The organism is Corynebacterium sp. zg254 (assembly GCF_024701495.1).
In the GTDB taxonomy this organism is placed as follows: domain Bacteria; phylum Actinomycetota; class Actinomycetes; order Mycobacteriales; family Mycobacteriaceae; genus Corynebacterium; species Corynebacterium zhongnanshanii.
Window position 1 is genome coordinate 922,744 of sequence record NZ_WIAR01000001.1, and the last position, 230,686, is coordinate 1,153,429.

General features: G+C 60.5%; 199 protein-coding genes, 4 tRNA genes and 1 pseudogene (2 of these 204 running past the window's edge). 53 read left to right on the forward strand and 151 right to left on the reverse strand.

The window, feature by feature from the left end; translation table 11 throughout:
• The 3 genes in view from rplE to rplN are tightly spaced (at most 3 nt apart) and all read right to left on the reverse strand, a layout consistent with a single transcriptional unit that may run on beyond the window.
• A protein-coding gene (rplE, locus tag GC425_RS04225) for a 50S ribosomal protein L5 (protein WP_151842160.1) crosses the window boundary here: on the reverse strand, window positions 1-187 show its 5' end (the start). Its footprint begins 383 nt before the window's first position; the window shows 187 of its 570 coding nt (coding positions 1-187); the start codon lies at window positions 185-187; the stop codon falls past the left edge of the window.
• A gap of 2 nt (window positions 188-189) precedes the next feature.
• Window positions 190-504, reverse strand: coding sequence for a 50S ribosomal protein L24 (gene rplX, locus GC425_RS04230; protein WP_151842161.1), 315 nt, complete (start codon window positions 502-504; stop codon window positions 190-192).
• A gap of 3 nt (window positions 505-507) precedes the next feature.
• Window positions 508-879: a 50S ribosomal protein L14 gene (gene rplN, locus GC425_RS04235; RefSeq protein WP_151842162.1), complete on the reverse strand. Its 372-nt coding sequence runs from the start codon at window positions 877-879 to the stop codon at window positions 508-510.
• A 712-nt stretch (window positions 880-1,591) separates the two neighbouring features.
• On the opposite strand from rplN, the gene GC425_RS04240 reads away from it, so the two are divergent.
• The gene (locus GC425_RS04240; protein ID WP_151843721.1) at window positions 1,592-2,089 is read left to right on the forward strand and encodes a hypothetical protein; all 498 of its coding nucleotides are present in this window, start codon (window positions 1,592-1,594) and stop codon (window positions 2,087-2,089) included.
• Window positions 2,090-2,825: 736 nt separating this feature from the next.
• Here GC425_RS04240 and GC425_RS04245 read toward each other — a convergent pair.
• The 5 genes from GC425_RS04245 to GC425_RS04265 form a co-directional block, all read right to left on the reverse strand.
• Complete coding sequence (locus GC425_RS04245) at window positions 2,826-3,632, reverse strand: ABC transporter ATP-binding protein (RefSeq protein WP_151843720.1); 807 nt, start codon at window positions 3,630-3,632, stop codon at window positions 2,826-2,828.
• Window positions 3,629-4,723: an iron chelate uptake ABC transporter family permease subunit gene (locus GC425_RS04250; protein WP_151843719.1), complete on the reverse strand. Its 1,095-nt coding sequence runs from the start codon at window positions 4,721-4,723 to the stop codon at window positions 3,629-3,631. Before GC425_RS04250 ends, GC425_RS04245 begins: the two co-directional genes overlap by 4 nt.
• Window positions 4,723-5,778 (reverse strand): iron ABC transporter permease, encoded by a 1,056-nt coding sequence (locus tag GC425_RS04255; protein ID WP_151843718.1) that lies wholly within the window; start codon window positions 5,776-5,778, stop codon window positions 4,723-4,725. Before GC425_RS04255 ends, GC425_RS04250 begins: the two co-directional genes overlap by 1 nt.
• A 217-nt stretch (window positions 5,779-5,995) precedes the next feature.
• Entirely contained in the window at window positions 5,996-7,012 is a 1,017-nt protein-coding gene (locus GC425_RS04260) for an iron-siderophore ABC transporter substrate-binding protein (protein WP_151843717.1), read from the reverse strand.
• Between the two features lie 62 nt (window positions 7,013-7,074).
• Complete coding sequence (locus GC425_RS04265; RefSeq protein ID WP_151843716.1) at window positions 7,075-8,019, reverse strand: methionyl-tRNA formyltransferase; 945 nt, start codon at window positions 8,017-8,019, stop codon at window positions 7,075-7,077.
• Window positions 8,020-8,188: 169 nt separating this feature from the next.
• Here GC425_RS04265 and GC425_RS04270 point away from each other — a divergent pair, with 169 nt between their 5' ends.
• Entirely contained in the window at window positions 8,189-9,064 is an 876-nt protein-coding gene (locus GC425_RS04270) for an alpha/beta hydrolase-fold protein (protein ID WP_257822147.1), read from the forward strand.
• A gap of 17 nt (window positions 9,065-9,081) precedes the next feature.
• Here the strand turns inward: GC425_RS04270 and GC425_RS04275 are convergent, their stop codons facing one another.
• The 16 genes from GC425_RS04275 to rpsJ form a co-directional block, all read right to left on the reverse strand.
• Window positions 9,082-20,136: a non-ribosomal peptide synthetase gene (locus GC425_RS04275; protein ID WP_231699664.1), complete on the reverse strand. Its 11,055-nt coding sequence runs from the start codon at window positions 20,134-20,136 to the stop codon at window positions 9,082-9,084.
• Between the two features lie 362 nt (window positions 20,137-20,498).
• Window positions 20,499-21,911 carry a lysine N(6)-hydroxylase/L-ornithine N(5)-oxygenase family protein gene (locus GC425_RS04280; protein WP_151843714.1) on the reverse strand — a complete coding sequence of 471 codons (1,413 nt, stop codon included), beginning with the start codon at window positions 21,909-21,911 and terminating at the stop codon, window positions 20,499-20,501.
• A gap of 110 nt (window positions 21,912-22,021) precedes the next feature.
• The gene (locus tag GC425_RS04285; RefSeq protein ID WP_151843713.1) at window positions 22,022-23,662 is read right to left on the reverse strand and encodes an ABC transporter ATP-binding protein; all 1,641 of its coding nucleotides are present in this window, start codon (window positions 23,660-23,662) and stop codon (window positions 22,022-22,024) included.
• On the reverse strand, window positions 23,631-25,463 hold the full coding sequence (locus GC425_RS04290) for an ABC transporter ATP-binding protein (protein ID WP_151843712.1): 1,833 nt from the start codon (window positions 25,461-25,463) through the stop codon (window positions 23,631-23,633). Before GC425_RS04290 ends, GC425_RS04285 begins: the two co-directional genes overlap by 32 nt.
• Window positions 25,464-25,691, reverse strand: a complete 228-nt coding sequence (locus tag GC425_RS04295) for an MbtH family protein (RefSeq protein ID WP_151844248.1) — start codon at window positions 25,689-25,691, stop codon at window positions 25,464-25,466. It lies immediately after the preceding gene.
• A 658-nt stretch (window positions 25,692-26,349) separates the two neighbouring features.
• On the reverse strand, window positions 26,350-26,628 hold the full coding sequence (gene rpsQ / locus GC425_RS04300; protein ID WP_151843711.1) for a 30S ribosomal protein S17: 279 nt from the start codon (window positions 26,626-26,628) through the stop codon (window positions 26,350-26,352).
• A complete protein-coding gene (gene rpmC, locus GC425_RS04305) occupies window positions 26,625-26,858 on the reverse strand; it encodes a 50S ribosomal protein L29 (RefSeq protein WP_151842169.1) in 234 nt (77 codons plus the stop codon). The genes rpsQ and rpmC overlap by 4 nt, the downstream gene beginning before the upstream one ends.
• Complete coding sequence (gene rplP / locus GC425_RS04310) at window positions 26,858-27,274, reverse strand: 50S ribosomal protein L16 (RefSeq protein ID WP_151842170.1); 417 nt, start codon at window positions 27,272-27,274, stop codon at window positions 26,858-26,860. Before rplP ends, rpmC begins: the two co-directional genes overlap by 1 nt.
• A gap of 5 nt (window positions 27,275-27,279) precedes the next feature.
• Window positions 27,280-28,026, reverse strand: coding sequence for a 30S ribosomal protein S3 (gene rpsC, locus GC425_RS04315; protein ID WP_151842171.1), 747 nt, complete (start codon window positions 28,024-28,026; stop codon window positions 27,280-27,282).
• Between the two features lie 4 nt (window positions 28,027-28,030).
• Window positions 28,031-28,390 (reverse strand): 50S ribosomal protein L22, encoded by a 360-nt coding sequence (rplV, locus tag GC425_RS04320; RefSeq protein WP_151842172.1) that lies wholly within the window; start codon window positions 28,388-28,390, stop codon window positions 28,031-28,033.
• 2 nt (window positions 28,391-28,392) lie between these two features.
• Window positions 28,393-28,671 carry a 30S ribosomal protein S19 gene (gene rpsS, locus GC425_RS04325; protein WP_151842173.1) on the reverse strand — a complete coding sequence of 93 codons (279 nt, stop codon included), beginning with the start codon at window positions 28,669-28,671 and terminating at the stop codon, window positions 28,393-28,395.
• A 16-nt stretch (window positions 28,672-28,687) separates the two neighbouring features.
• A complete protein-coding gene (gene rplB / locus GC425_RS04330; RefSeq protein WP_151842174.1) occupies window positions 28,688-29,530 on the reverse strand; it encodes a 50S ribosomal protein L2 in 843 nt (280 codons plus the stop codon).
• A gap of 36 nt (window positions 29,531-29,566) precedes the next feature.
• Complete coding sequence (gene rplW / locus GC425_RS04335; protein ID WP_151842175.1) at window positions 29,567-29,869, reverse strand: 50S ribosomal protein L23; 303 nt, start codon at window positions 29,867-29,869, stop codon at window positions 29,567-29,569.
• Window positions 29,869-30,522, reverse strand: coding sequence for a 50S ribosomal protein L4 (gene rplD / locus GC425_RS04340; protein WP_151842176.1), 654 nt, complete (start codon window positions 30,520-30,522; stop codon window positions 29,869-29,871). Before rplD ends, rplW begins: the two co-directional genes overlap by 1 nt.
• Window positions 30,519-31,175 (reverse strand): 50S ribosomal protein L3, encoded by a 657-nt coding sequence (gene rplC / locus GC425_RS04345; protein WP_151842177.1) that lies wholly within the window; start codon window positions 31,173-31,175, stop codon window positions 30,519-30,521. The genes rplD and rplC overlap by 4 nt, the downstream gene beginning before the upstream one ends.
• A gap of 47 nt (window positions 31,176-31,222) precedes the next feature.
• Window positions 31,223-31,528, reverse strand: coding sequence for a 30S ribosomal protein S10 (gene rpsJ / locus GC425_RS04350; protein ID WP_010120790.1), 306 nt, complete (start codon window positions 31,526-31,528; stop codon window positions 31,223-31,225).
• A 600-nt stretch (window positions 31,529-32,128) separates the two neighbouring features.
• Between rpsJ and GC425_RS04355 the strand changes: the two genes are divergently transcribed.
• Entirely contained in the window at window positions 32,129-32,506 is a 378-nt protein-coding gene (locus GC425_RS04355) for a hypothetical protein (protein ID WP_151843710.1), read from the forward strand.
• On the opposite strand, the gene GC425_RS04360 is transcribed toward GC425_RS04355, so the two are convergent.
• From GC425_RS04360 to GC425_RS04370, 3 genes are all read right to left on the reverse strand, one after another.
• On the reverse strand, window positions 32,503-33,066 hold the full coding sequence (locus tag GC425_RS04360; RefSeq protein ID WP_151843709.1) for a hypothetical protein: 564 nt from the start codon (window positions 33,064-33,066) through the stop codon (window positions 32,503-32,505). The two genes, GC425_RS04355 and GC425_RS04360, sit on opposite strands and share 4 nt — an antisense overlap.
• On the reverse strand, window positions 33,063-33,671 hold the full coding sequence (locus GC425_RS04365) for a hypothetical protein (RefSeq protein ID WP_151843708.1): 609 nt from the start codon (window positions 33,669-33,671) through the stop codon (window positions 33,063-33,065). Before GC425_RS04365 ends, GC425_RS04360 begins: the two co-directional genes overlap by 4 nt.
• 584 nt (window positions 33,672-34,255) lie before the next feature.
• Window positions 34,256-34,861: an ATP-binding cassette domain-containing protein gene (locus GC425_RS04370; RefSeq protein WP_231699662.1), complete on the reverse strand. Its 606-nt coding sequence runs from the start codon at window positions 34,859-34,861 to the stop codon at window positions 34,256-34,258.
• A gap of 454 nt (window positions 34,862-35,315) precedes the next feature.
• On the opposite strand from GC425_RS04370, the gene GC425_RS04375 reads away from it, so the two are divergent.
• From GC425_RS04375 to GC425_RS04390, 4 genes are all read left to right on the forward strand, one after another.
• Window positions 35,316-36,059 carry a cyclase family protein gene (locus tag GC425_RS04375; protein ID WP_151843706.1) on the forward strand — a complete coding sequence of 248 codons (744 nt, stop codon included), beginning with the start codon at window positions 35,316-35,318 and terminating at the stop codon, window positions 36,057-36,059.
• A 12-nt stretch (window positions 36,060-36,071) separates the two neighbouring features.
• The gene (locus GC425_RS04380; RefSeq protein WP_192930344.1) at window positions 36,072-36,479 is read left to right on the forward strand and encodes a carboxymuconolactone decarboxylase family protein; all 408 of its coding nucleotides are present in this window, start codon (window positions 36,072-36,074) and stop codon (window positions 36,477-36,479) included.
• Between the two features lie 26 nt (window positions 36,480-36,505).
• Entirely contained in the window at window positions 36,506-37,312 is an 807-nt protein-coding gene (locus GC425_RS04385; protein ID WP_151843704.1) for an SDR family NAD(P)-dependent oxidoreductase, read from the forward strand.
• Between the two features lie 120 nt (window positions 37,313-37,432).
• Entirely contained in the window at window positions 37,433-38,032 is a 600-nt protein-coding gene (locus tag GC425_RS04390; protein ID WP_151843703.1) for a hypothetical protein, read from the forward strand.
• A 251-nt stretch (window positions 38,033-38,283) separates the two neighbouring features.
• Here the strand turns inward: GC425_RS04390 and tuf are convergent, their stop codons facing one another.
• The 14 genes from tuf to rplJ all read right to left on the reverse strand — a co-directional run bounded on the left by tuf (window position 38,284) and on the right by rplJ (window position 57,299).
• Window positions 38,284-39,474 carry an elongation factor Tu gene (tuf, locus tag GC425_RS04395; RefSeq protein WP_151842186.1) on the reverse strand — a complete coding sequence of 397 codons (1,191 nt, stop codon included), beginning with the start codon at window positions 39,472-39,474 and terminating at the stop codon, window positions 38,284-38,286.
• Between the two features lie 401 nt (window positions 39,475-39,875).
• The gene (gene fusA / locus GC425_RS04400; protein ID WP_151842187.1) at window positions 39,876-41,990 is read right to left on the reverse strand and encodes an elongation factor G; all 2,115 of its coding nucleotides are present in this window, start codon (window positions 41,988-41,990) and stop codon (window positions 39,876-39,878) included.
• 328 nt (window positions 41,991-42,318) lie between these two features.
• Window positions 42,319-42,789 (reverse strand): 30S ribosomal protein S7, encoded by a 471-nt coding sequence (gene rpsG / locus GC425_RS04405; RefSeq protein ID WP_151842188.1) that lies wholly within the window; start codon window positions 42,787-42,789, stop codon window positions 42,319-42,321.
• 3 nt (window positions 42,790-42,792) lie between these two features.
• On the reverse strand, window positions 42,793-43,164 hold the full coding sequence (gene rpsL, locus GC425_RS04410) for a 30S ribosomal protein S12 (RefSeq protein ID WP_112768809.1): 372 nt from the start codon (window positions 43,162-43,164) through the stop codon (window positions 42,793-42,795).
• A gap of 341 nt (window positions 43,165-43,505) precedes the next feature.
• Entirely contained in the window at window positions 43,506-43,688 is a 183-nt protein-coding gene (locus GC425_RS04415; protein WP_151842189.1) for a DUF4236 domain-containing protein, read from the reverse strand.
• A gap of 63 nt (window positions 43,689-43,751) precedes the next feature.
• A complete protein-coding gene (gene idi / locus GC425_RS04420; RefSeq protein WP_202879015.1) occupies window positions 43,752-44,306 on the reverse strand; it encodes an isopentenyl-diphosphate Delta-isomerase in 555 nt (184 codons plus the stop codon).
• Window positions 44,303-45,241: a phytoene/squalene synthase family protein gene (locus GC425_RS04425; protein WP_231699661.1), complete on the reverse strand. Its 939-nt coding sequence runs from the start codon at window positions 45,239-45,241 to the stop codon at window positions 44,303-44,305. Before GC425_RS04425 ends, idi begins: the two co-directional genes overlap by 4 nt.
• A gap of 86 nt (window positions 45,242-45,327) precedes the next feature.
• The gene (locus GC425_RS04430; protein WP_151843702.1) at window positions 45,328-45,918 is read right to left on the reverse strand and encodes a hypothetical protein; all 591 of its coding nucleotides are present in this window, start codon (window positions 45,916-45,918) and stop codon (window positions 45,328-45,330) included.
• A gap of 36 nt (window positions 45,919-45,954) precedes the next feature.
• Window positions 45,955-47,085, reverse strand: a complete 1,131-nt coding sequence (locus GC425_RS04435) for a hypothetical protein (RefSeq protein WP_151843701.1) — start codon at window positions 47,083-47,085, stop codon at window positions 45,955-45,957.
• Between the two features lie 193 nt (window positions 47,086-47,278).
• Window positions 47,279-51,247 (reverse strand): DNA-directed RNA polymerase subunit beta', encoded by a 3,969-nt coding sequence (locus GC425_RS04440; RefSeq protein ID WP_151843700.1) that lies wholly within the window; start codon window positions 51,245-51,247, stop codon window positions 47,279-47,281.
• A gap of 79 nt (window positions 51,248-51,326) precedes the next feature.
• On the reverse strand, window positions 51,327-54,839 hold the full coding sequence (locus tag GC425_RS04445) for a DNA-directed RNA polymerase subunit beta (RefSeq protein WP_151842448.1): 3,513 nt from the start codon (window positions 54,837-54,839) through the stop codon (window positions 51,327-51,329).
• Window positions 54,840-55,197: 358 nt separating this feature from the next.
• The gene (locus GC425_RS04450) at window positions 55,198-56,172 is read right to left on the reverse strand and encodes a DUF3068 domain-containing protein (RefSeq protein WP_151843699.1); all 975 of its coding nucleotides are present in this window, start codon (window positions 56,170-56,172) and stop codon (window positions 55,198-55,200) included.
• A 113-nt stretch (window positions 56,173-56,285) separates the two neighbouring features.
• Window positions 56,286-56,672, reverse strand: coding sequence for a 50S ribosomal protein L7/L12 (gene rplL / locus GC425_RS04455; RefSeq protein ID WP_151842195.1), 387 nt, complete (start codon window positions 56,670-56,672; stop codon window positions 56,286-56,288).
• A gap of 111 nt (window positions 56,673-56,783) precedes the next feature.
• On the reverse strand, window positions 56,784-57,299 hold the full coding sequence (rplJ, locus tag GC425_RS04460; protein ID WP_151842196.1) for a 50S ribosomal protein L10: 516 nt from the start codon (window positions 57,297-57,299) through the stop codon (window positions 56,784-56,786).
• 384 nt (window positions 57,300-57,683) lie between these two features.
• On the opposite strand from rplJ, the gene GC425_RS04465 reads away from it, so the two are divergent.
• Window positions 57,684-58,637, forward strand: coding sequence for a triacylglycerol lipase (locus GC425_RS04465; protein WP_151843698.1), 954 nt, complete (start codon window positions 57,684-57,686; stop codon window positions 58,635-58,637).
• 10 nt (window positions 58,638-58,647) lie between these two features.
• Here the strand turns inward: GC425_RS04465 and GC425_RS04470 are convergent, their stop codons facing one another.
• The 17 genes from GC425_RS04470 to serS all read right to left on the reverse strand — a co-directional run bounded on the left by GC425_RS04470 (window position 58,648) and on the right by serS (window position 86,134).
• Window positions 58,648-60,060, reverse strand: coding sequence for a UDP-glucose/GDP-mannose dehydrogenase family protein (locus GC425_RS04470; RefSeq protein ID WP_151843697.1), 1,413 nt, complete (start codon window positions 60,058-60,060; stop codon window positions 58,648-58,650).
• 119 nt (window positions 60,061-60,179) lie between these two features.
• Complete coding sequence (gene dcd, locus GC425_RS04475; RefSeq protein WP_151842199.1) at window positions 60,180-60,743, reverse strand: dCTP deaminase; 564 nt, start codon at window positions 60,741-60,743, stop codon at window positions 60,180-60,182.
• Between the two features lie 9 nt (window positions 60,744-60,752).
• Window positions 60,753-62,459 (reverse strand): AMP-binding protein, encoded by a 1,707-nt coding sequence (locus GC425_RS04480; protein ID WP_151843696.1) that lies wholly within the window; start codon window positions 62,457-62,459, stop codon window positions 60,753-60,755.
• A 177-nt stretch (window positions 62,460-62,636) separates the two neighbouring features.
• The gene (locus GC425_RS04485; RefSeq protein ID WP_187767891.1) at window positions 62,637-64,196 is read right to left on the reverse strand and encodes an acyl-CoA carboxylase subunit beta; all 1,560 of its coding nucleotides are present in this window, start codon (window positions 64,194-64,196) and stop codon (window positions 62,637-62,639) included.
• A 109-nt stretch (window positions 64,197-64,305) separates the two neighbouring features.
• Complete coding sequence (gene pks13 / locus GC425_RS04490) at window positions 64,306-69,354, reverse strand: polyketide synthase Pks13 (RefSeq protein ID WP_151844245.1); 5,049 nt, start codon at window positions 69,352-69,354, stop codon at window positions 64,306-64,308.
• A gap of 395 nt (window positions 69,355-69,749) precedes the next feature.
• Entirely contained in the window at window positions 69,750-71,603 is a 1,854-nt protein-coding gene (locus GC425_RS04495; RefSeq protein ID WP_151843695.1) for a FadD32-like long-chain-fatty-acid--AMP ligase, read from the reverse strand.
• A gap of 256 nt (window positions 71,604-71,859) precedes the next feature.
• Window positions 71,860-72,807 (reverse strand): cutinase family protein, encoded by a 948-nt coding sequence (locus GC425_RS04500; RefSeq protein ID WP_151843694.1) that lies wholly within the window; start codon window positions 72,805-72,807, stop codon window positions 71,860-71,862.
• 145 nt (window positions 72,808-72,952) lie between these two features.
• Window positions 72,953-73,600 (reverse strand): DUF732 domain-containing protein, encoded by a 648-nt coding sequence (locus GC425_RS04505; protein ID WP_151843693.1) that lies wholly within the window; start codon window positions 73,598-73,600, stop codon window positions 72,953-72,955.
• Window positions 73,601-73,760: 160 nt separating this feature from the next.
• Window positions 73,761-75,737, reverse strand: coding sequence for an alpha/beta hydrolase-fold protein (locus GC425_RS04510; RefSeq protein ID WP_151843692.1), 1,977 nt, complete (start codon window positions 75,735-75,737; stop codon window positions 73,761-73,763).
• 583 nt (window positions 75,738-76,320) lie between these two features.
• Window positions 76,321-77,319, reverse strand: coding sequence for an alpha/beta hydrolase family protein (locus GC425_RS04515; protein WP_225723486.1), 999 nt, complete (start codon window positions 77,317-77,319; stop codon window positions 76,321-76,323).
• Between the two features lie 379 nt (window positions 77,320-77,698).
• On the reverse strand, window positions 77,699-78,769 hold the full coding sequence (locus tag GC425_RS04520) for a decaprenyl-phosphate phosphoribosyltransferase (RefSeq protein WP_151843691.1): 1,071 nt from the start codon (window positions 78,767-78,769) through the stop codon (window positions 77,699-77,701).
• Between the two features lie 183 nt (window positions 78,770-78,952).
• The gene (locus GC425_RS04525) at window positions 78,953-79,513 is read right to left on the reverse strand and encodes a phosphatase PAP2 family protein (protein ID WP_151843690.1); all 561 of its coding nucleotides are present in this window, start codon (window positions 79,511-79,513) and stop codon (window positions 78,953-78,955) included.
• 101 nt (window positions 79,514-79,614) lie between these two features.
• Window positions 79,615-81,660: a glycosyltransferase gene (locus GC425_RS04530; protein ID WP_151843689.1), complete on the reverse strand. Its 2,046-nt coding sequence runs from the start codon at window positions 81,658-81,660 to the stop codon at window positions 79,615-79,617.
• Window positions 81,661-81,711: 51 nt separating this feature from the next.
• Complete coding sequence (glf, locus tag GC425_RS04535; RefSeq protein WP_151842210.1) at window positions 81,712-82,935, reverse strand: UDP-galactopyranose mutase; 1,224 nt, start codon at window positions 82,933-82,935, stop codon at window positions 81,712-81,714.
• A 109-nt stretch (window positions 82,936-83,044) separates the two neighbouring features.
• A complete protein-coding gene (locus tag GC425_RS04540; protein WP_257822438.1) occupies window positions 83,045-83,914 on the reverse strand; it encodes an HAD family hydrolase in 870 nt (289 codons plus the stop codon).
• Between the two features lie 13 nt (window positions 83,915-83,927).
• The gene (locus tag GC425_RS04545) at window positions 83,928-84,815 is read right to left on the reverse strand and encodes a 1-acyl-sn-glycerol-3-phosphate acyltransferase (RefSeq protein ID WP_151843388.1); all 888 of its coding nucleotides are present in this window, start codon (window positions 84,813-84,815) and stop codon (window positions 83,928-83,930) included.
• 44 nt (window positions 84,816-84,859) lie between these two features.
• Window positions 84,860-86,134 carry a serine--tRNA ligase gene (gene serS, locus GC425_RS04550; RefSeq protein ID WP_257822194.1) on the reverse strand — a complete coding sequence of 425 codons (1,275 nt, stop codon included), beginning with the start codon at window positions 86,132-86,134 and terminating at the stop codon, window positions 84,860-84,862.
• Between the two features lie 140 nt (window positions 86,135-86,274).
• Between serS and GC425_RS04555 the strand changes: the two genes are divergently transcribed.
• A complete protein-coding gene (locus GC425_RS04555; protein ID WP_151842213.1) occupies window positions 86,275-87,306 on the forward strand; it encodes a septum formation family protein in 1,032 nt (343 codons plus the stop codon).
• A gap of 437 nt (window positions 87,307-87,743) precedes the next feature.
• A complete protein-coding gene (locus tag GC425_RS04560; protein ID WP_151842214.1) occupies window positions 87,744-88,094 on the forward strand; it encodes a metallopeptidase family protein in 351 nt (116 codons plus the stop codon).
• Between the two features lie 147 nt (window positions 88,095-88,241).
• On the opposite strand, the gene GC425_RS04565 is transcribed toward GC425_RS04560, so the two are convergent.
• Both GC425_RS04565 and pheA read right to left on the reverse strand, forming a co-directional pair.
• Window positions 88,242-89,252, reverse strand: a complete 1,011-nt coding sequence (locus GC425_RS04565) for a histidine phosphatase family protein (protein WP_257822197.1) — start codon at window positions 89,250-89,252, stop codon at window positions 88,242-88,244.
• A gap of 68 nt (window positions 89,253-89,320) precedes the next feature.
• Entirely contained in the window at window positions 89,321-90,412 is a 1,092-nt protein-coding gene (gene pheA / locus GC425_RS04570) for a prephenate dehydratase (protein WP_151843685.1), read from the reverse strand.
• 37 nt (window positions 90,413-90,449) lie between these two features.
• On the opposite strand from pheA, the gene GC425_RS04575 reads away from it, so the two are divergent.
• The 6 genes from GC425_RS04575 to GC425_RS04600 all read left to right on the forward strand — a co-directional run bounded on the left by GC425_RS04575 (window position 90,450) and on the right by GC425_RS04600 (window position 100,090).
• On the forward strand, window positions 90,450-91,763 hold the full coding sequence (locus tag GC425_RS04575) for an amidase (RefSeq protein WP_257822199.1): 1,314 nt from the start codon (window positions 90,450-90,452) through the stop codon (window positions 91,761-91,763).
• Window positions 91,750-92,511 (forward strand): CPBP family intramembrane glutamic endopeptidase, encoded by a 762-nt coding sequence (locus GC425_RS04580; RefSeq protein ID WP_151843684.1) that lies wholly within the window; start codon window positions 91,750-91,752, stop codon window positions 92,509-92,511. Before GC425_RS04575 ends, GC425_RS04580 begins: the two co-directional genes overlap by 14 nt.
• A gap of 127 nt (window positions 92,512-92,638) precedes the next feature.
• A complete protein-coding gene (locus GC425_RS04585; RefSeq protein WP_151843683.1) occupies window positions 92,639-93,970 on the forward strand; it encodes an LCP family protein in 1,332 nt (443 codons plus the stop codon).
• Window positions 93,971-94,155: 185 nt separating this feature from the next.
• Entirely contained in the window at window positions 94,156-96,873 is a 2,718-nt protein-coding gene (locus GC425_RS04590; RefSeq protein WP_257822202.1) for a DNA methyltransferase, read from the forward strand.
• Window positions 96,873-98,876, forward strand: a complete 2,004-nt coding sequence (locus tag GC425_RS04595; RefSeq protein ID WP_257822204.1) for a DEAD/DEAH box helicase — start codon at window positions 96,873-96,875, stop codon at window positions 98,874-98,876. Before GC425_RS04590 ends, GC425_RS04595 begins: the two co-directional genes overlap by 1 nt.
• 56 nt (window positions 98,877-98,932) lie before the next feature.
• Window positions 98,933-100,090, forward strand: coding sequence for a GIY-YIG nuclease family protein (locus GC425_RS04600; protein WP_257822206.1), 1,158 nt, complete (start codon window positions 98,933-98,935; stop codon window positions 100,088-100,090).
• A gap of 1,286 nt (window positions 100,091-101,376) precedes the next feature.
• Here the strand turns inward: GC425_RS04600 and GC425_RS04605 are convergent.
• The 3 genes from GC425_RS04605 to GC425_RS04615 all read right to left on the reverse strand — a co-directional run bounded on the left by GC425_RS04605 (window position 101,377) and on the right by GC425_RS04615 (window position 102,628).
• Window positions 101,377-101,856: a Panacea domain-containing protein gene (locus GC425_RS04605; RefSeq protein ID WP_257822208.1), complete on the reverse strand. Its 480-nt coding sequence runs from the start codon at window positions 101,854-101,856 to the stop codon at window positions 101,377-101,379.
• A gap of 117 nt (window positions 101,857-101,973) precedes the next feature.
• Window positions 101,974-102,111 carry a hypothetical protein gene (locus tag GC425_RS04610; protein ID WP_257822210.1) on the reverse strand — a complete coding sequence of 46 codons (138 nt, stop codon included), beginning with the start codon at window positions 102,109-102,111 and terminating at the stop codon, window positions 101,974-101,976.
• 76 nt (window positions 102,112-102,187) lie between these two features.
• Window positions 102,188-102,628, reverse strand: coding sequence for a hypothetical protein (locus tag GC425_RS04615; RefSeq protein WP_257822212.1), 441 nt, complete (start codon window positions 102,626-102,628; stop codon window positions 102,188-102,190).
• Between the two features lie 457 nt (window positions 102,629-103,085).
• On the opposite strand from GC425_RS04615, the gene GC425_RS04620 reads away from it, so the two are divergent.
• The gene (locus GC425_RS04620) at window positions 103,086-104,438 is read left to right on the forward strand and encodes an exonuclease domain-containing protein (protein ID WP_257822214.1); all 1,353 of its coding nucleotides are present in this window, start codon (window positions 103,086-103,088) and stop codon (window positions 104,436-104,438) included.
• A 98-nt stretch (window positions 104,439-104,536) separates the two neighbouring features.
• Here GC425_RS04620 and GC425_RS04625 read toward each other — a convergent pair whose 3' ends face one another.
• The 3 genes from GC425_RS04625 to GC425_RS04635 form a co-directional block, all read right to left on the reverse strand.
• Window positions 104,537-104,674: a hypothetical protein gene (locus tag GC425_RS04625; protein WP_257822216.1), complete on the reverse strand. Its 138-nt coding sequence runs from the start codon at window positions 104,672-104,674 to the stop codon at window positions 104,537-104,539.
• Window positions 104,675-104,750: 76 nt separating this feature from the next.
• Entirely contained in the window at window positions 104,751-105,119 is a 369-nt protein-coding gene (locus GC425_RS04630) for a hypothetical protein (protein WP_257822218.1), read from the reverse strand.
• Window positions 105,110-105,568 (reverse strand): hypothetical protein, encoded by a 459-nt coding sequence (locus GC425_RS04635; RefSeq protein ID WP_257822219.1) that lies wholly within the window; start codon window positions 105,566-105,568, stop codon window positions 105,110-105,112. The genes GC425_RS04630 and GC425_RS04635 overlap by 10 nt, the downstream gene beginning before the upstream one ends.
• A 184-nt stretch (window positions 105,569-105,752) precedes the next feature.
• Here GC425_RS04635 and GC425_RS04640 point away from each other — a divergent pair, with 184 nt between their 5' ends.
• Window positions 105,753-106,697: a restriction endonuclease gene (locus tag GC425_RS04640; protein WP_257822221.1), complete on the forward strand. Its 945-nt coding sequence runs from the start codon at window positions 105,753-105,755 to the stop codon at window positions 106,695-106,697.
• Window positions 106,698-106,757: 60 nt separating this feature from the next.
• On the opposite strand, the gene GC425_RS04645 is transcribed toward GC425_RS04640, so the two are convergent.
• A complete protein-coding gene (locus GC425_RS04645) occupies window positions 106,758-106,988 on the reverse strand; it encodes a hypothetical protein (protein ID WP_225723488.1) in 231 nt (76 codons plus the stop codon).
• A gap of 233 nt (window positions 106,989-107,221) precedes the next feature.
• Here GC425_RS04645 and GC425_RS04650 point away from each other — a divergent pair, with 233 nt between their 5' ends.
• Entirely contained in the window at window positions 107,222-107,641 is a 420-nt protein-coding gene (locus tag GC425_RS04650; RefSeq protein WP_257822224.1) for a GtrA family protein, read from the forward strand.
• Window positions 107,638-108,138, forward strand: coding sequence for a hypothetical protein (locus GC425_RS04655; RefSeq protein ID WP_257822226.1), 501 nt, complete (start codon window positions 107,638-107,640; stop codon window positions 108,136-108,138). The genes GC425_RS04650 and GC425_RS04655 overlap by 4 nt, the downstream gene beginning before the upstream one ends.
• Before the next feature lie 22 nt (window positions 108,139-108,160).
• Here GC425_RS04655 and GC425_RS04660 read toward each other — a convergent pair whose 3' ends face one another.
• Together GC425_RS04660 and GC425_RS04665 are read right to left on the reverse strand one after the other, a co-directional pair.
• Complete coding sequence (locus GC425_RS04660) at window positions 108,161-109,075, reverse strand: DUF5926 family protein (protein ID WP_257822228.1); 915 nt, start codon at window positions 109,073-109,075, stop codon at window positions 108,161-108,163.
• A 47-nt stretch (window positions 109,076-109,122) separates the two neighbouring features.
• Window positions 109,123-109,890: a glycerophosphodiester phosphodiesterase family protein gene (locus GC425_RS04665; protein WP_257822230.1), complete on the reverse strand. Its 768-nt coding sequence runs from the start codon at window positions 109,888-109,890 to the stop codon at window positions 109,123-109,125.
• A 61-nt stretch (window positions 109,891-109,951) separates the two neighbouring features.
• Between GC425_RS04665 and GC425_RS04670 the strand changes: the two genes are divergently transcribed.
• The 3 genes from GC425_RS04670 to GC425_RS04680 all read left to right on the forward strand — a co-directional run bounded on the left by GC425_RS04670 (window position 109,952) and on the right by GC425_RS04680 (window position 113,523).
• Entirely contained in the window at window positions 109,952-110,845 is an 894-nt protein-coding gene (locus GC425_RS04670) for a patatin family protein (protein WP_257822232.1), read from the forward strand.
• Between the two features lie 109 nt (window positions 110,846-110,954).
• Window positions 110,955-111,557 (forward strand): superoxide dismutase, encoded by a 603-nt coding sequence (locus GC425_RS04675; protein ID WP_151842240.1) that lies wholly within the window; start codon window positions 110,955-110,957, stop codon window positions 111,555-111,557.
• Between the two features lie 184 nt (window positions 111,558-111,741).
• A complete protein-coding gene (locus GC425_RS04680) occupies window positions 111,742-113,523 on the forward strand; it encodes an FGGY-family carbohydrate kinase (RefSeq protein WP_151843666.1) in 1,782 nt (593 codons plus the stop codon).
• A gap of 386 nt (window positions 113,524-113,909) precedes the next feature.
• Here GC425_RS04680 and GC425_RS04685 read toward each other — a convergent pair whose 3' ends face one another.
• The 6 genes from GC425_RS04685 to GC425_RS04710 form a co-directional block, all read right to left on the reverse strand.
• Window positions 113,910-114,074 carry a hypothetical protein gene (locus tag GC425_RS04685; RefSeq protein ID WP_192930342.1) on the reverse strand — a complete coding sequence of 55 codons (165 nt, stop codon included), beginning with the start codon at window positions 114,072-114,074 and terminating at the stop codon, window positions 113,910-113,912.
• A 276-nt stretch (window positions 114,075-114,350) separates the two neighbouring features.
• The gene (locus GC425_RS04690; protein ID WP_151843665.1) at window positions 114,351-114,608 is read right to left on the reverse strand and encodes a hypothetical protein; all 258 of its coding nucleotides are present in this window, start codon (window positions 114,606-114,608) and stop codon (window positions 114,351-114,353) included.
• 1,045 nt (window positions 114,609-115,653) lie between these two features.
• Window positions 115,654-115,741, reverse strand: a tRNA-Ser gene (locus tag GC425_RS04695).
• Window positions 115,742-115,912: 171 nt separating this feature from the next.
• Window positions 115,913-116,086, reverse strand: a complete 174-nt coding sequence (locus GC425_RS04700) for a hypothetical protein (RefSeq protein WP_187767897.1) — start codon at window positions 116,084-116,086, stop codon at window positions 115,913-115,915.
• Window positions 116,087-116,197: 111 nt separating this feature from the next.
• A complete protein-coding gene (locus GC425_RS04705) occupies window positions 116,198-116,833 on the reverse strand; it encodes a nucleoside deaminase (protein WP_231699656.1) in 636 nt (211 codons plus the stop codon).
• Window position 116,834: 1 nt separating this feature from the next.
• Window positions 116,835-117,344: a tRNA adenosine deaminase-associated protein gene (locus GC425_RS04710; protein ID WP_151842243.1), complete on the reverse strand. Its 510-nt coding sequence runs from the start codon at window positions 117,342-117,344 to the stop codon at window positions 116,835-116,837.
• A gap of 39 nt (window positions 117,345-117,383) precedes the next feature.
• Here GC425_RS04710 and GC425_RS04715 point away from each other — a divergent pair, with 39 nt between their 5' ends.
• Window positions 117,384-118,403: a prephenate dehydrogenase gene (locus GC425_RS04715; RefSeq protein WP_151843663.1), complete on the forward strand. Its 1,020-nt coding sequence runs from the start codon at window positions 117,384-117,386 to the stop codon at window positions 118,401-118,403.
• Between the two features lie 114 nt (window positions 118,404-118,517).
• Here the strand turns inward: GC425_RS04715 and GC425_RS04720 are convergent, their stop codons facing one another.
• Entirely contained in the window at window positions 118,518-119,639 is a 1,122-nt protein-coding gene (locus tag GC425_RS04720; protein WP_151843662.1) for an MsnO8 family LLM class oxidoreductase, read from the reverse strand.
• 73 nt (window positions 119,640-119,712) lie between these two features.
• Here GC425_RS04720 and GC425_RS04725 point away from each other — a divergent pair, with 73 nt between their 5' ends.
• From GC425_RS04725 to GC425_RS04735, 3 genes are all read left to right on the forward strand, one after another.
• Window positions 119,713-120,468 carry a response regulator transcription factor gene (locus GC425_RS04725; protein WP_151843661.1) on the forward strand — a complete coding sequence of 252 codons (756 nt, stop codon included), beginning with the start codon at window positions 119,713-119,715 and terminating at the stop codon, window positions 120,466-120,468.
• 188 nt (window positions 120,469-120,656) lie between these two features.
• Window positions 120,657-121,289: a hypothetical protein gene (locus GC425_RS04730; RefSeq protein ID WP_151843660.1), complete on the forward strand. Its 633-nt coding sequence runs from the start codon at window positions 120,657-120,659 to the stop codon at window positions 121,287-121,289.
• A 30-nt stretch (window positions 121,290-121,319) separates the two neighbouring features.
• Window positions 121,320-121,535: a hypothetical protein gene (locus GC425_RS04735; protein WP_151843659.1), complete on the forward strand. Its 216-nt coding sequence runs from the start codon at window positions 121,320-121,322 to the stop codon at window positions 121,533-121,535.
• 109 nt (window positions 121,536-121,644) lie between these two features.
• Here the strand turns inward: GC425_RS04735 and GC425_RS04740 are convergent.
• From GC425_RS04740 to GC425_RS04755, 4 genes are all read right to left on the reverse strand, one after another.
• Window positions 121,645-121,721, reverse strand: a tRNA-Met gene (locus GC425_RS04740).
• A gap of 46 nt (window positions 121,722-121,767) precedes the next feature.
• Window positions 121,768-121,840, reverse strand: a tRNA-Thr gene (locus GC425_RS04745).
• Window positions 121,841-122,270: 430 nt separating this feature from the next.
• Window positions 122,271-122,352 (reverse strand) — tRNA-Tyr (locus GC425_RS04750).
• 194 nt (window positions 122,353-122,546) lie between these two features.
• The gene (locus tag GC425_RS04755; RefSeq protein WP_231699721.1) at window positions 122,547-123,491 is read right to left on the reverse strand and encodes a polyprenyl synthetase family protein; all 945 of its coding nucleotides are present in this window, start codon (window positions 123,489-123,491) and stop codon (window positions 122,547-122,549) included.
• A 247-nt stretch (window positions 123,492-123,738) separates the two neighbouring features.
• Here GC425_RS04755 and GC425_RS04760 point away from each other — a divergent pair, with 247 nt between their 5' ends.
• The gene (locus tag GC425_RS04760) at window positions 123,739-125,238 is read left to right on the forward strand and encodes a geranylgeranyl reductase family protein (protein ID WP_374707628.1); all 1,500 of its coding nucleotides are present in this window, start codon (window positions 123,739-123,741) and stop codon (window positions 125,236-125,238) included.
• A gap of 290 nt (window positions 125,239-125,528) precedes the next feature.
• The gene (locus tag GC425_RS04765) at window positions 125,529-126,656 is read left to right on the forward strand and encodes an ATP-binding protein (RefSeq protein WP_151843656.1); all 1,128 of its coding nucleotides are present in this window, start codon (window positions 125,529-125,531) and stop codon (window positions 126,654-126,656) included.
• Between the two features lie 240 nt (window positions 126,657-126,896).
• Here GC425_RS04765 and GC425_RS04770 read toward each other — a convergent pair whose 3' ends face one another.
• From GC425_RS04770 to GC425_RS04795, 6 genes are all read right to left on the reverse strand, one after another.
• A complete protein-coding gene (locus GC425_RS04770) occupies window positions 126,897-127,589 on the reverse strand; it encodes a demethylmenaquinone methyltransferase (protein WP_151843655.1) in 693 nt (230 codons plus the stop codon).
• A 10-nt stretch (window positions 127,590-127,599) separates the two neighbouring features.
• Window positions 127,600-128,796 (reverse strand): glycosyltransferase family 1 protein, encoded by a 1,197-nt coding sequence (locus tag GC425_RS04775; RefSeq protein WP_257822249.1) that lies wholly within the window; start codon window positions 128,794-128,796, stop codon window positions 127,600-127,602.
• 5 nt (window positions 128,797-128,801) lie between these two features.
• Window positions 128,802-129,278, reverse strand: a complete 477-nt coding sequence (locus tag GC425_RS04780) for a DUF3592 domain-containing protein (protein WP_187767898.1) — start codon at window positions 129,276-129,278, stop codon at window positions 128,802-128,804.
• Window positions 129,275-131,188 carry a 2-succinyl-5-enolpyruvyl-6-hydroxy-3-cyclohexene-1-carboxylic-acid synthase gene (gene menD / locus GC425_RS04785; protein ID WP_231699655.1) on the reverse strand — a complete coding sequence of 638 codons (1,914 nt, stop codon included), beginning with the start codon at window positions 131,186-131,188 and terminating at the stop codon, window positions 129,275-129,277. The genes GC425_RS04780 and menD overlap by 4 nt, the downstream gene beginning before the upstream one ends.
• Window positions 131,189-131,206: 18 nt before the next feature.
• Complete coding sequence (locus GC425_RS04790; RefSeq protein ID WP_225723493.1) at window positions 131,207-132,943, reverse strand: sodium:proton antiporter; 1,737 nt, start codon at window positions 132,941-132,943, stop codon at window positions 131,207-131,209.
• 167 nt (window positions 132,944-133,110) lie between these two features.
• Window positions 133,111-134,187: an o-succinylbenzoate synthase gene (locus GC425_RS04795; protein ID WP_151844239.1), complete on the reverse strand. Its 1,077-nt coding sequence runs from the start codon at window positions 134,185-134,187 to the stop codon at window positions 133,111-133,113.
• 32 nt (window positions 134,188-134,219) lie between these two features.
• Between GC425_RS04795 and GC425_RS04800 the strand changes: the two genes are divergently transcribed.
• From GC425_RS04800 to GC425_RS04815, 4 genes are all read left to right on the forward strand, one after another.
• Window positions 134,220-135,164 (forward strand): 1,4-dihydroxy-2-naphthoyl-CoA synthase, encoded by a 945-nt coding sequence (locus tag GC425_RS04800; RefSeq protein WP_151842251.1) that lies wholly within the window; start codon window positions 134,220-134,222, stop codon window positions 135,162-135,164.
• A gap of 145 nt (window positions 135,165-135,309) precedes the next feature.
• Entirely contained in the window at window positions 135,310-136,083 is a 774-nt protein-coding gene (locus GC425_RS04805) for a DoxX family protein (protein ID WP_192930340.1), read from the forward strand.
• Window positions 136,084-136,415: 332 nt separating this feature from the next.
• The gene (locus GC425_RS04810; RefSeq protein WP_151843360.1) at window positions 136,416-136,868 is read left to right on the forward strand and encodes a hypothetical protein; all 453 of its coding nucleotides are present in this window, start codon (window positions 136,416-136,418) and stop codon (window positions 136,866-136,868) included.
• Between the two features lie 4 nt (window positions 136,869-136,872).
• The gene (locus GC425_RS04815; protein WP_151843653.1) at window positions 136,873-138,150 is read left to right on the forward strand and encodes an AMP-binding protein; all 1,278 of its coding nucleotides are present in this window, start codon (window positions 136,873-136,875) and stop codon (window positions 138,148-138,150) included.
• A 142-nt stretch (window positions 138,151-138,292) separates the two neighbouring features.
• On the opposite strand, the gene GC425_RS04820 is transcribed toward GC425_RS04815, so the two are convergent.
• Window positions 138,293-138,418, reverse strand: coding sequence for a hypothetical protein (locus tag GC425_RS04820; RefSeq protein WP_257822254.1), 126 nt, complete (start codon window positions 138,416-138,418; stop codon window positions 138,293-138,295).
• Here GC425_RS04820 and GC425_RS04825 point away from each other — a divergent pair.
• Window positions 138,417-139,313 carry a 1,4-dihydroxy-2-naphthoate polyprenyltransferase gene (locus tag GC425_RS04825; protein ID WP_151843652.1) on the forward strand — a complete coding sequence of 299 codons (897 nt, stop codon included), beginning with the start codon at window positions 138,417-138,419 and terminating at the stop codon, window positions 139,311-139,313. The two genes, GC425_RS04820 and GC425_RS04825, sit on opposite strands and share 2 nt — an antisense overlap.
• Here the strand turns inward: GC425_RS04825 and GC425_RS04830 are convergent.
• A complete protein-coding gene (locus GC425_RS04830; protein WP_308240240.1) occupies window positions 139,305-139,616 on the reverse strand; it encodes a DUF4229 domain-containing protein in 312 nt (103 codons plus the stop codon). The genes GC425_RS04825 and GC425_RS04830 overlap by 9 nt on opposite strands.
• Before the next feature lie 48 nt (window positions 139,617-139,664).
• Here GC425_RS04830 and GC425_RS04835 point away from each other — a divergent pair, with 48 nt between their 5' ends.
• Entirely contained in the window at window positions 139,665-140,150 is a 486-nt protein-coding gene (locus GC425_RS04835; RefSeq protein ID WP_192930397.1) for a hypothetical protein, read from the forward strand.
• 968 nt (window positions 140,151-141,118) lie between these two features.
• Here GC425_RS04835 and GC425_RS04840 read toward each other — a convergent pair.
• The 9 genes from GC425_RS04840 to GC425_RS04880 all read right to left on the reverse strand — a co-directional run bounded on the left by GC425_RS04840 (window position 141,119) and on the right by GC425_RS04880 (window position 151,674).
• On the reverse strand, window positions 141,119-142,189 hold the full coding sequence (locus GC425_RS04840) for an HNH endonuclease signature motif containing protein (RefSeq protein WP_151843651.1): 1,071 nt from the start codon (window positions 142,187-142,189) through the stop codon (window positions 141,119-141,121).
• A gap of 1,198 nt (window positions 142,190-143,387) precedes the next feature.
• Complete coding sequence (locus GC425_RS04845) at window positions 143,388-144,242, reverse strand: SDR family NAD(P)-dependent oxidoreductase (RefSeq protein ID WP_151843650.1); 855 nt, start codon at window positions 144,240-144,242, stop codon at window positions 143,388-143,390.
• Between the two features lie 507 nt (window positions 144,243-144,749).
• On the reverse strand, window positions 144,750-145,799 hold the full coding sequence (locus GC425_RS04850) for a phosphotransferase family protein (RefSeq protein WP_151843649.1): 1,050 nt from the start codon (window positions 145,797-145,799) through the stop codon (window positions 144,750-144,752).
• Between the two features lie 170 nt (window positions 145,800-145,969).
• A complete protein-coding gene (rfbA, locus tag GC425_RS04855) occupies window positions 145,970-146,845 on the reverse strand; it encodes a glucose-1-phosphate thymidylyltransferase RfbA (protein ID WP_151843648.1) in 876 nt (291 codons plus the stop codon).
• Window positions 146,846-146,849: 4 nt separating this feature from the next.
• Window positions 146,850-147,653, reverse strand: coding sequence for a dTDP-4-dehydrorhamnose 3,5-epimerase family protein (locus GC425_RS04860; RefSeq protein WP_151843647.1), 804 nt, complete (start codon window positions 147,651-147,653; stop codon window positions 146,850-146,852).
• A 79-nt stretch (window positions 147,654-147,732) separates the two neighbouring features.
• On the reverse strand, window positions 147,733-148,488 hold the full coding sequence (locus GC425_RS04865; protein WP_151842261.1) for an ABC transporter ATP-binding protein: 756 nt from the start codon (window positions 148,486-148,488) through the stop codon (window positions 147,733-147,735).
• Window positions 148,485-149,624, reverse strand: a complete 1,140-nt coding sequence (locus GC425_RS04870; protein WP_151843646.1) for an iron chelate uptake ABC transporter family permease subunit — start codon at window positions 149,622-149,624, stop codon at window positions 148,485-148,487. The genes GC425_RS04865 and GC425_RS04870 overlap by 4 nt, the downstream gene beginning before the upstream one ends.
• A 2-nt stretch (window positions 149,625-149,626) precedes the next feature.
• Complete coding sequence (locus GC425_RS04875; protein WP_151842263.1) at window positions 149,627-150,598, reverse strand: ABC transporter permease; 972 nt, start codon at window positions 150,596-150,598, stop codon at window positions 149,627-149,629.
• A 59-nt stretch (window positions 150,599-150,657) separates the two neighbouring features.
• Window positions 150,658-151,674 (reverse strand): siderophore ABC transporter substrate-binding protein, encoded by a 1,017-nt coding sequence (locus GC425_RS04880; RefSeq protein ID WP_151842264.1) that lies wholly within the window; start codon window positions 151,672-151,674, stop codon window positions 150,658-150,660.
• A gap of 229 nt (window positions 151,675-151,903) precedes the next feature.
• Here GC425_RS04880 and GC425_RS04885 point away from each other — a divergent pair, with 229 nt between their 5' ends.
• Window positions 151,904-153,202: an MFS transporter gene (locus GC425_RS04885; RefSeq protein WP_151843645.1), complete on the forward strand. Its 1,299-nt coding sequence runs from the start codon at window positions 151,904-151,906 to the stop codon at window positions 153,200-153,202.
• Here GC425_RS04885 and GC425_RS04890 read toward each other — a convergent pair.
• Both GC425_RS04890 and GC425_RS04895 read right to left on the reverse strand, forming a co-directional pair.
• Window positions 153,199-153,696, reverse strand: coding sequence for a MarR family winged helix-turn-helix transcriptional regulator (locus GC425_RS04890; RefSeq protein WP_151842266.1), 498 nt, complete (start codon window positions 153,694-153,696; stop codon window positions 153,199-153,201). The genes GC425_RS04885 and GC425_RS04890 overlap by 4 nt on opposite strands.
• A gap of 15 nt (window positions 153,697-153,711) precedes the next feature.
• Window positions 153,712-154,122 carry an SRPBCC family protein gene (locus GC425_RS04895; protein WP_187767900.1) on the reverse strand — a complete coding sequence of 137 codons (411 nt, stop codon included), beginning with the start codon at window positions 154,120-154,122 and terminating at the stop codon, window positions 153,712-153,714.
• A 190-nt stretch (window positions 154,123-154,312) separates the two neighbouring features.
• Here GC425_RS04895 and ribB point away from each other — a divergent pair, with 190 nt between their 5' ends.
• The 3 genes from ribB to GC425_RS04910 are packed head-to-tail and all read left to right on the forward strand — an operon-like array spanning window position 154,313 to window position 158,421.
• Entirely contained in the window at window positions 154,313-155,071 is a 759-nt protein-coding gene (ribB, locus tag GC425_RS04900) for a 3,4-dihydroxy-2-butanone-4-phosphate synthase (RefSeq protein WP_151843644.1), read from the forward strand.
• Between the two features lie 2 nt (window positions 155,072-155,073).
• On the forward strand, window positions 155,074-156,318 hold the full coding sequence (locus GC425_RS04905) for a 1-acyl-sn-glycerol-3-phosphate acyltransferase (RefSeq protein WP_151843643.1): 1,245 nt from the start codon (window positions 155,074-155,076) through the stop codon (window positions 156,316-156,318).
• Window positions 156,319-156,321: 3 nt separating this feature from the next.
• Window positions 156,322-158,421 carry an MMPL family transporter gene (locus GC425_RS04910; RefSeq protein WP_151843642.1) on the forward strand — a complete coding sequence of 700 codons (2,100 nt, stop codon included), beginning with the start codon at window positions 156,322-156,324 and terminating at the stop codon, window positions 158,419-158,421.
• A gap of 406 nt (window positions 158,422-158,827) precedes the next feature.
• Here GC425_RS04910 and rfbB read toward each other — a convergent pair whose 3' ends face one another.
• The 10 genes from rfbB to GC425_RS04960 form a co-directional block, all read right to left on the reverse strand.
• The gene (rfbB, locus tag GC425_RS04915; protein WP_151843640.1) at window positions 158,828-159,886 is read right to left on the reverse strand and encodes a dTDP-glucose 4,6-dehydratase; all 1,059 of its coding nucleotides are present in this window, start codon (window positions 159,884-159,886) and stop codon (window positions 158,828-158,830) included.
• Between the two features lie 2 nt (window positions 159,887-159,888).
• Complete coding sequence (ccsB, locus tag GC425_RS04920) at window positions 159,889-160,950, reverse strand: c-type cytochrome biogenesis protein CcsB (protein ID WP_151843639.1); 1,062 nt, start codon at window positions 160,948-160,950, stop codon at window positions 159,889-159,891.
• A 101-nt stretch (window positions 160,951-161,051) separates the two neighbouring features.
• A complete protein-coding gene (locus tag GC425_RS04925) occupies window positions 161,052-162,740 on the reverse strand; it encodes a cytochrome c biogenesis protein ResB (RefSeq protein ID WP_192930339.1) in 1,689 nt (562 codons plus the stop codon).
• A 96-nt stretch (window positions 162,741-162,836) separates the two neighbouring features.
• Window positions 162,837-163,640, reverse strand: a complete 804-nt coding sequence (locus GC425_RS04930; RefSeq protein ID WP_151842273.1) for a cytochrome c biogenesis CcdA family protein — start codon at window positions 163,638-163,640, stop codon at window positions 162,837-162,839.
• 6 nt (window positions 163,641-163,646) lie between these two features.
• Entirely contained in the window at window positions 163,647-164,357 is a 711-nt protein-coding gene (locus tag GC425_RS04935; protein WP_151842274.1) for a TlpA disulfide reductase family protein, read from the reverse strand.
• Complete coding sequence (locus GC425_RS04940) at window positions 164,350-164,955, reverse strand: histidine phosphatase family protein (RefSeq protein WP_151842275.1); 606 nt, start codon at window positions 164,953-164,955, stop codon at window positions 164,350-164,352. Before GC425_RS04940 ends, GC425_RS04935 begins: the two co-directional genes overlap by 8 nt.
• A 33-nt stretch (window positions 164,956-164,988) precedes the next feature.
• Entirely contained in the window at window positions 164,989-166,356 is a 1,368-nt protein-coding gene (gene hemL, locus GC425_RS04945) for a glutamate-1-semialdehyde 2,1-aminomutase (protein ID WP_151843638.1), read from the reverse strand.
• Between the two features lie 69 nt (window positions 166,357-166,425).
• Complete coding sequence (locus GC425_RS04950) at window positions 166,426-169,164, reverse strand: cation-translocating P-type ATPase (protein ID WP_151842277.1); 2,739 nt, start codon at window positions 169,162-169,164, stop codon at window positions 166,426-166,428.
• Window positions 169,164-169,685: a hypothetical protein gene (locus GC425_RS04955; protein WP_151842278.1), complete on the reverse strand. Its 522-nt coding sequence runs from the start codon at window positions 169,683-169,685 to the stop codon at window positions 169,164-169,166. The genes GC425_RS04950 and GC425_RS04955 overlap by 1 nt, the downstream gene beginning before the upstream one ends.
• Entirely contained in the window at window positions 169,682-170,563 is an 882-nt protein-coding gene (locus tag GC425_RS04960; RefSeq protein ID WP_151842279.1) for a hypothetical protein, read from the reverse strand. Before GC425_RS04960 ends, GC425_RS04955 begins: the two co-directional genes overlap by 4 nt.
• Before the next feature lie 165 nt (window positions 170,564-170,728).
• Here GC425_RS04960 and GC425_RS04965 point away from each other — a divergent pair, with 165 nt between their 5' ends.
• Window positions 170,729-171,208: a hypothetical protein gene (locus GC425_RS04965; RefSeq protein ID WP_151842280.1), complete on the forward strand. Its 480-nt coding sequence runs from the start codon at window positions 170,729-170,731 to the stop codon at window positions 171,206-171,208.
• A gap of 344 nt (window positions 171,209-171,552) precedes the next feature.
• Here GC425_RS04965 and GC425_RS04970 read toward each other — a convergent pair whose 3' ends face one another.
• The 8 genes from GC425_RS04970 to GC425_RS05005 all read right to left on the reverse strand — a co-directional run bounded on the left by GC425_RS04970 (window position 171,553) and on the right by GC425_RS05005 (window position 181,562).
• Window positions 171,553-172,074 (reverse strand): hypothetical protein, encoded by a 522-nt coding sequence (locus GC425_RS04970; RefSeq protein WP_151842281.1) that lies wholly within the window; start codon window positions 172,072-172,074, stop codon window positions 171,553-171,555.
• A 44-nt stretch (window positions 172,075-172,118) separates the two neighbouring features.
• Window positions 172,119-172,664 (reverse strand): hypothetical protein, encoded by a 546-nt coding sequence (locus tag GC425_RS04975; protein ID WP_151842282.1) that lies wholly within the window; start codon window positions 172,662-172,664, stop codon window positions 172,119-172,121.
• A 373-nt stretch (window positions 172,665-173,037) separates the two neighbouring features.
• A complete protein-coding gene (gene hemB / locus GC425_RS04980; RefSeq protein WP_151842283.1) occupies window positions 173,038-174,057 on the reverse strand; it encodes a porphobilinogen synthase in 1,020 nt (339 codons plus the stop codon).
• Window positions 174,058-174,268: 211 nt separating this feature from the next.
• On the reverse strand, window positions 174,269-176,281 hold the full coding sequence (locus tag GC425_RS04985; RefSeq protein ID WP_151843637.1) for a DUF6777 domain-containing protein: 2,013 nt from the start codon (window positions 176,279-176,281) through the stop codon (window positions 174,269-174,271).
• A gap of 306 nt (window positions 176,282-176,587) precedes the next feature.
• Window positions 176,588-178,354 (reverse strand): uroporphyrinogen-III synthase, encoded by a 1,767-nt coding sequence (locus tag GC425_RS04990; RefSeq protein ID WP_151843636.1) that lies wholly within the window; start codon window positions 178,352-178,354, stop codon window positions 176,588-176,590.
• Window positions 178,355-178,598: 244 nt separating this feature from the next.
• A complete protein-coding gene (gene hemC, locus GC425_RS04995) occupies window positions 178,599-179,642 on the reverse strand; it encodes a hydroxymethylbilane synthase (protein ID WP_151843635.1) in 1,044 nt (347 codons plus the stop codon).
• Window positions 179,635-181,161, reverse strand: a complete 1,527-nt coding sequence (locus GC425_RS05000) for a glutamyl-tRNA reductase (protein ID WP_151843634.1) — start codon at window positions 181,159-181,161, stop codon at window positions 179,635-179,637. Before GC425_RS05000 ends, hemC begins: the two co-directional genes overlap by 8 nt.
• Before the next feature lie 182 nt (window positions 181,162-181,343).
• Window positions 181,344-181,562 carry a glutaredoxin family protein gene (locus GC425_RS05005; RefSeq protein ID WP_231699654.1) on the reverse strand — a complete coding sequence of 73 codons (219 nt, stop codon included), beginning with the start codon at window positions 181,560-181,562 and terminating at the stop codon, window positions 181,344-181,346.
• A 151-nt stretch (window positions 181,563-181,713) separates the two neighbouring features.
• Here GC425_RS05005 and GC425_RS05010 point away from each other — a divergent pair, with 151 nt between their 5' ends.
• On the forward strand, window positions 181,714-182,859 hold the full coding sequence (locus GC425_RS05010; protein WP_225723494.1) for an HAD family phosphatase: 1,146 nt from the start codon (window positions 181,714-181,716) through the stop codon (window positions 182,857-182,859).
• A gap of 27 nt (window positions 182,860-182,886) precedes the next feature.
• Here the strand turns inward: GC425_RS05010 and GC425_RS05015 are convergent, their stop codons facing one another.
• The 6 genes from GC425_RS05015 to GC425_RS05040 form a co-directional block, all read right to left on the reverse strand.
• Window positions 182,887-184,251 carry a CitMHS family transporter gene (locus tag GC425_RS05015; RefSeq protein ID WP_151843633.1) on the reverse strand — a complete coding sequence of 455 codons (1,365 nt, stop codon included), beginning with the start codon at window positions 184,249-184,251 and terminating at the stop codon, window positions 182,887-182,889.
• A gap of 297 nt (window positions 184,252-184,548) precedes the next feature.
• Entirely contained in the window at window positions 184,549-184,650 is a 102-nt protein-coding gene (locus GC425_RS05020) for a 30S ribosomal protein bS22 (RefSeq protein ID WP_003855542.1), read from the reverse strand.
• A 570-nt stretch (window positions 184,651-185,220) separates the two neighbouring features.
• A complete protein-coding gene (locus GC425_RS05025; protein WP_151842291.1) occupies window positions 185,221-185,427 on the reverse strand; it encodes a helix-turn-helix domain-containing protein in 207 nt (68 codons plus the stop codon).
• A 360-nt stretch (window positions 185,428-185,787) separates the two neighbouring features.
• Window positions 185,788-186,627, reverse strand: coding sequence for a pyrroline-5-carboxylate reductase (gene proC / locus GC425_RS05030; protein WP_151843632.1), 840 nt, complete (start codon window positions 186,625-186,627; stop codon window positions 185,788-185,790).
• A gap of 166 nt (window positions 186,628-186,793) precedes the next feature.
• The gene (locus GC425_RS05035) at window positions 186,794-187,777 is read right to left on the reverse strand and encodes a hypothetical protein (protein ID WP_151843631.1); all 984 of its coding nucleotides are present in this window, start codon (window positions 187,775-187,777) and stop codon (window positions 186,794-186,796) included.
• 193 nt (window positions 187,778-187,970) lie between these two features.
• On the reverse strand, window positions 187,971-188,921 hold the full coding sequence (locus tag GC425_RS05040; protein WP_151843630.1) for a Ppx/GppA phosphatase family protein: 951 nt from the start codon (window positions 188,919-188,921) through the stop codon (window positions 187,971-187,973).
• 31 nt (window positions 188,922-188,952) lie between these two features.
• Between GC425_RS05040 and GC425_RS05045 the strand changes: the two genes are divergently transcribed.
• Window positions 188,953-189,870 carry a hypothetical protein gene (locus GC425_RS05045; protein ID WP_231699653.1) on the forward strand — a complete coding sequence of 306 codons (918 nt, stop codon included), beginning with the start codon at window positions 188,953-188,955 and terminating at the stop codon, window positions 189,868-189,870.
• A 63-nt stretch (window positions 189,871-189,933) separates the two neighbouring features.
• On the opposite strand, the gene GC425_RS05050 is transcribed toward GC425_RS05045, so the two are convergent.
• The 5 genes from GC425_RS05050 to mshA form a co-directional block, all read right to left on the reverse strand.
• Window positions 189,934-190,629: a response regulator transcription factor gene (locus tag GC425_RS05050; protein ID WP_151842296.1), complete on the reverse strand. Its 696-nt coding sequence runs from the start codon at window positions 190,627-190,629 to the stop codon at window positions 189,934-189,936.
• Between the two features lie 65 nt (window positions 190,630-190,694).
• Window positions 190,695-191,936, reverse strand: coding sequence for a cell wall metabolism sensor histidine kinase WalK (locus GC425_RS05055; RefSeq protein WP_257822283.1), 1,242 nt, complete (start codon window positions 191,934-191,936; stop codon window positions 190,695-190,697).
• 129 nt (window positions 191,937-192,065) lie between these two features.
• The gene (locus tag GC425_RS05060; RefSeq protein WP_231699652.1) at window positions 192,066-192,875 is read right to left on the reverse strand and encodes a phosphoglyceromutase; all 810 of its coding nucleotides are present in this window, start codon (window positions 192,873-192,875) and stop codon (window positions 192,066-192,068) included.
• Window positions 192,876-192,892: 17 nt separating this feature from the next.
• Complete coding sequence (locus GC425_RS05065) at window positions 192,893-193,474, reverse strand: YbjN domain-containing protein (protein ID WP_151842299.1); 582 nt, start codon at window positions 193,472-193,474, stop codon at window positions 192,893-192,895.
• A gap of 142 nt (window positions 193,475-193,616) precedes the next feature.
• Window positions 193,617-194,876 (reverse strand): D-inositol-3-phosphate glycosyltransferase, encoded by a 1,260-nt coding sequence (gene mshA, locus GC425_RS05070; RefSeq protein WP_151843627.1) that lies wholly within the window; start codon window positions 194,874-194,876, stop codon window positions 193,617-193,619.
• Window positions 194,877-195,111: 235 nt separating this feature from the next.
• Here mshA and GC425_RS05075 point away from each other — a divergent pair, with 235 nt between their 5' ends.
• From GC425_RS05075 to GC425_RS05090, 4 genes are all read left to right on the forward strand, one after another.
• A complete protein-coding gene (locus tag GC425_RS05075) occupies window positions 195,112-196,902 on the forward strand; it encodes a long-chain-fatty-acid--CoA ligase (protein ID WP_151843626.1) in 1,791 nt (596 codons plus the stop codon).
• A 93-nt stretch (window positions 196,903-196,995) separates the two neighbouring features.
• Window positions 196,996-198,285 carry an alkane 1-monooxygenase gene (locus GC425_RS05080; protein ID WP_151843625.1) on the forward strand — a complete coding sequence of 430 codons (1,290 nt, stop codon included), beginning with the start codon at window positions 196,996-196,998 and terminating at the stop codon, window positions 198,283-198,285.
• Window positions 198,278-198,574, forward strand: a complete 297-nt coding sequence (locus tag GC425_RS05085; RefSeq protein ID WP_151843624.1) for a hypothetical protein — start codon at window positions 198,278-198,280, stop codon at window positions 198,572-198,574. Before GC425_RS05080 ends, GC425_RS05085 begins: the two co-directional genes overlap by 8 nt.
• A gap of 123 nt (window positions 198,575-198,697) precedes the next feature.
• Window positions 198,698-198,862 (forward strand): rubredoxin, encoded by a 165-nt coding sequence (locus GC425_RS05090; protein WP_151843623.1) that lies wholly within the window; start codon window positions 198,698-198,700, stop codon window positions 198,860-198,862.
• Here GC425_RS05090 and GC425_RS05095 read toward each other — a convergent pair whose 3' ends face one another.
• Both GC425_RS05095 and GC425_RS05100 read right to left on the reverse strand, forming a co-directional pair.
• Window positions 198,863-199,597 carry a TetR/AcrR family transcriptional regulator gene (locus GC425_RS05095; protein ID WP_151843622.1) on the reverse strand — a complete coding sequence of 245 codons (735 nt, stop codon included), beginning with the start codon at window positions 199,595-199,597 and terminating at the stop codon, window positions 198,863-198,865.
• The gene (locus tag GC425_RS05100; RefSeq protein ID WP_151843621.1) at window positions 199,597-200,889 is read right to left on the reverse strand and encodes a UDP-N-acetylmuramate dehydrogenase; all 1,293 of its coding nucleotides are present in this window, start codon (window positions 200,887-200,889) and stop codon (window positions 199,597-199,599) included. Before GC425_RS05100 ends, GC425_RS05095 begins: the two co-directional genes overlap by 1 nt.
• Before the next feature lie 23 nt (window positions 200,890-200,912).
• Here GC425_RS05100 and GC425_RS05105 point away from each other — a divergent pair, with 23 nt between their 5' ends.
• The 3 genes from GC425_RS05105 to GC425_RS05115 are packed head-to-tail and all read left to right on the forward strand — an operon-like array spanning window position 200,913 to window position 203,377.
• The gene (locus GC425_RS05105) at window positions 200,913-201,410 is read left to right on the forward strand and encodes a DUF2505 domain-containing protein (RefSeq protein ID WP_151842306.1); all 498 of its coding nucleotides are present in this window, start codon (window positions 200,913-200,915) and stop codon (window positions 201,408-201,410) included.
• A 24-nt stretch (window positions 201,411-201,434) separates the two neighbouring features.
• Entirely contained in the window at window positions 201,435-202,307 is an 873-nt protein-coding gene (locus tag GC425_RS05110) for a class I SAM-dependent methyltransferase (protein WP_151843620.1), read from the forward strand.
• Window positions 202,308-202,312: 5 nt separating this feature from the next.
• Window positions 202,313-203,377, forward strand: coding sequence for an LmeA family phospholipid-binding protein (locus tag GC425_RS05115; RefSeq protein WP_151843619.1), 1,065 nt, complete (start codon window positions 202,313-202,315; stop codon window positions 203,375-203,377).
• Here the strand turns inward: GC425_RS05115 and GC425_RS05120 are convergent.
• From GC425_RS05120 to GC425_RS05140, 5 genes are all read right to left on the reverse strand, one after another.
• Window positions 203,374-205,149: an NAD(P)-binding domain-containing protein gene (locus GC425_RS05120; protein WP_231699719.1), complete on the reverse strand. Its 1,776-nt coding sequence runs from the start codon at window positions 205,147-205,149 to the stop codon at window positions 203,374-203,376. The genes GC425_RS05115 and GC425_RS05120 overlap by 4 nt on opposite strands.
• Window positions 205,150-205,379: 230 nt before the next feature.
• Window positions 205,380-205,901, reverse strand: coding sequence for a Cys-tRNA(Pro) deacylase (gene ybaK / locus GC425_RS05125; protein ID WP_151843617.1), 522 nt, complete (start codon window positions 205,899-205,901; stop codon window positions 205,380-205,382).
• Between the two features lie 20 nt (window positions 205,902-205,921).
• The gene (gene deoC, locus GC425_RS05130) at window positions 205,922-206,659 is read right to left on the reverse strand and encodes a deoxyribose-phosphate aldolase (RefSeq protein ID WP_231699718.1); all 738 of its coding nucleotides are present in this window, start codon (window positions 206,657-206,659) and stop codon (window positions 205,922-205,924) included.
• A gap of 50 nt (window positions 206,660-206,709) precedes the next feature.
• Window positions 206,710-207,024 carry a DUF2516 family protein gene (locus GC425_RS05135; RefSeq protein WP_151842311.1) on the reverse strand — a complete coding sequence of 105 codons (315 nt, stop codon included), beginning with the start codon at window positions 207,022-207,024 and terminating at the stop codon, window positions 206,710-206,712.
• Between the two features lie 5 nt (window positions 207,025-207,029).
• On the reverse strand, window positions 207,030-208,355 hold the full coding sequence (locus GC425_RS05140; RefSeq protein WP_151843616.1) for a DUF445 domain-containing protein: 1,326 nt from the start codon (window positions 208,353-208,355) through the stop codon (window positions 207,030-207,032).
• 212 nt (window positions 208,356-208,567) lie between these two features.
• Between GC425_RS05140 and GC425_RS05145 the strand changes: the two genes are divergently transcribed.
• The 3 genes from GC425_RS05145 to GC425_RS05155 are packed head-to-tail and all read left to right on the forward strand — an operon-like array spanning window position 208,568 to window position 211,565.
• On the forward strand, window positions 208,568-209,647 hold the full coding sequence (locus GC425_RS05145; protein WP_231699651.1) for an iron ABC transporter permease: 1,080 nt from the start codon (window positions 208,568-208,570) through the stop codon (window positions 209,645-209,647).
• Window positions 209,648-209,658: 11 nt separating this feature from the next.
• The gene (locus tag GC425_RS05150; RefSeq protein ID WP_151843614.1) at window positions 209,659-210,738 is read left to right on the forward strand and encodes an ABC transporter substrate-binding protein; all 1,080 of its coding nucleotides are present in this window, start codon (window positions 209,659-209,661) and stop codon (window positions 210,736-210,738) included.
• Window positions 210,714-211,565 (forward strand): ABC transporter ATP-binding protein, encoded by an 852-nt coding sequence (locus GC425_RS05155; RefSeq protein WP_231699650.1) that lies wholly within the window; start codon window positions 210,714-210,716, stop codon window positions 211,563-211,565. The genes GC425_RS05150 and GC425_RS05155 overlap by 25 nt, the downstream gene beginning before the upstream one ends.
• Window positions 211,566-211,637: 72 nt before the next feature.
• Here GC425_RS05155 and GC425_RS05160 read toward each other — a convergent pair whose 3' ends face one another.
• Window positions 211,638-212,657, reverse strand: coding sequence for an urease accessory protein UreD (locus GC425_RS05160; RefSeq protein ID WP_151843613.1), 1,020 nt, complete (start codon window positions 212,655-212,657; stop codon window positions 211,638-211,640).
• A 97-nt stretch (window positions 212,658-212,754) separates the two neighbouring features.
• On the opposite strand from GC425_RS05160, the gene GC425_RS05165 reads away from it, so the two are divergent.
• A complete protein-coding gene (locus GC425_RS05165; RefSeq protein ID WP_151843612.1) occupies window positions 212,755-213,294 on the forward strand; it encodes a TIGR00730 family Rossman fold protein in 540 nt (179 codons plus the stop codon).
• 106 nt (window positions 213,295-213,400) lie between these two features.
• Here the strand turns inward: GC425_RS05165 and GC425_RS05170 are convergent, their stop codons facing one another.
• The 15 genes and pseudogenes from GC425_RS05170 to GC425_RS05240 all read right to left on the reverse strand — a co-directional run.
• Window positions 213,401-214,489, reverse strand: a complete 1,089-nt coding sequence (locus tag GC425_RS05170) for a Fic family protein (RefSeq protein ID WP_231699649.1) — start codon at window positions 214,487-214,489, stop codon at window positions 213,401-213,403.
• Between the two features lie 126 nt (window positions 214,490-214,615).
• The gene (gene ureG / locus GC425_RS05175; RefSeq protein WP_231699648.1) at window positions 214,616-215,272 is read right to left on the reverse strand and encodes an urease accessory protein UreG; all 657 of its coding nucleotides are present in this window, start codon (window positions 215,270-215,272) and stop codon (window positions 214,616-214,618) included.
• Window positions 215,273-215,353: 81 nt separating this feature from the next.
• Window positions 215,354-216,148, reverse strand: coding sequence for an urease accessory protein UreF (locus GC425_RS05180; RefSeq protein WP_231699647.1), 795 nt, complete (start codon window positions 216,146-216,148; stop codon window positions 215,354-215,356).
• A gap of 13 nt (window positions 216,149-216,161) precedes the next feature.
• Window positions 216,162-217,877, reverse strand: a complete 1,716-nt coding sequence (gene ureC, locus GC425_RS05185) for an urease subunit alpha (RefSeq protein WP_151843611.1) — start codon at window positions 217,875-217,877, stop codon at window positions 216,162-216,164.
• Between the two features lie 4 nt (window positions 217,878-217,881).
• Window positions 217,882-218,253 carry an urease subunit beta gene (locus GC425_RS05190; RefSeq protein WP_231699646.1) on the reverse strand — a complete coding sequence of 124 codons (372 nt, stop codon included), beginning with the start codon at window positions 218,251-218,253 and terminating at the stop codon, window positions 217,882-217,884.
• Between the two features lie 59 nt (window positions 218,254-218,312).
• A complete protein-coding gene (locus GC425_RS05195) occupies window positions 218,313-219,128 on the reverse strand; it encodes a hypothetical protein (RefSeq protein ID WP_151843609.1) in 816 nt (271 codons plus the stop codon).
• Between the two features lie 10 nt (window positions 219,129-219,138).
• Window positions 219,139-219,444, reverse strand: coding sequence for an urease subunit gamma (locus tag GC425_RS05200; protein WP_151842321.1), 306 nt, complete (start codon window positions 219,442-219,444; stop codon window positions 219,139-219,141).
• A 226-nt stretch (window positions 219,445-219,670) separates the two neighbouring features.
• Window positions 219,671-219,991 (reverse strand): hypothetical protein, encoded by a 321-nt coding sequence (locus tag GC425_RS05205; protein WP_151843608.1) that lies wholly within the window; start codon window positions 219,989-219,991, stop codon window positions 219,671-219,673.
• Between the two features lie 20 nt (window positions 219,992-220,011).
• Window positions 220,012-220,761 carry a succinate dehydrogenase/fumarate reductase iron-sulfur subunit gene (locus tag GC425_RS05210; protein ID WP_151842323.1) on the reverse strand — a complete coding sequence of 250 codons (750 nt, stop codon included), beginning with the start codon at window positions 220,759-220,761 and terminating at the stop codon, window positions 220,012-220,014.
• A complete protein-coding gene (locus GC425_RS05215) occupies window positions 220,761-222,794 on the reverse strand; it encodes a fumarate reductase/succinate dehydrogenase flavoprotein subunit (RefSeq protein WP_151842324.1) in 2,034 nt (677 codons plus the stop codon). The genes GC425_RS05210 and GC425_RS05215 overlap by 1 nt, the downstream gene beginning before the upstream one ends.
• A 31-nt stretch (window positions 222,795-222,825) precedes the next feature.
• The gene (locus GC425_RS05220; RefSeq protein WP_151842325.1) at window positions 222,826-223,614 is read right to left on the reverse strand and encodes a succinate dehydrogenase cytochrome b subunit; all 789 of its coding nucleotides are present in this window, start codon (window positions 223,612-223,614) and stop codon (window positions 222,826-222,828) included.
• Window positions 223,615-223,929: 315 nt separating this feature from the next.
• Window positions 223,930-226,599 carry a glycoside hydrolase family 65 protein gene (locus GC425_RS05225; protein ID WP_151843607.1) on the reverse strand — a complete coding sequence of 890 codons (2,670 nt, stop codon included), beginning with the start codon at window positions 226,597-226,599 and terminating at the stop codon, window positions 223,930-223,932.
• A gap of 93 nt (window positions 226,600-226,692) precedes the next feature.
• Window positions 226,693-227,436 (reverse strand): HAD family phosphatase, encoded by a 744-nt coding sequence (locus tag GC425_RS05230; protein ID WP_231699717.1) that lies wholly within the window; start codon window positions 227,434-227,436, stop codon window positions 226,693-226,695.
• Between the two features lie 15 nt (window positions 227,437-227,451).
• Window positions 227,452-228,561: pseudogene (locus GC425_RS05235) on the reverse strand (alkene reductase); the annotation flags it as partial.
• Between the two features lie 88 nt (window positions 228,562-228,649).
• A protein-coding gene (locus GC425_RS05240) for a malate synthase G (RefSeq protein ID WP_257822314.1) crosses the window boundary here: on the reverse strand, window positions 228,650-230,686 show its 3' portion. The gene runs 177 nt beyond the window's last position; the window shows 2,037 of its 2,214 coding nt (coding positions 178-2,214); its start codon lies off the right edge, out of view; the stop codon is at window positions 228,650-228,652.

The following is a 230,686-nucleotide window of genomic DNA, read 5'->3' on the forward strand; positions in this document are numbered from 1 at the left end:
TCAGGTCCTCGATAGCGCCGTTGATCAGCTTGGAGTCACGAGCAGCATCGCCAACACCCATGTTGACAACAATCTTCGTCACACCAGGGATCTGCATAACGTTCTCGTAGCTGAACTGCTGGTTCAGCTTCTCCCGAATGTCCTCACGGTAACGGGTCTTCAGGCGTGGGGTGTAGTTATCGCTCATCGTTAGATGTCCTTCCCGGTACGCTTGGAGACGCGGATCTTCTTACCGTCCTCATCGAAACGGTAACCGATGCGGGTGGGGTTACCCTCGGAGTCCACAATCATCACGTTCGACACGTGAATAGGAGCCTCCTGGGTCACAATGCCGCCGGACTCGGCACCACGCTCTGGAGCGGAGTTTGCAACGTGCTTCTTGATACGGTTAACACCCTCAACCAGAACCTTCTCGGTCTTCGGGAAAGCCTGAATGACCTTGCCCTTAGCACCCTTGTCTGGGCCAGAGATAACGATAACGGTATCGCCCTTACGGATCTTCATGAGTTAGAGCACCTCCGGAGCGAGGGAAACGATCTTCATGAACTTCTTATCGCGAAGCTCACGCGCGACAGGACCGAAGATACGGGTGCCGCGAGGATCGTTGTCGTTAGCCTTGATGATGACGGCAGCGTTCTCATCGAACTTGATGTACGAACCGTCTGGACGGCGGGTTTCCTTCTTCGCACGGACAACAACAGCCTTCACGACGTCGCCGGCCTTCACCGTGCCGCCAGGGGTTGCTTCCTTCACAGTGGCGACAACAACGTCGCCGATACCGCCGGAGCGTCGGGTGGAACCGCCGAGAACACGGATGACCAGGATTTCACGGGCACCGGTGTTATCAGCGACTCGCAGACGCGATTCCTGCTGAATCACTTGAGTCTCCTTAAGTAGACCTAGATGTTTGGCGTGCGTGGGATTTCCGACCCTCGCGCACATGGTCACTAGCTTTTCGTGATCCTGTGGGGGGTGGCGAGTGTGGAGCGTGTGGCTTGCGGTCTTGCGGCTTCTGGCCTTGCGGCTTGCAGCCTTGGAGGTTCTGACCTTGCGGCTTCACCGTCCGCAGCTCTGAATCGCGCTTCCACAGGAGCATGAAAAGCAACCTGAAGATTATCCCATGAAGGTGGCGGAAAACCAAAATTGTGGTGGGCGTGCGTCTTCACACAGGAACGCCCTGACGGTTCGGCCGAAGCACTCAATCCAGTGACACTTTCAGTTACACATTGGGCTCATTTCAGTTACGAGAGCGTGAGCAAAGTGAACAGGAAGCGAACTCACTACCCCCGTTTGGGCGCAAGTTTCATTACCTAGTTTACGAGAGCTAAATGGATTCAGACCAAGCCTTGTGGGGCGAATTTTTACCCGTTGACGTGCAGTTTTTCGAGACAATCCTTACGCTCGAACTAGTAAGGATCACCTAATATGAACACTGTTGTCATCAGTGGTTGTGAAAAATTAGGTAGTGACAGCCGTTTGTGACCGTGTTAATGTCATCGACGTCAAGCGGTGCGGAGGCACAGTCCAGCTTCCGAGGTACACCACGACACACTGTGAACACACTCCACGACACCTTCGAAAAGGATTAACCATGAAGTTGAAGAAGTCCCTTCTTGCTCTGTCCACCGCTGCCGCAGTTGCTGTTGCTGGCACCCCGGCTGCATTCGCTGCCGACAGCGACTGGGGATCCCTGGGCGCTAACAACAACCAGACCGCCGCCACCGGTCAGAACAACGCAGGCGGCAGCGACAAGGCTGACCAGGGCGCCAACAACAACGACACCAACAACCAGGACACCGAGAACCCATCCGCTGACGGTTCCTCTGACAACCAGACCGAGGGCGAAAACGGCGCTGGCCAGAACAACAACCCTGAGGACCCAAACAAGACCGCTGGCCCATCCTCCGATGCTGCTAAGGAAAAGCGTAAGAAGGACGCCTACAAGTTCTTCGGCTGGAAGGAAGACGCAAGCGGCTTCGAAATCTTCAAGTCCGTCGCTGAGCTGATCGCCACGATCGTTGGCATCTTCACCGGCCTGTCCAGCCTGAACGATGTCGTCGGGAAGTTCCTCGGCGGTTTTGCTAAGTAATTAGCGCCTCAACAACCTCTCTTCTGGGCTTAGTTTTCTGACGCTAAGCCGAACAGAGCCTCTCCGCCCCGGAGAGGCTCTGTTCTTTTGTTTATAGGCACGCTCCCCCTCCCCCTACCTGCACCTGTCCCACTTCCCCACAGCGGTGGTTGCCCTCTTCCCCACCACAGTGCTTCTCCACTTCCTGACAGCAGTTGTTCTCCAATTCCCAGCCGCAAAGACTCTCTACTTCCCAGCCACAGCGTTAGCCCAAACAAGGAACAGCCACAAGCAAAAGGAGAAGATAGCCGCGCATGTGTCAACAACGAGTGCTTCTGGCACAACCATAGGACTATTGTGCTTTCCTAGAGCGCGACCTGAGGAAACGCAGAGCTAAGTGCCACAGAATCCTATGGTTATGCCGAGGGCATCGCAATGCTGCCTACAATCCCGGCCAGCAAGCTGCGGACAGACAAGCTGACTGTTGGTTCACAGAGCTGCGCTGCTGCTGAACTTACGAAATGCCTCCGCTTATGGCCCGCGCGCCCCTGTCTTTAGGGGGAAGTGTCTGGGAACGTCGTTTCGATTTTCGGCGAATTTTTAAAAGCCCAGTTCACGGCGTTTTGACTCTGAGGAACAGAGCATCGCGTCGACGTTCTAAGACAACCCACGCAAACGACCTCCAAGAACGAGGCTGTGCGGCTACGCAGAAGCATGGGGATTTCAGATACACCCCGCTAGCGGACGCAACCGAACCTTATCGTGGAACAACCAATGGTCCACCGGTGATGGGATCCTCAGCCACCAGCGCGTCGAGCGCAAACGCCTCTAACAGAAGCTCAGAAGTAACCACGTCACGGGGGTGACCGGTGGCGAGGATCTGCCCACCCTTCATCACCACCAAATTATCGCTATAGCGTACTGCCAAATTGAGATCATGCAACACCATCACCACAGTGCGATCCAGTTCGCGTCGCAAATTTCGGACGAGTTCCAAGATTTCCACAGAAGTAGCGAGATCCAAGTAGGTAGTGGGCTCGTCTAGAAATAGGATTTCTGTATTCTGAGCAAGCACCATGGAGATCCACACGCGCTGTCTTTGCCCACCCGAAAGAGAATCCACAGTACGCTCCGCAAGAGCTAAAGATCCAGTCATATCCAAAGCCCTATATACTTCAGCCTCGTCCGTAGACGACCACTGCCGAATCCACGACTGGTGAGGATGGCGCCCACGAGATACTAGGTCAGCAACGTTCAGGCCCTCCGGAGCAGTGGGAGACTGTGGGAGCACGCTAACGGTTTGCGCAAGGTCCTTACGTTTTATCGTCGAAATATCACGACCATTGAGTAGGACCTCTCCCCCGCTGACTGGGATGAGGCGAGACATGGCCTTGAGCAGCGTGGACTTTCCGCAGCCGTTCGCGCCAACGATTGTAGTAACCTGCCCCCGAGGAAAGCTCACGTCCACACCTTCAATGACCCGCCGATCGCCGTAGTCTACCGAGAGGTCGCAAGCAGACATGCTGTCGTTCTGCGTCAAGCGTCTATCTATGTCATTTTTCATACTGTGACATTCCTATTCCGTTGAACAAGCACATAGACCAAGAATGCGCCCCCAATTGCAGATGTAAGTACACCCACCGGCAGTTCAACAGGTAGTAGTGTTTGAGAACAAATATCCGCCAAAAGAAGCAAGGTTGCTCCACTCAGTGAAGAAGCTAACAACGGTGGAGAAGAAGCACCACATAGGCGCAAGGCCACCTGCGGTGCCACAAACGCAACAAAGCCAATCGGCCCTGCTGCCGAGACTGCTACAGCCGCTAACGCAACAGCTGATCCTAGAAGTATCACCTGAACAGCCTTAACATTCTGACCGAGGGCACGCGCTGTATCCGGGCCAAGCAAAGTGGCCAATAGTTGATGCCCAATCCACGCTAGCAACGGAGTCACTACCAGCACTGCAACGGCGATCGGCCAAGTCTTTGACCAATCTGCGGAGGACAGCGACCCTGTGAGCCAGAACTGAGCTGCCGAGGCATCATGTAGCTCAGCGCGAACCATCAGGAAGTTGATATAGGACGACAAGAGCGCTGTCAGGACTATGCCGACAAGTACGAGCCGAAAAGAATCAGTAGAGGTCCGCCAAGCCAAGGCCCACATCACAGCCGCTGTGACTGTTGCCCCCAAAAACGCCGCCAAAGGGATTCCAATACTGCTAAGCCAACCAAGGAAGCCACCGGCGCCGCCGCCTAGAGTGATCACGGTGACTGCGGCGGCTGAAGCACCCGTGGTAAATCCAAGGATGTCTGGGCTCGCCAACGCATTTCGAGCTACAGACTGCGTGAGGGCACCAGAAAGCCCGAAAGCGCACCCAACGAAAATCGCAGTCAGAGCTCGCGGCATCCGCCAATCCAAAACCACTAGCCTTTCCACGTGAGAACCCTGCCCAGTAAACAACACCTCCAATACACGCAAAGGAGACACTGGGTACTCCCCCACGCCAATGGACACAGCCGCCAAGAAAACTGTTGCTAAAAGCAGAATCAGCGATACTCCAACTGCGCGTGGCCGCCACACAAGAGATAGAGGACCGACGCGAAAGGGTGGCCGCTTAGGAACCGCTGGAGTGACAGAGTGATCAACGGAGGAATTCATCAAATCGCCACCACTCGGCGTCGATAAATGAGGAAAATGAAAAATGGTGCACCCACGAAAGCGAGGACAATGCCCACCTGCAGCTCACCTGGTCGAGCAATCAGCCGACCAACAACGTCGGCGATCAACATCAGAACCGCACCGCCTAATGCTGAATAAGGCAAAATCCATCGATAATCGGGGCCTGTGATTGCGCGAACCATATGTGGAACTACCAGTCCAATGAAGGTGATGGGACCTGCCGCCGCAGTCGCTGCACCAGCCAACAACGCGATGATAGCCATGCCCATCACGCGAGCACGCTGTGTATTCACCCCCAACCCTGAAGCGATATCATCACCCAGATTGAGGAGATTGAGCTGAGGCGCAGTGGCCAAAGCCAGTACAATGCCCACCACGATGAACGGAAGTACCCCGTAAAAGACAGTGAGATCTCTGCCCGCAATGGATCCTACAGTCCAAAACCTCATGTGATTCAAATTCGCATCCTTGGTAAGAATAAAACCACTAATGATGGCACTAAGAACTGCAGATAATGCTGCACCACCAAGCACTAAAGTGAGCGGGTTGGCCTGACCTCCTCCTACCAAGGAAAGACTAAACACCGCACCCGTGGCAATAACTGCTCCAACGAATGCCCACAGGCTAATAGCCCACACAGAGGTAACGCTGAATAGAGAAAAACTGACCACAACAGCCAACGAAGCGCCAAAATTAATGCCAAGAATTCCTGTATCTGCGAGCGGGTTACGTGTATGTCCTTGAATGAGAGCACCGCAAACCCCAAGTGCAGCCCCAGCGACCAACCCCAATAATGTTCGTGGTACACGCAGTTCAACTAATACTCGCTGATCTACGTTCAAGGCATCTGGATGACCAAACAGAATAGAGGGGTCACGCAAGACATTAGAGATTTCGCCAAAAGGAACTGAGCGGGCGCCAAAGAATATGCTGGCTAGCACACTAGCGAGGAGCAAGAGAAAAAGAACACCCAAGCCTGATAGATGACGAAGGGAGCCTCTACGAAACTGTGTGGTCGGATTAGACGTAGCCAAACCCTCCTCCTTTAGGCATAAAGTTCCCTAACTATAGACAACAAGGGGCAATTCTTTAGAATAATGAGAGAAATCCTACATGATGCAGGTAAACTTAAACAAAGTAGCTTCTTCGTCAGAGAACCAATGTCTACTCCCTGACGACCAGAATTTCTACACGCCCGACTTCACGGCTCGTCCTACGCTTCCGCGCAGGACAGCACTGAAGCAACGGCATCTACTTCGTGGCATCAACCAGCAGCTTCTCGATCTTGTCCAGCAAGTAGTTCAAGCTCAGGACAGTCTGCCAACCGAAGGCCTTCTCCAAATCACCCTCTAGATAGACACTGTGCCCATCTTTAACGGCTGGGAGCTTACCCACGATCGAATCTTCAGTCACGGATGCCTTGCTCTGCTTTGGCGAGTAAGACAGTTGGTCCCAGATCAGCACGTCAGAGTTGACGCGGTCAGCGTTCTCCTTGGATACCTCACCGTAGAATTTACCCTTGGTGATTCCTGCGTATTCGGGATTGATCTTAAAGCCTAATTCGGTAAAGAAGCGACTACGTGGGTCACCTTCGGAAAAGACGGCGAGCTTCTCATCTTCGATGGTTGCGACACCGAGTTCTTTCTCGGACCACTCTGGGTGGCGGTTCTTTAGTTCAGCGAACTTGTCTTTAACTTGCTGAATTTGACGCTTAGCCTCTTCAGGCTTACCCACCGCTTGGCCGATTTGCTCTGTGGTAACATCCCACGGTTGCTGCAATTCGTCGTATTCACCCTTTTGGACGACGACAGGTGCGATTTCTGATAATTTTTTATAGGTATCTTCATCCAGATCGGAGTACACAGCCACAATTAAATCTGGATTGTCCTTGGCAATAGCCTCCACATTGATCTCAGTATCCTTATCGATCCGTGGCTGCTCGCCTTCAATCTTGTCCTTCGACCAATTACCTGCAGCCTGCCCCTCCGGGGTCATTCCATCCCAGTAATTTACGGATACTGGAGTGACACCAAGTGCCAGCAATGCGTCTTGATCGGTGTATCCCAAAGAAACCACTCGCTGGGGGGCTTCCTTAATTTCTGTGGAACCATACCGATGCTGAATGGTGGTGGGGAATGCGCCCTGTTCCGCATTCGCGGCTCTAGTCTCGCTTGAGTTACTTGCTTCATCGCCGGTCGAACAAGCTCCAAGCACTAAGCCAAGTGCCAGCACGCTCGCTGTGCTCGCGAAAATCTTCTTAAGTTTCATGATTCTCCTATGGGATCGGTGAACGGTTCCATACTCAACTGGGTCGTTCACGGTTGGGAAGGTTAAACCCTTGGTTCGATATATCCGGCTCTGTGCCCAAAGAACTCAGTAGCGGGTAACTCCGAGTCATCATCGAGCCGAACCCTATCTAGCACAATCGCTGGACTGGGTGCATTGGCCCGCCGCGACCCGCACACCACTGCAATGCCTCCTTCGTGAGGAACTGTGATGCGTCCGGGAGTACCACCAAATCGGCCTTGAGAGACGTGTGCGGAAAGCACACGAATGCGCTGACCACGAAATTCAAAGTAGGCGTTAGGATATGGATCGGACTGTGCCCTCACCAACAAGGCAATATCTTCCGCAGGTTGGGTGAAATCTATGCGAGATTCCTGCTCACTTCGTTTATGGAAATAGGTTGCTCTGGTGAGATCTTGGGGTTGCTTCGTGGCAGTACCTTGAGCAATGTCATTCAAAGCTCGTTCCACAAGCGGTTCAATGAGATCAAGGGTCTTAGCTACAAGATCAGTGGTAGTATCAACCGATCCCACGGGGATAGCTTGTTGAGCCACGATGGGCCCACCGTCAAGCACCTCATTCATCTCATGCACAGTGACACCCACGTGAGATTCTCGGTTCAACAGTGCCCAAAGGATGGGAGAGAAGCCGGCATACTCCGGGAGCAAACCATCGTGGACGTTCAATGCACCGTATTTCGGAAGATCGAACACCTCCGATGGCAACCACGTCCGCCAATTGTTAGCCACGATGACATCCGGTGCAGAGGCTCTCAGCGCCTTAAGAACGTCTTCTCCCACGCGCTCTGCAACACATACCGGCAGCTCATGCTCCTTGGCTAGATCCTCGACAGAATCTGCCCACATCTTTTCATAAGGATGTTCACTTTTAGGATGGGTAACCACTAAAGCTACTTCATGACCAGCATTGATGACCGCAGACAACGTCCGGTGTCCCCACGACTGGTAGCCGAAAACAGCAACTCGCATGCCGACGATGTTAGCTTAGTATTACCTATGTAGTCAACAGTGAAGGTAGGCAACCCTAATGGCATCCTCTTCTCATTCATCCTCAGATCACCAAGTCTCCGTCCCCCACGGTGCAGATGCCCTCATTTTCCCGGACCCTTATCGAACGAACGTCAAAATAAGCTCACCGATGTCAAGCATTACTATAGCCATTCCCAAGGGGACTTCAGTCACCTATGGTTTTCAGATCGGAGGTCTTGTGCACCCCGATCCACATAACAGAGATGGTGCGGGACCACAGCACAGCTTGCTTCACGGTAGCAACACCGACCGAACATTCTGGCCACCGCGTTCTTCAAGCACCATTGCTAACTTGCCTGGTACGCGGTTATCCCTCGATCGCGAATTATTCGGACGGCGCTGCACCGCACGCTTTAATGAACGAGGAGCTCAAACCACTGCGGTCTTCCTCGATGGCGATGACTGGATTCATCTCCACGACCTCAACTTCGCACTCGACCAAGCGGTCAGCGCAAAACAAATACCCGAGGTGAACCGGCTTTTCCTTCCCGCGGCTAAAGACCGTAGCGAAGAATACACCTCGAGCGCGTGTGCTCAAGCATTGGCCGCCGAGCTACCACATCTCATCTCAAGTAAACAGATTATCCTTGTCGGACAAAGCCTCAGCGGACTGGCTGCCCTACGCGCCGGTGTGATCGCCGGAAAGGAAAAACTGCCCGCCATCTACGGTGTCATTGCTCAGTCCCCAGCCGTCTGGTGGTCCATCAATCAACAAAAGGACGGCGATGCCTTGGGCGGACCAGCCGGCGGCGTAGTCGTCGCGGAACTCGCGAAAGGACTCACCACTTCAGAACCTTCACAATTGCCTAGGATTATTCTGACTGCAGGAACAGAAGAACAACCAATGCATAGGCACATCGACGCCACAGCCAACGCTCTCATCCGTAGTGGCTTTCCCACCATGCACCACCGCACGCTAGGTGGCCATGACCCAGCGATGTGGCGATACGGAGTCATCCCAGCCCTTCGTGAATTACTCAGGTAATCCACGAAAGAAGGGTATTAGAGACGGTCTTCCACGAACGCGGCCACCCGTTCAACAGTCCGCAGCGCATAGAACTCTCGTACACCCACAGTCACACCCCACTCGCCGCGGAGCAGTGCGCAGAGTTTGATGACGGCCATCGAGTGCCCTCCCATGTCGAAGTAATCAGCATCCACTGCCACGTCTTCCGGTTCAATGTCCAGAGACTCAGCAAACAATTCCGCCGTGACCTGCTCCGTCTCGGAAGCTGGCGCGCGGCCCTGCTCTTTAATCCGCTCTCCCTCGCCCAACGCTTTGAGGTCGATTTTTCCATTCGACGTCAACGGTATCTCGTCCACGATCGACCACCAATCCGGAACCATGTAGCTAGGCAATTCTCTCCGCATTCTGTCACGCACACTAGTAAGGAATCGCTGCTGTTCATTCTGGTCGACCGAACACAATTCCGGAGCGACGATGTGACAGACGAGCGCATTGGAACCAGACATTTGAACTGGAACCGTTACACAGTGAACTATTCGCGGATCGATCCCAGACACTACTAGTGCCGAAATATCTCCGGGGTCCACCCGGTGACCACGAATTTTTACTTGGTCATCGCTTCGCCCCAGGTATTCAAACATCCCATCGTCACGGACTCGAACAATGTCACCTGTGCGATACATGCGCTCGCCAGGAGCTCCCCAGGGACATGCGACCATTGAGCTAGCAGTACGTGTAGGCAGTCCACGATACTCTCGGGCCATGCCGCTACCCGTTAGATAAAGCTCGCCTGATACCCCATCTGGAACCGGCCGCAACCACGGATCGAGAACGAATGCTGCCGTACGGTCCACCGGAGTGCCAATGACAGGAGTGGCACTTTCATCTGTGCCTACGCCTAGAGCATTGATGGTGTACTCGGTAGGGCCATAGAGATTGTATCCGCGCACATCATCCGCCTCACGTAACGCTTTCCATAATCCCGGCGGTACAGCTTCGCCGCCCAATAGCATCACGTGTGGACGATACTCACTCGTATCAAGCATTCCTTCTGCCAGCAGTTGCTCAGCTACTGTCGGAGTCACATTGATGACATCCACTTGGTGAGTGCGAATTGCCTGCACCATAGCCTTGGCGTCCCGACGAAGGTCTTCCGAAAAAATTCGCACTTCGTGGCCTTCTACCAGCCAGAAAAGTTCTTCCCAAGACATGTCGAAGGCGAAGCTAATGGCGTGGGCGACGCGCAATGGGCGTCCATCCGCAGTCGCTGGTTCAAAGATTTTGCGGCGGTGATTATCGAGCATGTTTCGCAGCCCCCGATGCGGGATCACCACTCCCTTGGGTTTACCGGTCGAGCCAGAAGTGTACATAAGGTACGCGTCATCCATCGGCATAGCTGAAGGCGCCACAATGGATGCTTGGGGGTCTGCGGTGGTGACGTCGATACGCCTCAGGTCGCAGAGACTAACTATGCGCGACTGAGAGGTCGAATCCACTAACACGGCAGAAGGCTGGCTATCTTCCAGAATGATCCGCAACCGGCCGTCGGGATGTGTCAGATCAAGAGGCACGTACCGAGCACCTGCCAATAGCGTGCCTAGCAGCGCCACCACAGAGTGCGCAGAACGCTCCACAGCAATGGCAACTGTATCACCTCTGCTTATGCCACATTGTGTAAGACGCTGTGCAATATCCGAACAGCGACTCAATAACTCCTTGAAACACCACTGCTGCGTGTCATCTACTAAAGCAATGCGATCAGGAAAACGTCGACCTGCTTCCGCGAGTTCGTCCAAGAAAGTTCGCTCAATATCCTCAGCCTTCTGCCAAGAAGCCACCCGGGTTCTATCCTGTCTCCACGGCACGACAGCCAACTGTGCAAGTCGAACATGTGACTGTTCTATATACGCGGTCAACGCACTCGTCACGATCTTCAGAGCAGACATTGCGAGACTCTTATCAACCACATTCTGGCGAAATTCCAACTTGATGCCAAGCTGGGGCCCCGGGGTAAACACCCATGTCAAGGGGAAGTGCGTGGAGTCTTCCGCACGTTCATCGATTATGCCGTGGATGGCACGCAATTCTTCGGCCCTCTCTGGATCGAGAAAGTTTTGCACCACTACCAGTGAATCAAATAACGTCCCCACGCCCAGTTGCTGTTGGATGGCACCGAGGTCTGCAGAATCGTGCTCCATGTCATCAATACGCTGACGATAAACGTCAAGAACCAGCTCTTCGATGCACTGCTCGGGCTGAGGCGTCACGCGAATTGGAACGGTGTTTAGCAGCACACCCACCACGTCGGACATGGTTGGATCAGTCATCGCATCTCGGCCACTCACAGACTGTCCAAACACCACGTCCGTCTCACCGGTGACCGCTCCTAAAGCTACTGCTACTGTTGCGTTAATCACCGACGTCAAAGTCACAGCCTGCGTTCGAATCTTGTCATTCAGAGCATGGGTCAGCTCTTCACTCATCGTGGCAAAAACTTGGCTCGGTAATTCTGTGACATCGAATTCTGCAGATACTTCTTCAGCTTGAGGAGCAACTAATGTGGGCTGTGCCATATCTTCAAGCCGGCACGCCCAATAGCTACTATCAGCTAACTCTTTGCTCCTATCGACGGACTCCAGCAAGACATCAATAATCGAAGGACGATCTGGAACCGCCTGGCTCAGCTCAGGATTCCCTGTACGATCAGACCTCAGCGATAATCTTTCAAGGAACGTTTGCAACATCACTGCGCGCGACCAACCGTCGATTAACGCTAGATGGTACGTGAGGATTAACGTATCCCCTACCCGCCGCTCTTCATTTCCAGAATCACGGGAAGAAGCACTTCCGGAAACTATCGTCGCTTTCGCCAGTGGCACAGCGTTAAGATCAATGCCCGCGCACCGATCAGCGTGCATGATCTCATGAAGATCACCTGCCATGACCTCCACGGGAAGATCTATCCGATGGCCCGTCCAGGGCAAAATCTGTTCAGTCTGTCCGGAGTCATCCGTTTGGAACTGTGCACCCATCGCCGGGTGCACAGTGACCGTATCGCGGAATGCATCCGCTACAGCATCAGCATCCAACGCTCGATCAAATGTCAAAGCGGTTTGTGCGACATAGGTACCAGGAGAGGCGACCTGTGATTGGAACCAAATACCGCGCTGCAGCACGCTTAGCGGGGCTCTTCTTCCCGTTTCTTTCTGCATGTGAATAATCGAATCGTAGAAATCCTGTGCGACCTCAGCAAAAGCTGTACGCAAACGTTTAGGAGGGATAACTGTACCCACGACTGATAGATCCACTCGCAAGGACTGTTCTGTGGTGAAAACATCTGCTTCGACCAGATACTTCGTCCACCGGCAGGCCGGATCGCGCGGAGTGCGCAACACCGAATCTGTTTCTCCCCGCCCGAGGTAATTCACGAGGATCTGTGCCCCGTGTGCCAGTACTCGATGTCCTTGTGGGTGTGTATAGCGCAGCGCTTGATACGTTCGCCGATCTGGCACTGAACCTTCCTCGTGACGTTGACGTGTATCCGCTGCCACGCGCGCTGCCTGAATCGGATCATCCAAGGGCAGTCCTACCGGCGCAATAGTGGTGAACCAACCAATGGTCCGGCCGAAAACATGATCGTCAGAGCGGCCGTGGCCTTCCAGATCGACGGCCCACACAGGAGAGTCTAATACCTCTCGAATTTCCTCAGAATGAGCCCTCGCGACCGCCACTGTCACCAAAGCTACAATCACGTCCTGGATATCCACCTCCAACACTTCCGGTGCGGTGTTCTGCAAGCACGCCGAGACCCTCCCCTCGATGGTCACAGTGAACCTATCAACCACATCACTGCTCCACTGATCTGTATCCTCGACTGGTCGTGGCAGCACTGCTAGTTCACGCCAATACTCGATATCCCCACCCGATGCGGTATGAGCACTGTGTAATTCCCGCAGAGACAGTTCCTGATAGTTCGCGCGCTCAGGGACAAGGCACAGTCCAGTGAGAGCCTCCCGAAGATCGTCTTCCAAGATCATCCAGCTGGCACTGTCTATAACAGCATGATGTGCAACAGCTACGACGTGATTGTCTACGCAACCCAACACCAAGGATCGCCCCTCAGCGATATTGATGGTTCGAACCAGTTCGTCAATATCCAGCGAGGGAATGACAATGGGTCCAGCGACCTCGGCGTTATCTTGTGCGCCTACAAAACGAGCAAATTCAACACTCGATTCAATACGCATGCGCAGCATCGGATGGGCTTCTATGAGATGCGGTAGCACATTTTCCAATTCCTCGACAGTCACTGGCCCTAAATTAAGACGTCGTGCCTGCACAAATTGATCGCTCATTCCCAAGGCGATCTGCCGACGAAGCATGGCTGGAGCGGGGAAAGCTCCCTTGATCTCCCTGGAAGACTGATCTTCAATTTCGTGTTTTGACTGTTCGCCATTTGACTTGCTGATCTTTGGGTTTACCGTGTGCTCAATCCTTTGCGCGATTAGCCGCGGCGTGCGCCCTAGGAAAAAGTCTCGGGGTGTCACATTCAGTTCCGCTCGCGCTAAAGCATGCGTCACACGGATAGCGAGAATACTGTCCCCTCCAAGGCGGAAGAAATCTGAATCTGGTTCCACCTGGCTACGATCTATGCGCAGGGCATCAGCTATAGCCGAGGAAATCGCTTCGGCGACATCTGAAGCACTTCCAGTTTTCTGCTCGACGGGGGCTCGTCCAAGGATAGTCTGAATCGCTTGTTCATCCCGCTTTCCATTGATGGTCTGTGGGATTTTAGTTCTCACCTCGATGAGCTGCGGAACCATGTACGCAGGCAACACCTCTCTCGCCGCAGCCGCAGCTCGAGTAATTGTCGAGTTGGCGTCGATATCTTTATCCACGACCAAAAGTGCTCCCGTCACCTGTCCCTCAGGCAGCTCAACAACAACCACGGCGGATTCTCGCACACCATCGACGGCATTCAGTGCACTTTCAATCTCACCAAGCTCCACACGATAGCCACGAAGCTGCACCTGTCGGTCAGCACGCCCTACATAGTCTAAGTGCCCATTATTCAGAACTAGAGCCAAGTCATTACTGCAATACATGCGTGAACCACCGCCAAGGAATGGATCGGCAACGAAACGCGAAGCCGTGGCGGCAGGCAATTTCCAATAACCTGCCGCGACCTGCAGGCCAGCAACGAAGATGATGCCAATTTCACCAGGCTTGACTGGCTGCAATCGCTCATCCAAAACATAAATTCTTAACCCATCCATGGGCAGACCGATAGAGCTCCGAGCATCCACCGCTCCGTCCCAGCACTCATGTGCCGTGACGTGTACCGTCGTTTCTGTAATGCCGTACATGTTGAGGAAATGAACATCTGGAAATTCACGGCAATAGTCCGCCTCTGCACGTGCCTCCAATGCCTCGCCACCAAACACGACTGTGTGCAACGCTGAGTCTTGCCCAATGTGTGGAACCAATGCAGAAAAGCTCGTGGGGGTCTGGCTGAGGATTGAGACTTCTTGTTCGTTCAGCACACGGCTTGCATCTTCCTGCGAGCGCATCAGTGAATAAGGCATAATCACTGCCCGGCCACCGGACGATAGTGCTGCCCACATTTCCCAGACGGAGAAATCAAAGGCGAAACTATGGCTGATAGACCACACGTCGCCATCTTTGAAGTTCACATGATTACGCGCGTTGCGAAGCATCGCCGTGACATTGGCATGTGTAACCGCCACTCCTTTGGGCCGACCCGTGGAGCCGGAAGTATAGATCACATATGCAATGTCGTTTTTTGACGCCAACGCCGGGACCTGTCCAACGTACGGCCACGGCCCTCCACTCATTGTTTCTTGAGAAACAACGAAAACAGGACCACTTACCATTTCCGAGACCATTTTCTCTGCGCTCGGAGCCACCAACACCGCATCGGGTTGGCAATCCTTGAGTATCAATTCCATACGAGCGCGCGGAGAAAGCGGATCTACCGGAACGTATGTGCCCCCAGAAAGAGTGATAGCGATAATAGCTGCTACTTGCCATACGTCTCGTTCCATCAGCAAAGCCACACGAGGCTTCTTCACCTCAATGCTGTGCTCCAGCATGGCGCGCATGCGTTGAGCAGCCTCGTCCAATTTCTCGTAGGTCCATTGTTCTGCTTCGTCATCATCTGTGAAGCTAGTTAAAGCGACTCGCTCGCGGAACATTTCAACACTGCGTTGCCATAAGGAAGGCAAAGTGGTGCCATCAGAGACAGAGTCCACCACAGCACTCAGAGCCATCGATGCCTCACCCACGGTGGGCTCCGCACCTGGTTCACTTAACAGGGCATCCACGCTCATCGCAAGCATGCTGGCGATACGTTGAATACGCACCTCAGTAATTCGCTGCGGATCGTAGATCAAGCGCAAAGGGTAAGCCGAGGAAGGGTTCACCACGAGGGAAAGCGGAAAGTGTGGCGCACCGTTATTTTGTATGTCAGCGACCCGGAAGGGAGAATCGATGTAATTCAACTCCTGTGCTGATAATGGCACCTCCACCACCACTAAAGTATCCAGCAGCTCGCTAGCGTTTGTTCCTAAATCTCGAGCAATGTCTGCAAGACTGACATGCTGAACATCACGTACCCGGTTATTGTGCTGAACAACGGCCTCTAACAAGCTGGTGAGAGGCAAAGAAGGATCAGACTGCCCTGGAGCGAGAACCGGAATGGTATTGAGCTGCATACCCACAGCATCAGCTACTCCTGGCACAGGAATATCTCGGCCAGAGACTGACGTGGCAAAGACCACGTCAGCCCCTGGTTCGCAACCTACTAGTGCGCGGAGCACTTGTCCCCAGGCCGCGTGCACCACATCAGGTAAACCCACTCCTGATGATCGAACGCGCGCACAGAGATTATCTACGCGGGGATCACGGACTAAAAGTTCTCGTCGTTCCTGCGAACTCGAGACATGCGGGCACAACACCGTGGGGCGCACATTATTCAATTCCTCGCGCCACACCGAAAGGTCTTTTTCTAAGTCTCTGCGTGCCACCCATCGCACACTTCCGGCTATGCCCGCGTGCGGATCATAGCTTGAGGCGAAAGTCGTATCGTCCCGATAGGATTCAATGAGACTCTGGAGCATGATGGGCACAGACCATCCATCGGCAATGAGGTGATGGACCGTTTGGATCAACACGACGTCTAAACCGTGGCGCCTACAATGCGCACTGGTGGGCATCACCACAGTCCACCTCATCAGTGGTTCTCGGCGTTCTTCGGGCCCACAGTTCTGCAGAGAAATCCCCTCGGAAAGATCATCTGCAGCAATCTCATCAGCACGCTGGAGAATCCAATCAATTCGATCCTCATGGTCACTGTCCAACACCTCCAACTCTGGAGGTACGGTGAGCTCGACACAGTTCACCTGAAGTTGCTCTGCGATTCCTGGATCGATAACGGCAACCACATCACCAGCCTCTGTCTCCCATGGACGGGTGCTCAAGGCAGGGTGGCTGCGGATCACCTGGCGCGCAGCACGGGCAAATCTTTCCCTGTCAAATGGCTCGCTGCATTCCAAGCGCAACACCTGCTGTTCCACATATGAGCTAGCGGATTCATCGAACAAAGAATGAAAATACATGCCGTGCTGAAGAGAAGTTAATGGCAACACATCCTGCAGCTCTCCTGAGCTCTGTGCCGTGATTGTAGCGAGATCCGCAGCTGTGACGGGAGCTGGATCGACATCGCCCACAGACAACACACCATGATCTGCCAATGCGGCTACGCCGTGTAGCGCAGAATCCCAATGCATAAGCAGCTCATCGATCCGGTCTGAAGAGATTCTTCCTTCTCCCCAGGAAATCGTGGTGCGTAAAACGTATCCCTCACCGGTATCTTCTGCGATTGCATTGAATTCTAACTCACGGATGAGCGGCTGGTTTTGGTCTCGTCTTTCGCCGAGTTGGCCGGTAGAACCAGTTGGGGAAAAGTCTTCTGTACCGGCGGAGACACGGCCTAGGTAGTTGAATAACACCTGAGCCTGCGGCTGCCTACCAGCGTCCACGTCACCACGAAGCCACGTATGAGCTTGATAAGGAACACCATTGCCAGGGATGTTTCTAATTTGGTCTTTTACCGCATTTAGGGCCACTGCCAACGAAGGGATAGTGATGCTATTTTGTTCGGCGTCCTTCTCATCAAGTGCTGCTGCGGAAGGATCTATTAGCATCGGGTATAAGCAGGTGAACCAACCCACCGTCCGTGATAGATCCGCTTCGCGCCCTCCTGGCCCTGGAACGAATCGGGTTTCACGCCCGTGCCCTTCCATCTCAACCAAGCTCCACGTTTGTTTTCCTCGACGCCAGCGAGCCAGCGCGACGCTCAGGGCTGTGAGCAACACCGGATTGACTCCAGTCCGGAATGCTTTGGGAACACCGTTCAGCAGCTCATCAGTAATCTGCACCGATGCCTCATGCACCAGACAGCGTTCATCACGGACGGTCGGTTTATCTTCATGACCTTGTGCAAGTGCGGGAACACCTGGATCCCGCAGTGGTTCATCCTCACCTGGCAAGGGTGGGAGGGACCTTTGCGCTTGTTGGTCAAAGGCCCCTGTGTCTACGGCCCTTTGCAGTAATTGAGCCCACCGCCGCAGTGAGGTTTGCTCTGTGGCTAACTCTTCTCCTCGATAGGCGGCCGCTAAATCCTCGCCGATGATATTCCACGAAACCCCATCGACGACGAGGTGATGAACGACGAGCCTTAAACGACCGAGCTGCAATCCGGCTACCAAAACGACGCCGGCGGCTGGATTCAATAAATCTACCAATGTGTCAAGGTCTGTCGTTGCTTCAAGGACAACGTTGTCTTCAGAAGGAACTTCCGGAAGCTCCATGCGCAAAGGTGACTGATGAATATATGCTCGCAGCGCGGGGTGTGCTCCCAGCAGCGCTTCCAGCATCTGCCGAGCCTTCTGCTGATCTACGTCATCGGGAACGCTAAACTCAACTGACTGGATGAACCCATCTATGTGCTCGGTCACGGAATCGAACCACCGCACAATCGGTAAAGCATTCACTTCACCCGTTGGTTCGTCCTCCGGATCCTCTGCACTGACCTCGCGTTCTTCAGCACAACGAGCCAGCTGTTGTGGAGTCCTAGCGTTAAAAATATCGCCAACACTGACTTCCAGTCCAACTCTTCTTAATGCGGAGACTAACGTGATTGCCCGAAGGCTATCTCCACCCATATTGAAAAAGTCAGTTTCTGCCCCCACCGTCTGCATTCCCAATGCTTCGGCCATAACTTCTGCAATAAGTGCAACTGTTTCCCCGTCACGTTCGGCATTAACTGGAGTATCTGTTAGAGAATTCCAATCCGGTTCGGGCAATGCGCGACGATCCACTTTTCCGTTGACTGTCCTCGGCAGCTCGTCCATCACCGTGATGATCGCTGGCACCATGTATTCAGGCAAGACATCGGCGCTCCAACTTCTAATAGCAGCCCCATTCAGACTACCTCCAGAAGTTTCGTCAGATTCCTTCTTGACGGTCACATAGCCCAGCAATCTACCTTCCTCGGCAATGACGCTGGCGGCATCGATGGATGGATGTCGAACCAGCGTAGACTCCACATCTTCAAGCTCCAAGCGCATGCCGCGGATCTTCACCTGATTGTCAGCTCGCCCCACGAACTCCAGTGATCCATCATCGTGTCTACGAACAAGATCGCCAGTGCGGTACATCCGCGTTCCATCCGACGCAAACGTGTCTGCAACGAAACGGCTTGCTGTCAAACCAGGGGCATTAATATACCCTTCTGCCAATAGAAACCCAGCCACGTATAGTTCGCCGATTTCCTTATTTGGCACTACACGTAGCTGATTATCGAGCACATAGAGTCGGCAGTTCGGGTTAGCTATGCCGATGCTCGTATTGAGTCGATCATCATCATCTTTGTAGATAACGTGCGACACGCCAATAGTGGCTTCCGCAGGCCCGTATCCATGATAGAGCGGGATAGCTAGCTGATTTCGGAATCGGCGATACAGCGCTTGCGTGAGCATTTCTCCGCCACACCAAACGTGACGCAAGCTATCTAGGAGGTTCGTGCCTTCTGCTTGCTTAAGCATGACGTCCAGAACACTCGAAACTAAGTAGGCGAATGTTACGCCTTGGCGGTGAATGAGCTGAGCCAGGCATTGAGGGTCCTGTTCCACTCCAGGGGCTGCAACCACAATTCGGCCACCGCTTACTAGTGGCAAAAAGATCTCGTTGATAGAAATGTCAAAAGCCAATGGAGCTTTAAACAGCGAAGCGTCATCAGAACCGAAGAAGAGGATCTGATCACGTTGCCACAACAGGCGCTCCACGATGGCACTATGGCGAATCATCGCACCTTTGGGCCTGCCGGTACTCCCCGAGGTGAAGATCACGTAAGCGATGGATTCCGCTGCTGGCGGAGTGAACAGAGCGCGGGTAGCATCCAGATCACAGGTTACTTGATTGTCTAACGTGCAATTGGATTCAGAAAACACAAAGCTCAGCCCTGCATCATGGGCAACTGATTCCCGCCGAGCGGAAGGCCAAGTCGGATCCAGCGGCACAAATCGCCCGCCGGCAATCAAAGTGGCAACAATACTCACCACCATTTCTGCGCTGCGAGGAAGTGATATTCCGACACTCTCGCCTTCTTGGATTCCATTATCACGCAGTGTTTTCGCCAGCGCCGTAGCATGGCCGACAAGTTCTGAGTAGGTCAGTTCGTGCTGATCATCAACTACGGCAAGGGCGTCGGGCGTGCATTCCGTGTGCTGCAGCAGCAAACTGATGAGGTCTGGTCGTTCGCGATCCTGATCTGTATCATTCCACACATGCTGTTGCGTGATTCGCTCCTTCTCATTCTGCCCTCCAATAGTTGCGAGGCTTCGATCGGGGAATGCCAAGAGATCTCTCGCACACTTTTCCAATTCCAAGCGGCTTAGTGTGCAATCAATGGACTTTCCTCGATTGGTTGCGGGATCCACTTCAATCTCGACGGATAATCCGGAGCCAATCTCAGACTGCTCATACAATCCAGGGATCCGCACAGTCACGGCAGCGAGCGTCTCTTCGGGCCCTCCAGTTACTCTCGCTTCATAACTACTACTATCCAGCGCAGCCTCGCTAAGCAAAGCTAAGAATCGCTGGTCCCCGCGTAGCACGCGGCGGCACGAAGGTTCGAGGACAGCGTTAACCTCATTTTTGCATGAACTACCGGGTTGGTTATTCACCCAGTAGAAGATACTCAGGGCAATTGCCTGCGCCCACTGTCCACGTGGAGCACCTGCTTGCTCATTGATTGATTGGAGAAGGGTACGACAGTCATGAGGAGATAATTGAATGCGGGTGAACAAGGGAGTGGGCACAGGAAGCCTTTCGATGGACGGTAATACTGTGAGGAATAGAGCTAGAAGGTTCAGCCCACTATGAGGTTCGAGGACGCCTCTTGATTGATGCGGTTATTGCGCTCCGCGGCGGCGCCCATGCGTTGCCCAGAATCTTCGCCGGTAATAGCCGCTACCAGCTCTCCAGACCGCGTGGCAATGTTGGATAACAAGGTCGAGCCCAGCCCGTGTGTGGCTTCGGTGTCTCCTTGCACGAACAAACCGGGCACACGCTGTCCGTTACAGACAACGCTATAATCCCTCGTCACACTGATATCGCCTGTTCCGCTGTGGATACCTGTGAGACCTCGCGACCGGAAGCCGGTGGCACACACCACCACATCAAAATTTTCGGTCACCGTGTTCCCAGACACACGATCTTGAATGTCTACGTCAACGCTGCCGTCAGCACAATTTCGAACTCCGAGCACCTCAGTAGTGCGGCGAATGTCAAGCCGTTTGTTCCCTGTCACGTTCTCGCGGTACTGCCGGCCATAAAGCTCTTCGAGAAGCTCTAACTCCACGCATGCATAGTTGGTATAACGGTGGCGGATCAGTAACTCAGCACGCACTGCATCAGGTGCGTGGAAGAAGTCGTCAACAGCCGCTGGATCAAAAACTTGATTAGCGAACGGGCTGTCGTCGGCTGGAATAAAGCCATAACTATTGAGAACGCCAGTCACTGTGTCAACGCCTGGACGATCGTGGAAATAACGGATGACTTCTGCAGCAGACTGCCCGGCACCGATCACGATGGCGCGGCGGATCTCCACACCCCTATCCTGCAGTTCCCGGATCCGCGGCACTAAATCGATGTTGTGAAAGATTCGTTTGCTTTCTACTGAATTCTTTTCTGCCCAGCTTGGCATTTTACTTTCTAGTCCACGTGCAACCACTACATTGCGGCAACGGATAGCGATGGCTGACCCACTCTGGAATTCTTCATCCTCGCGGTATGCCGTTTCCGATTCTGCGTGCACAATGAAGCGGGCACCATCTGCAGCGGGCTTCGCGAGCGTTTCAACAGAGGTCACGGTTGTGTTGTACTGTGTCTTTGCAGAAATATTGTCTGCAATCCACCGAAGATAGTCGGCGAATTCAACACGTTCCGGAGTGAAGGTTTGACGATTAATGAAGGCCATTAGTCGCCCGCGATGATGCAAATAATTAATGAAACTGAATCGACTTTGGGGATTCCGTACAGTGACTAGGTCTTTGAGAAAGCTGATCTGCATGTTTGCGCCATCAAGCAGCATTCCTGGGTGCCAATTGAATTCTGGGCGAGCCTCCAGAAAGAGGGAGGTAAGCTCTGGTGCCTCTTCTTCGATTGCCACAGCCAAGCCAAGGTTTCCAGGTCCAATACCAATTCCTACAACGTCGTAAACGGAACTGTCTTGGACGGGCTGCTCGTTATTTGTCTGTGCTAGACGGTCGATGGTGGTCACTTTAGCCTCTCTTCGGGATGCGCCTACCATCTACTAAAGGTAGGCAAGACTAACCTGAGGTTAGCCTATACATAGACGGTAAACAACCCCCTGTCCGCATCACCTCCCCTTCATATTTCCAAGCGGGGTTTCACATCAACTACCGTGTCAGCCACCGACTGAAAGGCTCTACCCACACACAGAACTATTGTGGTTCGTCCCTTACGATGTTCACGCACCGCCCGCGCTACTTTTAGGCCGGTCATGGAATCCACCGACGACACCGGATCTACCATCACCAACACTTCTGGCTCAACCAGTAACGCCCTCGCCAAAGCGAGACGCTGGCGCTGCCCGCCAGATAAGTTGCGCGCACCTTCAGTCAACTCATAGTTAATTACCCCTGACTCACTTAAAGACAGTTCATCCAAGCCCACCGCACGCAAAAGCTCAAAGGATCGATTAGAATTGAGCTCCGAATTGTCTTGCCTTGTGCGTGAGCCACCTTGCAGCACCTCCCCCACCGTCTTCCCAAACAATGCAGGCCATCGAGGCTCTGCGAGCACGATTGTACGCAGGTGATCGACCGACAAGAGGCTCACATCACGACCACGGATACGAATTCCCTCTGCTTCTCCATCCACTAACGCATCCACAAGCTTGGCTGCCCAACTAGCCGAGCAATGCACCGCCGTCAGATGACCCTCATAAAATCGAACCGCCGGCTCACCGTCAATAGAGATGGCAACCTTGCCGGCCTCTGCGGGTGGAATCTGTTCGCCTTCGCGAATCTCCCCTGTTGGCGAGATACGCTGTAATCTATGGACCGACGCCCGCGCCAAGCCGATATATCGGGGCATTCTACTGCACTGCCTCATCGGCTCTGCGATGAACTGAGATAACGCCACCACAGTGACAAGTTCGCCTAGTGTGACATCGCCAGATATTGTTCGATATCCCGCGTACAGGCCAACAACACTCAATAGCAGCACGTTACTGCCTACAGACACGGCCTCATAAGCACCACTAACCCACGCTAACGCGCGTGCGTCTGCATGTGCTTCTTCAGATTTACGCGCATACCCAGAATAAGCGGGGTGTGCTCCCGCCACCCCGGATATCACGGGTAGTCCCTGCAAGATATCGGTCATTCTTGCAGTAACTCCTGCCAAAAGAGCTTGCTGCCGCTCAGCATACCCTTCAATAATGCGGGATATCCCCTGCAACACGGTAAGTATTCCTACACTCAGCAAAAACACTGTAATTCCAAGAGGAAGGTCGATCATCGCGAGTACAACAGTGCAGAATACAACGCCTATCAGGGCACTCATCCCCACGGAAATCACTTCGATGATGTCTACTGCTTGCACCACGTCCTCGCCCACCACAGTGGGAAGCTCTTGGCGGGGAAGATCATCTTCATCTAGCAGATGACCCCCGGGACTAATCACATGTCCGCCGATCTCTGTTCTTAATCGGCAAATGTTCCGCGCCGAGGTAGCTTGAAGAATGCGAAAACCAGTCTGCCAGCTCAAGGACACGATTGCCAGCGTCGCTCCTAAAACAGCGATTCCCCCCACCAGATTCCACACGTTTTCGCTAGCAATGAGGCTGCGTGCCAGCCATCCCAGTAACACGGCAATCATGGCTTCTGCTACCTGGTAAATACTCAGTAATCCAGCACAGAGCACAATGACGCGAGCATTCTTGGTGATAAGCCTACGCAAAGTCACCTGTTGTCTATCGGGCACTGTTGTGCCTCCCTTGCTCATTCCATGCCATCCACATGTCGGCATAGACTCCGCCTCGCGCTACGAGTTCCCGATGCCTGCCAGTTTCCACTACACGACCACGCTCCATCACCAACACTCCGTCAGCGGTTTCCGCTTGGCTCAGACGGTGGGCTATCACCAACGCAGTACGCCCGCGAATAACCGCACGCGCTGCTTCTTCGAGGGACACAGTAAAATTCTCACATTGTTCATCATCTAGTGCTGCTGGACCGTTGTGATCACCGTCATCCTCAGCCGTTGATTCATCAAGAATAACGACGTCAGCTCTAGATAACGCCACCCTAGTCAGTGCTAAGCGTTGAGCCGTTACGGAATCGGTGTAAAGTCCCCCTGCTCCCAAAGCAGTGTCTAAACCCTGCTTTCCCTCATGACGCAAAGCACGGCACCATGCATCAGCTCCAGTGAGGCGCAATGCTTCCCATATTTCAGTATCACTGGCGTCTTCTGCAGCCAAGAGTAGGTTTTCTCGCACGCTCATAGCAAAGACATAATTTTCTTGGGAAGCCACACAAAACATGGATCTTCTATCCTGCTTCGTTATGTCGACAATATCCCGGCCTCCTACTGAAATCACTCCCGGTTCTGAAAAATCTAGGCTGCCAGAGAGGATACCCGCGACCGTAGATTTCCCTGCACCTGATCCACCAACTAAACAAACCGAACGCGCAGCGGGGATGCGAAAAGAAAGATTATGCAACACTGTGGCGCCATCCGCATAGCGATAATTCAGCCCGTTCACTTGAACCATAGGGACATCACTAGATGAAGAAGGTTTCTCGATCCTTTGCGGCGTCTGTCCACCCGCGAATCGAATGAGTCCAACGATACGTCCCAGAGCCGCGCCACCGCGCTGAAGATCGTCGAAAGTAAATAGCAAGATGCCGATAGGCACGAACTGACGATGGAATAGTATCAATGCTGCAGCGACTTCTCCTACTGTGACCACATCAGCGCGAAAGAGGAACCAACTAACACTAGATAGCGTGAATAGCCCCACGAACTCAGCGAAGTTCTCTCTTCCCACGAGCCCGGAAAATACACGAAACGCAGCGATTGACTCATCCCGTGAAGCCTGACTATACCGCCTGGTCACATTTCGGCGATACTCTATCAAACGGTGAGATCGGATTGATTGGATACCCTCTACAGAGCTTTGTATCGATCCGATGACCTCTGCTTCGAATTCCCGCTGGCGTCGATATAGGGGGGAAGATCGCGGTAGGTACCATCGCAGCCCCATCACATAAAAGGGGATGCCGCACAGTCCGGCCAGAGCAAGGCGCCAATCTAAGCCAGCGATACCAAGGCTTCCCAAAACAACCATTACTAGCGCACTAAGCGTGGACGGGACGGACTTCCGAGCGCTACTGACCAATAGCGCGACATCGGCGCCGACTCGCCCCAAAACTTCGCCCCGTCCTAAAGATTCAACAATTGTGGGAGGCAGGTTCAAGACAGCAGCTACCGCACGTTCTCGGAGTCGGGCTACCATGTGGGCAATTGTCAATCCTGTCAATGCTTCAGCTAGACCAGAAGCAATGAAGGCCCCTAAGCAGGCCAATGCCGCCCAGACAATCAGGTTCGCCATTCCGGCCAAGCCGTCACCTGCGGAAACAGCGTCTATGACGCTGGCCAGCAACAATACCGGCAGGAGAGTAAGTAACGCCCCAATGAAGTTAAATATAACTGCAAAGGTCGCGGGCACTAGGCATCGGCGGAGTAGACGGCATAACTCAACGCCTATTTGAGACGTAGTAGCCGAGGGAAGGGCAGCACTCACTTAAGCGCGGCTCGTGTCTGCTGGCTGCAATGAGTTCCAATTATCATCGATATAAGCCAAGGCCTCATCCCGTGAAACACCACCTTCAGCGCCACGACTCGCATCTCCCAAAACTACTTTCCAGCCCTCGGGTACGGCCGCGAAGGACGGCCATAGAGAATACTGTCCTTCCGTGTTAATGAGAGCAAAAAACCTTCCCTTTTCATCATCAAACGGGTTAATAGACACAGGCACTCCCAATCGTTTCAATGTTAGATGTTTTTCGGACAATGGCGCCACACCCGGCTGCACCAGCATTAGCACGGACGCTTTAGGCGACCTTACCTTAGCATAACCTAAATTAGGAGTCTAGTATGAAACATGGAAGTCGACACAAGGTGTGCACTGCCGGAGTGTGGCGATCGTGGGGGGTACTCTGGCACAACCATAGGATTATCTTGCTTTTCCTAGAGTGCGACCTGGGGTAACGCAAAGCTAAGTGCCGCAGAATCCTATCGTTGTGCCGAACGGCACCGGAATGCTGCCTACAATCCCGACCAGCAAGCTGCAGACAGACAAGCTGACTGTAGGTCGGCGGCGCTGCGCTGCTGCTGAACTTACGAAATACCTCCGTCCATAGCCTGCGCCTCCCCAGTCTTTAGAGCAGAGTGTCTGAGAACGTCGCTTCGATTTTCGGCGGATATTTAAAATCCCAGGTCACGGCGGTTTTGGTCGGTGGGCCAAAGCATCGAGTCGACGTTCTAAGACAACCCTCCCCAAAACTGCTGCGACCGACAGAACAACCCAGCAGGTCAACACCACACCCCCATAACGGCGCACAGCACCAACAACCAAAAAGAACCCCGCCAAAGGCGGGGTTCTCAAGCTCTCGCAGAAACAGCAGGCCTTAGCGTGCCTTCTCCACGATCTCGACGAGACGGAAGTGCTTGTCCTTGGACAGCGGGCGGGTCTCCTCGATGCGAACGCGGTCGCCAACTCCGGCGGTCTCGTTCTCGTCGTGCGCCTTCACTCGGGAGTTCTTGCGCATGATCTTGCCGTACAGAGCGTGCTGCTTACGGTCCTCGAGCTCAACCACGATGGTCTTGCTCATCTTGTCGGATACAACGTAGCCGGTACGAACCTTACGTGCGCCCTTTTCCTTCTTAGTCACGTTAGCCTCACTCATGCTGCGTCACCACCTGGGTTAGTAGACAAACCGAGCTCGCGCTCACGCAGGACGGTGTAGATGCGGGCGATGTCGCGCTTGACAACACCCAGACGACGGTTGTTGGTTAGCTGGCCGGTGGCCATCTGGAAGCGAAGGTTGAACAGCTCTTCCTTGGCCTCGCGCAGACGGGTGGTCAGCTCTTCGTTGTTGAGCTCGCGGAGCTCGTGTGCCGGGGTTCCGGTAGCCATTAGAACTGATCCTCCTTCTTCACGATACGAACCTTGCATGGCAGCTTGTTGCCAGCGCGGCGCAGGGCCTCGATTGCCATGTCCTCGTTCGGGTAGGACACCTCGAACAAGATGCGGCCTGGCTTGATGTTAGCAACCCACTTCTCCACTGGGCCCTTACCGGAACCCATACGCACACCGAGTGGCTTCTGGGTCAGGGGGCGGTCAGGGAAGATGTTGATCCATACCTTACCGCCACGCTTGAGGTGACGGTTGATGGCGATACGGGAGGATTCGATCTGACGGTTGGTGATGTACGTTGGCTCCAGTGCCTGCAGTCCGTACTCGCCGTGCGTCACGCGGTTTCCACCCTTGGACACACCGGTGCGGGTTGGGCGGTGCTGGCGACGGTACTTAACGCGCTTCGGGATAAGCATGTTTCTTAGCCCTCCTGATTCTGCTCTGCGCGCTGGCGACGTGCGCCACCGCGGCGTGGACGCTCACGACGAGCACCGCGTCCACCGCGGTCCTCACGTGCGTTCATCAGGCTTTCGCGACGGCCACCGACAACGTCACCCTTGTAGATCCACACCTTCACGCCGATGCGGCCGAAGGTGGTGTGTGCTTCGTAGGTTCCGTAGTCGATCTCGGCGCGCAGGGTGTGCAGTGGAACGCGTCCCTCGTGGTAGCGCTCGGTGCGACCCATTTCTGCGCCGCCCAGACGGCCGGAGCAGACAACCTTGATGCCCTTTACCTGTGGCTGACGCATTGCGCCCTGGATTGCCTTGCGCATTGCGCGGCGGAATGCCACGCGGTTGGTCAGCTGCTCTGCGATGGACTGTGCCACCAGCTGAGCGTTGGCGTCGATGTTCTTAACTTCCAGGATGTTGAGCTGTACCTGCTTGCCGGTGAGCTTCTCCAGCTGGCCGCGGATGCGGTCGGCCTCGGCGCCGCGGCGGCCGATCACGATGCCCGGGCGGGCGGTGTGGATGTCGACGCGGACGCGGTCGTGGGTGCGCTCTACAACAACGTCGGCGATGCCGGCGCGGTCAAGACCCTTGGACAGGAAGTCGCGGATCTTGATGTCTTCAGCAATGTAATCAGCGTACTGCTTGTCGGCGTACCAGCGGGAACGCCACTCTGCGGTGATGCCCAGACGGAGGCCGTGTGGATGGATTTTCTGTCCCATTGACTTAAGCACCTCCATTCTGGCTTTCAACAACCACGGTGATGTGGCTGGTGCGCTTGCGGACGTGGAATGCACGTCCCTGTGCGCGTGGACGGAAACGACGCATCGTTGGTCCCTCGTCGGCGAATGCTTCGGAGATAACCAGGGTGCGTGGGTCCAAGCCGAAGTTGTTTTCGGCGTTGGCTGCTGCGGAAGCAACGACCTTGTAGACAGGCTCGGAAGCTGCCTGTGGTGCGTACTTCAGGATTGCGAGTGCGTCTTCAACGGACTTGCCGCGGATCGTGTCGATAACGCGGCGAGCCTTCATTGGGGTGACGCGGACGAAACGCGCGGTTGCGCGTGCGGAATTCACGGTGTCACTCATGTTTATCGACGGCCCTTCTTGTCGTCCTTAACGTGACCTTTGAAGGTCTTCGTTGGGGCGAACTCACCTAGCTTGTGGCCGACCATGGAGTCATCGATGAACACTGGCACGTGCTTGCGTCCGTCGTGGACGGCAAAGGTGTGGCCAATGAAATCGGGCAGAATGGTCGAGCGGCGGGACCAGGTCTTGATGACCTGCTTGGTGCCCTTGTCGTTCTGTGCGTCCACCTTCGCGAGGAGGTGTTCGTCGACGAATGGGCCCTTCTTGAGGCTGCGTGGCATTCTCTACTACCTCCTCTTAGCGCTTCTTGTTCTTGTTGGTGCGACGACGGCGGACGATCAGCTTGTCGCTTGGACGGTTTGGCTTGCGAGTGCGGCCCTCTGGCTGTCCCCATGGGGACACTGGGTGGCGACCACCGGAGGTCTTACCTTCACCACCACCGTGTGGGTGGTCCACAGGGTTCATGACAACACCACGCACGGTTGGGCGAACGCCCTTCCAGCGCATGCGGCCGGCCTTACCCCAGCGGATGTTGATCTGGTCCACGTTTCCGACAGTTCCGACGGTTGCGCGGCAACGGATGTCCACGCGGCGGATTTCGGAGGATGGCATACGCAGGATTGCGTACTTGCCTTCCTTACCCAGCAGCTGGATGGAGGAGCCTGCGGAGCGGGCGAGCTTTGCGCCGCCGCCTGGCTTCAGCTCCACTGCGTGGATGGTGGTACCGGTGGGGATGTTGCGCAGTGGCAGGTTGTTTCCAACCTTGATGTCTGCGTTAGCGCCGGATTCCAGCAGGGCACCCTGCTGCAGGCCGCGTGGGGCGATGATGTAACGCTTCTCGCCGTCACGGTAGTGCAGCAGCGCGATGTTCGCGGTGCGGTTTGGGTCGTACTCGATGTGAGCAACCTTTGCCAGCACGCCGTCCTTGTCGCTACGACGGAAGTCGATCACGCGGTAGCGGCGCTTGTGTCCGCCACCCTTGTGGCGGGTGGTGATGTGGCCGTGTACGTTACGGCCACCGGTCTTCGACAGCGGGCGCAGCAGAGACTTCTCGGGAGTCGAACGAGTGATCTCATCAAACTCGGAGACAGAGCTCTGGCGGCGACCCGGCGTAGTCGGCTTGTACTTACGAATAGCCATACTTGTGCTTCCTCTTTACCTTTCGGCTTCTACCGCTTAAGCGGCGGAGCCACCGAAGATGTCGATCGGATCGCTGCCGGCGACCAGGGTCACCATGGCGCGCTTGGTTGCCTTGCGACGGCCGTAGCCGGTGCGGGTGCGCTTGCGCTTGCCCTCGCGGTTGAGGGTGTTGACGCTTGCTACCTTGACGCCAAAGATCTGCTCGACGGCAATCTTGATGTGAGTCTTGTTGGAGTCTGGGTGAACCAGGAACGTGTAGACGTTTTGCTCCATCAGCCCGTAGGACTTTTCAGACACAACTGGAGCGATGATGATATCGCGTGGATCTGCGACAGTCATTACTTAGCCTCCTCGGTCTTCTTGTCAGCGGCACTGATGAAGTTGTTCAGTGCTTCTACGGAGAACACTACGTCGTCTGCGTTGAGCACGTCGTAGGTGTTCAGCTGGTCGTTTACCAGGATGTGTACGCCTGGCAGGTTGCGTGCGGACTTCCACGAGGTCACGTCTTCACGGGTCAGAACGACCAGCACGGACTTGCGGTCGGTCAGACGCTCGATGAAGGAGCGTGCGGACTTGGTGGATGGGGTCTGTCCTGCAACCAGTTCCTCAACCACGTGGATGCGGTTGTGGCGCGCACGGTCGGTGAGGGCTCCGCGCAGGGCGGCTGCCTTCATCTTCTTTGGGGTGCGCTGGGAGTAGTCGCGGGGCTGTGGGCCGTGTACGGTGCCACCACCGGTGAAGTGTGGTGCGCGGATGGAGCCCTGGCGTGCGCGACCGGTTCCCTTCTGGCGGAATGGCTTACGGCCACCGCCGGATACCATGCCACGGGTCTTGGTTGCGTGGGTGCCCTGGCGCTTTGCTGCCAGCTGAGCGGTGACGACCTGGTGCATCAGAGCAACGCTAGCCTCGGCATCGAAGATGGAGGCTGGCAGCTCGATGGTGCCATTGGTCTTGCCGTCAGCGGTGTGGACATCAAGCTTTAGATTGCTCATGCGTGTGCACCGCCCTTCACTGCGGTCTTGACAACGACGAGTCCGCCGTTGACGCCTGGTACTGCGCCCTTGATGAGCAGCAGGTTGGACTCTGCGTCGACCTTTGCGACCTTCAGGTTCTGCAGGGTAACGCGGTCGTTACCCATGCGGCCTGCCATGCGCTTGCCCTTGAACACGCGGCCTGGGGTGGCTGCCTGTCCAATACCACCGACGCGGCGGTGCGCTGCCTGGTTACCGTGTGCAGCGCCCTGGCCTGCGAAGCCGTGGCGCTTCATGGCACCTGCGTAGCCCTTACCCTTGGTGGTTCCGGTTACGTCGACGAACTTGACGTCGTTGAAAATTTCAACGGTAATGTCCTGGCCAACCTCGTAGGCGGAAGCGTCCTCTACGCGGATCTCCCGTACGTGGCGGCGAGGGGTTACGCCGGCCTTCTTGAAGTGCCCCGTGCCTGGCTTGTTTACCTTGCGGGGGTCGATCTCGCCGAAGGCGATCTGGATGGCTTCGTAGCCATCAGTTTCTTGGGTGCGTACCTGGGTTACGACACAAGGCCCAGCTTCTACGACGGTGACCGGCACAACGCGGTTGTCCTCGTCGAAGATCTGGGTCATGCCGAGCTTTGTGCCCAGGATGCCCTTGATCTCAATATCACTCATATTTCTTCTCCGCTGCCTTCAGTATTCAGACTGTGTGTGGTTGCTGCTTACTGAATGTTGACGTCGACGCTGGCCGGCAGGTCGATGCGCATCAGGGCATCGACCGTCTTCGGGGTTGGATCCAGGATGTCGATCAGACGCTTGTGGGTACGCATCTCAAAGTGCTCACGCGAGTCCTTGTACTTGTGCGGAGAGCGGATGACGCAGTACACGTTCTTTTCAGTTGGCAGTGGCACTGGGCCAACAACACGGGCGCCGGTACGGGTGACCGTTTCGACGATCTTCTTGGCAGAAGCGTCGATTGCCTCGTGGTCGTAGGCCTTGAGCCTAATGCGGATCTTTTGTCCCGCCACGCTTGTCCTCTTCCTCAGCGTGCCTGCTCACTTGCACGTGTGCAGGCTGTTACGCCTCTTACTCTTTTGTCTTAACGCTGTCCGGCCGTGGGTGGCCTGGTCCAGTCGCCAGTTCGCTTGGTGTTTACATTTACTTATCTGTGCCTTCTTCACGGTCCAGGATAAATGTCATGCATGCACCAGAACTCCCCCATAGTGTGGAGGCGTTTCTTCGCTTGGAAGTGACCGCTGCTGAAAGTTTATTCAGTGCGGGCTTCGCTTACTGCCGCTGTTCATTTACCATGTCCCACTCCGGCACCCGCGGTCGGGCGTGTCTTGCCGTCTCCGCTGAAAGTACCGCACAGCAAAGCTACCCTTACGGGTCTTTACTGACGATGGATCATGCTCACTTCACCAGCGGTGCCTTCTTGTCTGTGACCGTGGGGTCTGTGACTCATGCACCGTGTTAAAGCAACGTCCGCTATATAACCACAGGGTGGGGCATGGATGCAAATCATGTGTGCACAATCACGTTGGGGCTGTCTCTAGACCGTCTTGTGGCTGCTGTGTGGCCGTCGCCGGGCTCGCCCGCTGCTGTCATTCTTTCTCTACAGTGGGCTCATGGAGAATTACAAAACCGATCCTGCCTATATCAAGGAGAGGCGGCGGATCATCCGTCAATATCATCCCGACGCCGGCGGTAGCGACGAAAAGCTCATTTCCGAACTACAGAAGCTTGATGAGCACTATTCCCGAACGTTTCCTGCTGCCCGAGTGTTTGATTCTTTGAGTTTTTTGCCCGAAGATGCCCGAGAGAAGGCGGAGGCGGCGTATCGTTCCGCGGAGCGCTGGGCCACATCTGCCGCCCAGCGTGTGGAGGAACGTGTACGGCCTTCGTCCAGGGAGAGCCTCAAGGATTCGAGCAATGATTCTGTATTGGAGGATCTGGCGCGTAAAGCCGCTCGCTCGGTAAATAACGTCCGTAAGTTTTTCAGTTAGCGTCCAACCTTGATTTTGCGGCGCGCCATCGCGAACGTAACAAGCGCCAACAGGAAAAGAACGCCGACGATGCGACTATCTGGCGCCCAGAACAGGGGAATGCGCTCGTGGTTGGAAACCAGCGCCACAGCCATCGTCTGAATAACAATAAGGACAATGACTGCGGGGTACGCGATCTCCGGCCCCAGGGGCAGGCTTATGCTGAAGAATAGGACAAGGTACAGCAGCGTATTTTGAAGCAGCCCAGCGCTCCCAGTCAGCGCCAGAATCACGGGCGCGCTGAGAAGCGCCATCTGTCCGAGGCTGTCTGCCCACCACCAGGAGCGGGCTCCAGATTCCTCGCGATGGGACAGCTCCCCCGTCAGTAGCGTGGTGTGTGCTGCGAGAAGCGCGACGGCCAGCAAATGGTTTACGGAGAGATCCAGCGATTCCTCGGAGAGCCATGGCAGCGGAATGCTGGTGCTTCCCGTGATGATGGAGATGACGATCGCCAGCACCAGCAGGCCGAACGCTCGACCGCCCCTATGCCCCACGGCATACAGTGTGATGTACTGTCTCACGCCGAGCACCCGAGCTTTCCGCTGATGAGTTCCTTGAGGCCTTCCCACGCCTGGGGATTGGCACTGTCACTATAGGAGAGGAAACGGCCATCAGGTCCGGTAGCAAGCCGGATGAGGTCGGGAGTGTCCACAAGCACGTCAGCCTCCTCAGCCATGCTCAGACGACGGCCGCTATCATCCGTCCAGCAGGACTCTGCTGCCTGCAGTTCTTGCGCACGTTGGAGGAGTTGAATAATGAGTTGTTGTTCAACCCCGGTGACATTTGAAGCCTGAGACATACGTAATTCGTTGGGGTTGAGAGGTTCGGCGTCGATAATGGGGATATTGTGGGGAACGCCTAATTGGTCGGCTGCCTGTCGATTTAATTCAGCGACGGAAGGATCCGTTTCGGGCCACATGCAGAGTCGGTCGTCGCAGATGCGTTCAGAGACTGGGCGCGGTTGGGAATTATGGAAATTACCGGGCGCACCTAGCGCGTAACCCAGAGTCAACGCTCCGACAGTGAGGACCACAGCAGCGCCGACCCCGCCAATGCGGAGTGGACGTGGTGCCAGCCGGACCTGAATCAGGAGTACACAGACCACGACCAGCGAAGTCAAAGTCACGGCCGAAGACCTTAGTGTGACCGCATCAATCATGGATTCCACGGCGCAGCAACCGCCCAATGGTTGGCCAAACATCTGTCTCCACGCAGGATCAGGAATAGCCTGGGGATACGTACTCAGCACCCATGGGATAAATACCGCAATAGGCAAGGAGAGAACGGGCGACACATATATTCCAAGAGCAGCGCCGAATAGCACCCACAGGCTGGTTAAAAGCACAGCTAGTGCACTACCGGCCCAGGCTTGGGGCACAGAAAATCCTCCGTAATAAGCCATGACGAGGACAACGGAGAATAAAGCAACACCAGCCGATACGCTAAGGCGACGGAGGATAATTCGCCAGAGTTCACTCGTCCGACCGCGTAATGCCAACGGTTCGCGAAACCGAGAAATATCCCAGGCTGCGAATCCTGCTAGCGCCGGACCTAACGAGAAAAAGTAACCAAGTCCACGGGAAATACCGTCATATCCGTTGGAGACTTCGGAGAAGTTTGCGTACACAATGAAGTAACCAAGCACAGCGGCCGCGACCATAATCGCTGGCCCCAACCACCAACGCAACGCTGTCCATGTATTTCGCGCGCTCATCGGACCGTCGCCTGAGCTAGAGCCACAACGGCTGGATCGCCATCAGCGGTTGCGCCGTTGCCAAGAGCACGAAACCCGTCTATCGTACCGTCGTAGCGCACCGTCCCTTCGTGCAGCACAATGACGCGGGTGAACGGATCAGCCACCTCGTGCGGCTGGTGGGTTGAGACCCACACGCCAGTGTGGGCAGCGACGATACTGTTGTATAGGTCCTGGAGTTCACGCTTAGCCAAGGGATCCAGAGATGCACTCGGCTCATCAAGCAGCAAGAGCTGCGCACCGCTGTTCAGCGCTGTGGCCAATTGCACCTTTGCTTGCTGACCACCACTCAGTTGCGCACAACTCCGGTTCGCAAGGTCACCCAGGCCCACGAAATCTAGCCACTGATCAGCATTCTTCGTGGCCGTTGCCCTCTTTTGCCCGTCAAGCCAGGCCACATAGGAGACGTGCTCACGCACCGTAAATCCGCGGATTGGGGTGAAGAATTGGGGAACATAGCTGACAGCCGGAAGGCCGGACCGGTCGAGTCCCCGCACACGAAGCTGCCCGGCCAGAATCCGCATCAAGGTGGTCTTTCCTGCGCCGTTAGCGCCGAGGAGCAAGGTCGGCTCTCCAGTGATTGATAGGTCCTCTGCTGCGACGACCCCCGCACCGCCAGGGTGGCGATAAGAAAAAGAGAGGCTTGTGGGGTGGATCCGGGGCTGTTGCGGCACAGCTACATGCGGTGGGGATGAATGGGATGATCGGGACGGTTGAGCTGGGGAGCGCTCTGGTATGTGATTAGCCATGATTCCTTCTCATGTGACCAGGAACTGACCCAAGCTTGACCGTTTGGGTAAGGTTTACCTTAGCTTATGGGAAATGGCAGGCTCAATACCTTGTCTGACCCCATCCCGCCGCGGGGGTAGCACCCGAACACCCCTTTCCAGATCTTGATTCCCCTTCGCAACCAAAAACTCCGTGGCATACCCCAATACCGCAGGACGAGCCCTAAACTATGGCTCGTAGGCACATTGCCCCAATCACCCACATCACCATCTCACTCAGGAGCACCCCATGACTCAGCACGAACTCTGGGACATTACAGCACGCTTGCATTCCTCTGACTTCCGTTTCGTCGACCTCACTCATACTTTCTTCCCTGGCCAGCCGAAGTTCGCGATGCTGCCGGATCAGGAAACCACCCGCATTTTCACTGTCGACGAGCAAGGTTTCACCGTGGACCGTTATTCCCTTGTTGGCCAGTGGGGAACTCACGTTGATCCACCGATTCACTTTGTGAATAACGCTCGCACCCTCGATGAGCTGAGCGTGGAGGACATGATCTTGCCGCTTGTTGTTCTCAATCTTGTGGACGCCGTTCAAGATAATCCGAATTACGCAGTCTCTACGCAGGATATTGAACGCTGGGAGGCTGAGCACGGCCCCATTCCTGCCGGCTCTTTTGTGGCTTTGCGTACCGATTGGCATAAGCGCTGGGATACGGACGATCTATACGGCAAGGATCAGGATGGCCACAATAATTGCCCGGGCTGGTCGCTGGAGGCGTTGGAGGCGCTCCATCAGCGTGGGGTGACCGCCATTGGGCACGAAACCACGGACACCGACCCCGGCTCGTCCATCGATCAGGGAAACTTCGAGTGCGAGCTGTATTGGTTGAAGATGGACCATTGGCAAATCGAATTGATGGCTCATCTGAATGAAGTTCCAGAGGCCGGCGCGTTGATTGTTGCTACCTGGGCGAAGCCGAAGGATGGCACGGGTTTCCCAGCGCGCGTTTTCGCTGTTGTCCCCCGTTAAAGGAGCATAGCCATGGAACAATTATCTCCCCTGATGCCCGTCTTGAAGGACAGCGAGCTGTCCGAACGCGCACAGAAAGTGTTCGAGGATATTCGCGCTACTCGTTCAACAGATTATGTGAATAACGTGTGGCGAGTGCTGGCGAATAATGACACACTGCTCGAGGAAACCTGGGCGGATGTGAAATCTGTCTTGAGTCCTGACGGCGAATTGGACGTTCTCACGAAGCAATTGATTTACATTGCTGTCTCTGTGGCCAATGGGTGCACGTATTGCGTGCGTAGTCACACGGCGGCTGCTCGTCAGCTGGGTTTAACGGATGCGCAATTAGCTGAGCTTCATCGCGTGATTGGCGTTGCTAGCAAAACCAATAGCCTGATGCTGGGCTTGCAGGTTCCCGTCGATGACGCATTGGCCTGACTCAACGACAAACTCGAAAGGAAAACATGGATTTAGGATTACGCGGACGTTCCGCCATTGTCACCGGCGGATCAAAGGGGTTGGGTTTCGCCACTGCCGCCGCTTTAGTCACCGAGGGTGCGAATGTTGCGATATGCTCCCGTACCGAATCTGAGATAAACGACGCCGTCAACAGCCTCCGTAACACTGCACGCTCTACTTTTCCCGAGGAGCCGCCGCGGGTCGTCGGTTATACGGCGGATGTACGCGATGGGCAAGCTGTGCGCGAGTTCGTTAGCGCCGCTGCACAGGATCTCGGCGCAGTGGATATCCTGGTGAACAACGCCGGTGGAGCTCACCCTGGTTCCCCCTCAACGATCACCGATGAGGCTTTTGAGGCGGATTTTAATATTAAGGTTCTTTCGTGGCAAAGGCTCATTAAGGAAGCACTTCCCTACCTACGGAAATCGGATCAGCCTCGCATTATCAATATCGGTTCGGTGTACGGACGCGTGCCGGATCCTGGATTCTTTTCCACTTCAGTGTTCCGAGCAGCTGATGAAAATCTCACCAAGACATGGGCCGCGCATCTGGCATCAGAGGGCATCCTGGTAAATCTTGTGAATATCGGCGTGATTGAAACTCCTCAGTGGGAGAATATCCGATCCAAGCGAGCACCTGAGCTCAGCATGGAGGAGTTTTTCAGCAAGACGGTGTCCGAGGACATTCCCCTGGGGCGTGTTGGCGATGCTCAGGAGCTAGGGGACGTGGTCACCTTTCTTGCGTCAGCCCGATCCAGCTATATCACCGGAGCATCCATTGATGTGGCCGGCGGTATGGGTTTGCGGTTCTAATAGTTTTATAAGGGTAGCAATCGTCCAGCATCGTCGTTACAGTGGGAGACGTACATCACATTTTCGAGATCGCCTCCGACCGCCATCTCCAGAATCCGCCCCACCTACAGAGGAGACACCATGAGACTCTGGAAGAAACTGACCGCCACAACCAGTTGCCTAGTGATGGCTGCGACGCTCGCCACGCCAGGCATTGCCACCGCAGCCGACACCGCTACAGACACCAACTCCACCACTGCCGCGACCACAAGTCCCGAAACCACAGCGGATCAACAAGCTCTGGTCGATGAGCTCGAACAAGGTTTTGAGACACTGTTCAGCGAAGTTGTGGTCGAAGACGATTTCGGCAACTGGCATGCCGACCCTGCAGCCGCGGCTCGGCATGGAATCTCATCGGACGAGGCACAGGCCCTCGCGGACTTCATGAACGCGCCTGAGCCTGGCGGCACATCCTTCAGAGGCTGGCTAACCTATGGTGAATGCATTGCCACAGGTGTTTTAGGCAGTCCTATTTCAACATCTGACGCAATCGGGATTGCACACCTAGTACAAGGCAAACAATTTAGAAAAGCTGCCGAAAAGATACTCGGTATGGCTGCGCTTTCCGGAGCCAGTGCCGCATTAACTTATGGATTTTCAGCCCTCGGAGGTCCTGCGGGTTTGGCGGCGTCAATCGCCATACTGGCTGGAAAATGTGCACTCAACGAGAAACTGCCCTGATCATCCGAAAATAGGCAAACACAGCCTTGTTATTCGGAAATGCAGTCTACTTCACCTAATATCTGGTGTTCCCTCCAGTGTTTTACATCAACCGTCGCCATTGGGAGAAGCACCATCGCAAGGATGGGGAGAACAACACATAGAAGGCGCAAGAAACCCGCCAGCCACCTTCTTCGAAGGAATGGCTGGCGGGTTTCACTGTGATCGGACTATGTGCTAGCCCTCAGGACCGATCAACAAGTAATGGTTGATTACTTGTTGATCTTGGTCACGCGGCCTGCACCAACGGTGCGGCCACCCTCGCGGATAGCGAAGCGCAGACCCTCGTCCATAGCGACTGGCTGGATCAGGGTGACAGACATCTCAACGTTGTCGCCTGGCATAACCATGTCGGTGCCCTCTGGCAGCTTCACAACACCGGTAACGTCGGTGGTGCGGAAGTAGAACTGTGGGCGGTAGTTGTCGAAGAATGGGGTGTGGCGGCCACCCTCGTCCTTGGACAGGATGTAGACGGAGCCCTCGAACTCGGTGTGAGGGGTGTAAGCGTCTGGCTTAGCAACGATCTGGCCACGCTCAACGTCCTCGCGCTTCAGACCACGCAGCAGCAGTGCAGCGTTGTCGCCGGCCTCTGCGGTGTCCAGCAGCTTGTTGAACATCTCGATGGAGGTGACGGTGGTCTTGGTGGACTTCTCGCGGATACCCAGGATCTCAACCTCTTCGTTGAGGTTCAGAACACCACGCTCAACACGGCCGGTAACAACGGTACCGCGGCCGGTGATGGTGAAGATGTCCTCGATTGGCATCAGGAATGGCTTGTCGGTCTCGCGCTCTGGGTCTGGGATGGAGTCATCGCAAGCCTGCATGAGCTCGACAACCTTCTCGGTCCACTCAGCGTCGCCCTCGAGAGCCTTCAGAGCGGAGATGTGCACAACTGGGCACTCTTCGTCGTAGTCCTGCTCAGCCAGCAGCTCACGAACTTCCATCTCGACGAGCTCGAGGAGCTCCTCGTCGTCAACCATGTCACACTTGTTCAGTGCAACCAGGATGTAAGGAACGCCAACCTGGCGAGCCAGCAGCACGTGCTCACGGGTCTGTGGCATTGGGCCATCGGTTGCAGCAACAACCAGGATAGCGCCGTCCATCTGAGCAGCACCGGTGATCATGTTCTTGATGTAGTCAGCGTGACCTGGAGCGTCAACGTGTGCGTAGTGGCGCTTCTCGGTCTCGTACTCCACGTGGGAGATGTTGATCGTGATGCCGCGCTCCTTCTCTTCCGGTGCCTTGTCGATGGCATCGAAAGCGAAAGACTTGTTGGCCTCTGGGAACTTGTCAGCCAGAACCTTGGTGATCGCAGCGGTGGTGGTGGTCTTGCCGTGGTCGACGTGACCAATGGTGCCGATGTTAACGTGCGGCTTGGAACGCTCGAACTTAGCCTTCGCCACTTTGTGTCCTCCTGGACTTCTCGGTGGCTACGACTCTCGCAGCCACATGTGTTTCCTTAATTCGCCGTACCTGCTCCCGGTGAGGAGCTTCCCCGGCTTGCTTTGTTAGTGCCGTTGTAACAATCGGGTTGTGAAGACGGCATGTACCTTGTCCAGGTTACACGCTCTTCCGTGCCGATGGGTAACGGCCAGCACACCGCATCCTACGGCATTTACACCCTAGAGACAATTTAGGGCTCTCACACCTCCCCCGGCTTTACTAGCTCATGGGGAAGGAGTGCTGAAGGATGTGACGTGCAGGCCCCTACCCTGGAGACTGTCAGCGCTTCCGGTGGGCACGTGCACCGCACGTGCCCACCCGGCGCCGAAGCTTCTAGGTAGTGTCCTGTGGGGTCAGAAGTTTAGGACTGACCGCCAGTGCGCTCAGCGATGATGTCCGCTGCCACGTTGGATGGAACCTCTGCGTAGGAGTCGAACACCATGGAGAAGTTCGCACGTCCCGCGGTGGAGGAACGCAGGTCACCGATGTAGCCGAACATCTGGGACAGTGGCACCTTCGCGCGAACAACCTTCGCGCCGGAGCGGTCTTCCATGGCGTACACCTGGCCACGGCGAGCGCTGATGTCACCGTTGACGGTACCCATGTACTCCTCAGGGGTTACAACCTCAACGTTCATCATTGGCTCCAGCAGCACTGGCTTTGCCTTGGCAACGGCTTCCTTCAGGGCCTGGGAACCGGCCAGCTTGAAGGCCATTTCGGAGGAGTCAACCTCGTGGTAGGCGCCGTCTTCCAGGGTGGCCTTGATGTTCACCAGTGGGAAGCCAGCCAGGTAGCCGTACTGCATGGCGTCCTGGATACCAGCGTCGACGGATGGGATGTACTCCTTAGGAACGCGTCCACCGGTGACGGCGTTTGCGAACTCGTAGGTCTCCTCGGATCCCTCTTCTGGCTCGTATGGCTCGATGGAGATGATCACGCGTGCGAACTGACCGGAACCACCGGTCTGCTTCTTGTGCGTGTACTCCAGCTTCTCGACTGGCTTGCGGATGGTCTCGCGGTAGGCAACCTGTGGGGCACCCACGTTTGCTTCCACCTTGAACTCGCGCTTCATGCGGTCCACCAGCACGTCCAGGTGCAGCTCACCCATACCACCGATCACGGTCTGGCCGGTCTCTTCGTCCAGCTTCACGGTGAAGGTTGGGTCCTCTTCAGCCAGCTTCTGGATAGCGGTACCCAGCTTCTCCTGGTCGGACTTGGTCTTAGGCTCGATGGCCACCTCAATCACTGGGTCTGGGAAGTCCATGGACTCCAGGATGATTGGGTTGGAGGCGTCACACAGGGTGTCACCGGTGGTGGTTTCCTTCAGACCGATGAAGGCGTAGATGTGGCCTGCGGAGGCCTTGTCTACTGGCTGCTCCTTGTTGGAGTGCATCTGGAACAGCTTACCCACGCGCTCCTTCTTGCCCTTGGTGGAGTTGGTGACCTGAGCACCAGTCTCCACGGAGCCGGAGTACACGCGAACGTAGGTGAGCTTACCGAAGAATGGGTGCACAGCAACCTTGAAGGCTAGTGCGGAGAATGGCTCGTCCTTGGACGGCTTGCGGATGAGCTCCTTCTCGGTGTCGTTGACTTCGGTGCCCTTGATGGAACCAACGTCCATTGGGTTAGGCAGGAACTCAACCACTGCGTCCAGCATGGGCTGGATGCCCTTGTTCTTGTACGCGGAACCACAGTAGACCGGGTAGACCTCGGAGTTCACGGTCAGCTTACGGATCTGAGCCTTCAGCTCGTCGATGGTGATTTCTTCACCGGAGAAGTAGCGCTCCATCAACTCTTCGTCGGACTCAGCAACGGTCTCGATGAGCTTCTCGCGGTACTCCTCAGCCTTCTCCTGCAGGTCTGCTGGGATGTCCTGAACGGATGCTTCGGTACCGATAGGGGTAACGCCCTCCCAGACCAGAGCCTTCATCTCCAGCAGGTCGACCACACCGTCGAAGTCGTCCTCAGCGCCGATAGGCAGCTGCATCACCAGTGGCTTGGCGCCCAGGCGCTCAACGATGGTGTCCACGGTGAAGAAGAAGTCAGCGCCCAGCTTGTCCATCTTGTTGACAAAGCAGATACGTGGGACGTCGTACTTGGATGCCTGGCGCCACACCTGCTCGGACTGTGGCTCCACGCCCTCCTTGGCGTCGAATACGGCGACAGCACCATCCAGGACACGCAGGGAGCGCTCCACCTCGACGGTGAAGTCAACGTGACCAGGGGTGTCGATGATGTTGATCTGGTTGTCTTTCCAGAAACAGGTGGTAGCTGCGGAGGTAATGGTGATACCGCGCTCCTTCTCCTGTTCCATCCAGTCCATGGTGGATGCACCGTCGTGGGTTTCGCCCACCTTACGGTTGATACCGGTGTAGAAAAGGATGCGCTCGGTGGTGGTGGTCTTACCAGCATCGATGTGCGCCATAATGCCGATGTTACGAACCCTCTTCAGGTCAGTCAGCGCTTCAAGTGCCACAGGGATTCCCCGCTCGTTTCATTGTTGAGCGACACTTTCGCACGGCGCCTGCGTGGAGGCTGCGTGGTGAGTTGTGCCGCAGGATGTTTACGTACTCGATCTATTTTGCCACGTGTGGTGCGTTTTCGCTTGTTCAACGACGCCACGTGGTTTCATGCTGTCTACGTAGCCGTGGGAAGTGATCGAATCTTCCCACCGGGCTGCGGTGCGCACCGTCGCGCGACTCGCTGGGCGTGGTCATGCCACGCCGTGCGTCGTGGTGTCTCGCTGCGCGTCAGTGCGCGGCAGCCACGCACTCGCACGCAGCGCGCGACAGCAGCGCGTGCGACTACCAGCGGTAGTGTGCGAATGCGCGGTTGGCTTCTGCCATCTTGTGAGTGTCCTCACGGCGCTTCACAGATGCACCCAAGCCGTTGGATGCGTCCAGGATTTCGTTGGCGAGACGCTCGGTCATGGTGTTCTCGCGACGCTGGCGGGTGAAGGTCACCAACCAACGCAGCGCCAGGGTGGTGGAGCGGCCTGGGCGAACCTCCACGGGAACCTGGTAGGTTGCGCCACCCACGCGGCGGGAGCGAACCTCGAGGGCTGGCTTGACGTTGTCCAGAGCCTTCTTCAGGGTCAGCACTGGGTCGGTGCCGGTCTTCTCACGGCAGGTCTCCAGGGCGCCGTAGACGATGCGCTCTGCGGTGGACTTCTTGCCGTCCAGCAGAACCTTGTTCACCAGCTGGGAGACGATAACGTCGCCGTATACTGGGTCCTTGGGCAATGGGCGTGATGGTGCAGGACCTTTACGTGGCATGTCTTACTTCTCCTTCTTTGCGCCGTAGCGGGAGCGAGCCTGCTTGCGGTCCTTAACACCCTGGGTGTCCAGGGAACCGCGGATGATCTTGTAGCGAACACCTGGGAGGTCCTTCACACGTCCACCGCGGACGAGGACCATGGAGTGCTCCTGCAGGTTGTGGCCCTCACCTGGGATGTATGCGGATACCTCGATGCCGGAGGTCAGGCGCACACGGGCGACCTTACGCAGTGCGGAGTTAGGCTTCTTTGGAGTGGTGGTGTACACGCGGGTGCACACGCCACGGCGCTGAGGGGAGCCCTTCAGCGCAGCGGTCTTGACCTTGGCGGTCTTGTCGTGACGGCCCTTGCGGACCAGCTGCTGAATAGTTGGCATGTACCGACTTTCTTCTTTGTGGCTTGTCGTTTCCCATTCACCGTTGACGGCCAGTGAGGATATCCTCTGTAAACGTGCGTAAGCCCGTCAGCCGCTTTCGCTGGCCTACGGGGTAAAAATCCTGCGCGTTGTCAGATGCGGTGACCCATGGCCACACGGGATTGTTCTTCGCTGGCTGCGACATTCAATCCGCCGGATGATCCTCTTGTTTAGGGACTAAAGAAGCAGTTTACTAGAGCGCGGCGGTTTCACCAAACCTGCTGCGATCCTCCCGCGCTCCTGCAGCAACCTCACCGTGCTCGATCCCCCTATCCCCCATGAAACCGACGCCCAGCGCCGCGCTACTTCCACTGCTTCCGGAAGCTCAACCCCGGAATGCCCGTGCGGGAGCTGGTGCTGATCTTGCCGCGCGCGTTGCGAGTGATGCGGAATGGCCCCACGCCCACTGACGAGCTCACGCCAGACTTGCTGGCGGTGAAGCGGAAGGGACCGATCTTCTTTGTTTTACGATATCCAAAACCCATGGGCGCTAGTGTAGCAAGCCGCTCGCACACTGGGGGGGGCTGCCGTTGTCTAGCCGTCGTTGCCTAGCCGCGTTCCAGCCGCGCCCGCAACTCCTGGTGCGCCAGCTGCTCGCCCATCCACGGGCTGAACGCGCGCGGCATCGCATCCGCCGCCCGCAGTACGGACGGCGCCTCTACCCACTGAAAGTCGCACACCTCGTCCGGGTTTGGCTGACACTCGCTCGCAGCCCTGGCCACGTACACAGGGCACTTCTCCCATTCCACGATCCCGCTGGCGTCCACGGCGCGATAGGAAAAGCCGCCCAGCACCAGCTCTGGGGTTTCAATGTCCATGCCGAGTTCGTGGCGCGCCCGGCGTCGGATGGCATCGGCGAAGCTCTCCCCCGGCGCCGGATGACCACAGACGGAATTGGTCCACACGCCCGGCCACGCCACCTTAGTCAGGGCGCGGCGGGTGATCAGCACCTGCCCGTCCTGGTTCAGCAGGTAGCAGGAAAAGGCCAGGTGGTAGGGGGTGTCATGGGTGTGGACGGTGGCCTTGGGGTCGGTGCCGACGGGGCGACCGTCGGGGTCGAGCAGCACCACCAGCTCGTCGGTACTGGCGTGGGGGTTAGTCACGGTGTCCTCCTGTGTGGGCGCCACCTGCGCAGTGTGGTGGCAGTGGCGCGCAGCGCGATGCCGGCTTTGCGCGGGGTGGAGACGGACACGCGCGTGTGCGGCAGAGTGGCGGCGGGGGTGGCGTTGATGTCCTCCAGCAGGGTGGCGAAGAGGTCCGTCGCCGCACGCACTGCCATCTGCGGGCGTAGCGGAAGGAGATCTATTGCCTCCGACGCCAAGCGCACCTCCCCACGGATCTCTTCCACGATGTGGGATTTCATGGCGTCGGTGAGGGCGTGTCCGCTGTGCGCGGTGGCCTCGCCGCTCTGCGTGGCGGCGGGGAAATAGAGGCGGCCCAGGTGCGCGTAATCGTCGCCGAGGTCGCGTAAGAAGTTGATCTTCTGGAAGGCCGAGCCCAGCGCCTGGGCACCGGCGCGCAACTGGCGAAGCTCTGCGGTTGAGCGGTGTTGGCCGCGCAGGAAGATCGCCAGGCACATCAGCCCGATGACTTCTGCGGAGCCGTAGATGTAGCGCTGGAGGCTCTCCGGGGAGTGCTCCGTGGTGCGGATGTCCATGCGCATGCTGGCGAAGAAGGCGTGCATGTGCTCGGGCTCGAGGTGGCAACGGCGGGCGGTGTCCGCATAGGCGTGCAGCACCGGGTCGGTGTGAAAGTGCTGCGCCGGGGCATTCAGAACCCGCTGCTCGTAGGCGTCCAACAGCGCTGCTTTCTGGGCCTGTGCTTGCCCCGAGGCACCGGTGGCGGCGGCCCCATCGACGATCTCATCGGCGATGCGGACCACCGCGTAGAGGTTGCGGATGTCCTGGCGGGTCTGTGCATCCAGCAGGTGAGTCGCGAGGCTGAAGCTGGTGGAATAGGCGGCGATGACCTGCGCTGCCGAGCGGCTGGCCATCGCGGTGTAGAGCCGGCCGGCCGGGGGCTGTTGGTGCGTCCGCACGCTCACCTCCACCTCCAGTTGTGTCCCCACTCGGTTGACAGGTGGGCTTCACGGCAGCTTACTACATTGGTCACACAGGGCGGATGTTAGGCGATGTACACGTTGGCGTTGATACCGCCTGTGCAGTGGACGTAGCTGCCCTTATCCTGGCAGTTCATGGTGTACGTGGTGTATGTGACCGGACTGTACACATCAATGGTCAGGTTATAGTTGTCCTTCTTCTCTGACCACTTGTTCACGTATTCGTTGCGCACGGCCTGGGCAAAGGAAGGCGAAGTGGGTCCGGACTTCCACACGGAGTTCAGGTTGCCCACCGGCTCGTTGTTGCGGGCGGCATCGTTGACCGCCACCACGCCGGCTGGCAGCTCGGCCTTGGTGGGTCGGCCCTTGTCTTTCTCCTTCGACTCCTCGGAGGCGTCGCTCGAGGACGCACCGTCCGCCTTCTCGGCGAAGGTGCCTGCCTGGAGGGACTCCTCGTCCTGGCCGGTGAACAGCAGCAGTCCGCCCACGGCCAGCAGCGCTACGGCCAGCACCGCTGCGATGACGGCGAGGATCGTGACAATCCGCTGATCCTTCGGAGACGGCTGGTTCTGCGGGGTCGGCTGGCCCTGCTGGTAGGGGCCCTGGTACTGCCAGTTCGCGGGCTGCTGCTGGGGTGGGTACTGATTCTCTGTCATGGTTCGCTCGTCCGTCGGTGGGGTTGAATGATGATCCTAGAAAATCTGATCGGTTCCTGGCTCAGCCAGAGGTAGTCGCGCATCACTAGGCCAGCGACTTTCTGAAGGATTCACCTGAATAGTCACATGCTCACCTGCACGCTTGGCCATCACCTCTTCCAACCGCACCATTTTAGCCGTACGTGTTCTCATTCCGCGACCGTCTCCACTCCTTGTAGTAATTTCCGTTGGATTATCCAAAACAAGAATCACAAACGACATCGCATCAGTTTCGCCATTAGGTGATCTATCTAATCCCTGAAGCGCTACAACTTCGGATGTCTTCATAACACGAATTGTTCCAGTTACTTCATTGTTCGGATTAGACGCAGGACCCCAACCGTTGGACTCTTCCTTATCAGCCTGGGCCTGCGGCGCAGGCTGGCCGCCGCCGGACGGCGCACCGGCACCGCCGCCGCGCAGAGCGTCCAGCGCGGAGCGATCCCCTGCAGAGATCCAGTTGATCTGTTCTTCGCGGCCTGCCAGATCCCCAGGGGTCTGGTCGATACGGTAGTTCCAGCTCTCGCCGCTCGGCACCAGACTGTTGCCCTGGCCCGAGTACGGGGTAGAGGTGGTGTCCCCGGACATGCCTTCGGTCTCGGTGTAGATCACTCCACTGCCGCTACTCTCGACGGACAGGGCCGCGCGGCGCCGTCCGCTCGGACCGCTTCCCAACCAGAAGGTGGGATCGTACTGCACGATGGCATCCTTGGAATCATTCGCACCCACAATACGCACCACGGACTGACTGTCCTTCAGCAGCAGCTCCGGCTGGCCATCACCGTTCACGTCGTGCAGAGCGTACTGCAGCTCCCCGGTGCCCATTCCCCCGTACTCACCCATGTCCGCGTTAGAAAAGTCCACCTGGGAGGGATTATCCAACACACCGGCGTACAGATCAGCCAGCTTGGACCCGGAATCCTCGCCGGGTTGCTCCTCGGACCCAGCCTCGGGAGCAGGGCCACCCTCCTCCGGCTGTGGATCGTTGCCTGCAGGCTGCGCAGCCTGCGTGGCAGCGTTCTTCGAGCCGGAGTCTCGCGTTGCGAGCGCCGTACCACCCATCGCCAGGAGCACAACCTCCACGGCGATGACCGCGGACAATACTATTTTCTTCGTCAGTAGGGTCACAGGAAAGACTTTCTTTTTTTCCGTACACTCATCCACAACCTCAGTGAGTAATCTCCGGTCAGTCTAATACTCAGTCTCCCCCCCCCCCGCAAATACGCGAACACGCCGTCCCACATGTCAGTGGGACGGCGTGTTCCTGAACGGACCAGCACTACCGGAAGAAAGTTAAGCCTTTCTCACAGCAGCGGACCCTTTAAAGTTGCAGGTCATCCAGCGGAACTGCAGCTCCGGTGAAGTCACCGTAGGCGTCATCACCATAGAAGCCATCACCGAAGGACGATGGCAGCGAGTAGGCCGCAGCGCGCGCCTCCTCCGTAGGCTCCACCGTGATGTTGCGGTAACGCGCAATACCCGTACCAGCCGGGATCAGCTTACCGATGATCACGTTCTCCTTCAGACCAATCAGCTTATCGGAGCGCTTGTTGATCGCAGCATCCGTCAGGACACGAGTGGTCTCCTGGAAGGACGCAGCAGACAGCCAGGACTCCGTAGCCAGGGAGGCCTTCGTGATACCCATGATCTCCGCACGGACCTCCACAGGACGTCCACCGGACTTCACAGCTTCCTTAGACGCAGCCACAGCATCAGCGTGCTCCACCAACGAACCAGGCAGGAACTCCGTAGAACCGGAATCAATCACCGTCACGCGGCGCAGCATCTGCCGCACAATGATCTCAATGTGCTTATCGTGAATAGCCACACCCTGATCGCGGTACACCTTCTGCACCTCGCTAATCAGGTGCTGCTGCACACCACGGCGGCCCATCACACGAAGCACCTCGTGCGGATCCGCAGAGCCCTTCAGCAACTGCTGGCCCATCTTGACGTTATCGCCATCGCGGATCGGACGCTCCACACCACCGTTGGCCAGCGTAGCCAAGCCCTGGCGCTTCGACAGCTTCTCGTACACAACCTCTTCAGAACCATCATCAGGAACGATGGTCAAGGTGAAGAAGTTATCGTCGTCCTCAATCTTCACGCGGCCGTCCACGGAGGCAATCGGGGACTTCGCCTTCGGCACACGAGCCTCAAACAGCTCCTGCACACGTGGCAGACCACCCGTAATGTCGCCACCAACACCACCCTGGTGGAACGTACGCATCGTCAGCTGAGTACCAGGCTCACCAATGGACTGCGCGGCCACAATACCCACAGCCTCACCGATGTCCACCTTCTTGCCCGTCGCCATGGACTTGCCGTAGCACGTCGAGCACACGCCCGTCGCGGTAGCACAGGTCAAGACGGAACGGACCTTGACGGTCTCCACACCCGCGGCGATGAAGGCGTCGATATCAGAATCGTTAATCACCTCACCGGCAGCAAGCAGCACGTCGCCTTGCGCGTTCGTGGCGTCGGCGGCCAGGTAACGGCCGGCCACAGACGTCTCCACGAAGTCCGCGCGGGTGAACTGACCCGTGGGGTTGCCCTCAGCATCCAGCACAGCATCGGCCACGTTCATGACCACGCCCTGCTTGGTGCCACAATCGTCCTCGCGGATGATGACGTCCTGCGCCACATCCACCAGACGGCGAGTCAGGTAACCCGAGTCCGCGGTACGCAGAGCCGTATCCGCCAGACCCTTACGGGAACCGTGCGAGTTGTTGAAGTACTCCAGCACCGACAGGCCCTCGCGGAAGGAGGTCTTAATCGGACGGGTGATGTAGTCACCCAGGGAGTTCGTGACCATGCCCTTCATACCCGCAAGAGTCCAAATCTGACGCATGTTACCGGCAGCGCCGGACTTCACGATCATCGGAATTGGGTTGTCATCCGGGTACAGGTCCTCCACAGACTGGCCCACGAAGTCCGTAGCTTCCTTCCACAGGTCCACCAGGGACTGGTAGCGCTCGGACTCGTTGATCTTTCCTCGCGCCATCTTCTTCTCAATCACACGAGCCTTGGCCTCGTAGGAGTCCAGGATCTCACGCTTGTTCGGAAGAACCAGCACGTCATGCATGGTGATAGTCACACCGGAGCGGGTAGCCCAGTAGAAACCAGCATCCTTCAGCTTGTCCACGGTCTGTGCCACGGTAATCATCGGGTACTTCGCAGCCAAGTCGTTAATGATGGCAGCCTGAGGCTTCTTCGCCATCACACCCTCAACATACGGGTAGTTCCACGGCAGCAGCTCGTTGAACAGCACGCGCCCCAGGGTGGTCTCCGCCAACCAGGTCTGGCCGCGCTGCCAGCCATCGGGGAACAGCTCAGCCTCGATGTCCGCAGGCGGACGCAGGTGGCTGATGCGCACCTTGATGGGAGCCTGCAGGCCCAGCACGCCACGGTCGAAGGCCATGATGGCCTCAGCCAGGGAGGAGTACACGCCCTGAGCAGGAGCATCCTCCGTGGCAGGGGTGTACGCACCCTGGCCACCGAACTCCTCGCGGCCCTTCGGCATCGTCAGGAAGTACAGGCCCGTCACCATGTCCAGACGTGGCATAGCCAGAGGCTTACCGGACGCAGGAGACAGAATGTTGTTAGAGGCCAGCATCAGGATACGAGCCTCGGCCTGCGCCTCAGCACTCAGCGGCAGGTGCACAGCCATCTGGTCACCATCGAAGTCGGCGTTGAACGCCTCACAGGCCAGAGGGTGCAGCTGGATAGCCTTACCCTCCACCAGGACAGGCTCGAAGGCCTGAATACCCAGACGGTGCAGCGTAGGTGCACGGTTCAACATCACAGGGTGCTCGGCGATGGCCTCTTCCAGCACATCCCACACCTCGGAACGCTGACGCTCCACCATGCGCTTCGCGGACTTGATGTTCTGCGCGTAGCTCTTCTCCACCAGACGCTTCATCACGAATGGCTTGAACAGCTCCAGAGCCATCAGCTTTGGCAGACCACACTGGTGCAGCTTCAGCTGAGGACCCACGATAATCACGGAACGACCGGAGTAGTCCACGCGCTTACCCAGCAGGTTCTGGCGGAAGCGGCCCTGCTTACCCTTCAACAGGTCAGACAGAGACTTCAGCGGACGGTTGCCTGGGCCGGTGACTGGGCGGCCGCGTCGACCATTGTCGAACAGGGCATCCACGGACTCCTGCAGCATGCGCTTCTCGTTGTTCACGATGATCTCAGGCGCGCCCAGATCCAGCATGCGCTTCAGGCGGTTGTTGCGGTTAATCACGCGGCGGTACAGATCGTTCAGGTCAGAGGTAGCGAAGCGGCCACCGTCCAGCTGAACCATCGGACGCAGCTCTGGTGGGATCACAGGGATGCAATCCAGCACCATGCCCGCAGGGTCGTTACCGGAACGCAGGAAAGCAGCAACCACCTTCAGGCGCTTCAGGGCACGCAGCTTCTTCTGGCCCTTGCCATCGCGGATGACCTCACGCAGGGACTCGGCCTCGGCCTCCAGGTCGAAGCCGCGGATCAGGGTCTGGATAGCCTCCGCACCCATTCCGCCGGTGAAGTAATCCTCGTAGCGGTCCTGCAGCTCGGTGTAGATGTTCTCATCCACAATCATCTGCTTCGGAGCCAGCTTCACGAACGTGTTCCAGATCTCGTCCAGACGGTCGATCTCACGCTCCGCACGCTCACGGATATGGCGCATCTCGCGGTCAGCCGCGGACTGCACCTTCTTCTTCGCGTCAGCCTTGGCACCATTGGCCTCCAGCTGAGCCAGATCCTCCTCCAGAGTCTGAGCACGCTCAGCCAGCTCGGCATCGCGGTCAGCCTCCACTTCCTTCTTCTCCAGAAGCATCTCTGCCTCCAAGGTGGTCAGGTCGTTGTGGCGACCCTCCTCATCCACAGAGGTGATGATGTTGGCAGCGAAGTAGATGATCTTCTCCAGGTCCTTCGGAGCCAAGTCCAGCAGGTAACCCAGGCGGGAAGGAACACCCTTGAAGTACCAAATGTGAGTCACAGGTGCAGCCAGCTCAATGTGGCCCATGCGCTCACGGCGCACCTTGGACTTGGTGACCTCTACACCACAGCGCTCACAGATGATGCCCTTGTAGCGGACACGCTTGTACTTACCACAAGCACACTCCCAGTCGCGGGTAGGTCCGAAAATACGCTCGCAGAACAGACCGTCCTTCTCAGGCTTGAGAGTACGGTAGTTAATGGTCTCAGGCTTCTTAACCTCACCACGGGACCAACGACGAATATCGTCAGCAGTAGCGAGTCCGATGCGAAGCTCATCGAAGAAGTTAACGTCCAGCACGTGAACTTCCTTTCCCCTCCTCTTCGGAGGGCCTTGAAAATGTAACGAAGGTCAAATTCTAAAAGCTTGTAGCGGCGCTCTAGCCGACCTCTAAGTCAGCATCCGGACGCTCATCACGCGACAAGTTGATACCCAGGGCAGCGTTAGCGCTGTCCAGCTCATCGTCGTCGTCGGAAGACAGCTCCATCGGAGTACCATCCGCGGCCAGAACCTCAACGTTCAGGCACAGGGACTGCAGCTCCTTCAACAGCACCTTGAAGGACTCAGGGATACCAGGATCAGGGATGTTCTCACCCTTCACAATGGCTTCATAAACCTTCACACGGCCCACCACGTCATCGGACTTGATGGTCAGAAGCTCCTGCAGCGTGTAGGCGGCACCATACGCCTGCATAGCCCACACCTCCATCTCACCGAAGCGCTGACCACCGAACTGAGCCTTACCACCCAGAGGCTGCTGGGTAATCATGGAGTAAGGACCCGTGGAACGAGCGTGAATCTTCTCATCCACCAAGTGGTGCAGCTTCAGGATGTACATGTAGCCCACAGCCACCGGGTATGGGAACGGCTCGCCGGAACGGCCATCAATCAGCTGGGCCTTACCGAAATCATCCACCAGGCGGATGCCATCGCGGTTCGGCAGGGAGGAACGCAACAGACCGGACAGCTCCGCGTTCGACGCACCGTCGAACACAGGGGTAGCCGTCAGGGAATCTGCAGGAACGTCGTACAGGTGCTCCGGCAGGGTCTCCAGCATCGCCTGGATCTTTGGATCCTGGGACTCGGTATCAACCTTCCAGCCGGCCTTCGCCAGCCAGCCCAAGTGCACTTCCAGCACCTGGCCGATGTTCATACGGCGAGGCACACCGTGGGTGTTCAGGATGATGTCCACCGGAGTACCGTCCGGCAGGAATGGCATGTCCTCGGCAGGCAGAATCTTGCCCACCACACCCTTGTTACCGTGGCGACCAGCTAGCTTATCGCCGTCCTGGATCTTGCGCTTCTGGGCCACGTACACGCGAACCATCTCGTTCACGCCGGCTGCCAGATCGTCGTCGTCCTCACGGGAGAACACGCGCACGCCGATGACCTTACCGGTCTCACCGTGCGGCACCTTCATGGAGGTATCGCGCACCTCGCGGGCCTTCTCGCCGAAGATGGCGCGCAGCAGGCGCTCCTCAGGGGTCAGCTCCGTCTCACCCTTCGGGGTGACCTTACCGACCAGGATGTCACCATCGCGGACATCCGCACCGATGCGGACAATACCGCGCTCGTCCAGGTCCTTCAGAACATCCTCACCCACGTTAGGAATGTCGCGGGTGATCTCCTCCGGTCCCAGCTTGGTGTCACGAGCATCAATCTCGTGCTCCTCGATGTGGATGGACGTCAGCACGTCCTCCTCCACCATGCGCTGGTTCAGGATGATCGCGTCCTCGTAGTTGTGGCCTTCCCACGGCATGAAGGCAACCAGCAGGTTCTTACCCAGTGCCATCTCACCGTTGTCCGTGCCCGGGCCGTCAGCCAGAACCTGGCCGGCCTCCACGCGGTCGCCCTCGTCAACCAGAGGCTTCTGGTTGTAGCTGGTGCCCTGGTTCGTACGCTCGAACTTGCGCAGCATGAACGTGTCACGCACACCATCGTCATCCATGACGGTGATGTAATCAGCGGACACGTACTCCACCACACCGGCCTTCGGAGCGATGATCATGTCACCGGCATCGTAGGCCGCACGCAACTCCATACCGGTACCCACGTACGGAGCCTCGGAGCGCATCAGCGGCACAGCCTGACGCTGCATGTTCGCTCCCATCAACGCACGGTTGGCGTCGTCATGTTCCAGGAACGGAATCATCGCAGTCGCCACGGAAACCATCTGACGCGGCGACACGTCCATGTAATCAACCTGATCTGCCGGAACGACCTCCACGTCGCCGCCGCGCAGACGGACCTCAATACGGTCTTCGGTGAACTTGTGATCCGCGTCGAACGGAGTATTCGCCTGGGCAATAACGTGGCGATCCTCCTCATCCGCGGTGAAGTACTCCACCTCGTCGGTGATCTTGCCATCCACCACGCGACGGTACGGCGTCTCGATGAAGCCGAAGCTATTCACGCGAGCATAGGAAGACAGGGAACCGATCAGACCAATGTTCGGGCCCTCAGGAGTCTCAATCGGGCACATGCGGCCGTAGTGAGATGGGTGAACGTCGCGGACCTCCAGGCCAGCACGCTCACGAGACAGACCACCCGGGCCCAGTGCGGACAGGCGGCGCTTGTGCGTCAGGCCAGACAGGGAGTTGTTCTGGTCCATGAACTGGGACAGCTGCGAGGTACCGAAGAACTCACGGATCGCGGCGGACACAGGGCGCACGTTAATCAGGGACGTTGGAGTGATGGACTCCGCGTCCTGCGTGGTCATGCGCTCGCGCACCACGCGCTCCATGCGGGACAGACCCACACGCACCTGGTTCTGAATCAGCTCACCCACGGTGCGCAGACGACGGTTACCGAAGTGGTCGATGTCATCCACGCCGATCGGAATCTCCACGCCCTCAGGGGAGGTCATGGTCTTCTCACCCGCGTGCAGACGCACCAGGTACTCGATGGTGGTGAGGATGTCCTCTTCCGTGAGGGTCATGTTGCCCTCGTGGTCGCCACCCAGACCCAGCTTGCGGTTGACCTTGTAACGACCCACCTTCGCCAGGTCGTAACGCTTGTCCTTGAAGAAAGAGTTCTCCAGCAAAGCCTGCGCGGAGTCGCGCGTGGGGGACTCGCCTGGGCGCTGCTTGCGGTAGATCTCCAGCAGAGCCTCGTCAGTGTTGGCCACACCGTCCTTTTCCAGGGTGGACATCATGATCTCGGAGAAGCCGAAGCGGTCCGTGATCTCCTGGGTGCTGAGGCCCAGGGCCTTCAGCAGAACAGTCACGGGCTGGCGACGCTTGCGGTCGATGCGCACGCCGACGGTATCGCGCTTGTCCACGTCGAACTCCAGCCATGCACCACGGGAAGGGATCACCTTCACGGCGTGCAGGGGACGCTCCGTGGTCGCGTCGATGGACGCGTCAAAGTACACGCCGGGGGAACGCACCAGCTGGGACACAACAACACGCTCGGTGCCGTTGATGATGAAGGTGCCGTTTTCCGTCATGATCGGGAAATCGCCGATGAACACGGTCTGGGACTTAATTTCACCAGACATCGCGTTGGTAAACTCCGCGGTCACGTACAGCGGTGCCGCGTAGTTAATGTCCTTTTCCTTCGCTTCGTCGATGGTGGACTTTGCCTCATCGAAGCGTGGTTCGGAGAGGGTCAGGGACATGTTCTCCGAATAATCTTCAATCGGGGAAAGCTCTTCGAGTATGTCCTCGAGTCCGCTGGTGATGCGAACGCCCTCCCCTGCCTCGGCTTGTGCACGGGCACGCCACTCAGGGGTGCCAACGAGCCAAGCGAAGGACTCTCGTTGGAGGTCAAGAAGGCCTGGAACCTCGATGGGAGAATCAATCTTCGCGAACGAGTGTCGCTGAGATGCTCCAGGGATTCCGGCCACTGAACTTGTCTGGCGGGAGACTGCCAAGATGGGTCCTTCCAGCACCACGTCACAAGGGTCCGCATGGTGGAGCAGCGATACCCCTGATCGGGTGTGTGTACTGAGTAGTGATGGTCATTTAGTTGGAATAAACCGACAGGACACACCGCAGCGATGGAATGACTAAACGACCTTGTCAAATCGCGTAGTGTGCATTCTGACAAAGCCTCAAAGTGGTGATATGTGCACCATAGTGCCTGATCGCGGCCGTGCGCCTGAAAATTATTCCAGCGCAAAGAAACATTGTATTACAGATAAGGCTGCATGTCTAGGCTGGGCAGGCAGAAACCCGACGCCCATGTGGCCGCCCCTCGAGGCGCCCGGGGGAACTCCCGCGCCCCGTCCTTTCGACGCCCGCGCGGTGCTACGGACGGCGCCTATACACAACAAGCGCGATCAGCGATGCTGCAGTCACAATAGCACCCAAACCCGTCAGCCCAAATCCCCACGACGAGGTGTGCCGAAACTCGCCCAGTTTTTGTGCCTGCGCCAGCATGTCGTGCTCCACTTTCTCCGTGGTGCGGCCGTTGAAAACCAGCAGGTCATCGAGCTTCTCACCCTGATCGTCCAGGTACCGGGCATTGAGATTCTCATCCAGCGCCACAATCATGCCACTGCGTGGCTCCACCGTGATCGTGCGTGTCCCAGAGTACGTCAGGTGCCCCTCCACCCGCTCATCACTGCCATCCTTGCGCAGCATCTGCGTGTTCCACAGGGAGTCATACTGAGAGGACACATCCGTGTCCGGAATCTCCTGCTTGAAGACGTACAGCTCCACGTCCTTGCCGGCCTGATCCTGGTGGGTCACGGTGCCCTGATAGGCGGCCTTGACGGGCTTGCGCACCTGGTCGTCGAAGTACTCGTAGTCCCGCTGCTCTACTTCCTGCGGGAACTTCACCCACTGCCCCATGTTCTCCACGGCCGTCGGCGGCGTGGCTGGGGTATCCGAGACCTTCGCCTGGCCCCGCACCTCCCCCGTAAAGCGGTCCACGGTGAAGCTCCAGATCTGCGCGTTCAGCAGCGCTTTTTCATCTTCGTCGATGTCACCACGCGCCACGCTCACGCCCACCTTCGCCGCCGCGGAATCCTCGGACGCCGGCTGTCCCAGCGTCATATCGTACTGCTTGATGACGGGGGCCTTGATGGTCTTGCCGCCCGTTGCTGGATATGCAGATCCGACGCTGGCCTCGTCGTCTTCCAGCGTGAGCGTAGACGTAGCAAGCTGCAATGGGAGAGGCTTTTCCTCGGTGACCTTTTGTGGGAGCAGATACCCCGCGGTGAGCAGAGCCACGCCGATGATCAGCGTGACGATCGCGATGGGGTACAGTTTCGAGCGCATAGCGACCACTATAGCCCTTTGCACACACACCGTGAAGAGTTTTCAGCGCAGAGTATAAGGGAAACCCCACGCACTCACCGAGTGCGTGGGGTTGGATCCGTCGAGAGACGAGATTACTTGAGGGAGACCTTTGCGCCAGCCTCTTCCAGCTTGGTCTTGGCAGCCTCAGCGTCGTCCTTGGAAGCACCCTCCAGGATAGCCTTAGGAGCGGACTCAACCAGCTCCTTAGCTTCCTTCAGGCCCAGGCCGGAGACGATCTCGCGAACGACCTTAATAACGCCGATCTTCTTAGCGCCGCCGTCTTCCAGAACAACGTCGAACTCGTCCTTCTCCTCAGCAGCAGCAGCCTCGCCGCCAGCAGCGCCGGCAGCAGCAACTGCAACTGGAGCAGCAGCGGTTACGTCGAAGGTGTCCTCGAACAGCTTCACGAACTCGGACAGCTCGATGAGGGTCATTTCCTTGAAAGCTTCGATGAGCTCATCGTTGGTGAACTTAGCCATGATGGCATCCTTTCGTTCTTCGTGCCTGCCGCGATGTTGTTACTTAAAGTTTTGCAGCGGGCACAGGTTTGTGTACATGTTGTGCCACCCAGAGGACTGGGTGGGTGGGAACTACTCGCCCTTCTTTTCCTGCAGTGCAGCCGAGAGGCGTGCGATCTGAGATGCAGGAGCGTTGAAGAGTCCAGCAGCCTTTGCCAAGGAACCCTGCATGGCGCCAGCCAGCTTGGCCAGCGTGGTCTCGCGGTTGTCCATCTCAGCAAGTGCTTCCACCTGCTCAGCGGACAGCGCGTTACCGTCCATGTAGCCACCCTTGATCACGAAGTTCTTGTGGTCTTTGCCGAAGTTCTTCATGGCCTTCGCAGCGTCAACGGCTTCGCCGTGGACGAATGCGATGGCGGTAGGACCAGTCAGCAGAGCCTCGTCGTACTCCACGCCGGCTTCCTGAGCAGCCAGCTTGATCATGGTGTTCTTGGCGACGGAGTAGGTCACATCAGCACCCAGTGCGCGGCGCAGCTCAGTGGTCTCCGCTACAGACAGGCCACGGTACTCAGTCAACAGAGTGGTCGTGGTGCCCTCGAAACGGTTCTTCAGCTCAGCCAGGGATGCCTGATTCTTTGGGTTTGCCATACTCTCGCCTCCTTCCATAAAAGTGCGCAATAAATGTGCTTGGTGTACGTGTGTACATGCACCGTTGATCATATGAAAGGCAACACTTCACACAACAAGGCGCCCCGTACCCGCAGGGGGAACAGGGCGCTCATGCTAGCTTCTGTGCGGGTCATCGTGGCCGCGTTCAGCTTTCGTGATACGTCTCGTGTTACCTGCGTGGGCCGTCATCGTATACAAGTGATGAACCTTCAATCGCGCATCCACCACAGACATGGTGGGATCCGCAATGACCGACGGTCTTCGGTGAAACTTTGAACGTTATTCAAACTTCCTCGGCACACTGTACAGGCAATTCAACGATTTCCCAAATTGTGTGTAGGTGCTATGGGTTAGGGTTGGCACATGGACGCGTTTATTCCGAAGTTTCTGAAAAGTGTAGCCCGCCCCAACCCTCTGCCGGAAGGCGTGAACCAGTGGGACGAACCCTTGAACGGTCGGGTGCCGGTGATCCTGATTCACGGCACGTGGCTGAACGCGTACAACACCTTTGACTACTTGGCTCGTCACCTGGTCGAGACCGGCCATGCCGTGTTTGCTGTGAACTACGGCAAGGAACCCCAGTCCTTCGTGGGCAAGGCCGCGGGTGTGTATGCGAATAACTTCCTGCGGGAGGCATACAAGGAGGTCATCGCGTTTGTGCGCGAGGTGCTGGAGCGCACCGGCGCGGAGCAGGTGGACCTCGTGGGCCACTCGCAGGGCGTGGCCCAGTGCCGGATGGTGGCCGCGGAGTTCGCCGCTGAGTTGGCTGCACAAGGCGCCGCCGAGGGTGCCGCCGAGCAGCTCAACCCCGTCCGCCGCATCGTCGGCCTCGGCCCCGCGCACCACGGCACCACCCTCAGTGGCGTGTCCACCCTCGCTCACAGCCTGGACCGCGGGAAGAAGTCCTATCCGCTGATCCACGCCATCCTGGGTGGCGCCGCCACGGATCAGGCGAAGGGCAGCGAGTTCGGCGAGTACCTCAACAAGGATGGCGATACCGTCCCCGGCGTGGAGTACACCATGATCACCACCAAGTTCGACGGCATCGCCACCCCCTGGCGCGACCAGATCATGGTCGCCGGCGAGGGCGCCGTGGTCTACAACATCGGAGTGCAGGACGAGGGCAACATCTTCGACTGGTCCAGCCACCTCTCCATGCTGTACTCGCCGCGCGTGGTGGATCTGGTCAAGGAGGCATTGCACCCCGACGCCGGCGGCAGGGCTGCCTATCGGACCGCCAATCCTTATAAGCGTGGCGTGGTCGTGCCCATGATGGGTGCCGTCCACCGTCCGCGTTTCCCACGCCGCCGCAGGTAGCTCCCGCGCCTCACCCCTCACGCGGCGCGAGCGTCTGCCCGCGCCCCAGCGCGCGGTAGTCCCACCCCGCTCGTATCCACGCCTCGGCGTCGAGGCAATTACGGGCATCCACCACCACCGGCCGCCGCGCCCCCGGCCCCTCCCCCACGTCCACGCCGGCCACCCGGCGCGCCACGTCCACGGGGTCGAGCTGCCGAAACTCGTCCCACTCCGTCGCCACCAGCACAATTTCCGCCCCCTCCAGCGCAGCCTCCGCACTGTCCGCGTAGTGCAGCGTGGGGAACGCGGCACGGGCGGTCTCCATCGCCTGCGGGTCGTACACCGTCACGGCCGCACCGCCCAGGGACAGCTGCCCGGCCACGTTCAGCGCGGGGGAATCGCGCACGTCATCGGAGTTCGGCTTGAAGGCAGCGCCCAGCACCGTGATGCGGTGAGCGATTAAGGATCCGCCGAGTCGGCGTCGGATAATATCGACGGTTTTGTCCCGGCGGCGGATGTTGATCGCCTCCACCTCGCGCAGGAAGGTCAGGGTCTGGTCGGCGCCGAGCTCGCCCGCGCGCGCCATGAACGCGCGGATGTCTTTCGGCAGGCAGCCGCCACCGAAGCCCAGGCCGGCGTTCAGGAACTTCGGGCCGATGCGCGCGTCCAGGCCCAGGGCGGTGGCGAGCTGGGTGACGTCCGCGCCGGCGAGCTCGCACACGTCCGCCACCGCGTTGATGAAGCTGATTTTGGTGGCGAGGAACGCATTCGCGCTGGTCTTGACCAGCTCTGCGGTGCTGAGGTCCATCACCAGCAGCGGCGAGCCTTCCTCGATGGGTCGCGCGTAGATCTCCCGCACGAGGTCCGCGGTGGGTGTCTCCGCGGCAGTCTCCGTGGCCGTCTCCGTCTCACCGCCCACGCCCAGCACAATCCGATCCGGATGCAGCGTGTCCCGCACCGCGCGCCCCTCCCGCAGAAACTCGGGATTCCACGCCACGTCCACGCTGGCACCGCGCCCCGCTCGCTCAGCCAGGGCCCGCGCCCGAATCGTAATATCCGACGCCGTCCCCACCGGAACAGTCGACTTCCCCAACACAGTGTGGTGGCCGGACAGCGCGGGCACCAGCTCGTCGATCACGCTCAGCACATAGGATGTATCGGCTGCGTAGGAGTGCTTCTGCTGTGGCGTTCCGACGGCGATGAAGTGCACGGTGGCGAAGTCCGCGGCCTGGGTGTAATCGGTGGTGAAGCGCAGGCGGCCGGCCTCGATGTTGTTCACCAGTAGCTCGCTGAGGCCCGGCTCGAAGAAAGGCACCTGCCCCTGGCTTAACGCGTGGATCTTGGACGGGTCCACGTCCACGCCCAGTACGTCGTGCCCCAGCTCGGCCATGCAGGCCGCATGCGTGGCACCCAGGTATCCCATTCCAAACACAGTCATGCGCATAGAACAGAATGCTACGGGCATAAGGTAACGCCCCGGTGACGGGGAGGTGTCACCGGGGCGAAAGCTTGCTGCGCGCTGATACCAGAGCACGCTCCGCGCGCAGCGTACCGCGCGGAGCGCTACCGGAAGTTGAGGTACGCCTTCGACGGGGTCGGCCCGCGCTGGCCCTGGTACTTCGAGCCCAGGCTTCCGCTGCCGTACGGGGATTCCGCGGGGCTGGTCATCTTAAACAGCGCCAGCTGGCCCACCTTCATGCCGGGGTACAGCGCGATGGGCAGGTTCGCGGTGTTGGACAGCTCCAGGGTGATGTGGCCGCGGAAGCCGGGATCAATGAACCCGGCCGTGGAGTGCGTCAGCAACCCCAAGCGCCCCAGGGAGGACTTTCCCTCCAGCCGACCGGCCAGATGCGCGGGAATGCTGAACGTCTCCAGCGTGGCACCCAGCACAAACTCGCCGGGGTGGAGGATGAACGCCTCATCCTCCGGCACCTCCACCAGGGTGGTCAGCTCCTCCTGCGGCAGCTTCGGGTCGATGTGGGTGTACTTCGAGTTGTTGAACACCCGGAATAGGCCGTCCAAACGCACGTCAATGCTGGACGGCTGCACCATGGACTCGTCATAGGGCTCGATGACAAGGTCGCCGCTGGACAGGGAGGCTCGGAGGTCGCGATCTGAAAGTAGCACGCCTCTACTTTAAACCAACTGGTCTGCGCCTGGGAGCATACGCGGCATAACCTTGCCCGTTGGGTTGCGCGGCAACTCATCCATGAACGTCACGTCACGAGGCACGGAGTGCTCCGCCAAGTGCTCGCGGGCCCACTGCTGGATGGACTCCAGGGTCAACGCGCGCCCGGCGTCGGAATCCTCAGGGACCACCCATGCGGCCAGACGGGCGAAGGTATCACTATCCTTCACGCCCTTGATGAACAGGTCGCGAATGCCCGGCATCGTCACCAGGATCTCCTCCAGGGAGCGCGGGTACACGTTCTCGCCGCCCACGATGATCATGTCATCAGCGCGGCCCAGGATGAACAGCTGGCCATTCTCGTCCAGGTAGCCACGGTCGCCGATCTCCAGCAGACCATGCTGCTCCGTCATTGTGTCGCGGGAGTTCGTGTAGGCGCGCATGGTCATGATGCCACGGGCGTACACGCGGCCCGGCTGGTTCGGCGGCAATGGGTTGCCCTCGTCATCCAGGACCTTCACGCGCACACCATTGGCCACGGTGCCCGCAGTAGCCGGATTCTCCAGCAGCTGCTGAGGGCTGGCGATGGACACCACAGAGTTTTCCGTGGAGCCGTAGAAGTTACACACCACGGGGCCGAAGGTCTTCTGCAGGCCGCGCAGCAGATCCTCGTTCATCGCGTTACCGGAGGAGACCACGAACTCCACCTGGTCCACCGCGTAGTCACCCTGCTGGGCCACGCGCAGCTGCTCCTTGGAGAAGATCGGGCTGGTAATCAGGGCCTCGGCCTTGTACTTGTCCATATCCTCCATCGCCTGCTGAGGATCAAACACGCGGCGCAGGATCACCGTGGAACGGTGACCCAGCAGCAGGTTCACGCACGCCCAGCCCCAGGAGTGGAACATGGATGCGGACATCTGCACCATCATCTCTGCACGCCACGGAATCTGGGTGATGATGGACACCAGAGGAACCGGCCACAGAGGCTCACGGTGGCGCACGCCCTTCGGGGTACCGGAGGTGCCGGAGGACATGATGATGATGTTGCCCTTCACCGGGCGCTTCGGCAGGGGCTCCTGTGCCTCGCTGGGGGCCTGGTCGATCAGCTGCTGGAAGGTGATGCGGTTGGGGTTCGGCACCTTCGGGTTGTGCAGATCCTCGGCGTAGGCGGTGAAGATCTCACAGCGGTCGTAATCGGCCGGGAGGTGCTCGGCGAACTCCTCATCCAGGAACAGAACCTCAATGTTGTGCTCGTCGATGGACGCCTCCAGCTGCGCCGGAGAGCTGGCCACGTTCAGCAGGAAGATGTCCGCGCCGATGAAGCCCTTCGCCGCCAGGAGGTTAATCATCACGCGGGAGTTGCGGGCCATCACACCGATGCGGGAGCCGGTGCCGTAGCCCTTCGCCTTCAACGCGCGACCCAGAGCCTCGGAATCAGCGAGCAACTCTGCGTAGGTGCGGGTTCCGATATCGTCGATGACCGCCACGCGATCCGGAGCTGCCGACGCCGCGTAGTACAACTGACGCGCCGCGGTGAATCCCCAGCGATACACGCCCTCCACCAGGGCCCGCTTCTGCTTCAGGCCGCCACCCTGAACAATGAGTCCAGATTTCAGAACAGTACCAATGCCCGTCACCGTGCCATATACGTTCGCCCACTGGTATTCGGCATTCCACTTGAGCTTATTTAGGGTCTTCTGGGGAATAAAAGCCAATTTGTGCCTCTCCTCTAGCTCTCTTCTTGCTCTCTTCTTAACGAGAATTAAGGTTACCCGAAACACGGGAAACCTTAAGAAATCTCAGGACAATGTAAGTATTGTAAACGATCTCGCGAGCCGAAAAATTACAGTCTGTTTCTATAACAACTCTGGCGCCGGTCCTGGCAGCGACCGCTACATCGGCAGGATGTTGTGCTTCTTCGGTGTCTCTACAGTCTGCTTATGCCGCAGCTGCCGCAAAGCCTGACGCAGACGCAGACGCGTCTCCTCTGGCGCGATCACCCCGTCCAGGTAACCGCGCTCCGCAGCCACATACGGGCTGGTCATGTTGGCATTGTAGAAGTCCATGAACATCTTCTTCGCCGCAGGACGCTGCTCCTCCGGCATCTGCGCCAACTGCTTGCCCTGCATCATCACCACAGCAGCCTCCGCGCCCATCACCGCGATCTGCGCCGTGGGCCACGCGAAGTTAATATCCGCCCCCATGTTCTTGGAGCCCATCACCGCATAGCCACCGCCGAAGGCCTTGCGCACTACCACCGTCACCTTGGGCACGTTGGCCTCCACGGTGGCAAAGCCCAGCTTCGCACCGCGGTGAATCAATCCCTGCTTCTCCTGCTCCACACCAGGCAGGTACCCCGGCGTATCGACCACCCAGACCAATGGGATGTTGTAGGCGTCGCAAATACGGATAAAACGCGCCGCCTTATCGGCCGCGTCCGCGTCCAAGCATCCGGCGATCTCCATCGGCTGGTTCGCCACCACACCCACGGAACGGCCATCGATGCGGGCAAACGCGGTGATGACGTTCTGGCCGTAATCATCCTGGACCTCCAGGATGTTCTCGTCATCGAAGATGCGGGTGAGCACGTCCATCATGTCGTAGCCCGCATTCGGGTCGTCCGGGATGATGCTGTTGAGCTCCACGTCCCGCTCCGTCAGCTCGTCCGAGGGCGCCCAGAACTCCGGAGTGCTATCCCACGCCGAGGACGGCAGGAAGTCAATCAAGTCCTTCACGTAATTGAAGGCTTCCTCCTCCGACGGAGCCACATAGGACACATTTCCGTTGCGTGCCTGCTGGCGGGCGCCACCCAGCTCCTCCATGGAGACCTTCTCGCCAGTCACGGACTCAATCACGGCAGGGCCGGTCACGAACATCTGGGTGCGCTTATCCACAGCCACCACAAAGTCCGTGGTCACGGGCGCATACACCGCACCACCGGCGGACGGGCCCAACAGAATAGAGATCTGCGGAGACTGGCCGGACATCGGCATCTGGCGCCGAGCAATCTCCGAATACATCGCCAGGGACATCACCGCATCCTGGATGCGCGCGCCACCGGAATCGTTGATACCGATGATCGGACATCCAATGCGCAAGGCCATGTCCATGACCTCCACAACCTTCTTACCGAAGGTCTCGCCCACGGAACCACCGTAGACCGTCTTATCGTGAGCATAAATCGCCACCGGCCGGCCGTGGATACGGCCGTAGCCGGTCACCACACCGTCACCGTAGGGAGCGTCCGGGTCTCCCGGGGTCCGCCCCAGCGCACCGATTTCGCTGAAGGAGCCTTCGTCCAAGAGAGCGTCGATGCGCTGGCGTGGGGTACTCAAGCCCGCGGCATCGCGCTTGGCCTTGGCGGATTCGCTGCCGGGATCCAAGGATTTCTCCAAGCGAGAGTGAAGCTCCTCCAGCTTTGCTGCAGTTGTGTTCTGCTGGTGCTCAGTCACGTGGTTCCTTCTTATTGATACTCGCTATTGGCCTGTTGCTCGTGCTCGCTGCTAGTGCCCACTACTAGTGCTCGCGGCGGGCGCTCGCTGCATGAAAAACATCCGCACTCTACTGTACAAGCGATGCAATGTACTGGGACATTACAGCGCCCACCGTGGAGATCTCCGGTTCATCCACCACGGCCAGGTGGTCGCCGTGCAGATGGATGATCTCCAGGTCCTTCACGATCTGGCCCCAGTTGCCGTCCTCTGCGATGTCGTGCAGGGCAGGCTCCAGCTCCAGCGCGCCGTCGTGCATCCGCTCCGCACGGAACAGGGTCACCGGCACGTCCACAGACGCCCACGCCTGGAAGTCCAGAGAATCCAGCACCCGGTTATCCACGAAGCTGGCACGCTGATGCTCCAGAACACCGGCGGGCAGCCCCAGGCCGTGCGCCTCCGGGGAGTCCAGGAACTGCTGGAACATGGCCAGCATCACGCCCTCTCCCTGGGATTCCAGCAAGTCGTGAGGAATCTCCAGCGGCAGGCCGTAGGTCTTCTGCGCGAAGGCGGCGTAGCGGTCCCAGCGGGCGTGCATCTCCTCCTTCGTATCCGGCGCGGGGTTCCGCGGCTGGACGGTGTCCAGCAAGATGATGCGGGCAACCGTCGCGGACGGTCGGCCCTCTTCCGCACGCTGCTGTAGCTGCTGCGCGGCCTCGTAGGCCAGGGCGCCACCGAAGCTCCAGCCACCCAGAATCACGGGCTGGCCAGCGGAAAGCTCCACAATTTCATCCAGGTACGCCGCCACGCGGTCGCTCAAGTCGCCTTCCAGGCGCTCCACGCCGTACACCGGTGTGTTCTCGGGAAGCCGGCGCGTCAACGGCTGGTACACGCTGGCCGAGCCGCCAGCTGGGTGGAACAGGAACACCGCCGGCGCCGCCGCACCTTCCTCGGAATCAGGGCGTGCGCGTAGCACACGGATGTTGCCCTCCACCTCGGTCTCAAGGGATTGGCGCACCACGGTGCTCAACGATTCCATGGTCTTGGCGTGCAGCACGTCCTCGGCGGTGATCTCTGCGTGGGAGCGCTCGCTCAGCCGCTCGGCGATGGCCTTGGCCTGCTCTTCGCTGATCGCGGGAAGTTCGCTGGTCACGCCTGCTGCGGCCGCGCCGGTGATCTTGGCCCACGTGGCGAAGACCAGGCGCTCGGAGGCGTCTCGGGGTGCCACGCCGCCGGCCTTCACGGTGTAGTCGGAGGTGGACTCGGCGTCGGTGCTCTCCGCGTCGGCGCCCTCAGCACCCTCGCCAGCCAGCGCCGCCTCGCCCAGCCCATGACGATCCGCCACCATCTGCTCCACCATCGCGATCACGTCATCCACGGACCCGTCGCGCAGCGTCTGCACCTGCAGCGATGGAATATCAAACTCGTATTCCACGCGGTTTTTAATCCGCATGCCCATCAGGGAATCCAGACCCAGATCAATCAGCGGCAGCTCGCCGGGCAGGTCCTCCACGTCGTAGCCCATGGATTCGGACACGATCTCCCGCAGGCGCGCGGACACGCTCACGCCGGACTCGGGCGACCAGCGATCGGCGTCCGGGTCGACCTCGGGTAGCTTGTTGTTATTCTTTATTGAATTCGACGCCGACCTCACGTCTCCCCGCCCCACCTGACCAGCGGGAACTCCCTCGTTCCCACGGTCTTCTGGCGCGGCGTTACCTGCAGAAGCACCTGCAGCACCACCTGCAGTAGCGCCCGCGGCAGGCACCACAGGGATCTGGTCTCCCGACTCGTCACCGGAACCCCCGCGGCAGTCCGGCATAGGGGTCAGCGTGGAGAGGAACCGCTCCCCGATCAGCGGCATGGTGGACAGAGAGGCGTCGTAGGTGCGCAGGGACCAGCCACCCAGCGTGCGATCCACCACGGTGGTCAGCTCACCCGAGGACGGCAGCACGTGCTCCTGCGGGTCCACCACGATCAGCTGCACACGTCCGGTCTCCGGGTCTTCCTTCGCCAGCTGCGAGCCGATGCTGGACGCCAGGGTGTCCAGGGAGGGCACCTCGGCGGCGTCGGTAGAAAAGACAATCTGGCCGTTCGGCAGGTTCACGCGGCGACCCGGCAGGCCGGTCAGGGCTCCGCCGGCGGGGCGCGCGTTGGTCCAGTAGCGCTGCAGGTTCCACTTCACTCCCGGCACGGGGGCGGTGCGTCCTGTGCCGGCGTCCGGCCCCACCAGGCCCTTCAGATCCAGGTCCGCGCCCTGGACGTACAGCTCGCCCAGCAGCTCGGTCAGGGTCCGCGCGGCGGGCTCCTTACGCTTCAGAGCAAACAGCAGCTTGGAGTCCCCGGCCTCGTGAGCGAAGGCGTTGTTCATCAGCGGCATCAGAGCCACAGGGTTCGGGGCGATTTCCACGAAGGTGCGGTAGCCGTCGTCGAACTGCTGGCCGGTGGCGTCCGCGAACCACACGGGTTGGCGGGTGCAGCGCACGAAGTAGTCGGCGGTGTGCACGCTCTCGCCCGGGCGGTAGACGGTGCCGCGGTCCACGGTGGAGTACAGCGGCGTGTGGATCGGGCGGGCCTGGATGTCCGAGATCTCGAAGTGCAGCTCGCCCAGGATCGGATCCAGCATGGACGTGTGGCCGGCGCCCTTGACGTTCAGCAGGCGGGCGAACTTGCCCTCGCCCTCCAGGTATTCCACCAGCTTCTTCACGGGCTCGGCAGGGCCACCCACGGTGGTCATACCCGGTGCCGCGTACACGGCCGGCTCTACCTGCTCGAACTCGGGGTGTTCGGCGGTGAAGGTGGCCAGTTCCTCCACGCCGAACTCCACCACGGCCATAGCACCTTGCTTGTCTTCGGTAAGCAGGGACTCACCCTCGCCCATCAGGCGGGAGCGGTGGCAGGCCACGGTCAGAGCGTCCTCCTTGGACAGGCCGCCCACCGCGTAGGCCGCGGCGATCTCGCCCATGGACTGGCCCACCACGGCCGCCGGGCTCGCACCCACGTGGCGCAGCAGGTCCGTCAGCGCAATCTGGATGCAGGTGATGCCCACTTGCGCGGTGGTGGTGTCGAAGTTCTGCTCGTCGTCCAGGATCATCTCCACGATGGAGAAGCCGGATTCCCGCTGCACTACCTCGTCGATGTCCCGCAGGGTGGCGGCGAAGAATGGGGAGAGCTCGAACAGCTCTTTGCCCATCTTTCGGTGCTGGGAGCCGAAGCCGGAGTACACCCACACCGCTCCCGTGGTGCTTGGCGCGTCCTGGGTCTTGACCTGCGCGCCGGACTTCCCGGCTGCGATGCGCTGCAGGCCTGCGATGGCGGCCTCCCGGTCTTCGGCGATGACCGCGCCGCGGGAGCGTCCGTGGTTGCGCCCGGCCAGGGCGCGAGCAACGTCGCCGAGCTCCACCGATTCGTTGTGCTCCAGCCAGGTGGCCAGGGTGTCCGCTGCCACCCGACGCCGAGATGGCAGCAATCCCGATACCGGGAGAACGTACGGTGGTTGGGTGAGGACGCGGCGGTCCTGTTGTGCGCCCGGCTCGCCGGACTGTGCGCCAGTCTGTGCACCCGAGGCGTCTGCGTCTCGTGGGGCGTCCCGCTCGGGGTCGTAGGCCGCGATCACCACGTGCGCGTTCGTTCCACCGAAGCCGAAGCCAGACACACCCGCCACGGCGCGGCCGGAGTACTCCGGCCACTCGCGGGAGTCCTCCACAACCTCCAGGTGCTCCCGGTCGAAGTCGATGTATGGGTTCGGGCCCGCGAAGTTCAGGGTGGGCGGGATGCTGCCGTCCTGCATACCCATGACCACCTTCATCACACCGGCCACACCTGCGGCAGCTTCCGTGTGGCCGAAGTTCGTCTTCGCGGAACCGAGCAGCAGCGGCTGTGCTGCGCTGCGGCCCGCGCCCAGTACCGTGCCCAGAGCAGTGGCTTCGATGGGATCACCCAGAATCGTGCCCGTACCGTGGGCTTCCACGTAATCCACGCTGTCGGGCGAGATGCCGGCGTCGGCATACGCAGCACGCAACACGTCGACCTGCGCATCCGGGTTCGGGGCGGTCAACCCGTTGGAGCGGCCATCGGAGTTCACGGCCGAGCCCTTGATCACAGCAAGGATCGAGTCACCATCCCGGCGCGCATCGGACAGGCGCTTGAGCACCACCACGCCGGCGCCGTCGGAGCGGACGATGCCGTCGGCATCCTCGGAGAAGGCGTGGATCTTGCCGGTGGGGCTCAGCACGCCCAGCTCGGAGAAGGCCACGGTGGCAAACGGGCTGGCCAAGATGTTCACACCACCGGCCAGGGCCACGGTGGCATCCCCATCGCGCAACGCGCGCACGGCCTGGTGAATCGCCACCAAGGACGAGGAGCAGGCCGTGTCCAGAGCCACGGACGGCCCGCGGAAATCGAAGGCATAGGAGATGCGGTTGGCGATCACGGCCGTGGAATTACCCGTCAGCGCATAGGGGTGCGCCTCCTGGGGATCCGCGGAAATCAGGTTCGCGTAGTCATTATTGGTGGTACCCATGAACACACCCACGTTGTCCCCGCGCAGGGTGTTCGCAGGAATGGAGGCATCCTCCAGGGCCTCCCAGGCGAGCTCCAGCATGATGCGCTGCTGGGGGTCCATGTTGGTGGCCTCCAGGGGAGACAGGCCGAAGAACTCCGCGTCGAAGGAGGCGATGTCCTCCAGGTAACCGCCGGTGAGGGTGGCCTCCTCCATGCGGCGAGTCATCGACTCGTCACCGGCGTACTCCGTCCAGCGGCCCGCCGGGGGCTCGGAGATTCCATCGCGGTAGCCGCTGAGCATGTCCCACATCTCCTGGGCGTTGTCCGCGCCGGGATAGCGGCCGGACATGCCGACGATGGCGATGTCGCGATCCTCCGGCGCGAGGGCCTGGCCGGAGTGGGCTGTGCTGTCGGCGGAATAGGAGTTGTTGGACTGTCCGGCATGCGCGCCGGTGGCGCGGCCGTTGATGAGGTAATCCGCCAGGGCGGCGATGGTATTGAACTCGTAGGCCACGGTGGCGTCCAGGGAATCGCCGGTCAGGCGCTCCAAGTCGCCTGAGAGGACCACAACGTCGCGGGAGGACAGGCCGAACTCCTCCATGGAGCGGTCATCGGTGATCTCCGCCATGGACAGCCCGGCGGTGCCGGCCACCCACTCGCGCAGCCACTGGCGCATCTCCTCCACGGTGCGGACCTGAGCCGAGGTGGAGGGCAGCGGCACTGACGGCTGGTCAGTGCCCTGCAGCTCGCCGCCTGGCTGTGCTGCGTGCTGCTCCGCCTGCGGCTGGCCGCTAGCTGGATGGTCACCGCCTGGCTGGTCGCTGTGCAACTGTCCGTTGTGGTTGTCGGTCACGTGGTTCCTTTCGGTAAAGACCTCGGTGCAGGCCTGCCTCTGCCAGTCCTGTCGCTGTGTAGCCACGGGAAAAGGTCATCGTTCAAAAGGACGATGACCATGTGACACATGTGAATGATGTTATGGGTGTTCATGCTACAGGCTGGGGTGCCACAATCACAGCACCCACGCCTGCGCACACTCACACCATCACAACCCGTTATAACGCTGGCGCGGAGCTAAATATTTCCGTCAGCGTACGCCTTCGCCGCCACCCGGCGTGCGATCTTGTTGGCCGAGGAGCGCGGCAGCTTGCCCGGATCCACGATCTTCACGTCCTCCGGCTGCACACCGTGCGTCTTCGTCACGGCAGCTCGAATAGCCTCCACAGCCTCGGCGTCGTTGGCAGCATCCGCCTCTGGATCGCGCTCGGCAATGATCACCAAGCCCTCGATGTCGCCCTCGGAGACAGCAAAGGCCGCGATCACCGCAGGAGCGGTCTGCTCCGTGGACTCATCCGCGGTGGCCTCAATATCCTGCGGGTAGTGGTTACGGCCAGCCACAATGATCAGGTCCTTCAGGCGACCCGTGATGAACAAGTGATCGTCCACGATCACGGCCAGGTCACCGGTGCGCATCCACATGTCCTCGGCAGCACCCTCGGACCGGGAGCCTTCCTCCAAACGATCCGCCAGCGCCAGGGTGTTGTGGAACGTCTCCTTTGTCTCCTCCTCGCGGCCCAGGTATCCGGCGGCCATGTTCTCGCCGTGCACCCAGATCTCACCCACGGTTCCGTCGGCCACTTCCTTGCCGGTCTCCGGGTCGACGATGCACATCACCTGTGGCGCGCACACCTGGCCCAGGGACATCAGCGGCATGGCCGCCGCGTCACCCTCCTCGCGCTCCTGAGCCACACCGGCAGACAGCTGCTCGCGGTCAAACCACTTCGCCAGCGGACGCTCGTCGGTCGTCGGCGTGGTCACCAGCAGGGTTGCCTCCGCCAGACCATAGGACGGACGCACCGCCGCGCGCTCCAGGCCGTACTTGCCGAACACATCCAGGAACTTCTGCACCGACGAGTTGTGCACCGGCTCCGAGCCATTGATGATGCCATCCACACGAGACAGGTCCAGCCCCTCCAGGCCCTGGACCTTCTCCGGGTCCGCGTAGCGCACGGCCAGCTCCATCGCGAAGTTAGGAACCACCGTGTACACGTTCTCCTCGTCCTCACGGCGGTTGATCTGCTTCAGCCAGCGGGACGGATCCTGGATGAAGTCACGCGGGCTCATCAGATCGAAAGGAATGCCCAGGATGATCACGAACGCCGCCAGGATCAGGCCCATGTCGTGGTGCATCGGCAACCACGTGGACAAGCGCAGCGGAGTCTTCAGCTGTGCGGCTTGGAAGATCTGCAGCACGTTCGTGACGATGGACTTGTGCGTCAGAATCACACCGGCCGGCGTGCGGGTAGAGCCGGAGGTGTACTGCAGGAACGCCTCATCCGAAGAGGACGGTGCCAGCGACGGATCCGCCATAATCGCCATCATGGGGTTCACCCATTCATCAGCCAGACTGTCCGGCAGGGCATCAACCGTCAGCACACGCGGACGCTCCGCCGCCGGCACGGAAGAGAAGTGCTGACGCACCGCCGCCGCGGACACCTTATTCGTCAGTACCACTTTCGGCTCCGAGGACCCCAGCACCGCCGACAGGTGACCACTGTGGCCCGGCTCGTTCGGGTCATACAGCGGCACCGGCACCAGCTTCGCGTACATCGCGCCCAAGAAGGCGTACATGTACTCCGGGGAGTTGTTCATCAAAATAGCCACACGGTCGCCCTTGTTCGCCACCTGCTGCAGGCGCACGCACACCGCCTTGATACGCGTGTTCACCTCCGCGCGCGTGATCTCCTTGACGTCGCCCTCGCGGGAGGCGGAGTAGTCGTGGTAGCGAATCAGCACGCTGTCCGTGGTGCCCTCCATCTGCGCCATGGTGTAGAGCATCTCGCTCATTCCCGAGAGCGTCAGCTGGTCCGGGATATTGATTTTTCCCTCGTCATCATAGAATTGCTGCATTGCTGCTGAAATATCCACGTGGGTCTCCCTTGCGGTCGTATTGCTGAGAATAATTATGCGATGGAACTAATTTCAATGGAATGCCCGGCGGGATCCATTAACTTTTATCTAGTGAAACACACAAAGAGGGCTGCCGCGCGGTTTACACGCAACAACCCCCTATTTTCGGTAATGAAATAAGGACGACGCCCCCGCCCATGTACTTCGCGTGCGGACGTCGGGGGTGCGCGGCGTGGGCGTCGGCGTCGGGGAAAGGGACGGGGAGCGAGGAGCGTTAGAGGCGCTCGCGGATCAGGTCGCCCGCCCAGCCCACGATCCACTGCGGCGCGGTCTGGCCCGGCACCACCGTGCCGTTCGTGGCGTACTGCGCGTGCACGGCGTTCGCGGCGATGAGGTCCTGCGCGCGGCCGATGGCGTTGCCGATGCCGACGGGGGCGTCGCAGACCAGGTCCTCCTTCGCGCAGAGGTTGAAGACGCGGTCGTTCAGCTGGTTGAAGCCATCGGGGCGAGGGCCGCGCATCGTGGCACCAGGGACGATGCCCTGGATCAGCGGGCCGACCGCCTGCAGCGCGATCTCCGCGCCCGTGCCGCCGATCGAGGTATCGCCCACCAGAGTTCCGCGGCCGGCCTCCATGCGGCCATCGGCGATCAGGGCCACGCCCGCAATGGTGTCCGCAGGAACAGGGCCGCGATCATTGCCGATGTCGGACGCCATATCGCCGCCAATCACCGCACCCTGGCTGAAGCCCACGATGATGAACTTCGTGCCCGGGCAAGCCTCATGAGTCTGGGTGAGCTCCGCGGCCAGCTTGGAGTAGCCCTCCTGGCGAGAATCGTCATAGGACATCTCGTGCTGCGCATTGATGTTGCGGAACTGGGCGGTGTACGGCAGCGTCCACACCTTCACCTGCGACGGATCGAACTGCTGCTTCAGAGGGTTCGTCACCTCCAGCAGCAGAGAGTTCGGGTTCGCCGACGGGTTCATCGGATCATCGTCTGCGCGGGACTCCCACGTGCCCGGGGCGGCGAGGACCTCCACGGCCACGCAGCCCGGGGGGTTGGTGCTGTCTTCGGGCTGGTTTGTGTCGCCCTCGCCGGGGCGCTCGGCCTGGTGCTGGCCCGGGCCCGGTGGGTTGTTCGAGTTGTTGACCCACTGGCCCACGCCCACGACGATGGCGACCAGCAGCACAATCACGCCCAGAATCGTTAGTGTCTTGCGCATAAATCCTTACATTCCTTCAGCTCGCCATTCCTACAGCTGGCCATTCCTACAGCTCGCCGAGCGCGAAAAGGGGTTTTCCCGCTGCACGGAAATAGGTGACGGGGATGGCATCTGCTATCGACTAGCGTTCGCTAGATTCACCAGATTAGCCGCAGTAAGCCGATTTTGCCGCGTCCACAATAATCTTTTCCGCGTCCCGCGGATCGCCCTTCACAATTCCCTTGGTTTCCAACTGGCCAGCCGCCACAGGAACCAGCAGGTCCTGCTGGCCATCCTGAGAAGTGCGGCAATAGGAACGCCCGGCGGCAATCAGGGAATCCTCCATGCCCTTTGCGCCACCTTCAGCCTTGGACAGGTCAATGTTCTTGTCCTTGAGGGCCTTCAGGAACTCCTTGTCCTCTTCGGTGCGGCCGTCCACGCGGGGCACCTCGTCGACCTTGTCCACCGAACCGTCGCGGGGGTTCGGCACGACCTCTCCCCCGGCGTTACTGTTCTGGCCGGAAGATGCGTTGGATTCCTTCTGGTCCTTTTGGTCCTTCTGGTCGGAGGAGCCGGACTTGTTGTCGTTATTGTCGGAGTTCTTGCCGGAGCCGGAGTCTTTATCCGAGCCAGAGTCTTTGTCCGAGTTCTTGTCGTCCGCCTTGCTGGATACGGTAACCGACGGGATCGAGGTCTCGGAGTTACCCGCGGAGTTATCCACAGTATCCGAGCCACAGGCCGCCAGGCCGCACAGCAGCACAGACGATACTGCCGCTGCCGCCGCGCTGCGCTTGAGGGTGAATGCTCGTGCCATGAAAACTCCTTCGGGGAAAACTCCTGGGTTCTTAAAACAGCTAGTGTAGCCGCGGCTCCGACCGTGTGGTCGGAGCCGTACGGCGGCGAGCCATATACCGCCAGGTTGTTGGTCAGTTGCTACCGGTTCCTGCCCGGGCAGGTGCCGGCCGTACCGTCAGCTAGTTGCGCTGCTCCTCAATCCGGCCGTTAATCTCGCGGATGGTTCCGTTCTGGAACTTCTGCTCGTTACCGCCAGCTGGGATGGGCGCGAAGTCAGCAGTTGGCCAGCCGTACTCGCCCTGCTCCCAGCGGTGCTCGCCCCACTTGTCGAAGATCGGACCGTACATGATCTTCTGGGCACCCGTCTTGTGGGTCCAGTAGATGTTGCCCTTCTCGAACTGGCTGAATGCGCCACCGTTGATCAGGATCTCATTGGACTTTGGCCAACCCAAGTCGCTGGTTGGGCCGCCGAGCTTCATGTACTTCTCGGCGATCTTGCCTTCCACGTAGTGGAAGTTTCCATCGCGATCCTTGGTGATCACACCGTTTTCAAACTTCTGGATCGTTCCGCCAGCCACTGCCTCTGCAGGGGCGATTGGGTAGCCCAAGCGACCATTCTCGTACTTGGTGGTTCCCCAGAAGTCCAGGAAGTCCTTAGCGATCTCCACGGCACCGGTCTGGTGGGTCCAGTAAATGTTGCCGTGCTCGAAGGTCACGAAGCGGCCGCGACCGTTAGAGATCGTGTACTCCTCAGAGGTTGGGTAGCCCAACCAGGACTCGGTGGCACCAATCTCGGAGTAGCGTGCACCGATGCGGCCCCACAGGAAGTGAGCATCCGTCTTCGGAGTCCAGAACGCACGTCCACCGCGGAAGTCCTGAATCTTTCCGCCCTTAGCGCCGTCGTATTCGCCGGACACACACTCTCCCATCTCTGGGACGTCGGCAACACGAGCACCGATGGCGCCCTGCGCAGCACACTGTGCACCGCGGTCGTCCTTCGGCAGGCCCAGAGCGTCGGCGATGTACGGCCACGCCTCCACCATCTCGAACTGCCAGTACTTCCAGGAGTGGGTTCCGGATGGACGGAACTTCGCAATAACTGGCAAGTTCGCCTGATTCGCGCGCTGCACGAAGGTCTCGGTGGTCATGCGGGACATTGCCTCCAGACCAAAGCCAGCCAGGTTCTTTGGCAGGCCTGGGATGTCGCCGGCTTCGTCGTATTGCCCCGCAGCACCATTACCAGCGGACACATAAACGGTCTTGCCCTTCAGCGCGTCCATGCCCAGCTTAGGATCGTGGTCGATCCAGTCCTGGGAGCCATGAGGACCCCACATGTTCGTGGCGTCCATGCCGGAGCCTTCCTTCACCGCATAGGAAATGCCCTGAGGCATGCCGTAGGACGTGGTGTCCAAGTAGCCGGAGAAGGAGCCCACGAACTTGAACATGTCTGGGAAACGCTCAGCCAGGTTCATCGCGGCGGTTCCACCCATGGACAGGCCCGTGATCGCGCGGTCCTCGGTGGTGCGCCAGCCCTCGCGCAGCACAGGTGGCAGTTCCTTAGTCAGGAAGGTCTCCCACTTGAAGTGCTTGCCGGAATCTGGCTTCTGCCAATCCGTGTAGAAGGAAGAGTTACCGCCCACAGGCAAGATCACGTTCACGTTCTTGTCCGCGTAGAAGGAGGCGATGTTCGTCTCCAGGGTCCAGCCGGATTCGTCGTCACGCGCGCGCAGACCATCCAGAGCCCACACGGAGGGGAAGGACTTCTCTGGGTGGATGTACCAGTCACGGGCCAGGAGGATCTGCACCTTGATAGGCTCGCCCGGCATTGCGGCAGAGTTGATGTACACATTCGCCCAGCGGTTCGTGATCCACTCCACGCGGTCCACAGACACACCTTCTGGAAGACCCTTCAGAACCTGCTCGGTCACCTTGGTGGGGGTGCGGTCCGGCCTCTGGTCGGACCTCATGTACTCCGCGGTGGAGCCTGGGCCGAGGTTGCTGGACAGCGACCCGGAGCTGCTAGGCTGCGCCACGGCGTACGAGCCGGTCGGCAGAGCGAGCGCAAGTGCTACTGGTACAGCCAGGGAAGCCGCACGGACGCGGCGCGCGGGACTGGTACGGCGGTTAGGGCGTGTGGAGGTCGCGCTGAATCGCATGTGTTCTGTCTTCCTTGTATGTGAATGGGTGTGAAGTTTTCCGCCACTTCATGCACCGGTCTAGGCCTGCGGCTAGTTCTACAGCTAGGCCTATGGCTAGGTCTGCCCATGAACGGCGCTGCGCACGGGCATAAACGGTGCGCCGGCCCATGGAGGTTCCCCTCCTCCATCGGTTCCGGCTGTGTATGAAATTCTGGCTGGGTATAACGCGCAATGAACCGCGGTGAATCCACGGTGTATCACAGTGTGTGTCATAACCTGGGTGCCATTATTACAGCGGATCTAACTAAACCTTAGCCAACACTCCGAGAAAGTTAAAGTTTTACTTGAAGGTTAGGGTTGAGGGAGGCTCCCCTACCCCCCCCACCCACGCGCGCTTCCCCCTCAAATTGTTCGACCATATCGCCAGATTTGGGCCCAAATCTGGCGATATGGTCGAACAATTTGTAAAGGGGTGGGGATAAGAAAACCCTCCCCTGGTCCGTTCCCAAGCACATCACTTGAGAAGGACGAGAGGAGGGAAGGTCCAGAGGCTCCGCACCCGAGAGGCACCGCGCCGGTAGGACTTAAGCCCACGTGAGAATTACGCGCCGGTAGCCCTCAGGATCTGACCGCGGGCATTGCCCAGCTCGCGATCCCAGTAAGGCCACGCGTGAATACCGAACGCTGGGTAGGAGACCTGAACGTCAGCGCCAGCAACACGTGCCGCCAGCTCAAACTTCGCGGTAGAGGTACGAGACATCCACTCCAGGCCAACACCCACGGACACACCGTACGGATCTTCCAACACGTTCTCGTTCGTGGTCAGACCGGACGCAGCAGAGAGGTACAGAGGCATTCCGCGGAATGCTCCGGCCTGCAGCAGTGGATCGTTCTGGAAACGACGTGGGTCAACCGGGCTGCCCCACATGTTCCACACCTGGGCACCTGGGCCGGAGGCGTCCACCATGGCCACACCGATAGCGGAGTACATGCCTGGCCAGGTTGGGTTCAGGTAACCGGACAGGGAGGATGCCTGCTTGAACTGGTTGCGGTGGTGCGCAGCCAGGTTCAGGGCTGCGGTAGCTCCCATGGAGATACCTGCAATAGCGTTGTTGCTTGGGCTCACGCCGAAGTTCTGCTGCAGGTAGCCGGGCAGCTCACGGGTCAGGAAGGTCTCCCAGCGTGGGCGAGCAGGACCGTTGTTACCCATCCATGGGCCAGACCAGTCGGTGTAGAACTGGGATGCGCCACCCACTGGCATAACCAGGGTGATGTTGTCATCCACGAAGTGCTTCGGGGCGTTGCCCAAGTAGGTCCATGCGTTCCAGTCATCGCGGGCGCGCAGGCCGTCCAGCAGGTACAGGCCAGCGTCACCGCCGCGGGAAGCCGGCTTGATCTGAACCTGGATCATCTGATCCATGGCCGGGGAGTGGACCCAGCAGTTCTGAACAAAGTACTTGTAGTCGCTCCAGGTACATCCTGGACGCAGCCAACCGCGGTTATCTGCCGATGCGCCCGGTGTTGCCACAGCGGCAACCCCCAAGGCCGTCGCAATGGCGACGAGGGCTGCCAGCACGCGCTTACTCAGGGAATTCAACACGTGTCTCCATTCCATGCAGACCCTTGACCGGTCCACAACTCTCTTCTCTATCTCTACCGTTTTGAGCACACAGCACTGGACGCGCTGCGAACATCACATTTCAGCAACGATACCAAAAGGCTTCAGATCCAACCAACACGTCAGATTCCGCCTTCGGGAACGAGCCGATACCAAGCCGCTGACCTCAGCAAATGCTCGGATGTCTGTGCTCACTCGCCGAGTATAAACGACGCCAACCTCTCCCCCGTTACACTTCCTAAAAAATATTTATAAATTTTTGTGACACAGCAAAGCACCCACCAGCCGTCCCGTCCAAGATTCTCACCTAAGACGAGGGGCGGCAGGTGGGTGCGCTTCGGCGTCGAATATTAAAAAGAAATTAGAGCAGCGGAATGATGTACACGGCGATCGCGATACACACGATCCACAGCACCGCCAGGGCCTGCAGCGCGCGGTCCTTCAGGGCGATCTCGTCGGGCGCGCCACCCTCGCCGCGGTCCACATCCGCAGCATAACGCAGGATCGCCACGGTGAACGGCACCATGGAGATCTGATACCACACGGCCTGCGTGCCATCGACCTGCTGGGACAGGTCGAAGCCCCACAGCGCGTAGCACAGCACCACCGCGGTCGCGGCCAGCGTCCACACGAAGCGCAGGTAGGTGGGCGTGTAGCTTTCCAGGGACTTGCGGATCTTCGCGCCGGAGCGCATCGCCAGCTTCAGCTCCGCGTAGCGCTTACCGGCGGCCATGAACAGCGAGCCGAACGCCGCGACCAGCAGGAACCACTGGGACAGCAGAATCCCGGCAGCCACACCGCCGGCCATCGCGCGCAGCATGAAACCGGAGCTGACCAGCGCAATGTCGATCACCGGCTGGTGCTTCCAGCCGAAGCAGTAGCCCAGCTGCAGCGCGATGTACACTGCCACCACGATCGGCAGCGCCGCCCCGGCCGTGGACAGGAAGGATAGCGCCACCGCGCCCACAATCAGCACCACGGCCATCGCATAGGCCAGCCCCACGGGCAGCACGCCTGCGGCAATCGGGCGGAAACGTTTGGTGGGGTGCTTGCGGTCGGCGTCGACATCGCGGGCGTCGTTGATGAGGTAGATAGACGACGCCGCCAGACAAAACGCCACGAACGCAATCAGCACGTCCAGCAGCACCTGACTGTGGAACAGCTGCTCGCCACCTGCGGCGGCCGGGGCGGCCACGACCAGCACGTTCTTCACCCATTGCTTCGGTCGCAGCGCCTTAATCATCGCCTCAGGGAGGTTCCGCGGGGCCCGCAGGCTCTGGTCCACAGCCGTGTCTTCGGCCTGGACCGCGCGCGCTTCCTCCCTATTGTTGGAGCTCTGCGTCCACTCCGCGTCCTCCAGCGCCGAGGTGTGCGGCTCGGATTCCAAGAATGGTTCCTGCCTATGTGGTTGTCGGTTTGGCCGTTCGCTCACCGATTCTCCTTGTGTTGTTGATTGTGGACCTATTCTTTTATTTTTATTCGACGCCCAGCGGCCTCCTCCCACCCCAGCCTCACGGGGACGTGGCGGCCTGGTGTGTGAGCGGCTGGCGCGCTGCGCATTGTCCGTGCTCTACGCCCTTCGCGAGGCGTGCACGCTCTGCGTGCTCGCTGCGCTCTACGTGTGCTGCACCACGCGGTTCACCACAGGGCGAAGCGCCAGCGCCGTGGAGGCTCCGAGCGCACTGCCGATGGCCACGTCGGTGGGATAGTGCACACCCAACACTAGGCGGGATAGCGCCATCGCCGGTACTCCGATGAGGGGTGCTGGGTTGCCCAGCAGCTGGGCGAGGGCCACCAGCGCCGCGGTGGAGCTGGTGGCGTGGGAGGAAGGAAAGCTCAGCTTGGAGGGAGTTCCCACCCCGATCGCGATGTCCTTGTGGTGGGGCCGGGGGCGGCGCACGATGCGCTTGAGCACCACGGACGCCGCGTGCGCCGTGAAGGCGGAGGCGCCCACGTGCAGCCACTGGGTGGAGCGTTGCTTGTCCAGCACGTATCCGGCGGCGGCCAGGCCCATCCAGCCCAGGGCGTGCTCGCCGAAGTGGCTCATGCCCCTCGCCACGGCGAGTGTGCCGGCGCGAAGCTCTGGAGTGGTGGAGATGGCGCGTTGGATCGCCACCAGGATTTGGGATTCGCCCAGCGGGTCGCCCGTGACCTGGCCCGTGACCTGTGTGCTCATGGTTTCCTTCTTCCTGTGTTCCTGCGGTGCGGTTGCAGTTGTGCGTGCAGCGCTGGTGCAGTGGTCCTGCGAAGCGTGCGCAGGGTCGCGGGTATGAGGTGTTAGCTCTCCCGCTGTTCAAGCGCCGCGAACTGTTCCACCATCTCTGGTTCAAAGATACCCGCCCAGGCCTCGCGGCTGGTGAGCCGCTGGTGGGCTGCGCGGTAACGCTCGCGCATCTCCGGGAAGCGCTGAGCCACTTCCTTTTGCAGGCGTGCCGATTCCTTGGCCAGCTCAATCATCTTCTGGCGGTCACGCTTGCGGAACACCACACCGCGGCCGTCGGCGGTGGTGACGGTGGCGCCGTCGATGCGGGACAGGCTGAACCAGCGCGCCTCGATCGGCGGGAGGTTCACCTGTGGCACTTCGTGGTTGCGCGTATCCGCAGGCTTTGCGTTGTTCAGCAGACCCTGGGCAAGAGTCTTCACCTTCGCCGGAATGGACAGCGGAATGGTGGTGAGGCCCGCTGGCCCACCGGACGGCTTCGGCAGCTCCGACGCCGACGGGATCACCACAGCATCCGGGTAGTTCTTCCGCATCGCGTTGATGCGCGGCAGGGTGGACTCCAGGATGTCAAACAGCTGTTCCGGGCCAGCCAGGAAGTCCTTCATCGCCTCGTTCTGGATCGCGACCGTGGAGTACTCCAGGCACATCAGGTGCTTCGCCGTGGCCTTCGCCATCGAGGTGACGATGCCGCGGGTGGAACCGTTGTGCTGCAGCGCACCCACGATCAAGCGGTTGCGCAGGTGGAAGTAAGCCTGCCAGTCGATCGCGTCATCCTTATCGGACCAGGCCATGTGCCAAATCGCGATGCCCGGCCAGGATGCGGTGGGGAAACCGTGGTCGCCGGCGCGCAGGCCGAACTCGCCATCATCCCACTTGATGAACAGCGGCAGCGGCTGGCCGATCGTATCGGCCACCACGCGTGGGATCATGCACATCCACCAACCGTTGTAATCCACATCGATGCGGCGGTGCAGGTCCTTGGAATCCACGGTCTCGCCGGAGGCGTTCTCCCCGTAGGATCCGCGGTCGCGCAGTGGGTGCTTGTAAAAGTCGTGGTCGTAGTGGGTGTGAGGGGCGGCGGTCCACATGAAGCGACCGCGGTCAATCACCTCACCCATGGTGTGCAGGTGGCTGCGCTCCTGCAGGTTCAGCATCTGGCCACCGATCAGCATCGGGGACTTGGCATACCGCGCCGCCGCCAAGGAACGCAGGATGCAGTCCGGCTCGATGGCAATATCGTCATCCATGTACAGGATGAACGGGGCCTTCGTGCCGCGCTCCGGGTGGCGCGCCTCATACATAATGCGGGAGTAGCCGCCGGAACCACCCAAGTTGCCCTGCTTCACGATCCGCAGGCGATCGCCGAAGCGCTCCGCCGCCTGGTCGAAACCGTCCTCGTCTTCGGGGTGCTTCGTTCCCTGATCGGGCATGATGACCGCCTCGATGACAGAGTTCACGTCTTCGTCCGCGCCGAGTGCTTCGAGGGCCGCGACGGCGTCGGTCGGGCGATTAAAGGTAGGAATGCCCACGGTGACCAGGGCATCGGCGGCGGGCAGGCGGTCGCCGGGGTTCAGCGCTACCTCTCCCCTCTCGTCATCGGCGATGACCACGGGGGACGTGACCAGCTGGCCCTCGGCCTCCTTGTTCGCGAACCAGCCCGCGGAGTGGATGACGGTTTCGGATTCGCAGGTGATGTCGAACCAGATCCAGCCGCCGTCCTCGAACGGAGCCAGGGAGACCGTGAACTCCGCGGTGCCGCGGCCGGACTCATCAGTCTCCACGTCCGCGCCGGTGATGGCGATGCGTGAGCCGTCGATCTTGGAACGGTACAGGTCAACGCGCGCTTCACCCGTGATGTCCAGACGCAGCACCACCTCGTCCAACTGGGACCAGCGGCGCCAGTAGGAAGCGGGGAAAGCATTGAAGTAGGTCTCGAAGGAGACCTCAGTTCCGCCAGGGATGCGCGCTTCCGTGCGGGACAGCGCGGTCACGCGCCCCGCACCAGCAGCTTCGTCCTCGATGAGGTACAAGGAGCGAACATCACGCGGTTCGCCTCGCTTGGGAAGGATAATTCGGGCAAGACGGGTGGTATCTACTGACATGACTATCAATTATCCCCCACGGCAGCCCCGCGCGCATCGTGCGACGCGCCGCTACAGCAGCGGCTCCAACTTATTGTTGAACATCGACAACGCCGCACCAATAGCCATGTGCATATCCAAATACTGGTACGTACCCAAGCGCCCACCGAAGAACACCTTCGACTCGTCCGTTTCCTTCTCCGCCAACTCGCGGTACTTCAACAACATCTCGCGGTCCGCCGGGGTGTTGATCGGGTAATACGGCTCGTCGCCCTCCTCGGCAAAACGGCTGTATTCCTTCATAATCACCGTCTTGTCCTTCGGGTGCCGGTCCTCACGCTCCGGGTGGAAGTGTCGGAATTCGTGGATGCGGGTGTACGGGAACTCGGCGTCGTTGTAATTCATCACGGGCGTGCCCTGGAAATCGCCCGTGGGCAGCACCTCCGTTTCGAAGTCCAACGTCCGCCATCCCAGCTTGCCCTCAGCGAAGTTGAAGTAGCGGTCCAGCGGGCCGGTATACACCACGGGTGCGTCGGGGTTCGCGGCGCGGATTTCGTCGCGCACTTCGAACCAGTCGGTGTCCAGGCGGACCTCGATGTTCTCGTGCGCGGCCATGTTCTCCAGCCACGCGGTGTAGCCGTCCACGGGCAGGCCTTCGTACGTGTCGTTGAAGTAGCGGTTATCAAAGGTGTAGCGCACGGGCAGGCGGGTGATGTTGCCCGCCGGCAGCTCCTTCGGGTCCGTCTGCCACTGCTTGGCCGTGTAGTCGCGGATGAAGGCCTCATACAATGGGCGGCCGATCAGGGAGATAGCCTTTTCTTCCAGGTTGGCCGCCTCCTCCGAATTAATTTCCGACGCCTGGTCCGCGATCAACTGACGCGCCTCATCCGGAGAGTAGTAGCGTCCGAAGAACTGGTTAATCAAACCCAAGCCCATCGGGAACTGGTAGGCCGTGCCCTTGTGCATCGCGAACACTCGGTGCTGGTAGTTGGTGAACTCGGTGAACTGGTTGACGTAGTCCCACACGGTCTTGTTGGAGGTGTGGAACAGGTGAGCACCGTACTTGTGAATTTCGATACCGGTCTGCGGCTCTGGCTCGGAGTAGGCATTGCCGCCGATGTGGCTGCGGCGTTCCAGAACCAGAACCCGAGCGTTCTTCTGGCTGGCTGCGCGCTCAGCGACAGTGAGGCCGAAGAAGCCACTGCCGACCACGATCAGGTCGTACGTGTTCGCTGCAGGGGACGCTTCGGACGAAGCGGCGGTATTCGATGCGGACGTATCGGTGTTTTCGCTCATATCGGCCAGCGTACCGAGTTTTGGGACGCGCGCCCGCTATGACGCGCGGGCGTACGGCGTGCACTCGCGCGCGTGCGCTGCGGGAGCCCGCCGCGCGGGCTCGAGCGCGCTAGTGCCCGCTCGAATCCGCGCTGAACCAACGGGACAGCACACGAGCCACCCCGTCATCATCGTTGGTGGTTGTGATTTCGTCTGCGATGGACGAGAGGCTGGCGTCGGCATTCCCCATGGCCACGCCCCACCCAGCCCAACGGATCATGTCCACGTCGTTGGGCATATCCCCAAACGCCACCACCTGGCGGCGGTCCACGCCCAGGTCCGCGGCGAGTTCCTCCAACGCCAGGCGCTTGGACACGCCCGGCGCGGCGATCTCCACCAGGCCGCCGTCCCAGGAGTAGGTCACGTTCGCGACCGTGTGGTCCACGAGGGGGTTGACCAGCTCAAACAGCTCCGCCGAGGTCATATTCGGCGAGCGGACCAGCAGCTTCGTGGCCGGGGTGCCCGTCAGCTGATCCATCGGCTCCACCACGTGCGCCTCCTCCGCCCACACGTGCTGGAAAGTGCGGGACACGGCGAAGAGGTTGCCGTCCGCATCGAACGCGCCGGCGCCGGCGCGTTCCACGCCGAAGCCCAACTGCGGGTAGTGAGCAGCGATGGTCTCCACCACCTGGCTCATCACCTCCGGGGCGAGAGTGCGGGCGTGCAGAACGGTATCGGTGGCGCTGTCATAGGTCACCGCGCCGTTGGCGCACACGCACACGGGCCGGACGGGCAGCTGCTCCAGGATCGGCAGCAGCCAGCGGGCCGGGCGGCCACTGGCCAACGTGAACACGGTGCCTGCACGTTTCATCGCCACGACCAGCTCGCGCATACGTGGACTCACGCGTTCGCGGGAGTCCACGAGGGTGCCGTCGATGTCGCTGACCACCAGCAGCGGCGGCTCCGCGGGCGGCGCTTCCTGAGGAACTGAGCGATCCATGAACAGCTCAGCGTCAGTTCTTGTCACGCTTCAGTTCGCGCTGCTGCGCTTCGGCTTCGCGCTTGCGGCGTCGGGCTTCTTGGTCCTGCCGATCCTTCGCCGTCGCCTCCTCCAACGTCGGGGCCGAACCGCCCATCGACGCCGGCACCCAATACTCACCGGCCGGCATCGGACCAAACTGCTGGGTGTAACGCTCACGCGTGCGCTCCAACTGCTGCACCATCGCGTCATGCAGACGCTCCGTGGTGGCGACGGCATCCTCCGTCACCTCGACAGGATCGCCCACCATAATGACCAGCTTCGCGTCCTTCGGCCGCCAAATCGGCTTGTGGCCCTTAGTCCAGATCTTCTGGGAACCCCAGATCGTCAGGGGGATCAGCGGGATGGAGCCGTTAGGGTCTGCGTCGTGGACAATCTTCGCCGCACCCTGGCGGAACTCCTTGATCTCGAAGGAACGGGAGATCGTGGCCTCCGGAAAAATGCCCACCAGCTGGCCGGCGCGCAGGCGCTTGATGGCCTCGTCCACGCTGGCCTGACCGGCCGCGCGGTCCACAGGGATGTGCTTCATCGCGGTCATCAGCGCGCCCACGCCCTTGACGTCGAAGATCTCCTTCTTCGCCATGAAGCGCACCAGACGCTTCGCCTTCACCCACGCGGGGATGGAGCCGTAGACGAAGTCCCAGTATCCCGTGTGGTTCACGGCCAGCATCGCCCCGCCCGATTCAGGGATCTTCTCAGCACCAATGACTTCTACGTCCAGGCGCTGCATGAACCTCATCCAACGGATGGCCGTGCCAATGATGGGGCGGCCGTAGGGAAATTCTTTGCGGTCGTGCGGGTGAGCCGGTGCGCGCTGGAAGTCCTCGGGGACTTTGAAGAGCTTGTCGATAATCTTGGCCATGGGTGGGCCTCCTCACGGGTTGTGTTGTGGTGGGCGCGAGTGGCCTAGTTCTTCGGCCGCAGAACATCCTTGCCCACGAACGGGCGCAGTGCCTCAGGAACGATCACCGAGCCGTCGGCCTGCTGGTTGTTCTCCAGGATAGCCACCAGCCAACGGGTGGTGGCCAACGTGCCGTTCAGCGTGGCGACGGTCTGGGCCTTGCCGTTCTCATCGCGGTAACGAGTCTTCAGGCGGCGGCCCTGGAACGTCGTGCAGTTAGAGGTAGAGGTCAGCTCGCGGTACGTGCCCTGCGTTGGCACCCACGCCTCCGTATCGAACTTGCGGGCAGCCGACGAGCCCAAGTCCCCGCCGGCCACGTCGATCACTCGATAAGGAACGCCCACGGCCGCCAGCATCTCCTTCTCCATAGCCAGCAACTGCTGGTGTTGCTCCTGCGCATCCTCCGGCTTGCAGTACACAAACATCTCCACCTTGTCGAACTGGTGGACGCGGATAATACCGCGGGTGTCCTTGCCATAAGAACCAGCCTCACGGCGGAAGCAGGAGGACCAACCGGCATAGCGCACAGGCCCCTCAGACAGATCAATGATCTCGTCAGAGTGGTAGCCGGCCAAGGCTACCTCGGAGGTGCCGACCAGGTACATGTCGTCCTCCTCAAGGTGGTAAATCTCATCGGCATGCGCGCCCAAGAAGCCCGTGCCGGCCATGATCTCCGGGCGCACCAACACCGGCGGAATCATCAGAGAAAAGCCGTGCTGCGTAGCCTTCTGCGCAGCCAACTGAAGCATACCGAGCTGCAACAAAGCACCATCGCCGGTCAAGAAGTAAAAGCGCGCACCAGACACCTTTGTGCCACGCTTCATATCAATAAGCCCCAAGGACTCACCCAACTCCAGGTGATCCTTCGGCTCGAAGTCGAATGTTGGCGGCTCCCCCACGTGCTCCAACACCACAAAGTCATCCTCACCACCCGCAGGTGCCCCCTCCTCCACAATGTTGGAGATCCGCATCTGAAGATCATGAACCTCCTGCTCCGCAGCATTGAGGGTCTCCTCCAGCTTCTTCACGCCCTCGGCCTTCGCCTTACCCTCTTCACGCAACGCCGCCTTCTCCTCATCAGAGGCCGACCGCATCTTCTGGCCCATCTCCTTCGAGAAAGCCTTCTGCTCCGAGCGCGCCGCATCCGCCGCAACAATCGCATCCCTGCGGCGCTCATCCGCCTCCAACAGCTGGTCAATCAGCTGGGGATCCTCCCCGCGAGTGCGCTGGGACTCACGGCCAACCTCAGGATTTTCGCGCAGTAGCTTCAGATCAATCATGCTCTACATCTTAGCCATGACTCCGCCCAACAAATACCCACGGGTGCCCGCGGCCAACGGCCTAGGAAGGCTGTGGGGAGGAGAGGTGGGCGTCGAATAAGTAACAAAGAGCACCAACCTTGGTGGCATAATAAGAAACCATGACTTCTGATCACCGCAAGCCCAGCACATCCAGCAAGTCCAGCAGCTCGGAAAAAACCAAGATCTTCCTGATCGTGGTCCTCGTGCTGGCCCTGTGCGGAGGCGTGGCGGCCGCGGCATACGGGTTCATGTCCCCAGACGGCAGCAACCCACTGTCCCCCGCCAACGAAGAACAGAAGAAACAAGAAGCCGAGTTCACCAACGCCAACACCGGCTCCTGCATAACCTGGACCCCCGCCAACAACGGCACGAACACCAACTTCACCACCGTAGACTGCGCGCAGCCGCACCGCTTCGAAGTCTCCGCACGCGAGGACCTGTCCCAGTACCCCACCAGCGAATTCGGCGAGGACTCCGCCATCCCGAACCTGGAGCGTCAGCAGCAGCTGACCTCGCAGCTATGCGTGGGGCCCACCATGTCCTACCTGAACGGGAAGCTGGATCCCGAAGGCCGCTACACCATCTCCCCGATCCTTCCCCCCGCGAACTCCTGGGACGCCGGCGACCGCACCATGCTCTGCGGCGTGATGGTGCAAGACGCGCAAGGCCGATCCGTGGAGACCACGGGGCTGGCGGCGGAGCAGGACCAATCCGCGGCGTTGCCGGCCGATACGTGCGTCCGTGCTGACGGCGACGCCACCGTCGAAGTCCCCTGCGACCAAGACCATTCCTGGCAGGTCGTGTCCGTCGTGAATCTCGCCGAAAAATTCCCCGACGCCTGGCCTACCCCCGAACAGCAAAACGAACACTTAAACGAGGTGTGTACGGAGGCTGCCCGTGCCTACCTGGGCGGCGACGATCAGCTGTACGAATCGACACTCACGCCTTTCTGGACCACGTTGAAGCAGCAGTCGTGGGATGCAGGTTCTCGTAATGTGAACTGTGCCGTGACCTTTGGGCACCCTGGTGGTGGCTTTGCGGTGCTGAATGGGGATGTGCGCCAGGGCTTCACGATTGATGGGGCTGCTCCCGAGAAGCGGCAGAAGCGGCCGCCGCTGAAGAACGCGCCGGCGGCGCAGCCAGCGCCGTAGTTTTTGTGGAGCCTGCGGCGTGGTTTGCGCCGTAGTTTGCGGAGCCCAGCCCTCGATTCCTGAATCGAGGGCATTCTGCTGTGAAAACACCGAAATCACGACACTTTGCCCTCAATCCAGGATCGCTCCCAGCATGAACCGGTCCTCGCTTCCCCGATCGAGGGCATTCTGCTGTGAAAACGCCCAGATCACGACAAGTTGCCCTCGATCCAGGAAACACCCCAGCTCTCCCATCCGAGCACGCTGGCCCAACACGCGCCCAAAGCCTCCCATCGAGCACTCCCCAGCCTGAGCCCGGCCTTCGCTTCCTGAATCGAGGGCAATATGCTGTGAAAACGCCGAAATCACGACAACTTGCCCTCGATCCAGGAAACACCCCCACACTGCCCCAGCGCGCGCCCACACTTCACAGGCAAAAAGTGGGTAAAACTAATGCTATGGCTGTTGAAGTTTCCGACGAGCGTTTCGAAGAGCTAGTAGACGAGGGTCTGCGGCGCATCCCTCGAGAGCTGTTGGACAATGTGCGCAACGTGGCCATCGTCATCGAAGACTTCAACTGGGAGTCCCCTTCTATTCTGGGACTCTACGAGGGCATCGCACTCACAGAGCGCACCAGCGAGTACACTTCCGCGCTACCAGACAAAATCACCATCTACCAGGACTCTTTGTGCGATTTTTGCGAGTCTGAAGAAGAGCTAGTGGAGCAAGTTGCCATCACAGTGATCCACGAACTAGGCCACCACTTCGGGATCAGCGACGAGCGCCTTCATGAACTCGGCTGGGGCTAAGCGAGCAAAGCCTACGCACGAGGGCTTAGTGGACTCACTGACTGTGGACTTAGTGATTGTGAACGTACTGGAGTAAGTGCTGGGTTGGGCTCGCACACGGGCAAAGCCCTGCTCACACAGGCAAAGCACTGCTCACACGCGCACAGCCTACGCACGCACCGGCACATGCCCTGCCCAGGACGTGACCGTCATGCACCCGCGGAAAGCCTCAAAGCCGCCGGCGTCGTCCGCCGACAACTCCCGAGCCTTCGACGCCAACCCCAACAAAACCTCCCGTGACGGCAGCTCCATCTCCACCCACTGGGTGTTCGCCACGTACGTGGAAAAGGCGAAGTCAGCGTTGATGTTTCCCAAGAACGCGGTCACGAAACGGATCACGGCGCCGTGGCTCACGATCACGACATCCCCAGCACTCGCAGCGCTCTCAGCACCCGCCTGCTCGGCAGCACCAGCACCCGCCTGCTCGGCAGCACCAGCACCCGCCTGCTCGGCAGCACCAGCACCCGCCTGCTCGGCAGCACCAGCGCCCTCACGCTCACCAGCACCAGCACTCTCACCCGATCCCTCGCCTTCGCCTTCCTCAGCAAGGAACGCGAACAGGCTCGGCAGGTACCGCTCCAGCACTTGGTAGCCGTTCAGCGCACCGCGCACGGGCCGCTGCACGTCGCCCATCAGCCACGCGCCGAAAGACATGTGGTACTCGGCATGCGAGCTCTCGTCCGTGAGCATCTCCAGCTCCCCCGCGGGGATCTCGGAGATCCCGGGAAGCACCTGGTGGGACGCGATCGTCACGCCCGCCTCGCTCAGCGCCGTCGCGATGTGCGCCGCGGTCTGCCGCGCCCGATCCGCCTCCGACGACGCCAGCCGCACACTCCGCTCCACCCCCTCACCCGTCCCCGCCGCCTCACGCTCACGCGCCCCCGCGTCCTCACGCTCATTCACGCTCTCCTCTGCGCGCTCGCTCTCGTCAAGCACAGCACCCCCACCAACCACGCGCGCTAGCTCCTCCCCCGCACGCCGCGCCTGCTGCTCCCCCAGCTCCGTTAGCGACGCGCCGGGCAGCTCCGTGTCCAGCGCGTGCACCACGTTTGAGGTGGTCTGCCCATGCCTCACCATGTACACCCGCGCCGCCCGCGCACCCATCCGATTGTCCGCCACTGGCTGTCCTCCTTGTGCTCTGTCTTGTTTCTGCGATGCGTCGTTTTTTATTTTCCCCTACGACGCCGCTACTCATCCCCCCTGGCCCACGCCCGAACCTGCTTCCACGAATCCCCGAAGTCCGCGGGCGCGCTGCCGGCGTGCATGGACACGCCCACGTTCGCGATGGGCCAGGATCCGAGGTAGCGCATGTCTTCGGAGTTTCGGTGGAGGGCTGCGAGGGCTTCGGCTACGGCGTCGTCCTCGATATGGCCCACCATGTCGATGTGAAAGACGTAGATTCCCATGATGGAGCCGCCGGGGTTGCGTAGTGGCCGGGATTCGATGCGGGAGAGGTCCACGCCGCGCATGGACAGTTCCATGAGTGCTTCTTGAAGGCTGGCGGGGCGGTTTTTGAGGGTGAGGATGATGGAGGTGCGGTCTTGGCCGCTGCGTGGGGTGGGGGTGCCCGGACGTCCGACGAGGACGAATCGGGTAAACGCGCCGGGAACGTCTGCGACGCCGGTGTGGTGTATGGAGAGGCCGTGGAGGTCGGCGGCTCGTGTTGGGGCGGCGGCGGCGTCGATTTCCCCGGTGGCGACGGATGCGGCGGCGGCGCCATTGGAGGCGGCGGGGACGAAGCGGGCGTGGGGTAGGTGTGTGGCGAGCCAGTCGCGGATTTGCGCGTGGGCGACGGGGTGGCAGCTGATGGTGCGGACTTGGTCGAGGGTGGTGCCGGGGCGTGTCATGATGGCGAATTCGACGGGGACCACGACTTCGTTGAAGATGTGTACGGGGCTGCCGGTCATGAGGGCGTCTTCGGTTTGGGTGACGGAGCCGTCCACGGCGGATTCGAGGGCGACGACGGCGAAGTCGGCGTCGCCGCGGCGGACCGCGTTGAGGGCGGCTGTGGGCGATTCGACGGGCAGCTGTTCGATTGCGGCGGTGTTGGCAGCGGTGGTGTCTGGAGTGTGCGCGGTGGTGGCTGGGGTGCGCGTCGTGTTGACAGCGGTGGCGAGGCCAGGGATTTTGCCTTCGGCAACGAAGTCGTGGAGGGCTTGTTCGGTGAAGGTGCCTCGGGGGCCGAGGTACGCGAGCCTGCACGGGGTGTGGGCGTCCGCGGCGGGCGCCGGGGTGTTGGCGGTGTGGGCGTCCGAGGTGTTCGTTGCCGGGGTAGTCATGCACCTAGAGTACTAGGCCGGCCTATAGTCATGGGTGATGTCTGATTTCCACCGCCGTCTAGAGGAAGCGATGCGCCGCACGGGCCTGAACCAGGCCCAGTTGGGGGTTGCGCGTGTGTACAGCTCGCCAAAGCGGGGCGACGCGGCCGCGCAGCTGCCCCTGGCCGGCCAGGAAGTGCTGCTCAAGGACCTACACCAGGTCGCCGGGGAGACGGTCTCCTTCGGCTCGTGCCACCAGGCGCGCGTCGCCGAGCACACCGACAGCGCAGCCACGGCACTCCTCAACGCGGGCGCCAGCCTGCTGGGGGCAAGCAGCACCGCGGAGTTCGGGACGGTGGCGTATACGGAACCGGTGGGCGTCGATCAGCCGGTGAATCCCCTGAACGCGGCGATGATGGTCGGCGGGTCCTCGGGCGGGGCGGCGACGGCGGTGGCGCGTGGCCTGGTGGATGTGGCGCACGCGACGGACGGCGGCGGGTCCATCCGCATTCCCGCGGCGTGTTGTGGCCTGGTGGGGTTGAAGCCGGCGCATGACCGCACGCATGCGCCGGGCGGGTTCACGCCCACGGCGCAGGGGTTCATTGCGAAGGATCTGGCGCACACTCGGCGCGCTTATGGGCTAGAGGCCGGCACGCTCGCAACCCGGCGCGGCCTGCGGCTGGGGTATACGAACGCGCCGTTCCATAGTGCGAGTGCGGTAGATCCGGCGATTGCGGCGCCCACTGCTGCGGTGGCGAGCCTGCTGGTCACGCACCCGGCGGTGGAGAGCCTGGCGCCGGCGCCGCGGCCGTATCCGCGGGCCACGTTTGAGCTGTTCAGCGAGTTTCTGGCTGCGCGCTGCGCGGATCTTCCGGGCACGCTCACGCCGTTGACTGCGTGTCTGCGGGATCGTGGGCGGCAGATCCCGGCGCATCGCAGGCAGCTGTTGGTGGAGCAGATCCTGGCGGTGGATCCGTCCTCCGGGCCGTGGCGGGATCTTGATGTTGTTATTAATCCGACGCTAGCCTGCGCTCCCCCAGCGCCGAACACCTTCAGCGCGCTGAGTCCGCGGCTGAACTTCCTGGCTCAGACGGCGTGGACCCCGTGGGGAACGCTGTGGAATCTGACGGGTTGGGCTGCGGTGAGTGTGCCGCTGGTGGATCCTGCGGAGGTTCCTGGGCGGTGGCCGATCTCGCTGATGGTGGGCGCTGTGGGCGAACGTGTGTCCGACGCCGAGCTGCTGGATATCGCAGAGTTCGTCCAGAGCGTGGCGCGGCAGTTGCCGGCGGAGCAGCTGTCCATGGCGGAGCCTGGGGATGTGCGTGCGCTGGGGTTTGAGCCGCGCCCGGAGAACCGGCATGAGCACGAGTGACCGCCGCGCGCTGCGCTGGAATGACCGCCGCGCTGTGCGCTGGGAGCTGTTCCTGGTCCTGGCCATCACGTTCGGTGTCTCGGGCGTGCGCGCTACCTTACGCCTGGTGGAGTCCCTGGTGGATCCGCGCCCGTTGAACCAGCAGCGCGCCACGCTGAACGAGCAGCAGTCCGTGCTGCCGTGGCTGGATCCGGTGTTGCAGGTGCTGTCCTCCGGGGTGTTGTTCGCGTGGGGTGGGTTGGCTCTGTTCTTGCTCACGCGCCACCTGCCAACCCCGCGCCTGACAGCCGCCTTGCGTTCCTTCCGCCCCACCGACGCCCTCCACGGCGCAGCCCTCGCCGCTCTCATCGGCCTGCCTGGCCTGGCGTTCTACGCGCTGGCTGTGCAGCTCGGCTGGTCGAAGGCGGTGGAGCCCTCCGGGCTGGACCAGTCTGCCTGGCAGCTACCCCTGCTCATTCTGAACGCCTGCGCGAACGGCTTCGCCGAGGAGCTGATCGTGGTGGCGTGGCTGGCGACGCGCCTGCGTCAGCTGCGTTGTTCCTGGCCGGTGGTGTTCGCGGCCAGTGCGCTGCTGCGGGGTAGCTATCACCTCTACCAGGGTGTCTCGGCTGGGCTGGGGAATGTGGTGATGGGGCTGGTGTTTGTCTGGTACTTCAAGCGGACGGGGCGCGTGTGGCCGTTGGTGGTGGGGCACGCGCTGATTGATTGTGTGGCTTTTGTGGGGTTTGCGCTGGGCGTGCGCGTCTGAGGCGCGCCTGATGCACGCATGATGCTCGCGTGGCGCATGCCGCTCGCGCGCACGGCACACGTGCACTGCGCGCACGATCCGTCCGAACGGCGGGGCTTTGTAGGGCGTTGCCGCTAAGATTGCGTGCATGGATTCTCGCAACGGTTACTCTGGCGATTCTGGGGATGAGTTCGCCCGGGACCGGAATGGAAAGGTGATTGTGGATCGTTTTGGTCGCCCGGTGCGGCGACGTGCGGCCCCCGATCCTTCCCCTTCCGCCCGACGCCCACTTCCCCCCAATCGCAGCGCACCCCCGCGCCGGGAGCAGCCAGAGGCGCCGCGGTATCAGCGCAGTGCGGCACAGTACCCGGCGCGGGAGCCGGTGCGCGCGCAGCCGTACGAGCCTACGCAACACCAGCAAAATGACCGCGCGCAACACCAGCAGCAGGGCTACCAGCAGGCTTCGGGACCGGGCGTGGCCGGCGGACGGAGCGAGTTCTCCCGGCCGTCACGGGGCGCGCACGCCGCGCGCACCCCTCTGACCCAGCGCCTTCGTGTTCCGGGGGGTTTTGCTGGGGTGCGCCGTGGCGTCGGGATAATGATTATTATTCTGCTGGCGTTGGTGATCGGCGGGGGTATTTGGGTGGACAGCAACCTGCAGCGCACGGATGCGATCCAGAAGTACGACGGGCGACCGAAGGGGTCGTTCACGAGTACGAATTGGCTGCTGGTGGGGTCGGACTCGCGTGCGGGGCTGACGGCCGAGGACGCCGACCGGCTGATGGCCGGCGAGCTGGACAACACCGTCAACCACACGGACACGATCATGGTGGTGCACGTGCCGCTGTTCGGCAAGGCGACGATGATGTCCATCCCGCGAGACTCCTACGTCTCCATCCCGGGCTATGGGCAGGACAAGATCAACCAGGCGTTTGCGATTGGCGGTGCGCCGCTGCTGCAGCAGACCGTGGAGCAGTCCACGGGTATCCACATTGACCGCTATGCGGAGATCGGCTTCGGCGGGTTTGCGAACGTGGTGGACAAGATGGGTGGCGTGAACATCTGTGTGGAGGAGCCGCTGGACGACCCGATGGCGGGTATCAACCTGCAGGCCGGGTGCCAGGACCTGGATGGGCCGACGGCGCTGGGGTATGTGCGTTCCCGCTACGCGTCCGCGAATGGCGATCTGGATCGTGTGGCGCGCCAGCGGCAGTTTTTGAATGCGATGGCGCACAAGATGACCAGCGTGGGAACGCTGGCGAACCCGTTCCGGCTGTTCCCTACCGTGAAGACGCTGAGCAATTCTTTGACGGTGAACCAGAAGGATCACGTGTGGAACCTGGCGAAGTTGGGGCTGGGCATGGCCGGTGGCGTGCACCAGGAGACGGTGCCGGTGGCGAGCTATGAAGACACGGACGTGGGAAACGTGGTGCTGTGGGACGACGCCGCGGCGCGGGAGATGTTCAAGCAGTTTAAGTAGTGGGCGGGTTCGCGTGATGAGCAAGTTCGGGTGATGGGCAGGGTCACCTATTTCGAGATGAAGGCGCTCGGGCTTAAGGGGGCTTCGCGGGCAATACTGGTGATACTTCGGACGGCGAGCGCCCGGCTGAGTAAAGTACTTGGCTAGTACTTGTCCGCTGGAATCTATGGCAAAGGGTGGCAACGGTGGCGCGCCTGAATCTCAAAGCAATTGAAGAACGCATCAAGCCCCTAGCAGGGCGCGAGGCCTACGATAAGCAGTTCATTTTTGATCTGCTACTGGCCTATGGCCGTTCCAAGAGTGGTGTCACGCGCCTGCGCAACAATAAGATAAATGTGGCCGAGGATCTGGAGAACGAGGTCGCCCAGAAGAACGTGGTGTACTTCCGTTACGAGGACGACGACCTACTGGAATCCTTAGAGCAGCTGCGTGTCTCGCCCTTGGTTACCAAGTTCACCCCGCGCTTTGTCATTGTCAGCGATTATGACGAGCTGATTGCTTATGACACCAAGACGGCCGAAAACCGTCACTTCCATCTGCGTGAGATTGACCAACACTTCACGTTCTTCCTACCCTGGGCCGGCATGGAAAAAGCCCAGTACACCGCAGAATCCCACGCTGATGTCAAGGCTGCGGAAAAGATGGGCAAGCTCTTCGATGAGCTCGCCAGCGCCAACCCCGGTTTGTTGGATAACCCAGACAATCGACACGGTCTCAACGTCTTCTTCACTCGTCTGCTGTTTTGCTACTTTGCAGAAGACACTGGCATTTTCGAGGAAAACCAGTTCACTAATGCCGTAGGCTCCCACACCTTAGAGGACGGATCGGATACTGGAGAGTTCATCAAGGACCTCTTCGCAGCCCTTGATGAGGCCGATGCCTCCCGCAGGCCCGCACACCTCGCCGACTTCCCTTATGTCAACGGTCGGCTCTTCCGCACGGACTCCGCGCTGACGGTGCCGCGGTTTTCCGCCACGGCCCGCGAGATGCTCATTGAGCTAGGCAAGCAGATTTGGCTAGATATTAACCCCGATATTTTCGGCTCCATGTTCCAGGCAATTGTCACCCCCGGCAAGCGCTCTAACCTGGGCCAGCACTACACCTCGGTACCGAATATCTTGAAGACCATCGAGCCACTGTTCTTGGACGAGCTGCGCGAGGAGTTTGAGAAGGCCTATGACAGCCCCAAGAAACTAGAAGCCTTGTTGGTGCGCATTGGGCGCATCAAGGTCTTCGACCCTGCCTGTGGTTCGGGCAACTTCCTGGTTATTGCCTATAAGGAGCTGCGACGCCTGGAGCACTCCATCTTGCAGCGCCAGGCGGAACTTGAAGGCACCGTCAAGCTCTTTGATAAGTCGCGTATTAATATCGAGAACTTCTTTGGCATCGAGATTGATGACTTCGCTGTGGAGGTCGCCATCCTCTCGCTGTGGATTGCCAAGCACCAGATGAACCAGGAGCTACAAAAGCTCTTCGGGGTGGAGATTCCACTAATTCCGCTGAAGGAAACCGGCCACATCCACGCCGGCAACGCCACCCGCATCGACTGGAACGATGTCTGCCTCAACAACGGAACCGATGAGATTTACCTGATTGGTAACCCACCCTACGGTGGTTCCAAGAAACTCGCGAAAGAGCAGAAAGAAGATTATCCCTTCGTCTTTGGCGAGCGCCCCTACAGTAAGAACTTGGACTACATTGCCCTGTGGTTCGTTAAGGGAACTGACTACATCGCGGGGACTAACGCCCAGTTGGCATTCGTATCAACAAACTCTGTGGTCCAGGGCGAACACGTTGCGCTGATGTTCCCGATGATCTTCGATGCTGATGTCGAAATCGGCTTCGCCTACACCTCCTTCAAGTGGGAGAACAACGCCAAAGGCAACGCCGGAGTAACCGTTGTGGTCATTGGCCTTCGAACAGCCTCCAATGCTCCCAAATACATTTACCAAGATGAGCTACGCAATAGCGCCTCCCACATTAACGGCTACTTGGCAGATGCCGAAGATGTTTTCGTGACAAGGCGTACAAAAGGCATGGCGCCGGGTTTTCCCAAAATGCAGTTCGGCAACATGGCAATGGACGGCGGAAACTTACTCCTGACTCCAGCTGAACGCGACGCATTAGTGCAGAATTATCCCGATTCTTCCCCATTTATCCGACGTGTGTTGGGAAGCCAAGAATTCATCAATGGTCAAGATAGGTACTGCATCTGGATCACGTCGAATCAAGCGCAAGATGCCCAGCAGATCCCAGGAATTGCTCAACGCATCGAACGCACTAAAACATTTCGACTCAACAGCTCTGATGCTGGAACCAGGAAGAAGGCACTGATTCCTTGGTCCTTCCGTGAACAAAAAGGCGGTACCACCGATTCTATTATCGTGCCCAGTGTCTCTTCGGAGCGCCGTGAATACATCCCAATGGGTTACCTCGGTCCGGATACCGTTATTTCTAATCTGGCTTTTGCGGTCTATGATGCCGAGCCGTGGCTGTTTGGGTTGTTGATCTCGCGGATGCACATGGTCTGGACGCGCGCGGTGGGTGGACAACTTGAAACTCGACTGCGCTACTCCAACACCATTGTGTACAACAACTTCCCCGTGCGCGAACTCACGGAAGCTGAAAAGCGACAGCTCACAGACCTTGCCTTGCGGGTCCTGGATGTACGCGAGTACCACTGTGAGAAGACCCTGGCACAACTCTATGACCCAGACCTCATGCCAGAGAACCTGCGGGAGGCCCACTGGGGCGTCGACAAGTTCGTAGACAAGCTCTATTCCGAACGCGTGTACGAAACTGACGAGGAACGATTGTCTGACCTGTTTGCTATGTATGAACGCATGACCGCGGCAGAAGCCGCCGCGGCTCCGGCTAAGCGCACACGAAAGAAGAAAAGCTAATGGGTAAGCACTCCCGCGAGAACATCGTCAACGTTGAATACGCACAAGCAGGAACCTCCGTCAGCACAGACGGCCTGGGCATGCGCGAGATGCAGCGTCGCGTCTACGAGCGCAGGGACTCCCAGTACCTGCTCATCAAGGCCCCGCCGGCGTCCGGTAAATCCCGCGCCCTGATGTTCGTCGGCCTGGATAAGCTCTACAACCAGGGCCTGAAGAAGGTCATCGTCGCAGTCCCGGAGCGCTCCATTGGCGGTTCCTTCGGCAACACCGACCTCATCTCCCACGGTTTCTTTGCCAACTGGGAAATTAAGGACGACAACAACCTCTGCCACCCAGGCAGCACCGCCAGCAAAGTGGATGCCTTCATCCGCTTCATGCACAGCACCGATGCCACCCTGGTGTGCACCCATGCCACCCTGCGGTACGCCTTCGACAAGCTGGCCCCATCAGACTTCGACGGCACTGTCCTGGCCATTGACGAGTTCCACCATGTCTCCGCAGACCTGGACTCCAACCGCCTCGGCACCGTGCTGCGGGAGGTTATGAACGGCTCCACCGCCCACATCATCGCCATGACCGGCTCCTACTTCCGCGGCGATGCCGTGCCAGTGCTGCTGCCAGGTGATGAGGCAAAGTTCACCCCGGTGACCTTCAACTACTACGACCAGCTCAACGGGTACGAACACCTGAAGTCCCTGGGCATCGGGCATCACTTCTACCAGGGCCGCTACACCGACAGCGTGGGCGAAGTGTTGGACCTGGATAAGAAGACCATCCTGCACATCCCGAACGTCAACTCAGGCGAATCCACCAAGGACAAGCTGGAGGAGGTGGGGCTGATCCTGGATGTGATCGGCGAACACGCCGGCGTGGAGGACGAGACCGGCATTATCTTGATGCGTCGCCACGATAACGGCCAGATCCTGCGCGTGGCGGACCTGGTGGATGATACCGACCAGAAAGCGCGCGCCCGCACGCTGGCCTACCTCACCGACACAGCTAGCAAACAGCGCGATGCCGTGGACATCATCATTGCCCTCGGCATGGCGAAGGAAGGCTTCGACTGGCCCTTTGCCGAGCACGCCCTGACCGTGGGCTACCGCGCGTCCCTGACCGAGATTATCCAGATCATCGGGCGCGTCACCCGCGATAGCGAAGGCAAGACCCACGCCCAGTTCACCAACCTGCTCGCGGAGCCTGACGCGGCACAAAGCGAAGTGACCGTCTCCGTGAACAATATGCTCAAGGCCATCACCGCTTCCCTGCTGATGGAGCAGGTTCTGGCACAGAACTTCAACTTCTCCGCCAAGCGCAGTGACGATGACAAGGCAGAACCCGGGGAATTGAAGATCAAGGGACTCAAAGAGCCCTCCACTGACCGCGTGAAGCAAATCATCACCACGGACCTCAACGACCTCAAGGCCAAAATCCTTCAGGACAATACCTTCGCCCGCGCCGCCGTAGGCAGCGTGGACCCCGAAACCACCAACAAGGTCCTGATCCCGAAAATCATCCGGGAACAATACCCCGAACTCACCGAAAACGAAGTGGAAGAAGTACGCCAGCGCGTAGTTGTGGACTCCGTCATCAAAACCGGCGAAGTGCGCGAAGTGGGCGATAAACGCTTCATTCAAATGGCCCACCAATTCGTCAACATCGACGAGCTGAATATCAACCTCATCGACAAAATCAACCCCTTCCAAAAAGCCTTCGAAATCCTCTCCAAGACTGTCACCCCCACGGTCCTGCAGCTCATCGAGGACACCATCGCCAGCACCCGTGTTGAGATCTCCATCGACGAAGCACTACAACTGCACCCCCGCATCGAAGCCTGGAAAACCTCCCACGGCCGCGAACCCAACCGCCGCAGCGACGACCCAGAAGAAAAGAAACTCGCCGAAGCCCTCCTAGTTCTCCGCCTCGCCATCCAAGCCCGCAAAGCAGAAAAAGCCGCCGAGCACGCCGGAACCACCGCCCCGGGTGAGGATGACAGGGGCGCGTAAGCCGGGCGTCGGGGGAAAAATCGGATAAACAGGCACACACAGCAAGGAGCACCACCATGACCCACGACCCGATCAAGGATCAACTCGATGCGCTCATCGCCTCGGACACCGACGGGCTGCTGGACATGCCCGACGAACCACGCCCAACCACCGAACTGGACCGGCTGGTGCGCGCATTTGCAGAAATCAACGAGTTCTACGACGAGCATGGGCGCGAACCCAGCCCAGAAACCCTGACCATTGCCGAGCGCACACTAGGGGCGCGGCTGGTGGGCATTCGTGCCAGCGAGCAGAAAATCCAGGAACTGACAGAGCACGACCGGCACGGACTGCTGCAGCCGGCGCCGGCGCCGAGCAGTCTGGATGAGCTGCTGGCGCGTGACACGCTGGGGCTAGCCGACGACCCCACCGGACTACTGGACACCTCCACGCTGCCCGCGCGGAAAAGCCCCGAAGACGGCGGCGAACGAGCCGTGCGCGTCAAAGCCAAAGACTTCCAGGCCTACGCGCAACATTTCGCAGCGAAGCACGCGGGGCTTGCGGAGGGGACGTGGGCGCTCACGAAATTCACGGGCGAGAGCAGCATCCACGAAGGACGATTCTTCGTGATTAACGGCGTGATGTGTTTCGTAGCTGAGGTGAAAGAGCCGCACGTGGCGCGGGGTGAGAATAAACCGCGGCTAAATGTGGTGTTTGAAAACGGGACGCAATCGGCGATGTATCGGGAGTCCTTGGCGAAGCGGCTGTATGAGACCGGCGGGCAGGCCGTCACGCGGACCACCATGAGCGCCGATGAGATTGGGGATGCGGATGAAGAAACCGGGTATTTGTATGTGCTTCGGTCATTGTCCGAGCACCCGGATATTCGCTCGCTGAGGAACTTGTACAAGATTGGGTTCACAAGGGGGTCGGTGGAAGCGCGCATTGCTGGAGCCGAGAAGAGCGCGACGTACCTGATGGCGCCAGTGGAGATTGTGGCTCGTTACAAGGCCTATAACTTGCGGCCTTCTGCGCTGGAGCACCTGATTCACCGGGTGTTCGCGGCAGTGCGGTTGGATGCGACGGTGGTGAATAGTGCGGGTGTAAGTGTGGGTGCTACGGAATGGTTCATCGCGCCGCTGCCCATTATCGATAAAGCGCTGGAGCTGATCATCTCCGGCGAGATTGTGGATTATGTTTACGACCCCGCCGTGGAGGATTTGGTGCGGCGGTAGGTGGTGGGGGTGCGGTTGGACGTTGGGGGTGGCGGGGACCCTGACCCCAGCCCTAACCCTGTCCCGGATTCAGAAAGGACGGATACACCACTACCCCAGACTTGACCTCTCCTCACCAGCAAGCGGAGCATCAACGCACAACACTCGCGTCACCTGGACCCAACAACCTACCTAACAACCTAAAGCATTCCACGCCTGTCTGAATGAATCGAAGTCGCCTGCGTTGTCGCTATTTTTGGAAATGCTTTATATAAGCAAACCATACACCCAGGGATATGGGGAAGATAAGAATTGGAAGCGTCCAGACCGCATCATACGTGAGGAAACCTACAATATCTAGCACACCCATGATGCAAAGTGAAATAATCGTGACGAAAACAAGTACTACAAAAAAGCTCACGAGTTTTTCCATGGCGCTCCTAAATCTCCAATTTGTAGATTCCTTATTCTAATTGTATTGAAAACAAAGATATAAGTCAAGAGGATGGTCAACTCTGGATTGTGCTGCGGGCCGTGCGAACACTGCGGTGGACGTCGGCCCGTTGCAGGGAATCGTGCTGCGGCCCGGCCGATCGCGCGACCGTCACCGGCGCGCGTACTTACTCCACCAGCGATTGGACTGGAGTGTGTGACTTTTGTGATTACTGTGTGGCCCGTAGGATCGAGGATCTCAAACTGACGTCCCCAGCCAAGGCGACGGAACACGTGACTCGAAAAACTCCCAGACCCGTACACAGGCCGAGCGACATTGCCTTCCGGGGCACTTCACGCCTAATGCGGCATGCATGTGGTGTGGGGTTTGGTGCGTCCGCTGGGAATCGAACCCAGACACACAAACTGTGTGTTCCACCGGCTGGACGGCGCTGTATTTGTTAAAAAGCCTGCTTTTTATCAGATAGGCAGGCAGGCCGAGATCTAATGGTTCTGCGAGTTTTTATTTTGGCCGACTGTGTGCGCCCCGAAAACAAATCCGACGACAGTCGTTGTGATTAACTTAAGAGTGTCAATCGCCATAGGAATTACTTCACTCTTATGCGCCCAAGGAAAAATGCTTGCGACAGCTAATAGGAAGATTAAGCCAACGCATGTGAAAACTAGAATCATGCCCTGACTTGACCGCCACACGTTGTACTGTGTGGGTGTCATTTCTTTGGACGTTGTCGGCGTTGTCAGCTCACTCTTTGAGTACAGGGGAATGTCGTCTTCCCCTTCATAATAGGCCGATGGATCCTTCGGCTTTTTAGTCCTTGCCTCCCTCTGCGAGTCTACTTCTGATGGCTGCTCATTCATGCGGCATCTAACCCGAGTGCGCGTTGGTAAGTGACATCCTTAGTTATCTCTTTCGTCGAAAGATACTCGTCCTCTTTTTGGAAGGATTTATCCCACGCGGAGCCGGGCTGGTGTGTGATCCGCGACAAATTAACGGCCGTGCGCGACTTAGTCGCATCCCAAACACGAATAAGAGCTTGTTGGAGCGCTGGGTCAGCTTCTTCTTTCGCCATATGGGAGTGATTTTCTGCGTCTTTGGCAAAACGGCTAATGTAGTCCCGACTGAAGGGACGGAACTCAGTGTAGACACTGCGCAGCACTGGACCGTATTTCCAGGTCTCGAAGCGTTCGGTGAATAGTGATTCACCTGTCTCTTTTTGGTATTCCGCTGCAACAAAGTACAAGATTTTTTGCAACTTCATGGGGCTAATTTCGCATTTTTCAGCGAAAGCGCGGTTCAGTATGTTGTTAGCTACCAGGGTTGGTGCGTAAGCCATGGGTTCCCCTCCTTGGTTTGATGATAACTACAACGGCTAGGCTTGAGGCGGTGTTACACAGCGCGGTGCCACCCATCCCTTTGCCTCATGTAGCACACAGTGTTCGCTGCTCAACTGCTACACGATGATTCCGTACTCCAACTCTAGGCCAACAGCAAGCCCCACAAGCGGTTTGTTGTCCTTCAACCACTCCTCCACCGCAGCACGCTGTACAGACTTCGGCTTCCCCTTCATCTTCAAACGACTCAACAGCATTGGCAGACTAGTCGGTGGCCCTGAATAATTCATCGGCGTGAGCGGATCCGAAAACCGATCCAAACTCGACGGCACTCTACTCATCTGACAACTCCACTTCAATAACCGGAAGCTTTCCGCCCTGAACGGAAGTAACCTTCATCCTAGCACCAGGAGGAACCAGAAACTCCTGCTGCCGCTTCAGCTCCTCTGAACTATCACCATTTGCTGGCATCCAAACACCTTTAGTGCCCTGCTTGGCCTTAATCCTCAGCAAGGCGCCTGCCTTACCAAACGTCGTGAACTCTCCTTCAGCAACTTCCCTCGACGTAGTGATCGCAGTGAACCGTGCCTGTTCTTCGTCGTATGTAGCGAGCTCTTCCAGGTCCTCAGTGCCAAACACAGCCTGCCAGTTACGCACACCACGCCACATCAACACATCCCGCTTCAGCGGGGTGTGCTCAGCAGCGAGCATTAGATCACGTACGACAGACTCTGCCTCAGGATCATCGCTCATACCCCCAACGGCTTTCTGCACCCGCTCATAAAACCTATCCATCCCCTGCCAAAGCACAATCGCACTCCGAGCCGACTCATCCGGCAACCGATACACCCGACCATTCCGCACAGACCCCGGCACACCAAACTCACTCACCGCACCCAACGCCAACCCAAACTCATGCACATCACGCGCCCCAGACTCATCCCACAACCGCTGCAAATCCCGATTAACCCGAGGCACATCAGACCCACCACGCGACGCCAAAGAAACACCCCGGAACACCAAGCCGCTCGGTGTATGTGCGAGTCTGGGGATTTTGGCGGTCACGTACTACTCCGCCGTAGATCTGAAGTGTCCCAGGGGCTGCAATACCCCCTCCTGCTGAGATCGCGGAAGAGTTTTTGCTCCAACACCCACCCCAGGAAATAATGGAAACCCTGGTACACGCCGAGGAACAAAGCCCGGGGCACTTCAGAACGGAAAAGAGGCCATCATGCGTGGATACGCAGTCATAGACGTAGAAACCACCGGTTTTTCTTTCAAGCACGGTCACCGGATCGTGGAGATTGGTGTGGTGGAGCTGGATGCGTCGGGCGCCGTGGAGAACACGTGGGAAACGTTGGTGAACCCTCAGCGTCACATGGACGCCACAAGCACTCACCACATCACCGCCGCGGACGTCTGCGGCGCGCCCACCTTCGAACACATCGCGGATAAGCTCATCGACTCCCTCACCGGGCGGATCCTCGTTGCCCACAACGCCCCGTTCGACAGCGGGTTCATCCAGAACGAGCTGCGACGCTGCGGTCGCGCCACCGAGGACAGCCTCCCCGCCATCGACACCATGGCTCTCGCCAAGCAATACCTGCGGCTGCCCAGCGTGAAGCTGGCCGAATGCTGCAAGCACCTGGGGATCACCAACGCGCGCGAACACGCAGCCCTGGCCGATGCGGAGGCCACCACGCAGGTCTTCCAGCATTTCCTGAGCAACACATCCGCGTTTAAGGAAGCCATCCAGCCGCAGCTCGCCGCGGCCGAGGCGTTTAACGGTTTCCTCCAGCCAGAGCCGCCTGCGCAGCCTGCGGGGCAGTCAAACCAGCAGCCCAACGAGCCGCTGCTACTAAGCCGCGAGCAAACCCAGCAGGCCCGCGAGGCCGCGCACAACGGCGGCTGGTTCGCCGGCCTGGTGGACGAGCGCGAGCCCGTGGCGAGCTCCACCGTGGAGAACTACTTCAGCCTCCTGGACAGGGTGCTGTTGGACCGGCTGCTGACCACCACGGAGCAGGACCAGCTGCTGACGTTCGCGAAGGACAACAACATCGGCAGCCAGGGCCTTCAGGATCTGCACGAGGAATACCTGTCGCAGCTCCTGGAGCTTGCCTGGGCCGATGGCGTGATCACGGAGGAGGAGCGCACCATCGTGCTCGCCGTCGCCCGTGCGTTGGGCATCCCGGACACCGCGGCCGAGGAGGCCCTCCAGCCGCAAGCTGTGGAGACGGGTGGGCGTCATCATTCGTCGTCCCCGGTGTATGAGGACACGCGGGAGGGCGCCATCTACGGCACCGAGGCCCACGGCCCTGATCCGAGCATGGGCCCGTTGCAGGGAATCGTATTGCGGCCCGGCGACCGCGTGACTGTCACCGGCGCGCGTGCATACTCAACCAGCGATTGGACTCATTATTTCGACGCCCACGGCGTGGTACTCGCCGGCCTCGCGAAAAAGACCAAGGCGCTGATCGCGGCGGACCCCGATTCGCAATCAGGAAAGGCTCAGAAGGCTCGCGCCTACGGCATCCCGATCGTGGCAGAAGACGTCGCCCGCGACGTCCTCCGCTTCACGGACTAGGGCGCGGGATTTGGTGCGCTCATCATCCTGCCTCTCAGGCATGAGCTACACCTGCCCCTCCCTGTCACATAGTGCGCTGCCTCATGAGCCGTGGCAGATCACGTGCTGATGTAGCCCGCATCTTCCAAATCCCACAACAACACCGGCACCGGCTCGTTATCTTTCAACCACTCCTCCACCGCAGCACGCTTCACTTCTTTGGTAGCACCTTCCACCCCAAGATCTTCAAACAGCATAGGAAGATTCGTCGGTGGCCCTGAATAATTGATCGGTGTGAGCGGATCCGAAAACCGATCCAAACTCGACGGCACTCTACTCATTCGACAACCCCATCTCAATCGTGGAAAGCTCTCCCTCTTCAATCTCATCCGGAGCTTCCTCACGCGCAGCTTCTTCCTCTAACGCAACACGCACTTCTTCACGTGTCTGAAGCACAGAACCATCAAGCCGCCGTACTTCATAATCGTCGGGAAGATATACCGGCGCCACACTCCCTACAACGACGCTCCCACCAACTTCGACAACGATGACGCTACTGTCTCCGAGCGTCATCGGCGAAGGCTGGTCGCGCGTGAAAAAACCAAATGCATCATCGCCACAATGCACGCAGTCTTCCAAGCCACCCTTAGTAGCTGCATACCCTTGGGCAATCGCCACTGCCTCTTCCATGGTTAACGCCATTGGTCCAAATCACCTCCAAGAACATCGTGGGCAACCCCCAGAAGCTGGGAGTCAAGTTCTTCAACTTCCCATTTCCTGCTAGGCTCCAGAGCTTCAACGACTTGTGCCATGTCAACACTGTCGTGAAGTTCATTCATATCCAGCTGCCAGAACGTCTTAGCGTCATGCGTTGAAATGATTAGGACACAAAGCTTCAGACCATCAGGGTCATGAACTGGCAAGCACACCGGAACTACGATTTGTTCGGCGCCAGCTTCGAAGTGACGACTAGCCGCTTCCCGAATATTAGAGGCCAAAGTGCTGCCGAACGCAGGAACGATAACTGGCATGGTCTCAACACCAAGCCGTTTCATGAGGCGGTCACGCTCCCCATCCTCATCGAGGAGAGAACGGAACAACTGTGCAACCGCCATACGCGCACGATAGTGTCGCTTCTGCTGCTCATTCATGGTTTACCTGCCTCCCAACGGTCTAGGTAGTCAAACAGGTCGTACAGAATCTGATTGTAGTGGGATGTCGCACCGCACACGACCAGGCCTTGGGCCCGGCGTTAACCCGGTCACCCACCGAGGCCGGCGTCGGGTTAGAATCACAATGATTACATTGATATCAAAATGAAAGCAGCGAGTGGCGATGACGGTGGACAACACCCCAACAATTGACCAGTTCCGGCCAATTGTCTTACGGGTACTGAGTAATGGCGGCGAGCACGCTTTCAAGGACGTGTGCCAGATGGCCGCAGACCACATGGGGTTGTCGCAGGAGGTTCGCGGTGAACGGCTCGCCTCGGGCAAAATCCGGTACGTCAACCGCATTGGCTGGGCCTGCTCAGCCCTGACCCAGGCAGGGCTGCTCGAGCGGCCACGGCGTGCTCACTACCGCATCACCGACAATGGCAAAGCGGTTGACCAGCGTTCTTTGAGCGAGTATTCCGAGAGGGACATGCTGGAGTGGCCGGTGTGGGTGGCGTATCAGGAAGAGCTTGCCCAGCGTCGGCGCGCGGACGAGACTGCTCCAAGTGTGAGCCCAGATAATCAAGACTCGACCGACCCAGTGGAATCCCTTACCGCCGGTGAGAATGCGTTTAACACCCAGACTGAAACCAAGCTACGCAAAAGGCTCCAAGAATCCTCGCCGGAGTTCTTCGAGCGCGCGGTGATCGACGTGCTGTGGGCAATGGGCTACGGTGGCGCACACGGAGAGAAAAAGCACGTGGGCCGTACGCGTGACGGCGGCATCGATGGGATCATCCGCCAAGATGCGCTGGGACTGACGAACATCTACATCCAGGCCAAGCGCTACGCGGACTCGAACAAGGTCGGCGAACCCGAGGTGCGTAACTTCATCGGTTCGCTCGATGCCAGGGGTGCGAACCTCGGCGTCTTCATCACCACTTCCTCGTTTCAGCCCGCAGCAGAAAAGACCGCAGCAGGCTACCGGCACGGCAAGATCGTGCTGATCGACGGCATCAAGCTCACCTCCTTGATGCTCGCCTACGGGGTGGCTGTTCACAAGGCCCACGAATTCACGCTCTACGAAATCGACGATGACTTCTTTGAAGAGGACGAGCTGGGCTAATCCCCACCACAGGCGACGGAGTGACAATCAGGCACTCCGCAACCGAAGAGCTAGAGGCGCTCAGCGAGGCCCCTTGGTGGTGACGAGATTCAATGCTCCAGTGGTCGCGGCTACGACCGAGGGAACAATCACTAACGCGTTGAGCTCAGTCGTGAGAGTTAGCTGGTAGGCGGCAATTCCTGAGACGATGCCGATGACCAGGAGGATGATGCTGGGGATGTCGAGCCCCTTCTTTGGGCGCGCCGAATCGAGCTTAAGACTGTCGTCGTGCATCCGGCTCTTGAGCGTCATGAGTCTTCTCCTCCTTGTGAATCTTCAGAATAGTCCATTTCTTGGTGGTTCGACCCAGTAACTCAGCTCAACTGCCTTGAAAGCCGCCTCAGTGAAGCTGGCTGTGTTACGGTTTTGCAGAATGGTGAGACGGGATCTTTGCGATCCCCTATCCGTCGGCGGACCGCCGGCTGCTCACCCCGTGGCCCCCAGGCCTGTCACCGTATTGGTATCTCATTTTCCAAGGAAAGCCCATGAAGAAGATTCTTACCTTTACCCTCGTGGGCATAGTAGGAGCCTTCTTCGACTATGGGACTAGGACTCTTCTTCTCCACGTAGGCGTTCTTGGCTTCTTAGCTAGAGGATGCAGCTACATCGTGGGAAGCACCGTCGCTTATTACCTGAACAGCTATTTCACTTTTAATGGAAACCGGTCCAGGACAGAGAAAGTCCGCGCGGCTGCCGTGTACTGCCTATGCTTCACAGCAGCAATCCTGGTTGACCTCGCAATCAGAAAACTGTTTCCCGAAGTGCCGCACGTTCTTTTATGGTCCTGGGTGTTCTCTCAAGCAGTCGCCACGGTTCTGAACTTTTTACTTCAGAACTTCTGGGTGTTTGACAACCCGTCCCAGGCTGAAGCTGCGCCTGCTTCTCATAGAAAAGAGACGCCATGACCACCACATGGGAACCGGTCCCCCTGAAGTACCGATGGATTGGACATCTGATCACCGGTGTTGTCCCATCTGCATTGACGTTCGCCCTCGCTGCAGGAGGCACACGCCTGCTTCCGTACAAGCCCCTGGACACTGACCTCCAAGGCACCGTCACCTGGGGTTGGTTGATCACAGAATCCCTGTCTGCCGTCTTCGACCAGCGCTATGCGATCAAACACCAACACGACGCACCCGGCGGATGGGCTCCCATCTACTGTCGTCTGGCCAGCTGTACGGCGGGACACTTTGCGCTGTCCTACGCAGTATCCTCCTCAGCTCGCTACGCCTCCCTCGTCGCGGCGAGCGCAGGCGCAGCTGAACTCACCTGCGCCTGCGCTTTAAAAAACTGGGAAAGAGGAATGTCCCGCGAAGAAGTGCGGGACGCATGGAAGAAAACAGTAGAAATGACCAAGGCGATGCGTGAAGAAAGCCGTGGGCCCAACCTCACGCACCAGTAGCTGCTAGCCGGCCGTCACCGCGCTAGCGGATCGTGACCTCGCGAGACACGATCGTCTGCTTCGCCTTCTGCTCATCAGCCGTCAACGGCTCCGTCGCCGCCACCGCCTCAGAGATCTTGGCATCCAACGTCTCCAAACCATCAGCCCACTCGTTGTGCCCCTTGGAGTTATCCAAGTCCCACACAGGAACCAACACATCATGGGTACGGAACACACCAGCGAACTTGGAACCCTCACCCAGGTGCAGATCACCGGCAGCCAGCAGACGAGCCAACGCGTTCAACAGCTCCGCTTCCTCCTCCGGGCGAACCCAACGGATGTGAGCCTTCTCGCCCGGATTAATCCACCACGCAGCCCCAGGAACGGACGCGTCCACCCGGTCAGACGGCAGCACGGAATCATTCGCACGCTGCAGAGTTGCCGCAATCTGAGGGTTCTTCAACGCCTCTTCCGTCAGCCACCAGCTAAAGTCCTGAGACACCTGAATGTCAGCAACCTGCTCCTTATCCAACAGATCCGCCAACGCAGGCTCAGTACCATCCGCGATCCCCACGTCCAGGGACGCACCAGGCTGCGCATTCAACGCCCAGTTCAAGCAGTACGCCAAATCGCGGTTAGGGTTATCGCCCCTGCGCTGCGTCTGCAACGCAACAAAAGCCTCGCCACCATCGCTCTCGGAACGGCGCAACGCCGCCACCGCACCCGGCAGCACCGTCGCAATGTGAATCGGGTACTCGGCACCCGCCACAGTGGCCTGGAAATGGGCAGAAGGAACGAACTCCTGCAACGCAATCAAGTCCGACTCCATCGCAAAACCACCATAAGGGCGAGGGTCCTTCTGCAACTTCGCACGCTCAGCAGCGCGAGCCGCAAGCTTCGCCTGACGGCGGCTCATGCCCTCGGGAAGCTGTTCCTTATTCTTATTTTTCTTAGACACGCGCAACAGTTTAGCGGGTCTAGCAAACACTCACCACTCACACCCACTCACACATCCCGCCACTGCACCGCCATCCCCGGGAAATTCGTCGCCAACCAATCCACACCCCGAGCCTTCGCCCACATCACATCCCGCTCCTGATCCACAGTCCACATATACGTCCCCCGCCCAAAACGCCCAATAATGTCCGGCCGCACCTTCCCCCGCGCCAAAGACACCCCATGCGAATGCACCACCCCCGCCCGCTCCAACGCCGGATTCATCACCTTCTGAAACTCCCTGCGCAACAAAATCCTATGCGTGCGCGGACTCAACCCCCGAAAACGCCACAAACTACTCGGATTAAAACTCAACACATGCACGCGCCGCATCATCTCCGCGCACCCTCCCCCACCCCCACCACCAGCAGCTCCCCTGGCCTCCAACTCCTTAAACAATTCCCACTCCACAGCAGCCCCAAAACGATTCGGGTGTTTCGTTTCAATAAAGAGCTCCTGACCATCGCGACCCCCGGCGTCGAAGAAAAAATCAAGCAATTCCCGCAACGTCACAATCCCCGCAGGACGCTCCACGGTCCCGAAATTCAACCCCCGCAACTCCGCCAACGTCATCTGCGAAATCAACCCCCGCGGACGCCCCGCATCCACACACGTCCGCGCCACCGAACGATCATGAAAACACACCAACTGATGATCCGCCGTCAACCGCACATCACACTCATACCCATCAGCCCCCTGACGCAGCGCCAACTCATACGCCCCCATGGTGTGTTCCGGCAACTCTCCGCTAGCACCTCTGTGCGCCACGACCTTCATAAACACTATTACTAGTCCCCCTGGACGCACCTCGCCACCGGAAGTACTAGCCTTAAGATCTGTGAGCACGAACCTGGACTTCAACGTCACCGATACCGCCCTGGTATTCGAAGGCGGGGCCATGCGCGCGGTCTACTCCGCAGCCGTCGTAGAAGCCCTCATTGAATCCGACGTGCGCTTCAGCTGGGTCGGCGGCAACTCCGCCTCCACCAGCCACGTTGCCTACTACATCGCCCGCGAACCCCAACGCATCCGGGACATGTACACCACCTTCCCCGCCGACCCCCGCTTCGGCGGCGTGCGCACCTGGCTACGCGGCAACGGCTTCTTCAACTCAGAGTTCATCTTCGGCCAAGCCGGCTCACCCGGCCACCCCCTCCAACTGGACTGGGACAAAGTGGTGAACTCCAACGTGCGCTTCCGCATGTCTGGATTCAACCCCGCCACCGGCGAAACCCGCCACTGGGGGCCCGAAGACATCACCAGCACCGCCGACTTCTTCCGCCACGCCCGCGCGAGCTCCACGTTGCCGATCCTCATGCCGCCCGTAATACTCGACGCCCAGCCCTGGTTCGACGGAGCCTTCGGACCCACCGGAGGCATCCCCATCGACGCGGCCATCCACGACGGATTCGACCGCTACCTCTTCGTGCTGACGCGCACACGCGACTATGTGAAAAGCCCCTCCCGCTTCTCCTCCGTCATCCGCCGGTACTACAAGGACTACCCCCTGCTGGCCGAATCTATGATCACCAGGCACACGCGCTACAACCAGGCGAAAGAGCACATCTTCGAGCTGGAACGCCAGGGCAAGGCGTACATCTTCGCGCCGGAAGAGATGCGGGTGAACAACGGCACACGGAACCCCAAGCTGTTGGAGGGCGCATATCGTGCGGGGCTGGCGCAGGCGCGGCGGGAGATGCCCGCGATTCGGGAGTTCCTGGGTTTGGGGTAGGCCTATGTTGTACGCCCGCAGCGAAAAAACGTTGCACAAACCACAAAAAATCTGGACACTGGATACTACACGTGAAAAACCCACACAAGGAAAGGTAAGGGAAAACACAATGGCAAAGTACGAACTCCCAGAGCTGGATTACGCATACGACGCACTGGAGCCACACATCTCCGGCGAGATCATGGAAATCCACCACACCAAGCACCACCAGAATTACGTTAACGGTGCAAACGCCGCCCTCGAGAAGCTCGAGGACGCACGCAAGAACGATTACATCGGCACCGCCGTCACCGCACTGTCCAAGGACCTGGCATTCAACCTCGGTGGCCACACCAACCACTCCCTGTTCTGGAAGAACCTGTCCCCTAACGGTGGCGGACAGCCAGAAGGCGCACTGGCAGAGGCCATCGAGCGCGACTTCGGCTCCTTCGACGCATTTAAGGCTCACTTCAAGGCAGCCGCCCTGGGCCTGCAGGGCTCCGGCTGGGCAGTGCTGGGCTACGACAAGATCGGCGAGCGCCTGGTTATCGAGCAGATGACCGACCAGCAGGGCAACCTGTCCATCGACCTCGAGCCACTTCTGCTGCTGGACATGTGGGAGCACGCGTTCTACCTGCAGTACAAGAACGTGAAGGCTGACTATGTTGAGGCTGTGTGGAACGTCTTCAACTGGGATGAGGTGTCCGCTCGCTACGAGGCTGCTGTTAAGTAGTAGGTAGTAGGCTGTAGCACCAGCTGGCCGACCTTCGGGTCGGCCTTTCTTTTTGTCCAGCGCGCTCGCAAAGCCTGCAGGTTGTACAAATTGTTCGACTAAAACGCCAAATTTGGGGCCAAATTTGGCGTTTTGAGCGAACAATTTGTAGGCCTTCCTGATCCAAGGCCCGTACCCTGAACCCATGGCCCCACACATCGAACCCATGGCCCCACTCATCCTCGCCTGCGACTTCGGAACAACCAGCCTCAAAGCCGCACTCTTCCACCCCAGCAACCCCACCGCACCACTGCGCACCCTCGAAGCCGCCTACCCCACCGCCGGCACCACCCAGTGCGCTGAGGATTGGTGGGCTGGTTGGCGTCGGATAATGTCATCAATTTCCCCCGACGCCAAGCCCTCCATCATCAGCCTCACCGGCCAGATGCAGGATCTCGTGTGCACAGACGCCGCCGGGCGGGCCGTCGCTCCGGCCACGCTCTACACAGACACGAGCGCGACGAGCGAAGCCCGCGTGCTCCACGAACGCCTCCCAGACTGGGAGCGCATCGCCGGCAACGAACAGGGCGCGAACTCGCCAGCGGCCATGTGGATGAGAGGTGTGCCGGCGGGCACGCAGCGCGTCCTGTTCGGGCCGGCTGGGTACATCGCGGCGCGGCTGGGGCTCGGATTCCACGTGGACTGCACCACGGCGTCCACCACGGGGCTTATGGACTTCGCGACCCGGACCTGGTCCGCGCGCGTGGCACGCGCCGCGGGGATGCCGATGGAGGCGCTGCCGGAGATCAGCAATGGGGTGATCGGTTCGGTGGGCGTCAATGACCTGGGGCTTGCCGAGGACACACAGGTGGTGCTCGCGCCTGGGGATGCCGGGGCCACGAGCCTCGGGGTGCTGGGTGGAGCGGGGTCGGGAACACTGGGTGGAGTGGGCTCGGCTCCGCGTGTCGCCGAGCGCGCGACAGGATCAAAGGTGCCGGGTGGTGTGGGCTCGGCGCCGAGTGCCGCCGAGCGCGCGACAGGATCAGAGGTGTCGGATGGTGTGGGTTCGGCGGGACCGGGTGGTTCGGGTTCAGTTGGATCGGGATACGTGTATCTGGGAACGTCCGGGTGGTACGCCGAGATTCTTGAGGACGGCCAGCGGCCCGACTGGCCTGGCGCTTTTCACACGCTCGCGCTTCCCGGTGGGCGGGCGCTGGCTATCGCGGCCGTCCTGTCCGCGGGCGGGACGGCGCAGTGGGCACGAGAGCGGATCCTTGGCGGAGCGACTCCCGAGGAAGCTGATGCGCTGCTCATGCAGAGCGGAGCGGAGGACCACCGAGAGGTGAGCGCACAGCGGGAAGCGGAACACGAGCGCGAGGCGAGCGCACAGCAGAGCGTGAACCCACACCGCGGCTGGACCGGGATTACCAGCCTGCCCAGCCTCCACGGCGAACGCTTCCCTATCCGGGACGACTCCGCCACGGCAGCCCTGGTCGGCCTCACCGGAGTGCACACTGAGGCTGACCTCTATAAGGCAGTTCTGGAAGGCGTGGCGCTGAGCCTAGCTCCTGCTATCCCGGCTGGAGAACAGCATGGGGTGCTTCCCATCACGGGTGGTGGGGCCGCGTCCCGCCCATGGCTGGAGATCTTCGCGGATGTTACGGGTAGGCCTGTGGAGGCTGCACCTGACGCGCATGCGTCTTTGGTGGGGGCGGCGTTTGCTGCGTCGGAGGCGCTTCGCGAGCAGCACGTCCAGCGGGCTAGCCCCGAGCAAGAATCACAGCCTGCGCACCAACCACACTCCAAGCTGTCGGATCAGCACAGCGAGTGCCGATCACACCCCGAGCACCAACCGCACCGCGCTCCGTGCGATCAGCGCGTGATCCCCCACAACGCGCAGGCTCACGCCACGTACGCGAAAGCCCAGGAGTTACACCTGAAACTCCAGCGCACTCTCTCCGAGATCCCCTACAAATTGTTCGACTAAAACGCCAAATTTGGGCCCAAATTTGGCGTTTTGAGCGAACAATTTGCACCTCCCAGGAGGTCAAGCCCAGCCAAGGCCAGCCAAGCCCAGCCAAGCACTCGAAACGGTCGTGAACCCCGACCCCGCCTCCTCCGCCAAGCTTCACAACCCTGCTCACCATCACTGCCGACCCCGCCACAGCCGGCCTCTATACGTGCACCTCCAGAATCCCCAGACCCGCACACAACCGAAGCCACTACCTCCTCCGGGGCGTGGGCGGACCCGAGCCACTTTTGGTTCTCGGCACCCCACTTTTCACGTACATACGGCTGCTTTTGTTCCGGTGTGGGTGGCACGTCCTTGGTTGCGGTCTTCAGCCTGGCGTGATGTGGTGCCATTAGGTTGTACTAGCGCCGACGCCTGGGTTTCCATTTCTGCGACTGTGCCGTGTCGTCAGTGTCGGTGTCGTCACTGGCCTCTGTGGTGGTGTCTACTTCATCGGCGGTGGTGTTGGTGGTGTGTTGGCCTCCGTGGGCACCTTCGATGAATCGGAGCCAGGTGTTGCTGTGCATGTAAAAGTGTTCTCCTTTTTCAGGGGTTTTGCCGACCACTGAGTGTGGGCATGAGAAAAACCCAGCACCACTAGGCCTTTTCGGCCGGTACGTGTGGTGTGGGGTTTGGTGCGGACGCTGGGAATCGAACCCAGACACACAAACTGTGTGTTCCACCGGCTGGACGGCGCTGTATTTGCTAAAAACCTGCTTTTTATCAGATAGGCAGGCTTATCCCTACCAGTTTTGCTAACAGTGCCTCGATCCAAGAACTAAGACACTACCGTGGATCCAGGGCTAAGGAAGCTCACCAGATTCCAACTTACGCTCACAAATCTCAATAATTGGGCTCACGACCGGATCCTCCGGATATTCGAGCTTCAGACGCTGAAGAATCTCTGGCGGAAGGGCACCGGCTTCCACAGCTTCCTCCAACAAATCAGCAACAGCCGAATCAGGCTCGCCAGCGTCATAAGCCTGCTGCGCCATTTCCCGATACACATGAGGAGGCAGCACACGATCAAGCCATTCATAAACCTCATAATCAGTTTCCATGACGCACTGCCTTTCTTCCTACCTGATCAACAGGGTACACGCTAACGGAACCGTCTTTAGCCGTACCGTTGACAACAGTATATTCTGCTTTCACGGTAACACCTTCAAAGTTCCGGAAAACTCTCCGTCTTCCGTTTCTTGTCGCCGGTTCGTAGTACTCCGGGTTTTCCAGCGTCTCCACGACAGCATGAGCAATCTTCTGATCACTCCACGACTTCGGGAACTTCGACGCACGCACACGCTGAGAATCCCACGTATGCCCCATACGAGAATCCTCAGAATGCTTCACCACCTCCTCACCCCTACGCGGTTGATCACGCCAACCATGCAGCACATGAGCCACAACCCGATTCAAATCCGCGGGCAACGACTCACCCGGAAACACCCTAGAGGTGCCGTCACCCCGATAGGCCGGCACCTGCACACGCGTCAAAGCCGGCCAAGGCTCTCCACCAATGAGGCGACGCTGTTCAAGAAACTCCCCAAACTCACGCACATCACGCGCCCCAGACTCATCCCACAACCGCTGAAGATCCCGGTTAACCCGAGGCAAATCAGCCCCACCACGCGACGCCAAAGACGCACCCCGGAACACCATGCCGCTCGGCATATGTACGAGTCTGGGGATTTTGACGGTTACGTACTACTCCGCCGCGATGCGAAGCGCCTCAGGCTTCTCCTTCGACTCAAACGGAACAAAACCCGGAACTCTTCAAAATGCCGTATACCGGCACCAGACACACAGCGTGCCGCGTAATCTCCCCCGCACAACCATAGGACTTTGTCGCAGTTGTTGAGCATTTCCCCAGGACAAAATCTCGAAAGAGCGAAATAATCCTATGGTTGTGCCAGGGCGCCTCCCAACACGACCGAGACACCCCGACAGCAGACACGAATTTTGTCGCATAACCCTGATTATTTTGACCAAACTTTGACCACCGGGGGTGTCCAAAATGGACTCGCGTGGAATAGACTGCAACAGCGCCCCCACCTGCACAGATACGACTAATCCCCAGCTCATCGCTGAACTGGGGAAAGTGATTTGCGGTAGTGGCGGGATTTGAACCCGCGGTTGGGGGTTACCCAACACTCGCTTTCGAGGCGAGCACCTTCGGCCGCTCGGACACACTACCATCTGCTGTTTTGTAGCCTGGAAACCGTCGACGGCTTCCCTGCAACACAGCACGATACAGATTAACACAGCTGGCAACCAGCCAGAAAAACAGGCGCGCTCCGAAAACCGGAGTGCGCCTGTTCAGTGTAAAAGGCCGCCAGCCCCAAGCCAGCCGGCCCGCAACGAGAATCTACTTCTCGTCCTCGCCCAGAACCTTGTCCAGGCCCTTGCTCAGGGCGTCCTTGCCCTTGTCGGCGTTGTCGCCAAGCTTGTCGTCAGCGATCTGTCCAGCCTTGTCTTCAATCTTGTCGCGGTTGTCGGACGCGAGGTCCTTTGCCTTGTTTCCAAGATCTCCGAGTCCCATGTGTCACTCCTTGAAATTAATCTTCTCGTTTCTGTCCATCTACCACCGTACGGAAAAATGTTGCCGCGTGCAGGGGCTCCCCGTTGTCCCCTTTACCGACGACGCCGCCTCTCATCCCCGAAGCCTCGCGAAAAACTCCGAGAGCAGCGCTGTGCCCTGTTCTTCCAGCACGCCGCCGCGCACTTGGGTTTTGTGGAGGGGATGCTCCCGCGGGATGTCCCACACGCTCCCGCAGGCCCCGGTGTTTGGTTCATAGGATGCGAACACGATCCTGTGCACGCGGGCTCCTACCAGCGCGCCGGCGCACATCGCGCATGGTTCCAGGGTCACATACGCCGTGCAGCCGGTGAGCCGCCACCCGTCGATGCCGCCGGCGCTCACGTCACCGCCAGTGCTTCCGTCACCGGCCCCAGCGCTCACGTCACCGGAAGCACTCACGTCACCGGCGCCACCCTCGGCGTGCGCGCCCGTGCCCGCGCCTCCGCGCGGGCCCGGCACGCACACAGCGCGCACGGCCTCGCGCATCGCGGCGATCTCCGCATGTCCCAGCGGGTCCCCATCCGCTTCGCGCCGGTTCGTCCCGCACCCCAGCTCCTGCCCCTGCGGGGACACGATCACTGCCCCTACCGGCACATCCCCCGCCGGAGTTGCCGACGCCACCTCGAACGCACGGCGCATCCACCGCTCATCGGCGGCGTCCGCTTGCGGCTGCGGCAGTCCCGCCCCGATCAGCCTGCCCGCGCCCACGCTAGTAGTCCAGCTCCAGGCCCACCTCGTCAGCCAGCTGCTCCGCAAAACCCAACTCCTCAGCCACACGCATCACCTGCTCGGATGCGTACAACTCCTCGTCGTCGAAGATCACGGTCAACACCTGCTCCGACGCCCCCAGGTCCTCCAGCAACTCAAAATCCCCTTCAGGCCACGGCTCGTCACACTCCTCGACCTCTTCCTCGGACGGAGAATCTACCCCCAACTCATCCAGAATGTCATTGGCGAGATAGTAATCTAACGCCGCGGTGGCGTCGGATAATAATAGGCGCGCACCGCCCGGCACAGGGCGAACAATGGCAGACCAGTCGTCGTCCATGCACACGAAGCACACCAGCGCACCCTCGGCGCGCAGCCCTCGCAGCTCTTTGACCAGTTCGTCCAGGCTTTTCAGAGAGTCACTCTGCAGCTCCTTCACGTCCCAGCTGCCCTCGCGGCCCACGGCGGCAACGGCGAAGGTGATCTCGTCTGCATCATTGCTGTTAGTCATACGCACAACGGTAGTCGGTTGTGTGGTTCACTGGGTAGTGTGAACGTAAAAAATTCCCCCGACGCCCCCTCCGTCTGCATCCTGGGCCTCGGCCTGATCGGTGGTTCGCTGCTGCGCGATCTTGCCGCCGCGGGCTTCAACGCCTACGGCTGGAACCGTTCGGAGTCCACGGTGCGCGCCGCCACCGCGGATGGCTACGACGTGACGGGGAACCTGGAGGACGTGCTGGTCCGCGCGCGGGAGGACAACGCGCTGCTGGTGCTGGGCGTGCCGATGCCCGCGCTGGATTCCCTGCTGGAGGCGATTGCCGAGCACGCGCCAGAGTGCGGCCTGACGGACGTGACGTCCGTGAAAGCGCCCGTGCTGGAGCGGGTGCGCGCGCATGGGCTGGAGGCGCGGTTCGTAGGCGGCCACCCGATGGCGGGGACCGCCGACTCCGGCTGGAAAGCCACCATGCACGGCCTGTTCGACGGCGCCGTGTGGGTAGTCGCGCACGATAACGCGCCGATCGGCTCGGCCGGGCAGGCGCCGTCGCGGACGAACCCGTGGACGAAAACGTGGCACGCCGTGGTGGACATGGCGCACGCCGCCGGGGCGGTGGTGGTGCCGGCGCACGCGAAGAACCACGACCGTGCGGTGGCGCGGATCTCCCACCTGCCGCACATCGTGGCCGAGACCGTCGCCATCGGCGGCGACCTGGGTGGGCCGTTGGCGCTGAGCCTGGCTGCCTCCTCCTTCCGCGACGCCACCCGCGTGGCCGGAACGGAACCGCACCTGGTGCGCGCAATGTGTGAAAACAACCGAGAAGGCCTGGTAGAAGCGCTGGACGAGGCCGTGGAGCTGATCCGTCAGGCCCGCGAGGATCTGGCCAGCGGCGGCTCCGTGCGGGGCCTGACCGAGGACGGGTTCGCTGCGCGCGGCCGGTTCGAGGCGCGCGCGGGCCGCTCCAAAGGCGACGCCACCAACCGCCCCATCTTCAACGTGCACCCCGGGAAGCCGCGGTGGATCTCGCAGCTGGATGCGGCGGAGCAGGCCGGCGCGGAGATCACGATTATCTGACCCGGCGCGCGGAGCACTGTCGCGGCGCGCTGCCGGGTCGGTGCCGCTCCGCGCACTGGCACGCGGGCACCCTGTCGCGCTATCCCACGCCGCGCCGCCAGCGCGCGGTGCGCGCTACCACCCGCGGGCGATCTCCATGAGCAGCCGTTCGCTCTCCTCCCGCCCCTCGCGGTCGGGGATGTCCCCGGTGATGAGGAACTCGTCGATGGTGTAGTCGCTGCCGCCAATCCGATCGGCGATGCCGTGCAGCGCCTCGTGCACACGCTCCGGCGTGCCGGTCAGGTGCTGCGCCTGCATCTGCCGGACGCGTTGCCGCTGTTGCTCGCTCAGCGCGTCCAGGTCCAGGTTGCGGGCGGGCTGCAGCGGCTCGAATCGCCCTGTGGTCTGTGATACTGCCTGGGAGTAGGCTTCTGGCAATAATAAATCCGACGCCCAAGCCTCCTCCTCCCCCACCGCCACGTGCAGAGACGGGATGATGTGTGGAGAGCCCAGGGCTCCTTCGCGGAAGTTTTCTATGTATGCTTCGGCTGCGGCGACTTGGGTGTCGATGGGCCCGCCGAGGATCACACCCAGGCCAAGGCGTGCGGCTTCGAGTGCGGAGCGGTAGCCGGCGAGCACGAACACCGGCGGCGCGGCGGGCGCGCCGGCGGGAGGTCCCGCGGGCGTTCCGCTAGCGCCGGCGGGAGGCTCGCCCGGCACAGCGCTCGAGCGCTCCGCATCCGCGGACACCGCGCCAGCACCAGCAGCCGGCGCGCTCGCCGTATCCGCGGCGAGCTGCGGGCGCTGCGTAATTGGAGCCTCGCCCCTCAGATACCGCACCACCTCCGCGAGGTCCTCCCCAAACCTCTTTTTCACCGCCACCGCATCTTCCTGACGCAACGCCTCCCGTACCGGCTGCGTAAACCCCACCGACGACCCCAGCCCCACATCCACACGCCCCGGATGCAACGCCTGCAGAGTAGCGGCCTGCTCTGCCACCACCAGCGGCGGATACGTTGGCACCATAATCCCGCCCGTACCCACACGCAGCGTAGACGTATTGTTCAAAATATGGTTCGCCAGGATCGCGGGTTGCGAACCCGCGATTCCTGGCACCGCATGATGCTCCGCCACAAAAAAGCGATGAAACCCCATGGATTCGGCCGATTTCGCGTGAGTGGTCACGGCGTGGAGAACGGCGGCGTCGGAAGAAAAATCGACAGTCGTGATAGCCCGATCCAACAGAGAAAAACGCATAAGCCCACCCTAATAAATTGCGGCGCTGCGCTACCATGATGATCGGCACGCGAGACACTCAACCCCGAACACTATGAGCACCCGGATCCTGATTATCGACAACGACCCCGCCATTCTGGATACCCTGCCTGCGCATATTTCCAGCGCTCGCGATATGACGTTAATTGACGTGATGGCGTCTGGGGTGCAGGCGCTGGAATGGTTGGATGAAAACACGTGCGACCTCATTCTGACCGGCATGGAACTGCCCGATATTGATCGATGGGAACTGATTGAGCATTTGCAGCGGGACTATCCGGTGCCGTTTATCGTGTTGGCGTCTGAGCATTCCGAGGAGGCGATGCTGGAGTGCTTGCGCATGGGCGCGGTGGGGTACGTGCTGAAAAGCCAGACGCCGGACGCGATCCTCGCCGCCGTCCGGAATGCGGCTCATGGCGGGGCAGCGTTATCGATCGCGAGTGTGCGCAGGCTTGTTGAGATGAGGCTTGTAAAGATGAGCGCTGCGTGCGGCAGCCCGCACGGCGGGACCTCGGGCGGGAGCGCGGCGCACGGCAGGGCAGCCCACGGCAGCGCGGCGCACCGCAGCGCCGCCGACGGCGAGGGTGCCGACGGAATCGCGGCTGACAGCTTGGTGAAGAACGCCGCTGACATTCTCAGCGAATCCGAACTGCTTGTAATGGACCTGCTGCTCCAAGGCTTCCCCAATAAGCGCATCGCTGAAGAATTGAACTACTCCGTCTCCTCCATCAAACAGAAGGCCTCGGCAGTTCTGAAAGCCACCGGCACAGCATCGCGCACGGAGCTGATCGCTAAATACCACCAGTCTTAGCGGCACGGCAAGCAACTCTGTACTTAAGTACAGAGTTGCAGCGCTGGTCTAGATATTTTCTGCTCAACGAACGATAATGAGGCGCATACGTTGTTCACCCAAAGCATAAGGAGGCAGTCCAGTCCACACCTCTAAAAAGCACGCACACTACAGAATGTGAACATCTCGATACAGATGAAGGAGATATCATGCCCCACGTAACAACAATCTCGCGCTACACGGCCATAGCCCTAGCAAGCACTGCGTTAGTATTCGTCCCCGCAGCGCAAGCCGCTCCTGTGACGTCGAATCAGTCAAATCAGCAAGATGCCGGACAAGATGCACAGGGCACAACACGCATCGAATACCGCTCAGAGGAAGACCGCTTGGCGTTCGAGAAATTGGGACGGTATATCAAGGTATCTGAGGACGGCACCGTTTCTGCACACATTCCATCAAACGTGCGTCACAGCAACGAGGATGCCGCAGACCGGATCGATGAATTCGTTGCTATCGCCAACGGCGTCTCGACTTCCGATGACACTCCAACGATCACCACCTACGGCAATGAAACCAAGATCGACAGGTGGGGCCCAATTGAGAAGGTTTATATCAGCCACGACGTCCTCTCAAAAGTCAATAAGCTCGTTACCGCCGGCGCTGACGTCGCAGGTATCACTAGTCTGCTCGTCGCCGAAGGGCTTAGTGGACCTATAGGGTGGGTAGCAGCAGGAGTCATGGCCCTTGCTGGAGCAGGAAGCCTATGCGATTGGAATGACCAGGGGATTATAATTTGGCAAGTACCCGGTGTCCCAGTTCCTGCCTGTACCCCACAAAAATAAACCCGCGATCTCACTATGAGGAGGAAAACCATGGATCGTCAAGAGAATCTGATCCTATCGTGGATATTTTTGCTACTTGGACTGCTCAACGTTGTCCTATTCTTCCTGGGCAAAGCCGACGTTGCTTCCCTGACGATAGGTGTATTGGCTTTGACCGCAACTGGCATCACGTGGCGGCGTCTCCGCAAACAGAAAGAAGCGGAAGCGCGCAGGCCAGCAAATGAGGTGCGCGCCTCGGACAGCTGATTCATAGCAGGCAGATGGTTGATCGAGAGCGAGCCTGCAACGCCCCTCTGAACTCAAGAGCGACGCAAGCAAAACAAAATCCCGGCAGGATCCTGCCGGGATTTCTTAGTGGTAGCGGTGGGGGGACTCGATCCCCCGACCTCACGATTATGAGTCGTGCGCTCTAACCAGCTGAGCTACACCGCCACGTTAGTTGGTCAAAACCTGAAGCTTAGAGCACAGGCATTGACAGAGCCCCCTGACGGAATCGAACCGTCGACCTTTTCCTTACCATGGAAACGCTCTGCCGACTGAGCTAAGGGGGCGCATCTTTACTATGCAATCCCGCGCCTTCTTTCTTTGCGCTGTCTTGCTCTGTAAGACTCGACTAGCTTAACTAATAGCGAAAAGATACACAAATCAGCAGGTAGATCCACAAAAATGCACGGTTATCTACCCACTCGCAACCGTGCTAGTCATGGCAGCCATGTCGCCCGGACTCTCTAGAGCGGACAATTGGCGCGGCCCAGACAATCCCGACAGCACCGGCTGAGACATTGCCAGCCCTGTCGGCGATAAGCACGCTGGCACAATCATAGGATTTTGTCCCCTTTCTTGAGCATTTCCCCAGGACAAAATCTCGAAAGAGCGAAATAATCCTATGGTTGTGCCGCGGCGCCTTCCAACACGGCCGGAAGGCGAGAAGCGGAAAGCAGAAACCCGCGGGACTCAACGAGTCCCGCGGGTTGTGAACTGTGCCAGATGATGGATTCGAACCAACGTAGGCAATGCCGACGGATTTACAATCCGCTCCCTTTGGCCGCTCGGGCAATCTGGCGCGCACTTTAACGTGCGTTAGGTACTCTACTACGAAACCCCCACACTCACGCAAATCAGCAGCTCAGAGCGCGCTTTTTGACGCCGCGCTCAAGCACGCAGTTGGCAGCTCGCTCCACGCAAGGGCTGAAGCACACACGGACGCGCAGGCGCTCACGCGCAGCGGCCGGCGCTGCACCCGCAGCGCGCGCCGCGCTAACCCAAGCGCTTCAGCGACAGCGTCAGCAGCGCGCGCAGCGCATCCGTCACCTCGCCAGCCGGCAACGCATCCAGCTCCTCTTCCGCCAACTGGCGGTATCGCTCCACGTCCGCCTCAGCCTTCTCCCGCCCCTCCGAAGCGCGGATGAGGGACAGCGCTTCGTCCACGAGGGCATCGTCGGTCACAGGGCCCGTCAGGATCTCCCGCAGCCGGTCGCCCGCAGCACCGTCCTCCCGCAGCGCGTACAGCACCGGCAGCGTCCACACGCCCTCACGGAGGTCCGTTCCTGGGACCTTGCCCGAATCCTTCGGATCCGACCAAATGTCGATGATGTCGTCCACAATCTGGAACACCTGACCCATGTGCCGGCCGAAACGGAACAGCGCATCGCGCACCTCATCCGGCGCACCCGCGTGCATGGACCCCAGGTACCCAGCGGACGCAATCAGCACACCCGTCTTCTCCTGGATCACCCTCATGTAGTGCTCGATCTCGTCGCCACCGGGTTCACAGCCCACCGTCTCGCGCATCTGTCCGGTCACCAGCTCCCGGAACGTGGCGGCGAAGTGCTTCACCGTCCCGGTCCCCAGCTCCGCCATCATGTCGGACGCCACAGCAAACAAGTAATCGCCTGCCAAAATCGCCACTGAGTTATTCCAGCGAGCGTTTGCGGATTCCGCGCCTCGGCGTCGGTCGGCTTCGTCCATCACGTCATCGTGGTAGAGGGTCGCCAGGTGCGTCAGTTCCACCACAACAGACGCATTGACCACATCATCAGACATCGACCGCGGGCCATACATGCCAGCCAGCAGCGCAAACATCACGCGGAAGCGCTTGCCGCCCGCCACGGCCAGGTGGCTGATCTTGTCCACCAGGAAGTCCTCGCCCTGCGCCAGCTGGCGGTGCAGCACCGTTTCGGCGTTCTGCAGCCCGGCGGTCATCGCCGCGTTCAGCTCCGGGGACCCCAAATCCGGGGCGGCCGGCGCCGTGGGGATGGCGGTGGTCTGCGCGGATGTGGCCGACGTGGCGGCGCCTGGGGCGGCCGTCGTGGCAGGTGCAGCGGTGTTTGCCGAGTGGGATGCCATGGTGGTAGCTTGTCTCATCCTTCATATTCGGGCAGAAATACTTGTCCCAGATTACCTTAGACGTCGCGTTGCTTGGGCATTAGGCGTTTGTGGAACAATGAGGATGATGTCTGACTTGCGCGATCCTGCCCCTTTTATTCCCCCGACGCCGAAGCGCACCCCCGCCGCAGCCTCCCCCCTTAAGCCGGCGCGGGGTGGAGAGCTTTCTGCCGATCTTGTGATTATCGGCGCGGGCCCGGCGGGGTCCGCGGCGGCGTTCCATGCGGCGCGGGCTGGGATGGATGTGCTGGTGGTGGATATGGCGGATATGTTGGCGTCTCCGCGGGATAAGACGTGTGGTGATGGGCTCACGCCGCGCGCGGTGGCGGCGTTGGAGGCGTTCGGGCCGGCGGGGCGGGAGCTACTGGAGGGCCGTCCGCATATTCGCGGCTTGAAGCTGCATGGTTTTGGGGGTTCTGTGACGGCCCCGTGGCCGGAGCACGGGGCGTTCCCGACCCGCGGGAGCGCCGTGGCCCGAGTGGAGTTGGATGCGGCGCTGCTGCGCGCTGCGGTGGACGCGGGGGCGCGGTTCGAAGGCGGCATTAAGGCTACGGGTGCGGATACCGGCGCGGGCGCCGGCGCCGGTGCACGTGCGGGTTCTGCTGCACGTGCGGGTTCTGCTGCGAGGGCCGGCGCTGGAGGCAGCGCCGGCGCGGAGGTTGTGCGCGCGATCGAGGGCGTGCGCGATGGCCAGCCGGTCAGGATCCGTTGCCGACAGCTACTGCTGGCGGAGGGCGTGCGCAGCGGCGTAGCCCGGCAGCTAGGCGTGGAGTGGCTGCGCGGGCTGGTGCACGGCGTCGCGGCGCGGTCATACGTGCGCACACCCGCGGGCACCGACGAGTGGATTCACTCACACCTGGAGCTGCGCAGCGCCGACGGTGTGGCGCAACCCGGCTACGGGTGGATGTTCCCGCTCGGCGCGGGTGAGCCGGGTGGGGCGAGCGGCGGCGTCGGTAGGGCAAATTTGGGGTGCGGCGCGTTGGCGACCAGCACTCGCCCGGCCGGGGTGAACACGAAAAAGTTGCTGCTGGAGTACGCGGAATCCGTGCGGGAGATGTGGTCGATTGAGGGGCAGCCGCAGAACGTGAAGTCGGCGTTGCTGCCGATGGGCGGTGCGGTGACGCGCGTGGCCGGCCGCAACTGGGCGTGCATCGGCGACGCCGCCGCGCTCGTGAACCCACTCAATGGCGAGGGGATTGATTACGCGTTGGAGTCGGCGCGGCTCGTGGTCCCCCTTTTATCCGACGCCCAGCGCAATCCCCACGGACTTCTCTACCAATGGCCGGCGCTGTTGAGGAAGGAATACGGGGATGCTTTTTCTTTGGCGCGCCGGTTGGCGATGGTGCTGACGATGCCGGGGCTGCTGGCGGCGATCGGGCCGGTGGGGATGCGAGGCCCGTGGGCGCAGTCGGTGATGGGCACAGCCGCGCGGTTGATGGGGAACCTGGTTACGCCGGAGGATCGCGATGTGGCCGGCCGCCTGTGGCTGGGAGCGGGGCGGCTATCGCGCGGGATGGACCGCGTGCTGGCGGCGGACGCTCGGCCGTTGTTCGGCCGCGCGTAACCCGCGCCGCGCGAGCGCGGGGGCGGCGTCGAGCCACGCCGTACCGCGCCGGCGAGCACGAACAGCCACGAGCCCGCGAGCGCACCACGCCGAACCACACGAACGCGCCCACGATCACGCGCGCAAGTATGTCCCACACTGGGCGGCGGGTACGATTTTCCCGATTCAACCGGGAAAATCTTCCTAGTTCGGAAGGGTAAATCTTCGTAGTTCAGAAGGGTACATCTTCCTAAAATGCACTTTTAGCTGGCATTATGTGAGCTTCTTAGATTCGCTTAGATACACCGGGCATGGCCCAACTTCTGGAAGCTAATCCCGGCCACATCACCGACGCCGAAGGCACACTGCTCATCGACGAATGGCAGCGATACACTCCGTCGTGGGATCTGGTCCGACGCGCTGTCGACGACGGCGCCCGCCCCGGTTCCTACTTACTGACCGGAAGCGCTTTTCCACCGGTGGGCAGCGCCATCCACTCTGGCGCTGCCCGGATTGATGCTGTCCGCATGCGACCCTTTGCTCTGCAGGAACGTCTCGATCCAGCCCCAGCGCTGCGCATCGAATCCTTCTTCACCCCCTCCGTGGACGAAGCAACCGCTAGTCATTCCACAAACACTATTGAGGTGCTGGGCCTGACCCCGGAGTGGTACGCCACAGAAATATGCCGCTCGGGACTACCAGGCATCATGGACCTCCCTGAAACCTTGCGTGTCGCGAGGCTCGATTCCTACATGGAACGCCTAGCAACCCACGAGTTTCCCGAGCAGGGCTTAAGAGTGCGCAACCCACATGCCGTCCTGAGATGGCTCACGGCTTACGCCGCAGCCACATCACAGACCACCAGCTACACCGAAATCTTGGACTACGCCACCCCAGGTGACGCGACCAAGCCGTCGAGATCAACCGCCGATGCGTACCGCAACCTGCTTGAACAGCTCATGATCCTGGAGCCGCTTCCTGCGTGGACCCCGCTCATCGCCGGGTTCCCGAAAACTGCCAAGGCTCCCAAGCATCACTTGTGCGATCCAGCTTTGGCCGCGCGCCTGCTCGGCGCACGACCACACTCACTGATCAGCGGCGATCCGCAACAGATTCAGTTGTTCTCCCAGCTTTTCGAGTCTTTGGCTGTGCTGACGGCCCGAGTGGCCGCCGAAACTTTCGGTGCTCGAGTGTCACATCTCCGAACGCACAAAGGCGACCACGAAGTCGACATCATCGTTGAAGGACCTGACAAGAGAGTCCTCGGCATCGAGGTGAAGATCTCTCCCGTGATCAAAGACGAACACGCCAAGCATCTTCACTGGCTCCACAAAACTCTCGGGCACAGGTTCGCTGGAGGGATCATCGTCCACGCGGGACAGCACTTCTACCAGCGGCGCGATGGGATCTGGGTGGTCCCGCTCGCCGCGCTCGCCTAGCGCGCGACGCGCGCTGGAGTGTGACGGCCCAGCAGCCAAGCGCGCGGAACGCGGGGCGGGCGGCGAGCACGACGCGCGGCGCGGGCGGCAGCGCGGCGAAGGCGCGGCCCGGCGCGGTATGAGTTGCGACGCGCGCTGGAGTGTGACGGCCCAGCAGCCAAGCGCGCGGAACGCGGGCGCGGGCTCGACGCGGGCAGGATGCTGCGCGGGGTCGCGACGAGAGGTTACGCGGCGAAGGCGCTAGGCCAGCGGTTTCGTGGCGCTGTGCAGCGCCACGATACCGCCCGTGAGGTTCTGCCACCCCACGTTCTCCCAACCGTTCGCAGAAATCTCCGCAGCCAACTCCTCCTGGTCCGGCCACGCGCGAATCGACTCCGCCAGATAAATGTAAGCCTCCGGGTTAGAAGACACCACCTTCGCGACCTCAGGCAAAGCCCGCATCAAGTACTCCTTGTAGATGGTCTTAAACACCGGCACCACCGGAGTAGAAAACTCCGCCACCGCCAACTTGCCTCCCGGCTTCGTCACACGCGCCATCTCCCGCAGCCCGGCACGGAAGTCCACGATGTTGCGCAGGCCGTAGTTGATGGTAACGGCGTCGAAGGTATTATCCTCAAACGGCAAATTCGTGCCATCGCCGCAGATCATCGGCAAATTACGATGCGCACCCGCCTGCAACATCCCCAAAGAAAAATCGCACGCAATGCAGTAGGCGCCCGATTCAGAAAACTCCTCCGTGGACACGCCCGTGCCCGCGGCGAGATCCAGCACGAGGTCGCCTTTGTGCAAGTCCAGGCGTCGCCGGGTTCGTTTACGCCACAGTCGGTCCTGGCCGAAGCTCAAAACGGTGTTGGTGAGGTCGTAGTTCTTTCCCACGGCGTCGAACATGGACGCCACCTCGTGGGGCTTCTTTTCTAGGCTTGCCCGTGACATGAGTGCCATCTTATCGCCTCGGCATAATAACCATCGCCTCGGCGTAATAACCCAGGAGCTGGTCACAGATTTTCTCCCAGGTCTTGCCCTGAACGGACTGGTACGCACGGGCCTTGAAACCGTCCAGATCCGCGGCGATAGCCTCCACAGCGCCGGGCAGCGCGCGCTCAAAACCGTCCACGTCCAGCAGGTATCCGTTGTGACCGTCCTCGATGAGGTCGATCGGGCCGCCGGCGGCCGGAGCGATCGTCGGCACCCCGGACGCATGAGCCTCCTGGATCGCCTGACAAAACGTTTCCAACTCGCCGGTGTGCACGAACACGTCCAACGACGCGTACGCCCGCGCCAGCTCCTCGCCGTAGAGGGCGCCGGTGAACTCGGCGCCCGGCATGAGCTGTTCAAGACGGGCGCGCTCGGGGCCGTCGCCTACGATCACGAGCTCGATCTCGTACCCCTCCGACGCCGCACGCGCTGCCAACTCACCGCGATCAACCAGAACCGCCAGACGCTCCACCGACTTTTCCGCCGCCAGCCGGCCGATAAAGCCCACCCGGATCGTGCGTCTGGTCACGCACGCCGCTCCGTGCTGCGGCACAGCAACCGCCCCGTCCGCCCCAGGTGCAGTCTCACCGGCCGGCCCGCGCTTCGCGGGATGAAACCGCTGCGTATCCACACCGCGCCCCCACTGCCGCACGCGCTCCACCCCGTGCGCCGACAACTCCGCAATGGACGCCGACGACGGCGCCAACGTCATCGCACACCGATTATGAAACACGCGCATCCACCGCCAGGACGCATTCTCCAGCACACTCAAGTGATAGCGGCTGGTGTAGCCCGCCACATCCGTCTGATACACCGCCACCGCGGGAATCCCCAAAGCCCGCGCCACCAGCGCAGCAGCCCCGCCCACCACAAACGGAGACGCCAAGTGCACCACATCCGGCTTATACCGGCGCAGGGTGCGCACAAGGGTCGGCGTCGGCACCCCCACGGGCAAAGAGTTAATCAGCGGCAGCTTCACCGCCGGCACACGCACCACCCGGAAACCCTGATAGTGCGTCACCTCCGGCTTCCCGTCGCGGGCCGCGGGGGCGATCACTGTGGCGTCGTGTCCCCGAGCGCGGCAGTACTCCAGCACACGCAGAACGGAATTGACCACGCCATTGACCTCGGGCAGGAAACTCTCCGCAACAATCGCCACACGCATGGCCTCTAGTGTGGCTCCTTCACATCACGGGCAGACGTCCTCCCGGTTAACCCCCACGCAAACTTTCGCAAACTCCAGGTGACGGCCCAGCGCAGCCCCAGCACAATCGCCAGCAGCGCCGCCATGGACGTCCCCGCCGGCAGGAACGCCAGCGTCCAGGACCGGCCCTGCACTTTCACGTTCTCCGGGTCGCCGATCTGGTAATCCACCCGCACGCGCTGCCCCTCCACCAGCCCCACGGGGTATTTCAGGCCCACTTCCGGCTGGTGGTAGTTCCCTTCGGCGTCTGGGAAGCGGACGGTGGTGCGCAGCGTGCCGACGTTCAGCACCGTGGCAATGCTGGTGCCGCGTTGGGAGGAGATGCGGGCGTCGTCCATGGCAGAGGTCGCGACCATCCCGCCGCACACGAGCACCACGAAGATGCTCAGGGCGAGGGCTACCTGGTTGATGCGCCGGAGGACGATCTCTTGTCGTGGTGTCATCGTTGCGGATTAACTGTGGTTGCGATGTGTTGTTCTATTGTCCGACGCCAAGCGCGATCCACCACAGCCTCCACCACCGTGATGCCTTCGTTGCCCAGCTCTTCGTGTTCTTCCACGATCCGTGCCAGGTCTTCCACGGAGGTGGCCTGGTGGTAGTCCGCAGAGAAAGCGTGGCAGATGTCTTCGATGTTCGCGCCGGTGGGGGTGCCGAAGACGCGTTCGAAGGCGGGGGTGCCGTCGCCGAAGGTTCGGAGGGCGTCCCGGCCTGGTTCGAGGGTTTCGAAGATGCCGCCGCCGTTGTCGTTGGTGACAACGATCAGCATGTTGGAGGGGCGTGGTTCGTGGGGGCCGATGTTGAGGGCGGTGGCGTCGTGAAGGAAAGTGAGGTCGCCCATGACCGCGACGGTGCGTGGGGCGCGGATGGCCGTGGGGTCGGCGGCAGCGTGGGCGAGCGCGGCGCCGATGGCGGTGGAGATGGTGCCGTCGATGCCGGCGGCGCCGCGGTTGGCGAGGGTACGGACGCCGTCGAAGGGGAGGCCGGCGCGGGAGGCGTCCCGGACGGCGGTGGAGGCGCCGAGGACCAGGAGGTCTCCGACGGAGAGGCTGTCTGCGACGACCGCCACGGCGTGCGCGGCAGAAAACGGCGCGCTGCTGTCCGGCACGTTAGCCGCTGCGCCGCTTTCCTTGCCGCCCGCAGTGCTACCTGCGGCGCGCGTGAGGCGGAGCGCCTGGCGGACGGCTTCCGCGCCCATGTCGGACACACCGCGGCACACGTCCAGCCAGGCGCGCGGAGAGTCGTTGTCCAGTCGGATACGGCTGCCGACCTGCACAATGTTCGTGGCGAACGTCGGGTAGTTCTCCACATCCGTGAGGACGGTGACCGGAATGTCCGAGTCCTTGAGCAAGACGGTGACCGCGCGGTGGAGGGTGGGGCGGCCCACGAGGATGATGTGCTCGGGGCGCGTCATCGCGGAGTACTCGCCGTGGGCCACCACGCCGGCGGTGAACATGCCGATGGCTGCCGAGTGCACGGGGAAGTCCGGCGCGGCGGCGGTGGGTTCAGCGATGGTGGGGACGTCCGCGAGCTCGTCGCTGATGGCGCGGGCCCAGGCTTCGTCGGCGCTGGAGCCGGCGATGACCAGGGTGCGCTTCGATAGATCGACGCCAACCTCACCATATGGAAGCGCCCTGTTCCTGCGCGGATTCTCCCTCGCGTCCCGCGCCACTTCGCCTGCCGGCTCTGCCTCGCTGGCCGCCTCGCGTGCCAGGAGGCTCACCACATCCGTGCTCTCCGGCACGAGCGGCTCCTCCAACGGCACGTCCACATGCACGCCACCGGGGTTCAGCGGGTTCAGCGCGGCCGCGACTGCTTCATCGATCACGCGGCGCACGCTCGCGCCGTGGGTGCTCAGCGTCGTGCGAGCATGAACGCCAAAAATCTCCGCCTGCTCAATCGTCTGATTCGCACCAGTACCCACCAGCGCCAACGGCCGATTAGCCGACAGCACCATCAACGGCACCCCCGCCATGGACGCCTCCACCATCGCAGGCAGACAATTCGCCACAGCCGTACCGGACGTCATCACCACCGGCACCACACGCCCCGACGCCTTCGCCAAACCCAACGCCAGAAACGCCGCCGTGCGCTCATCCGTCCGCACATGCACCCGCAAACGCCCAGTCCGATCCGCCTCCGCGAACGCCAACGCCAACGGCGCCGACCGCGAGCCCGGACACACCACAGCCTCCCGCACCCCGGCGCGAATCAGCTGATCAACAACAGTCACACCAACAACAACGGAGCCCTGGGCCTCAACATCCAGGGCCTCGACATCCACGGCCTCAGCGTCTGAGGCCGCAACATCTGGGGTATCGACATCTGGGGCATCTACATCTGGCTTCTCAGTCACACCCACTAATCTACTTCACTAACTCCCCCGCTTCGCGGCCAGCAGCATCCGGTCCACATCGCGCAGCACCTCATCCACAATCGCCGGGTCGTTACCCGGCTCCTGCCGCGCCTCCCACAACGTCTGCTGTGCAGCCCGCAGGGCCTTCACCCGCACCGCATTAGCCTGCTCCCGCATCTGCGATGCATACGCCATCCGCTCCGCAATCAGATCCGCCACCGGAACCTCCACATGCTCCTCCACGGACACATCATCCGTCCCGGCCTTATCCGCCACCATCTGCTGCGAGCGCGCATCCACCGGCACACCATCGCTATCCACGACGATCTTCCCCTCCGCGATCAAGGCCTTCTTCGCACGGGCACGCTTGTACGCTTCGATGGCTGTTGGGGCGTCCACCCTGGCGTCGGTCGATTCGGTCAGCCAGTTCTCCACATTCGCCAACAATTGCGGCGGCAAATCATCGGTATGGCGGTACAGCTCCCGCAACGCCGCACGATGCCCACGCAAGATCAGCGCCTCCCGCGCCTCATCGCCCGCAGCATCCGGGCCGGACGCCAAATCCAGCTTCGACAGCAACCACGGCAGCGTCATTCCCGGGATCACCATCGTGCACAGCAACACCACCAACGCAATCATCGACAGCTCATGCGCATTCGGCAACGCCGCGTACGGAATGGACAACACCAACGCCAAGCTCACCAAACCGCGCATCCCCGCCCACGTCAGCATCAACACCTCCTGCAGACGCAACGGCGCAATATCGCGACGGGAACGGTTCCGGTTCAGCCAATAGAAGCCAAACATCCACACAAAACGCACCGCAAACAGCACCACGGAAATCACCAGACCCACCAGCGCCGCATGGATCAGATCCGTACCCACCTGGTCTATCGCGTCACGCACGCTCAAGCCGATCAGACCGAACGCCAAGCCGGTGAAGACCATCTCCACCGTCTCCCAAAACGCCGAACCCGACAGACGATCCTGCGCGCCGATGTCCAACTTGGAGTTCATCTGCACCGCCGCAATCACAATCGCAATAACCCCCGACGCATGGGCCTCCTCCGCCGCAATGTACACAGCAAAAGGAACGATCCATGTGAACGCCGTCCGGGCGGTCGTGGACTCCATCCAGTTCGACAACTTCGCCGCGCCCCAGCCCGCAATCAAACCAATCACCACAGCCAGGACCACAGATAACACAAAGTCGCGCACCCCTTCCGCCACGTGAAGGTCCTCCCCCGCCAACAACGCAGCCAGGGCGACGTGGAATGAGACGATGGAGGCGGCGTCGTTAAACAATCCCTCCATCTGCAATGTCGACGTCAACCGGCGCGGAACCGCCGTAGTCTCCGCCACAGCATCCACGGCCACCGGATCCGGCGGCGCCAACGCCGCACCAATCACCACCGCCGCAGCCACCCCCAGCGTGGGATACATGAGCAACACCGTGCCCGTCACCGCGGCGATCGTAGCGATCACCAGCAGCACAGACAGGCTAATCACCGTGGTCAGCTGCGTTTTAATCACAGCCCAACTGGTTTTACGCGCCAGCGCCCACAGCAACGGAGGCAAGAAAATGGGGAGCATCAGATCCGGCGGAATCGTCATCGAGGGCAAACCCGGCAGGAAAATCGCCCCGGCAATCACCACTGTCAGCAACGTGGGCCACGGCAACCCCAGCCGCTCCCCGAACGCCACCATCATGATGCTCACAAAAACGATGATGATTAAACCAATGAGAATCTCCACCAGAAGCTCACCACATTATTCACTCGCCAATAATTTTCCTCCCTAGTTTACCCAGGGGGCCGGGCGGAACGTGGGCAGGTTGGTGCGCGGGTGGCAGAGGCCACTCGAGCAGTGTGGGCGCGCGAGTGGCACGGGTGGCACGGGCAGGGCCGCGCGCAGACCGCGCGTCAGAGCAAGTACTGGTACGCCGCCTCGAGGCGCCGCAGCCACCACTCGCGCCGCTCCGCCGGCGCAGTCCACCGCTCCAACACCTCACGATCCGGCACCACCGGGCCGCTCACAATGCACCCGTCCACAATCGGACGGCGCGCCACATCCACCTCAAACAAGGACCCCGTCGCCAAGCCCGCAGCCTGCGCGGGCACCACCACGCCCTCGTCGTCACCGCACTCGATCTCCCGGCGCAAGCACGCCGCGGCCTCCAACCCGGCGCCCACACCCACCGCGGTGTCCAACGCCGAGCTCACCGTCAACGCCACCCCACGCCGCGCCACATCATCCGCGATCTCCAACAACCGATCCACCCCACCCAGCGGCGGCACCTTCACCACCGCCACATCACACGCGTTCGCATCCACCACCTCGCGCACCGCAGCCAAAGGATCCGCAGACTTCCGGATCGACTCATCCGCCGCCACGCGCACAAAAATGCCCCGGCGCATCAACCCCATCCGCACCGCGGCCAACTCCTCCACAGTCGCGCACGGCTGCTCCGCATAATCGCACGCCCCCTCCTTAGCCACCACCTCAATCACCCGCAGAGCATCCTCCACAGACCACCCCCCATTCGCATCCATCCGAATCTTCGGAGTATCCGTCGCAGCCGCGCCACCATAGTTCTCCGCGAACCACGCGCGCACCGCCCGCACACGCGCCAGATCATCCTCCACCCCCTGGCCCTTCTCCGCCACCTTCACCTTCACCGTGGTGCACCCCGGATACTGTTCCATCAGACGCCCCACCGCTCCCGGGTCGCGCGCCACATCCACCGCGGGGATTGTAGCGTTGACTTCGACGGGGACTCCGGGGGATGAGAAACCGTGGGCGTCGATAAATAAGGAGGAACGCAACCACCGGGACGCCTCCTGCGGCCCGTATTCCACAAACGGCGCCCACTCCGTCCACACATCCGGCCCCTCAAACAGCATCGCCTCGCGGACCGTCACGCCGCGAAACGGCACCCGCAACGGCAACGCCACCACATGCGCGCGGCGCTTCAACTCATCCAGATCCACCAGTGTCATCCCAGTCATGCCCCTCACGCTACCCTTAACCCATGACAAACCCATTCAAGCCCGAACTTTGGAAACCCGTCGACGGCTTCGACAACCTCACCGACATCACCTACCACCGCCACGTCGGCGACGGCCGCGAATACGGCATCGTCCGCATCGCCTTCGACCGGCCGGAGGTGCGCAACGCCTTCCGCCCGCACACCGTTGACGAGCTGTACCGCGTGCTCGACCACGCGCGCCGCAGCCCGGACGTGGGCACGGTGCTGCTCACCGGCAACGGGCCGTCCCCGAAGGACGGCGGCTGGGCGTTCTGCTCCGGCGGCGACCAGCGCATCCGCGGCCGTTCGGGCTACCAGTACGCCCAGGATCACAACTCGGACGTGGCTGCCGCGGATGCGTCGTCCGTGGATGAGGCTCGCGCGAAGGTGGAGGGCGGGCGCCTGCACATCCTTGAGGTGCAGCGGCTGATCCGCACGATGCCGAAGGTGGTCATCGCCGTGGTCAACGGGTGGGCCGCCGGCGGTGGTCACTCGCTGCACGTCGTGTGCGACATGACGCTGGCCAGCCGCGAACACGCACGCTTCAAGCAAACCGACGCGGACGTTGGCTCCTTCGACGCCGGCTACGGATCCGCCTACCTCGCCAAACAGGTGGGCCAGAAGTTTGCTCGTGAGATTTTCTTCCTGGGCCGTAGCTACGACGCCGAAACGATGCACCGCATGGGCGCCGTAAACGAAGTCGCCGATCACGCGGAGCTGGAGGACCTAGCCATCGAGTATGGCCGGGCCATCAACACGAAGTCGCCGACTGCGCAGCGGATGCTGAAGTTCGCGTTCAACCTGACCGACGATGGGTTGATGGGCCAGCAAGTGTTCGCTGGTGAGGCGACGCGCCTGGCGTACATGACCGACGAGGCCGTGGAAGGGCGGGATAGTTTCTTGGAGAAGCGCGCGCCGCGGTGGGATGAGTTTCCTTATTACTACTAGCGCGCGAGCGCCGGCGCGCTGGCGCGGTTCGGGGTGTGCGCCCGGCGTGACTCGCAGCGCGGGCGCGGCGTGAGTATGAGCAAGCGCTGGGGCAGCGTGAACGTGCGCCAGCCTGCGCAGGCGCAATTCATGTACAGTTGTTGACATGACAACATTGAGAGATATTTCGCTTGTGCTCGCCCGCGTTATCCTCGGCGTGGTGCTGTTCGCACACGGCTGGCAAAAATACAACGATTGGACCATCGCCGGAACAGGCCAGTCCTTCGGAAATGCCGGCGTCCCCTATCCTGAGCTCTCCGCTCAGTTCGCCACCTACTTCGAGATGGTCGGCGGCGCTCTGCTGATCCTCGGACTGCTCGTGCGCTTCATCGGCCCAATCCTGGCCATCCAGATGGCTGGCGCGTTCTGGTTCATGCACCGCGGCTCCGGCATCTTCGCGTCCGATGGCGGCTGGGAGCTGGTGGGCGTCATTGCCGCTGCTGGCCTGGCTCTGTCCGCGGCGGGCGCCGGACGCATCTCCCTGGACCATCTCCTGACCGCGCCGTTCCGTAAGCGCAAGGAGAAGAAGGAAGCGGAGAAGAACGCGGAGGCTGCCGCCGAAGCTCCAGCGGGCACGGCCGGCGCGGCGACCACCGCAGGCGCTGCATACCCTGCAGGTGACACCGCCACGGCAGGAACCGCAAGCACGGCAAGCACGGCTGGAGCAGCAGGCGCCGCGTACCCCGCCGACAACGCGGACGCAGCAACCACGGCATACTACCCCGCTGACAACGCGGACGCAGCCACCACGGCATTCCCAGCAGGCACCACCGCACGTTCCGCGGATGGGGGGAGCGATGCGGTGAAGGGCGGCGTCGGAGAGGATAACGACGCCACCACCGTGTTCCCAGCCGCCGGCGACACGCCGGACGCGAAGTAACGGCGCGCGACTCGCTCGTCGCGCACGGCGCCAGCGCACCGCACCACCCCTGGCGAGTATGATCTACACCACAAAAGCCCCGTTCGCGGGGCTTTTTCGCTACCCCCGGCGCAGCGCGAAAAATATGCGCAATCACCCACTAATTGCACGCTCGGGCTACCCAGCCGAACCATACAAGCGCACCTCACGCGGCATTTTCCAACCGTTGAAATAAAAAATGCTTGACGTTTCCCATCATTGTGTTCTACACTCGCATGCAGACCACGCGGGGGGAATCCCCGCACACTCCAGCCCAACCGGCTACTCAACGAGAATCGAAAGGAGAGTCAGCCGTGTTCAACAACTTCACAACCATCATCCGTACCATCTGCACCACCCAGGTCACACCATCCGAACGCTTAGGCATCATCAGCCGCGGCACTCACCACGATCACTCGAACGCCGGACGCAGCGAATGCAAGGCGCTGAACAACACACTGAACAACGCCACCATCCAGCTCGCAGACGGAACCCGTATCCCCGCCACCATGGCGCTGCTCGCAGAGTACTACCGGGACACCGCAGACCTCGCCACCCCGAGCCTCAACGCCATGGACACCCGCAGCCCCAGCTACCGGGACATCATCGCCTATCTCATCGACACCAGCGCCACCCCAGCCACCACCACCGACATTCGCGAAGCGTACCTAGCCCTCTACGACCACCTGCCCAGCGAATTCGAACTGGAAACCACTATCGACCGCGTGCGTCAATTTGGATTGACCGCCGAAACGCAGCACTCTTAGAGGCATGACCCAGGAACACGCACCCCAGCAGGTGCCTCTCGAAGCGCACGTCATCAACGCCGCCGACCTGCCGACGGCTCTGCCGCTCATGAAGGACCTGCTCGACGGCACGCGCTCCCTCATTCCCCTCGACCGCCCGCACCCCTCACCGAATATTCCCGCGCTGATGCGTGCTGGTGAATTAGTCGACGCCGGCATGCTCATTGCCTCCACTTCCGGCTCGACTGGCACCCCCAAGGGGGCGATGCTCACCCACGAGAACATCCTGGCCTCCATTACCGCGACCGAAAACTACGCCCGTAGCGAGTTCAGCGCGGAGCCAGGGCCGTGGCTGCTTGCGCTGCCCGCGCACCACATCGCCGGGTTGCAAGTGATCCTGCGCTCCCTGCACGCGGGCCACGAGCCGGTGGTGTCCCGTCATCTGTTGAGCGGAACCTCCTTCAGTGGTGAGACCTTCATTCAGGACGCCGCGCGGCTGCGCGAACTGTACCCTGACGAGGACCTGTACGTGAGCCTGGTGCCCACCCAACTGGAACGCATCCTGGCTGTTGAGGGCGGATTGGAAAGCCTGACGACGTTCGCTATGGTGCTCGTCGGCGGCGCGGCGGCACGCGGAACCTCCATCGACGACGCCCGCCGCGCCGGCGCCCCCATCGTCACCACCTACGGCTCCGCCGAAACCGCCGGGGGCGCCGTCTACAACCACCGGCCCCTGCCGGGCGTGACCCTCAGCATCGACTCGCCCGACTCCCGCGGAGTCGGACTCGTCGTCATCAACGGCCCCATGGTTTCCCCTGGTTACCGGAATGCCGCCTTCGGCCGAACCTTCCCCGCGGAACACACCTTCGTCACCTCTGACCTGGGCCAACTCGATAGCACCGGAGATCTCACCCTTCTCGGCCGCGCCGACGGCGCCATCAACACCGGCGGCTACAAAGTGCTGCCGGAAGAAGTGGAAAAGATTCTGTGGACGGCCTTCCCGGACGCGCACCTTGCCTGCGCCGTCAGGCTCGAGAGTGACGAGTTCGGAGAGTCCATCGGCGTAGCACTGGAACTGCCGGATGCTGTCGCGGACTCCGACCCCGGGCATGTCTTCCACACGCCCCGCGGGCGCGCGTTCGTGGACATCACTAAGATGGTGCGGTCCACGCTCCGCGGGAGCGTGGACCGGCACCTCATCCCCAGCCGCGCCATCGCTCTGGAGAACATGCCCACCATTGGGCCGGGCAAGGTGGACCGCATGACTGTGAAGCAGACGATGAACACCATCACGCAGTGGTAGCGTCACCAGGCTGGCGCATCACCACCACGCCGCGCAGCGCGCACACAACACACCGCACACCACCACCGCCACACCGCCGGGCCCACCCGTAGTCGCACCACCGGGCAGAACCACCGCGCCGCCTGCCCCACCCGCAGTCCCACTACGTCCACACCGCCAAGCCCACCCACAGTCGCGCCGCGCGGCCAATACCACCACCGCGGCGCCCGCCAGCACACAACACACCACGCCGCCGCGCCCACGCACCACCGCGTAAACTTCTACGCATGCCAAGCAACAACACGTATCCCGGCGCGACAGCGCGGCAATGGCTCACCGGCGCACGCCCCCAAACCTGGGCCAACGCCATCGCCCCCGTACTCGCCGGCACCGCAGCCGCCATCATCCACGGCTCCGGCGACGCCCCCCGAGCCGTCCTCGCAGGCATCGTCGCACTCGCACTCATCATCGGCGTGAACTACGCCAACGACTACTCCGACGGAATCCGCGGCACCGACGAAGACCGCTCCGGCCCCCTCCGACTCACCGGCTCACGCCTCGTCCAACCCCGCAAAGTAAAGCACGCCGCCTTCGCCGCCTTCGGCATCGCAGCCGCCGCCGGCATCGCCCTCAGCCTCCTCAGCGCTTGGTGGCTCATCCTCTTCGGCGCGCTGTGCATCCTCGCCGCGTGGTTCTACACCGGAGGCAACAACCCCTACGGCTACCGAGGCCTCGGCGAAGTGGCGGTATTCATCTTTTTCGGTCTCGTCGCCGTCATGGGAACGGAATACACCCAAGCCGGATCAATCTCCTGGCAGGGCGCGACAATGGCTGTTGCGGTGGGGGCCATGTCGGCGTCGGTTAATTTGGTCAACAACCTCCGCGACATCCCCACGGACGCAGACGCCGGGAAGATCACCCTGGCCGTCCGACTCGGCGATACGAACACCCGGCGCCTATGGATCCTGCTGAACGCCACCGCGATGGTGCTGACTGTGGTGCTCGGGGCGGTGTCCCATTGGCCGGCGCTGCTGGCGCTGCTGGCGTCGGTGTTCCTGTACGGGGCGTCGCGGCCGGTGACCGCGGGCGTGCAGGGGCGGGGGTTGATCCCCGTGCTGGCGCTGACGGGGCGGGGGATGCTGACGTGGGCGTTGATTATGTTCGCCGTGAGCTTTTTAGCTTAGGCGCTGCTCCAGTTGGCGCCGCATTTGCTCCTTATGAGCCCGACGCCCAGCATCTCGTTCCGCCACAGCCTCCGTCACCCGAAGGCGCAGCTTTTTAAACATCACCATCGACAGGGGAAGCGCCAGGATGAGGGCGAGCAGCGCGCTGATGAGCAGTGGGAAAGTGTTGGCCATGCCGAGCAGGATCACGATGGAGTGAATGATGAACGTCAGCGCGAGGAAGAGGAGGAATCGCAGGAAAGCGTAGAGGAGAATGTCGCGCCACGCTGCGCCGGATAGTTTGGCCTTGTTTTCTTTATCCACGTGGATAACACTACAACTTGGGGGCGGCTCGTCGCTAGGATGGGGTGCATGGGTCGACTGATTCTTGTGGTTCTTGTGATTGTGACTGTTGTGTTGTTGTGGCAAGCTTTCGCGCCGGAGCAGCTGCGGTTTGGCCGGCGGGGTTCTGGAGGCCGGGGTTTTGGACGGCAAGGCGTCGGAGGCCGGGGTTTTGGGCGCCAAGGTTTCGGAGGCCGGGGGTTTGGACGGCAGGATGTGAGGCCGGCAGCGCCGAAGGGCCCGGACGACGACCCCGACTTTCTCTGGAATCTGAAGAAGGAGCGGTTTAAGGAGCAGCGGCGTCGGGAGTTGGATGAGCAGAAGCGCAAGCCGACCAACAAGCCAACCACCAACGAGGAGCCGAACACCTCGCGCGACGAAACCACCCCGCGCGAAACGGGCAGCACGAACAATCCAAACAACCGCCCCACCACCGCCAACGAACCACACAACCGCGACCAGGCCGAACCACGCAAAGCCGACGGCGCGAGCGAAAACAACGAACCAGAAAAGTAAACCCCTCCCAGCCGGGTAGCGCCCGTTGGATCGGATCCGCTCCTTCCCGATTGGCGCAAATGCTCCACGTGAACGGCACACTCGAACCACGCGACAAGCTACCCCGAACATGACGAAGCCACTCCCAGTGAAGCCTGGTTACGAGACACAATGTGCGTCCGCTGTCGGCGTGTCGCGGTCGTGTTGAGAGGAGCCCTGGCACAACCATAGGATTATTTCGCTTTTCCCTGATCGTGTCCTGGGGAAATGCTCAAGAACCGCAACAAAGTCCTATGGTTGTGCCAGCACTCGTACTGCCGCCGGGACAGAGGCAGACTCCAGCGTGGTTGGTTCGTTGGCTTGGAGGTTAGGGCATGGGGAAAGGGAGCAGTCTCGTCGCCTACCAGTGGTCGGTGCAACACCGGGGATTTCTGGTGGAGTAGCCCGATATATGCTCAGCTTGAGCATATATTCTGAGCGTTAGACCAGATCAGACTCCGGAAATCGCTGTTTTCGGACACACATTTTGTCGTTTAAGCTGCGAAGACGACAAGCCGGACAAGACACGCGAAAGTAGCGACGGGAGATGGATGTACAGCAGTGCAAGCCCAACTGCGCGCGCGAATCGCAAACCTCGCACGAAACCGGCAGCGCGCACGACTCACACGAACGGCTCACCACGGGCGACGGGACTCGCGCGCGAATCGCACAGCGCGCGCGAGAATGGCGGCGCGCGGGAACCACACCGCGGAAAGCTAGGGAGAGTGCTCTGGGGAGCGCACTCCGAATCGAAGTCCGCGCTTTCGGGTTCGCGCTTCACCGGCCGAGGTGCTCTGGATTAGTCCTCCCGGGCGGGGTTTTCTGAGTTTCTCCTTCTCGGTCGGTGTTTTGTGGTTGGCACTACCGGGTTAGCGCTCCCGGGACACTGTTCCGGGTCGGTGTTTTGTGGGCTGCACTACCGGGTAAGTGCTCCGGGTGCGCGCTTCGGGTTAATACTCCCCCGGGGGCCGCCAGACCATGGTGCCGTTTATTCGGTCGACGCGGCCTCGGGGTCGAGAGGTGGGCGTCGGATTAAAAGGATCATCATCGTTGACCCCATTATGATACGGGCACAACGGCGCGAGATTATCCACATTCGTCAAGCCCCCATTTTTCCAGGCCTTGATGTGGTGCATCTCGCACTCATCGACCGGGCGATTGCACCCCGGCCACACGCACGTCTGGTTCTCCGCAGACAGCATAGCCCGCTGCTTCCAACTGGCCGTCCGCGACAGCCGGTACAAGTTCACCGGACCGCGCTCCGGGTGCACGACGGTGACGAAGCCGTAATCCGTGAGCTTCCGCCGCACAAACTCCGCGCCCGTCATCGTTGCCCCGTTGGTGAGGCGTAGCAAGATTTCTTCATTATCGACACCGGCCTGCGTGTCCTCGGCGTGCGTCCTGTTGGAGCCATCGGCGGGCTGGAGCAGCTGGTCCAGCTGATTCAGCGTGATGATCACGTGCGGCGTGAGGGCCGGGCGCAGCGACGACGTCGCTGCACCCGCGCCACGATGGAGAAGCGCTTCGACCGAACGCATCGGAGCTTCTGGCTCGATGACGCCTTGCAGATCAGCGATGATGCTCGACGGGCCCGTGAGCGTGAGGCTCCACGGCCCGGACGCCCTCCGCGTCACGCGGACCGACTGCTGCAGCGGCTTTCGGGGCTGCAGTTCACGCAGGCGTTTGCGCGCGATCCGAGGAATGTTGCGAGGGTCCGTGTGGCACAGTTCTTCCCGGAGCGCCCAGGCGTGGGCTGTTTTCTTCGCGCGGCGGGCGAACTTTTCAATCGTCAGGATGGTTGCTAGGTCGTGTTCGAGCAACCGGGCTGAGGCGATGGCGTCGCGTTGGCGTCGGGTGAAGGGGGTGGAGCCGAAGTAGACGTCCGCGAGCTGGACGAGCTCTCGTGCTGACGTGCGGCTCAGTCCTCGTGCACACAGGTCCTCTTCGGACGCACCGACGGCCGCTTCGACAAGGTCGATGCCCTGCCGGACGGCTGCTATGTAGTTCTCGAGGATGTTCATGAGGCACACGCTAGTTCTCTGTCGGGCGGCGTGGAAAGGGGCTGACGGAATCTGTGGATAACTGCCTGCGCAGCAGGCAGTTATCCACAGGCTGGCAAAAGTGCGCTTGCGCGGGTGGCGCAGGTGGGCTTACGGTAAAAGTTTGCACTGTGCCCAGCATCCTGCCGCTTCCACGACGACCTCGCGTCGCTTCCACCAAGCTCTGTCTCCAGGCCCGCACCAACTTGGGCTAAGCGACAAAATGCATGTCTGCTGTCGGCATGTCGCGGTCGTGTTGGGAGTTGCCGCGGCACAACCATAGGATTATTTCGCTTTTTCGAGATTTCGTCCTGGGCAAATGCTCAAGAACCGCAACAAACTCCTATGGTTGTGCCAGCACGCTTACCGTCGGCAGAGCTGACAATGTCCCAGCCAGTGCAGTGGGGATTGTCTCGGCCGCTGCACAAGCGGATTACGGGCAGCCCAGTGCCGGGGGGAGGCTATGCGACAACTGGGGTCATGCGGCACACTGTGTGTCCAATGCCAGTGAGGATATACAGTGCCGGTGATGATGAGGCATCTGCCGCCGGGGGCAAAGATAGGTTCCAGCATGGTTGATGCACTGGCGTGAAGGATAAGGCGTGAAGGATAAGGCATGGAGAAAAGACATGGAAAACAGGAGGCAGTCCGTCGTCTACCACATGGTGGGCGCAACACCGAGGATTTCTAGTGGAGCAGTCCGATACATCCTCACTGAGCATATATTTTGACCATTAGCCCAGCTCAAACTGAGGAAATTGCCGTTTCCGGACACACATTTTGTCGTGTAACCCCAACTGATTTTCAAGGTAATTCTCCGATGTCGTGTCGACGTGGGCGTGCGCCTCACCGTCTCCGGCGGGCCACGCTACGCGGTACAGGCGATCCGTGTCGGAGCACGGCGCTGATCGACGCGAGGCACGCGACTTCCGCGCCGCTGCGCGGTGCTGATCCGCGCGCGGCGCTGTGCGGTGTTGCTCGGCGCGCGGTGCTGGGCGCTCCGCGATGCACGGTGTGAAGGCAGGGCGGCACGCGGGATCCGTGGAGGCGAGAGGGATACTCGCGCCGAGAATACACGCAGAGTTGGGCACACGCATTCCAGAAACCTGCCGGGTCAGCGCACACCCAGCACGGCCTTCACCGAACGCGGCGATCTTATTCAGTTCGCAGGCCTGCCAGGTCAGCGCACACCCAAGACAGCCTTCACCTGGTTCAACGCGAGCATCCGCGTCGGCAGCAAAGAGCGCACCGCGTACAACGGCCACCCGGCCTTCGGGTACACCAGCCGAGCCTTCCTCTGCGCCAACGCCTCCGCCACGAACGGTGCCACCTCCTCTGCGGACGCCTGCTCCCCACCCGGGTAAAACACTCCCACACCGACGGATTCGTTCTCCGAACGCAAAGCATCCGCCAGCGCTTCCACTCCCGCCTTAGACGCCGCCTGCGCGGATTGCCCCGGCGCGTGCGCCACTGCGGCCCACGCGGACGTCATCGCCACATACCCCTGGGACGCCTGCACATGCGGCAGCGCCCCGTGCACGGTGTTGTACACACCGACCAGGTTCGTGTCGATCGCGCGCCGCCATTCGTCGGGGTCCTGCCGGGATACGGCGCCGTGCGTCGTCATCCCGGCATGTGCCCAGACCACGTCCAGGCGTCCGAATTCGCGGACGGCGTAGTCGGCGGCGTCGGCGCATCCTTCGGGTACGGTCACGTCCAGGATCACGGTGCGGAGTTTGTCTGCGGTGGTCACGGGCGTCGATCCAGGGAACGCTCCGAGCATCATCGCGGCGCGCATGGATAACGTCTGGTTGTCGGAGTCCGCAAGCACAAGCGTCGCGCCCGCCGCGGCCAGCCGTTCGGCCACGTACCCAGCGAGCTCCCCCGCGGCGCCCGTGATCAGCACAACCTGGCCGCGAATACCACTGAGGTCCGGCTCGTACGCGTCCTCCAGGCTATGCTTACCGCGTTGCGCTCCGGCTACGCGCCCGAGTGCGCCGAGTGCGGCGTCTTTAATTGTCTCTACGATGCTCATGCTGCTTCTCCTTGGGTTCTTTCTAAATATTAGGCGGAAACTATCAAACCCACTAAACCCGACGCCGCCGCGCCCCCTTCTCCCCCACCACCCCAACCGAAGTTGCTGTGGAATGGGCGCTCGCGCGCACGGTGTCGCTCTCGCAGCAGGGCCCGTGTCGCACCCGACCACGCTGGTTCCGAAAGGAGTGTCCCAGGTGCACCAAAACCTGGGCTACCGTACTCCGTCTGAGGCTGCCGTACACCGGCTGTGCTTGGGGCGCGTCCTGTTTTGAGGGCACATTGCTGTGATTTGAGCGTTTTAACAGCAAAGTGCCCTCGATCCGGGAAATGGGGAAGCCGCGCGGCCATCAGCACCAGCAACCGCGCCGCGATCACACGCCGACATCAGCGCGGTCAGCCGCGCCGGCTCCAGGTGACGCTGCGCCGGCATCAGCACCGGCAGCCGCGCCGCCAACCGCGCGCGATCTGATGATCAATACCGGGTGGCAGATGAAGCTGGCCATCATCAGACACCGTGATCCGCGCCGGGATCGAGACTGACCCGTTCGGAACGACCCGTCCGGAAATGATCGATCAGCAGGAAAATGTTATCCCACTGCTTGTAGATCGCCGCGCGCTCCAAAATGTTGTCCAGCTCGTACAGCTTTTCCCGCAGCGCGCCCGTCCGGTGCTGCAGCTGATCGGGAAGCTCCTGAAGCCGTCGAGCATGAGCCTTCTCCGCGGCGGACAGTACGAGGGACGGGAGCTGGGCGTCGATTAAATCAAGATGCATGTAATCCACAGCAGGATCGCCCACGGTCATGTCGGAAAAATCGATCACACCCACCCCGCCCTCGGCGGTCCACAGCACATGTTGGTCGTGGAGGTCGCCGTGCGTGAGGCACCGCTGCTGGCTCGGCCGAGCCAGCAGCTCCTCGATCTGCGCGAAGTTCTGCTCCACCGCGGCCAGCTCCTGCTCGGAAATATTGCCGGTCAGGAACTCCGGCACGCGCGTTTTCATGAGCTCGAACTTTCCAGGCAAGGCCCGCGGGTTCATGTTCAGCGTGGAGGTCGCCTCCCCGTCGGTCCACCAGGGCTCCACGTTCACCAGCGGCAGCAAGTCCGGGTCCATGGTGTGCATGCGGGCGAACATCGTGCCAAGTTGCTCAATAACGCGCTCGCGTTGCGAGTCCGTCATGCCCGCCCAGACGTCGGCCGTGAGCGGTTCACCGGCAACTTCCGTTTGCAAGCTCAGCATCACCGGGTTGGGCGTGCCGAACGTTCCGCGGGCGTAAGCCTGGCGCACGGTCTCCGGCACGCGGGCGGTGGAGTTGCGGAACAGCTGCGCGATGATGGAGGACTCCAGCGCGGCTTGCGCGCGGTATTCCGCCTGGTGCGGGACGCGGACCACCACGGAGTCTGGCACCATGTCCTGCAGTTCCCCTTCGGCGGAGCGGAGGCCGCGCAGGATGACCACGGCGTGGTCCATTCCTTGTTCGGGGATTTCTTCGGATTCCCACGTGAGATCTCTCCACGTGTTGCGGACCATGTCCGGGACTGTGCGTAGTGCGACCATGTGCGGCGTTCCTTTTCTTTTTTATCGTCGACGCCCAGCCTATCGCTTTTCCACCTCACCTTCCGATGTCGGCGTGGTGTTGCGGCGCTGGGTGGGCCAGGATCACGGTGCAGCACGGCGAGGCGGCGCGCCGCGCCGGTGTGCGGGCACAGTATGCGGCGCCGAGCGGGTCAGGCGCGCTGGCCGCGCTGCAGCAGCTGCAGCAAGTACTGCCCGTACGCGCTCTTGGACAGCGTCTGCCCCGCGGCTTCCAGCTGTGCGTCCGTGATGAAGCCTTTCCTCCACGCCACTTCCTCCGGGCAGCTGACTTTCAGCCCTTGGCGCTTCTCGATGGCGCGCACGAAATCCCCGGCGGCGGCGAGGTCGTCCACTGTCCCGGTGTCCAGCCACGCAGTGCCGCGCGGCAGCACTTCCACGTGCAGCCGCCCTTGCTCGAGATACGTGCGGTTCACGTCGGTGATTTCCAGCTCTCCGCGCGCGCTGGGCTGCAGGCTTTTCGCGATGTCCACCACGGAGTTTTCATAAAAGTACAGCCCCGGCACCGCGAAGTGGGACTTCGGCTTCTCCGGCTTCTCCTCCAGGGACAGCGCCGTGCCGTCCTCATCGAACTCCACCACTCCGTAAGCCTGCGGCTCGGCCACCCAGTAGGCGAAGATCGCGCCGCCGTCGGGTTCGTTGAAGTGCTGCAGTTGGGTGCCCAGACCGGAGCCGTAGAAGATGTTGTCTCCCAGAACCAGCGCCACGGAGTCCTGCCCAATGAATCGTTCTCCCACGATGAACGCCTCGGCCAGCCCGTTCGGCGCATCCTGGACCGCGTAGCTGAGCTGCACTCCGAATTGCGAGCCGTCTCCCAGCAGCGCACGGAACTGCGGCGCGTCAGCCACCGTGGTGATGATGAGGATCTCCCGGATGCCCGCCAGCATGAGTGTGGTGAGCGGGTAGTAGATCATGGGCTTGTCGTACACCGGCACGAGCTGCTTGGACACAGCGTGCGTGATCGGCCACAGCCGCGAGCCGGTTCCCCCGGCGAGGATAATGCCTTTCATTGCGTTACTCCCCGGCCCATGCGTCTGATTCGTCCATGGCGAGTTCCCATCCGCGTTGGAGTTCTTGCTCCCATCCGCGGACTTCGCGGTAGTTAGGCAGACGGTCTGTGACGTCCGCGAGGTGCGGCGCGGCCTGGTCTTTCGGGGACAGGATGGCTGTGTCTTCGTCGATGTCCCATGCGACGCCCAGCGCGCCGTCGAAAGGGTGTATCTCCCATTCGGCCTCTGGATTGTAGGCTTCTGTGACGAGGTAGTTGACCACGGCGGTCTCGGAGACGGCGTGGAATGCGTGGCCTACTCCGAGGGGGATGTGGACGATGAGAGGCTGGGCGTCGGATATAGGCAGGGAGACGTGCTTGCCGAAGGTGGGCGACCCGGTGCGCAGGTCCACGAGAACGTCGGTGATGGAGCCGGCGACGCACGTGACGAGTTTCGCTTGGCCTGGGGGAACGTCAGCGAGGTGGATGCCGCGGATCACGTTGCGGGTGGAGCGGGAGAGGTTTGCTTGGGCGATGGTGAATGGGTAGCCGAGGCGTTCCATGAATTGGTCGCCGCGGAACCATTCGTGGAAGCTGCCGCGGTCGTCGCTGAAGGTGCGGGGGACGTACACCCAAGCGCCAGGGATGGGGAGGTCGACGATGCTGCCGGGGAGGGTGTTGTCGGTGTTTATGCGGTCGAGGAGGGCGCTCACGTCCAGCGAAGTGCTGGTGGTGTTGGTGGTGGTGGCGCTGCCGGTGCGGGTGGCGGTGTTGCTGGCGCTGGCGCTGGTGCTGGTGCTGGTGGTGGGCTGTCCGTCGGCGTGAGTCATGCCCACCACTTTAGCGGCGCGGGGTGCCGGGTTGTGAGAAATACCGCTGTGAGAAAGAGCGCTGCTGGGAGTAGCTCAGTTAGAAGTAGCACGCCAACGGACCGTCGGGGCCGTCCACGATCTGCACGGGAGTGTTGAAAATCTCGGACAGGGTCTCGGCGTGCATGATCTCCTCCGCGGGGCCGAAGGCGCAGATCTGTCCGTCTTTGACGGCACAGATGTTGTCTGCGTACTTGGAGGCGAAGTTGATGTCGTGCAGCACCACGATGATGGTGCGGCCGAACTCAGCGGCGGCGCGCTGAAGGTGCTGCATCATCTGCACGGAGTGCGCGATGTCCAGGTTGTTCAGCGGCTCGTCCAGCAGCACGTAGTCCGTTTCTTGGCACAACACCATGGCCACGTAAGCGCGTTGGCGCTGGCCGCCGGAGAGCTGGTCGAGGAATCGGTTTTCAAGCTCGCGGAGTCCGAAGAAGTCGATGTAGGTGGAGATGATCTCTTCATCTTTTTTCGTCAGTCGCCCATGGGAGTAGGGGAAGCGGCCGAAGCCAACGAGCTGACGGACCGTGAGCTTGGTGATGAAGTGGTTCTCCTGGCGCAGGATCGACAGGATTTTTGCGAGGTCTTTGGACTTGGTGCTGGAGACGTCGTATCCGGCGACTTCGATGGTGCCTTCGTCAATGTCCAGCAGTCGGCCGACCATGGTCAGCAGCGTGGATTTTCCGGCGCCGTTGGGCCCCACGAGGGCGGTGATGCCGCCGGCTGGGATCTCAAGGTTTGCCGGACCGATGCGTACTTCGTCGTTGTAGTCCTTTTTGACGTTGTTGAGGGTAATCACAGGCGTCCCTTTCGTAGTAGAACGGTGAGGAATACAAGGCCACCGACCAGTTCGATGATGATGGACACGGCTCCTTGAGCGTAGAAGATGTGGTTCATCACGAAGTAGGCGCAGGTGAGCACGGCGAAGGCCATGAGGGCTGCCATGGGGAAGAGGAAGCGGTGGTCGTAGGTGTTGGCGAATTGGTAGGTGAGGGTGGCGACCAGGAAACCGAGGAAGGTCATGGGGCCAACCAGTGCGGTGGACACGGCCATGAGGATGGTGACCAGCACCAGGATGTAGATGTTGAGGGCCTTGTGGTTGAGGCCGAGGTTGGTGGTGACGTCGCGGCCGAGGCTCATGACGTTGAGCTTGCGGGACGCGAGGTACAGCAGCACTGCCGCGCCGATGAGCATCGGGATGGCGACGGGGTAGTACTCGGGTTTGGAGTTGTTGACGGAGCCGAAGAGGCGTGCGGTGAGCACGTCGAATTCGGACGGGGTGAGGAGGCGTTGCATGAAGCTGGAGACGGATCCGAGCCCGGCGCCGATAACCACGCCAACCAGCAGGGTGGCGTGCATGTCCGCCTTCCGGCCGGTAAGGAGCCAGCCGTAGAGCAGCACGGCCATGCCGACCATCAGGATGATCTGGAGGAGGAACATGGGCAGGCTGCGGGCAGCGGCGAGTCCCGCCACTCCGCCGAGGAAGACGGTGGTGGTGTGGATGGCCGCGTAGAGCGATTCAAAACCCATGATGGATGGGGTGATGATCCGGTTGTTGGTCACGGTTTGGAAAGCGACGGTGGCCATGCCCTGGCAGATGGCCACCACGGCCATGGCGATCACCGCATGCATGCGGCGTTCCGCCAGCAGCCAGAATTGTGGCGTGCCGACGGGCATGGGGTTTTTGTAGGCCAGCAGGCCGAAGGCGCACAGTGCGCCGACCGCGATAAGAATGGTGAGGACGAGCCAGTATTTGCGGGAGTCGTGCGGGGTGGCGAACGCGCCGGCGCTGTGCTTCCGGGTTGGTGTCTTCTTGGTTTGAGGCTTGGATTGAGGCGTGCCGTGGGGCTTGTCCTGAGTCGCGCCGTGGGGCTTGGACTGAGACGTGTCTTGTGGCGTGCCGTGGGAAGTGCGTGGTGTGTTGGCTTCGGTCATGGCTATCCCCTATTCCTTGCGATCATGACCACGAACACAGTCGCGCCGACCATGCCGAGAATCAGGGAGACAGGAATCTCGAAGGGCGCGATGAGCGTGCGCGCCAGCAGGTCACACACCGCGACCACGGCGATTCCCACGAGGCAGACCCAGGGGAGGTTACTGCGCAAGTCGTCGCCACGGATCATGGAGACGAGGTTCGGGACGATCAGCCCCAGGAAGGGAAGGTTGCCCACCACCACGGTCACCACTCCGGTGGCGAGTGCCACGAGAGCCGTTCCGATGAGCAGCATGCGCTGGTAGTTCAGGCCCACGGAGGTGGCGATGTCTTCGCCGAGTCCCACGACAGTGAGACGGTCGGCGAAAAGAAACACGATGATGCCGACGATCAGGACGATCCACAGCACCTCGTACTGCCCCTTGTACACAGAGGTGAAGCTTCCGGCGAACCAGATTCCCAGGGACTGCAGCAGATCAAACTGCAGGGCCAGGAAGGTGGAGACAGCACCGACCACGGCGCCGAGCATGATGCCGATGATGGGCACCACCAGCGACGAGCGTAGGGATACGCGCCGCATGAAGAGGAAGAACACCATCGCTCCAATGAAGGAGAAGATGCAGGCGGACACCATCTTCGTGAGGATGGGAGCTGCGGGTGCGATAATCATCACAACCAGCAGGCCAAGCCCAGCCCACTCGGTGACTCCGGTGGTGCTGGGTGACACGAAGCGGTTTTGGGTCAGCATTTGCATCACCAATCCGCACATGGCCATGGCGGCGCCGGCAAGGATCAGTGCCAGCGTGCGAGGCACGCGCGTGATGGCGAACATTTCGGCCCCGTCTTCTTGATTGAAGATGTCGTATTGGCCGGTGAAAAGGCTCGCGACCAGCAGCGCTGCTACGATCAGCGCTGCGATGGCGAACTTCCAGGTGAAAAGCCGCGGGCGGGCGGAGCGGTCCAGTGAGGTGGACATCTCTGTCACTTTCTTATGTTTTCTTATGTTGTCAGGCGACGTGGGGCGCCGTGCGTCGGCTACTTCTTAGCGGCCTCGAACTGGTCGGCCAGAGCGTTCAGCACCTCGGTGTAGGTGATGATGGACTCGTTGGTGTAGGTGTCCTGAGGAGCAACGTACACGTGTCCCTCCTTCATGGCCTTCACATTCTTCAGAGCCTCGTTGCCCTTCAGGATCTCCTCGGCTGGCTTGTAGCCGTCTTCCTTGGACTTGATAGCGCCATCGCGGTCCATGACGATGATGAAGTCAGGGTTAGCCTGTGCCAGGGTCTCCACGGAGACGTCATCACCCTCGTGGTTGTTGGTAGCACCCTCGATCTTCAGGGCTGGCTTCAGGCCTACCCAGTCGAAGACCGGTCCGTAGAAACGACCCACGGTTGGGGCGATGTAGCCGATCTCGCCACCGGAGACGTTGACTGCCTCGACGGTGCTCTTGCCGTCGTAGGCATCCTTGGCGCGCTTGAGGGCGGCGTCGAAGTCATCGACGAGCTTCTGGGCGTCCTCTTCCTTGTCGAAGATCTTGCCCAGCTCGGTGACCTGGCGCTTGAGCTCGTCAGCCATGTTCTCGCCTTCACGTGGCTCGAAGTCGATCACAGGGGTGTCCGGGTTGAGCTTCTTGATTTCATCCTCGTGCTGGGTGAAGCGCTGTCCGGCGATGATCAGGTCCGGCTGAGATGCAACAAGTGCCTCGAGGTCCGGCTCGCGGTGAGTTCCGAGGTCGGTGATCTTGTCGTTGTTCTTGTAGCCAGGGATGGTGTTTGGAACAAGGCGCTTAGGAGCGGCTACCAGATCCACGCCCCACTTCTCCAGGACCTCGAAGGTGCGGTTGTCGGTGGAGGCTACTGCCTTGGGTGGGTGTGGAACGGTCACGTCGCCAGAGTTGTCCTGGACGGTGATGGTGGTTGCTTTGTCGTTGTCAGATGCGGACTGCGAGGTGTTGTTTCCGCTGTCGTTGCTTCCGCAGGCGGCGAGGGTGAGGCCGGCCATTGCCAGGGTGGCGACGAGCTTTACTCGGGTGCGGGTTCGTAGGTTGGTCATGGTGTGGTTCTCCTTTGAGTCGATAGTCTGAGTGATTGTCAAGTCGACAATCGCCCAGGCTAAGGGCACACTTACCCAAAGCTGCATAGGCTTGCCTATGTTACTTAACACTTATAGCAACATGACTGTGTCGAAATATGGCGGGGGTGTTTTCCTGGGGGATGAAGAGCTGCTACGGAGCCTAAGAAAAAATATAATTCTCTTATTTTTGCTGCTATCTTTGTTCAGCATGTCCACAGATACACACGTGAATCGACAGGAAGAACGCCGCGTTCTTGGCGCCACCCTGGTTGGAACCACCATCGAGTGGTATGACTTTTTCATTTACGCTCAAGCTGCAGGTCTGGTATTCGCGAGCCAGTTCTTCACGCCTGCCGGCAGCGACAACGCCACCCTAGCCCAGATCCTGTCCTGGGCTTCCTTGGGCATCAGCTTCCTCTTCCGCCCTTTGGGCGCCGTCATCGCCGGCCACTTGGGCGACCGCCTGGGCCGCAAGGTCATGCTGGCCGCCACGCTCATTCTGATGGGTGCGGCAACGTTCCTCATCGGTCTGCTCCCTACCTATGAATCCATCGGCGTGGCAGCACCGATCCTGCTGGTGGTTTTGCGTGTTATCCAGGGCTTTTCCGCCGGTGGCGAGTGGGGCGGCGCGGCCCTTCTGGCTGTGGAGCACGCTCCCGCGAACAAGCGCGGACGCTTTGGAACCTACCCGCAGATCGGCGTTCCCCTGGGCCTGTCCTTGGCTACCGCCGTCCTGCTGTTCATGACGCTGGTAGTGGGCATTGACGCATACAAGGAGTGGGCATGGCGCGTGCCTTTCCTGTTCTCCATCGTGCTGATCTTTGTGGGCGCCATTGTTCGTTCCCGTGTGGCAGAGTCTCCCGTCTTTGAGGAGGTTCGCGAACGCGCCGCGGAGGCATCTGCTCCCGTTGCCGTGCTGTTGAAGAACCACTTCCCACTGACTCTGAAGGCTGCTCTGATCTTCGCTGCAAACAATGCAACGGGCTACATCCTGATGACGTTCATGGGCTCCTACGCCACGAAGAAGCTGGAAATGGATCAGGCTCAGGTGTTCTGCGCAGTGATTGTTGCCGCAATCGCATGGACGGTCTTCACCCTCCTGAGTGGTTCCCTGTCTGACCGCATTGGCCGCACGCAGACATTCACCATCGGCTATATCCTGCTGGTCGCCGCCATTTTCCCTGCCTGGCTGCTGGTCGATGCGGCGAACATCTGGCTGTTTGCCACTGCCCTCCTGATCCTCACGCCGGGCCTGGCACTGAGCTACGGCCCTCAGTCCGCGCTGTACGCGGAGCTGTTCCCGCGTGAGATCCGCTACTCTGGCGTGTCCATTTCCTACGCCATCGGCGCTATCCTGGGTGGCGCTTTCGCGCCGATGATCGCTCAGATGCTTCTGGGCCGCACGGGCAGCACGCTGTCCATCGGCGTGTACCTGGTGGTGCTGTACGCGATTGCACTTATCGCCCTGTGGTTCACTCCGCGCGACCTGCACAAGCGCACGCTCTAACGCTCCAAATCTGTGAAGATGTGGGGATAGCGCTTCTTCATCGCAGCAGTAAGCTCACGATCCGTCAGCAAGTGAGCAAGCTGAGAGAGTACATCTGAGGGGTGTGCTTCAGACATTGTCTGAAGTGCGCCCCTTAACTCATTGTGGAATGCACTTTTGAGATCCTTAATTCGAATAAGGAGATCTCGCCCTTTGGGGGTCAGGGCATGAAGCGTTGCTCTTTTATCCACAGTGGATTGCGAACTTATAGTGAGCCCCTTGGCGGCCAAGGTGGCAAGGAGACGGCTCGGACTTCCGGACTCACAGATCAGGTGGCTGCCCACCTCACGCGTACTCAGAGGTCCATGCATCCCGACAATTTCTATCGCCTCTGCCTGCGACGTCGTCAGGTCAAGCTTCCCAAAGAGGTTATTCAATTGGCGATTACCTTGCCTCTGGAGAGCCAAAATGAGGTATCGAAACTCCTCTGGATACTCAGCAATGCTACGGGCCATAACGCGTGCCTTCTTTCATGTCAGGACAGTATCGAGGGTATGCGCTAAACGAGCGAGACGCTTGTGCGGAACTCGAGAAGATTCCTGATCACCAATGACTCTTGCGAGGATCCCTTTCTGCGCAACCGTATGGGTAACCTCCGCGCCCCTACCTTGTGGATCAATGGCGAAGGTGGATTCTTCGACCAGACCAGGGATAACGATGCGGTACTTGATGGCACGTGCATCTGTCGGCACCTGAGTCATTGTCCCTCGTAAGACACCATGCACGGTGACGGCATATTCGCCCTCCTTATCTAGCGGTTCGACATGACTCATGGCGGGGTTCCACTCGGGAAAGTTCTCAGCATCGTGCAACACACGCTCGATCAACGCTGGATCGTGATCAATTGCCTGCACTGCGGTATGTACAGATTTAAATGACACAACACTTACTATAGCTTCACCAGGATAAGCATGGGTACTAATGGCAGGTTTTCAGCCTTGTTACCACCGTCAATCCACCCACTTAGGGGGAGGTTGCCCTACACCCCTTCACGCCCCACTGTCCATACTGTATCTATTTACATGACACTTCATCCATGTTGTGTCATGTAAATAGATGAAAGGATTACTCATGCCTTCTGCCTTGGCTAACACCCCACAGGCTGAGCACCTCAAAACCGATGCGCGTCGGAATGCAGAAACTCTACTCTCACCCATCGAGGACATTGTGGCGGACATCGCCGCAGGAAAAATGGTCGTTCTTGTTGATGACGAAGATCGCGAAAATGAAGGCGATCTCATCATGGCTGCAGAAGCCATGACTCCTGAGTCGGTTAATTTCATGATCACTCACGGCAAAGGACTACTGTGTGCGCCAATGACGGCTGAACACGCCGCGCAGCTGAACTTCGCCCCTATGGTTCACAGCAACGAAGACGACTTCGGCACAGCTTTTACTGTCTCTTGTGATGCCACCGCTGACTTTGGCGTCACTACAGGCATCTCCGCTGCCGATCGGGCAACGACCATTAGCCTACTCGCTTCAGGCGAAACCGCATCGAGTTTTCACCGCCCAGGCCACGTTTTCCCACTCATTGCACGCCATGGCGGTGTTTTAGCTCGAATCGGGCACACCGAAGCTGGAAGTGATCTCGCCGCTATGGCCGGTTTTTCACCAGTAGCTGCCATCATCGAGATTATTGGCGATGACGGCGAAATGCTTCGCCTTCCTGAACTGGTGGACTGGTGCGGCAAACACAACATATCTCTGTCAACCATTGAACGTTTGCGTACATATCGCCAGGCCCAAGTGGAAGCCGGAGTAGACATCACGCAACGGCCAGACGGCTCGGCATTGGCAGGCCTCCCCGTGTCTGCGAAGGAGGCTTAAACGTGGTCAACTACAACAACACAAAAACTGGTCAGCTCACGCGAAAAGCTTCCACTCCTGCCATCCACGAATTGGTGTTACGCCATCTGGCCTATGTCGAGGGCCTGGAAAACATTCCCCGCACCGGACCTGTAATCCTTGTAGCTAATCACGCTTCTTACATGGACCACTTCGTCACTAAAACGCTCAGTGAGAGTGTCCGTGCCGGACGGGTATCTTTTCCTACCAAATCTGAAGCCTTTGAAAGCTTTCTCTCCAGGGTCTGGCACGAATCAATGGACTGCTACCCAGTAAACCGCAACGCTCCCGGAAAGGAGGTGTTCCAACGAGCCCATGAAGCACTCCTCCGCGACGACGCTTTGGTTCTCTACCCGGAAGGAACCAGAAATACAGGAAAGGGTTTACTTCCCTTTAAAACCGGCGCCTTCCGCATCGCACTGGAAAACAAAGTCCCGGTGGTGCCGATTGGACTGACAGGCTTAGCCGAAGTACTTCCCAAAGGAGCACGTCTGCCTCGTCGTCACCTTCTCTCGGTAGCGATTGGTAAACCCTTGGAAAGGGCCAGCAGTGGAGATACACGATCGATTGCCCGAAGTATGCGCGATGATGCCTATGACGCAATAGGTACACTAAAGGATCGTGCACGCCATGCCACTCCGAGCGACTGTGGCCATGCTCTCGAGACAATCGTGGAGCTAGCGCAGCAGATTGTAAGTGAGAACCTTACTCCCGAGGGCACACTATCTGCCGAGATAATCCACCGAGTTGAGCTGCTCCTGAAGATCGCCGATAAAACGTCTCAACGGCGCCTCGACCTTCGAGTGCAGCAAGCTCGACTTGATGGATTCCGAGCAATGAATGCTCCCACCGCAACGGGAGCCTTCATCCGCACGGCTTTGGTGCATCGTAAAGCATCAAAATTGTCCGATCTACATTCTTCTAATGACTTTGCAGCGTATCTAGCTGGGCGTAGTGCTCTCATGCTCCCTCAATGGTTTGGAGGAGGTGCGGAACGAGCTCGAATTCACTTTCAGCGCGCTACTGAACGCGAAGGCAATGTGGCCTCCCAGGCATACGTTGGTTTAGCTGAATCCTTAGCCATCTCGGGGAATACCCCGGCTGCACTCCAAGCGTATCAACACGCAGCATCAAGCATTGCGGAGACAGATCCTCGGGGATCAGCCCGAAAAAGGAAAATTAAGAACGCCATCGCCGCGCTCACAAGCACGCATGAGGGAGAGCTATAAGCCATGATTGCTTCTTTCGTTCAACGTCACGCTACATTAGTGGTCGCAGCATGGATTGTGCTCTGCGCGCTAGGAGGCTTTGGCGCTTTACAGCTCAATGACGTCGTGAAAGCTGGCGGATTTAATGACCAGAACGGCCAATCATTTGCCGGTCAGGAGGCTAATCGCCACGCTTTCAACGATCCCGAAAACGAACTATCGGTTGTCCTGACGTCCGATAAGCAGATCGATGCATCGGTTGTGGACAAGGTGGAGGAGTCCGTTAAAACCTTGCCGAATATCGGTGCAGTGACAGATGGTCGGCAGGCTCCGCAATTGGCCTCAGACTCTGGGCACACCCACATTGTTCAGGTTGGAGTGAAGGCGGACAACACCACCACCCAAAACATGGTGCCAATGCTTCGAGAAAAGGTATCCGAAGCGCTTGCTGACACAGCAGTAGGAAGCCACGTCACTGGAGCCGCAGCTCTTGACTACGACCTCAACATCCAATCACAGCAGGACGCACTCCACGCAGAAATGATCGCTTTTCCGCTGTTAATCCTTGTGCTACTCGTCATCTACCGAGCCATCGGCCCAACAATCCTTACCCTCATCATCGCGGGTGTGTGCCTTATGGGAACACAAGGTGCGGGAACACTGCTGTCACGCTTTATGGATGTGTCCAACATGTATATCACTGGCGCATCTCTCATTGGCCTCGCAGTCTCCGTGGATTATTGCCTATTCCTCATCGCTCGCTATCGGGAGAATCTCCTCGAGGGGCTATCCACAGCAGAAGCGTTGACAGCAGCAACAAGAACCGCTGGACATGCCATTCGCTTTGGCGGCCTGTCTGTCATCGCCGCGCTGTGTGCTCTGTTTATCGCACGTAACATGGTCTTTTCGTCCATCGCCTGGGCAGGAATCATTGTCACTGCTATTGCTCTGCTAGCTCTCGCCACACTCGTGCCTGCACTCATAAGCTTGGCGGGTGACAGACTGTTCTTCGGCAAGCTTCCCGGATTCCACAGAGCATCGATCACCACGAAAGCACAGCTCTCCCCTACCCTCCGGCTTGCGCTAGCGAAACCCGCACTCGTCGCTCTCTCAATCACGATCCCTCTTGCGCTCTTCGCCAGCCCCCTGGCCAGCATCACTTTGCAGGTCCCAGTTGCCAGCGCGTCAATTCTTCCCGAAGGGAAGGATTCACGGGCAGGCATTGAGACGATCCAGACCGAACTCAATGCTCATGAGCTCTTTCCCACGAGTATCACATTCGAAGGAGCAGAAAGTGAATCGATCAAGGATGTTCAGCAGCGCGCCATGGCGTTGGCGGAACGGCTAGAGCCGCTTGCCACCGTCGATCACGTCTTCGCTCCTGGCACCAGTACAGAGCTGGAGTCACCGTATCCGTTGACGGGATCCAGCAATGGTATGAATTATGCCCGAGTCATGCTCACGTCCACCGGGCTACCTGACTCGGCTGAGGCTCATTCCATGATTGAAGAGATCCGCAAGCTCACACAAGACCAAGCTGGAGTCTATATTTCTGGAGCGACCGCGCAAGGCAGCGATTTTGACCGCCTTGTAGAACAATCCATTCCATGGATCATCGGAGCAGTCCTACTCATTTCACTAGTTCTGCTCGGGTGGGCATTCCGATCATTGCTTCTGCCCATTCTCGCTGTCGTTCTTAATGGTTTAGTGGTTTCCGCGGCCATGGGATTATTGTCACTGCTGTGGAGGTTGTTCACCGGAGAGTCGATCAACTCCGTCACTCCCATTGTCATTTTCGCCATTGTCTTCGGACTCTCCATGGACTACATGGTGCTCATGGCGTCACGAATGAAGGAAGAGTTTAGCAACGGCGCTGACCATACGCGCGCCATAGCGTTGGGCGTAACAAAAACATCAGGGCTTGTGATCTCCGCAGCGATCATCATGATCGGGGTATTCCTATCCTTCATGGTCGCCGAAATCAGTATTGTGCGAGAACTCGGATTGGGGTTAGCTATGGCCGTGGCTTTGGATGCGCTTATTGTCCGCCCCATGCTACTGCCGTCAGCGCTAGCACTCATGGGCCCCAAAGCCTGGGGCCGCACTAGCACGAAAACTATGTAGTTACAGCGCCTCGGGGCACGCTGCCCGTCGGCGTGTACCTGGTGGCGCTATACGCGATAAGCGCTAGCCGGAAAGCTCGTGGCTACTTGTCCCGAATCCGCTTCATCGCAACAGCAAACAAGAAGAGTGCTGAGATAAAAGCTGCGATGGAGATAGGGTTATATAAATCCAACTGGCTGCTATCTCCCAACCACGTAAAGAATAGCGCGTTAGCACATCCTATGATGATCAACGCTACCGCGGTTAAAAACAAACGTTTCGTCGAAGTATGCGGCAGAAGCACCTGTGAGTTTGTCACCGACAACACCTCCATAAAGGTCGGCTTCAGTCATATCGCTTCAGTCATTGAACGCACAACAGCGAGCGTTCACCACAGATGCTACCCACACGCTAAATGTTTCGCAACCTATAGCACTTTCTCCGTGGCGCTGTATCTCTCCTCCGCCGCAGCGCGCGTAGCGCCCCACCACCCTGGATGGGACCGGTACCACTCCACCGTGGCGGCCAGTCCCTCAGCAAAACTGGTGTAGCGCGGTGACCAGCCCAAAGACTCCGTACTGGAGGGGTCGATCGCATACCTGCGATCGTGCCCCGGCCGGTCCGTCACATGCACGAACCAGTCCGAGGGCTTCTCAAAAAGAGCCAACAAATCCCCCACTACTTCCCTATTCGACCGCTCGCCATCGGCACCGATCAAATAGGTCTGCCCCACCTCACCGCGCTCAAGAATCGTCCACACCGCATCATTGTGGTCGTCCACATGAATCCAGTCGCGCACATTATCCCCAGCCCCATATAAACGCGGCTTCTCACCACCCAATAAGCCCGTAATCTGTCGCGGAATAAACTTCTCCGGATGCTGCCGCGGCCCATAATTATTGGAACAATTACTGATCGTGGCGCTCAGCCCCCGGGAACGCACACACGCCCGCACAAAATGATCCGCCGCAGCCTTAGACGCAGAATACGGCGAACTCGGAGCATACGGCGTCTCCACTGTAAAACGCGCCGGATCATCCAACGCTAAATCCCCAAACACCTCATCGGTGGAAATGTGGTGCAAATGCACCCCAAACCGCACCGCAGCCTCCGCCAGCACCACCGTGCCCTCCACATTCGTCCGCGCAAACAACCCCGGATCCAGAAGGGAATTATCGTTGTGAGACTCCGCCGCAAAATGCACAATCGCCACGGCGGATGCATCATAGCCATCGGCCTCAGCCTGCGCGACCAGCCCAGACAGCACGCGAGAGACCGTCTCCACATCCACCACAGACCCGCGGGTGAACTGTAGGCGTGCACGCTGGGCGTCGGGGAGAATCAGATTATCCGGATTCGCCGCATACGTCATCGCATCGAGGACGTGCACGCACACGTCAGGGCGCGTCTCCAGCGTCCGGTGCACAAAGTTCGAGCCAATAAAGCCCGCACCGCCCGTGACCAGCAGATAACGGAATGTGCGCATCGTTAGCTCAGGCCCGCGTAGGAGTGCAGGCCGGACACAACCATGTTGATGAAGAACAGGTTGAACACCATCGCACCAAAGGCCACCACGTTGATCCAGGAGGACCAGTTACGCCAGCCCGGGGTGGCGCGCGCGTGCAGATACGCTGCATACAGCAGCCACGTGATCAGGGACACGGTCTCCTTCGGGTCCCATCCCCAGAAACGGCCCCACGCACCATCGGCCCAGATCGCGCCGAAAATCACGCCCAGGCCGAAGATCGGCAGCGCCCACACACACGTCCGGTACGCCAACGCGTCCAACTTTTCCGCGGCCGGCAACGGAGCCACGATCTTGCCCAGCACACCGTGCTCCTGCCCCTTCGGCTGGGTACGGCGCACCAGGTACATGATGGAAAACACACCCGAGATCAAACCGATGGAACCACCAATGGACACCGTGGACACGTGGATGGAATACCAGTAGCTATTCAGTGCCGGCACCAGCGGGCCGGACTCCGCGTACAGCTTCGTGCCGCCGTAGAACATCAGCCCCACAACCGGGGTGAGGATCCACGGCCACATCACGCGCATGGACTTGCGGCTGATCATCACCACAGAAATCAGCATCGCGGCCAGGGTGACGGTCATGATGTACTCGAACAGGTTGCCCCACGGGAAGCGGCTGTTCGCAAGGCCTCGAGTCACCGAGTGCACCAGGTGCACCGCCACGCCCAGCCACACCAGCGCCTGCGCAATGCCGCCGAACTGGTCCGTGCGGCGTGCGCGCCGCAGGATGTACTCGTCCTTCAGCCGCTCCGGCAGGTCCTGCTCCCCCACGCGTGCGCCGTCGCCCGCGCCTGCTGCCTCGGCCGTTCCGGACGCGCCCACCGCAACCTTCTGCTTGACCTGGGAGTTCGACGCCGCCTCTCCCCTCAACGCCGCCGCACGATCCCGACGCAGCTCCGCCACAATATTGAACAGTCCGTAATAAACCAAAGAAAAGACGAGCGCCAGAAGGTACACGCCGATAGTGGTCTTGAAGGCCAAGTCCGAGAAATCAGCCAAGTTTTGGTTAACCATCATGAGCAGCAGAACCCCTATATACGGTGGTGAAATGAGTCGTATTTGAACCTAGTCCGCCGATCGCGGGAACACAACCACGGCGGGTGTAGGGCGGCAGCCGGCTACAGCCGGTCGGACAGGCGATCATCCAAGCCATCGTCGTAGCGGGTCTCCCAATCGGTCACCGCCGAGCCATCCGCCTCATCCAGGTCTTCCTCATCCAAGCCCAGGATCTCCTCTGCGCGGCGATTAAACTCCGCGCCCCAACCCGCAGAGTCGGTGCGGGCCAGGCCGGCGATCTCCACATGGGAGGATTCCGCACGTTCGTCGGCGGGGGCGATGCGCACCCAGATTCGGCGTCGTTTCACCATCAACGATCCCACCAGGCTCAGCACCATCAGGATGGAGAAAAACAGCACCCAGGTGGTGGTCGGATCGTGCGAAATCTGCAGGTTCACGAACTCCTTCGCACCATCGAAGGTGATTTTCGTGCCATCGTCCAAGGTCACGGACTCGCCCTGGGACAGGTTCACGCGATCTAGCTTCGACAGGGAACCGTTGTGCATGCTGCGCGGATCCAGGCTGAAAATGCTCTGGGCCACGCCCGCGTCCAAGCCGGTATCGCCGCGGTAGACGTCAATCGCCACCGCAGGATCCGTCATCGCGGGATAGGAGGAGGACAGGATGCTGCCGTTATCCCCCGAAAACGCCGCGGTCGGGGCGAACAGACCCTGAATGGAAATCTGCTTCTGACGCCGCTCAAACAGATCCGGGTACATGCCCGCCGGCGGATCCCACCGCACCGCGCCGGAGGACAGGAAGTTCACCAAATCATCCGGACGGAACTGCACAGTATCCGTGCGCTTCTCCCCATTCGGCCACTCGATGGTGAACGTGGGCGCATAACCGTGGCCCTGCAGGTACACGCGGTCGCCATACATGCGCAGCGGGTGGTTCACCTTCAGGGTCACGACCTCCCAGGTATCCGAATCCTGGAACACCTGCTGGCCGTTGGCGTGGCGGATATCGGACTCGAAGTCCACAGCCTGGCCGTTCGGGGTGTACTCCGCCTTGAAATCACGCACATCCACGCAGAACGGGGACAAGCCCGTGCCATCGAACAAGGCGCCGTGGCGGAAGGAGTCAAAGTTGGACACGGCACCATTACAGAACTGGGACTGCTCCCCGTCCGTGCCGGCGACAACAATGACCTGACCCTCGTAGTAGGTGAGGCGCCCCACGGCCACGGCCACCAGCACACCCACCAGGGAGAGGTGGAACACAAGGTTCGCGAACTCGCGCAAATAGCCCTTCTCCGCGGACAGGGACCACTTGCCCTGCTTATCCTCCTCGGCGGGAGTCTCCGAGACATTCCAGCCCTTGAACTGCTTCCGCAGCTGCTCCTGCAGAGCCTGCGGTGCGACCGCCACCGTGCCCTCAACATGCCGAGGCATGCGGCGAAGCACCTTCGGCGCGGCCGGCGGGTTGGTGCGCAGGGCCTTGTAGTGATCCCAGGAACGCGGAATGATGCAGCCCACTAGGGAAACGAACAGCAGGACGTACACGGCGGTGAACCACGGGGAGCTGAACACGTCGAACAGGCCGATCTTGTCGAACACCTCCGCCGTTTTGCCGTTGGCCTGGATGTATTCCTCCACCTTGCCGGCGTTCAGCGAACGCTGCGGCAACAAGGCACCGGGGACAGCGGCGATCGCGACCAAGAACAGAAGAACCAGCGCGGTCTTCATTTTGGTCAGCCACTGCCAACCCTTCTTGGGAAGTCCCAGGATGCTCTTCGGCGTGAGCTGCATGGAAATGCCTTTCGCAGTGTGGTCGGAGGTGGTCGGTGGTCGTCGGCGTCCCGGCGCGGTCGGGCCCGGCGCGGTCGGGAACTAAAGCGTCACCCTCTAGATTGGCAGGACAACATCAGAAATGAAAACCTGGCGGATCCACTCCACCAGAATGTTCCACTGGCCGGTCAGCAGCAGCAGTCCCACGATCACCAGCAGAGCGCCGCCAATCATCTGGATGGTGCGGGAGTGCGTGCGCAGCCAGGACACGCCCGTCAGGATCTTCGAGGAACCCAGCGCCACCAGGATGAACGGCAATCCCAGGCCCAGGCAGTAGGCCACGATCAGGATCACGCCGCGGGCGGCGGTGATACCTTCGGTGCCTGCGGCCACGGAGATGATCGCGCCCAGCGTGGGCCCGAGGCACGGGGTCCAGCCCAGTGCGAACACGCCACCCAGCAGCGGCGCGCCGGCCAGGGTGGTCCAGCGCTTGGGGTGCATGCGCTTGTCCGTCTGCAGGGGTTTGATGAAGCCCATGAACACGATGCCCATCAGAATAGTGATCGCGCCTCCCACGCGCATGAGGAGGTCTTGGTTCATGGTGAGCGTGCCGATCACCCCGAACACCGCGGCGGTAGCCAGCACGAACACCACCGTGAACCCCAACACGAAGAGGAACGCCGCCAGGGCCACGCGCCCGCGTCGGGAGGTCACCACGGTTCCGTGGCTGTTGAACTCCGTGTCCGCACCCACCACACCGGCGAGGTAGGAAATGTAGCCGGGCACCAGCGGGATCACGCAGGGCGAGGCGAAGGAGACGAGCCCCGCCGCCGCGGCGACCAGGAGGGCCAGCAGGAGCGGGCCGGTGGCGGCGGTGTCCGCGAAGGTGTCGCCGATGCTGGCGAGGGTCAGGGTGTTCACGACTGCTTAAGACTCCTTCGCCGGCTGCTCGTCGATCAGTGGCTCAATGACGTCCCAGAGTTCCTGATCCGTAATTTCCTTCAGGAAGACGTGCGCTGGCCGATGCTGCTTGTCCAGCACGATCGTTGTTGGAATGACCGACGCCGGAAGCCCGCCCAACGCCAGCGCCGTCTTAAATGGAGGGTCGTAGAGCGACGGGTAGGTGATGCCGTTATCCCGCACGAAGTCCTGTGCCTTTTCACGGATGGGGTCCTTGACGTTGATGCCCAGGATGGTACCGGCCTTGGCTTTCTCCAGTTTTTCCTGGACGTTTTGGAGGTCGTCGGATTCGCTGCGGCATGGGCCGCACCATTGACCCCAGGAGTTCAGGACTACGATCTGGCCGTCGAAGTCGGACAGGGAGATCTCCGAGTCATCCAGGAGGTCCTTGCCGCTGAAGTTCTGGATGGGTTTGCGCTCCCCTTCGGGGTAGCTGATGGAGGTTTTCCCGCCGGGGGAAACGAACTCGAACGTGCCGCCCACGGCCACGGCGTCCGTGCCGGCGGTGGTGTTGTCGCCGCACGCGGCGAGGCTGAGGGTGGTGGCGGTGGCGAGGAGTGCTGCCGCCGCGGCTTTGGTGGCGCGGCGCGGCGCAGCGTTGTTGCGCGGCGTGGCGTTGTTGCGCGGCGCGGTGGTGTTCGGCGCAGCGGCCTCGCCGCGCGTTGTGGCGTTAAACATCTTGAGCTGGCTCCGCATAGAAGATATCGGTCAGGTCACTGCCATCGAACACCAGGGATGTCACGGACGCCAAATTGCACTGCCGCGCGGCCGGATTGTGGGCCAGCGGCAGTCCCTGGGCGTCCCTCTGGATCATGACGATCGGCAGCTGATGGGAGACGATCACCGCTTCGTGGCCCAGAGCGGTCACGCGTGCGGTGTCGATGGCCTCCCACATGCGATCGCGGATCTCCGTGTACGGCTCGCCCCAGCTGGGCTTCGCGGGGTTGGCGAGCATGGGCCAGCGCTTCGGGTTCCACAGAGCGCTGCGCGGCCCCTTGATGTGCAGTCCCTCCAGGTCATTGCCGGCTTCGAGGACGCGCTCGTCGGTGACGATGTCCAGCCCCAGCTTCTGCGCGAAGGGCGCTGCGGTTTCTTGGGCGCGTTGCAACGGGGAGGCGACTAGCAGGGTCACGTCGTGCCCCGCCAGTTCGTCGGAGGTCACATCCGCCATCTTCTGGCCTCGGGTGGACAGGCGGTAGCCGGGCAGGCGTCCGTACAGAATCTTCTGCGGATTGTGTACTTCTCCGTGCCGGACGAGGTGAACGATTGTTGCCATGGTTGTTCAGCCTACCTGTTTGGGCTCGGTGCTCTAATTTCCGGGGCGCGTCGCCGTTGCTGCAGCTCGTGCGGCGCTACCTGCGGCCTGCTCCAGACGCTCGAAGTCGGCGTCGGTCAGCGCGGTGGATACGAACCAGGTCTCGTACACGCTCGGAGGCGCGAACACTCCTCCGTCCAGCAGCGCGTGGAAGAACGCGGGGTAGCGCCAGGTATCGGCGGCCTGCATGTCCGCGAAGTTGGTGCCCTCTCCTTCGGCGAAGCGGAAGGAGAACATGTTCCCGGCGCGTTGCACGTGGTGCGCCACGGATTCGCGGGTCAGTGCCTCGGAGACGATGCTGGACACGCGCTGCGCGTTGGCGTCCAGGGTGGTGTAGACCTCTGGGGTGGCCAGTTTCAAGGACGCCAGGCCGGAGGCCACGGCCACGGGGTTTCCGCTGAGCGTTCCGGCTTGGTACACGGGGCCGGCGGGCGCCAGGTGATCCATGATGTCCGCGCGTCCTCCGAAGGCGGCCGCGGGCAGGCCGCCGGAGACGACCTTGCCGAAGGTGGTGAGGTCGCCGGCTACCTGGTCTTTGCCGAACCAGCCGCTGCGGCTCACGCGGAATCCGGTCATCACTTCGTCGACGATCAGCAGCGCGCCGTGGGCGTGGGCCACTTCTTTGAGCTGAGCGTTGAAGGAGGTCTGCTCGGCCTCACCGTCGGCAACTCCATCTGCAGCTCCATCTGCGGAGTGCAGAGGCGTGACCGTGCCCATGTTTCCGGCCGCAGCCTCCACGATCACCGCGGCGATCTCACCGGGGTGCGCCTCAAACACTGCCTTGACTGCCTCGATGTCGCGGTAGGGCACCACCACCGTATCCGACGCCGCGGCCTTCGTAATTCCCGGCGAATCCGGCAATCCGAAGGTAGCCACTCCGGAGCCTGCCGCGACCAGGAGCGAATCCACGTGTCCGTGGTAGCAGCCTTCGAACTTTAGGATTTTGTCGCGTCCGGTGAAGCCGCGGGCCAGGCGGACTGCGGACATGGTGGCCTCCGTGCCGGAGTTCACCAGGCGCACCTTGTCCACAGAGGTTCGGGAGACGATCTCCTCGACCAGATCAACCTCCATAGAGGTAGGCGCGCCATAGGACAGTCCCTTGGACGCCGCCTGGTGCACGGCGTCCACAATCTCGGGCTTGGCGTGGCCGTGGATCATGGGCCCCCAGGAGCAGATGAGGTCTACGTAGGTGTTTCCATCTTCGTCGTGCAGGTGGCTGCCGTTGGCGTGCGTGATGAAGGGGGCCGTGCCGCCGACGGATCCGAAGGCTCGGACGGGGGAGTTCACGCCACCGGGAATGACCGTGCGGGCGCGTTCCATCGCGGCGGCGCTGTTGGTGTGGTTCAGGTGTGCGGTACTCATGGGCTTTATGTGTCCTTACAGTCTGTTGTGTGGGCTTACAGTACTCTCAGTGCTTTCCAGCCTGCCAGTCTACCGCTCGGAGGCATCGGCCTCCGCGGCGTCTCGCTGAGCGAACTCGATCGCCTCGGCGCGCAGCTTGCTGCGCTTACGCATCTCCCTCAAATCCCGGAACTGCGCCACCCAGGACTGCCAGGCGTGCGTGCTGCGCAGCATCGTGCGGGCGTAGCTGCGGCGCAGAATACGGGCGGAGCGGAACTCGATCAGCGAGGAGCTGGCCAACATGCACAGCGTGGCCAGCAGCGGGTTCAGCAGGCCGCACATCGCCAGCACCAACGTAACGATGTTGTAGCCCCAGGACAGCCAAATGTTCCAGTCCACGGTGTTACGGATGTGGCGCACTAGGTTCACGATCTCGGGCACGGCCTCCACGTCTTCACGCAGCAGCACCACGTCGGCCGCGCCGTCGATCTCGGCGGCCACGGCGTCGACCCTATCGGCGGAACCCATCAGGATTCCGATATCGGCCACCCGCAGTGCCCCCAGCACATCCTGGTCCCCGACCATGCCCACGGACACGCCCTGGGAGTGCAGCGCACGCACGGTCGCTTCCTTACGGTTCGGCGAGATTCCCGCCAGGACCGTGGAAATGCCCACGGAGTCAGCCAGGCGCCGGGCCACAGGATAGGGGTCGCGCGAGAGCATGTAGGTCTCCAGCCCCAGCTCCTCAAGTTTGTCGATGGCCTGTGGGGCGTCGTCCTTAAAGCTATCGGCGAGGTTGATCACGCCGCGGTCCTTGCCCTTCCAGCTCACCACCACGGGGGATCCGCCGGATTCCACAGCGGCGGCCAGGCGGCTATCGCGCAACTCGCCCACTCCGCTGGGGCGCCAGAGGCGGGCCGGGACGTTGCGCATTTCCCCGTTGATGGGGATCTCGATTACGCCCTCGAACACGCCGCCTTGGGTGATGGTGACGTCCCCGATCTCCAGCCAGTTCGGCACCTCATCGCCGCCCGCCGACGCGTCCCTGGCTTCACGGTCGGCCCGCACGATCGCCTTCGATACTGCGTGCTTGGACTCCATCACCAGCGCCGACGCCACGCGCAACACCAAATCCGGATTCTCGCCCTGAGCGGCCGTAATGCCAATCACCTGCATCGGCCCGTGTGTCAAGGTGCCCACGCGGTTGAACACCATGGACTCCACCTGAGCCAAGTTGTGGATGGTGGTAGTGTCCCGCAACAGCGCGCCCTCCGTGGCCGCGCGCCACAGGCCCAGGCGCAGAGCCAGCGGCGCGGACATCGCCAGCGCCACGGGCGCGACCGTCGCCAGCACTGACAGGCTTGTGGCCATCGCGGCATCCACCGATTCGGTGATGAGCCACCAGATCCCAAAGGCAATGAGCGCGAACAGCAGCGCCCACGGCACCAGCAAACTCGCCGAGCGCGTGGACAGCTGGGCCAGGCGGTTTTCATCACGAGCCGCGTTCAGCACCCAGCGGTGCATGGACGCCAAACGGGTTTTGGAGCCCGTCTTCACCGTGCGGCACTTCAGAGTGGCGCCGTGGTTGCGTGCCCCGGCGTAGACAATGTCATTGACGGACACCTCCCGCACGCGGTGCAGGCCGCCCACCGGCCCCATGTCCACCAGAGACTTTCCACTGATCACTTCGCAATCCGCCGGGAAGGTCATGCCGTTGGGAATCAGGATGTCATCACCGGTGCGGATCTCCCCCACCGTGATGTCCTTCTTCGTGGCCTTACCCTTCTTATCCTTACGGTCCTTACGCACCACCGTGACCGTGTCGTGCGGGGAAATCGCCAGAACATTCAGGAGGGTGCGCCCGCGCAACGTGTTCCGGCGGGACAACAGCCGCCCGATCAGCAGCAGAATCGTCGCGCCGCACGCCACGTCGAAAAACAGGGAGCCCTCATACTCGGGGGAGCTCCAGGTGGCGGCCAGCAAGATCTGCTGGCTCTTCCACCCCACATCGCCCACATGCGTGGTAACCAGCTGGTAAATCGAAAACAAATACGCCAATGCAATCGCCGCAGAACTGGCCGAGTCCAGCGCCGACATTCCCCGCCGCAGGCCACCCAACGCCGCGCGGTGGAACGGCCACGCAGACCACAGCACCACCGGCGTGGCCAAAGCCAGGCACACCCACTGCCAATAGTCGAATTGCAGGCTGCCCACCAACTGCAGCACAATCACCGGCACACCCAGCAGTATCGCCACCACCAGGCGCGTCTTCGTAATCAGCTCACGGGCCGTAAACAACACCTCAGTGCTCTCAAAGGGGCGGCTTTTGCTTAAGAGAACTTGGGCGTCGTTTTGTCTTTTCATCCTCTCCGCAGCAGCCCACGCACGTCGATGGGCATCCACGTTACGGCGAGCACGGGGCGCATTGGGGCGCTCCATCCGGGCAATGCGGCGGCGCAGGGAGGAATCGGACATCCACGCGTCCACGCCAAGGTCAAGGAACACCTGCTCGATCTGGGTCAGGTTAATGCTATCCGGGGCGGTGATCCACACCTGCTTGGTGCCGTAGACCACCACGGCTTCCACCCCATCGATCTCGTTGAGAGCATCCTGAAGCTTCGTCGCCGAGACGGCAGATTCAAACGTCTCCACGTTGTACGCCAGGCTGGTCAGGCCGCGGCCATGCATCCTCTGGAGCGAATCATGTTCTTCGCTGGAATAGTGCGCGGCGGGCGCAAGATCCTCCCCGCTCAGGCCCGCGGAGCGCGCGGCCTCTCGGGCTTGCTTAATTGCCTGATCGACTTTCAGGAGCTCATTGTTGTCAGCCATTAGCTCGACGTGTCCTCTTGATGTTGCTCGAGGCGGTGACCCGCGTCGAAATAGGGATCCGACGCCGGCCTCCATGCCAACAGATTCGCCACCGCCAAGCCTAGTGCGAGGAGAGCCTGGCCCGGCCCGGTGAACTGGAAAACCCAGCCCGCGAGCATGAAGAACATGCCGAGGGCACTGCACCACAGCACCAGGCGGCGCTTGCCACGATAGCCGTCCTTCACCCCCGTGGAGAGCGCGGCGACAACCAAGCCGACCACGATATTGATCACGCCGAGGATGCGGACGTTCTGACGCACGAAGTTCATTCTGTCGGCTTCTTCAGGGGTGAGGGGTTCCCGATCCCAATGGGCCGTGACGAGGAAGAAGCCGCTGAGGATCATGAACGCAGCGATGACGAGGAAGAACACGAACGCGGCGATGACGGTTCCTGGGGTGGGGTCGCCCGGGGCCCACTTATTCGTGGCCCGGTTCTTGTCGCCGGAACCGTCGCGGTATAGGGAGGGGAACATCGAGGTCATGGGCGGTGATTGTTCTGGTGGTTGTTGTGGTGAGTGTTCGGGTGGTTGCTCTGGTTGTTCTGTTGGTTGTCGGGGTTTTTCCGAGTGTTGCGGCGCTGTCCGTCCTTCTCCGCTTTCTTCTTATCTTTTAGCTTCTTCTGCTCTTCTTCGTATTTCTGCAGTTCCTTGCGGTACTCCTGGAACTCCTTATTCGACGGCATTCCTAACCATTCCGCGTTACTTGGGCGAGTCATAAAGTACAGACCCAGGACCGCAGTCACACCAGAGAGGATGGTGAACACCCCGGCCATCAGAGCTAGCAGCACGTTCATGGAGTTCGGCGCGCTGCTGAACACCACCATCACGGCGCTAAGACCGAGGTACAGCGAACCCACGGAGAGGAACATGCGCGAGTAGTTGCCACCGCGACCGGCGCGCCACGCCAGCCAGGCGCACACCAGCGGCACGAAGATCAGCCATCCCGTCATGGTGATGTTCGTCATCGTCACCACGTGGGAGATGCTTTCCTCCTCGGACATGCCCGTAAGGTGAGCCAGCTGGCCAATCCCTAAGCCCCCATTGCCGTCCTCCAGTTGCTTCTTCACCTCGGCGTGCAGCGCGCGACTGTCCATAATGTTCGCGGTGAACTGCACCAGCGCATGCCCAATCTGAAAAAGGGCTGTGATCAGCCATGCCCCCACGCCCCACTGCACGTTCTGTGGGGCTTCCTTAAGATTCTTCGCCAGGCCGTCGGGGCGGCCCACCTTCGGCGGCTTCGGAGGAGTCGGCTCCTCACTAGAGGTGCCGCTGCCGCGACGAGGCGAGCCACCGGGCTGTTGGCCGCGAGGGGGAGCCGGTTGGTGGTAAGGGTTCTGCTGTGAGTTCTGCGTGGTGTTCATACTCGCTATAGCCTATCGGACTTGTCCTACAGCCACCGATCGGTGTGCGCTGACGGACTGGGGCGAGCGCGGGCAGGCGCGGTGTGCGAAGCCATCGGCGCTCTGCAGAGCTAGAAGACAGGCTGAACCTATGTACTAGGTGGTAGTTGGTGTACTAAGGTATCTGTGAGTAAGTCACTCACACGTAACGGAAACCAGATGAATCATCACACCCTCTCCGTATTCAAGAACAGCAGAGTCCCAGAGCACCTCACTGCAGCGAGCGTATTTTCTGCTGCAACAGGACTGGTGGGCGTCGTACACACGGCTATTTCTTATACCCACTACACCAAGGTTCCTGGCGATGAGCAGGTTCACATGAACATTCCGATCACAGGGCTTGCGTTGGGCTTGTTCTTTGCGTCATTCATTCTCTTCGCTGTCGGCCTATGGTTTGGGAAAACATGGTCTTATTCAGCACTAGTTCTCACAAACGTCATCCTGACCATCATCACTTTTACGATCTTCAAGGGTGGACAGATCCCCTTAGGTCTGGTCTTCACGTTCATCGTGCTCAACTTCTACTACTTCCTCTTCTGCAAGGAGTCATTGAACTGGTACAAGCAAGCTTACTATGAACGTATGTACGGACCAGTTGAGCAATAACAATATCCAAAACCAGAAGGATTACCATGAAAAATAAAAGAATGGCCATCGCTATAGCAACTACAGCAGTTGCACTTTCCGCTTAACCATCCGCACATTCCGAAACAGTAACCTATCAAGCAGCAAACGGCACTTGGCATGGACCATATTCTAATTACTTCACCTGTACACCAGCACAACTTCTTCGTGAATTCTCAGTAGATCGCGACTGCGAAAAGCACACCGACGGAAAATGGTGGTTTCACACAAGATAGAACTCAGGTAGAAAACATCAGCTTCTTCCAGCGAAAGAGCCGCAAAATGACCGCCAGAAGTAATTAAATCGGAGGATTATCGAATTGCCTCTACTTGCTGCGACGATATAAGGTACTCCCGATAAATCCGGCAATATTCACCAGCCCACACAAGCAGGAAATGCCAATATAGGAGAACACTACTCCAATACCTTCCTGAGCAGGTACGCCAAAGCTTGCATCGATAACGAATGCGGCGGAAAAACCAGCGCCCGTAAGCCCGGAAACTATCAGGACATCACTGAAAAACCGGGCATAGAGAAGAGATACAGCCAACGAACCCAGTATCACTGTCGCACCACAACACACAATCTGCCATGGGGGATAATGTGCGGGCGCCCCTCGACGGACGAAATCAGCGATACCTGAGTGAGAGTTCCAGGATAGCCATGCCGCTGCCGAGAAAAATCCCACCGTCGCAGCATAAACATACAGCTTAACCGATTCTCTCCACGGCGAGATCCGCCGGGCGGAAGCTCGCCGCACGAGAAACACGCCTATCAGCGAAGGGACAATCACGAAAATAAATGACACCCACAGGAAATCATCAAATCGAAAGTTTCCGCTAAACATTCATACCTTCCCTTCAACACGATCGTAGACAGTGACTGTCAGAGCTATGACTTATAACGATCTTTTCTTTGCTTCACGTGCCGCTTCAGCAAAACTACGGAAAAAGTCGTAACGTTCACAACAAGGCATAGAATAGTGATACCCACAAAGGAGAAGACTATCCCGATTCCCTCTTGAGCAGTGACGCCAAAGGAAGCGCCACAAGCGAAAGCAATCGCGAATCCAGCGCCCGTGAGCAGGGATATAGCCAGAACATCAGGGTAGCACTGTGAAAAGAAGTGCGAGATGAACAACGAGCCAATAATGACAGTCGCGCCACAGCAGATTATCTGCCACACAGGATAGTCAGCGGGTGGGCCATATTTAACAAAAGTTTCTAGAGTGGAATAGGAATTCCACGACAGCCAACAAGCAGCAGACATGAACCCCACACAGAAGGCGTATAATTCCCCCTTCAGGAGCTTTGACCGAAAGGCTACTTCTTTGCCGCACGAGAGCCAAAATACTACCAGGCAGATCAAAGTAGGGACAACGACAAAAATCGTCGAGGACCACATAAAGTCATCAAAGCGATAGTTACCTTGATACATGGTCTCTCCTTAAGCATTAAGCGACTCTATAGAGAGCCCAATGGCATCCACATGCCGTAGTGCTAAGTTTGGATCAGAATCGATCGGACCGCGACCATGGCGCACTCTAGGAGATACCCTGACATCAAGCCGCCAGTAGACCTATCGACTCTCCAACCCATGCGGTACATCGATCTCATCTGTTACCGCCAGCGCCATCAGCGAAGCCGGACTCTCCTACTCTCAAGTCTTGCTTCAGGTCGCGCCAATTTATTATTATGGAATTTGGATTGCGAAACTTCATACTATCATGCAGGTAAACAGTTCTGCAATGAACAGATCTCAGCTCGCGACGCCTTCGCGGATGCCAACCCAATGCGGAGATCTCGCAGTGCTATGCCAACAGTCGCGCTGCTTCAGTTGCCCAATAGGTCAAAATAATGTCCGCACCAGCCCGGCGAATGCCATACAAGGACTCAATGATCGCAGGCTCCCGATCAATCCAGCCATTCTGCGCTGCCGCGCTGATCATCGCGTATTCACCAGAAACCTGATACGCAGCCACCGGAACCGGAGACTCATTGGCAACCTCCCGCAGCACATCCAAGTACGGCATCGCAGGCTTCACCATCACCATGTCAGCCCCCTCATCAATATCCAGCTGCACCTCCAGCAAGGACTCCCGAAGATTACGAGCATCCTGCTGATAAGTCCTCCGATCCCCCTGCAAACTAGACCCCACAGCTTCACGGAAGGGACCATAGAACGCAGAAGCATACTTCGCCGAATACGCCATAATCGACACATCCTGGAACCCTGCTTGATCCAAAGCCTCACGAATAACACGGATTTGGCCGTCCATCATTCCCGACGGCGACACAATATGCGCGCCAGCGCGCGCCTGGCTCACGGCCATAGCTGCATATTGTTGGAGAGTGGCGTCGTTATCTACAACGACGGTCCCCCGCGCATTTTCCTGAAGCAGCCCGCAATGGCCATGGTCAGTAAATTCGTCCAAGCACGTATCGGCCATGACCAGGATGTCATCGCCGAAACGCTCCCGCACGGCCTCCACACCACGATTCAGGATCCCGTCACTGGCGCACCCGGCGCTACCCGTGGCGTCCTTGTTCTCGTCCGTGGGAACGCCGAACAGATCGACAGCGCCCACGCCCGCCTCGGCGGCCTCCTCCACCGCATGCAGCAAAGAATCGAACGTATGCTGCTGCACCCCCGGCAAGGAGGAGATATCGCGGGGCGCGTCGATGCCCTCCGCGATGAACATCGGCAACACCAAGCGGTTCGGGTTAATATCCGTCTCCGCCACGAAATTGCGCATCACGGGCGACGTGCGGAGCCGGCGCGGGCGGCGGAGCGGAGTGTGTTCAGAGACAAGCTTCTGGTAGTTCGACATGCTTGCCATGCTACTCCCCGTGCTGTGGTGTGCATGGAGTGTCCTGTGTACATTGTTCGATTGCATATTGTTCGATCAAAACGCCAGATTTGGGGCCAAATCTGGCGTTTTGATCGAACTTTTTGTGGTGGACGGCTTTGAGGTCGATGGGGCTGGTGACTTAAGGCTCTGTGCGGTGAGGATCTAGGTGGGAAGGATTCCCGCGGTCGGGTTACTCTGGCAACGGCTCAGTGCCAGACTCTTTGGTGATGTAGAAGGTCCCATGAGGTGCGCCCTGTTGGGTACACAGCGCTGTGCGACCTAATTCAATGCCGAGCACACCCTCCGCCCGAGTGCATTTCCAGCCATCCTTTTCGAAGTCGAGGCCATTTCCTTCAGCCTCATTATTCTTCCAGGCATCCGAGTACGCTTCCGCCAGTGCAGTGGCCTCAGCACAGTTGACCGCGCCATCAGCAACCAGAAGATTGCGCTCACCCAGACCTGCGAAGTCCAGACTGCTGCACGAGGTGCCGATCGGTTGATCGGAGCCGTTAACGAAGAGATGTCCGTCGTCGGTCGCACGGAACTCAGACCCTGGGCCTTCGCAGCCAAAGGAATCTGAGAAGTTGTAGCAGGTAAACTCCCCAACGGTCACATGATGCCCGCGTGGCAAGGGAGCTGGCGCGTTCTGCATTTTTTCGTTAGGGCCTAAGTAAATTGCTTCAACAAAAAATGTCTGCAACTTATTATGGAATCTAATAGTGTTGAGCTTTCTCAGCCGCAATTTTCCATCAAGTACCGTGCCCGAATCAATATCAGTTGTTATTCCTGAACCTTTGCAGCTCACTTCCCAGTCACCGTTATCGGGAACTTTCATCGGGCACACACCGCGTATCCCGTCAGGCCCTTCCATCAGAATGTAATAAGCATCGGGAGACACCTCGAAGCTTGCTGCGTCGACGGCTTCTGTGTGCTCACGCGCCGGCGCATCAGGGTCGAACGTTCCATTACTCGTCTGGAAACGATCCCCATCTACCTGGCGCCTGTCGCCATTGTCAGCAACCGGCATACCCAGGGACTCCAACAACTTCTTATCCGGAGTAGTCCCCATATCCGACGGCACAGTCCGGGGAGTGTCCACCGTTACGCTATCCCACACTTGCTGCTGATCCTCGATCGCGGCCTTGGAGTACTCCCAGGTATCAGAATCACCACTATCCAGGTCATACCCACGCAGCTTGGGCAGCCAATCCGCACTGGCATAAATAGCCGTGACCTGCCCCGGCGCATATCCATCCCATGCAGCCTCAGTCGCGCTCGGGGCAGTGTAGCCCGTCCAGGCTTCCGCCAGCGGGTTACCACACGAGCAACGCACACGAGGCACACCGCGTCCGTCGACCAGTACACCGGTGCCACGCTGCAGCACAGCCTGGAACGGGGTGGCCTGCCCGTCGTCGTAGCCGTGGTTGGTGACCCACGTGTCCTGCATCAACACCATTGGCATCAACGATTTCACATAGAGTTCGACGTCGCCCTCGTTAATACCAACACCTTTGGCAAAAGCACGGTTAAGATCCTCATTGCCGGAAAGGTTGTCGATCAACGCCGCCGCGTCGCAGACCGACAGTTCGCTGGTACCTCCGTATAGGTTGGCGTCACTGCCGTCCGTGCCGGCCCGCCTGTTCGCGTGGGAGGTGGTGCTGTCCTCGAGCTTCTTGGAGGCATCGTTATCAGCGACTGACGTCATGAATGGGTTCACGCCTGGGTCGTCGAAGGCGAGGTATTCCATCCGTGCCAGGTGCTGGTTTTGTTGGTATTTGGTGAAGGCCACCACGCCGCCGCCGATGACCAGTGCTGCGACGAGGACAGCGGCGATGATCACCGGGAGTTTGCTCTTCGGCTGGGCAGGCTGTTGAGATTGTTGCGGGGTGAAGCCTGGGTGCTGAAACTGAGGCGGCTGCTGCGGCTGTTGCGGATACTGTGCTGCAAAGCCTGGCTGCTGCTGACCATAAGGTGATTGTGGGTAGTAACCCTGCTGCGGCTGGCCGGAATATGGAGACCCGGGCTGTCCCTGCCAAGGCCCCTGTGGTCCTTGCGGTCCCTGTGGTCCAGGCTGACCAGAATACGGCTGGCCAGGATATGGCGAGCCGGGCTGACCTTGCCAGGGGCCTTGTGGTCCCTGTGGTCCCGGCTGTCCCGGCTGTCCGGGCTGACCGGGTGGGTTGTTCGGCGGCTGGTTCGTCACGTGAAGCTCTCCTGCTGTCTAAGCGTTAGTTAAGAGGAATCTTAAACTTCATCATTTTCGTGCGGTAACCATCGACGATGGATGCAACCCTTTATGGGGTAAAGGTTAGAAGCACTTCGCCGTCTCAGGCTTTCCAGCACGAACCCACCCAGCACGAACCCACCCAGCACGAACCCACCCAGCACGAAGCCGCCCAGCATGAGGCCGCTTGGCGGCTAGCCCCCGCGCTCCCAACCAAAAAAGTTCGATCAAAACGCCAGATTTGGGGTCAAATCTGGCGTTTTGATCGAACAATTTGTAGAGGGGCTACTCCGCCTTCTTGCGGCGCCGCCGGCGCTTCCGCGGCGGCGGCAGCTGGTTATTCGCACGCAACATCGCCACATGCTTCGCCAGCGCATCCACCAGTTCGGGCACGCCTGCCACATCAGGCATCACGTCCACGCGCAGCCCGTACTCCTTCGCCGTCTGAGCCGCCATCGGCCCAATGCACGCGATGATGGTGCGGGCATGCGGCTTCCCAGCAATGCCCACCAGGTTCTTCACGGTTGAGGAGCTGGTGAAGCACACGGCGTCGAACCCACCAGTCTTGATCATGTCTCGGATCTCCGGGCTCGGAGGAGCCGCGCGCACGGTGCGGTAGGCCACCACGTCGTCGACCTCCCACCCCAGGTTGATCAGGCCATCGACCAGCACGTCCGTGGCGATGTCTGCCCGAGGCAACAGCACTCGGTCCACCAGGTCCAGGTCCGGATCGCACGGCGGGAACACCTTCACCAGGCCAGAGGCATTGCGCTCCTCGGGGCTGGGAAGCAGCTCCGGTGTGATCCCCAGGTCCTGCACGGCCTGGGCCGTCTTCGGCCCCACCGCGGCGACCCTCACGCCGGCAAGAGCCCTAGCGTCCAGCCCAAACTCGTTAAGCTTTTCCCACGTAGCCTTCACCGCGTTCACGCTGGTGAACACGATCCACTGGTAGTGGCCATCCACCAGCCCCTTCACGGCACGCTCCATCTGCAGCGGGCTTCGCGGTGGCTCCACGGAAATCGTCGGCACTTCCACGGGGATCGCCCCGTGGGATGCCAGCTGGGTACTCATCGGTCCGGCCTGGTCCTTGGCTCGGGGCACCAGAACCGTCCAGCCATAAAGCGCCCGGTTTTCCCACCAGGAGTACTTAGACCGGTTGCCCACCTGGCTGCCGATCGTCACCAGCATCTCCTCCGGCAGCTCCCCTTCCTTGGCCGCCGGGCCCGAGGCCGCCGCAATGGACTTCAACGTATCCAACGTGACGTCGTAGGACCGCTGACGCCGAGTCGTTCCATGCAGCGTCACCGTCGCCGGGGTGCTGCCGGCCACGCCGTGCGATTTCAGCTCGCTGGCGATCCCCGCTAAGTCCGACGGCGAGGCGGTCAAAATCAACGGCAATCCCGCATTGGCCAGCTGGTCCCAATCGGCACCTCCGCGCACGTCAGCTTCGGTAACGTCCGGGCCCACGCCAATACCCGTGAAGGCTGGCACTGCCACGGATCCCGTCATGCCTGGCACCACTTGGAAGTCCGCCCCCAGGTTCGCCACTTCCTGGAGTTCCTCCATCACGTAAGGGTTGCTCAGGGGGTTGCCGGCCACCAGTCGGATCACGTCGTGTCCCGTCTTGGAGCAGGCCACCATGGCCGCGGCGACGTCCTTGGGCGGGACGGGGACCTCCGACGGATCGGGTTCAGCACTGCTGTTCCACGTGGCGGATTCCACGTCCTGGGGATCCCCCGGTGCAGCGATGACGATCTCCGCGGCCGTGGGAGGCTCCGGGCGGGGTGGCTTACGGCGCGCCCCGGCCTCCTTCGCGGCCTTGACCTGCTCTTCCCACTGCGCCTCTGCTGCATCCAGCTTCTCCTGAGGCACCGGCACGCGAGAACCCACCAGCTTCCGTACCGCGGTGAGCACCGCAGGATCCACCCACGCGTGCGCGGTATTGACCAGCACGTCGCGGGCTTTCACAGTCAGCAAATCCGGGTTACCGGGGCCTGCGCCAACAAATAAGATGCGGCCGTTGCCTATCGGGGTCAATCCGGAAACGGTCATGGGATGTGCTTTCTACGGTAGCTGCCTAGTCTCTTGAAGCTCTCCGTTACTGGGATTCTCCGCTACTGGAGTTCTGCTCTGGAGAGGCACATGAACCTAGGCAGGAATGTGAACGAAACTTTAAACGAAACTGTGGACGAAACTATGGGCGAAAACGTTGGACGAATCTGTGAACGAATCGAGGAACAACGTGGTGCTGGTTTTAACGGACGCACTGTGGCTGGTGGCCGCGGCGCCCAGATGTTTACGTGGCGGCCACGATGCGCGCGGCACCTCTGTCTATCAGTGTGCGCCCCACCTCGCTGCCCAAGGCTCGGGCATGGACCAGGATGCGCTCTCTGGCCTCGTGGTCCAGGTTGTGATGGCCGTCGGCGTCCATCTCAGCAGGTAGGTCGAATATTTCGGTCCTGGATTCCACCAATTGTTGGGAGCCGTCCACGGCGAACACTCCACCGGTGACGGTCAGCTGTTGGCCGTCGGTGGTCCACTCGGAGCGGACAGCCACGGGCGCCGAGCAGCCGGCTTCCAAGGTCGCCAGCACTGCGCGTTCCGCCACGGCGGCGATGTGGCTGGGCAGGTGGTCCAGGGCTCGCACGGCGGTCCAGGCTCGCTGGTCGTCGCAGCGAACTTCCACGGACAGGGCACCCTGGGCTGGGGCGGGGATCAGCACCATGGGGTCGATGGATTCCGCCGCACGCTCGAGCTGGCCGATACGCTCCAGCCCCGCGCGCGCCAGAATCACCGCGTCCAGATCCTGGTTCACCCGGTCCATGCGCGTGCCCACGTTGCCGCGCAGCGGCACCAGTTCCAGGTCGGGGCGCAGAGCCCGGACCTGGGACACCCGTCGTGGCGCGGAGGTTCCCACCTTCGCGCCCGCTGGCAAGTCCATCAGCCCGGAGCCGTCCCGGGAGACCAGCACCTCACGCGGGTCCACGCGCTTCGGCACCACTGTGCGGAAGCGCGGATCCGGTGCCGTCGGCAGGTCCTTGAAGGAGTGCACCGCAATGTCGCACTCGCCGTCATGCAGGGCCGTGCGCAGGGTTTCCGTGAATACTCCCACGCCAATTGCCGCCACCGGGATCTGCGACGCCTGGCTCGCGTCCCCCGGAGTGTGCACAATGTGAAACTCGACGGATTCTCCGCGGGCCTCCACGGCCTCCTTCACATGGCCGGATTGGGTGGTGGCCAGCAGGGATCCGCGCGTGCCGAGCAGCAGTGGTTTCTCCGCCGCGTTCTCGGAGCGCTGAGCCGCCGCGTTCTCCTCCGGCGTGTGCTGAGGGTTAGTCATTCTTCTCTCCCTGTAGAGTCTCGCGCTGCGCAGTACCACTCTGCGCAATACCGCTCTGCGCACTGTCACTCAGCGCAGTCTCGCTGCCAAGGCCAAGGGCGCCCACAGCGCCCCTCGCAGTCGCAGCACTCGCAGCGCTGGCCGTCACAGCCCCCTGCGACCGGGCCTCCGTCACGGACTCAACCGTGCCCATCGGCAGGTTAAACAGCGCCGCCAACGCATCGGTGTACGTCACCCGCTCCCCGTCGGCAGACAGGCGCTTCGCCTGCACCGTCGGAGTGTGCAGCAACTTATCCACCACGCGACGCACAGTCCGCTCCACCTCCCGACGATCCAGCTCCGACATCCCCGGGGTGTGCTTTTCCAACTGCAGCAGCTCCGCCGCCACCACGTCGGCCGCCTTCTGGCGCATGGCCTTCACCGTCGGCACCACGGCCTGCGCCCTCTGGTCCTCCAGGAACTCCTCCAGCTCCCGGGCCACGATCTCGCGCGCGGACTCCTCATCCTCCACGCCTTCGCCTGCCATGGTGGTCAGCTCTTCGATGTTCAGCAGTGTCACCTGGTCCAGCTCCGCCACGGCCTGCTCCACATCGCGTGGCATGGACAGGTCGCACATCACCAGCGGCCGCGGGCTGCGCTGCCGCAGCGCCTCCTCCGTGTGCGCGCGGGTGATCACGTTGCCCACCGCGCCCGTCGCGGACACCACAATATCCGCGTCCACCAGCGCCGCCGAGATGCCCTCCAGACCAATGGCGTGCGCGCTCACCCCCGCTTCCACGGCGTGCGCCGCCAGATTTTCCGCACGCGCCACGGTCCTGTTGGCGACCGTCACGTGGTCAATGCCGAGCCTTCCCACATAAGTCGACGCCAAGCTCGCCATCGCCCCAGCACCCACAATCACCGCACGCTTCCCTTCTAACGGTCGCTGCGCGGATGTGCGCTGGGCGTCGGAATCAAAAAATCGCAACGCACGGTCCACGGCGAAACTGACCATGGACGCCCCAGCACTATCAATCGACGTCTCCGTGTGGACGCGCTTGCCGGTGCGCAGGGCCCGCTGGGTCAGGTCATGGAGCGTCCGGCCCACCGTGCCCGTCTCGTCAGCCACCTGGTACGCGGAACGCAACTGGCCGATGATCTGCTGCTCCCCCATCACCATCGAATCCAGCCCGCTGGCCACGTTCAGCATGTGCTCCGCGGCGGCGTTGGAATAGTGGACGTACAGGTGCGGCTCCAGCTCCTGCGCAGTCACCCCAGTCATGTTCGAAATCGTCTCCACCACATGATCCAAACCGGAGTGGAAGGCGTTCGAGACGGTGTAGAACTCCATGCGGTTGCAGGTGGACAGCACCAGGGACTCACTGATGACCTCGTTGTCCACCAGCGCCAGCTGCAGCTTCGACATTTCACTGTCGGCCACATTGACCTTCTCCAACATGGACACGGGGGCAGAGCGGAAGGATAAGCCAACCAGCAACACGGACGCCGAACCGGTACCGATCCTGGTGCTAGAGCTCATTGCGATGCTCGCCTCTCCTGCTACGTTTGTGCCACGTTTCCTGCTACGTCGATTATCGACCCCTAACCGTATCCCTTAACCCACCCCTATGACAAAACAACAGTGGTGCTTTGTTATGGAGGGGTTAAGGAAGCAGGGGGAGGCGCGGGTGCAGTGCGCGGCTCGGGCGCGGGTGCGGCCGCCTACGACAGCGCCGCGATCAACTCCTGGTCATCCACCTCCCAGCACGCAATCTCCTCATCATCCACCAGGACCACGGGCACGCGATCGCCAAACTCCATATCCAGGCCGGGGCCGTCCGTGTCCACATCCAAAATCTCCAGGGTGCTGTGGAACCGCTCCACGATGGGCCGGATCTGCTCCACCACTCGCGCACAAGAACCGCAGGTGGAGCGTGTCATGACTGTAACTGTGTGGGTGGGCTGCATGATGCTCATCCTAATCCGTGGCTGACTCCCTAGCCGATTCCCTGACCGACTCTTTGGCCGATTCCCTGCCTCATTCGTTGACTGCTCGCCGCGTTCCTCTGTGCGAGAGGGTAACCTTTTGTGTGTGAACGCGCCCTCCCTGACTGACCTCGCCCGCACCACGCGTGCCGCCAGCGAGACCATAACCGACGCCACCAGCGCCGCGATACTCAGCGTGCGGGGCTTAGTTCGCCGTCGTCTGAGCCGGGAGATCTTCCCTACCCAGGGTGACGAGGCGCAGAAAGTTGCTGGTCAGGCCAGTGCGATGGCCGCACTCCGGGGACGCTACCTGAACCCCGGGGCGTACCTAGACCCCGAAGCTTTCGACGCGGAGACGAATGCCAAGATTGACCGCTTGGCGGATAGCTACGAAATGACCGGGGACGAGTTCCGGACGGGGCTGCGCAACCTCCAGGGCGCTTCTATGGCTGCCGGGGGATCAAACCGCCTGAATACTCCCGACCCCACGATCCCCCAGGACCTAGGTGCCGCCGCGTTCTTCGATGTGGATAACACCCTGATTAAGGGCGCGTCCCTGCTGGTGTTTGCCCGAGGTTTGGCGCGGAAGAAGTTCTTCACGGTGGGAGAGATTCTACAGTTTCTGTGGATGCAGGCGAAGTTCCGCGTGATGGGCAAGGAAAATGCCGGCGATATTGCATCGGGACGCCAGCAGGCGTTGCAATTAGTGGCTGGCCATAAAGAGCAGGACCTTATTCAATTGGGTGAGGAAATCTGGGCTCAAAATATGGCCGAACGCATTTTCCCCGGCACGAAGGAATTGGCCGATAAGCACCTGCGCGCCGGCCACGAGGTGTGGTTGGTGACAGCCTCCCCGGTGCAGTTGGCGCAGATCATCGCCCGTGAACTGGGGTTCACAGGCGCCTTAGGGACCGTCACTGAGGTGAAAGATGGGAAGTTCACCGGGAATATGGTGGGTGATATTCTGCACGGCCCAGGTAAGAAGCACGCGGTGCTGGCCTTGGCGGCGTCTGAGGGATTAGATCTTGAGCGGTGCACCGCCTATTCGGATTCTTCTAATGACCTTCCCATGCTGTCCATGGTGGGCACCGCGGTGGCAGTGAATCCCGATTCGGAATTACGCAGAATTGCCAAGGCACGCGATTGGGAGATCCGCGATTATCGCCGCACTCGGCGAATATTGAAGCGCTACGGCGCCCCGGCCGCAGGGGCTGCGGCCGTGGCGGGAGGCTACTGGATCAAGCGGCGCTGAGCGTGGCAGTATGCGCGCCACACGGCGCTAGTGTAGGATCCCCACCCCGAAAGAAATCAGCACCAACACCGCAGAGAACGCCCACGCCAGTGGGAACGCCACCTTCAAGTACTTACCCATCTGCCCCTGAGCCAAACCCAGAGCCAGCCACAGGGCCGGAGAAAACGGCGACACAAACGTGCCAATCACATTGCCGATGATCAACGCCGCCGCGGCCCCCATACCACTCACCCCGAACGTGCCCACAGACTCCTGAACAATCGGCAACACCGAGAAGTAGTAGGCATCCGTGGAGGTCAGCATATCCAACGGCACGCCCAACAGCCCCACAATCACATGGAGATACGGCCCCACGGACTCAGGAAGAACCCTCACCAACGCCAGCGCGATCTCCTCCAACATCCCCGACTCATTCAACACCCCCAGGAACATCGCAGCAGCCAGGATCACACCTGCCATGGCCAAGGCGTTCGGCGCGTGGCGTCGGAGGGCATTGGATTGCTCATCGGCAGTCGGGAAGTTCACGATCATGGCGATCGTCGTGGCGATCAGGAACGCCGGCGCGGGCGGGAGGATGTCCGCCAACAACACCACCAGAGTCACGAGCACCAAAAGCACGTTCGTGATGGTCACCCACCGGGCAGAACGATAAGAATAGCCCTTGTCCTGGACATCCTTCTCATGCGACGCCGCGAAATCAGCAGCCACCGTCCGCACATCCACGATAGCCGGGCCGTGGAATTGGCCGGTGGCGCGGAGGCCGGCTAGGCGTCGTTGTTCAGTCCAGCCCAACCAGGCAGCCACGAGGAACACCATGACCACCGCAAGCGCCTGCATCGGCAAAATATGCAACCAGATCTGATTCGGCTCCTGCGCAACCACCGCACCCGCGCGGCCCAGCGGGCCACCCCACGGCACCATATTCATCACCGACGCCGCCAACGCCACAATAGTGAGCAACACATACCGCGACATGCCCAAAGCCTGATAGAGAGGCAAGAGCGCAGGGATGGTGAGCAGGAACGTGGTGGAACCCGAGCCATCAAGATGGGCCACAATGCCGATCGCGGCGGTGCCGAGGGTCACGAGGAGGACCTTGCCGCGCGTGGCGGTGATCAGCGCGCGGATGACCGGCACGAAGAGACCCACGTCCTGGAGAATCCCGAAGAAAATGATGGCGAAGATGAACATCACCACCACGTTGATGACGGAGCCCAGACCGGAGGAGAAGAAATCCGCGATGTCCTCCGGGCCGAAGCCGCAGATCAGGGCGCCTGCGATCGGCACCAGAGTCATCGGCACGATGGGGTTCACTTTGCCGCGGATGAGCAGGGTGACCGTGCTCAGGATGATAACCAGCCCCATCACAGTGAGGCCCAATGGAGTGTTCATGCGTCATTCTCCCGGTCGTGACCCCGGCTGTGGATGGCGGGCGGCTGGCGCCGGGCGGCACTGGTGTGTGCCGGGCTCAGGCTTGGCGCTGGGCGGCCGCATACCGAGGACGGGGCAAGTGGTCGTCAGTGTTCGAGTAAGTCTAACTCAGGTTGCGCTCGGAATGTTCGGAGCCAGAAACACTCGAGAACTCACAGCTCTCAGGAGACCACACCCCCAAAGCAAATTGCTCGGTCATATCGCCACTTTTCGGCGGAAAAGTGGCGATATGACCGAGCAATTTGTGGGTGCGAAGGCTTACTTGCCCAACTTACGACGCTGAACGCGGGTACGGCGCAGCATCTTACGGTGCTTCTTCTTGGACATACGCTTGCGGCGCTTCTTAATAACAGAACCCATTGTGGGAACCTCGCTTCATATCGATGGTCATATCTTGTTCACGCCCAGCCTGACCTTCCGGCGGGCGGACACGGTGCCAGTCTGACAAAAGTGGGGCGGACCGACACGAATGGTCAATAGTTTAGCGCGTCCCCCATCCCGTCACCAAAGCGGGGCGCGCTTCGCGCGCTGTTCCACGCGCTGTGTAGCCAGCCCGGGCACGCGCCGCGCGCACCGTACGCACCACGCACTGGCAGCAACGTCGCAGCTCCCTGAGGGGCAGAAGTACAACGGCATGACACAGTTAAGCCCCGGAAACACTCGAAAGTGGGCCATTTCAGAGACTTCCGGGGCTTAAGTGTGTCACGCTATGGCAATTTCTCATCGGCCGACGCCGGCACGCGGCGCCGACGGCGCGGGGTGCGGCAGCGCGCAGGCAGTACGCTCCACGTGCAGCGCGGCCCACAACCGCGGCGCGGCAGCGCGCACCCCCCCGCGTGCAGTGCGCGCTCGCGCGCGGAGCCCGCACACAGCAAAGCTCCCTGAGTGTTCCTCAAGGAACGCTCAGGGAGCTCAGGGCGCTTAAGAAGCTTAACCGGTCTTCGTTGCAGTGTATTCCGAAGAACCCAGGTACTCGTTCACTGCGGACTCACGCACACGGAAGTTGCGGCCTACCTGAACGGCTGGCAGCTCTTCGGAGTGGATCAAGCGGTACACAGTCATCTTGGACACGCGCATGAGGTCTGCAACCTCAGCAACGGTCAAGAAGCTTCCATTGTCATTACTAGCATTAGCCATATTTTCTTCACTTTCTTGGCGCCCTCATGCGCGGCAGGCTTCCCCTCCTGCACGACATCGCACGTGAATCGCTCGTCCATAATCGTACGTGATTCTTGTGATTTATGTGAAATAGAGGGAAAAAATGGACGTGTGAGACCCTTCACTACTGCTGCCACGCAAGTTATCGCATGTTATCGCACGCTAAAGCTGTGAACAGTGTTACAGAAGGCAGCGGCAGCATACCCACATGTTGGGGGAGAGGACTCCTCGGTCGCGGCGCCGGCGCTGCGATCATCCGGCCGGGAGATCCGACTCAGGACGCAACTGGGCAAGCGGCGCCAGAGAGGTCGACTCAGGACGCGCGCAGCCGCCTCGCCACTAGTCTTCCTTGTTCTGCTGCCCCAGCTCCACGGAACGATCGCGGCAGGCCTGCATCGCCTGGAAGAAGGCCTTACGCAGACCGTTCTCCTCCAACGCCCGAGTAGCGGCCGCAGTGGTGCCGCCAGGGCTGGTGACTTTCGTGCGGAGAGTGTTGGCGTCGTCCCCATCATCCTCATCCAGGTTCCGCTCCAGCATCGCCGCAGAACCCGCAGCGGTGGACACGGCCAGCTCCTCCGCAACTGGACGTGGCAGGCCGAGCTGCACGCCCGCGTCCGTCATCGCCTCCACGACCAGGAAGAAGTACGCCGGGCCGGAGCCGGACACGGCGGTCACGGCGTCCAGGTCCTTCTCCTTGACGATCAGCGCGCGGCCGGTGTTCTCCATGAGCTTCTTCACGCCCTGCAGGTGCGAGTCCTCCGCGTGGCGTCCGCCGGCGATGCCGCTGGCACCCTTGCCCACCAGCATCGGCGTGTTCGGCATGACGCGCACCACGGGGGTTCCCGCGGCCAGCTGGGACTCCATGAATCCGATGGACACGCCGGCCGCCACGGATACCACGACCGTGTCCGCGGAATTGCCGCTCACCGTGTCTGCAATGTCCTTGAGAACGACGCCGACCACATCTGGCTTGACGGCAATCACCAGAAAGTCGGCCTCTTCGGCTGCTTCGGTGGCGTCGTCCGTAGCGACCACGCCGTAGCGTTCGCGCAGTTCTTCGCGTCGCGGCTGGGCGGGGTCGCTCACCACGACGTGCTTGGCGTCCACGCCTCCCGAGATCACGCCCGAGATGAGAGCTTCGCCAATGTTTCCTCCACCAATAATTCCAATTCGTGTCATATCTCCAGAGTGCCAGCTTCACTCGTGTTTCGCACCCTTGCAGGCTGTGAGCAGTGCACACCGCCCTCCTGCGGTGGCAGGAGGGCGGTTGGGGCGTGAGGTGTGGGAGGCCTTGGACCGGGCGTGAGCGGATATTTATCGCGAGGCTATATACCGATGATGAGAGCTATATGCCAATGATGAGGCGCGGCCCGATGGTCAGCACCAGGCCCACGATAAGGGCCAGGATCATCAGCAGTTTGTCCTTGTGGCGGAGCAGCAGGTGCACTCCAACGACCATGGCGACGGTCGCGATCAGCGCCAAGGCCAGCACGATGATGGGGCTGACGTTGGCCCACAGCAGGTTGAAGCCGATGAAGATCAGCACACCCGCAGCGACCGCGCCGATAGCCTGGGCGATCATGGCTGGCCAGGAGATGCGGTTGTCTTCGAAGTCCACGACCTCGTTGTCGGAGAGGGTGGCGACGAGTTCTTCGAACTCTTTCGGGCCTTCCACGGGGCCTTCGGCACGGTCGGTCTCGACCTCATCGGCTTCTTCGACGTCACGGGCCTCTTCAGCGTGGTCTGCTTCGGCCTCGTCAACTTCGACGGTGTCGGCTTCTGCACCCTCGCGAGCTTCTTCAGTTTCTTCAGCGCGAGCCTCCCCCGCGGCAGCATCAGCGGGCGCATCCACTGCGGCAGGTGCAGCAGGAGCGCTGGGCTTATCGGCGGGGGCCTCTGGCACAGCAGTCTGGGCGGCAGGCGCGGCAGCCGCAGCAGCCGCAGCAACAGCCGCGCCGGATTCTTCGGCGGGGGCTTCTGGGTCGGCAACCTCGGCGTCGATGGGATCATCCCCAGCAAGCTCCACATCGATGGGTTCGGCGGCGACCTGGTCGGCGTCGGTCACAGTACGTACCTCAGCCTCCGTCTCCTCAGCATCGACCAGCTCGGCCTCCAGGATCTCCGGCTCGGTCACGTTCACCGAATCTCTGTCCAGCGCCTGAGCAGCGCGGATGTGCTCATCCTTCACGACGGGGATGGATCCCGTCAGCTCCGCAACGCTCACACCGCCCTCGGACAGGCTGCGACGACGATGCGGACGAGAACTGTCGGAAGAACCGCTGCGCCCATGGCGGGCCAGCAGTTCTGCAACGGTTAGCTTCTCACTCATTCACGTTTCCCATCAGCTTAAAACGCCTACGTCACATGGCACTTTAAGAGTGCATATTACTCTGAGATCCACCAGGCCGATAATTGCCGAACGCACCCGGACGTGACACAGAAGTTACTCTAAAAGTTATTACAGCCTAAATTAGCCTATCGCGCCAGGCCGTGTGACCGCTTCGCAGCGCACACTTACAGCCCTAATGCGTCCAATAACTCCACGGCGCCTTCTCCACATCCGTGTGCGCAAAGATCACACCCTCGCGTAACGCCCACGGACAGTTCTTCAACGTATCGATGTCCAGGTGGCGCATCGTCGCCTCCGCGACCAGCGCGCCGGCCACGATCTGGTAGGAGCGATCCACATTCACGCCCTCCAGCTCTGCCCTGTCCGCGGCGGTCATGCGGGAGATGAACGCGATCAGCTGACGCAGGCCGGCCTGGGTCAGCCGTCGCTCCACCCGCAGGCCCGCGGAGGACGGCGCCGCACCCGTCAGGCGCGCCAGCATTTTGAAGGTTTTGGAGGTTCCCACGGCCAGGTCGATCTCGCCGTATTCCTTGATCTGTTTCACCGGATCTTTGAGCGTTTCGTCGATGTATTCCCGCAGGTCGGCGATGGCTTTCTTGCTCGGCGGGTCCGTTTCGAACCAGTCGCGGGTCAAGCGGCCCGCGCCGAGGTTCACGCTGCACGCGATGTCAGGGTTTTCGTTATCCCCCACGGAGATTTCTAAGGATCCGCCACCGATGTCCAGGTCGCAGATGCGGCCTGCCGACCAGCCGAACCATCGACGCACCGCCAGGAAGGTCAGGCGCGCTTCGTCCTCTCCGGAGAGGATCTGCAGCCGCACACCGGTTTTCTTCTCCACATGATCCAGCACGGCTTCCCCGTTCGCTGCGCTGCGAATCGCGGAGGTTGCGAATGCCAGCATGGATTCGCATTGGAACTGGTCCGCCATTTCGCGGGCCAGGGCCACGCCTTTGGTGAGCCGGTCGATGCCCTCCTTATTAATGGCGCCTTGTGTGTCCAGGTATTCCACCAGGCGCATGGGGGTTTTCCAGTTGCTCATGGGTGTTGGCGGGCCGCCTCGTTGGGCGTCAACCACCACGAGGTGAACCGTATTACTTCCGACATCTAGGACACCTAATCGCACTGCTTAAGATTAACCGATACGGTAGGTGCTTGTGAGTACACACATCGCATCGGGTTACCCCGAGGGCACACCCGCGGACTTGTCAGTGCAATCTGGCCGGGAGCTTCCTGCTGATTATCCCCGGGAGTGGTTGGAGTTTTTGGACCCTGCTGATCCTGAGCACATTATTTCTCTGGATCTGACGTGGTTGCTGTCGTCCTACCGTTGCCGCTTTGGCACCGAATCCTGTCTTGGAATCGACGCCGGCGCGCGCGACGTCGGCTGTTGCGGACATGGGGCGTTTCTGACGGACGAGGATGACCGTTCTCGTCTGCGTGAGATGGCGGAGCGTTTGGGGCCTGAGGATTGGCAGCATTGGGGACGTTGTCACGAGCAAGCGGGCACTCGCGGGAGCGGCGGGCAGGAGCGCGTGGAGCCGTGGCTGGAGTGGGACGAGCTGGAAAACGATGAGGGCGAGATGGAACCCGCGCTCAAGACCGTGGTCGTCGACGGCGCGTGCATCTTCGCCAACCGCGCGGGCTTCCCCGCGGGAACCGGCTGCGCGCTGCACGCCTATGCCCTCAAGCATGGGCTGTCCATCGTGGACTCCAAGCCGGAGGTGTGCTGGCAGCTTCCCCTGCGCCGGCTTGAAGAGTGGGAGGTTCGTCCCGACGGCGTGGAGCAGCTGCGCACCACCATCACCGAATACAACCGCCGGGGTTGGGGCAACGGCGGCGAGGACTTCGACTGGTACTGCACCACTGACCCCACCTGCCATGCAGGGGCCGATCCCCTGTGGCGCACGCACAAGGAGGAGTTGGAGGAGCTCATCGGAGCCCCGGCCTACGAGGTGCTGGCGCAGCATTGCGAGCAGCGGGAGAAGCTCGCTGCGCTGTCGCCCAGCGGGCTCCCGTTGATCGCGATTCATCCGGCGACGCTGGAGCAGCGCCGCCGGGAATCGCAGGCCTAGGAGGCGCGCACGCCTCCAGCCTCCGTTCTGCGAGCGCGGTCCGTACGCGGACCGCGCGCAGGCCTAGGCCTCGAACTTATAGCCCAGCCCGCGCACCGTCACCAGAATCTGCGGGCGGGACGGCTCCTCCTCAATCTTGGAGCGCAGGCGCTTGATGTGAACATCCAGCGTCTTAGTATCGCCCACGTAGTCCGCGCCCCACACCCGGTCAATCAACTGCCCACGCGTCAACACCCGACCGCTATTGCGCATCAGGTACTCCAGCAGGTCGAACTCCTTCAGGGGCAGCTGGACCCGCTGCCCGTCCACGGTCACGATATGCCGCTCAACATCCAGCACCACGCGGCCCTCGCGGAACACCAAGCCGTCATCCGCGTCCTCAGCCGGGATCTCGTTATCCCCTCCCCGACGCAACACAGCGCGGATACGAGCGATCAGCTCCCGGGCAAAGTACGGCTTGGTGACATAGTCGTCCGCGCCCAGCTCCAAACCAACAACCTTGTCGATCTCGCTATCCCGCGCGGTCACCATAATGACCGGCACACTGGAGGTCTGCCGGAGCGTCCGGCAGACCTCCGTGCCAGACATCCCCGGCAGCATGAGGTCCAGAAGCACAATGTCCACATGGTTAGCCTCGAACATCTCCAAGGCAGTGGGGCCATCACCGGCGATAAACACCTCGAAGCCCTCTTTTTTCAGCAAGAACGCCAATGGTTCCGCCAATGATTCCTCGTCTTCGACAATAAGAACACTGGTCACAGCGGAAAACCTCTCTGGATCGACAGCACTAAAGCCCAAGGGTACACGGCCAGTTCGCGCTACCTCTAGTTGAGTGCCTCATCATCGTCATCATCATCGTCAGCCCCCGAACCCAACGACAACGACGACACATAGCCACCCGCTGCCTTCTGCTGAGCCTCGTCATACACCGGCAACTCCAACGTAAACGTCGACCCAGTCCCCGGCCTCGACCACAAACTCACCGACCCACCATGGTTCACCATCACATGCTTCACAATCGCCAAGCCCAGGCCCGTGCCACCCGTATCCCGAGACCTCCCCTTATCCACCCGGAAAAACCGCTCAAACACACGCTCGTGATCCTCCGGCGCAATACCAATCCCACGATCCGTCACGCTCAACCTCACCGCACCAGCATCCACCCGCCGAGAAATAGACACCGAATTACCCTGCGGCGAATAATTAATCGCATTCGTCACCAAATTACTCAACGCAGTAACCAGCAAATTCCTGTCTCCTCGGACAGGCACACCCAACCCCGCATCCGTGACAATCTCAATTCCCGCCGTCTCAGCGGCGAGACGGCAGCGCTCCACGGCGGCGTCGACAATAGAATCAATATCCAGAATCTGCGGATCAGGCAAGGACTCCGCACCCTGCAACTTCGACAGCGAAATCAGCTCCGTGATCATCGTGCTCATGCGCGAGACCTCCTTCGTGAGCTTCCCCCCGAAATACTCCACAGACTCCGGATCATCCTTCACCGACATCATCGTCTCCACCAGCAAAGAAATCGCACCCACGGGAGTCTTCAGCTCATGCGACACATTCGCCACAAAATCACGCCGAGCCGACTCCATGCGGATCTGCTCCGACACATCCGAGGCATACACCACAACATAGCGATCATCCGTCAGCGTCAACAACTGCACATGACCCGCAACCTCCATCACCGGGCGGGCGCCACGCTGAACCACCGGCTTCACTGTCATCTCACGAGACACCTGATCCACCAGCACCTGCTCCACGATCTCCCACACCTCGGGATGAACCATGCGCTCCTTAACCAAACCCAGCTCATGCGCACGCGGATTCGACAGCACCACACTGCGGCGCTTATCCACCACAACCACCGCATCCGGCGACGACTGCACCGCAAAATACAACACCTGGGACACCGTGGAAACCTTGTTGTCCTCCAGGTCCGCCTGCGTTTTGCGATGGCGAAGCTCCCGCACGCGCAGGCGATACAGGAGCACAGCCACCACAGTGACCAGCACACCCGCGGCCACGCCGCACAGCACCGCTAGTCCAAGTTCACTCATAGGAGTTCAATGTACACGCTGGCACGCACAGAGCTTGGGGTGGCGGTGCGAGAGCACTAGGACGGGTGGGCGACGCAGTGCGGAAGTTCGGGCGCGGAGAGGATGGGACGGGGCGCGGCGGCGTCGGGGCTACTTGGCCTCGCCCTGAGCAGCGACAGCAGCAGCACCAGCGGCCGCAGCCTCCGGATCGAGGTACTGGCCACCCGGATTCAACACCGAACCATCCTGGCCGATGGTGTACACCAGCGGAATGCCGGTAGGGATGTTCAGGGCAGCGATGTCCTCATCGGAAATCTTGTCCAAGTGCTTCACCAGCGCGCGCAGAGAGTTACCATGCGCAGCAACCAGCACAGTCTCGCCCCGCTTCAGGCGCGGCTCGATCTCCTCCTCGTAATAAGGAATGAAACGCTTCACCACGTCCAACAGGCACTCGGTGCGAGGAACCTCAGGCAGGTCGCTGTAGCGAGGATCATTGGTCTGGGCGTACTCGTTGTCCAGCTCGATCTCTGGCGGTGGGGTGTCGTAGCTGCGGCGCCAGCTCATGAACTGGTCCTCGCCGTACTTGTCCTTCGTCTCCGCCTTGTTCAGGCCCTGGAGCGCACCGTAGTGGCGCTCGTTCAAACGCCAATCGCGGATCACGGGGATCCAGTGGCGGTCAGCCGCATCCAGCGCCAGAGCTGCCGTGGTGATCGCACGACGCAGCAACGAGGTGTACAACACAGTAGGCTCCAAGCCTGCTTCCTTCAGCAGCTCGCCGCCGCGCTTCGCCTCCTCACGGCCCTTGTCCGTCAGAGCGACATCCACCCAACCAGTGAACTGGTTGGAGGCGTTCCATTCACTCTGGCCGTGGCGGAGGAGGATCAGGGTTCCATTGTTGTCAGAGTTATTAAAGCTGTTAGAGCTGTTAGAGCTGTTTTCGGAGCTGGTGTTTTCGGTCATAGTGTCTATTGTGCCACCTACTGCTCTGATTCCTTGTTTGTTTCCTGCCCCGTTTGGGGGTCAGCTGCCTGATGGGCAGTCTCCGGCAGGTCGGAATCCGGCGGTGGGGACAGCAAGGCAACCTCTGCCTCATCCGGCTTGAGGTGCGCAAATGCCGCCAAGTTGAACGTCGGTTCCCCGCGGGACAAGCGCCAGGCCCACTCGTGCTTGATGGAGGATTCGAAGCCGCGCTCCAGGATCCGGTTGAAGTCCTGATCCGCGCGCTCGAGCACCTGGCCCAGGATTCTTTGCACATCGTCGGCCGTGGTGGAGTCCGGGAATTGCCCCACCAAGTAGATGTCATCGTTGCGGTCCAGGGTGTAATGCACACCGAAGCTCTTGCGGTTGGCGTGCAGGAGGAGCTTGTACACCTCTTCCTGGGCTTCCTCCACGCGGCGGCAGACGAAGGCTTCTACTCGGAACATGCCTTCTTGGGGGATGAAGATGCAATTGGTTTTCAGGCGCTTCTCGCCTGGTAGCACCACTACAACGTTGTCGCCCGCGTCCTGGTATTCAACCTCTGCTGTATCTAAGAGGTCACAGATTCCTTGTCGATCCATAGCTTCCACGTTATATGAGGTGGCGCTGCCACGTGAAGGAAAAGCTAGGGGTGCGCTCAGGCGCACCCCTCCCAAAATGTTCGATCAAAACGCCAGATTTGGGCCCAAATCTGGCGTTTTGATCGAACAATTTGTACAGAGTTTATCCCGCAGGCTGCCGCGGCCCACCACACCCCTGCGGCGGCAACTGCTCATACAACTCCTTCAACCGCACAGCCGTCGCCGACCAGCAAAACTTCGCCGCATGCTCCGGCGCATACTCGCCCATCGCAATCCGGCGCTCATCATCCAGGATCAAGGACTCCAACGCATCAGCCCACGCGGCCGTCTCGTGACCGTCCACCAACACACCGGACTTCCCTTCCTCCACGGCGATCGGCAGCCCTCCCACACGCGTCGCCACCACGGGCGTGCCGCAGGCCTGCGCCTCCAGCGCCACCAGCCCAAAGGACTCGTTATAGCTCGGCACCGCGATCACATCCGCCGCCTGGTACACCGCCACCAGCTCCTCCGGCGGCCGCGGTGGTAGGAACCGCACGCACCCCGCGATCTCAAGTTCAGCGGCCAGGTTCTGTAGGAACTCCAGGCTGTCCTCCCCAGCGCCGGACGATCCTCCGCACACCATCACGCTCAGCAGCTGCTCGGGGTGCCGCCGCTGGAGCTCCGCCACGGCGCGCAGCAGCACGTGCGGCCCCTTGAGGCGCTGCAGGCGGCCCACGAACCCGATCACCTTCGCGCGGAAGGAGATGCCTAGCGCTCGGCGCCAGCGTTCCGTGGCTCGGTCGGATCCGGGCGTGAAGTGTTCCACGTCGGCGCCCGGCGCGACCACGTGGATGTTGGCGCCTTCGGCATCGTAGGAGACTGTGAGGTCGCGCGCTTCGGCGTCGGTATTAACGATCAGGAGATCCGCATTGTCCACGATTTGTTGCTCGCAGATCATGCGGGATTCGGGTTCGCGCGAGTCACCTTCGGCGAGCGAGTTATTTTTCACCGCCGCGAGCGTGTGGGACGTGTGGGCCCAGGGGACGTTCCAGAGGTCGCGGAGGAGCCAGGCGACCTGCCCGGACAGCCAGTAGTGGGAGTGCAGCAGGTCGTAGGTGATGCCGTGGTGACGCACGAACGCCAGCACACTGCCGGTGAACGCCGCCAGCTGCGTGGGCAGCGCCTCCTTCGCTAGTCCCTCGTAGGGCCCGGCCACGCAATTGATGACGCGCACGCCGGGCTCAACGTCCACAATTTCCCCTTGGAGTGGGCGGGTTGCTCGGGTAAATATATCTACGTCGACGCCGAGCCTCGCGAGCTGCACGGCCGTATTTCTTATATAAACATTCATTCCGCCGGCATCGCCGCTGCCCGCTTGTTCCAGGGGGGAGGTGTGCATCGAGATCATCGCAACGCGCATAACGGCTAGTGTACGCGGGCGGCGGGGCCTTCAGCGGGCTTCAGCGGGGGTGCTGTGTGTGAGGGCTGAACAGTTTTTTACTGTGAAACTTCTTTGTTCTGCTGAATACTTGAGTGGCAAACGTTATCCTGGTCACAATCTCCACGATCTCCGCGATCGAGATGACAACCGAGATAACTCACAGCCAGCCCAGACAGCTAAGACAGCTCAGTCGAAACATTAAAAGGAATACGTGATGACGACCGCCGAAGACACCCCACACAATGGCGTGCCAGCAGGCAACGAAGCCAACGCAACCAATGGACCGGCCCCAGAAGGTACGGCGTGGAAGGAGAAGCCGTACCTGAAGTACTACGCGCCGTGGACTCCGCACACCTTGGAATACTCCGAGGACACGCTGGCGCACATGCTGAAGGATTCTGTGCGCAAGAACGGACAGAATACGGCGTTGGAGTTCTTCGGGGCGTCCACCTCCTACGCTGAGCTGCAGGAGCAAGTCAATGCTTTCGCGGCGGGCCTGCGGCACTTGGGCGTGAAGAAGGGCGACCGCGTGGCCGTGATTCTGCCGAACTGCCCGCAGCACATCATCGCCTACTTCGCGATCCTAACGCTGGGCGCCACCGTGGCCGAGCACAACCCGCTGTACACGGCGCGCGAGCTGGAAGGGCCGTTCAACGATCACGGCGCGAAGGTCTGCATCGCCTGGGATAAGGTGGCGCCGTTGGCGCAGTCCCTGGTGGGTAAGACTCCGCTGGAGACGATCATCTCCGTCAACATGATCGAGGCCATGCCGAAGATCAAGCAGTTCGCCCTGAAGCTGCCGCTGAAGTCCATTAAGGAGAAGCGGGAGCTGCTGCATGCACCGGCGCCGGGAACCATTCCTTTCAGTGCTGTGAGCTCCGACAAGATGGGCGGCAACGGCAAGGACATTGAGATTCACCCGGACTTGGGTCCGAACGATCCGGCACTGATTCTGTTCACCTCTGGAACCACCGGCAAGCCGAAGGGTGCTCTGCTGTCCCACGGCAACATCATGTGCAACGTGACGCAGGGCTTGGCGTGGGTGAAGGACCTGGGCAAGGGTGGCCAGGAGCGCTACCTGGCGGCGTTGCCGATGTTCCACGTGTACGGCCTGACGCTCACCACGGCGTTGGGCGTGGCGACCGGTGGCAAGCTGGTGCTGCTGCCGAAGCCGGAGGTTCCGCTGATCGTGGATCAACTGAAGAAGGAAACTCCTACCTACATGCCGGGCGTTCCTACCCTGTACGACAAGATCCTGGAGGCCGCGGACAGCCATAACCTGGACCTCAAGGGCATCAACAACGCCCTGTCCGGCGCGGCTCCTCTGCCCGTGCACACCACGGAGGCGTGGGAGAAGAAGACTGGCGGAAAGATCATCGAGGGCTACGGCCTGACGGAAACGGCTCCGATCATCGTGGCCAACCCCATCACCCCGGACCGCCGCGCCGGTCACATCGGTATTCCTTTCCCGGACACGGAGCTGCGCGTGGCAGACCCGGAGGACTTCAGCCGCACCATGCCCGATGGCGAGGCCGGCGAGCTTCTGGTTCGCGGCCCGCAGGTCTTCAAGGGCTACATCAACATCCCCGACGAGGACCAGCCGTTCTTCGAGGACTGGTTCTGCACCGGTGACATGGCAGTCATGGAGCCCGACGGCTTCATCCGCATCGTGTCCCGCATCAAGGAAATGATCATCACCGGTGGCTTCAACGTCTACCCGGCTGAGGTGGAGGAGTACCTGGAGGAGCACCAGGACATCGTGAAGGCTGGCGTGGTTGGCCTGCCTCAGAAGGACGGCTCCGAGGAAGTGGTGGCAGCGATTGTTCTGCGCGACGGCGTGTCCGAATCCAGCTTCGATCACGAAGCGATGAAGGACTACTGCCGTGAGGGTCTGACCCGCTACAAGGTGCCGCGTCGCTTCTTCATCATCGACGAGATGCCGGCCGACCTGATCGGAAAGATCCGACGCCGCGAGGTGAAGGACCTGGTGCAGACCATGCTGTAACGGCGGGCTCCGTCAGCCCGACGCCGCCCGGCCGCAGCACGCAGGTCGCTGCGGTCAGGCAGCTGCGGCCCGGCTACAACCACTGGAGGGATTATGACCACAACACGCCCAACACCCACGTCAGCCCGGGCGGGCAGCGCTGCGGCATCGTCATCGGCGGCTAGGTCTGCGGCCGGCTCCGCAGCAGACCCCGCGGCCAGGCCCCAGGGCTGGAAGGATTCCAAGAAGTACTCCTGGGCGTTCAGCCTGATCCCGGCGGCCATTCCCCTCATTGCCTGGGGAATCGTGGAGTGGCTCCAAGCACTGAACGGGCCCCAGTGGCTGGTCCACGCCACCTGGTGGGCCGGCCCCATCTCCGTGTTCATCCTGATCCCTCTGGCGGATCTCATCCTGGGCCGCGATGGCGAGAACGTTCCGGAGGAGTTCGTCCCCTGGCTGGAGGAGACAAAGTTCTACCGCATCATCACGTACTTGTATTTCCCCATCATGCTGGCCTCCATCGTGGCGTGCTGCTACCTCTGGACCAGCGGGGACTTAGCCCTGTGGGATAAGTTGGGCGTGGCCTGGTCGATGGGCATGACGTCGGGAATCGGCATCGTTGCCGCGCACGAATTGGGCCACAAGAAGGGTTCCTTCGAGCGCTGGATGGGCAAGATCACCCTGGCGATTCCCGCCTATGGGCATTTCTATATCGAGCACAACAAGGGCCACCACGTGAAGGTCGCCACTCCGGAGGATCCGGTGAGCTCCCGCATGGGGGAAAACGTGTACACCTACCTGGTGCGTTCGATCCCTCAGCAGATTCCGCGCGCGTGGGGCATCGAGCGCAAGCGCCTGGCCCGCAAGGGTAAGCCTTCCTTCCACATCTCTAACGAGGTGCTCAACGCCTGGCTGGTGACGGTGGTTGTGTGGGGCGGACTGTTCCTGGCGTTTGGGTGGACGATCCTGCCGTGGATGCTCATCCAAGCTGTCATCGGCATTGCCCTTCTGGAGTTCGTGAACTACCTGGAGCATTATGGGCTGCTGCGTCAGCTGCAGCCGGATGGCCGTTACGAGCGCTGCTCGCCGGAGCATTCCTGGAACTCGGATAACCTGACCACCAATATCTTCCTGTACCAGCTGCAGCGCCACTCGGATCACCATGCCAATCCCACGCGCCGTTATCAATCCTTGAGATCCGACGCCAAAGCGCCCGAATTACCAGCCGGCTACGCAACGATGATCTTTCTTGCGTCCATTCCTCCACTGTGGTTTGCCGTCATGAACCGACGACTCATGAAGCACTACGGCGGGGACATCCGGCGGGCGAATGTGCTGCCGCGGAAGCGCGACGCTTTGGCGGCTCGCTGGCACACTGCGGACGAAGGGGAATCCCATGTCTGAGAGCGTCCAGACCGAGACGGTTGAGCAGCGGCGGGCTCGTGCCCGGCAGCACTACGAGCTGGCGTCGGCTGGCACGGCGGTGGGGCTGGGGCTATTGATTCTGGCGGTGCTGGGATTCCTGGGAGTTGGCGGGCTGGCCACGATCATTCCCTGGACTCTGGTGATCAGTTTGTTCTTCCTCATTCCCGGCATCGCCGGTGTGGTTCGAGGTCCTGGTCAGCCGTCCACGTACATCATCCCGCGGCCTCAGCAGCGCACTCGGATGCGAGGCACGGCAGCCGCGCGCTAAAGCACGCGCCGCGCGGCAGCACAGCGCAGACCACTGTCACGGGAGCACCTGAGGACGCTCCAGAGAAACACCACGACAGAACAACAGAAGAAGAGAAGTCACACAACAGAAGAGAGGAACACCATGGCTATCCACAAATGCACGTGTTGCGACTATCAGTATGACGAAGACCGAGGCGACTACACCGAAGGCTTCCCACCGGGCACGCCGTGGGACAGCGTGCCCGATGACTGGTTCTGCCCCGACTGTGGCGTGCGGGACAAGGTGGACTTCGAACAGGTGGGATAACTAAGGCGTCCCCGCGCCCCCGGTACTCGTGGAGGCGATGAGCGTCATCGCCTCCAGAGTCTGCCGGCAGTATTCAAAAGCCACCGCGGGGTTCGTGGGCTCGGCCTGCTGCCACTGCTTGAAGCCCGTGTTCAAGGCCGCGGACACCATCGCCACGATCACGCCAGCCTCTCGGCTGGCGTGACACTGTTGTTCGCTCAGCCGGCGGCACTCCGGCCGCTGGCGCAAGAACTCCGCCAGGTGCTGTTCCACATCCTCGTGCAGCGCATGGAACTTCGCGAAAAAGCTCCTCGCCAGGGCGGGGTTTTCTTCCCGGATCACCCGGCGCCGCCGGGTGATCTCTGGCCGGTACTGATCGCTGCGCAACTCGCTGGTCACGAGCCTAAACATCAACGCCAGTACGCGATACACCAGAGACGGCTCGGCAGCCACCTCAGCACGGGTTCCGTCGAACCACTCAACGCTTGCTTCTCCGGGGAGTTCCGGCTCCGGCCCCAACACGGCCACTTCTTTGCTGGGGAAGTAATTGAAGAAGGTGCGCGGGGAGATGCCCACGGCGGTGCAGATGTCTTCGACCGTGACGGCGTCGAAGCCTCGCTCCAGGACCAGCCGGGTGGCGTGGTCTTGGAGGGCAGCGTGGGTTGCCCGGCGCTTTTCCTCACGCACCGACCGCCCCGCATGCGCCGGCCGCTCCGAACGCACGCAGCGCTCAGGCCCCGCAGACTGCTCAGCCATCACAGCGTGGCGCCCAACCAGATGGGCTCCGGCTCCAGCACCACGCCGAAGGCCTCACGCACCCCGTCGCGGACAGCCCGAGCCAACTCAACAACATCCTCGCTGCTCGCACCACCCCGGTTCGTCAGAGCCAGCGTGTGCTTCGTAGACAAGGACGCCCTGTCATTACCCGGCACGTGCCACCCCTTCGAAAACCCGGCGCGTTCAATCAGCCAGGCGGCAGAGAACTTAAAACGCTCTTCCCCTTCCGCGCTGTGGCCTGCGGGGTACAGCGGCATGGAGTCCGCTTCGGCGTCGGAACAACGGGTACGCACAGCGGCAACCACCGCATCCCGGGCGTCCCGGCCCACCACAATGGGATTGGTGAAAAAGGACCCGGCGGACCAGGTGTCGTGATCGGCCTCGTCCAGCACCATGCTCTTGCCGGCGCGCAACGCCAGCACGGCCTCACGCACCTCCGCCACGGGACGGCGCACGCCATGCCCCTCCTCGGGCGTAACACCCAGGCGCCGGGCCAGCTCGCCGAACCGCAGCGGCGCGCTCAGGCCGTCGGTGCTCAGCTGGAACTCCACAGCAGTCACCACGGCGCGATGCGTGAACTTCAGGTTGGAGTAGCGATAGTCCAGGTCCAGGGACTCCGGATCCACCCACTCCCAACGGCCGGTCGAGCGCTCGTGCAGCTGCACCCGCCGCAGCGTCTGGGACACCTCCGCGCCGTACGCCCCCACGTTCTGCACCGGGGTGGCGCCGACGGACCCGGGGATACCGGACAGGCACTCCAGGCCGCCAAGCCCCGCCGCCACGGTCACCTCCACCAGCTCATCCAGCACCACTCCGGCGAAGGCGCGCACCACGCCCGTGGACGTATCCACGGAGATGTCGGACTCGCCCTGAATCTCCGCGTCCTGATCTTCCTCCGACGCCTGGGCTCCCGCAGCTCCGGCGTGCGCCCAAATGACCAGCAGGTCTTGTACCCCGGGCCCCTCGCCCACCACAAGGTTGGAGCCTCCGCCGACCACAATGTTTGGGATCTCCTCCTGATCGGCCCAGGCCACCACCTGGTGCAGAGCCTCCGCGGTGGCGCAGGCGATCACGGCGGCGGGGGCGCCGCCGATGCGCAGGGTGGTCAGCTCCGCGAAGGTGCGGCCCACATTATGAGCGCCGGGCACGGTCTGCGCGAACTGCTCGGCACGCTCGGGCACGGATGTGGTCGCAGGTGCGGTCGCAGAAGTGGACTCAGCTGCAGTCTCAGATGTGGACACAGTTTCTGGGGAAAAATCCGAATCAGTCACGGGTATCAGGGTAGTCTGTTGACATGACTACACACAGCGAGAACACCGCAACGATCAACTTTCCTATCGAAAAAGTTCACGAAGCCCTGACCTCCAACGCCTACTGGACCTACGAGGTAGAAAACATCGGTGACGAGCCAGGCCAGGTTCACACCTTCACCGAAGACCCCACCAAGGTGGAACTGTACGAACTTCTTCCCAAGGCCGCCCTTCCCGAGGCCGTGCGCGGCTTCGTCTCCCAGGACCTGAAGCTCAAGCGCGTCGCGAGCTTCGGCCCGTTGGCGGACAACACCATCACCGGTGAGGTCACCGCTGAGGTCAAGGGCGCGCCCGTGTCCTTCTCCTCCGAGGTGAAGCTGACCGGCGAGGGGGACACCACCACGCTCGTCGCGGATTCCGCCGTGGATGTGAAGATCCCGATGATGGGCCCAGTGCTGGAGCCGAAGGTCGCCGAGTGGCTGGAGGACTTCCTCGCCAGCGAGGCAGCCTGCATCGAAAAGTGGCTGGCTGACAACCAGTAGCCTCGGCCAGTAACATCGGCTGTCATGGCCGATCACGCGCATAATCTTAGGGCCCGTTCGTGGACATCGGACGGGCCCATCGGCATACCTACCCGCGGCACCACCGGCTTTAATCGCCTGCGGAAATCCGACCGCTGGATTGCCTCCCACCCGCTGCTGCGCCGGCAGTTCCAGCGCGCCATCATCCATGAGCAGCGCAGCCCCGTCGCGGTGGATGTGGGCTACGGCGCTTCCCACACCACCACCTGCGAGTGGGCGCGCTTCCTCCGCACCGTCCACCCCAGCCAGCACCATCCCGTGCAGGTCACGGGCCTGGAAATCGAGCCGTCGCGAGTCCTCCCGCCTCGCGACGGGGTGACCTTCGCCCTCGGCGGTTTCGAGCTGGCCGGCATGCGCGCCGACCTGATCCGCGCGTTCAACGTCCTGCGCCAATACGACGTCGACCAGGTCTACGCCGCCTGGGACACCATGCGCTCCCGCCTGCGCCCCGGCGGCCTGATCATCGAAGGCACCTGCGATGAAATCGGCCGCCGCAGCTGCTGGGTACTCCTCGACCAGGACGGACCCCTCACCCTCACCATGGCCTGGGACCCGTTCGACGTCCACACGCCCAGCGACATCGCCGAACGCCTGCCCAAAGCGCTGATCCACAACAACACGCCCGGTCACCGAATCCACGACATCCTCACCGCCATGGACGACGCCTGGGAACGCGCCGCGCCCCTCGCCGTCTTCGGCCCGCGCACCCGCTGGAGGCAGGCCCTGGACACCTTCCTGAGTGAGAGCGGGGATGAGGGTGGGCTGCGGACACTGCAAGCCCGGCGTCGGATTCAAGACAACACAATCACGCTCCCGTGGAACATGGTTGCAGACAGGGACAGCTATGGGGAACACTAGATCACGTGAGTACAGCAAACATGACAGGACGATCGGCGGGCTCCCGGAAGAAGACCGGCCTTGTGTGGAAGATTCTGGGCGGCCTGGTGGCCGTCATCCTTATTCTGGGGTTGTTCGCGGAGTTCGGGCTGCGCTGGTACATCAAGGACAACATTGAGGACACGCTCAAGGAGCAGGCCGCGGCGTCCCGCGTGCAGATGCAGGCGGATCCCAGTGTGACGATGGGCAGCCGGTCTGTGGTGCTGGGCCTGCTGGGCGGGAGGATCCCGCAGCTGGATATGGAGATCCCGTCGTCGCTGCAGGTCAGCTACGAAAACAACGATAAGTCCCGTCCGGTGGTTGCCGGTGATCCTGCGACCACGATTCACGCCACGGACATTGCGCTGAATGGGTCCTCTCAGGAGGACATGATCCTGGGCAGCCTGGAGGTAGAGACCGTACTGCCGGCGGAGGCGATGCTGGCGCAGGCGCAGCAAACCATGGCCGAGTCCAAGCAGGAGCAGCAGCAGGACGGGGGCCTGGAGGGACTGGTGCAGCAGGCGCTGCGGGTCACGGACATCACCACCGATGAGGCGAACCAGACGCTCACGTTCCAGCTCGGCGGCGGGCTGGCCGACCTGGTGCTGCGCCCCCGCGTGGAGGACGGCCGCATCACGATGGACACCACAGACGTGAAGTTCCTGGGCTTCAGCCTGCCCAGCGCCATCGTGGACGCCATCGGTGAGCAGATCGCGCAACAGGCCGAGGAGGCCGGAAACCTTGGCGATCATCTCCGCATGTCCGACGCCCGCGTGACCGACGAGGGGCTCAAGGTTGTCATGCAGGGCAACGACGTCAGCATGGCGGAGTTGGCCCGGTCCTTGAACGAGGCCAGGGGCGCTGCCGACGGTACGGTGCGTGGTGGTGACGGTAGCGCTAGCACTGGCCGTGCCGGCGAGGGGCACGGTGCTGGCGCGGACGGCGAACTGGGCGCTGCAGATCACGGCGCAGCCCGTCCCGATGCTGCACAGGAGCAGGACTCCGTCACGATCCCTGAGCCAGGCGCCGTGGGCTCCAGCGAGCGCCGCTAGCCCGTGTGGTGCACCTCGGCGAGCTCGTAGACCGGGGTGTCCAGACCTTCGTACCGCGCCTTCAACTGCAGCGCCAGGTACCGCGAGTAGTGACGTGACTGGTGCAGATTGCCGCCATGGAACCACAGGTTCTCCACCTGGGTGGGCTTCCACATATTGCGCAGCTCCCCTTCCCACGGACCGGGATCCTTCGCCGTGTCAGACCCGAGGCCCCAGCAGCGACCCACCTGATCGGCAACCGCCTTGGAGATCAGCATCTCCGCCCACCCATTCATCGAACCATAGCCCGTGGCCTGCACAATCACATCCGCCGACAGCTCCGTGCCATCCGTTAAGACCACGGAGTGCTCCTTCACCTCTTTGATCGTCACACCGGACTTCACGGGAATGGATCCGTTCGCCACCAGCTCCGAAGCGCCCACGTTGATGTAGTATCCCGAACCGCGGCGCACATACTTCAAGAACAACCCTGACCCGTCATCGCCGAAGTCCAGGAGAAAGCCAGCCTTCCTCAGCTGGTCATAGAAATCCTTGTCCGCTTCCTGGATTCTGTCGAAGATGGGCCGGTGGGCGTCGGGCAAAATTTTGTACGGCCACGACGCAAACAGTAAGTCAGCGCTATCCACGTCGAGCCCGGCGTCCACCGCGTCCTCGGAGTACAGCGGCCCGAAGACCTCCCGCATCAGGGAATCAGATTGGACGATGTGGGTGGAGGAACGCTGGATCATGACCGGCTTCGCGCCATGGTCATACAGGTCCGCGCAGATGTCGTGGGCGGAATTGTTGGCACCCAGCACGATCACATTCTTGCCGGCATCCCCGCCACCGCCGGGGTGTTCGGAGGAATGGCGGATCTCACCCCTGAAGTTTTCCTGCCCCTCCATGTACGGGCGGTTCGGCACGCCGGACATGCCCGTGGCCAGCACCAGCTGCGTGGGTTCCAGCGTGACGTTTTCGCCGTCTCGGTTCACGACGACCGTCCATGTACCTGAGACTTCGTCGAAGGTTGCGCCCTTGCACTCCGCGTTGGTCCAGTAGTCCAAGTCCATGATCCCCACGTAGTGCTCAAGCCAGTCACCCATCTTGTCCTTCGGGGTGAACACCGGCCAGTCGTCCGGGAACGGCAGGTAGGGCATGTGGTCGTACCAGACCGGATCGTGCAGGCATAGGGAGTGGTAGCGGCTGCGCCACTGGTCACCGGGGCGTTCGGCCTTATCAACGATCAGCGCGGGCACGCCCTGGCGTTTCAACCGCGCGGCCAGGGCGATGCCACCCTGGCCGCCGCCGATGATCAGGACGTAGGGCTGCTCCGAGTAGCCCAGGGTGCGGCGGCGCTCCGCGCGCTTATCGGCCCAGTTCTTCGGATCTTTCTGCAGGCCGTGCTCTGCGCCCATCGGGCGGCGATGGCGGGACGGCTCCGGGAAGTCTTTCAGCTCACGGGCGGACGTCATGACGGTCCAGGCCTTGCCGTCGGCGAGGCGGGCGATGCCCTTGCAGTGGAAATCCGCGGAATCGCAGGTGAAGTGGACGCGTGTGACCTGGGTGCCGATCATGTCACTGCCTTCGTCGGCGACCTCTGTGATCTGGATGTTGCTCAGAGCGCTCGCCTCTCCGGTTGCCTGCAGCATCTGGGTGATCGCCGGGATGCCCTCCGCGGTGTGCAAGTTCCAGGTGAAGGCGAGGAGGTCTCGCCAGTAGCTGTCTTCGCAGAAGAGTGCGCGGACATCGTCGTCGGAGATTGTTGACTTCTGTGTCAGCTCCTCCAGCGCCATGGCCCAACGGTGTGCGGTGTCCTTCAATTGATCGCAGTTCATGGTGATCTCCTTGCCCCGTGCTGCGCACGTGCGTCAGTGTGCTTTTCTTTCCACCAATTGGAAAGTGCTGACCATCACACTAGATTCTTGAGTGAGATCTGCGCCACATAGTTATATCTTCACCACACCCGCGGTCCCCACGCGCGCGTCATGCTCTGCGCCTTATTCTGTGCGCTTACTCTGCACATTTAGTCTGCGCACACATCGGCAAACCGAGCGTTCACCAACGGAGCCAGATCCTCCGCATTCATCTCCACATCCAGGCCGCGCCGACCACCCGAGAAGAAGATCGTCTCGAAAAGCACAGCCGTCTCATCAATCACCGTGGGAAGTACATTCTTCTGCCCCAATGGCGAAATCCCACCAGGCACATATCCGGACGACTTCTGCGCATCTGCAGGATCCGCCATCGTCACCTTGGGCACCCCGTGCGCTGCCGCAGCCTTCTTCAGACTCAGCTGGTGAGACACTGGCAGCACACACACGCCCAGCACACGCTTCGACCCCTTCCCCGCCGTGAGATCCACAACCAATGTTTTAAAGAGCCTGTCTGGATCCACACCCAGCTCATGGGCCGCGTGCTCCCCAAAATGATCCGTCCCAGAATCAAAAGTAGACACGGTATGAGGCACGCCGGCCTCCTCCAAAATCAGCAGAGCCGGAGTGGCAGCATGCGGTGTCTTGGACTTCTTGTCATGCTTCTTACCCACGCGCGCTACACCCTGGCTCTCTACTCCGCTGGGCCGTTCGCTGGGCCGTTCGCTGGGCCGTCCGCGGCGCCATCCTCTGGCCGCGACGACAGAATAGCCTCCGGCGCCGACACCCCCAGACGCGTCGCCCCCGCCGCCACCATCGCCACCGCAGAATCCCAATCGCGGATGCCACCGCTGGCCTTAATACCCATCAGCCCCTGCTGCTGCCGCATCACATCCGGCAGACCACACGGAGCCAACTTCCCAGCACAGCGCAACTCCTCCGCCATAATCTCCACCGCCCGCACACTGGCACCCCCAGCCGGATGGAAACCAGTGGACGTCTTCACATAATCAACGCCCACAGCAATACACGCTTGCACTGCCGTGCGCAGCTGCTGCTCTGTCAACGCCGCGGACTCCACAATCACCTTCAGCACAGCCGGCTGTGGAACCGCCTCCCGCACCGTCATCAATTCGCTGATCAGCGCATTGCGATCCTCCGCAATCGCCGCCGCAATATCAATCACCACATCCACTTCATCGGCACCATTCTGCACCGCAAAACGCGCCTCCGTGGCCTTAATCAAACTGGCATGCTTCCCCGACGGAAACCCGGCCACCGTCGCCACCACCAGACCTGACTCTTCGGGCACAGCCACCGGCAGCATCGAGGGGCTCACGCAGATGGCGCCGCACGACAAGCGAAGGGCGTCGGATATTAATCGGTCCACGTCAGCCCGTGTCGCCTCCGGCTTCAGCACGGTCGCATCCATGATCGCGGCCAACGCCGCAGGGCTCAGCGTCTCAGCATTCACGGCCACGATCACCAGCTCCCGCTGGCGTTATCCAGCACGTCACGCAACGACGGGCGCACATCCTGCCAGTACACGCCCACAATCACCGCCGCGATGATCCACAACATCTGCAGCCCCGGCAGGAAGGACAGCACAACCAACACCAGCGCGCCACCCATCAACATCAACCAATTCTGCTTCTGGCGATCAATCACCATAAAAGCGTCATCGCGCGTGATGGCGATCTGCACACCGCCCACCACAGCAAACGCCAAAACCAGCAGCCCAGCGGCCGCGTTCAGCCCAAACAGCACGTACCACAGACCGGTCAGCACAACACTCATGACCGCTATGCTACCGCGAAAACCAGCTCAGTCAGGGAATAGATCACCAAACCGGCCAACGCGCCCACAATCGTTCCGTTCACGCGAATGAACTGCAGATCCTTGCCCACCATCAGCTCGATCTTGTCGCTAGCCTCCTGAGCATCCCAACGCTCGACGGTCTCGCCAATGATGCCGGTCACCTCGCCGGCATAGTTGTCCGCGAGGTAGCTGGCAGCGCGAACAATCCGATCCTCCAGCGCGTCGCGTAGCTGCGGCTCATCCTGGATGCGCTGCGCGAACTCGTGCGACCACTGCGCAATTTTGCGGCGCAGCAAGGACTCCTCATCGCGCGCCATCGCCGTGACATTCGAGCGCACAGACTCCCACAACTTTCCGGGCAGCGCCTGCACCGGCCCGGACGTCATGATGTCCTCCTTGAAGCCCTCCACCTTGGCAATCATGGCCGGATCGTGCTGCAGATCCTGCGCCAACTGCGCGAAGAACGAGCGGATCTGCTGACGCGCCTCATGATTCGGATTGTGGCGCACATCCGCGGTGAACTGCACCAGCTCGCGATACACCTTGTCCCCCACCAACTCGCGGACGAAGCGGGGCGCCCAGGATGGGGTCCGTTCATCGATCAACGTGGTGACAAAATCCTCCGACGCCCGAGCTTTGTCATCCATCCACACCACCACAGCCTCCACCGCGGGTTCCGTGCGGCCTTCATCGATCAATTGCTGAAGGCCCCGGCCCAGGGGCGGAGCCCACTGGGGTTCGCTGGCTTTGTCGATGACGAGGGCGCGCAGCACCTGCTCAGCTTCTGTGGGATCGATGCCGTTGATCACGACATCGATCAGCTTGCCGGCCTCTTGAGAGATGCGCAGGTCACCCCGCTGGTTAAGCACCCAGTTGCTGGCACGCGACGGGATGTGGGCCTTGTGAAGCTTGTCGCTGATCAGCGCGGCGTTGAGGAAGTTCTCCCCCACGAACTCAGACAGCGCGTGACCCACCTGGTCCTTTTTGCGCTTAATGATCGCGGTGTGGGGGATGGGGATCCTAAGCGGGTGTCTGAACAGTGCGGTGACCGCGAACCAGTCAGCCAAAGCGCCGACCATTCCAGCCTCCGACGCCGCCCGGACGTAGCCCACCCATGCCCCGGGGTTGCCTTGGTATTCCAACCAACACATGGAGACGTAGATGACAGTGGCGAAAATCAGCAAGCTTGTAGCTATGGTCTTGTGCTTGCGCAGATCCGCCCGGCGCGCCACTTCAGTTTCCGGGGCTGGGCCTGGGACGGGCAACGCGTTGCCGTTGGGTGTGGGGGCTGCGGTGTTTCGATGAGTCACCCATCCTATTATCCACAATGCTGCCGTCTACTCAGCGGGGTGTCTTAGAACGTCGACTCGATTTTCCTGAGAAAAGAATAAGCCCAGGTCAGAAAACTGGCATCATTTATGCGATTTGTCGAAACGACGTTCTAAGACACCTCTCCTATAAGAGATGGGTTGCAGGCAATAAGCAACTAGAGAATTGCCACCAACGCGCGTAAATTCAAACTGTGATCCTCCTGAAGGCCACGCGCACCACTGACCCCTTGGGTCACCGCCACGCGAATGCCCGCACCATCAACTGGGCTGTCCTTCTCCTCTGCGCGCTTGCGGCCAGCTGCGCCGCAGCGCTGCACCTTGGAACCAGCACTCTTGGCTCACACGCTTCCTTATCTCCTGAGCAGCTCCACACCATCATTCGCACTATCCGCGCGCCGCGCATCACGCTCGCGGTATGCGTGGGCGCGGGGCTCGCCGTCGCGGGCGCCGTGATGCAGGCTCTTGTGCGCAATATCCTGGCGGATCCTTATATTGTCGGCATTCATTCGGGCGCCTCCGCCGGGGCTGCGGCGGTGCTTCTGGGCGGCTCCGCCCTGGGAGCTGTGGGCGCTGCAGGCGCTGCCGGTACAGCCAGCGCCGCGATCCCCGCGCTGGGTCTTCAAGCCGGGGCTTTTGTGGGCGCGGCGGTGGCGTCTGTTCTGGTCTTTGCTCTGGCGCGGACGGCGGGTTCGTTGAACGCGGTGCGCATCCTGTTGGCCGGCGTGGCCGTGGGGTATGCGTTGAGCGCTTTGACGAGTTTCATGGTCTTCGCCTCCGATTCTCCCGAGTCTTCGCGTTCTGTGATGTTTTGGTTGCTTGGTTCGTTGAATCTGGCGCGATGGGATTCGGCGTTGTTGGCGTGTGCCGTGGTGACGGCGTTGTGTTGTGCTGTGTTGTGGTGTGTGGGGCCGCATGTGGATGCTGTGGTGGTAGGGGATTCTACGGCGTTGTCGTTGGGTATTCGTCCGGCTCGTTTCCGCGCGGTACTACTGGCGGTACTATGCGTGTTGATTGGTTCGTTGGTCGCGATGAGTGGCGCGATTGGTTTCGTGGGTCTGGTAGTGCCGCATGTGGCCCGCCGCCTTGTGGGTAGCGCCCACCGCCGGATGCTGCCGATCGCGGCGCTGCTGGGTGCGTTGTTGCTGGTCTGGTCTGACGTGCTGGCGCGCCTGCTGCTGGCTCCGCAGGAGATTCCCATCGGTATCATTACTGCATTGATCGGCACTCCTGGTCTTTTTATTCTTATTCGACGCCAACTCTCCTCCCCCTAAGGTTCCCTCCCATGTTTACTGTTCGTTTGTCTCGCGTCCCGCGGGGTGCCCGTGTTGTCTGTGCGTCGGTGGCGGCGTGCAGTGTGCTGGCTCTGAGTGCGTGCTCGTCACACGCAGCGCATGAGGGTGAGAACGTCGTGCCCAATTGTGGGCACGACGTTGTGTTTGAGAGGGAGCCGCAGCGGGTGTTGACGATGGGTGCGGAGTCCATCACGACGTTGTCGCATTTGGGGGTTCTGGATCGCGTGGCTGCGCGGGCTGGTAGTTATCCGGAGGAGTATTTTGACGAGTCGATTCGTTCGGCTCTTACGGAGGTTCCGTCGTTGACGGACCGTGTGGATGCCACGGGTCATATTCAGATTTCTACGGAGCAGGTGGCTGCGGTGGATCCTGATGTGGTGTTGGGGGCGTCCGATACTGTGACGTTTGAGTCGATGCAGGCCCAGGGGATTCCGTTGATTAATGAGCCGGCGTTTTGCGGAGCGTTGGAGGGGCCTGCGAGCTTTGAGGATGTGTGGGATCAGGTCGCGACGTACGGGAAGGTGTTCCATCGAGAGGAGCGCGCGGCTGAGTACGTTGCGGAGTTGAAGGAGCGTCTGGCGGAGCTCGCGATACCGGGGGCCACGGACGCCGGTCAGAGCCGCGCAGACGCCAGTCCGGGCCGCGCGGGCGACGAGGGCTCAGCGCACCCTCTGACCGTGGCGGTGCTGTACCCCACCATCGGCGGCGGAGTGACCTACGCCTACGGCACGCGCTCCATGTCGCACCCCGTGGTGGAGGCTGCGGGCCTGACCAACGTCTACTCCGATGTAAACAAACGCGTCTTTGAGGTCAGCGCCGAGGACATCGCCGCCCGGCAGCCCGACCTCATCATTTCCCTGTACACCGCCGGCGACCCCGCCGCCGTTGTCCAGGCCACCAAGGATCTTCCCGGCGCGAAGACCCTGCCGGCGGTACAGAAGGGACGGATTCTGCCGCTGCTCCTGAATTACGCGGAGCCGTCCACGCCCCTGGCAGTGGACGGAGTGGAAAAAATCCACGAGTTCGCAGACAAGGCAGCACCCGAATGGCGCAAGGCAACGGCCGAATGATCGCAGCCACCGGAGTGTCCATTGACCGTGGGGCGCAGCGCATCGTCGACAACGTCAACCTGCACTTTCCACCAGAGCACCACGAACCGAACGCGGGTCACCCCTCGGTCACCGGCTTGGTCGGCCCCAACGGCTGCGGCAAAACAACGCTGCTCAAAGGCCTCCTCGGGGAACTGCCCTGCGCCGAAGGTAGTGTGACCATCGACGGCGAACCGCTCGCACGCCTGTCCCGGCGCACCATCGCCCAACAGCTCGCGATTGTGATCCAAGAGGACAGCACCAGCATCCCCATGACCGTCGCCGACCTGGCAACCTTGGGCAGAATCCCGCACAACAGCGCGCCCTTATCGGCGGGTGGCTTTCGGGGAGAAAGGCGGCGTCGGGAAGAAAAAATCATTGTCGAAGCCCTGACGGCGGTCGGGCTGCGCGACAAGGCCACGCACGACCTGGCGCGGCTGTCCGGCGGCGAGCGGCAACGCGCGCGCATCGCCCGCGCCGTGGCGCAGCGCACGCCGCACCTCATCATGGACGAACCCACCAACCACCTGGACATTCGCTTTCAGCATGATGTGCTGCGGCTGGTGCGGGAGCTATCGTCAACGCGGCGCGTGGCCAGCCTGATCGTGCTGCACGACCTGAACCTCGCCGCCCGATACTGCGACTACGTGTATGTGATGGACGCCGGGCGCATCGTGGCTGCGGGGGCGCCGCGGGAGGTGCTCACGCCGGAGGTGCTGGAGCCGATATATGGGATTCCGATCACGCGCGTTGATGTGGGTGGGCTTCCTCAGCTGCTGTTTGGGGAAGGTGGCGAGGCGGCGCCGTAGCTGGGCTGAACGCGCTGGATACGTTGGCTGCCCGCGCTGGGTGCGTTGGCCGCACTGGCTGCGCCGGTCGAGCTACATTGTGCGCAGGTCAAAGCTCGGTTTTCCACACAGCCGCTGCCGCGCGGCACTATGCAGTGCGTCCATCGCGCGGCGGACGTGCTCCATGGTCGTGCCGGCGATGCGGACGAGGGCGCCGGCGTTGTCCACCAAAGCGCTCACACCCACGGCCAGGGGTGGGGTGTGCGTGCCGCCGACCACCGCATTGCCAGCCAGCCGCTGCCCCAGCTCATGCAACTCATCCACCAGCGCAGCCACGTCCACGCTACGAAGCCCCTCACCATCCGCGTTCGAGCGCTCCGGCGGCACCACCACCAGGGACGCCCACACCGGCCACGCGCCAAACAGCTGCGTATTCGCGTTGTTGTGTTCCTGCAGCGCCGTCATCCGATCGTTCAGCAGAACCCTGCGCTCGCGGGTGACTCGCAGGGTGATCGAACAGGCGTCGAATTTATGTATTTCCCCCGACGCCACACGCCCCATCATGACCACCTCCCCCGCAATGAGCGCCGCGCGTGGGTGCAGGTCGAACTCCGTCAGTTGGAGGAAGCAGGAGCCGCCGAACAGTGTGGTGTGGCCGGGCAGGTATTCCAGCATGGCGGCGTCGGCGACGACGGCGCTGGTCCATTGGCTTCCGAAGCCGCTGTTCATCCGGTGGACGGAGGTGGCGGCCTGCGTGGTGATCAGTGCTGTGGCGTTGGGCTGTAGTACGAAGCGCTGGCGGATGCGGTCGTTTTGGGCGATCCCGCCGCCGGTGCTGCGCAGGTACACCACGGCGGTGTGGGGGTCCTGAGGGTCCACGTGGAGGGGGCGCGAGAGACTCATCGGCGCTTTCACGTAGCGGCGGGCCATTCCCGTTTTTCCGGTGGTTCCTCGAACGAGTTCCAGGTCAATGACGCCGAGTTTCCCCGGGCGCCCGACGGCTTGGACGCCGTCGCCGGCGGCGGGGTTGTCGTAGGCACGGAACTCGTAGGGAACCGGTGGTGTGAGCGCGCGAGCGTTGGTTCGCTGAAGTTCCGGGACGGTGACTGCCATGCGAACCAGTCTACGGCGCTGTGCGACAATGTCCTGCCCAGCACGGCAGCGGTGGCACCCTGATCGACCGAGCAGGACCGCGTGCGACAATGTCCGTATGAATATCACCGTCTACTGCGGCGCTGCCCTGGGAACGAACCCCATCTATAAGGAAGCTGCAATCCAGGTCGGCACCTGGATTGCAGACCACGGCCACACGTTAGTGTTCGGTGGCGGCAACACTGGGCTGATGGGCACGGTCGCTGATGCGGCGCTCGCGGGTGGCGCGGAGGTTATCGGAATCATTCCGGAGTTTCTCACAGCTCGCGAGCCTGCCCACTCGGGCGTGACGGAGCTCATCACGGTGGACGATATGAGTACTCGCAAGCTCATGCTGTTCGAGCGCGGGGACGCCTTCCTGGCGTTACCGGGCGGGCCGGGCACGTTGGAGGAGATCACGGATGTGATTAGCTGGGCTCGCATTGGTCAAAACGATAAGCCGTGCGTGCTGTTCAATGTCAATGACTATTACGCTCACCTGCAGGCTCAGTTCGACCATATGGTTGAGGAAGGGTTCCTGTCCCGCATTGATCGGGAGAGCATCCTCTTTTCCGATGATCTGGAGCAGGTCACGCGATTCATTGATCCTTCTGCTTAGACCTTTCGGCTTATGCGAACTCTTCGGCTCGGATGCTTCTCCGCTGCCGTGCGATACAGCCGGACTCCGCCGTGAGACCCCACGGACTAACACTCGCGATGCGGCCTTACGATAACGCCTGGAGAATACGCGGATTAATAAAAATCTTTTCCCGCCCCAACTGAACACTATCCACGGCACCTTTATCGGCCAATTGCTTTAACCACTTCGCGGCAGTCTGCCGTTGAGCCAATCCGGCCTCCACCACATCAGAAATTCGTAGGTAAGGATTCGAGACCAGCAGCTCCGCCAGTTCTTTTGCTGGCGCGATGCCGGCGCCGCGCACCTCGTCTTCCATACTGTGTTGTACTGACGTAATGGCGTCGATCAGCTGCAGAGCATGCCGAGCGGCGTTCTCAACGCACCCCACCATGAAGAGGATCCATTCTTCCCACGCTCCATCGCGTGTGACGGCATTCAGCAGACGATAGTATTCACTTTTCTGGGCCACGATCTCGCCAGAAAGATACAACACGGGCAGCCTTAAGGCTCCCTGCTGCATCAGCAAGGCAATATTTAAGATTCTTCCGGTTCTTCCATTCCCGTCGTAAAACGGGTGAATCGCTTCAAATTGATAATGTGCCAGCGCCATCAGCACAACAGGATGGAGGTTATGCTTCGAATAGAGGTAGCGCTCCCAAGCCGATAAATGCTGTTCAATAACCTGCTTCCCCTCGGGCGGGGTATATACCGGCCCCTCCGAGCTACTGCTTCCAATGAACGTGCCTGGCGTAGATCGAACCTGGGCGTGCGAGCCCTGAAGGACAGTACAGACGCGTACCGCCAGTTTTTCGGATACGGGAAGTTCTTCTAAGTCCTGAGTCGCCGTGTACAGCGCATCGTTGTACCGGAGCGCTTCCTTCGTTGCCGGTGTTGGCTGATTGTCGACTTTCCAGGCGGCTTTGAAGAGCTCGTCGTTGGTGGTGAAAACATTTTCAATTTCCGACGACGCCTGCGCCTCCCGGAGAGGGATCGTCGCAGTCAAGATAGAGGGGTTGGGGATTAATCGGCACGCGGTGTTGAGCTCCGCCAGGGCTTCCTGCGCGCGGATCACGGCCTTCAACACCGCTCTGGTCTCGATCTCCCCTGCTGGTGGCAGGGGTGGAAGCGCGTTGTAGGGAACGCGCGGGTCGAAGGGTGCAGGGGCGCCGGACATGTACACACCTTACCCAGATCAGACCGGACGTGTCGATTTTTGGACCGAAAATCGACACGTTTCCGGGATGTGTCGATGCGGTGTACATGTCGTACACACGTTGTACATGCCGTAGACGTACTAGTTCTACGCGCGGTAGGCCTCCAACGCCTCGACCAGTTCGCCGATCCCGTCGCCGTCCAGACAATTCGTCAGCACCACAGTCTTATTGCTGCGCACATCGTGCGCGTCCGCAGCCATCCGATCCAGGTCGCAGCGCACATACTGCGCAATATCGATTTTGTTAATCACCAGAATGTCCGACTCAGTGATTCCCGGACCGCGCTTGCGGGGCATTTTCTCCCCTTCCGCAGTATCCAGCACGAATACAAAGACGTCCACCAACGCCGGCGAAAACGTCAGCGTGAGGTTATCCCCACCGGATTCAAAAAAGAGGGTGTCAATCTCTGGATGCTCGTCCAGCATGTCCGCCGCCGCCATGAGGTTCATGGTCGGATCATCACGCACAGCCGTGTGCGGGCAGCTTCCGGTTTCCACGCCAATCACCCGCTCACCTGGGATAATCCCGTCGAGCTCGCGGCGGATATGCATGGCGTCCTCTTGCGTATATATATCATTTGTGACGACGCCAACCGTTCGTCCCGACGCCTGAAATCGCGGAACCAGCGCCTCAATGAGCGCGGTTTTTCCGCTCCCCACGGGGCCGCCAATTCCGATCCTTAAAGGGCTGCCCTGTCCGGTCACCGGATTAGCGTGCGTACCGTCTACCATTTTTCTCTCCATTCCTTTTCTTCATTTCTACTGCGTCTCCACAGTCACTGTTCTGCTGTGTCTCCACAGTCACTTTTCTGCTGCGCCTTCAACTCAATTCATGAATAATCGCGCTGGCGCATACTGATGAGCGGCACTCGCCAGGTCCAGCGCCGGCGAACTGCTCCCAATATGTCGCATGTCCTGGCACTCCACCATCCATAACGCCTTCTCCACACACTCCTCGGCCAGCTCCTTCATGAGCGGCCGCGCCCGCTCCACCATCACTTGCGCACCGATGTGATCGCACTGCCGCAAACGCAATGCCGCCGACGCCCATCCCATCGCCACACCCATCATCTCCACGGCCACCGCGTGGGCCGCATCCAGTCCATGCCGCTGGTGAATGAGCCCCAGTGCCACGGCTTGATTGCCCGCGGTGCGCCGCGAGGTGACGTGATCCATGTAGAGCTCCAAGAGCCCCTGAGTATTCTGCTGCTCGGACAAACGGCTGTGCACCTGGGCATATACGCTCAGCGTCTGGCGGCCCACGCGGGTGGATGCGCGCCGGACGGCGTCGGTGACCTTGGTGGCGCTTAGCTCCTCATCGGCGGCACACAGCAGCGCAACCACGCTGTCGCCGGACGCGCGCCGGTTGGGAGTGTGCTGTTCGGGCGCGCGCTGGGCGTCGAATTGACAGGACAACTCCACCGCAACCGCCGTCGCCACGCCATCGGCAGGGGCAGAGGCATGACGCAGATGATCCAGCAGCGCCTGCCCGGCCTGCTCCGCGCCGGCCACCCGGCCAGTCTGCACCAGGCCCTCCAATCCATTGGACAGCGTGTAACGGCCGGACGGGTAGGCGGAATCCCCGTACACCACCGAATGCATGACCGAATCAATACTCATCGCACAGTCCCTGCTAAAAGAGATAGAAAAGCTGCGCCAACGGCAGAGATTCCGCCGGGGCAATGGTTGCAATTTCCCCGTCCACGCGCACCTCATAGGTATCGGGATCCACCTGAATATCAGCCAGGCGATCATTGAGCACCATGTCCTTCTTCCCGATGGTGCGGCAATTCTCCACGGGCAGCACCTCGGACTTCAGACCCAGCCGCTCCGGCACGCCCTCTTCGATGGCCGCCGCGGACATAAAGGTCACGCGCGTATCTTGCAGAGCCGAACCACAATTGCCGAATTGATCCCGATAAAACACCGGCTGTGGCGTCGCCAAGGACGCATTCGGATCTCCCATCGCCGCCCAACAAATCCTTCCCTTGCGCAACACCACGTGCGGCTTCGCCGCAAAAGAATCAATAGGCCACAGCACCAGATCCGCAAGCTTTCCCGGCTCAAGGGAACCCACGTGCTTCGAAATGCCCTGCGCAATCGCCGGATTAATCGTGATTTTCGCCAGATAACGCAACACGCGATTGTTGTCATCGCCGTTATCCCCCTCAAGTTCACCGAGCTGCTCCCGGCAATGATGCGCCGTCTGAAACGCTCGCACCCAGGATTCCCCCACGCGCCCCATCGCCTGAGAATCGGAACTGAAAATGCTGATGAGGCCCATATCATGCAGCACGGTTTCCGCCGCAATGGTTTCCGCACGCACGCGAGAATCGGCAAAAGCCACATCCTCGGGAATGTCATGCGACAAGTGATGACACACCATCACCATGTCCAACAACTCATCAACGGAATTGACCGTGTACGGCAACGTGGGGTTCGTAGATGCCGGCAGGACATTCCTCAACCCCGTCACCCGCAAAATATCCGGTGCGTGACCGCCCCCGGCACCTTCAGAGTGAAAAGTGTGCACGGTCCGCCCACCGAGGGCGCCAGCAGTCGATTGGAAAAAACCCGATTCATTGAGGGTATCCGTGTGAATGGCGAGCTGGGCGTCGAATTCATCACAAATATCCAGGGCATTGCGGATACTCGCCGGGGTGGCTCCCCAGTCCTCATGCACCTTCAGTCCGGCCGCACCGGCACGCATCTGCGCACGTAGGGCGTCCGGCAGCGCCGCGCTGCCCTTCCCCAAGAACCCCGTGTTGACCGGCAGGCCTTCGGCGGCGCGGAGCATAAACTGAATGCCATCCGCACCCGGCGTGCACGTGGTTCCTAACGTGCCTTCAGCAGGCCCAGTTCCGCCGCCGAAAAACGTGGTAATTCCATTCGAAAGCCCCTCCTGCGCCTGCTGCGGCGTGATGTAATGAATATGAGAATCCACCCCACCGGCCGTGAGAATACGGTGAGTCCCCACAATCACTTCCGTTCCCGGGCCAATCACCAGGTCCGGATCTACCCCATCCTGACTATGCGGGTTGCCGGCTTTTCCCACGCCCACAATGCGGCCGTTCTTGATGCCCACGTCCCCCTTCACCACACCGAGCGCGGTGTCGATAATAATGGCCCCCACAATCACGGTATCCAGCGCATCTACGGCGGTGGGGTCTTGCCCCATTCCGTCGCGGACGGCTTTTCCGCCGCCGTACACCGTTTCATCGCCATAGGAGCACGCGGCATAATCCTGCTCAATCCGGATGGTCAGGTTCGTATCCGCTAGTGTGACGCGATCGCCTGTCGTAGGGCCGTAAATCTCTGCGTATCTGCTGCGGCTCAATCTATTGTTCATCTGCTTACTCTTCGTGTGGGGTGATTCGTTGCTGTGCGACATTGTCTTCCGAATTGGAATTCTTCAAAAAATCCTCCAACCGCCGCATCGCCTGCTCTCGAATCTCCTCGTCGTCCAATGTCCCATCGACTAGGTTGGAAAATCCATACAAAACACGCGCCCCGCCGAAATCCACCAGCTCAACCTCGCGCGTATCGCCCGGCTCAAAACGAATAGCCAAACCGGAGGGAATCGCCAGATGGCGCCCATAGGCAGCCTCCCGATCAAACTCCAGCGCCGCATTCGCCTCAAAAAAGTGATAGTGCGACCCCACCTGAATCGCGCGGTCGCCCGTATTCGCCACGGATACAGTCACCGTCGCGCGGCCCTCATTCATGACTATCTCACCTGGCTGCGTGATATATGCGTTAAAACCGGAAGACATCAAACAATTCCTTAGTGGTGCGAATGACTGTGTGAATGCGCATGACCGTGTGCGTGAGCATGCGCGTGGGAATGCGCGTGCCCGTGCGCATGATCCTCGTCCCCATGCGAATGCGCGAACCCCTGATCGTGATCCGCCAGCAACCCCGCCGCAATGCCGTCGTCGCCATGTTCCTGCGCATGCAGCGCCTTTTTCACCGACGCCAACACCGCAGTCTTCAACGCACTCCCGGGCATGAGGGCGTGCGCCTCACAGCTCTCCGCGCGTGGTGCATGAAAGTCAGCACGCACCACAGCCACCGTCGGCTGCCCATCCATGATCTTGTGCAGGCGCGAGGTCACCTCCGGCAGCGTAGGCCAACAGTCCGCCCCGCGCTGACCGGGGTCATCGAAGGCAAGGGCCACCTCGGTGGATTCCGAGAATTGTTGGGCGAGCCTCACACGACGACACAGTTCGGCGTCGGCAAAAGGATCAACGGCGGCGGCGAGGAACACGACGGCGTCGTGGGTAGGGGCAAGGCGGCGCAGGTGGTGGCGCATGCGCGCGATGGCGTAGGTACTCGTGCACACCGGCGTGGCGAGGGCGGCGCGGAGGGAGGTGCGTTCGGTGAGCCATCGCAGCGCCTGTGCAGCGTGGGTGATGGAGGTCAGGTCGCGGCCGGTACACATCGGGACCACGCAGACGCGGTCGTGGACTATGGCGGACAGCTCGCGGGCGGAACGGACAACGGGCAGGCCGGTGACCTCGTGCAAGTAGTGAGTGTCCGTGGCCTCGGCGGTGGCGTAGAGAACCACGGGCACGTCGGTGTGAGTGTAAGTGTGGGTCATGGCGCGATCACTACTCCCCGATCGGGTCGTGGACACTCACCAGCTTCGTGCCATCCGGGAAGGTGGCCTCCACCTGGATCAGGCTCAGGCGCTCCCGCACGCCCGGCAGCACATCGTCGGGCCCCAGCACCTGGCTTCCCACCTCCATCGCTTCGGCCACGCTCAAACCGTCGCGGGCGGCTTCGATGACCGCGTCGCTGATCAAGGCCGTAGCTTCCGGCTGGTTCAGCTTCAGCCCCCTCTGCTGCCGACGGCGGCTGACCTCAGCGGCGGTGAAGATATAGAGCTTTTCCAGCTCGCGGGGTGTGAGGTTCATGTAGTCGAGTGTAGCGAGCAAATATTACAGCGATGTTTCACACCGGATCGGCTACGAGGCATTGCCGGTGGCACGCCATTGCACACACAACAAGGCCGCACCCTGCCTGCCACCGGGCGCGATCAACGCACAGCGGGCAGGCTGTCAGGGTGCAGCCTTGTGTGTTGGAGGTGTGCGCAGAAGTAGCCAGCTTCTGCGCTGAAGCACTGTTATGTGCGAAGTCGGCCTAGTGAATACGGCCGGTACGCGCCTTGTACTCGCGGTAGTTCTTACGACCCAAGTGGATCATGAACATGCCACCGAACAGCAGGCCGAAGCCCAGGATGGCGCCAGCCAGAGCGTACTCCGGGCCCAATACCTGAACACCGGACTGCCAAGTAGCCAGGCCGAAGACCATCAGTCCGAAGCCGGCCAGGGAAGCCAGGATGGCACCCATGCCCACCCAGGTGATGGAACGCTGCAGGGAGGAGTGAGGAGCATCGAAGGAAGATGGCACGTAGCCGTCCAGGTACTGCTTCTCAACGTGGAGTTCTGGAGCTAGAGACATAGCTCTTTCCTTTCAGGATGTTAGTCGTCCTTGCCGCGGAACGCCGCACGTGCGCGCTCCTTGGTAACGGCCGAGACGGCAGTCAGTGGGATGCCCGCCGGGCAAACGTCTGCACATTCACCATACAGGGAACATGGACCAAAGTTGGTCTCGACTTCGTCAATCATCTTCCGTGCGCGGCGTCCTCGCTCCTCACGTCCCAGTGGGGACAGGGTGAGGTGAACCAGCTTTGCACCGGTGAACAGGTGCGCAGCACCGTTCGGACATGCGGCAACGCAGGCACCACAGCCGATGCAGGCAGCGTGGTCCAGGGCGCGTTCGGCGTCGGCGTGGTTGACCAGCAACGAGTCGGCGTCGGGGGCAGTTCCAGCCATGACGGACACGAAGCCACCCTTTTCCATCACACGATCCAGTGCGGAACGGTCCACCAGCATGTCCTTGACCACTGGGTAGGCCGCGGAGCGCAGTGGCTCCAGCTTGATGGTGTCGCCATCGTTGAAGGACAGCAGGCGCTGCTGGCAGGCCGGCTTGTTCTTGTCCGGGCCGTGTGGACGGTCGTTGACCATGAGGCCACAGGTTCCACAGATACCTTCACGGCAGTCGGAGGCGAAGGTGAATGGCTCCTTGCCAGCCTCGACGTACTTGTAATTTACGTGGTCAAGCAGCTCCAGGATGGACATCTGCTCTGCTGCGTCGTCGACATCGACAGACTCGAAGTGGCCTTCGGCATTCGGGCCCGCCTGACGCCAGATTTCAAGATGTAGTTTCATTACTTGTAATTCCTTGTCATCAGCGGGATTCGGTCAAAGAACAGTGGCTCGGAGTGGCGGATGAACTTGTTCTCGCCATCCGGCTCCCATGCGGAGACGAAGCACCAGTTGTCATCGTCACGCTCGGCCTCACCGTCTTCGGACAGGTGGTCATCGCGGTAGTGTGCACCACAGGACTCGTCGCGGTCCAGTGCGTCCACGCACATCAGCTCGCCGAGGTCCAGGTAGTCAGCCACGCGGGTTGCGTACTCCAGCTGCTGGTTCATGTCGTCGGCATCGCCAGGGATGTGAACGTTGGCCCAGAAGTCCTTACGCAGTTCGCGGATCTTCTCGATGCCGGACTTCATGTCCTTGACGTTGCGGGACACACCACAGGAGAAGTACAGGATCTCGCCCAGCTGGCGGTGGTAGTACTCGGCGGAGTGTGGGTTGTCGCCCTTGATGTTCATGATCTTGTTGATGCGAGCTTCGGCGCGCTCGATGGCGGCCTTTGCTGCCGGGCCATCGACGTCTGGGATTGGGGTGCCCAGGCGTGGTGCCAGGTAGTTCGGGATCGTGAACGGAAGGGTGAACCAGCCTTCCACGGAGGAGGACAGCAGGGAGTTTGCACCCAGGCGGTTTGCACCGTGGTACATCCAGGAGGATTCTCCGGAGCAGAACAGTCCCTGAATGGAGGTCATCTCGTTGAAGTCGGTCCACAGGCCACCCATGGTGTAGTGGCAGGTTGGTGCAATACGCATCGGGGTTTCGTATGCGGATTCACCGATGGCCTCTTCGTACATCTGGATGAGGTTGGAGTAACGCTCGCGGATCGTGTCCTTGCCCAGACGGTTGATGGCGTCACCCAGGTCCAGGTACACCGAGTTCTTCATCGGGCCTACGCCGTAGCCAGCGTTGATCTGCTGTGCGTTGGCACGGGACGCGATGTCGCGGGGCACCAGGTTACCGAAGGCTGGGTAGCGGCGCTCCAGGAAGTAGTCGCGCTCGTCCTCGGGGATGTCCTTCGGATCGCGGTCGTCACCCTTCTTCTTCGGGGTCCAGATGCGGCCGTCGTTACGCAGGGACTCGGACATCAGGATGGTCTTGGACTGCCAGGTGGAGTTCACGGGCAGGCCGGTTGGGTGGAACTGCACGAAGGATGGGGAGGCCATGTAGGCGCCCAGCTCGTATGCACGCATGATGGCGGATGCGTTGGAGTTCTTGGCCAGCGTGGACATGTGGTACACGTTGCCGTATCCGCCGGTAGCCAGCACGGTGGCGTGGCCGGTGTGTGCGGTCAGCTCACCGGTGATGAGGTTACGCATCACAACACCCTGGCATACGCCGTCCTCCACGATGAGGTCCACGAGGTCGTTGTGGGTGAAGATTTCCACGTGGCCTGCGCCGATCTGGCGGTAGAGGGCGGAGGTGGTGGCCAGCTGCAGCTGCTGACCGGTTTGTCCACGGGTGTAGTAGGTGCGGGAGACCTGCACACCACCGAAGGATCGGGTGGCCAGGGTGCCGCCGTACTCGCGGGAGAATGGGGCACCGATGGCGTTCATGTGGTCGATGACCTTGGGGGACTCCATGGCCAGGCGCCAGCAGTCGTTTTCGCGGCAGCGGTAGTCGCCGCCCTTCACGGTGTCCTTGGCGTGCAGGTAGGTGGAGTCGTTATCCAGCTTCTTACCGCGGGAGGAGTTCACACCACCCTGTGCGGCGATGGAGTGCGCACGGCGTGGGGAGTCGTGGTAGGTGAACACCTTGACGTCGTATCCCAGCTCGCCGAGCGCGGCGGCTGCTGCGCCGCCGGCGAGGCCGGTGCCGACGATGAGGATGCGGAACTTGGCACGGTTCAACGGGGAGACCATGCCGAAGTGCTCCTTGGCGTACTGCCACTGCTTGTCCTGGGATACGGCGTGTGGTGCGTTGTCCTTGAGGACGGTGCCCACGCTCACGCCAGGCACGGAGGACTGTGGAGCGGCGAAGGCCGCTACAGCCTTGTCGTAGTCAAAGTCCGCGGTCTGATTGTGCGGGTGGTTAGTAACTTCGCTCATTGATTTCTCTTCTCCTAAATCAGACTCGCGACTAGTGCCCAGCCGAAGGAACGAATGGGACGTTGTCCACAAGACCCAGCATTACTGCCAGCGGAATGGAGATGTTGCCGATCATGACGATGGCTGGCAACAGGTATGCAATCCACAGTGCTACCTGGCGGGTGCGGTGGCCCGTGATGCCGAGGTCGGAGGTTGCAACCCAGATTCCGTGGGACAGGTGCAGGAACAGAACCAGCATGGCCAGGATGTAGAAGATTGCTACGCCTGGGCGCTCGAAGGAGGCGATGAGGTTCTGGAATGCTGCGTGGGATCCGTCCACTGGGCCTTGGAACTCATCGGAGGCGAAGGGCTTCGCGCCGATGGTGAGGTCCAGCAGGTGGAAGATGATGAACAGCAGCAGGACTACGCCGGTGACCAGCATGTTGCGTGCTGCGAACGAGGTGTAGCCCTGGGACAGTCCCTTGCGCTTGAAGCGTCCGCGGGACTTGGAGCCGCGGCCGCGCAGTGCGAAGGCACACCAAATGTGGAGCACCAGGCTGACGATCAGGACTACGCGGAATACCCAGAGGAAGACCTCGTGTGGGATCAGCGGGTAGCCGAATTCGCGCAGGAAGTCAGCGTAGGTGTTGAAGGATTCGGCTCCCATGTAAACCTTTAGGTTTCCTACCATGTGAACCAGGACAAAGAGGCCGAAGATGATGCCCGTTACGGCCATCGTCAGCTTCATTGCCCAAGATGGGAAGCCAGGCTTTTCCCTTAGTGGCTTCGTCGTAATTTTGCCGTGAACGATTGCTTCACGGTCGTCAGATTTAACAGTCATGGCACCTCCAGTGTCATAGACACTGTAAGGCCTGGACCCCTGCTTGAACCACTTTTGGTAGCTCACGTCACTGCCTTCACACCCCGTTATGGGGGTCATAGCACTTGACCTGCTGTTTTCCAACAGTACAAATGTACTGATTTACGAAAAACTCACGTTGCGAAAATGCCGAAAACGGGCTCCGTCATATCAATATAGTTATAGAAATATGTCTTTTTTAGATTCGACGCCCAGCTTTCCCTCCCCCGGCCTACCACCCGAACCACGGCTCACCCACGCGCGGCCGAGGGCGAGCGCCTGCCGTGAGGCGAACCGCTACTGCTCCGGCTCGAAGTTCAACGGCCCCTCCGGTCCGGATTCATCGCGGTGCGCCGCGTAGTGGGCGTGGCTGGGCGCCACAGCGGCAGCGCCCTCGCTCAACACCGTCTGTCCGTGCACCGTGACGGACTCGCGGCCGGACTGGCCGCCGATCTCCACAGACTCTCCCATCACGATCAACGGCACACCCTGGGAGGCATCCCCGTCATCCACGGAGACCGTTACCTCACCGTCGCGGACGCACACCTCCAGGCGCACCCCGCTCAACGTGATGTAATACGTCAAGCTCTCCCAGTCGCGAGGAAGGCGCGGGTAAATGGAGAAGTGCCCATAGTGGTCCCGCAGTCCGCCGAAGCCATTGGTCAGCGCGGACCACACGCCACCACAGGATGCGATGTGCACACCATCGCTGGTGTTGCCGTGCAGGTCACCCAGATCCACAAACAGACCCCGGTGGAAAAAGTCCAAGGCCTTATCCTCGTAGCCCAGTTCCGCGGCCATGATGGACTGCACCACGGCACTCAGTGTGGAGTCTCCCGTGGTCAGGCGATCATAGTAGTCATAATCGGCTTTCTTAATCTCCGGCAGGAACTCCTGGCCTTGCAGGAACAACGCCAACACCACATCGGCTTGCTTCAGCACCTGGTAGCGATAAATCGTCAGCGGGTGATAGTGCAGCAGCAGCGGCCGCTTCGGCTCCGCATCCGGATCATCTAGGTCCCAGATCTCGCGCTGAAGGAACTGATCGTCCTGGGGGTTCACGCCAAGGCGCTCATTGAACGGAATGTACATGCACTCCGCGGCCTTCACCCACAGAGCCAGCTCGTCGTCGGACAGCCCCTCGCGGCGCGCCAAGTCCTCGTAATCGCCGGGGCGTTCCTCCCGCAATTGCTTCGCCACGGCCGCGGCGATGCTCAAGTTAAAGCGAGCCATCACATTGGTGTACAGGTTATTGTTCACCACGGTGGTGTACTCATCGGGTCCCGTGACGGAGTGAATCTCAAAACGCTTCTGATCCGCGTTGAAAAAACCCAAGGACATCCAGAAACGGGCCGTATTAATCAGAATGTAAATGCCCTGCTCCAGCAGGAAATCCACGTCCCCGGTGGCATAGACATACTTCATCAGGGCGAACACAATATCGGCATCGATATGGTACTGAGCCGTTCCCGCCGCGTAATACGCAGAGGACTCTTGCCCGTTAATCGTTCTCCACGGGAACAAGGCGCCATCGTGGGACAATTCCAGGGCGCGCTGCTTCGCCGCGGGAAGCATGTCATAACGGAAACGCAGTGCATTCCGGGCATAGGCCGGGTTGGTGTAGCACAGGAACGGCATCACATAAATCTCCGTATCCCAGAAGTAGTGGCCTCCATAGCCAGAGCCCGTCATGCCCTTCGCCGGAATACCATTAAACTCCGCGCGCGCCGAGGCCTGCAGCAGCTGGAACAAGTTCCACCGCACCGCCTGCTGCAATTCCGGCTGCCCCTCAATGCGCACATCCGACCGCTTCCAAAAACGGCCCAACCACTTGCGCTGATTCGCCACCAGATTGCTGAATCCCACGGACTTCGCGCGCGTAATCGTGCGCTCGCAGCGGAACGCCAGCTCCTCCGGCGCCACATGGCGGGAGGAGTGGTACGCCACGAACTTCTCCAACCGCAGCTTCATCCCCTTGTTGCCCTTGAGGTGATAGGTCACCCGGGCCACATCCTCCAACACCTCGGTGGAAATCTCCACACCCGGCTGCCCATGTGCATCGGCCGGATTATCCACTTCAAGAATGTGATCCATGGTAGCGGCCACCGTCATTCCCGAATGATTCACCTGGTAGCCCAAGGTCGCGTTCTCGGCCCCGGCGCTCTTTTGATACTTCGGAAGGAACACCCGCTCCTTAAATTGCTCACCTTTACGCGGATCAAAATGCTCATCGGACTCGGCCATGGGGCCCCGATCCGCATTGGGGAACTCATCTTCCCCATCCTGGCGGTTGAGCAGCTGAGAAGAAATCACCACGGCCGCATCAGCATCCAGCAATTCCACTTCCAAGCTCATGATCGCCACATGGCGCTCCTGGAAAGAAACCATCCGCTCCGACGTCACCCGGACTCGCTTTCCACCCGGCGTGCGCCACACCAGCGTGCGGCGCAACACGCCCTCACGGAAATCCAGGCTGCGGTTATAGTCACTGACCTCGGCATTGCCCAGCCGCAACGGTTCATCGTCGATGTACAACCGCATCGCTTTGGCGTCGGGGACAGAGACAATTCCCTGACCAGCCCGAGCCAGACCATAGGCGTCTTCGGCGTGCTGAATATCCCACGTTTCGTGCACACCATTAATAAACGTGCCATGCGCATGGGAATCACGGCCCTCCGGCGGATTACCACGCAGGCCCAAATAGCCATTCGATAATGCAAACAGCGTCTCCATCACGCCAAGATCGCCGTGATTAGGTTTCGTTTCCACCCACGCCCACTCATCCACGGGGTGCACGTCACGATCAATCGCCGCCAGAGGATCCGCATTCGCCAACTTCCAATCCGTGCGGAAATTCGCCGCATTCAAATCCCCACCATCCACAGGACGGTTGGGGCCCTGGTGAGACTGAGTACGGCGCTGGGCAAGAAACTGCTCCAATTGCGATGGAGAGGACTTAGAGCTCATGAAAGGGTTGCTCCTGACGGGCGTATGAGTAATGGCAACATTATGGCACGATCCAGGCAGCATTACGGAATAGACCGCACTGGCCAGCAGCGTTTATAGCAGCTCGGCCAGGTCATCAACAACTAGCGTGGCGCCCGCATCCAGCAGCGCATCCGCACCCGTCCCGCGGTTCACACCCACCACAAGCCCGAAACCGCCGGCCTTGCCGCTGGCCACGCCGCTGGTGGCATCCTCCACCACCACGGCCCGATCCACGGACACGCCCAGCTGCTGCGCCGCATACACATACGTATCCGGTGCGGGCTTGCCCGGAAGCTCCTGTTCCACTGCCACCAAGCCGTCCACGACCAGCTCGAAGCGATCCAGCAGACCGGCCGCCTCCAGCACGGGCCGCGCGTTCTTCGAGGAGGACACAATCGCGATCTTCGGTGCCTTGCGTGCGGATCGTCCAGCCTGCGCTGTGTGCGCTTCCTGCGCGCGCTGCCGGATCGCATCCAACAACTGCACCGACCCTGGATACGCCTGCACACCCTCTGCCACGAGCTGCAGAAAGTCCTCGTTCTTCCGCGCGCCCAAGCCGTGAACGCTCTCCACATCCGCAGCATCATCCGGCTCACCGACCGGCAAGGTCATCCCACGAGATTCCACAATGGCCTGCACGCCCTCATCCCGGCGGCGCCCATCGAGATAATCGAAGTAATCCTGTTCCGTATAAGGCCGCACACCGTGCTGCTCAAAAAAGGCCGTAAACATGCGAGCCCACGCCTTCCTATGCAGATCAGCGGTCGGAGTAATCACACCGTCCAGGTCAAACAGCACCGCGTCATACTCAAAAATCTGGGCGTAAGCAGGGTAATCCGTATATCCGCGCTCTCCGCCCTTATAGAACGTCGAAGAATCGGGCTCATTCAACTCCCAACCGTGCTCCCAGCGCTGGGGAAGATCGGGATTCGCAATAAACAATCGACCCACGGCCACCGCATCGGCGCGACCGCTATGCACAATAATCTGCGCCTCATCCAGCTGCGTGAGCTCCCCAAAGCCGGTATTAGATATTAACCGGCCGCGATATTCCTGACGAATCCACGCGGGAAGATCCGTCACTTCGGATTGAGCGGCGTCGCAGGCGGAGGCTTCGGCGTCGAATATCCCCGCAGCATCTTTATGCAACAGGGAAATATACGCCAAATCCAGATCCTCCATCCCCTTCAACAACGCCCCATACGTGGCAATCACATCAGCACGGTCAGGCTCCAGGGCGCCCTGAATATTGTGCTCGGGGGATATCCGCAACGCCGTGCGGCCAGCACCAATTTCCTCGGCAACTGCCCGGACCACCCGCACCACAAAACGAGCACGATTTTCCGGCGAACCGCCATAGTTATCGGTACGCAGATTCGATTCCGGACTCAGGAACTGATGCAATAAATAGCCATTAGCGCCATGGATTTCCACGCCATCTAATCCGGCATCAATGGCACGGCGCGCACCCGCCACAAATTCCTCAACAATGCGATCCATATCCTCGTGCGTCACCGCGCGGGGCAGCGCCGCGTCCACCTTGGCGTTGAAGGTGTGAACCTGAGTGCCCGACGCCACAGCGCTCGGCGCCTCCGGCTGCACCCCACGCAACAAGTCCGGGTGCGACAAGCGCCCACCATGCATGATCTGCATAAAGATCGTGCCATCCGCGGCGTGCACTGCCTCGGCAACCGTGGCCCACCCCGCCTGCTGCTCCTCGTTCGCAATACCAGCCTGACCAGGGAAAGCGCGGCTGCTAAACGCCGGGAAGGTCCCCTCAGTGACAATCAGCCCGGCCGAGGCACGCTGGGAATAATAGCGCACGTGGAGATCCGTGGGCACGCCATCTTCGCCTGCGCGCTGGCGTGTCAGCGCCGCCATAGTCACACGATTGGCGAGGCGATGGTCCGGCAGGTCCAGTGGGGTGAATAAAGAGGTCATGCCACCCGTTATACACGGATGGCATGACTGCACGAGCGCTAGCGGGAGGTACTAGCTGACAACCTGAAGGGGTTGTTAGCGGGAGTTGTTAGGCGATGTTGTTCTTGGCCTTAAACTCCAAACGACGAGCATGCAAAATCGGCTCAGTATAACCAGACGGCGACTGCTCACCCTTCAAAATCAAATCCTTCGCAGCCTGAAACGCCACAGAAGAATCAAAATCAGGCGCCATATCACGATACGCAGCATCCCCAGCATTCTGACCATCAACCTTCACAGCCATACGCTCCAAAGCATCAACAATCTGCTCCTCAGACACCACACCATGCTTACGCCAGTTCGCCAACAACTGCGAAGAAATACGCAACGTCGCACGATCCTCCATCAAATCCACATCATGGATATCCGGCACCTTCGAGCAACCAACACCCTGCTCAACCCAACGCACCACATAACCCAAAATGGACTGACAGTTGTTATCCAACTCCTCCTGAACCTCAGCCTCAGACCACGTCGCAGAACCCTCACCCACAGCAGCACCAGCAACAGGAACCGTCAAAATCTTACCCAAAGAATCCCGACGACCCTGCTCACGCAACTGCTCCTGCACAGCAAACACATCCACCTCGTGATAATGCGTCGCATGCAACGTCGCACCCGTAGGAGAAGGAACCCACGCAGTCGTCGCACCAGCCTTCGGCTGACCCACCTTCTGCTCCAACATCTCAGCCATCAACTCAGTCATAGCCCACATACCCTTACCAATCTGAGCCTTACCAGGCAGAGCATGAGCCAAACCAGCATCCACATTGTTGTCCTCATACGCCAACATCCACGCAGAAGACTTCATATCACCCTTACGAATCATCGGACCCGCAACCATCGACGTATGAATCTCATCACCCGTACGATCCAAGAAACCAGTATTAATAAACGCCAAACGGTTCTTCACCGCAGCAATACACGCATCCAAGTTCGCCGTCGTACGACGCTCCTCATCCATCACACCCACCTTCAAGGTGTAACGCTCCAACCCAAACAAATCCTCAATCGCGTTAAACAAATCATCCGTAAACGCAACCTCCTCAGGACCATGCTGCTTAGGCTTGACAATGTAAATCGAACCATTACGAGAATTCCGACGCTCATTATCCTCAGCCAGGCCAGGAATCGCAGCAGCGGTGGTGATCACACCATCCATAATGCCCTCGAAAATCTCCTCACCATCCTGATCCAAAATCGCCGGATTCTGCATCAAATGACCCACATTACGCACAAACAACAACGAACGACCATGCAAACGCACCTCATCACCATCACGACCCGTGTAAATACGGTCGTCGTTGAGCTTACGGGTGAAGGTCTTGCCGTTCTTCTCCAGCTTCTCCTCCAGGGTGCCGGCGTTCAGGCCGAACCAGTTGCGATAACCCAAGGTCTTATCGGTGGCATCCACTGCGGCAACGGAGTCCTCGAAGTCAATGATCGTGGACACAGCGGACTCCAGAATGATGTCCTTTACTCCGGCCTTGTCGGTGGAGCCGACGGGGGACTCAGGATCAATCTGGATGTCAATGTACAAACCATTGTTACGCAGCAAAATGCTGGATGGGTCAGCCACATCCCCGGCGTAACCCACATACGCCTCAGGAGCCTTCAAACCAACCTGAGCACCCTCAACCTCAGCAACAAACTCACCGGACTCCACCGAGTACTTCGTCACATCAGCGTGAGAACCCTCCGCCAGCGGCACAGCACGATCCAAAAAGTCACGAGCCCACGCAATGACCTTGTCACCACGAACCTTGTTGTAGCCCGTGCCCTTTTCAGCACCGCCCTCTTCAGAAATAGCGTTCGTGCCGTACAACGCGTCATACAGGGAACCCCACCGAGCGTTCGCAGCATTCAGAGCAAAGCGCGAGTTGAGCGACGAGATGACCAGCTGTGGGCCGTTGGTTTCAGAGATCTCTGGGTCAATGTTCTGCGTCTGAATCTCAAAGTCACCCGGCTCATCCACCAGGTAACCAATCTCCTTCAAAAACGCCGTGTACTTCTCAGCATCCTGCTCACCAGGATTCTCCGCGTACCACTTATCCAACGTGGCCTGGAACTCATCACGCTTCGCCAA

Coding starts and splice junctions, on each gene's coding strand:
- GC425_RS04730 (WP_151843660.1), top strand. CDS start 120,657: ATGCCCCACGTAACAACAATCTCGCGCTACACGGCCATAGCCCTAGCA.
- hemB (WP_151842283.1), bottom strand. CDS start 174,057: ATGTCGAACTACCAGAAGCTTGTCTCTGAACACACTCCGCTCCGCCGC.
- GC425_RS04770 (WP_151843655.1), bottom strand. CDS start 127,589: ATGTCACGGGCAAGCCTAGAAAAGAAGCCCCACGAGGTGGCGTCCATG.
- GC425_RS05080 (WP_151843625.1), top strand. CDS start 196,996: ATGACCACAACACGCCCAACACCCACGTCAGCCCGGGCGGGCAGCGCT.
- GC425_RS05190 (WP_231699646.1), bottom strand. CDS start 218,253: ATGAATGAGGGCCGCGCGACGGTGACTGTATCCGTGGCGAATACGGGC.
- GC425_RS04970 (WP_151842281.1), bottom strand. CDS start 172,074: ATGTTTAGCGGAAACTTTCGATTTGATGATTTCCTGTGGGTGTCATTT.
- GC425_RS05210 (WP_151842323.1), bottom strand. CDS start 220,761: ATGAAACTACATCTTGAAATCTGGCGTCAGGCGGGCCCGAATGCCGAA.
- rpsG (WP_151842188.1), bottom strand. CDS start 42,789: ATGCCACGTAAAGGTCCTGCACCATCACGCCCATTGCCCAAGGACCCA.
- GC425_RS04510 (WP_151843692.1), bottom strand. CDS start 75,737: ATGCGATTCAGCGCGACCTCCACACGCCCTAACCGCCGTACCAGTCCC.
- ureG (WP_231699648.1), bottom strand. CDS start 215,272: ATGGAGAGAAAAATGGTAGACGGTACGCACGCTAATCCGGTGACCGGA.
- rplL (WP_151842195.1), bottom strand. CDS start 56,672: ATGGCTAAGTTCACCAACGATGAGCTCATCGAAGCTTTCAAGGAAATG.
- GC425_RS05060 (WP_231699652.1), bottom strand. CDS start 192,875: ATGACCGAAAACACCAGCTCCGAAAACAGCTCTAACAGCTCTAACAGC.
- GC425_RS04925 (WP_192930339.1), bottom strand. CDS start 162,740: ATGCAGCTCACGCCGAAGAGCATCCTGGGACTTCCCAAGAAGGGTTGG.
- GC425_RS04825 (WP_151843652.1), top strand. CDS start 138,417: ATGCCAAGCAACAACACGTATCCCGGCGCGACAGCGCGGCAATGGCTC.
- proC (WP_151843632.1), bottom strand. CDS start 186,627: ATGACACGAATTGGAATTATTGGTGGAGGAAACATTGGCGAAGCTCTC.
- GC425_RS04840 (WP_151843651.1), bottom strand. CDS start 142,189: ATGAACATCCTCGAGAACTACATAGCAGCCGTCCGGCAGGGCATCGAC.
- GC425_RS05165 (WP_151843612.1), top strand. CDS start 212,755: ATGAATATCACCGTCTACTGCGGCGCTGCCCTGGGAACGAACCCCATC.
- GC425_RS05215 (WP_151842324.1), bottom strand. CDS start 222,794: ATGAGCGAAGTTACTAACCACCCGCACAATCAGACCGCGGACTTTGAC.
- GC425_RS04380 (WP_192930344.1), top strand. CDS start 36,072: ATGGAACAATTATCTCCCCTGATGCCCGTCTTGAAGGACAGCGAGCTG.
- GC425_RS04465 (WP_151843698.1), top strand. CDS start 57,684: ATGGACGCGTTTATTCCGAAGTTTCTGAAAAGTGTAGCCCGCCCCAAC.
- GC425_RS05095 (WP_151843622.1), bottom strand. CDS start 199,597: ATGGCTGAGCAGTCTGCGGGGCCTGAGCGCTGCGTGCGTTCGGAGCGG.
- GC425_RS04860 (WP_151843647.1), bottom strand. CDS start 147,653: ATGACTCACGCCGACGGACAGCCCACCACCAGCACCAGCACCAGCGCC.
- GC425_RS04710 (WP_151842243.1), bottom strand. CDS start 117,344: ATGACTAACAGCAATGATGCAGACGAGATCACCTTCGCCGTTGCCGCC.
- GC425_RS04880 (WP_151842264.1), bottom strand. CDS start 151,674: ATGACCAACCTACGAACCCGCACCCGAGTAAAGCTCGTCGCCACCCTG.
- GC425_RS04935 (WP_151842274.1), bottom strand. CDS start 164,357: ATGTTTAACGCCACAACGCGCGGCGAGGCCGCTGCGCCGAACACCACC.
- GC425_RS04545 (WP_151843388.1), bottom strand. CDS start 84,815: ATGGCCAAGATTATCGACAAGCTCTTCAAAGTCCCCGAGGACTTCCAG.
- GC425_RS04675 (WP_151842240.1), top strand. CDS start 110,955: ATGGCAAAGTACGAACTCCCAGAGCTGGATTACGCATACGACGCACTG.
- rpsC (WP_151842171.1), bottom strand. CDS start 28,026: ATGGGACAGAAAATCCATCCACACGGCCTCCGTCTGGGCATCACCGCA.
- GC425_RS04940 (WP_151842275.1), bottom strand. CDS start 164,955: ATGGCAACAATCGTTCACCTCGTCCGGCACGGAGAAGTACACAATCCG.
- rplB (WP_151842174.1), bottom strand. CDS start 29,530: ATGGCTATTCGTAAGTACAAGCCGACTACGCCGGGTCGCCGCCAGAGC.
- GC425_RS05195 (WP_151843609.1), bottom strand. CDS start 219,128: ATGACCCACACTTACACTCACACCGACGTGCCCGTGGTTCTCTACGCC.
- GC425_RS04625 (WP_257822216.1), bottom strand. CDS start 104,674: ATGCTGTTTGAAGATCTTGGGGTGGAAGGTGCTACCAAAGAAGTGAAG.
- GC425_RS05035 (WP_151843631.1), bottom strand. CDS start 187,777: ATGAGTGAGAAGCTAACCGTTGCAGAACTGCTGGCCCGCCATGGGCGC.
- GC425_RS04560 (WP_151842214.1), top strand. CDS start 87,744: ATGGCTGTTGAAGTTTCCGACGAGCGTTTCGAAGAGCTAGTAGACGAG.
- GC425_RS04720 (WP_151843662.1), bottom strand. CDS start 119,639: ATGCGTTTTTCTCTGTTGGATCGGGCTATCACGACTGTCGATTTTTCT.
- rfbB (WP_151843640.1), bottom strand. CDS start 159,886: ATGCGCACATTCCGTTATCTGCTGGTCACGGGCGGTGCGGGCTTTATT.
- GC425_RS04600 (WP_257822206.1), top strand. CDS start 98,933: ATGACCCACGACCCGATCAAGGATCAACTCGATGCGCTCATCGCCTCG.
- GC425_RS04650 (WP_257822224.1), top strand. CDS start 107,222: ATGAAGAAGATTCTTACCTTTACCCTCGTGGGCATAGTAGGAGCCTTC.
- GC425_RS05200 (WP_151842321.1), bottom strand. CDS start 219,444: ATGAACCTCACACCCCGCGAGCTGGAAAAGCTCTATATCTTCACCGCC.
- GC425_RS04375 (WP_151843706.1), top strand. CDS start 35,316: ATGACTCAGCACGAACTCTGGGACATTACAGCACGCTTGCATTCCTCT.
- GC425_RS04620 (WP_257822214.1), top strand. CDS start 103,086: ATGCGTGGATACGCAGTCATAGACGTAGAAACCACCGGTTTTTCTTTC.
- GC425_RS04260 (WP_151843717.1), bottom strand. CDS start 7,012: ATGAAACTTAAGAAGATTTTCGCGAGCACAGCGAGCGTGCTGGCACTT.
- GC425_RS04580 (WP_151843684.1), top strand. CDS start 91,750: ATGAGCACGAGTGACCGCCGCGCGCTGCGCTGGAATGACCGCCGCGCT.
- hemC (WP_151843635.1), bottom strand. CDS start 179,642: ATGACTAACCCTCAGCACACGCCGGAGGAGAACGCGGCGGCTCAGCGC.
- GC425_RS04815 (WP_151843653.1), top strand. CDS start 136,873: ATGACCCAGGAACACGCACCCCAGCAGGTGCCTCTCGAAGCGCACGTC.
- GC425_RS04390 (WP_151843703.1), top strand. CDS start 37,433: ATGAGACTCTGGAAGAAACTGACCGCCACAACCAGTTGCCTAGTGATG.
- GC425_RS04635 (WP_257822219.1), bottom strand. CDS start 105,568: ATGAATGAGCAGCAGAAGCGACACTATCGTGCGCGTATGGCGGTTGCA.
- GC425_RS05055 (WP_257822283.1), bottom strand. CDS start 191,936: ATGAGTGAACTTGGACTAGCGGTGCTGTGCGGCGTGGCCGCGGGTGTG.
- deoC (WP_231699718.1), bottom strand. CDS start 206,659: ATGGATGCGACCGTGCTGAAGCCGGAGGCGACACGGGCTGACGTGGAC.
- GC425_RS04735 (WP_151843659.1), top strand. CDS start 121,320: ATGGATCGTCAAGAGAATCTGATCCTATCGTGGATATTTTTGCTACTT.
- GC425_RS04265 (WP_151843716.1), bottom strand. CDS start 8,019: ATGCGAGTTGCTGTTTTCGGCTACCAGTCGTGGGGACACCGGACGTTG.
- rplD (WP_151842176.1), bottom strand. CDS start 30,522: ATGAGCAATCTAAAGCTTGATGTCCACACCGCTGACGGCAAGACCAAT.
- GC425_RS04585 (WP_151843683.1), top strand. CDS start 92,639: ATGGATTCTCGCAACGGTTACTCTGGCGATTCTGGGGATGAGTTCGCC.
- rplJ (WP_151842196.1), bottom strand. CDS start 57,299: ATGGCAAACCCAAAGAATCAGGCATCCCTGGCTGAGCTGAAGAACCGT.
- GC425_RS04540 (WP_257822438.1), bottom strand. CDS start 83,914: ATGGATCGCTCAGTTCCTCAGGAAGCGCCGCCCGCGGAGCCGCCGCTG.
- GC425_RS05110 (WP_151843620.1), top strand. CDS start 201,435: ATGGCCGATCACGCGCATAATCTTAGGGCCCGTTCGTGGACATCGGAC.
- rplP (WP_151842170.1), bottom strand. CDS start 27,274: ATGCTTATCCCGAAGCGCGTTAAGTACCGTCGCCAGCACCGCCCAACC.
- GC425_RS04760 (WP_374707628.1), top strand. CDS start 123,739: ATGATGTCTGACTTGCGCGATCCTGCCCCTTTTATTCCCCCGACGCCG.
- GC425_RS04870 (WP_151843646.1), bottom strand. CDS start 149,624: ATGACCGAAGCCAACACACCACGCACTTCCCACGGCACGCCACAAGAC.
- GC425_RS04450 (WP_151843699.1), bottom strand. CDS start 56,172: ATGCGCTCGAAACTGTACCCCATCGCGATCGTCACGCTGATCATCGGC.
- GC425_RS05205 (WP_151843608.1), bottom strand. CDS start 219,991: ATGTCTCTAGCTCCAGAACTCCACGTTGAGAAGCAGTACCTGGACGGC.
- GC425_RS04805 (WP_192930340.1), top strand. CDS start 135,310: ATGACAACATTGAGAGATATTTCGCTTGTGCTCGCCCGCGTTATCCTC.
- GC425_RS04795 (WP_151844239.1), bottom strand. CDS start 134,187: ATGACACTGGTGGATCTGGATGAGTTGAAGCGCCGCGCGCATGTGGTG.
- GC425_RS04250 (WP_151843719.1), bottom strand. CDS start 4,723: ATGAATTCCTCCGTTGATCACTCTGTCACTCCAGCGGTTCCTAAGCGG.
- GC425_RS04665 (WP_257822230.1), bottom strand. CDS start 109,890: ATGAAGGTCGTGGCGCACAGAGGTGCTAGCGGAGAGTTGCCGGAACAC.
- GC425_RS04610 (WP_257822210.1), bottom strand. CDS start 102,111: ATGCTGTTGAGTCGTTTGAAGATGAAGGGGAAGCCGAAGTCTGTACAG.
- GC425_RS04700 (WP_187767897.1), bottom strand. CDS start 116,086: ATGGGACTCGGAGATCTTGGAAACAAGGCAAAGGACCTCGCGTCCGAC.
- GC425_RS04415 (WP_151842189.1), bottom strand. CDS start 43,688: ATGGGTTTTGGATATCGTAAAACAAAGAAGATCGGTCCCTTCCGCTTC.
- GC425_RS04385 (WP_151843704.1), top strand. CDS start 36,506: ATGGATTTAGGATTACGCGGACGTTCCGCCATTGTCACCGGCGGATCA.
- GC425_RS04845 (WP_151843650.1), bottom strand. CDS start 144,242: ATGAGCATCGTAGAGACAATTAAAGACGCCGCACTCGGCGCACTCGGG.
- GC425_RS05155 (WP_231699650.1), top strand. CDS start 210,714: ATGGCGCAAGGCAACGGCCGAATGATCGCAGCCACCGGAGTGTCCATT.
- GC425_RS04775 (WP_257822249.1), bottom strand. CDS start 128,796: ATGCGTGTGGCGATTGTTGCGGAGAGTTTCCTGCCCGAGGTCAATGGC.
- GC425_RS04680 (WP_151843666.1), top strand. CDS start 111,742: ATGGCCCCACACATCGAACCCATGGCCCCACTCATCCTCGCCTGCGAC.
- GC425_RS05090 (WP_151843623.1), top strand. CDS start 198,698: ATGGCTATCCACAAATGCACGTGTTGCGACTATCAGTATGACGAAGAC.
- GC425_RS04645 (WP_225723488.1), bottom strand. CDS start 106,988: ATGACGCTCAAGAGCCGGATGCACGACGACAGTCTTAAGCTCGATTCG.
- GC425_RS04755 (WP_231699721.1), bottom strand. CDS start 123,491: ATGACCGCCGGGCTGCAGAACGCCGAAACGGTGCTGCACCGCCAGCTG.
- GC425_RS04575 (WP_257822199.1), top strand. CDS start 90,450: ATGTCTGATTTCCACCGCCGTCTAGAGGAAGCGATGCGCCGCACGGGC.
- GC425_RS04630 (WP_257822218.1), bottom strand. CDS start 105,119: ATGGCGTTAACCATGGAAGAGGCAGTGGCGATTGCCCAAGGGTATGCA.
- GC425_RS04285 (WP_151843713.1), bottom strand. CDS start 23,662: ATGAGCAAGGGAGGCACAACAGTGCCCGATAGACAACAGGTGACTTTG.
- GC425_RS04655 (WP_257822226.1), top strand. CDS start 107,638: ATGACCACCACATGGGAACCGGTCCCCCTGAAGTACCGATGGATTGGA.
- rpsS (WP_151842173.1), bottom strand. CDS start 28,671: ATGCCACGCAGCCTCAAGAAGGGCCCATTCGTCGACGAACACCTCCTC.
- rplW (WP_151842175.1), bottom strand. CDS start 29,869: ATGACTGTCGCAGATCCACGCGATATCATCATCGCTCCAGTTGTGTCT.
- GC425_RS05150 (WP_151843614.1), top strand. CDS start 209,659: ATGTTTACTGTTCGTTTGTCTCGCGTCCCGCGGGGTGCCCGTGTTGTC.
- GC425_RS04605 (WP_257822208.1), bottom strand. CDS start 101,856: ATGGCTTACGCACCAACCCTGGTAGCTAACAACATACTGAACCGCGCT.
- GC425_RS04885 (WP_151843645.1), top strand. CDS start 151,904: ATGTCCACAGATACACACGTGAATCGACAGGAAGAACGCCGCGTTCTT.
- GC425_RS04990 (WP_151843636.1), bottom strand. CDS start 178,354: ATGACCGTTTCCGGATTGACCCCGATAGGCAACGGCCGCATCTTATTT.
- GC425_RS04725 (WP_151843661.1), top strand. CDS start 119,713: ATGAGCACCCGGATCCTGATTATCGACAACGACCCCGCCATTCTGGAT.
- GC425_RS04890 (WP_151842266.1), bottom strand. CDS start 153,696: ATGGCCCGTAGCATTGCTGAGTATCCAGAGGAGTTTCGATACCTCATT.
- GC425_RS04850 (WP_151843649.1), bottom strand. CDS start 145,799: ATGGTCGCACTACGCACAGTCCCGGACATGGTCCGCAACACGTGGAGA.
- mshA (WP_151843627.1), bottom strand. CDS start 194,876: ATGCGCGTTGCGATGATCTCGATGCACACCTCCCCCCTGGAACAAGCG.
- rpmC (WP_151842169.1), bottom strand. CDS start 26,858: ATGGCTACCGGAACCCCGGCACACGAGCTCCGCGAGCTCAACAACGAA.
- GC425_RS05025 (WP_151842291.1), bottom strand. CDS start 185,427: ATGGCTAATGCTAGTAATGACAATGGAAGCTTCTTGACCGTTGCTGAG.
- GC425_RS04950 (WP_151842277.1), bottom strand. CDS start 169,164: ATGGCTGACAACAATGAGCTCCTGAAAGTCGATCAGGCAATTAAGCAA.
- GC425_RS04780 (WP_187767898.1), bottom strand. CDS start 129,278: ATGACACCACGACAAGAGATCGTCCTCCGGCGCATCAACCAGGTAGCC.
- GC425_RS04270 (WP_257822147.1), top strand. CDS start 8,189: ATGTCAAGCATTACTATAGCCATTCCCAAGGGGACTTCAGTCACCTAT.
- GC425_RS04355 (WP_151843710.1), top strand. CDS start 32,129: ATGGAGAATTACAAAACCGATCCTGCCTATATCAAGGAGAGGCGGCGG.
- glf (WP_151842210.1), bottom strand. CDS start 82,935: ATGAGCGAAAACACCGATACGTCCGCATCGAATACCGCCGCTTCGTCC.
- GC425_RS05105 (WP_151842306.1), top strand. CDS start 200,913: ATGACTACACACAGCGAGAACACCGCAACGATCAACTTTCCTATCGAA.
- GC425_RS04530 (WP_151843689.1), bottom strand. CDS start 81,660: ATGTCAGTAGATACCACCCGTCTTGCCCGAATTATCCTTCCCAAGCGA.
- GC425_RS05220 (WP_151842325.1), bottom strand. CDS start 223,614: ATGACTGTTAAATCTGACGACCGTGAAGCAATCGTTCACGGCAAAATT.
- GC425_RS04975 (WP_151842282.1), bottom strand. CDS start 172,664: ATGTATCAAGGTAACTATCGCTTTGATGACTTTATGTGGTCCTCGACG.
- GC425_RS04595 (WP_257822204.1), top strand. CDS start 96,873: ATGGGTAAGCACTCCCGCGAGAACATCGTCAACGTTGAATACGCACAA.
- serS (WP_257822194.1), bottom strand. CDS start 86,134: ATGATTGATCTGAAGCTACTGCGCGAAAATCCTGAGGTTGGCCGTGAG.
- GC425_RS04765 (WP_151843656.1), top strand. CDS start 125,529: ATGGCCCAACTTCTGGAAGCTAATCCCGGCCACATCACCGACGCCGAA.
- GC425_RS05120 (WP_231699719.1), bottom strand. CDS start 205,149: ATGGCGCTGGAGGAGCTGACACAGAAGTCAACAATCTCCGACGACGAT.
- rpsQ (WP_151843711.1), bottom strand. CDS start 26,628: ATGAGTGAGGCTAACGTGACTAAGAAGGAAAAGGGCGCACGTAAGGTT.
- pheA (WP_151843685.1), bottom strand. CDS start 90,412: ATGACTACCCCGGCAACGAACACCTCGGACGCCCACACCGCCAACACC.
- rplV (WP_151842172.1), bottom strand. CDS start 28,390: ATGAGTGACACCGTGAATTCCGCACGCGCAACCGCGCGTTTCGTCCGC.
- GC425_RS04820 (WP_257822254.1), bottom strand. CDS start 138,418: ATGCGTAGAAGTTTACGCGGTGGTGCGTGGGCGCGGCGGCGTGGTGTG.
- GC425_RS04910 (WP_151843642.1), top strand. CDS start 156,322: ATGATTGCTTCTTTCGTTCAACGTCACGCTACATTAGTGGTCGCAGCA.
- hemL (WP_151843638.1), bottom strand. CDS start 166,356: ATGAGTACCGCACACCTGAACCACACCAACAGCGCCGCCGCGATGGAA.
- GC425_RS05000 (WP_151843634.1), bottom strand. CDS start 181,161: ATGAGCTCTAGCACCAGGATCGGTACCGGTTCGGCGTCCGTGTTGCTG.
- GC425_RS04960 (WP_151842279.1), bottom strand. CDS start 170,563: ATGAACACCACGCAGAACTCACAGCAGAACCCTTACCACCAACCGGCT.
- GC425_RS04500 (WP_151843694.1), bottom strand. CDS start 72,807: ATGCGCAAGACACTAACGATTCTGGGCGTGATTGTGCTGCTGGTCGCC.
- rpsL (WP_112768809.1), bottom strand. CDS start 43,164: ATGCCAACTATTCAGCAGCTGGTCCGCAAGGGCCGTCACGACAAGACC.
- GC425_RS04640 (WP_257822221.1), top strand. CDS start 105,753: ATGACGGTGGACAACACCCCAACAATTGACCAGTTCCGGCCAATTGTC.
- GC425_RS04800 (WP_151842251.1), top strand. CDS start 134,220: ATGACAAACCCATTCAAGCCCGAACTTTGGAAACCCGTCGACGGCTTC.
- GC425_RS05075 (WP_151843626.1), top strand. CDS start 195,112: ATGACGACCGCCGAAGACACCCCACACAATGGCGTGCCAGCAGGCAAC.
- GC425_RS05015 (WP_151843633.1), bottom strand. CDS start 184,251: ATGAACACTCCATTGGGCCTCACTGTGATGGGGCTGGTTATCATCCTG.
- GC425_RS04430 (WP_151843702.1), bottom strand. CDS start 45,918: ATGACAGAGAATCAGTACCCACCCCAGCAGCAGCCCGCGAACTGGCAG.
- GC425_RS05180 (WP_231699647.1), bottom strand. CDS start 216,148: ATGAGTATTGATTCGGTCATGCATTCGGTGGTGTACGGGGATTCCGCC.
- rfbA (WP_151843648.1), bottom strand. CDS start 146,845: ATGAAAGGCATTATCCTCGCCGGGGGAACCGGCTCGCGGCTGTGGCCG.
- GC425_RS04245 (WP_151843720.1), bottom strand. CDS start 3,632: ATGAAAAATGACATAGATAGACGCTTGACGCAGAACGACAGCATGTCT.
- GC425_RS04835 (WP_192930397.1), top strand. CDS start 139,665: ATGGGTCGACTGATTCTTGTGGTTCTTGTGATTGTGACTGTTGTGTTG.
- GC425_RS04470 (WP_151843697.1), bottom strand. CDS start 60,060: ATGCGCATGACTGTGTTTGGAATGGGATACCTGGGTGCCACGCATGCG.
- GC425_RS04875 (WP_151842263.1), bottom strand. CDS start 150,598: ATGTCCACCTCACTGGACCGCTCCGCCCGCCCGCGGCTTTTCACCTGG.
- GC425_RS05005 (WP_231699654.1), bottom strand. CDS start 181,562: ATGACACGCTCCACCTGCGGTTCTTGTGCGCGAGTGGTGGAGCAGATC.
- pks13 (WP_151844245.1), bottom strand. CDS start 69,354: ATGCGCCAGTGGCTGCGCGAGTGGGTGGCCGGCACCGCCGGGCTGTCC.
- GC425_RS04525 (WP_151843690.1), bottom strand. CDS start 79,513: ATGAGCACACAGGTCACGGGCCAGGTCACGGGCGACCCGCTGGGCGAA.
- GC425_RS05135 (WP_151842311.1), bottom strand. CDS start 207,024: ATGAGTGTTGTGCTGACCGGTCTGTGGTACGTGCTGTTTGGGCTGAAC.
- GC425_RS04555 (WP_151842213.1), top strand. CDS start 86,275: ATGACTTCTGATCACCGCAAGCCCAGCACATCCAGCAAGTCCAGCAGC.
- GC425_RS05065 (WP_151842299.1), bottom strand. CDS start 193,474: ATGGATCGACAAGGAATCTGTGACCTCTTAGATACAGCAGAGGTTGAA.
- GC425_RS05020 (WP_003855542.1), bottom strand. CDS start 184,650: ATGGGTTCTGTTATTAAGAAGCGCCGCAAGCGTATGTCCAAGAAGAAG.
- ureC (WP_151843611.1), bottom strand. CDS start 217,877: ATGAACAATAGATTGAGCCGCAGCAGATACGCAGAGATTTACGGCCCT.
- GC425_RS05225 (WP_151843607.1), bottom strand. CDS start 226,599: ATGAGCTCTAAGTCCTCTCCATCGCAATTGGAGCAGTTTCTTGCCCAG.
- rplX (WP_151842161.1), bottom strand. CDS start 504: ATGAAGATCCGTAAGGGCGATACCGTTATCGTTATCTCTGGCCCAGAC.
- GC425_RS04690 (WP_151843665.1), bottom strand. CDS start 114,608: ATGGAAACTGATTATGAGGTTTATGAATGGCTTGATCGTGTGCTGCCT.
- GC425_RS05170 (WP_231699649.1), bottom strand. CDS start 214,489: ATGTCCGGCGCCCCTGCACCCTTCGACCCGCGCGTTCCCTACAACGCG.
- GC425_RS04685 (WP_192930342.1), bottom strand. CDS start 114,074: ATGCACAGCAACACCTGGCTCCGATTCATCGAAGGTGCCCACGGAGGC.
- GC425_RS04240 (WP_151843721.1), top strand. CDS start 1,592: ATGAAGTTGAAGAAGTCCCTTCTTGCTCTGTCCACCGCTGCCGCAGTT.
- ccsB (WP_151843639.1), bottom strand. CDS start 160,950: ATGATGGTTAACCAAAACTTGGCTGATTTCTCGGACTTGGCCTTCAAG.
- GC425_RS05160 (WP_151843613.1), bottom strand. CDS start 212,657: ATGGCAGTCACCGTCCCGGAACTTCAGCGAACCAACGCTCGCGCGCTC.
- ribB (WP_151843644.1), top strand. CDS start 154,313: ATGCCTTCTGCCTTGGCTAACACCCCACAGGCTGAGCACCTCAAAACC.
- GC425_RS04955 (WP_151842278.1), bottom strand. CDS start 169,685: ATGACCTCGATGTTCCCCTCCCTATACCGCGACGGTTCCGGCGACAAG.
- rplC (WP_151842177.1), bottom strand. CDS start 31,175: ATGAGTGATATTGAGATCAAGGGCATCCTGGGCACAAAGCTCGGCATG.
- GC425_RS05085 (WP_151843624.1), top strand. CDS start 198,278: ATGTCTGAGAGCGTCCAGACCGAGACGGTTGAGCAGCGGCGGGCTCGT.
- GC425_RS04505 (WP_151843693.1), bottom strand. CDS start 73,600: ATGGCACGAGCATTCACCCTCAAGCGCAGCGCGGCGGCAGCGGCAGTA.